General features: G+C 61.6%; 217 protein-coding genes, 8 pseudogenes and 3 riboswitches (2 of these 228 only partly in view). Of the genes and pseudogenes, 99 read left to right on the top strand and 126 right to left on the bottom strand.

Annotated elements, in window-relative coordinates; genetic code table 11:
• The 10 genes from ACMGGN_RS09565 to ACMGGN_RS09520 form a co-directional block, all read left to right on the top strand.
• On the top strand, positions 1–1472 hold the 3' portion of the coding sequence (locus ACMGGN_RS09565; RefSeq protein WP_414156704.1) for a tetratricopeptide repeat protein. It extends 883 nt beyond the left edge of the window; the window shows 1472 of its 2355 coding nt (coding positions 884–2355); its start codon lies beyond the left edge, outside the window; its stop codon occupies positions 1470–1472.
• Between the two features lie 104 nt (positions 1473–1576).
• Positions 1577–2551 carry an AAA family ATPase gene (locus ACMGGN_RS09560; RefSeq protein ID WP_414156703.1) on the top strand — a complete coding sequence of 325 codons (975 nt, stop codon included), beginning with the start codon at positions 1577–1579 and terminating at the stop codon, positions 2549–2551.
• 13 nt (positions 2552–2564) lie between these two features.
• Positions 2565–3506 (top strand): DUF58 domain-containing protein, encoded by a 942-nt coding sequence (locus ACMGGN_RS09555; protein WP_161870905.1) that lies wholly within the window; start codon positions 2565–2567, stop codon positions 3504–3506.
• The gene (locus tag ACMGGN_RS09550) at positions 3503–4012 is read left to right on the top strand and encodes a DUF4381 domain-containing protein (RefSeq protein WP_346640655.1); all 510 of its coding nucleotides are present in this window, start codon (positions 3503–3505) and stop codon (positions 4010–4012) included. The genes ACMGGN_RS09555 and ACMGGN_RS09550 overlap by 4 nt, the downstream gene beginning before the upstream one ends.
• Positions 3999–4991 (top strand): vWA domain-containing protein, encoded by a 993-nt coding sequence (locus ACMGGN_RS09545; RefSeq protein ID WP_174141351.1) that lies wholly within the window; start codon positions 3999–4001, stop codon positions 4989–4991. The genes ACMGGN_RS09550 and ACMGGN_RS09545 overlap by 14 nt, the downstream gene beginning before the upstream one ends.
• 1 nt (position 4992) lies before the next feature.
• A complete protein-coding gene (locus ACMGGN_RS09540) occupies positions 4993–6591 on the top strand; it encodes a VWA domain-containing protein (protein ID WP_414156702.1) in 1599 nt (532 codons plus the stop codon).
• A complete protein-coding gene (locus tag ACMGGN_RS09535; protein WP_414156701.1) occupies positions 6588–7892 on the top strand; it encodes a hypothetical protein in 1305 nt (434 codons plus the stop codon). The genes ACMGGN_RS09540 and ACMGGN_RS09535 overlap by 4 nt, the downstream gene beginning before the upstream one ends.
• 45 nt (positions 7893–7937) lie before the next feature.
• On the top strand, positions 7938–8939 hold the full coding sequence (locus ACMGGN_RS09530; RefSeq protein ID WP_414156700.1) for an HAD family hydrolase: 1002 nt from the start codon (positions 7938–7940) through the stop codon (positions 8937–8939).
• A 99-nt stretch (positions 8940–9038) separates the two neighbouring features.
• The gene (locus ACMGGN_RS09525) at positions 9039–10604 is read left to right on the top strand and encodes an arylsulfatase (RefSeq protein ID WP_115274929.1); all 1566 of its coding nucleotides are present in this window, start codon (positions 9039–9041) and stop codon (positions 10602–10604) included.
• Between the two features lie 84 nt (positions 10605–10688).
• A complete protein-coding gene (locus tag ACMGGN_RS09520; RefSeq protein WP_414156699.1) occupies positions 10689–13217 on the top strand; it encodes a fused MFS/spermidine synthase in 2529 nt (842 codons plus the stop codon).
• A gap of 25 nt (positions 13218–13242) precedes the next feature.
• Here ACMGGN_RS09520 and ACMGGN_RS09515 read toward each other — a convergent pair whose 3' ends face one another.
• The 4 genes from ACMGGN_RS09515 to ACMGGN_RS09500 are packed head-to-tail and all read right to left on the bottom strand — an operon-like array spanning position 13243 to position 16688.
• On the bottom strand, positions 13243–13797 hold the full coding sequence (locus ACMGGN_RS09515) for a membrane integrity-associated transporter subunit PqiC (RefSeq protein WP_196998176.1): 555 nt from the start codon (positions 13795–13797) through the stop codon (positions 13243–13245).
• A gap of 17 nt (positions 13798–13814) precedes the next feature.
• Positions 13815–15470 (bottom strand): intermembrane transport protein PqiB, encoded by a 1656-nt coding sequence (locus ACMGGN_RS09510; RefSeq protein WP_414156698.1) that lies wholly within the window; start codon positions 15468–15470, stop codon positions 13815–13817.
• Entirely contained in the window at positions 15451–16095 is a 645-nt protein-coding gene (locus tag ACMGGN_RS09505; RefSeq protein ID WP_115274925.1) for a paraquat-inducible protein A, read from the bottom strand. Before ACMGGN_RS09505 ends, ACMGGN_RS09510 begins: the two co-directional genes overlap by 20 nt.
• Positions 16092–16688 carry a paraquat-inducible protein A gene (locus tag ACMGGN_RS09500; protein WP_115274924.1) on the bottom strand — a complete coding sequence of 199 codons (597 nt, stop codon included), beginning with the start codon at positions 16686–16688 and terminating at the stop codon, positions 16092–16094. The genes ACMGGN_RS09505 and ACMGGN_RS09500 overlap by 4 nt, the downstream gene beginning before the upstream one ends.
• A 230-nt stretch (positions 16689–16918) precedes the next feature.
• Here ACMGGN_RS09500 and ACMGGN_RS09495 point away from each other — a divergent pair, with 230 nt between their 5' ends.
• Positions 16919–17596 (top strand): DUF3313 domain-containing protein, encoded by a 678-nt coding sequence (locus ACMGGN_RS09495; RefSeq protein ID WP_119689004.1) that lies wholly within the window; start codon positions 16919–16921, stop codon positions 17594–17596.
• Positions 17597–17686: 90 nt separating this feature from the next.
• Positions 17687–19375 carry an aspartate-alanine antiporter gene (gene aspT, locus ACMGGN_RS09490; protein WP_174141345.1) on the top strand — a complete coding sequence of 563 codons (1689 nt, stop codon included), beginning with the start codon at positions 17687–17689 and terminating at the stop codon, positions 19373–19375.
• Here the strand turns inward: aspT and ACMGGN_RS09485 are convergent.
• Positions 19368–21020, bottom strand: coding sequence for a mechanosensitive ion channel family protein (locus tag ACMGGN_RS09485; protein ID WP_115274921.1), 1653 nt, complete (start codon positions 21018–21020; stop codon positions 19368–19370). The genes aspT and ACMGGN_RS09485 overlap by 8 nt on opposite strands.
• Before the next feature lie 207 nt (positions 21021–21227).
• Between ACMGGN_RS09485 and ACMGGN_RS09480 the strand changes: the two genes are divergently transcribed.
• Positions 21228–21845 (top strand): dTMP kinase, encoded by a 618-nt coding sequence (locus ACMGGN_RS09480; protein WP_404601704.1) that lies wholly within the window; start codon positions 21228–21230, stop codon positions 21843–21845.
• Between the two features lie 13 nt (positions 21846–21858).
• Here ACMGGN_RS09480 and ACMGGN_RS09475 read toward each other — a convergent pair whose 3' ends face one another.
• The 6 genes from ACMGGN_RS09475 to ACMGGN_RS09450 all read right to left on the bottom strand — a co-directional run bounded on the left by ACMGGN_RS09475 (position 21859) and on the right by ACMGGN_RS09450 (position 28086).
• Positions 21859–22803, bottom strand: a complete 945-nt coding sequence (locus ACMGGN_RS09475) for a PDR/VanB family oxidoreductase (RefSeq protein ID WP_237858390.1) — start codon at positions 22801–22803, stop codon at positions 21859–21861.
• Positions 22800–24230, bottom strand: coding sequence for an amidohydrolase family protein (locus ACMGGN_RS09470; protein WP_414156697.1), 1431 nt, complete (start codon positions 24228–24230; stop codon positions 22800–22802). Before ACMGGN_RS09470 ends, ACMGGN_RS09475 begins: the two co-directional genes overlap by 4 nt.
• Positions 24231–24246: 16 nt before the next feature.
• A complete protein-coding gene (locus tag ACMGGN_RS09465) occupies positions 24247–24975 on the bottom strand; it encodes an ABC transporter permease (RefSeq protein ID WP_172655317.1) in 729 nt (242 codons plus the stop codon).
• A 111-nt stretch (positions 24976–25086) separates the two neighbouring features.
• The gene (locus ACMGGN_RS09460) at positions 25087–25941 is read right to left on the bottom strand and encodes an ABC transporter ATP-binding protein (RefSeq protein ID WP_161872641.1); all 855 of its coding nucleotides are present in this window, start codon (positions 25939–25941) and stop codon (positions 25087–25089) included.
• Positions 25942–26007: 66 nt separating this feature from the next.
• Entirely contained in the window at positions 26008–27033 is a 1026-nt protein-coding gene (locus tag ACMGGN_RS09455) for a Rieske 2Fe-2S domain-containing protein (RefSeq protein WP_414156696.1), read from the bottom strand.
• 39 nt (positions 27034–27072) lie between these two features.
• On the bottom strand, positions 27073–28086 hold the full coding sequence (locus ACMGGN_RS09450) for an ABC transporter substrate-binding protein (protein ID WP_161872640.1): 1014 nt from the start codon (positions 28084–28086) through the stop codon (positions 27073–27075).
• 645 nt (positions 28087–28731) lie between these two features.
• On the opposite strand from ACMGGN_RS09450, the gene ACMGGN_RS09445 reads away from it, so the two are divergent.
• The 3 genes from ACMGGN_RS09445 to ACMGGN_RS09435 all read left to right on the top strand — a co-directional run bounded on the left by ACMGGN_RS09445 (position 28732) and on the right by ACMGGN_RS09435 (position 31686).
• Entirely contained in the window at positions 28732–29538 is an 807-nt protein-coding gene (locus ACMGGN_RS09445) for an outer membrane protein OmpK (RefSeq protein WP_080952116.1), read from the top strand.
• Positions 29539–29742: 204 nt separating this feature from the next.
• Positions 29743–31365, top strand: coding sequence for a methyl-accepting chemotaxis protein (locus ACMGGN_RS09440; protein WP_119689014.1), 1623 nt, complete (start codon positions 29743–29745; stop codon positions 31363–31365).
• Between the two features lie 87 nt (positions 31366–31452).
• The gene (locus tag ACMGGN_RS09435) at positions 31453–31686 is read left to right on the top strand and encodes a hypothetical protein (protein WP_251962745.1); all 234 of its coding nucleotides are present in this window, start codon (positions 31453–31455) and stop codon (positions 31684–31686) included.
• Positions 31687–31719: 33 nt separating this feature from the next.
• On the opposite strand, the gene ACMGGN_RS09430 is transcribed toward ACMGGN_RS09435, so the two are convergent.
• A complete protein-coding gene (locus tag ACMGGN_RS09430) occupies positions 31720–31911 on the bottom strand; it encodes a hypothetical protein (protein ID WP_196996291.1) in 192 nt (63 codons plus the stop codon).
• 197 nt (positions 31912–32108) lie between these two features.
• Here ACMGGN_RS09430 and ACMGGN_RS09425 point away from each other — a divergent pair, with 197 nt between their 5' ends.
• The gene (locus tag ACMGGN_RS09425) at positions 32109–32486 is read left to right on the top strand and encodes a VOC family protein (protein ID WP_119689016.1); all 378 of its coding nucleotides are present in this window, start codon (positions 32109–32111) and stop codon (positions 32484–32486) included.
• 174 nt (positions 32487–32660) lie between these two features.
• Here the strand turns inward: ACMGGN_RS09425 and ACMGGN_RS09420 are convergent, their stop codons facing one another.
• The 3 genes from ACMGGN_RS09420 to ACMGGN_RS09410 all read right to left on the bottom strand — a co-directional run bounded on the left by ACMGGN_RS09420 (position 32661) and on the right by ACMGGN_RS09410 (position 35182).
• A complete protein-coding gene (locus ACMGGN_RS09420; protein ID WP_012314450.1) occupies positions 32661–33302 on the bottom strand; it encodes a 3-oxoacid CoA-transferase subunit B in 642 nt (213 codons plus the stop codon).
• A gap of 8 nt (positions 33303–33310) precedes the next feature.
• Positions 33311–34006 carry a 3-oxoacid CoA-transferase subunit A gene (locus ACMGGN_RS09415; protein WP_039601534.1) on the bottom strand — a complete coding sequence of 232 codons (696 nt, stop codon included), beginning with the start codon at positions 34004–34006 and terminating at the stop codon, positions 33311–33313.
• Positions 34007–34234: 228 nt separating this feature from the next.
• A complete protein-coding gene (locus ACMGGN_RS09410; RefSeq protein ID WP_196996293.1) occupies positions 34235–35182 on the bottom strand; it encodes an AraC family transcriptional regulator in 948 nt (315 codons plus the stop codon).
• Between the two features lie 220 nt (positions 35183–35402).
• On the opposite strand from ACMGGN_RS09410, the gene ACMGGN_RS09405 reads away from it, so the two are divergent.
• Both ACMGGN_RS09405 and ACMGGN_RS09400 read left to right on the top strand, forming a co-directional pair.
• The gene (locus tag ACMGGN_RS09405) at positions 35403–36431 is read left to right on the top strand and encodes an alpha/beta hydrolase (RefSeq protein ID WP_414156695.1); all 1029 of its coding nucleotides are present in this window, start codon (positions 35403–35405) and stop codon (positions 36429–36431) included.
• Between the two features lie 78 nt (positions 36432–36509).
• A complete protein-coding gene (locus tag ACMGGN_RS09400; RefSeq protein ID WP_237858393.1) occupies positions 36510–37724 on the top strand; it encodes an MFS transporter in 1215 nt (404 codons plus the stop codon).
• Positions 37725–37773: 49 nt separating this feature from the next.
• Here ACMGGN_RS09400 and ACMGGN_RS09395 read toward each other — a convergent pair whose 3' ends face one another.
• From ACMGGN_RS09395 to ACMGGN_RS09380, 4 genes are all read right to left on the bottom strand, one after another.
• Entirely contained in the window at positions 37774–38046 is a 273-nt protein-coding gene (locus ACMGGN_RS09395) for a hypothetical protein (protein WP_046786318.1), read from the bottom strand.
• Between the two features lie 56 nt (positions 38047–38102).
• Complete coding sequence (locus tag ACMGGN_RS09390; RefSeq protein ID WP_196996296.1) at positions 38103–38642, bottom strand: type 1 glutamine amidotransferase domain-containing protein; 540 nt, start codon at positions 38640–38642, stop codon at positions 38103–38105.
• 81 nt (positions 38643–38723) lie between these two features.
• Positions 38724–40052, bottom strand: coding sequence for an SDR family oxidoreductase (locus ACMGGN_RS09385; RefSeq protein WP_414156694.1), 1329 nt, complete (start codon positions 40050–40052; stop codon positions 38724–38726).
• 102 nt (positions 40053–40154) lie between these two features.
• Positions 40155–40847, bottom strand: coding sequence for a DUF421 domain-containing protein (locus ACMGGN_RS09380; RefSeq protein WP_119689021.1), 693 nt, complete (start codon positions 40845–40847; stop codon positions 40155–40157).
• 282 nt (positions 40848–41129) lie between these two features.
• On the opposite strand from ACMGGN_RS09380, the gene ACMGGN_RS09375 reads away from it, so the two are divergent.
• Both ACMGGN_RS09375 and ACMGGN_RS09370 read left to right on the top strand, forming a co-directional pair.
• Positions 41130–41435, top strand: coding sequence for a hypothetical protein (locus tag ACMGGN_RS09375; protein ID WP_080952115.1), 306 nt, complete (start codon positions 41130–41132; stop codon positions 41433–41435).
• A gap of 165 nt (positions 41436–41600) precedes the next feature.
• Complete coding sequence (locus tag ACMGGN_RS09370) at positions 41601–41987, top strand: NUDIX domain-containing protein (protein ID WP_119689022.1); 387 nt, start codon at positions 41601–41603, stop codon at positions 41985–41987.
• 6 nt (positions 41988–41993) lie between these two features.
• Here the strand turns inward: ACMGGN_RS09370 and ACMGGN_RS09365 are convergent, their stop codons facing one another.
• Both ACMGGN_RS09365 and ACMGGN_RS09360 read right to left on the bottom strand, forming a co-directional pair.
• Entirely contained in the window at positions 41994–42668 is a 675-nt protein-coding gene (locus ACMGGN_RS09365; RefSeq protein WP_414156693.1) for an OBAP family protein, read from the bottom strand.
• Positions 42669–42822: 154 nt separating this feature from the next.
• Entirely contained in the window at positions 42823–42966 is a 144-nt protein-coding gene (locus tag ACMGGN_RS09360) for a hypothetical protein (protein ID WP_158621126.1), read from the bottom strand.
• Positions 42967–43144: 178 nt separating this feature from the next.
• Between ACMGGN_RS09360 and ACMGGN_RS09355 the strand changes: the two genes are divergently transcribed.
• Positions 43145–45700: an EAL domain-containing protein gene (locus ACMGGN_RS09355; protein ID WP_174141333.1), complete on the top strand. Its 2556-nt coding sequence runs from the start codon at positions 43145–43147 to the stop codon at positions 45698–45700.
• 43 nt (positions 45701–45743) lie between these two features.
• Positions 45744–45962, top strand: a complete 219-nt coding sequence (locus ACMGGN_RS09350) for a hypothetical protein (RefSeq protein ID WP_046786312.1) — start codon at positions 45744–45746, stop codon at positions 45960–45962.
• A gap of 79 nt (positions 45963–46041) precedes the next feature.
• Here ACMGGN_RS09350 and ACMGGN_RS09345 read toward each other — a convergent pair whose 3' ends face one another.
• From ACMGGN_RS09345 to ACMGGN_RS09335, 3 genes are read right to left on the bottom strand one after another with little or no spacing between them, the layout of a single operon-like run.
• Positions 46042–46485 (bottom strand): DUF421 domain-containing protein, encoded by a 444-nt coding sequence (locus tag ACMGGN_RS09345; protein WP_174141332.1) that lies wholly within the window; start codon positions 46483–46485, stop codon positions 46042–46044.
• An 8-nt stretch (positions 46486–46493) separates the two neighbouring features.
• The gene (locus tag ACMGGN_RS09340; protein ID WP_115275556.1) at positions 46494–47000 is read right to left on the bottom strand and encodes a hypothetical protein; all 507 of its coding nucleotides are present in this window, start codon (positions 46998–47000) and stop codon (positions 46494–46496) included.
• Between the two features lie 10 nt (positions 47001–47010).
• On the bottom strand, positions 47011–47514 hold the full coding sequence (locus ACMGGN_RS09335) for a CinA family protein (protein WP_046786311.1): 504 nt from the start codon (positions 47512–47514) through the stop codon (positions 47011–47013).
• 190 nt (positions 47515–47704) lie between these two features.
• Here ACMGGN_RS09335 and ACMGGN_RS09330 point away from each other — a divergent pair, with 190 nt between their 5' ends.
• Positions 47705–47938: a PLDc N-terminal domain-containing protein gene (locus tag ACMGGN_RS09330; protein WP_046786310.1), complete on the top strand. Its 234-nt coding sequence runs from the start codon at positions 47705–47707 to the stop codon at positions 47936–47938.
• Between the two features lie 375 nt (positions 47939–48313).
• Here the strand turns inward: ACMGGN_RS09330 and ACMGGN_RS09325 are convergent, their stop codons facing one another.
• The 8 genes from ACMGGN_RS09325 to ACMGGN_RS09290 form a co-directional block, all read right to left on the bottom strand.
• On the bottom strand, positions 48314–48610 hold the full coding sequence (locus ACMGGN_RS09325; RefSeq protein WP_125923141.1) for a winged helix-turn-helix domain-containing protein: 297 nt from the start codon (positions 48608–48610) through the stop codon (positions 48314–48316).
• Positions 48611–48649: 39 nt separating this feature from the next.
• Entirely contained in the window at positions 48650–49282 is a 633-nt protein-coding gene (grxB, locus tag ACMGGN_RS09320) for a glutaredoxin 2 (RefSeq protein WP_414156692.1), read from the bottom strand.
• A 42-nt stretch (positions 49283–49324) separates the two neighbouring features.
• Positions 49325–50077: an SDR family oxidoreductase gene (locus ACMGGN_RS09315; RefSeq protein ID WP_323614853.1), complete on the bottom strand. Its 753-nt coding sequence runs from the start codon at positions 50075–50077 to the stop codon at positions 49325–49327.
• Positions 50078–50136: 59 nt separating this feature from the next.
• The gene (locus ACMGGN_RS09310) at positions 50137–52167 is read right to left on the bottom strand and encodes a pyrroloquinoline quinone-dependent dehydrogenase (protein ID WP_414156691.1); all 2031 of its coding nucleotides are present in this window, start codon (positions 52165–52167) and stop codon (positions 50137–50139) included.
• A gap of 11 nt (positions 52168–52178) precedes the next feature.
• Complete coding sequence (locus ACMGGN_RS09305) at positions 52179–52586, bottom strand: glucose dehydrogenase (protein ID WP_414156690.1); 408 nt, start codon at positions 52584–52586, stop codon at positions 52179–52181.
• A 31-nt stretch (positions 52587–52617) separates the two neighbouring features.
• Positions 52618–53919, bottom strand: a complete 1302-nt coding sequence (locus ACMGGN_RS09300; protein WP_161872625.1) for an MFS transporter — start codon at positions 53917–53919, stop codon at positions 52618–52620.
• Positions 53920–54049: 130 nt separating this feature from the next.
• Positions 54050–55051, bottom strand: coding sequence for a transketolase family protein (locus ACMGGN_RS09295; protein WP_115274892.1), 1002 nt, complete (start codon positions 55049–55051; stop codon positions 54050–54052).
• Positions 55048–55905 (bottom strand): transketolase, encoded by an 858-nt coding sequence (locus ACMGGN_RS09290; RefSeq protein ID WP_046786304.1) that lies wholly within the window; start codon positions 55903–55905, stop codon positions 55048–55050. Before ACMGGN_RS09290 ends, ACMGGN_RS09295 begins: the two co-directional genes overlap by 4 nt.
• A gap of 138 nt (positions 55906–56043) precedes the next feature.
• Here ACMGGN_RS09290 and ACMGGN_RS09285 point away from each other — a divergent pair, with 138 nt between their 5' ends.
• Positions 56044–56940 carry a LysR substrate-binding domain-containing protein gene (locus ACMGGN_RS09285; RefSeq protein ID WP_256658374.1) on the top strand — a complete coding sequence of 299 codons (897 nt, stop codon included), beginning with the start codon at positions 56044–56046 and terminating at the stop codon, positions 56938–56940.
• A gap of 339 nt (positions 56941–57279) precedes the next feature.
• Here the strand turns inward: ACMGGN_RS09285 and ACMGGN_RS09280 are convergent, their stop codons facing one another.
• Positions 57280–57624: a hypothetical protein gene (locus tag ACMGGN_RS09280; RefSeq protein ID WP_414156689.1), complete on the bottom strand. Its 345-nt coding sequence runs from the start codon at positions 57622–57624 to the stop codon at positions 57280–57282.
• Positions 57625–57979: 355 nt separating this feature from the next.
• Between ACMGGN_RS09280 and ACMGGN_RS09275 the strand changes: the two genes are divergently transcribed.
• Entirely contained in the window at positions 57980–58312 is a 333-nt protein-coding gene (locus tag ACMGGN_RS09275; protein WP_204917966.1) for a potassium channel family protein, read from the top strand.
• A gap of 260 nt (positions 58313–58572) precedes the next feature.
• Complete coding sequence (locus ACMGGN_RS09270) at positions 58573–58743, top strand: hypothetical protein (protein ID WP_404601606.1); 171 nt, start codon at positions 58573–58575, stop codon at positions 58741–58743.
• A gap of 35 nt (positions 58744–58778) precedes the next feature.
• On the opposite strand, the gene ACMGGN_RS09265 is transcribed toward ACMGGN_RS09270, so the two are convergent.
• From ACMGGN_RS09265 to ACMGGN_RS09250, 4 genes are all read right to left on the bottom strand, one after another.
• Positions 58779–59048: a DUF6555 family protein gene (locus tag ACMGGN_RS09265; protein WP_046786216.1), complete on the bottom strand. Its 270-nt coding sequence runs from the start codon at positions 59046–59048 to the stop codon at positions 58779–58781.
• Positions 59049–59150: 102 nt separating this feature from the next.
• On the bottom strand, positions 59151–60341 hold the full coding sequence (locus ACMGGN_RS09260; protein ID WP_119687026.1) for a zinc-dependent alcohol dehydrogenase: 1191 nt from the start codon (positions 60339–60341) through the stop codon (positions 59151–59153).
• Positions 60342–60401: 60 nt separating this feature from the next.
• Positions 60402–60701 (bottom strand): general stress protein, encoded by a 300-nt coding sequence (locus tag ACMGGN_RS09255; RefSeq protein ID WP_376778920.1) that lies wholly within the window; start codon positions 60699–60701, stop codon positions 60402–60404.
• An 83-nt stretch (positions 60702–60784) separates the two neighbouring features.
• Entirely contained in the window at positions 60785–61336 is a 552-nt protein-coding gene (locus tag ACMGGN_RS09250; RefSeq protein ID WP_046786213.1) for an ATP-dependent Clp protease proteolytic subunit, read from the bottom strand.
• Positions 61337–61544: 208 nt separating this feature from the next.
• Here ACMGGN_RS09250 and ACMGGN_RS09245 point away from each other — a divergent pair, with 208 nt between their 5' ends.
• From ACMGGN_RS09245 to ACMGGN_RS09225, 5 genes are read left to right on the top strand one after another with little or no spacing between them, the layout of a single operon-like run.
• Entirely contained in the window at positions 61545–62462 is a 918-nt protein-coding gene (locus ACMGGN_RS09245) for a DUF72 domain-containing protein (RefSeq protein ID WP_237858440.1), read from the top strand.
• The gene (locus ACMGGN_RS09240; RefSeq protein ID WP_125924144.1) at positions 62459–63244 is read left to right on the top strand and encodes an endonuclease/exonuclease/phosphatase family protein; all 786 of its coding nucleotides are present in this window, start codon (positions 62459–62461) and stop codon (positions 63242–63244) included. The genes ACMGGN_RS09245 and ACMGGN_RS09240 overlap by 4 nt, the downstream gene beginning before the upstream one ends.
• Positions 63241–64443, top strand: coding sequence for a cardiolipin synthase ClsB (gene clsB / locus ACMGGN_RS09235; RefSeq protein WP_115274793.1), 1203 nt, complete (start codon positions 63241–63243; stop codon positions 64441–64443). The genes ACMGGN_RS09240 and clsB overlap by 4 nt, the downstream gene beginning before the upstream one ends.
• Positions 64443–65402, top strand: a complete 960-nt coding sequence (locus ACMGGN_RS09230; RefSeq protein WP_046786209.1) for a lysylphosphatidylglycerol synthase domain-containing protein — start codon at positions 64443–64445, stop codon at positions 65400–65402. The genes clsB and ACMGGN_RS09230 overlap by 1 nt, the downstream gene beginning before the upstream one ends.
• A gap of 29 nt (positions 65403–65431) precedes the next feature.
• Positions 65432–65860, top strand: coding sequence for a hypothetical protein (locus ACMGGN_RS09225; RefSeq protein WP_119687029.1), 429 nt, complete (start codon positions 65432–65434; stop codon positions 65858–65860).
• An 83-nt stretch (positions 65861–65943) separates the two neighbouring features.
• Here the strand turns inward: ACMGGN_RS09225 and ACMGGN_RS09220 are convergent, their stop codons facing one another.
• Complete coding sequence (locus ACMGGN_RS09220) at positions 65944–66174, bottom strand: metallothionein (RefSeq protein WP_046786207.1); 231 nt, start codon at positions 66172–66174, stop codon at positions 65944–65946.
• A 2-nt stretch (positions 66175–66176) separates the two neighbouring features.
• Positions 66177–66629 (bottom strand): phosphotransferase system, HPr-related protein, encoded by a 453-nt coding sequence (locus tag ACMGGN_RS09215; RefSeq protein WP_115274791.1) that lies wholly within the window; start codon positions 66627–66629, stop codon positions 66177–66179.
• A gap of 154 nt (positions 66630–66783) precedes the next feature.
• On the opposite strand from ACMGGN_RS09215, the gene ligD reads away from it, so the two are divergent.
• From ligD to ACMGGN_RS09190, 5 genes are read left to right on the top strand one after another with little or no spacing between them, the layout of a single operon-like run.
• Positions 66784–69279 carry a DNA ligase D gene (ligD, locus tag ACMGGN_RS09210; protein WP_414156828.1) on the top strand — a complete coding sequence of 832 codons (2496 nt, stop codon included), beginning with the start codon at positions 66784–66786 and terminating at the stop codon, positions 69277–69279.
• Complete coding sequence (locus ACMGGN_RS09205) at positions 69276–70319, top strand: acyl-CoA dehydrogenase family protein (RefSeq protein ID WP_174141194.1); 1044 nt, start codon at positions 69276–69278, stop codon at positions 70317–70319. Before ligD ends, ACMGGN_RS09205 begins: the two co-directional genes overlap by 4 nt.
• Positions 70316–71071: a PIG-L deacetylase family protein gene (locus ACMGGN_RS09200; RefSeq protein WP_174141193.1), complete on the top strand. Its 756-nt coding sequence runs from the start codon at positions 70316–70318 to the stop codon at positions 71069–71071. Before ACMGGN_RS09205 ends, ACMGGN_RS09200 begins: the two co-directional genes overlap by 4 nt.
• A gap of 10 nt (positions 71072–71081) precedes the next feature.
• On the top strand, positions 71082–71681 hold the full coding sequence (locus ACMGGN_RS09195; protein WP_125924140.1) for a class I SAM-dependent methyltransferase: 600 nt from the start codon (positions 71082–71084) through the stop codon (positions 71679–71681).
• Positions 71678–72343, top strand: coding sequence for a glycosyltransferase (locus ACMGGN_RS09190; RefSeq protein WP_119689044.1), 666 nt, complete (start codon positions 71678–71680; stop codon positions 72341–72343). Before ACMGGN_RS09195 ends, ACMGGN_RS09190 begins: the two co-directional genes overlap by 4 nt.
• A gap of 100 nt (positions 72344–72443) precedes the next feature.
• Here the strand turns inward: ACMGGN_RS09190 and ACMGGN_RS09185 are convergent, their stop codons facing one another.
• The 10 genes from ACMGGN_RS09185 to ACMGGN_RS09140 form a co-directional block, all read right to left on the bottom strand.
• Positions 72444–73292 (bottom strand): Ku protein, encoded by an 849-nt coding sequence (locus ACMGGN_RS09185; protein ID WP_046786202.1) that lies wholly within the window; start codon positions 73290–73292, stop codon positions 72444–72446.
• Between the two features lie 10 nt (positions 73293–73302).
• Positions 73303–73440, bottom strand: coding sequence for a PSPA7_2676 family Cys-rich small protein (locus tag ACMGGN_RS09180; protein ID WP_168216574.1), 138 nt, complete (start codon positions 73438–73440; stop codon positions 73303–73305).
• A 122-nt stretch (positions 73441–73562) separates the two neighbouring features.
• Positions 73563–74153 (bottom strand): nucleosidase, encoded by a 591-nt coding sequence (locus ACMGGN_RS09175; RefSeq protein WP_251962733.1) that lies wholly within the window; start codon positions 74151–74153, stop codon positions 73563–73565.
• 99 nt (positions 74154–74252) lie between these two features.
• Positions 74253–75206: a methyltransferase gene (locus tag ACMGGN_RS09170; RefSeq protein ID WP_119687033.1), complete on the bottom strand. Its 954-nt coding sequence runs from the start codon at positions 75204–75206 to the stop codon at positions 74253–74255.
• The gene (locus ACMGGN_RS09165) at positions 75206–76540 is read right to left on the bottom strand and encodes an iron-containing redox enzyme family protein (protein ID WP_414156688.1); all 1335 of its coding nucleotides are present in this window, start codon (positions 76538–76540) and stop codon (positions 75206–75208) included. Before ACMGGN_RS09165 ends, ACMGGN_RS09170 begins: the two co-directional genes overlap by 1 nt.
• Positions 76541–76558: 18 nt before the next feature.
• Positions 76559–76756, bottom strand: a complete 198-nt coding sequence (locus ACMGGN_RS09160) for a hypothetical protein (RefSeq protein WP_115274784.1) — start codon at positions 76754–76756, stop codon at positions 76559–76561.
• A 65-nt stretch (positions 76757–76821) separates the two neighbouring features.
• Complete coding sequence (locus ACMGGN_RS09155; protein WP_012314511.1) at positions 76822–77040, bottom strand: general stress protein; 219 nt, start codon at positions 77038–77040, stop codon at positions 76822–76824.
• A 110-nt stretch (positions 77041–77150) separates the two neighbouring features.
• Positions 77151–78470, bottom strand: coding sequence for an NTP/NDP exchange transporter (locus tag ACMGGN_RS09150; protein ID WP_281869914.1), 1320 nt, complete (start codon positions 78468–78470; stop codon positions 77151–77153).
• A gap of 4 nt (positions 78471–78474) precedes the next feature.
• A complete protein-coding gene (locus tag ACMGGN_RS09145; RefSeq protein ID WP_281869915.1) occupies positions 78475–79383 on the bottom strand; it encodes an aldo/keto reductase in 909 nt (302 codons plus the stop codon).
• Positions 79384–79472: 89 nt separating this feature from the next.
• Positions 79473–80354 carry a Dyp-type peroxidase gene (locus ACMGGN_RS09140; protein WP_281869917.1) on the bottom strand — a complete coding sequence of 294 codons (882 nt, stop codon included), beginning with the start codon at positions 80352–80354 and terminating at the stop codon, positions 79473–79475.
• A 192-nt stretch (positions 80355–80546) separates the two neighbouring features.
• Here ACMGGN_RS09140 and ACMGGN_RS09135 point away from each other — a divergent pair, with 192 nt between their 5' ends.
• Positions 80547–81434 (top strand): bile acid:sodium symporter family protein, encoded by an 888-nt coding sequence (locus tag ACMGGN_RS09135; RefSeq protein ID WP_046786194.1) that lies wholly within the window; start codon positions 80547–80549, stop codon positions 81432–81434.
• 5 nt (positions 81435–81439) lie between these two features.
• Here the strand turns inward: ACMGGN_RS09135 and ACMGGN_RS09130 are convergent, their stop codons facing one another.
• Complete coding sequence (locus tag ACMGGN_RS09130; protein WP_119687036.1) at positions 81440–81907, bottom strand: sterol desaturase family protein; 468 nt, start codon at positions 81905–81907, stop codon at positions 81440–81442.
• A 406-nt stretch (positions 81908–82313) separates the two neighbouring features.
• Here ACMGGN_RS09130 and ACMGGN_RS09125 point away from each other — a divergent pair, with 406 nt between their 5' ends.
• The gene (locus ACMGGN_RS09125) at positions 82314–83027 is read left to right on the top strand and encodes an MgtC/SapB family protein (protein WP_119687037.1); all 714 of its coding nucleotides are present in this window, start codon (positions 82314–82316) and stop codon (positions 83025–83027) included.
• A 12-nt stretch (positions 83028–83039) separates the two neighbouring features.
• On the opposite strand, the gene ACMGGN_RS09120 is transcribed toward ACMGGN_RS09125, so the two are convergent.
• Genes ACMGGN_RS09120 through ACMGGN_RS09110 form a run of 3 tightly spaced genes read right to left on the bottom strand, consistent with a single transcriptional unit; the run spans position 83040 to position 85684 of the window.
• Positions 83040–84608 (bottom strand): sensor domain-containing diguanylate cyclase, encoded by a 1569-nt coding sequence (locus ACMGGN_RS09120; RefSeq protein ID WP_046786191.1) that lies wholly within the window; start codon positions 84606–84608, stop codon positions 83040–83042.
• A 42-nt stretch (positions 84609–84650) separates the two neighbouring features.
• Positions 84651–85445, bottom strand: coding sequence for an exodeoxyribonuclease III (xth, locus tag ACMGGN_RS09115; protein WP_115274778.1), 795 nt, complete (start codon positions 85443–85445; stop codon positions 84651–84653).
• Complete coding sequence (locus tag ACMGGN_RS09110; protein WP_115274777.1) at positions 85442–85684, bottom strand: hypothetical protein; 243 nt, start codon at positions 85682–85684, stop codon at positions 85442–85444. Before ACMGGN_RS09110 ends, xth begins: the two co-directional genes overlap by 4 nt.
• A 183-nt stretch (positions 85685–85867) precedes the next feature.
• On the opposite strand from ACMGGN_RS09110, the gene ACMGGN_RS09105 reads away from it, so the two are divergent.
• Both ACMGGN_RS09105 and ACMGGN_RS09100 read left to right on the top strand, forming a co-directional pair.
• Positions 85868–86368, top strand: a complete 501-nt coding sequence (locus ACMGGN_RS09105) for a DUF4142 domain-containing protein (RefSeq protein WP_115274776.1) — start codon at positions 85868–85870, stop codon at positions 86366–86368.
• Between the two features lie 13 nt (positions 86369–86381).
• The gene (locus ACMGGN_RS09100; RefSeq protein ID WP_046786187.1) at positions 86382–86633 is read left to right on the top strand and encodes a hypothetical protein; all 252 of its coding nucleotides are present in this window, start codon (positions 86382–86384) and stop codon (positions 86631–86633) included.
• Between the two features lie 78 nt (positions 86634–86711).
• On the opposite strand, the gene ACMGGN_RS09095 is transcribed toward ACMGGN_RS09100, so the two are convergent.
• Positions 86712–87692: a DNA-binding protein gene (locus tag ACMGGN_RS09095; RefSeq protein WP_414156687.1), complete on the bottom strand. Its 981-nt coding sequence runs from the start codon at positions 87690–87692 to the stop codon at positions 86712–86714.
• A gap of 279 nt (positions 87693–87971) precedes the next feature.
• Between ACMGGN_RS09095 and ACMGGN_RS09090 the strand changes: the two genes are divergently transcribed.
• The 3 genes from ACMGGN_RS09090 to ACMGGN_RS09080 all read left to right on the top strand — a co-directional run bounded on the left by ACMGGN_RS09090 (position 87972) and on the right by ACMGGN_RS09080 (position 90587).
• Positions 87972–88586, top strand: coding sequence for a transcriptional regulator (locus tag ACMGGN_RS09090; RefSeq protein WP_046786185.1), 615 nt, complete (start codon positions 87972–87974; stop codon positions 88584–88586).
• 61 nt (positions 88587–88647) lie between these two features.
• The gene (locus ACMGGN_RS09085) at positions 88648–89640 is read left to right on the top strand and encodes a threonine/serine dehydratase (RefSeq protein ID WP_223255109.1); all 993 of its coding nucleotides are present in this window, start codon (positions 88648–88650) and stop codon (positions 89638–89640) included.
• Positions 89637–90587, top strand: coding sequence for an ornithine cyclodeaminase family protein (locus ACMGGN_RS09080; RefSeq protein WP_414156686.1), 951 nt, complete (start codon positions 89637–89639; stop codon positions 90585–90587). The genes ACMGGN_RS09085 and ACMGGN_RS09080 overlap by 4 nt, the downstream gene beginning before the upstream one ends.
• A 23-nt stretch (positions 90588–90610) precedes the next feature.
• Here ACMGGN_RS09080 and ACMGGN_RS09075 read toward each other — a convergent pair whose 3' ends face one another.
• The 3 genes from ACMGGN_RS09075 to ACMGGN_RS09065 form a co-directional block, all read right to left on the bottom strand.
• Positions 90611–92359, bottom strand: coding sequence for a BCCT family transporter (locus ACMGGN_RS09075; RefSeq protein WP_414156685.1), 1749 nt, complete (start codon positions 92357–92359; stop codon positions 90611–90613).
• Positions 92360–92574: 215 nt separating this feature from the next.
• Positions 92575–93234 carry a thiaminase II gene (gene tenA / locus ACMGGN_RS09070; protein ID WP_046786182.1) on the bottom strand — a complete coding sequence of 220 codons (660 nt, stop codon included), beginning with the start codon at positions 93232–93234 and terminating at the stop codon, positions 92575–92577.
• 2 nt (positions 93235–93236) lie between these two features.
• Positions 93237–93884 (bottom strand): TenA family protein, encoded by a 648-nt coding sequence (locus tag ACMGGN_RS09065; RefSeq protein ID WP_196996336.1) that lies wholly within the window; start codon positions 93882–93884, stop codon positions 93237–93239.
• A gap of 78 nt (positions 93885–93962) precedes the next feature.
• Positions 93963–94076, bottom strand: a riboswitch (TPP riboswitch).
• Between the two features lie 205 nt (positions 94077–94281).
• Between ACMGGN_RS09065 and ACMGGN_RS09060 the strand changes: the two genes are divergently transcribed.
• The 3 genes from ACMGGN_RS09060 (at position 94282) to ACMGGN_RS09050 (ending at position 98483) form a co-directional block, all read left to right on the top strand.
• Positions 94282–96609, top strand: coding sequence for an EAL domain-containing protein (locus ACMGGN_RS09060; RefSeq protein ID WP_115274771.1), 2328 nt, complete (start codon positions 94282–94284; stop codon positions 96607–96609).
• Positions 96597–97469: a phosphate/phosphite/phosphonate ABC transporter substrate-binding protein gene (locus ACMGGN_RS09055; protein ID WP_414156684.1), complete on the top strand. Its 873-nt coding sequence runs from the start codon at positions 96597–96599 to the stop codon at positions 97467–97469. The genes ACMGGN_RS09060 and ACMGGN_RS09055 overlap by 13 nt, the downstream gene beginning before the upstream one ends.
• 63 nt (positions 97470–97532) lie before the next feature.
• Positions 97533–98483, top strand: coding sequence for a site-specific integrase (locus ACMGGN_RS09050; protein WP_174141186.1), 951 nt, complete (start codon positions 97533–97535; stop codon positions 98481–98483).
• On the opposite strand, the gene ACMGGN_RS09045 is transcribed toward ACMGGN_RS09050, so the two are convergent.
• Both ACMGGN_RS09045 and ACMGGN_RS09040 read right to left on the bottom strand, forming a co-directional pair.
• A complete protein-coding gene (locus ACMGGN_RS09045; protein ID WP_371316877.1) occupies positions 98473–99582 on the bottom strand; it encodes an SMP-30/gluconolactonase/LRE family protein in 1110 nt (369 codons plus the stop codon). The two genes, ACMGGN_RS09050 and ACMGGN_RS09045, sit on opposite strands and share 11 nt — an antisense overlap.
• Positions 99577–100197: pseudogene (locus tag ACMGGN_RS09040) on the bottom strand (SDR family NAD(P)-dependent oxidoreductase); the annotation flags it as partial. The pseudogene ACMGGN_RS09040 and the gene ACMGGN_RS09045, both read right to left, overlap by 6 nt.
• A 269-nt stretch (positions 100198–100466) precedes the next feature.
• Between ACMGGN_RS09040 and ACMGGN_RS09035 the strand changes: the two are divergent.
• Positions 100467–101438 (top strand): LysR family transcriptional regulator, encoded by a 972-nt coding sequence (locus ACMGGN_RS09035; RefSeq protein WP_046786177.1) that lies wholly within the window; start codon positions 100467–100469, stop codon positions 101436–101438.
• Here ACMGGN_RS09035 and asnB read toward each other — a convergent pair.
• From asnB to ACMGGN_RS08990, 9 genes are all read right to left on the bottom strand, one after another.
• Positions 101427–103262, bottom strand: coding sequence for an asparagine synthase (glutamine-hydrolyzing) (gene asnB / locus ACMGGN_RS09030; protein WP_414156683.1), 1836 nt, complete (start codon positions 103260–103262; stop codon positions 101427–101429). The genes ACMGGN_RS09035 and asnB overlap by 12 nt on opposite strands.
• A gap of 10 nt (positions 103263–103272) precedes the next feature.
• Entirely contained in the window at positions 103273–104658 is a 1386-nt protein-coding gene (locus tag ACMGGN_RS09025; protein ID WP_279931683.1) for an amidase, read from the bottom strand.
• A complete protein-coding gene (locus tag ACMGGN_RS09020; RefSeq protein WP_251962721.1) occupies positions 104655–105641 on the bottom strand; it encodes an AMP-binding protein in 987 nt (328 codons plus the stop codon). The genes ACMGGN_RS09025 and ACMGGN_RS09020 overlap by 4 nt, the downstream gene beginning before the upstream one ends.
• On the bottom strand, positions 105638–105922 hold the full coding sequence (locus ACMGGN_RS09015; protein ID WP_251962720.1) for an acyl carrier protein: 285 nt from the start codon (positions 105920–105922) through the stop codon (positions 105638–105640). Before ACMGGN_RS09015 ends, ACMGGN_RS09020 begins: the two co-directional genes overlap by 4 nt.
• Positions 105919–106326, bottom strand: a complete 408-nt coding sequence (locus ACMGGN_RS09010; RefSeq protein ID WP_046786173.1) for a hypothetical protein — start codon at positions 106324–106326, stop codon at positions 105919–105921. The genes ACMGGN_RS09015 and ACMGGN_RS09010 overlap by 4 nt, the downstream gene beginning before the upstream one ends.
• A 9-nt stretch (positions 106327–106335) precedes the next feature.
• Entirely contained in the window at positions 106336–108051 is a 1716-nt protein-coding gene (locus ACMGGN_RS09005) for a prenyltransferase/squalene oxidase repeat-containing protein (RefSeq protein ID WP_414156682.1), read from the bottom strand.
• Complete coding sequence (locus tag ACMGGN_RS09000) at positions 108048–109364, bottom strand: AMP-binding protein (RefSeq protein ID WP_414156681.1); 1317 nt, start codon at positions 109362–109364, stop codon at positions 108048–108050. The genes ACMGGN_RS09005 and ACMGGN_RS09000 overlap by 4 nt, the downstream gene beginning before the upstream one ends.
• A gap of 297 nt (positions 109365–109661) precedes the next feature.
• Positions 109662–110801, bottom strand: a complete 1140-nt coding sequence (locus ACMGGN_RS08995) for a glycerate kinase (RefSeq protein ID WP_119687052.1) — start codon at positions 110799–110801, stop codon at positions 109662–109664.
• A gap of 112 nt (positions 110802–110913) precedes the next feature.
• Positions 110914–112011 (bottom strand): sugar diacid recognition domain-containing protein, encoded by a 1098-nt coding sequence (locus ACMGGN_RS08990; protein ID WP_174141178.1) that lies wholly within the window; start codon positions 112009–112011, stop codon positions 110914–110916.
• Between the two features lie 215 nt (positions 112012–112226).
• Here ACMGGN_RS08990 and ACMGGN_RS08985 point away from each other — a divergent pair, with 215 nt between their 5' ends.
• Together ACMGGN_RS08985 and ACMGGN_RS08980 are read left to right on the top strand one after the other, a co-directional pair.
• On the top strand, positions 112227–113747 hold the full coding sequence (locus ACMGGN_RS08985) for an apoptosis inducing factor family protein (RefSeq protein WP_115274759.1): 1521 nt from the start codon (positions 112227–112229) through the stop codon (positions 113745–113747).
• 92 nt (positions 113748–113839) lie between these two features.
• Positions 113840–115753: a sigma-54-dependent Fis family transcriptional regulator gene (locus tag ACMGGN_RS08980; RefSeq protein WP_115274758.1), complete on the top strand. Its 1914-nt coding sequence runs from the start codon at positions 113840–113842 to the stop codon at positions 115751–115753.
• A gap of 85 nt (positions 115754–115838) precedes the next feature.
• On the opposite strand, the gene aldA is transcribed toward ACMGGN_RS08980, so the two are convergent.
• Both aldA and ACMGGN_RS08970 read right to left on the bottom strand, forming a co-directional pair.
• Positions 115839–117272 (bottom strand): aldehyde dehydrogenase, encoded by a 1434-nt coding sequence (gene aldA, locus ACMGGN_RS08975; RefSeq protein ID WP_046786167.1) that lies wholly within the window; start codon positions 117270–117272, stop codon positions 115839–115841.
• Between the two features lie 7 nt (positions 117273–117279).
• On the bottom strand, positions 117280–119460 hold the full coding sequence (locus ACMGGN_RS08970) for a PQQ-dependent dehydrogenase, methanol/ethanol family (protein WP_046786166.1): 2181 nt from the start codon (positions 119458–119460) through the stop codon (positions 117280–117282).
• Between the two features lie 337 nt (positions 119461–119797).
• On the opposite strand from ACMGGN_RS08970, the gene ACMGGN_RS08965 reads away from it, so the two are divergent.
• Positions 119798–120895, top strand: coding sequence for an alkene reductase (locus ACMGGN_RS08965; RefSeq protein ID WP_251962716.1), 1098 nt, complete (start codon positions 119798–119800; stop codon positions 120893–120895).
• An 84-nt stretch (positions 120896–120979) separates the two neighbouring features.
• Here ACMGGN_RS08965 and ACMGGN_RS08960 read toward each other — a convergent pair whose 3' ends face one another.
• From ACMGGN_RS08960 to benA, 13 genes are all read right to left on the bottom strand, one after another.
• Positions 120980–121891: a LysR family transcriptional regulator gene (locus ACMGGN_RS08960; protein ID WP_174141173.1), complete on the bottom strand. Its 912-nt coding sequence runs from the start codon at positions 121889–121891 to the stop codon at positions 120980–120982.
• Positions 121892–121958: 67 nt separating this feature from the next.
• The gene (locus ACMGGN_RS08955; RefSeq protein WP_414156680.1) at positions 121959–122660 is read right to left on the bottom strand and encodes a TraX family protein; all 702 of its coding nucleotides are present in this window, start codon (positions 122658–122660) and stop codon (positions 121959–121961) included.
• A 3-nt stretch (positions 122661–122663) separates the two neighbouring features.
• A complete protein-coding gene (locus ACMGGN_RS08950) occupies positions 122664–123749 on the bottom strand; it encodes a metal-dependent hydrolase (protein WP_414156679.1) in 1086 nt (361 codons plus the stop codon).
• 95 nt (positions 123750–123844) lie between these two features.
• Positions 123845–125095, bottom strand: coding sequence for an OprD family porin (locus tag ACMGGN_RS08945; RefSeq protein ID WP_414156678.1), 1251 nt, complete (start codon positions 125093–125095; stop codon positions 123845–123847).
• Between the two features lie 53 nt (positions 125096–125148).
• Positions 125149–126348: a benzoate/H(+) symporter BenE family transporter gene (locus tag ACMGGN_RS08940; protein ID WP_414156677.1), complete on the bottom strand. Its 1200-nt coding sequence runs from the start codon at positions 126346–126348 to the stop codon at positions 125149–125151.
• 127 nt (positions 126349–126475) lie between these two features.
• Positions 126476–127390 (bottom strand): catechol 1,2-dioxygenase, encoded by a 915-nt coding sequence (gene catA, locus ACMGGN_RS08935; protein ID WP_046786159.1) that lies wholly within the window; start codon positions 127388–127390, stop codon positions 126476–126478.
• Between the two features lie 39 nt (positions 127391–127429).
• Positions 127430–127720 carry a muconolactone Delta-isomerase gene (gene catC, locus ACMGGN_RS08930; protein ID WP_046786158.1) on the bottom strand — a complete coding sequence of 97 codons (291 nt, stop codon included), beginning with the start codon at positions 127718–127720 and terminating at the stop codon, positions 127430–127432.
• Between the two features lie 18 nt (positions 127721–127738).
• The gene (locus ACMGGN_RS08925; protein ID WP_414156676.1) at positions 127739–128860 is read right to left on the bottom strand and encodes a muconate cycloisomerase family protein; all 1122 of its coding nucleotides are present in this window, start codon (positions 128858–128860) and stop codon (positions 127739–127741) included.
• Between the two features lie 29 nt (positions 128861–128889).
• Positions 128890–130212, bottom strand: coding sequence for an MFS transporter (locus ACMGGN_RS08920; protein ID WP_204918009.1), 1323 nt, complete (start codon positions 130210–130212; stop codon positions 128890–128892).
• A gap of 53 nt (positions 130213–130265) precedes the next feature.
• Positions 130266–131027: a 1,6-dihydroxycyclohexa-2,4-diene-1-carboxylate dehydrogenase gene (locus ACMGGN_RS08915; RefSeq protein ID WP_115274748.1), complete on the bottom strand. Its 762-nt coding sequence runs from the start codon at positions 131025–131027 to the stop codon at positions 130266–130268.
• A gap of 168 nt (positions 131028–131195) precedes the next feature.
• Entirely contained in the window at positions 131196–132209 is a 1014-nt protein-coding gene (benC, locus tag ACMGGN_RS08910; protein ID WP_414156675.1) for a benzoate 1,2-dioxygenase electron transfer component BenC, read from the bottom strand.
• Between the two features lie 71 nt (positions 132210–132280).
• Positions 132281–132766: a benzoate 1,2-dioxygenase small subunit gene (gene benB / locus ACMGGN_RS08905; protein WP_174141167.1), complete on the bottom strand. Its 486-nt coding sequence runs from the start codon at positions 132764–132766 to the stop codon at positions 132281–132283.
• A complete protein-coding gene (gene benA, locus ACMGGN_RS08900) occupies positions 132763–134121 on the bottom strand; it encodes a benzoate 1,2-dioxygenase large subunit (protein WP_414156674.1) in 1359 nt (452 codons plus the stop codon). The genes benB and benA overlap by 4 nt, the downstream gene beginning before the upstream one ends.
• Positions 134122–134772: 651 nt before the next feature.
• Here benA and ACMGGN_RS08895 point away from each other — a divergent pair.
• The 11 genes from ACMGGN_RS08895 (at position 134773) to ACMGGN_RS08845 (ending at position 146897) form a co-directional block, all read left to right on the top strand.
• Entirely contained in the window at positions 134773–135834 is a 1062-nt protein-coding gene (locus ACMGGN_RS08895; protein WP_046786152.1) for a 3-deoxy-7-phosphoheptulonate synthase, read from the top strand.
• A gap of 79 nt (positions 135835–135913) precedes the next feature.
• A complete protein-coding gene (locus tag ACMGGN_RS08890) occupies positions 135914–136195 on the top strand; it encodes a peptidylprolyl isomerase (protein ID WP_039602126.1) in 282 nt (93 codons plus the stop codon).
• 13 nt (positions 136196–136208) lie between these two features.
• Positions 136209–138134 carry an extracellular solute-binding protein gene (locus ACMGGN_RS08885; RefSeq protein WP_414156673.1) on the top strand — a complete coding sequence of 642 codons (1926 nt, stop codon included), beginning with the start codon at positions 136209–136211 and terminating at the stop codon, positions 138132–138134.
• Entirely contained in the window at positions 138131–139189 is a 1059-nt protein-coding gene (locus ACMGGN_RS08880) for a microcin C ABC transporter permease YejB (protein ID WP_251962711.1), read from the top strand. The genes ACMGGN_RS08885 and ACMGGN_RS08880 overlap by 4 nt, the downstream gene beginning before the upstream one ends.
• The gene (locus ACMGGN_RS08875; RefSeq protein WP_046786151.1) at positions 139189–140205 is read left to right on the top strand and encodes an ABC transporter permease; all 1017 of its coding nucleotides are present in this window, start codon (positions 139189–139191) and stop codon (positions 140203–140205) included. The genes ACMGGN_RS08880 and ACMGGN_RS08875 overlap by 1 nt, the downstream gene beginning before the upstream one ends.
• 35 nt (positions 140206–140240) lie before the next feature.
• Positions 140241–141623 carry a sigma-54 interaction domain-containing protein gene (locus ACMGGN_RS08870; protein WP_119687064.1) on the top strand — a complete coding sequence of 461 codons (1383 nt, stop codon included), beginning with the start codon at positions 140241–140243 and terminating at the stop codon, positions 141621–141623.
• A 220-nt stretch (positions 141624–141843) separates the two neighbouring features.
• Positions 141844–143235, top strand: coding sequence for a GntP family permease (locus tag ACMGGN_RS08865; protein ID WP_125924104.1), 1392 nt, complete (start codon positions 141844–141846; stop codon positions 143233–143235).
• Positions 143236–143246: 11 nt separating this feature from the next.
• Positions 143247–144017: a 3-hydroxybutyrate dehydrogenase gene (gene hbdH, locus ACMGGN_RS08860; protein WP_281869980.1), complete on the top strand. Its 771-nt coding sequence runs from the start codon at positions 143247–143249 to the stop codon at positions 144015–144017.
• Between the two features lie 55 nt (positions 144018–144072).
• The gene (gene eco, locus ACMGGN_RS08855) at positions 144073–144552 is read left to right on the top strand and encodes a serine protease inhibitor ecotin (protein ID WP_237858498.1); all 480 of its coding nucleotides are present in this window, start codon (positions 144073–144075) and stop codon (positions 144550–144552) included.
• Between the two features lie 71 nt (positions 144553–144623).
• The gene (locus tag ACMGGN_RS08850; RefSeq protein WP_174141165.1) at positions 144624–146585 is read left to right on the top strand and encodes an acetoacetate--CoA ligase; all 1962 of its coding nucleotides are present in this window, start codon (positions 144624–144626) and stop codon (positions 146583–146585) included.
• Positions 146586–146621: 36 nt separating this feature from the next.
• A complete protein-coding gene (locus ACMGGN_RS08845) occupies positions 146622–146897 on the top strand; it encodes a peptidylprolyl isomerase (protein WP_046786145.1) in 276 nt (91 codons plus the stop codon).
• A 9-nt stretch (positions 146898–146906) separates the two neighbouring features.
• Here ACMGGN_RS08845 and ACMGGN_RS08840 read toward each other — a convergent pair whose 3' ends face one another.
• Entirely contained in the window at positions 146907–147530 is a 624-nt protein-coding gene (locus ACMGGN_RS08840; RefSeq protein ID WP_046786144.1) for a LysE family translocator, read from the bottom strand.
• Positions 147531–147660: 130 nt separating this feature from the next.
• Between ACMGGN_RS08840 and ACMGGN_RS08835 the strand changes: the two genes are divergently transcribed.
• Positions 147661–148491 carry an AraC family transcriptional regulator gene (locus ACMGGN_RS08835; RefSeq protein WP_115274739.1) on the top strand — a complete coding sequence of 277 codons (831 nt, stop codon included), beginning with the start codon at positions 147661–147663 and terminating at the stop codon, positions 148489–148491.
• A gap of 78 nt (positions 148492–148569) precedes the next feature.
• Positions 148570–149184 carry a LysE family translocator gene (locus ACMGGN_RS08830; protein WP_046786142.1) on the top strand — a complete coding sequence of 205 codons (615 nt, stop codon included), beginning with the start codon at positions 148570–148572 and terminating at the stop codon, positions 149182–149184.
• Here the strand turns inward: ACMGGN_RS08830 and ACMGGN_RS08825 are convergent.
• Complete coding sequence (locus ACMGGN_RS08825; RefSeq protein ID WP_115274737.1) at positions 149165–149857, bottom strand: metallophosphoesterase; 693 nt, start codon at positions 149855–149857, stop codon at positions 149165–149167. The two genes, ACMGGN_RS08830 and ACMGGN_RS08825, sit on opposite strands and share 20 nt — an antisense overlap.
• A 241-nt stretch (positions 149858–150098) precedes the next feature.
• Between ACMGGN_RS08825 and ACMGGN_RS08820 the strand changes: the two genes are divergently transcribed.
• Positions 150099–150842, top strand: coding sequence for a carbon-nitrogen hydrolase family protein (locus ACMGGN_RS08820; RefSeq protein WP_046786140.1), 744 nt, complete (start codon positions 150099–150101; stop codon positions 150840–150842).
• Complete coding sequence (locus ACMGGN_RS08815; protein WP_161871030.1) at positions 150839–151081, top strand: hypothetical protein; 243 nt, start codon at positions 150839–150841, stop codon at positions 151079–151081. The genes ACMGGN_RS08820 and ACMGGN_RS08815 overlap by 4 nt, the downstream gene beginning before the upstream one ends.
• Positions 151082–151120: 39 nt before the next feature.
• Here the strand turns inward: ACMGGN_RS08815 and ACMGGN_RS08810 are convergent, their stop codons facing one another.
• Positions 151121–151621, bottom strand: coding sequence for a methylated-DNA--[protein]-cysteine S-methyltransferase (locus tag ACMGGN_RS08810; protein WP_046786138.1), 501 nt, complete (start codon positions 151619–151621; stop codon positions 151121–151123).
• 85 nt (positions 151622–151706) lie between these two features.
• Positions 151707–152495 (bottom strand): LPS biosynthesis protein, encoded by a 789-nt coding sequence (locus ACMGGN_RS08805; RefSeq protein WP_046786137.1) that lies wholly within the window; start codon positions 152493–152495, stop codon positions 151707–151709.
• Between the two features lie 198 nt (positions 152496–152693).
• On the opposite strand from ACMGGN_RS08805, the gene ACMGGN_RS08800 reads away from it, so the two are divergent.
• The gene (locus ACMGGN_RS08800; RefSeq protein ID WP_046786136.1) at positions 152694–152891 is read left to right on the top strand and encodes a hypothetical protein; all 198 of its coding nucleotides are present in this window, start codon (positions 152694–152696) and stop codon (positions 152889–152891) included.
• A gap of 33 nt (positions 152892–152924) precedes the next feature.
• Here ACMGGN_RS08800 and ACMGGN_RS08795 read toward each other — a convergent pair whose 3' ends face one another.
• The 8 genes from ACMGGN_RS08795 to ACMGGN_RS08760 form a co-directional block, all read right to left on the bottom strand.
• Positions 152925–153254, bottom strand: a complete 330-nt coding sequence (locus tag ACMGGN_RS08795) for a hypothetical protein (RefSeq protein ID WP_371316878.1) — start codon at positions 153252–153254, stop codon at positions 152925–152927.
• 108 nt (positions 153255–153362) lie between these two features.
• On the bottom strand, positions 153363–153695 hold the full coding sequence (locus ACMGGN_RS08790) for a hypothetical protein (protein WP_080952109.1): 333 nt from the start codon (positions 153693–153695) through the stop codon (positions 153363–153365).
• A 237-nt stretch (positions 153696–153932) separates the two neighbouring features.
• On the bottom strand, positions 153933–154229 hold the full coding sequence (locus ACMGGN_RS08785; protein ID WP_115274735.1) for a hypothetical protein: 297 nt from the start codon (positions 154227–154229) through the stop codon (positions 153933–153935).
• 499 nt (positions 154230–154728) lie between these two features.
• A complete protein-coding gene (locus ACMGGN_RS08780; protein ID WP_046786133.1) occupies positions 154729–155031 on the bottom strand; it encodes a hypothetical protein in 303 nt (100 codons plus the stop codon).
• Between the two features lie 262 nt (positions 155032–155293).
• Complete coding sequence (gene ttdB, locus ACMGGN_RS08775) at positions 155294–155902, bottom strand: L(+)-tartrate dehydratase subunit beta (RefSeq protein WP_115274734.1); 609 nt, start codon at positions 155900–155902, stop codon at positions 155294–155296.
• Entirely contained in the window at positions 155899–156798 is a 900-nt protein-coding gene (ttdA, locus tag ACMGGN_RS08770; protein ID WP_115274733.1) for a L(+)-tartrate dehydratase subunit alpha, read from the bottom strand. The genes ttdB and ttdA overlap by 4 nt, the downstream gene beginning before the upstream one ends.
• A gap of 26 nt (positions 156799–156824) precedes the next feature.
• Positions 156825–158171, bottom strand: a complete 1347-nt coding sequence (locus ACMGGN_RS08765; RefSeq protein ID WP_414156672.1) for a dicarboxylate/amino acid:cation symporter — start codon at positions 158169–158171, stop codon at positions 156825–156827.
• Positions 158172–158269: 98 nt separating this feature from the next.
• A complete protein-coding gene (locus ACMGGN_RS08760; RefSeq protein ID WP_115274731.1) occupies positions 158270–159325 on the bottom strand; it encodes a tartrate dehydrogenase in 1056 nt (351 codons plus the stop codon).
• A gap of 184 nt (positions 159326–159509) precedes the next feature.
• On the opposite strand from ACMGGN_RS08760, the gene ACMGGN_RS08755 reads away from it, so the two are divergent.
• Positions 159510–160421, top strand: coding sequence for a LysR family transcriptional regulator (locus ACMGGN_RS08755; RefSeq protein WP_115274730.1), 912 nt, complete (start codon positions 159510–159512; stop codon positions 160419–160421).
• Here the strand turns inward: ACMGGN_RS08755 and ACMGGN_RS08750 are convergent.
• From ACMGGN_RS08750 to phnD, 15 genes and pseudogenes are all read right to left on the bottom strand, one after another.
• Positions 160363–160638, bottom strand: coding sequence for a PAAR domain-containing protein (locus ACMGGN_RS08750; protein ID WP_231386187.1), 276 nt, complete (start codon positions 160636–160638; stop codon positions 160363–160365). The two genes, ACMGGN_RS08755 and ACMGGN_RS08750, sit on opposite strands and share 59 nt — an antisense overlap.
• Positions 160635–161258, bottom strand: a pseudogene (locus ACMGGN_RS08745) (hypothetical protein); the annotation flags it as partial. The gene ACMGGN_RS08750 and the pseudogene ACMGGN_RS08745, both read right to left, overlap by 4 nt.
• A gap of 185 nt (positions 161259–161443) precedes the next feature.
• A complete protein-coding gene (gene acs / locus ACMGGN_RS08740; protein ID WP_115274728.1) occupies positions 161444–163399 on the bottom strand; it encodes an acetate--CoA ligase in 1956 nt (651 codons plus the stop codon).
• 71 nt (positions 163400–163470) lie between these two features.
• Entirely contained in the window at positions 163471–165342 is a 1872-nt protein-coding gene (locus ACMGGN_RS08735) for a methyl-accepting chemotaxis protein (RefSeq protein ID WP_237858511.1), read from the bottom strand.
• An 84-nt stretch (positions 165343–165426) separates the two neighbouring features.
• Positions 165427–166947: an aldehyde dehydrogenase family protein gene (locus tag ACMGGN_RS08730; RefSeq protein ID WP_174141162.1), complete on the bottom strand. Its 1521-nt coding sequence runs from the start codon at positions 166945–166947 to the stop codon at positions 165427–165429.
• A 198-nt stretch (positions 166948–167145) separates the two neighbouring features.
• The gene (locus ACMGGN_RS08725; protein WP_115274726.1) at positions 167146–168021 is read right to left on the bottom strand and encodes a LysR substrate-binding domain-containing protein; all 876 of its coding nucleotides are present in this window, start codon (positions 168019–168021) and stop codon (positions 167146–167148) included.
• 242 nt (positions 168022–168263) lie between these two features.
• A complete protein-coding gene (locus ACMGGN_RS08720; protein WP_115274725.1) occupies positions 168264–169547 on the bottom strand; it encodes an OprD family porin in 1284 nt (427 codons plus the stop codon).
• Between the two features lie 308 nt (positions 169548–169855).
• The gene (locus ACMGGN_RS08715; protein WP_115274724.1) at positions 169856–170410 is read right to left on the bottom strand and encodes an alkaline phosphatase family protein; all 555 of its coding nucleotides are present in this window, start codon (positions 170408–170410) and stop codon (positions 169856–169858) included.
• A 77-nt stretch (positions 170411–170487) separates the two neighbouring features.
• A complete protein-coding gene (phnX, locus tag ACMGGN_RS08710) occupies positions 170488–171315 on the bottom strand; it encodes a phosphonoacetaldehyde hydrolase (RefSeq protein WP_125924089.1) in 828 nt (275 codons plus the stop codon).
• A gap of 27 nt (positions 171316–171342) precedes the next feature.
• Positions 171343–171863 (bottom strand): annotated as a pseudogene (locus ACMGGN_RS08705) (LysR family transcriptional regulator).
• Positions 171864–171906: 43 nt separating this feature from the next.
• Entirely contained in the window at positions 171907–173202 is a 1296-nt protein-coding gene (locus ACMGGN_RS08700; RefSeq protein ID WP_115274722.1) for an MFS transporter, read from the bottom strand.
• A gap of 113 nt (positions 173203–173315) precedes the next feature.
• Positions 173316–174407 carry an iron-containing alcohol dehydrogenase PsrA gene (gene psrA, locus ACMGGN_RS08695; RefSeq protein ID WP_115274721.1) on the bottom strand — a complete coding sequence of 364 codons (1092 nt, stop codon included), beginning with the start codon at positions 174405–174407 and terminating at the stop codon, positions 173316–173318.
• Positions 174408–174673: 266 nt separating this feature from the next.
• Positions 174674–175492, bottom strand: a complete 819-nt coding sequence (gene phnE / locus ACMGGN_RS08690) for a phosphonate ABC transporter, permease protein PhnE (RefSeq protein WP_414156671.1) — start codon at positions 175490–175492, stop codon at positions 174674–174676.
• Positions 175493–175494: 2 nt separating this feature from the next.
• Positions 175495–176289: a phosphonate ABC transporter ATP-binding protein gene (phnC, locus tag ACMGGN_RS08685; protein ID WP_174141159.1), complete on the bottom strand. Its 795-nt coding sequence runs from the start codon at positions 176287–176289 to the stop codon at positions 175495–175497.
• On the bottom strand, positions 176286–177155 hold the full coding sequence (phnD, locus tag ACMGGN_RS08680) for a phosphonate ABC transporter substrate-binding protein (protein WP_414156670.1): 870 nt from the start codon (positions 177153–177155) through the stop codon (positions 176286–176288). Before phnD ends, phnC begins: the two co-directional genes overlap by 4 nt.
• Positions 177156–177266: 111 nt before the next feature.
• On the opposite strand from phnD, the gene ACMGGN_RS08675 reads away from it, so the two are divergent.
• The 6 genes and pseudogenes from ACMGGN_RS08675 (at position 177267) to ACMGGN_RS08650 (ending at position 182464) form a co-directional block, all read left to right on the top strand.
• Entirely contained in the window at positions 177267–178124 is an 858-nt protein-coding gene (locus ACMGGN_RS08675) for a LysR substrate-binding domain-containing protein (RefSeq protein ID WP_174141158.1), read from the top strand.
• Positions 178125–178257: 133 nt separating this feature from the next.
• A pseudogene (locus ACMGGN_RS08670) lies at positions 178258–178743 on the top strand (SOS response-associated peptidase family protein); the annotation flags it as partial.
• Between the two features lies 1 nt (position 178744).
• A complete protein-coding gene (locus ACMGGN_RS08665) occupies positions 178745–179092 on the top strand; it encodes a hypothetical protein (RefSeq protein WP_231386186.1) in 348 nt (115 codons plus the stop codon).
• A gap of 190 nt (positions 179093–179282) precedes the next feature.
• Positions 179283–179477 (top strand): annotated as a pseudogene (locus ACMGGN_RS08660) (site-specific integrase); the annotation flags it as partial.
• 20 nt (positions 179478–179497) lie between these two features.
• Entirely contained in the window at positions 179498–181084 is a 1587-nt protein-coding gene (locus ACMGGN_RS08655) for an ABC-F family ATPase (RefSeq protein WP_115274716.1), read from the top strand.
• Positions 181085–181270: 186 nt separating this feature from the next.
• Positions 181271–182464: an MFS transporter gene (locus tag ACMGGN_RS08650; protein WP_046786128.1), complete on the top strand. Its 1194-nt coding sequence runs from the start codon at positions 181271–181273 to the stop codon at positions 182462–182464.
• Between the two features lie 60 nt (positions 182465–182524).
• On the opposite strand, the gene ACMGGN_RS08645 is transcribed toward ACMGGN_RS08650, so the two are convergent.
• Positions 182525–183136: an FMN-dependent NADH-azoreductase gene (locus tag ACMGGN_RS08645; RefSeq protein WP_115274714.1), complete on the bottom strand. Its 612-nt coding sequence runs from the start codon at positions 183134–183136 to the stop codon at positions 182525–182527.
• A gap of 134 nt (positions 183137–183270) precedes the next feature.
• Here ACMGGN_RS08645 and ACMGGN_RS08640 point away from each other — a divergent pair, with 134 nt between their 5' ends.
• Positions 183271–184173, top strand: coding sequence for a LysR substrate-binding domain-containing protein (locus ACMGGN_RS08640; protein ID WP_046786126.1), 903 nt, complete (start codon positions 183271–183273; stop codon positions 184171–184173).
• A gap of 7 nt (positions 184174–184180) precedes the next feature.
• Complete coding sequence (locus ACMGGN_RS08635; protein WP_371316860.1) at positions 184181–184525, top strand: MmcQ/YjbR family DNA-binding protein; 345 nt, start codon at positions 184181–184183, stop codon at positions 184523–184525.
• Positions 184526–184552: 27 nt separating this feature from the next.
• Here the strand turns inward: ACMGGN_RS08635 and ACMGGN_RS08630 are convergent, their stop codons facing one another.
• Both ACMGGN_RS08630 and ACMGGN_RS08625 read right to left on the bottom strand, forming a co-directional pair.
• Complete coding sequence (locus ACMGGN_RS08630; protein ID WP_237858516.1) at positions 184553–184981, bottom strand: DUF1294 domain-containing protein; 429 nt, start codon at positions 184979–184981, stop codon at positions 184553–184555.
• Between the two features lies 1 nt (position 184982).
• Positions 184983–185813, bottom strand: coding sequence for an undecaprenyl-diphosphate phosphatase (locus ACMGGN_RS08625; RefSeq protein WP_012314606.1), 831 nt, complete (start codon positions 185811–185813; stop codon positions 184983–184985).
• A 261-nt stretch (positions 185814–186074) separates the two neighbouring features.
• Here ACMGGN_RS08625 and ACMGGN_RS08620 point away from each other — a divergent pair.
• From ACMGGN_RS08620 to ACMGGN_RS08570, 11 genes and pseudogenes are all read left to right on the top strand, one after another.
• A pseudogene (locus ACMGGN_RS08620) lies at positions 186075–186875 on the top strand (cache domain-containing protein); the annotation flags it as partial.
• Between the two features lie 132 nt (positions 186876–187007).
• The gene (locus tag ACMGGN_RS08615) at positions 187008–187748 is read left to right on the top strand and encodes a methyl-accepting chemotaxis protein (protein WP_410003555.1); all 741 of its coding nucleotides are present in this window, start codon (positions 187008–187010) and stop codon (positions 187746–187748) included.
• A 124-nt stretch (positions 187749–187872) separates the two neighbouring features.
• Positions 187873–188451 (top strand): nicotinamide riboside transporter PnuC, encoded by a 579-nt coding sequence (gene pnuC, locus ACMGGN_RS08610; protein WP_046786123.1) that lies wholly within the window; start codon positions 187873–187875, stop codon positions 188449–188451.
• Positions 188448–188999 (top strand): AAA family ATPase, encoded by a 552-nt coding sequence (locus ACMGGN_RS08605; protein WP_251962698.1) that lies wholly within the window; start codon positions 188448–188450, stop codon positions 188997–188999. Before pnuC ends, ACMGGN_RS08605 begins: the two co-directional genes overlap by 4 nt.
• Positions 189000–189296: 297 nt before the next feature.
• Complete coding sequence (locus tag ACMGGN_RS08600) at positions 189297–189734, top strand: hypothetical protein (protein WP_115274707.1); 438 nt, start codon at positions 189297–189299, stop codon at positions 189732–189734.
• Between the two features lies 1 nt (position 189735).
• Positions 189736–190314, top strand: a complete 579-nt coding sequence (locus ACMGGN_RS08595) for an adhesin (RefSeq protein WP_115274706.1) — start codon at positions 189736–189738, stop codon at positions 190312–190314.
• A gap of 48 nt (positions 190315–190362) precedes the next feature.
• The gene (locus tag ACMGGN_RS08590; protein ID WP_115274705.1) at positions 190363–191850 is read left to right on the top strand and encodes a heme utilization protein; all 1488 of its coding nucleotides are present in this window, start codon (positions 190363–190365) and stop codon (positions 191848–191850) included.
• Between the two features lie 67 nt (positions 191851–191917).
• On the top strand, positions 191918–192598 hold the full coding sequence (locus tag ACMGGN_RS08585; RefSeq protein ID WP_046786118.1) for a C39 family peptidase: 681 nt from the start codon (positions 191918–191920) through the stop codon (positions 192596–192598).
• A 32-nt stretch (positions 192599–192630) separates the two neighbouring features.
• Positions 192631–193374 (top strand): hypothetical protein, encoded by a 744-nt coding sequence (locus ACMGGN_RS08580; RefSeq protein ID WP_046786117.1) that lies wholly within the window; start codon positions 192631–192633, stop codon positions 193372–193374.
• 46 nt (positions 193375–193420) lie between these two features.
• Positions 193421–194701 carry a transporter gene (locus ACMGGN_RS08575; protein ID WP_115274703.1) on the top strand — a complete coding sequence of 427 codons (1281 nt, stop codon included), beginning with the start codon at positions 193421–193423 and terminating at the stop codon, positions 194699–194701.
• Positions 194702–194834: 133 nt separating this feature from the next.
• A complete protein-coding gene (locus ACMGGN_RS08570) occupies positions 194835–197030 on the top strand; it encodes an LTA synthase family protein (protein ID WP_119687078.1) in 2196 nt (731 codons plus the stop codon).
• Positions 197031–197081: 51 nt separating this feature from the next.
• Here the strand turns inward: ACMGGN_RS08570 and ACMGGN_RS08565 are convergent, their stop codons facing one another.
• On the bottom strand, positions 197082–198407 hold the full coding sequence (locus ACMGGN_RS08565) for a sigma-54 dependent transcriptional regulator (RefSeq protein WP_046786114.1): 1326 nt from the start codon (positions 198405–198407) through the stop codon (positions 197082–197084).
• A 341-nt stretch (positions 198408–198748) separates the two neighbouring features.
• Here ACMGGN_RS08565 and ACMGGN_RS08560 point away from each other — a divergent pair, with 341 nt between their 5' ends.
• Positions 198749–199015, top strand: coding sequence for a hypothetical protein (locus tag ACMGGN_RS08560; RefSeq protein ID WP_012314620.1), 267 nt, complete (start codon positions 198749–198751; stop codon positions 199013–199015).
• 113 nt (positions 199016–199128) lie between these two features.
• Here the strand turns inward: ACMGGN_RS08560 and ACMGGN_RS08555 are convergent, their stop codons facing one another.
• From ACMGGN_RS08555 to ACMGGN_RS08535, 5 genes are all read right to left on the bottom strand, one after another.
• Positions 199129–199719, bottom strand: a complete 591-nt coding sequence (locus ACMGGN_RS08555; RefSeq protein WP_414156827.1) for a vWA domain-containing protein — start codon at positions 199717–199719, stop codon at positions 199129–199131.
• Positions 199720–199796: 77 nt separating this feature from the next.
• Positions 199797–200798 carry an ATP-binding protein gene (locus ACMGGN_RS08550; protein WP_119687080.1) on the bottom strand — a complete coding sequence of 334 codons (1002 nt, stop codon included), beginning with the start codon at positions 200796–200798 and terminating at the stop codon, positions 199797–199799.
• Between the two features lies 1 nt (position 200799).
• Entirely contained in the window at positions 200800–204561 is a 3762-nt protein-coding gene (gene cobN / locus ACMGGN_RS08545) for a cobaltochelatase subunit CobN (protein ID WP_414156669.1), read from the bottom strand.
• Positions 204562–204564: 3 nt separating this feature from the next.
• Positions 204565–205632 carry a cobalamin biosynthesis protein CobW gene (cobW, locus tag ACMGGN_RS08540; RefSeq protein ID WP_046786111.1) on the bottom strand — a complete coding sequence of 356 codons (1068 nt, stop codon included), beginning with the start codon at positions 205630–205632 and terminating at the stop codon, positions 204565–204567.
• A gap of 98 nt (positions 205633–205730) precedes the next feature.
• Positions 205731–205941: riboswitch (cobalamin riboswitch) on the bottom strand.
• A gap of 55 nt (positions 205942–205996) precedes the next feature.
• Positions 205997–206311 carry a hypothetical protein gene (locus ACMGGN_RS08535; protein WP_414156668.1) on the bottom strand — a complete coding sequence of 105 codons (315 nt, stop codon included), beginning with the start codon at positions 206309–206311 and terminating at the stop codon, positions 205997–205999.
• A gap of 675 nt (positions 206312–206986) precedes the next feature.
• A riboswitch (cobalamin riboswitch) is annotated at positions 206987–207212 on the top strand.
• A 108-nt stretch (positions 207213–207320) separates the two neighbouring features.
• On the opposite strand from ACMGGN_RS08535, the gene ACMGGN_RS08530 reads away from it, so the two are divergent.
• From ACMGGN_RS08530 to ACMGGN_RS08500, 7 genes are all read left to right on the top strand, one after another.
• Positions 207321–207506 carry a CbtB domain-containing protein gene (locus ACMGGN_RS08530; protein ID WP_115274697.1) on the top strand — a complete coding sequence of 62 codons (186 nt, stop codon included), beginning with the start codon at positions 207321–207323 and terminating at the stop codon, positions 207504–207506.
• Between the two features lie 9 nt (positions 207507–207515).
• Complete coding sequence (locus ACMGGN_RS08525) at positions 207516–208226, top strand: CbtA family protein (RefSeq protein ID WP_414156667.1); 711 nt, start codon at positions 207516–207518, stop codon at positions 208224–208226.
• A 17-nt stretch (positions 208227–208243) separates the two neighbouring features.
• A complete protein-coding gene (locus ACMGGN_RS08520) occupies positions 208244–208636 on the top strand; it encodes a cobalamin biosynthesis protein (RefSeq protein WP_237858996.1) in 393 nt (130 codons plus the stop codon).
• Between the two features lie 32 nt (positions 208637–208668).
• Positions 208669–209421: a precorrin-4 C(11)-methyltransferase gene (cobM, locus tag ACMGGN_RS08515; RefSeq protein ID WP_414156666.1), complete on the top strand. Its 753-nt coding sequence runs from the start codon at positions 208669–208671 to the stop codon at positions 209419–209421.
• 66 nt (positions 209422–209487) lie between these two features.
• Entirely contained in the window at positions 209488–209730 is a 243-nt protein-coding gene (locus ACMGGN_RS08510; RefSeq protein WP_046786105.1) for a DUF1272 domain-containing protein, read from the top strand.
• A gap of 226 nt (positions 209731–209956) precedes the next feature.
• Positions 209957–210571, top strand: a complete 615-nt coding sequence (locus tag ACMGGN_RS08505) for a response regulator transcription factor (protein ID WP_046786104.1) — start codon at positions 209957–209959, stop codon at positions 210569–210571.
• Between the two features lie 13 nt (positions 210572–210584).
• Complete coding sequence (locus ACMGGN_RS08500) at positions 210585–213854, top strand: transporter substrate-binding domain-containing protein (RefSeq protein ID WP_414156665.1); 3270 nt, start codon at positions 210585–210587, stop codon at positions 213852–213854.
• Here ACMGGN_RS08500 and ACMGGN_RS08495 read toward each other — a convergent pair.
• The 3 genes and pseudogenes from ACMGGN_RS08495 to ACMGGN_RS08485 form a co-directional block, all read right to left on the bottom strand.
• A pseudogene (locus ACMGGN_RS08495) lies at positions 213835–214266 on the bottom strand (methyl-accepting chemotaxis protein); the annotation flags it as partial. The gene ACMGGN_RS08500 and the pseudogene ACMGGN_RS08495 overlap by 20 nt on opposite strands.
• Before the next feature lie 105 nt (positions 214267–214371).
• A pseudogene (locus tag ACMGGN_RS08490) lies at positions 214372–215154 on the bottom strand (PAS domain-containing protein); the annotation flags it as partial.
• 126 nt (positions 215155–215280) lie between these two features.
• A complete protein-coding gene (locus tag ACMGGN_RS08485; RefSeq protein ID WP_046786101.1) occupies positions 215281–216300 on the bottom strand; it encodes a LacI family DNA-binding transcriptional regulator in 1020 nt (339 codons plus the stop codon).
• 208 nt (positions 216301–216508) lie between these two features.
• On the opposite strand from ACMGGN_RS08485, the gene ACMGGN_RS08480 reads away from it, so the two are divergent.
• The 3 genes from ACMGGN_RS08480 to ACMGGN_RS08470 all read left to right on the top strand — a co-directional run bounded on the left by ACMGGN_RS08480 (position 216509) and on the right by ACMGGN_RS08470 (position 218902).
• On the top strand, positions 216509–217048 hold the full coding sequence (locus tag ACMGGN_RS08480) for a gluconokinase (RefSeq protein WP_046786100.1): 540 nt from the start codon (positions 216509–216511) through the stop codon (positions 217046–217048).
• A 114-nt stretch (positions 217049–217162) separates the two neighbouring features.
• Positions 217163–218515 (top strand): GntP family permease, encoded by a 1353-nt coding sequence (locus ACMGGN_RS08475; RefSeq protein ID WP_046786099.1) that lies wholly within the window; start codon positions 217163–217165, stop codon positions 218513–218515.
• An 84-nt stretch (positions 218516–218599) separates the two neighbouring features.
• Positions 218600–218902, top strand: a complete 303-nt coding sequence (locus ACMGGN_RS08470) for a hypothetical protein (RefSeq protein ID WP_414156664.1) — start codon at positions 218600–218602, stop codon at positions 218900–218902.
• A 76-nt stretch (positions 218903–218978) separates the two neighbouring features.
• On the opposite strand, the gene ACMGGN_RS08465 is transcribed toward ACMGGN_RS08470, so the two are convergent.
• The 4 genes from ACMGGN_RS08465 to ACMGGN_RS08450 all read right to left on the bottom strand — a co-directional run bounded on the left by ACMGGN_RS08465 (position 218979) and on the right by ACMGGN_RS08450 (position 224316).
• A complete protein-coding gene (locus ACMGGN_RS08465; RefSeq protein ID WP_115274691.1) occupies positions 218979–220403 on the bottom strand; it encodes a sigma-54-dependent transcriptional regulator in 1425 nt (474 codons plus the stop codon).
• Positions 220372–221868: a sensor histidine kinase gene (locus ACMGGN_RS08460; protein WP_046786096.1), complete on the bottom strand. Its 1497-nt coding sequence runs from the start codon at positions 221866–221868 to the stop codon at positions 220372–220374. Before ACMGGN_RS08460 ends, ACMGGN_RS08465 begins: the two co-directional genes overlap by 32 nt.
• Positions 221869–222152: 284 nt before the next feature.
• Positions 222153–223613 (bottom strand): ATP-binding protein, encoded by a 1461-nt coding sequence (locus tag ACMGGN_RS08455; protein ID WP_115275537.1) that lies wholly within the window; start codon positions 223611–223613, stop codon positions 222153–222155.
• A gap of 109 nt (positions 223614–223722) precedes the next feature.
• Positions 223723–224316, bottom strand: coding sequence for a lytic transglycosylase domain-containing protein (locus tag ACMGGN_RS08450; protein ID WP_046786095.1), 594 nt, complete (start codon positions 224314–224316; stop codon positions 223723–223725).
• Positions 224317–224506: 190 nt separating this feature from the next.
• On the opposite strand from ACMGGN_RS08450, the gene gspG reads away from it, so the two are divergent.
• A protein-coding gene (gene gspG / locus ACMGGN_RS08445) for a type II secretion system major pseudopilin GspG (protein ID WP_046786409.1) crosses the window boundary here: on the top strand, positions 224507–224818 show its 5' portion. The gene runs 114 nt beyond the window's last position; only the first 312 of its 426 coding nucleotides appear in the window; the start codon lies at positions 224507–224509; its stop codon lies off the right edge, out of view.

The following is a 224818-nucleotide window of genomic DNA, read 5'->3' as shown; positions in this document are numbered from 1 at the left end:
TTGACCAGAGTTTGCCGGCCACCTTGCGCACCGGCCTCTATCATGCCGATGGGCAGATTGACGGTGAGGTATACGAGTTCGGCTCGTTCACCCAAAGCAAGATGTACGCCGCCGGGGTGGGGTGCACCGATTGCCACAACCCGCACACCAACAAGGTGAAGGTCGAAGGCAACGGCCTGTGCCTGCAATGCCACAACGGCAATCCACCGGTGGCGCGCTTCGCCTCCCTGCAAGCCAAGGACTACGACACGCCGGCTCACCATCATCACGCGCCAGGCAGCCCTGGCGCACAGTGCGTGAGCTGCCACATGCCGACCAAGACCTACATGGTGGTCGACCCACGGCGCGACCACAGCCTGCGCATCCCGCGGCCGGACCTGGCAAGCAAGGTCGACAGCCCCGATGCCTGCACCGCCTGCCACACGGACCAGCAACCGGCCTGGGCGGCCAAGGCCATCGAGGGGTGGTTTGGCGAGCCGCGTCGGCCGGTGCTGTTTGGCGAGGCTTTCCAGGCGGTACGTAATGGCGACGGCATCCCGTTGAGCCTGTTGGGCACGGTGCTGGCCGACAAGGGCAAGCCAGCCATCGTGCGCGCCACTGCTGCCGAACAGATGGCCGACCTCGGCCCACAGGCTCTAATCAGTCTGGGCTGGGCGTTGAAAGACCCGAGCCCGCTGGTGCGTGCCTACGCGGTGTCGGGGTTTGTCAGCGTGCCTGCGCAGCAGCGCCTCAAGCCGCTGTTGCCATTGCTTGAAGACCCCGCCCTGGCGGTACGCGATGAGGCCGTCCGGGCGTTGGCCGATGTGCCTAAGGCGCAGGTGCCTGCCCAGTCTCTGGACGCGTTCAGCACTGCTCTGGCCGACTATGAGACGCGCCTGCGTGGCAATGCGGACCTGCCCGGCGGGCGCTTGAACCTGGCGGTGCTGCTGAGCAGGCAGGGGCGGCTGGGCGAAGCCATGGACCAATACCGGCAGGCTTTGAGGCTGGACCCGTACTTTGTGCCTGCGCGCGTCAACCTGGCCAACCTTGCAACGGGCGAAAATCAGCTGGATGAAGCGGAAAAGGTCCTGCGCGCAGGCGTGGCACTGGACAAGATGCCGGCCACCGATCGGGGCAACCTGGCTTACATGCTGGCCTTGCTGCTGGTGGAGCGACGCCAGCCCGAAGAGGCGCTGGGCTGGATGGAAACCGCGGCTGTCGCGCTGCCGGGCAACACGCGCATTCGCTACAACCAAGGCCTGTTGCTGTCACGCATGAACCGTCGGGATGAAGCGTTGGTGGCCTTGGAACGGGGCCTTGAGCAGGCACCGGACAACGCCGACCTGCTGTACTCGTTGATCTATCTGCATGCGTTGGCCGGTGAGCGCAGTGAGGCCTACGCCTATGTGCAGCGCATGCGCAAAGTGGCCCCTGATGATCCGCGCCTGCAAGGCATCGAGCCCTATTGGCAAAAATATGAAAGTACCAACTGAACTGGCGCGGGCGCCGCAAGCGTCTAGCTTTACCTCGTCACCTGCAGCAGTTGCAAACATCCAGGGGCCTCCTGCCGAGGCCCCGACTGACTAGGATCGGATCAGTGGATATACGTGAGCAGATAGCAGCGCTTGAAACCAGTGTGGCGCAAAGCGTACTGGGCCAGGCAGATACCATCCGCCATGTGATCCTCGGCTTGCTGGCCAACGGTCACGTATTGCTGGAGAGCCTGCCGGGGCTGGCCAAGACGCGCACGGTCAAGGCCTTGGCCACGCATCTGGAAGCCAGCATGCGGCGCATCCAGTTCACCCCCGACCTGCTGCCATCGGACATCACCGGTGGCGAGATTCTGCAGCAGACCGCGCAGGGCAACGAAATCAAGTTTCAGCCCGGGCCGTTGTTCGGCAACGTGATTCTTGCCGACGAAATCAACCGCGCACCGGCCAAGGTCCAGGCTGCATTGCTGGAGGCCATGGAAGAACGCCAGATCACCGTGGCCGGGCAGAGCTACCCGATGTCCGGGCTGTTCATGGTGCTGGCAACCCAGAACCCGATCGAGCAGGAGGGCACGTACCCGTTGCCCGAGGCGCAGATGGACCGGTTTCTGATGAAACTGCAGCTGGACTATCCCAAAGTCGAGGACGAGACCCAGGTGCTGCGCCTGGTGCGCAACGAGGAACAGCAGGCCGGCCGCCCGCATCAGGCGCCTGAGCGCCTGGCCCAGGAGGTGGTGTTCGCGGCGCGCAGCGCTATTGCTGGCATACAGGTCGCTCCTGCGCTCGACCGTTACCTGATTGACCTGATCAATGCTACACGCCACCCCGCTGAGCATGACCCGGACCTGGCGCGCTGGATCAAGATCGGCGCCAGCCCGCGTGGCGGCATCAGCCTGGACCGGGTGGCCCGGGCCCATGCCTGGCTGGCAGGGCAAGACTTCGTCACCCCTGATGACGTGCGTGCGGTGGTGCACCCGGTGTTGCGCCACCGCCTGCAACTTTCTTACGACGCGGTGGCCGATGGTATTGGCCCCGACCAGGTGATCGACCGGTTGCTGGACACAGTGGCGATCCCGGCCTGAACGGAGCAAGCCGATGCAACCGACCCAGGACGGCTTCGTCCATGCCTCGCTCAGCCAGTTGATGGCGTTCGAACACCACGCACGCGGCTTGAGTTTCGTTGCCCGCCAACCGCTGGCAAGCATCCTGGCGGGCAACCATGCTTCGCGCCTGCGTGGCCGGGGCTTGAGCTTCGACGAGCTGCGCCGGTATATCCCGGGTGACGACCTGCGCCATCTGGACTGGCGTGCGTCGTTGCGTTACGGCAAGCCGTTCGTGCGCACCTTCACCGAAGAGCGCGATCGGCCAACGCTGCTGCTGGTCGATCAACGCATGAGCATGTATTTCGGTTCACAGCGCAGCTTCAAGTCGGTCACCGCCGCAGAGCTTGCGGCGTTGTCGGCATGGATTGCCCTGCAGGCCGGTGACCGGGTAGGCGGGCTGGTGTTCGATGATCAGCAGGTGGTGCACATCAAGCCGTTGCGCAGCCGCGCACGGGTACAAGCACTTTGCGCGGCCGTGGTGCGCAGCAACAACCGCCTTAGCGCAGATGGCCCGGACAGCGAGCATGAGGGGCAACTTGACAACATGCTACGCACGGCCATCGGCATCGCTGGGCATGATGCCCTGGTCTGCATCATCAGTGACTTTGCCGGGGTGTCGGAGCAGACCTTGAAGCTGCTGCGACAGTTGAGTGCGCACAATGATGTGATCGCCATGCAGGTGTACGACCCTATCGCGCTCGACGTGCCGGACAAAGGGCGGTTGAGCGTGACCCAGGGTGAAATGCAAGTCGAGCTTGAAGTCGGGCGCCGCCAGGTGCACCGGCCATTGGGCGATTTCCTCTCCGGGCGCCTGCAGGCAGTGGCCCAGCTGCTGCGCCGCAGCCAGATCCCCCTGATGATGATCAGTACCGGCGAAGAGGTGCTGGGCCAGGTGCGACGCGAACTGGGGCGGCTGTCCGGAGGTGCCCGATGAGTGTCCGGCCGCCGCCTCCCGCCATCGACCAGCTCAAGGAGCTGCCACTGCCGGTGCCACCGTTCAGTTATACCCCGCAAACCTGGGGCTGGGCGGTAGTGCTGGCGATCGTGTTGGTGGCCGGGCTGGCCTGTGCCGTCTATGCCTGGCGACGCTGGCAGCGCAACCGTTATCGGCGTGAAGCGTTGCTGCGGCTGGACGCGCTCGTGGCGGCACTCAACACCCCCGAACAGCGCTTGCCGGCCCTGCGTGAATTGCCGGAACTGCTCAAGCGGGTTGCGCTTTCCATGCCTGATGCGCCGCCGGTGCAAAGCCTGTCAGGCCAGCATTGGCAGGGCTTTCTTCAGCACAGGGCACGTTTTGCCTTGCCGGTGCAGTTTGCCGCGCAACTGCACACCTTGGCCTATGCACCTGACCTGCAGGTGCAAGCGATTGACGATCAAGAACTCAGCACCTTGGTGCACACCTGCAGGCGCTGGATCGAGGTGCATCATGTGGCAGTTTGACTACCTCTGGGTGTTTTTGCTGCTGCCCTTGCCCTGGCTGGCCTACCGTTTCATGCGGCCTTATCGCGAAGCGCACAGCGCACTGCGGGTGCCGTTTTTCTTCGCCATGAGCCGTGCCGTGAACCAGTTGCCGGGCACCTCGCGAAGGTCGGGCGGGCGCTGGCAGGCGCTCATGAACCTGCTGGTATGGGGCCTTCTGGTGGCGGCCTGCGCGCGGCCGGTGCTGGTGGAGAAGGCTATCGAGCATAATCAGCCGATCCGCGACATGCTGCTGGCGATCGATATTTCTCAATCCATGCAGGCCAAGGACTTCACCGATGCCAATGGCCGGCAGGTGGACCGGTTGACGGCAGTCAAAGCGGTGGTGCGCGACTTCATCGCGCAGCGCAAGCAAGACCGCATTGGCCTGATCGTCTTTGGCACCGGTGCCTACCCGCAGGCACCCTTGACCCTGGACCACGCCAGCCTGTCGCTGCTGCTGGATGAGGTCGGGGTCGGTATGGCCGGGCCGAATACCGCGATCGGTGATGCCATTGGCCTTGCCATCAAGCTGCTGGACCAGGCCAAGGAGCAGGAAAAGGTGATGGTGCTGCTCAGCGATGGCAATGACACCGGCAGCGCGATCACGCCCGAGCACGCGGCGGCCTTGGCCCGAGAACGGGATATCGTGGTACATACCATCGGTATCGGCGATCCGCAGGCCAGCGGTGAAGACAAAGTCGACCTGCAGGCGCTTGAAGGCATCGCGCGCACCACCGGTGGCAGGTTCTTCCGTGCCGATGACCGGGGCGCGCTGGCCCAGGTATATGCCACGCTCGACCGGATAACCCCGCACACGGTCAAGACCTTCAGCCATCAGCCCAAGCGTGACCTGTTCTGGTGGCCGCTGGGCGCCGCCCTGCTGTTGCTGGCCCTGAGCCACAGCCTGGCTGCGATAGCCAGCACTGTGCGGGCGCGGCCTGCGCAGGGGAGGCTGTGACATGGACATCGACCTCAGTGCATTGCATCTGCTGCGGCCATACTGGTTATTGCTGTGGATTCCGGCGGCGCTGTTGCCTTGGGCCTGGCAGCGGCGCCATGACCTGAAACGGCAATTGCAAGGCGTCATCGCCCCGCACCTGGTGCAGCATTTGATCATCACGCCTGAACAACGCCAGCGCGTGCGGCCTGTGCATTTGCTGGCAACACTGCTTGGCCTGGGCGCCTTGGCCGCTGCCGGGCCGACATGGCAGCGGGATATCCCGGCGTTCGTCGACAACCGTGCGCCGTTGATTCTTGCGCTGGACCTGTCGCCGTCGATGGACGCCGACGATGTCCCGCCGAGCCGTCTGCAAGCGGCCAAGCACACCCTGCACGACCTGGTGATGCGCAGGGCGGGTGCGCGCACGGCGCTGATCGCCTATGCCGGCAGCGCGCACCTGGTACTGCCGGCTACCGAAGACCCGCACTTGCTCGACACGTTCTTGCAGGCGCTGAGCACTGATTTGATTGCCAAGCCCGGCAAGGACGTGGCGGGGGTGATCGAGGTAGCCAAACGCTTGCTGGCGGCCGAGCAGGTACCCGGCACGCTGGTATTGCTCACCGATGGCGCTGATGCAGGGCAATTGCCAGTGCTTGCGGACGCGCTCAAGGGCAGCGATCTGCAGGTGATGGTGCTGGCAGTCGGCAGCCACGACAGCGGTGTGTTGCACGACGCCCAGGGCCGTGCCCGAATTGCCGCCGACGGGCGCCCGCTGCAGGCCGATTTCGACCAGGATGGCTTGCGCCAGTTAGCCAAGGCTGTCAGCGCCCCGTTGGGTAGCCTGACCTTGAATGACGATGACCTGGACTGGATCGAACTGCATGCGCAGCAGCATTTTCAGGCGGCCCAGGGCGACCCGCAGCAGGTGCACTGGAAGGACGCCGGGTACTGGCTGTGCTGGCCACTTGCACTGATTGCACTGTTGTGCCTGCGCCGTGGCTGGCACGTGCACTGGATGGCCACTGTGCTGCTGGTGCTGCTGTTGGGCACTCAGCCGCAAACGGCGCGGGCCGGGCCTGTTGCCGATGCGTTCTTCACCCCTGACCAGCAGGGGCGCTGGGCCTTTGAGCATGGTCATTACCCGCAGGCTGCCGCGCACTTCAGCGACCCTTACTGGAAAGGCCTGGCCGCCTACAGCGCCGCCGACTATGACGTTGCCTTGGCCAGCCTGGGCAAGCTCGACACCGCACAGGCGTTTTTCTACCGGGGCAACATCTACGTGCGCCAGTTCAAGTTTCCCCAGGCGGTCCAGGCGTATGAGCAGGCATTGAAACGGCAGCCGACGTTTGCCGAGGCCAGTGCCAATCTTGCGTTGGCACAGGCGCTGCTCAAGGACTACGAAGATCAGCAAAAGGCGGGCACGCCGGACGAAAAAGCCGACAAGGTGGTGGAGGACCAGACACCCTCCACAGGCGCCAAGCAGAAGCAGCAACTTACCCCGCAGGCGGCGTCAGATCAGGTTTGGCTTAATAACCTGACCACCTCGCCGGCACAGTTCCTGCGACGCAAGTTCCTGCTTCAGGATGCTTCACGGCAAACCGCGGAGGGCACACCATGAGGCGCTTGCTGTTGCTGCTCCCACTCTGCCTGCCATTGCTCGCGGTGGCAGCACCCGAGGCGCGGGTGCAGGCTCGCCTGGTGCCGGCCGGCGACACGGTGGTGGGCGCCACGCTCGAGTTGCAGGTCGACCTGCTGGTCGACACCTGGTTCACCCAGCCGGCGGTGCTGCCGGCCATTGGGTTGCCGGGTGCCGCAGTGAGCGCGCCTGGCGGCGAAGCGCAGCATTTGAACGAGCAACTCGATGGCAAGACCTTCTTCGGCCTGCGTTATACCTACCAGATCACCCCGCAAACGGCACAAGCCTTCACGCTGCCTGCTCAAACTTTTCAGGTATTCCCGGGCCAGTCGGACACGCCGGTCACGCTCACCAGCGAGCCGCTGGCATTCGTTGCCAAGGCCTTGTCCGGTGACGCTACCGTGCACCGCCTTGTCGCGCGCAAGGTCAGCCTTGAGCAACAGACGCAGCTGTCGCATTCACCGTTGCGTGCAGGTGACAGCATTACCCGCCGAGTGCTGACGCGTGCCGAGGGCGCCCAGGCGATGCTGATACCGCCGCCGCCATTGGTGGAGATCGAGGGCCTCAAACGCTACGTGCAAACCCCCCGTATTGCGCCGATCAGTGATGGCAGAGGGGGCTCGAACGGTGGCCAGCGTGAAGACAGTGTGAGCTATGTGGTAGCCGCCGCAGGTGACTACCAGCTGCCCGCGATCGAGCTGCAGTGGTGGGACGCTGCGACCGGTGAGCCCAGGCGAGCGACGCTGCCCGCGATCGATGTCACCGTCATTGACGGCGGCTACAAAGCACCGTTTTCCATCGATCAGGACCTGCGCGCGCTCGGCCGCGAGGCACAGTTGCGCCTGCCCGGCCACTGGCTGTGGGCAGTGGGTTTGCTGGTACTTGGCGTGGGCCTGAGCTATTTCGCACGGCCTTGGCTGCAGGTGGCATGGCGGCATTTCAAGGGCTGGCAAGCCGCGCGGCGCGAGGCGCGGTTGCAGTCGGCGGATTACGCCTGGCAACTGGCCCGCGATCAGCTTGCAGAAGACCCACCTCAACTGGGTGGCCTGTACTTGTGGGTTCGGCGTGTTACGGGGCAGCGCACGATGTCAGAATTTTCCTCAATTTTGCCGTCCTCAATGCGAATACGTCTACTAGACTGGCTCCAGAACCGCTACGGCAAGGTCAGTGAAGGCCACCAGGCCACGCCATTGCTGAGCCCGGCTCTGCCAGCGCTGCGGCGCGTGGTCGTGAGTGAACAGCAAGTCCGTCATCGCAAGGGTTTGAAACCACTCAACCCATGAGCATTTGGGCTGAACAGGGTAGGCAGCACCGAGGAGGGATACTTCATGCTCGACCTGCAACGCACACGCTGGTGGATTACGCTGTTGCTCCTGCTGCCCTTGGCGGTGCAGGCCGCGAACCCGTTGCCCTCCTGGCGCGAAGGCACTTCACGCCAGGCCATCGAAGCCTTCGTCACCGCCGTGACCACCGAGGGCAGCAAGGATTATGTGCCTGAGGCCGAGCGCATTGCCGTCTTCGACAATGACGGCACCCTGTGGAGCGAACAGCCGCTGTATTTCGAAGTGCTGTTCGCCCTCGATGAGGTCAAAAGGCTAGCCCCGCAACACCCGGAGTGGGCCACCCAACAACCGTTCAAGGCGGTGCTGGAGGGCGACCAGAAGGCCCTCACTGACAGCGGTATGGATGGCATTCTGAAGATCGTTGCTGCTACCCATGCCGGGGTCAGTACCGAAGACTTCATCGCCAACTCCCGGCGTTGGCTGGCAACGGCCGTGCACCCTCGCAGCCACAAGCCGTACACCGAAATGGTCTTCCAGCCCATGCTCGAACTTCTGCAGTACCTGCGGGCGAATGGCTTCAGGACGTATATCGTGTCGGGCGGTGAAGTGGCCTTCATGCGTGCTTTCGCTCAAGAGGTCTACGGCGTGCCGCCCGAGCAGGTGATCGGCACCACACTCGATGCCCGCTTCATCGATGACAACGGCAAGCTGTCCATTGAACGGCTGCCCAAGCTGCTGCACAACGACGATGGCCCGGGCAAACCGGTGAGCATCGACGCCCGCATCGGTCGCCGCCCGATATTTGCCTTCGGCAATTCCGACGGCGACCTGCAGATGCTGCAGTGGACCATGGCCGGTGACGGCAAGCGCTTTGCCGGCCTGGTTCACCACACCGACGCAACACGCGAATGGGCCTATGACCGTGACAGCCAGATAGGGCGCCTGGACAAGGCCCTTGACGCTGCCAGGGCCGGTAACTGGACCGTGGTCGACATGGCCCGGGAATGGCAGCGCATTTACCCATTCGATAGCAACCAGGCTCAGTGACAAAGAAACCGCAGGGGCACAGGGACCAGCCGAGCAGTAGGTCGAACGTGCACGTAGTCGTGGCACATGCCAGCAAACGTGATACGGAGAGATCGCCTAATGAAGTCCAGCAGAAGATGGATAACCACATTCGCACTAGCCGCCACAGCGGCGATGGGCGTGTGTACGGCCAATGCCGCGGAAAAACCCAACATCCTGGTGATATTCGGTGACGACATCGGCCAGACCAACATCAGCGCCTATGGCAAAGGGGTAGTCGGTTACCAGACGCCGAACATCGACCGCATCGGTAAAGAAGGCATGATGTTTACCGACTATTACGCAGAGAACAGCTGCACCGCCGGCCGGTCGAGCTTCATTACCGGCCAGACGCCTTTGCGCACCGGGCTGTCCAAGGTGGGCATGCCGGGCGTGCCGGTGGGCCTGCAGGACCGTGATGTGACTATCGCTCAGGCGTTGAAGGCGCAAGGTTATGCCACCGGCCAGTTCGGCAAGAACCACCTGGGTGACCGCGACGAATACTTGCCTACCAACCACGGTTTCGATGAGTTTTTCGGCAACCTCTACCACCTCAATGCCGAAGAGGAGCCAGAGCGGCCATTCTGGCCCAAGGATGACCCGGACTTCGTCAAGGCCGCCTCACCACGTGGGGTGATCAAGTCCAGTGCGGACGGCAAGATCGAGGACACCGGTGCCTTGACCCGCAAACGCATGGAGACCATCGACGATGAAACCACCCAGGCGGCGATCAATTTCATCGACAAGCAGGTCAAGGCCGACAAACCGTTCTTTGTCTGGATGAACACCACACGCATGCATGCCTTCACCCATGTGCGTGAATCGATGAAAGGCCAGAGCGGGATGATCGGCAATGAATACGCCGACGGCATGCTCGAGCACGATGGCGATGTGGGCAAACTGTTGAAGACCCTGGACGACCTGAAGGTTACCGACAACACCATCGTGGTCTACACCACCGACAACGGGCCAAACCAGTGGTCGTGGCCGGACGCGGCAACCACGCCGTTCCGCAACGAGAAGAACTCCAACTGGGAGGGCGCCTATCGCGTGCCGGCGATGATTCGCTGGCCAGGCAAGGTCCAACCCGGGACGATCTCCACCCAGATGTTCTCCGGGCTGGACTGGTTCCCGACACTGCTGGCAGCAGCAGGCGATACAGGCATCAAGGACCGCCTGCTCAAGGGCACCGATGTGGGAGGCAAGAACTTCAAGGTTCACCTCGACGGCTACAACCAGCTCGATTACCTGACGGGCAAAACCGACAAGAGCGCGCGTAAAGAGTTCTACTACTTCAACGATGACGGTGTACTGGTTTCCATGCGCTTTGCAGACTGGAAACTGGTGTTCTGCGAGCAGCGGGCACCCGGTGGGCTGCAGGTCTGGAGCGAACCGTTCACCTGCCTGCGTGTGCCCAAGATGTTCAACCTGCGTATGGACCCTTACGAGCGTGCTGATATCGTCTCGGACCAGTACTACGATTGGCTGACCAAGAACGACTATCTGATCTTCCAAGGTACCCGCAAGGCTGCAGCGTTCCTGCAGACGTTCGTGGAATACCCGCCTAGCCAGCGTCCGGCGAGCTTCAGCATCGACCAGATCCGCGCTGACGTGGACAAGAAAATCGAAGAGAAGATGAAGAAGTAACGGCAATGCCCCGCGCCCGCCCTTGGCGGGCGCATTCTTTCCTATCCATTGCGGACCGGGTTTCAGGTCCGCTAAGGCTTATCGATGCCAGCAGCTGTGAACTCCGCTCGCGCTCATGCCCCTGAAACCACGGTAAAACAGACGCCGCTACAGCTGATGCTGCCAGCGGCGCTGTTGTTCGTCTCTGGCGGCGCGGCGCTTATCTACCAGGTACTGTGGGTCAAGCAGCTGTCACTGGTGGTGGGGGTTGAGGTGTATGCCATCACCGCTGGTATCAGTGCATTTTTCGCCGGTCTGGCGCTGGGCGGCCTGGTGTTCGGGCGCTGGGCCGACCGGCTGCGTCGCCCGGTCAAACTCTATGCTGGCCTTGAATTGGCGGTGGCAGTGCTGGGGGTAGGGGCAACCCTGGCCCTGGCGCACAGCGCCGCGACGTTTGCCCGCCTGGAGGCAAGCGCAGGCCTGCTGGCCTGGTTGTTGCCCTTCACCTTGGTAGGGCTGCCGGCCTTCTTGATGGGCGGCACCTTGCCGGTGCTGGTGCGTGCGCTGACGCCCACCGAGGGGCAGATGGGCGAGGCGGGCGGTTGGCTGTACGCCGCCAATACCGCCGGGGCAATCTGCGGCACCTTGTTAGCAGCGTTCGTCCTGCTGCCGCTGCTGGGGGTTACCGGGGCCGCGTGCGTGGCCGCCGTGCTGAACCTGTTGGCCGCACTGGGCGCCTGGCTTGGGCGGGCGAAGGATGAGCGTGACCTGGCCCCTGGCGCAGCGGCATTGCAACCGCGCACGCCCAAGGCCAGGCTGGCCATCGCCCTGTATTGCGTGGCAGGCGGCGTGGCGCTGGGGTACGAGGTGGTGTGGACACAATCGATCGTGCAGTTCATGAGTACCCGCGCTTTTGCATTTTCCGTGGTGCTGGCCACCTACCTGACCGGGCTGGTACTGGGAAGCGCCGTGTACGCCCGGCGAGCGGACCGTATTCGCGACCCTTGGGGGTTGTTCGGGCTGCTGATCGCCGCCGCAGGCCTGCTGGCGTTGCTGCAGATCGCCGGGCTCGGGCGTTGGCTGATCGTGCTGCAGACCACCCTGGAAGCACAGGTCGTGCAACTGACTGGCAATCAACTGGCAGGCATGTGCGCGCGCTTCGCCGCGGCGGCTCTGTGTGTGGTGTTCGTGCCTACCACGCTGCTTGGTGCGGCATTCCCCCTGGCCTTGCGCCTGGCCGTGGACAGTGGCCAAGTGGGCCGAGACGTGGGGGCGGTCGTGGCGCTTAACACGCTGGGCGGTATCGCCGGGGTCATGCTCACCGGCTTTGTACTGGTGCCTGAAGTTGGGCTGGTACGCACGCTGTTCGTGCTCGCCGTCGTGGCCGCAGCCGTCGGTATGGTGGCGGTGTGGCGTGGCCAGGCCGTGGGCAAGGGAATGCGGGTAGCGGTGCTGGTGGTCGGTGCAGCAACCGTGCTCACTGGCGTGCTGACCCCGCCCCAGCGTTTGGCGCACCTGTTGCCCGGAGCCCGCAGTGGCGAGTTGGTGTTCTACGAAGAGGGCCGGGGAGGCACGGTGGCGGTGGTCAACCAGCAGCGCCAGGGCCAGGCCTTCAACCGTTTGTACATCCAGGGGGTATCCAATACCGGTGATGCCATGCCTTCACTGCGCTACATGCGCCTGCAGGCATTGCTGCCGCTGCTGATACACCGCGGCGAACCCCGCTCGGCGCTGGTGATCGGTTTTGGCACTGGCATCACTGCCGGGGCAATGCTGCGCTACCCGGGCCTGGAGCACCCGGTGGTGGCCGAACTGTTGCCGCAGGTGCTGGCAGCGGCGCCGTTGTTTTCCGGCAATTACGATGCGGTCAACGACCCGCGCCTGGATATCCGCCTGCGCGATGGGCGCCGCGAACTGCTGCGCAGCGCGCAGCGCTACGACCTGATCACCCTGGAGCCGCCACCGCCGTCCGCAGCCGGGGTGGTGAACCTGTACTCGCGTGACTTCTATCAGTTGGCGGCCTCGCGCCTGGAGCAGTACGGCCTGGTCGCCCAATGGTTGCCGTTGCCTACCCAGAACGATGAGGATAGCCGCTCGCTGGTGCGCAGCTTCCTTGATGTGTTCCCCCATGCGTCGTTGTGGACCACCGAGTTTCACGAAATGCTGCTGATCGGCTCGGCATCGCCGATGGCACTGGATGTGCCGCGCATCCGCCAGCGTTTCGAACAGCCTGAAGTTGCCGCTGCACTGGCGCAGGTTGGCGTGGGGTCGGTCGATGCGTTGCTGGCCACCTGGGTGACCAACCGAGAGGGCCTGGAACGCTACGCGGGTGATGCCCAGCCGGTTACCGATGACCGGCCGCGCATCGAATATGCACCGTGGGTCCGTCCGCGGGAGATCACGCGGGTGCTCCCGGCGTTGCTTGCACTGCGCGTACCGCCGCCTTTGGAAAATGCCGGCCGCGCCCAGCAGGGGGCGGTGGAAGATGAGTGGCAGCTGCTTCGGCGGTTCTACGGCTTGTCATTGCTGGCCTATAACGGTAACCGCCAGGCCTGGATGCGTGAGGCGCGGGCATTGGCGCCGATGACCGCGCAGAACCCCTACATGCGCTGGTTCACCGGCGGTGAGCGTTAACGCACCGCCTTTGACTCAATGGCTATCAGCGTGAGGCGGGGCAGCCAGCGTTTGGCGACATGGCCGCCTGGCTGATCATGGCCACCAAGCGCTTCACGTTGGCTTGCTGGGCGATCACCACCTCATCGATGCTGCCACCAGATGCGGTTTGCAGGGTGCTGCGACAGGTCAGCTGGATATTGGCCTCCCGGGCCCGCAGGCGCCACCGGGCGTCCAGCAGCGCATACTGCCCAGGCACCGAATCGAAGCGCTGTACATCCACGCGCAAGGACAGCTTATGTGCGGCGCGCACAGTGCTCAGCTGGTCGACCAGGGCGCTGCGCAACTCATCCACCAGGGTGGCGCCCCACCATTGGGTTTCCAGAATGGCCAGGCTGCTGTCGCCTTGACGGATGACCAGTTGGGGCCGGTCAACCTGCGGCGGTACGCTGACACCTTCGATGAGGATCTCGTCTGGGGCCGTGTGAGAGGAGGGTGCCGGCTGTGCCGGCGTGAGGGTGTGGAACTGGATAGGGTCACTGCGGCAGGCGCCCAGCGCCATCAGCGCGACCAGCAGGGTAATCCTTGGCAACGGGGTCATGCTCAACACTCCTGTGGTCATTTGCGTGGCGGCCCTTGCAGGTCCATTGGCGCGGCGTTGTCCGGGCGGCCACGGATCAGCGACTCGGGGTTGCGGCCCAGGTAGTCGGCGAGTTCGCGCAGCGAGCGCGACATACGGCCGAGCTCGTCGAGGGTTTGCGTCAGTTGCTCCCGTTGCGGCGAATCTTCGGCCAGGGTCGAGTTGGCCGATTTGAGGGTAGTGCTGACTTCGGCCAAGGTGCTCTGTACCCCCGGCAATGTCTTGCCATTGAACTGTGTAAGGCTCTTGCGCAGCTCGACCAGGTTGGCGTCCAGGTTGCTGGCGATACGTTCCAATGGCAGCCGGTTGACCTTGTCGACCATGGTCTGCAACTGCTCCTGCAGCAGCTCCAGGCTGCCTGGAACGGTAGGGATCATCACAGGTCGGGCAGTCGGGTCGAAGGCCACTTTCTCCGCTTTGGGGAAGAAGTCCAGGGCGATGTACAGCTGGCCCGTGAGCAGGTTGCCACTGCGTGCCTGGGCGCGCAGGCCGTTGTCGATGAACGTCCCCATCAGTTTGGCGGAGGACGCTTCGTCATCAGGATCGTGCTGCAGGGCCTTGAGCATCTTCTCGTGCGCACGGCCCAGGCGCTGGGGGTAGATCACGATGCCGACATTGACCGGGAAACTGCGCTGTTTCTCATCGAAGTCCAGGTTCACTGAGACTACGCGGCCAATCTCCACGCCCAAAAATTCTACCGGTGCATCCACTTTCAGGCCGCGCATCGCCTGGTCGAAACGCAGTGCCAGGTACTGCGCCTTGCCAGCAGGCGGTGCCAGCGCACTGCTCTGGTCGGCGAACAGCTCGAAGCGCTGGTCTTCGCTGGCGACGGTGTCGTTGGGGTTGAAGTCCGGTGCACGGAAGGCGATGCCGCCGACCAGAATGGAAGACAGCGATTCGGTCTTGAGCGCGAAGCCATTGGCGCCGACCTCTACGTCAATGCCACTTGCGTTCCAGAAGCGGGTGTTGGCAGTCACGAAGGCATCGTTGGGTGCGTGGATGAAGACCTCTACATCAACCCCTCTGCCATCCTTGTCCAGGGCGTAGGCGACCACCTGGCCGACCGGGATCTTGCGGAAATACACAGGGGAGCCGATGTCCAGCGAGCCCAGGTCCTGGGTGTGCAGGGTGAAATGCTTGCCGGGCTCGCCGTAGGTGATGGCGGGTGGGTTTTCAAGCCCGGTGAAATGTTTGACGCGCGTGTTCGACTGGCCAATGTCGGCACCGATGTAATCGCCCGAGAGCAGGGTGTCTATGCCCGACACACCACCGGCACCGATGCGCGGCCGGACCACCCAGAACTTCGAGTCCTCACGGGTAAAGCCTTCAGCCTGCTTGTCGAGTTTGACGGTGGCGTTGACGTTCTTCTGGTCGTTACTGAGCGCCACCTCGGTAACATGGCCGATCACGACGTTGCGATAGCGCACTTCGGTTTTGTTGGCTGCAAGCCCGGCACCGGTCTTGAAGGTGAGGGTGATGGTCGGGCCTTCCTGCATAAGGTTGTGCACCACCAGCGAGAGGCCGACAAGTACCGCCACGATCGGCACGATCCACACCAGTGAGAAGCTGAACCGACGGGTTTTAACAGGTGCCTTGCCCGGCACTGCTGGGCTGTCATTGCTGGATGGATTCATCCATGAGCTCCTTGTCAGGTGGCGTATCCCAGATCAGGCGGGGGTCGAAACTCATCGCAGAAAGCATGGTGAACACCACCACCAGGCCAAAGAACAGAATGCCGGGGCGCGGCTCGATGTCACCAAGCGCCTGGAACTTCACCAGCGCCGCAACCAGTGCAACCACCAGCACATCGAGCATCGACCAATAGCCGATCAGTTCAACGAACCGGTAGAGCTTGGAGCGCTGCTGTTGCGCCCAGGTGCTGCCACGCTGGACCGTGATCAACAACATCGTCAATGCCATGAACTTCACGCCTGGCACGGCGATACTGGCGATGAAAATGATCAGCGCGATATCCCAGGCGCCGTGCTCCCAGAACTCGATCACGCCGCTCATGATGGTGCTGTCGGCACCGCTGCCGAGCATCGTGGTGTTCATCACCGGCAGCACGTTGGCCGGTATGTAGAAGGCCAGCGCAGCAAACAGGTAGGCCCAGGTACGGCCCAGGGAGTTGGTCTTGCGCCGATGCAACGGGGCTTCGCAGCGTGGGCACTGATGCGGTTCGTCGCGCATGTCGCAGGCCAGCCCGCAGCTGTGACACAGGCACAGGTTGAGCTCGGTAGCGGTTGGCGGCCGGTTCATGGCATGTCCCACAGGTCGCGAATGTCACGCCCGGCAATGCGGATCATCAGCAGGCTCAGTGCGGCCAGTGCAAGCAGGCCGATACCCGGCAGCACATCGAGCATGCCGGCGAGCTTGAACACGGCCACCATCGCGCCGAGCAGGCAAACTTCCAGCATGCTCCAGGGGCGCAGCGTTTCCAGCCAGCGCATGCACAGCTTGAAGGCCGGTGAACGGCGGGCGGTGAGGGCGTAACCCAGGACCCAGATAAGCAAAAGCACTTGGAAAGCCGGGGCGATGATGATCGAGATGGCCGCGACCATTGCCATGAACGTGATCGGCCCCTGGCTCAGTGCCAATACCGAATCCCACAACGTGGCGCTGTTCTTCAGCCCTTTCAGGCTGATGCTCATCACTGGGTAGAAGTTGGCGAACAGCCACAGCACTGCGGCCGTGAGCGTGAGCGCCAGGCGTTGCTCCACCGTCAGGCCGTTGTGCCGCTGCAGCACACCGCCACAGCGCGAACACAAGGTCTTCTGATGCTTGGCGAGCAAGGCTTTCTCATACACACAATCGCAGTGCTCGCAGATGATCAATTGCTCTGGTGGGGGCATCAAGACGCTCTGGTCAACTTGAAATCAGGCCTTTGTGAATATAGAAGCGCTCCTGTATTAGGCAAATGTTCAGCTAACAATCTGTAAATCTGTCGGCCAGTTCATTGCGCCGGGTCTATAACTACCCTTGCCTGATTGCACTGCATCAGTGGTAGGAAGTGGCCAGTGCCACGTTACATTTTCATGTCTGTCACGGCTTGCGTACGTGCGGCCATACAGGAGTTTCGGGAATGAGATTAGCGTTTTTGGCAAGTACGCTGTGTGTCGCTTCGCTTACGCTTGTGGGGTGCACCAGCAAGTTGACCCAGCCGGATGAATATTCAGGTTTTCTAAAGGACTACAGTCGCTTGAAAGAAGCCGAATCACCTTCAGGCGCGCCGGTGATGCGCTGGGTCGATCCCCAGCTTGATATCAACAAGTACACCGCCTTCTATGTCGAGCCCAGCCAGCTGTATCCCAAACCGCAACCAACCGAGAAAATCCCCCAGAGCACGCTGCAAGGCATCACCAGCTACTACGACACGGCGCTCAAACGTGAACTGGGCAAGTCATTGCCGCTGGCCACCTCCCCGGGTGCCGGCACCATTATCGTGCGCCCGGCCATTACCGGGGTAAGCAGCAAGACCAAGGGTTTGCGGCCTTACGAAGTGATTCCGATCGCCCTTGTGGCGGCGGGGGTCAGCGCCGCTACCGGTATTCGCGACCAGGACACGACCATTGCCACGGAGGTGGCTTTCATTGACGCCCAGACCAACAAGGTCATCGCCCAAGGGGTGCGCAAGGGGGCTGGGCAGCAACTGGACAACAGCAGCCAGGTCATGCAGGCCTCGGATGCCAAGAAAGTGCTGGACAGCTGGGCATCCGACGTCCATCAGTACTATCTGCAGATGAAAGCCAAGGCCAAATAGCCCGCTGTTTGCAGTGTACCCAGGCCTGTACTTGGACGCCGTCAATGGGTGTTGGAGTGCAGGCCTTTGCGCTTCCAGGGAGGTGCGGCAATGATCGAATTCATACTTCACGCCTTGCGTGCAAACCCGGAAATTGCCGTGTTCCTGGCCATTGCACTGGGTGTGCTGATAGGCCGGATACGCCTTGGCAGCTTCCACCTGGGCTCGGTGGCCGGCGCTTTGCTCATGGGCCTGGCCATTGGGCAGATCGGACTGGACGTTCCGCATGAGCTCAAATCGGTATTCTTTGCGTTGTTCATCTACGCGGTGGGTTTCAAGAGCGGCCCGGAATTCTTCGGCAGCCTCAACCGCGGCACCTTGAAGCTGGTGCTGCTGTCTGTGGTGTTGTGCGGCACGGCGTTGGCCACCATCCTTGCTGCGCACAGTCTTTATGGTTTCGATGCCGGCTTTACTGCCGGGCTTGGCGCTGGCGCGCTGACCGACACGGCGATCATGGGCACGGCCAGCAGCGCCATTGCCCAGCTCGCGCTCGACGAAGCCGCCAAGGCACAACTGAACAGCCACATGGCGGTGGCGTATGCCATCACCTATGTATTCGGCACGATTGGGTTGGTGGTATTCGTGGGCAGCATCGCACCGCGCCTGCTTCGCGTAGACCTTGCCGCCTCTGCCCGTGAGCTTGAGCGCTCGCTGGGTATCGAACAGGAGGACGCTGCTTTGGGCGTGCCCTACACGCGGATCGTGGTGCGGGCCCACAAACTGGCGGTGGCTGAGGCGGAGGGCATGAGCATTGCCGATATCGAGGCCTTGCACCGCAACCTCAGTGTCGAGCGGGTGGTGCGCGACGGTCGGGTGCTTGAGCGCGAAGCACACGTGCGCCTGCAGCGTGGCGATGTGCTGGGCGTTTATGCATTACGTGAAGCCGTGCCAGCGCTCAGTCAGTGGATAGGCCCGGAGGTGGATGACCCGCTATCGATGTCCTTCGCTACCCGTACGGCGCAGATTGTGCTCACTTCGCGCACCTTTGCCGGCAAAACCCTCCGCCAGATCAAGCAAGAACTGGTCGGCGCCACGCGAATGGGCTGTTACATCGTCGACATCACGCGCCAGGGCCTGGAGCTGCCGCTGTTGCCCGAGACGGTGCTGCGCCGTGGCGATGTGATTACCCTGACCGGGCGCACGAGCAGTGTCGAGGCCCTGGCGGGGCAGGTAGGCCGGGTGCGCCAGAACCTTTACAAGAGCGATATCGCCATTCATGCGCTTGGTCTGGTCGTGGGGTCATTGCTCGGCATGCTGTCCACGCACATCGGTATCATCCCTGTCGAACTCGGTGTGGGTGGCGGGGTATTGCTGGTTGGCCTGCTGATCGGCTGGTACAACTCGCGCCACCCTGACTTCGGTGCGTTACCGCCGGCGGCGCAATGGGCATTTTCGGAGTTCGGCCTTACCGCGTTTGGCGCTGTGGTAGGGTTGCTGGCCGGCCCGGCCGCACTGGCCGCGATCGAAACGCAAGGCCTTGCGTTGCTGGTTTCGGGCGCGGCAGTAACCTTGATCCCGCCCCTGGTGACCTTGTACTTCGGTTATTACGTGCTTCGTTTGCACCCGCTGATCCTGTTTGGGGCCTTGGCCGGGGCGCAAACCGAAGCGGCGTCGATGAACAAGATCCTTGAGCAGTCTGGCAGCAACACACCCGTCATCGGGTTTACTGTGTGCTATGCCATTTCCAATGTGTTGCTCGCGGTCTGCGGGCCGGTAATCATTGCGCTGACGGTCAGCTGACCGGGCCTTGCCCAGGGATTTGGGGATTGGCCGGGGCGGTATGCCACTGCTCTTTGGGTACCCATTTGGCCTGTTCCGGGTCGCCCAGGTAATGCGGCGACATGATCTGCACGCCATATTCGTTGAACACGTCCTGGATGTTGGCGTGCAACAGGCTCAGCAACAGGGCGCGTGGCCGGGGTTCAGAGGGAATGGCCTGCGCGACCAGGCGGTACTCGGGGTAAAAATCCGACAGGGCCGTCTGGAACACCTGTGGTTTGGGCTCCTGTAGTACGCCTTCGGTGCGCCGTGCGGCTTCCAGCAGCATGGCTTCTACTTGGCGCCAAGGCGTGTCGTAGCCGATGGTGACAACCGTGTCCACGACATAACCTTGCCCTTGCACGATACGCGAGTAGTTCTTGGTCACCGCCCCAGTAATCATGGAATTGGGCAGCGTCAGGACCTCACCAAGCCCGGTTCTGATCGTTGTGGTGAACATCCCCACTTCGGTCACTGTCCCTTCGTATTCGCCCACCCGGACGAACTCGCCGACCCGAAGCGTACGGGTGTAGGTAAGGATCAAACCGGCTGCACCCTGGCCGATGACGCTGGTTGCACCCAGTGAAATCATCAAACCGATCAACACAGACAGCCCTTTGAAGGCATCGGTGCCCGAGCCGGGCAAATACGGGTAGGCCATCACCAGCGCGAACAGCCAGATCGCCAGCGAGGTCAGGCGCATGGTGGGTTGTAGAGTTTCGGCTGTGAGCCACGACAAGGTACCCGGGCGGGCCATGCGCCGTAGTACGCGCTTGGAGAAGGCGCTGATGCCGCGGGCGATGAAGAAGATCGAGACGGCCACGGCAAGGCCCGGCATGGCGCGCAGAATGCCGCTGACCAGATAATTGAACAGCTCCATCAAATGGACATTGAGGCTTTCGCCCCAGGAACGGGTGTACGGGAACTGCGACAGCACGAAACCCAGCCACTGGTAGCAGAGCAACAGCACGACCAACCAGTACAACAGCCACAGTGAGCGGTCGATCAGGTAGTAGAGATTCTGCATGTCGAACAGCTGGGTATGGCCGACCTTGAGGCGTTCGGAGTGCTTGCCCATCAGCTTGGGCAACAGCCCCAGAAGCTTGCGGCGGCTGAGCCCTGCGGCCTTGAGCAACAGGAAAAACACCAGGGTGGCGGCCGCCGAGTAGCCAAGGGCCGTCAACAGAAACCTGAGGCTGCGTGCCTGGCGCGTTTCCTCGACCACCAGGCGCAGGTTCTCGGCAGCACGTTCGGCAGCCTCCCTTGGCGTGATGTCGTCGGCAGCGGCATCGAGCGGAGTAACGATGAATGCCCGACGGCCGCCCAGCAGCACCAGGTAGCTGTTCAGGATAGGGTCGGTCCTGACCTTGAGATCGTCGTTCTCCTGCAGGGTTTCTTCGATCAGGCTCTTTGCGCGCTGGGCGCGTGCCTTGGGAGTTTCACCCAGCAAGGTAGACCGAAAGACGAACACAGTGCGGTTGATGACCGTGAGTGCGGCTGGTTCGGCGATGACGCCCTCGACGCCTGTGGCGGGCTGAGCGCTGTCCGCATGGAGGAGGGGAGAGACTATCATGTGCAACCCCAGAATCAGCCAAGCCGACCATCCTGAACAACGCTTGATCCCCATGCTCCACTCCCGGCGCCCGCGTGCGAATTGCTTCCAGCATAGTCGGATTCGCGCAACCTTCAGTGGTGTTGCAAAGGGGCGGTTTTATTGACTGATGCGGACGTCACCACGCTATAGAATGTTCATCACTGTCTTACGTGAAGGAATCAAGATGCCGTTGCACGATATGCCCCCTGCAAGCGCTGCTTGTCACGCGTTGTGCGAAGCATGAGCCGCTCGCTGTTCATTTCCATGGACGGCCCCAAGGGCACCGGCAAAACCACACTGTTGGAGGCCGTCACCCAAGCACTACGGGCTGACGGCCTGAAAGTCATCCGTATCTGTGAGCGCAAGAGCGATCCCTTCAGGGCGCAAACCATGGCCCTGGTCAACCAGTTCGTCAGAAGCCCCAGCCCGGACCTTGAGCTGGCGGTTTGTGAGCGCTTTGCCCAGAGCCGTGCCTGGATATCCCAGCACGTGCTGCCCAGACAACCGCCGGGCAGCATCATCCTGATCGACCGCTGGTACCCGTCGGAAGCCGCGTTTCGCCGGCTGATCCCGTTCCCTGAGATCCTGCGCCTGAACATCGCCAGTAATGTGCGTGTACCCGACCTGAGTGTGGGGGTAGTCACCGCCCCGGATATTTCATGGGCGAGGGCGACGGCACGCACGCGCGGGTTGAGCAGCACGGTGATGCACAGGTTCGAAGAGCATGTGGCCTGTACCCGGGCCTTCGAGCAAGCCGTTGCAGAGAACGGCTGGCTGATGTGCCGCAATGAAGGGACGATCGAAGACGCTACGCTGCAGGTGGTTTCAGCGATTCAACGCGTGCTTCGATGCCCTTAGAGCGGGCCTGCTTTCAGGCGTCCAGCACCAGGCGCGCACTGCGCGACGCCGAGACGCACGGCGTGATCCATTCCCCGCTGCTGCGTTGAGCTTCAGTCAGACACTCGTCACGGTGCTCTGGCTCGCCCTCGATAACCCGGCACATGCACGCACCGCAAATGCCCATGCCGCACGAGATGGGCAGGTCCACCCCGACCCGCGCAGCGGCCTGCAGCAGGCTTTCGCCCGCTTGTACCTGGACTTCCCGCCCGCTGCGCTGCAACACCAGTGTGCAGCTGGAGTCGGCCTGGGCTGCGGGTTCGGCAGGCTTGAAGTGCTCGCGGTACAGGGCCGACGCTGGCCAGCCGTGGGTAAGAGCGGCCTGCTCCACACTGTCCATGAACCCTGCGGGCCCGCAGCAATACAAGCTGGCGTGGGGCTCCCAAACGGGCAATAGCTCGCTCAAGGCTTGCTTGATCTGCGCAGCGCGCAAGCCGCTGAAGACTTCGATGGGCAGGTCCTGGCGCTGGACCAGCGGCAGCTGTCGCGCGTCCTTGGTGAAATACAGCAGGCGCACCGCCCGCCCTTGCGCCAGGCATTGGCGGTACATCGGCAGCAGGGGCGTGATGCCGATCCCGGCAGCCAGCAATGTCACTGGGCCCGCCCCCGGTTGCAGGGCAAACAGGTTGCGCGGGGTGCCGACCTCGATCCGTGCGCCCAGACGCAGGTGCTCGTGCAACCACTGTGAACCGCCGCGCGAGGCAGGCTCACGCTTGATGCCCAGGTACAGATGGCCCTCTTCGGGCAGGCTGACCACGGAGTATTGGCGGACCAGGCCGTTGCCCAGGCGCAGGTCGACATGGGCGCCGGCCGCCCAGCTCAGCGGCAGCGGTGCGCCGCCCGGAGTGCCGAGTTCGACACCCAGCACGTCGTCAGCTTCCAGGCGCAAGGCGCGTACCTGCAACGAGGTCCAGCTCATGCGCGCACCCCCGCAGCCCGCTGCAGGCGCAGCACGGCCTCACGGGCTTGGCTACCCAGTTCGGCGAGGTCCAGGCCAGGGATCGTGTCGTTGTCCACGCTCAGGCGCCCACCTACCAACAAGGCGCGCAAGGTCGGCCGGCCACCGCCCACCACTGGCGCAACTCCCAGGTCGTGCAAGCCGAAGTAGCGGGGCTGGTCCAGGCGGTACACTGCCAGGTCCGCTGCCATGCCAACCTCCAGCGTGCCAAGCGCGTTCAGCCCCAGCACCTGCGCGCCACCGGCGGTTCCCCAACGCACCACGTCTTCCACGCTGGCGGCATGGGCGCCGCCTTCCAGTTCGCCGCCTGCATAGTCGGGCAAAGCCCGCTCGCCGGCCTTGGCCCGTTGCATCAGCCAGGCGGCGTGGGTTTCGCTGATCATGTCGCAGGCTTCGTTGGAGGCTGCGCCGTCCACACCGATCGAAATCGGCATGCCTGCCGCTTCCATGGCAAGGATATCGGCAATGCCGCTGCCCAAGCGCCCGTTGCTCTGCGGGCAGTGGGCAATGCCGGTACCGGTGGCGCCCAGTAGCCGGATTTCCTCGGGGCTGAGCTTGACCAGATGGGCGAACCACACGTCTGCGCCGAGCCACTCGTGCTCCGCGCAGAACGCCACGGGTGACAGGTTGTAGCGGCGCTGGATTTCGTTCTGGTACTCCACCGTTTCGCTCAGGTGGCTGTGCAGGCGGATGCCCAGCTTGCGTGCGGCGCGGGCGGTTTCGCGCAGGTGCTCTGGCGGCATCGAGTAAGGCGGGCTGGTGGGCGCCATCACCACCCGGCGCCAGGCGTCGGGGGCGGGGTCGTGGTAACTGCGCACCAGCCGCCCGACGTCATCAAGGTATTGTTCGAGGGTTTCTGGGCCGGCACTGGCGGCGCCTTCGGCCTGGCGCACCTGGGTTGCGCCGCCCCGGCACAGCACGAAGCGCAGGCCCAGCCGTTCTGCCTCCTCGAACAGAATCTGCGCACTGTCGAAGGCCATGCCTGGCAGGTACAGGTAATGGTGGTCGGCGACCGTGCTGCAGCCGGAGCGGGCAAGCTCTACCAGGCCGATACGCGCGGCCAGGCGGAAACTGCGCTCATCGAACAGGCCACGGTAGCGATAGGGTACCGCGCCCAACCACGCCCCAAGGCTTTGATCGATGCCCGCCGGGACCCCCTTGAGCAGCGACTGGAACAGGTGGTGGTGAGTATTCACCCAACCTGGGTAGACCACGCAGTCGGTGGCATCGAGCACCTGCTCACCCGCCAGCGGTTGCAGGGCACCGAGGGCAGCGATGCGCCCGTGGCTGATACGGATGTCCGGCCCGGCGTGGCGGGCGGCTGCCCCGCGCAGGCCGGTGAGGATGGCACTGGCATTGCGGATCAGCCAGCTGTCGGAATGCTTCATAGGGGGCTCCAAGGGCTTAACCCAGTTCACTTTCGTGCCAGTGGCGCAGGCTCAAGCGAGCCAGCAGGGCCATCAGGCTGAACAATGCGACGCCGGTCAGGGCGATCAGCACCAGGGCGGCGAACAGCCGCGGAATGTTGAGCTGAAAGCCCGCTTGCAGGATCTGGTACGCCAGCCCGGCGCCGGTGCCCCCGGTGCCGGCCACGAACTCGGCCACCACGGCGCCGATCAAGGCCAGGCCACTGGCGATCCGCAGGCCGGCGAAGAAGCACGGCAAGGCACTGGGAATACGCAGGCGCAGCAGTACCTGCCAGCGGCTTGCGCGATTGAGGCGGAACAGGTTGAGCAGCCCCGGGTTGACGCTGCGCAGGCCCAGCACGGTGTTGGCGATGATCGGAAATACCGCGACCAGGGTGGCGCAGATCACCAGCGCCAGGGTGGTGTCGCTGCACCAGATGATGATCAGCGGTGCGATCGCCACCACGGGCGTCACCTGCAGCAGTATCGCGTAGGGGAACAGGCTGGCTTCCACCAGCCGGCTCTGCACGAACACGAATGCGGCCAGTGTGCCGATGACGACTGCGAGGGCGAACGAGAGGAAGGTGATCTTCAGGGTCATCCACAGTGCACCGAGCAACATGGGGCCGTCGCTGATCAGCGTGCGGCCAATGTCGGCGGGTGACGGCACCAGGTAGACCGGTACTTGCCAGGCGATGCAGGCCAGCTGCCAGAGGCCCAGCAGCACCGCGCCGACCAGCAGCGGCGAAGCGATGCGCAGTACCGTGGGGTTGTGTAGCCAGGGGGTAGAAGGTCGACTCATGTCAGGGCTCTCAGGTTGTGCTCTGAAGTTGGGCGCTCAAGCAGGTTCGCCGTTGGCCTGGGCCAGCAGCCGGGACAGGTGGGCGCACTGCGCGATGAAGGCCGGGGAGGTGCGGTAGGCCTCGTCCCGCTCCAGCGGGCCGTCGATGGGCACATCGGCGATCACCCGCCCGGGCCGCGCGCCCATCACCACCACCCGCGACGACAGATACACCGCCTCGAAGATGCTGTGGGTGACGAACACCACGGTCAGGTCGCGTTGGGCCCAGAGCTGGCGCAGGTCGCTGTCGAGCTTGTTGCGGGTGAACTCGTCCAGGGCGCCGAACGGCTCGTCCATCAGCAGCAGGTTAGGTTCGGTGGCCAACGCCCGGGCGATCGATGCGCGCATCTGCATGCCGCCAGACAACTCGCGCGGGTAGGCCCGGCCGAACGCGCCCAGGCCTACCAGTTCCAGCGCAGCCTGTACCTTGGGCTGGCTGTGGGCTTTGGGCGTGCCCGCCAGGTCCAGCGGCAGGCGCACGTTGTCCTGCACCCTGGCCCAGGGCATCAAGGTCGCCTCCTGGAACACCATCGCCAGGCTGCGGCCAGCACCGCTGGCCTGTGGATCGCTGCCTGGGGCATCCTTGCCCCACCAGCGCACATGGCCGGCCGAGGGTTGTTCGAGGCCGGCGAACATTTTCAACAAGGTGCTTTTGCCGCAGCCGGAGGGGCCCAGCAACGACACGAACTCGCCGCGCTGGATCGCCAGCTTGACGCGGTGCAAGGCGACGGTGCCGTTGCTGTAGGTCTTCTCGACCTGGTTGGCGAACAGTGGCGTGTCGCTACCCAAGGCGTCGGCGTTGGGTGGTGCCTGCAGCTGGGCGCAGGTTTCGGACAGGGTCTGCATCAACATGGCGCTCTCCCCAAAGGTCATGAGCGGTTGTGTATGCCCCGGTACACCGGGGCGCCGAACAGGCGGTCAGTGGCTGGCGAACACTTCGCTTTCGCCATGGGCTTCGAGCAGGCCCAGCAGTTGCCGGCGGATCACCAGGCCTGGCTTGTCCGAGGGCATGTGCAGCTCGACACGCCGCCGGGTATCGACGCAGGCGTCCGGGTCGGTGGCCTCGAGGATGTCACGGTCTTCGGCGGTGATCGCCGCGTCCCAGTCGATCAGTGCCTGGGTCGGGCAGTCAGCCTCGCTGTCGTTGCGATAGAGCCACTGCACCAGCATCAGTCGGCCGTCATCGATCGGTGTAGCGCAGTTGTAGATGATGTGGTGGATACCGCTGTCCGGGTACATGCAGCCAAAGCGTCGGGAGAACGGCAGGTAGTAGCGATTGACCAGGTGACGCTCGGTGGTCGGCGCACGGGTGCCGGTAATGGCAAAGCTTTCTTCGGGGTTGCGGATAGGCACGCGGGTTTCGGCTTCAAAGCCGTAATCGGTTTCGCGAAACTCATAGCTGGCCGGTTGCGGCTGGTCGAACAGGCCGAAGTTGGCCTTGTGCACGAAGGAGAAATGCGAGTTGTCGAAAGAGTTTTCCATCACCCGCAGCGGGCTGGTTTTCCACTCTTCGTAGAACTGGAAGATGCGCCGGTAGCCGGGGGCGCCGTCTTCCGGGAAGTCGGGGATCGGCTGCAGCGGATCGTCCAGCGCGACCCAGGCATAGCCATACTTTTCCTGGCAATGGTAGGCCTTGACGGCCGCGCCCGGCGGTATCGCCCCCGTCGGGTTCTGCGGGATCTTCACGCAGGTGCCGCTGCAGTCGTATTCCCAGCCGTGGTAGCCGCAGGCGATATTGCCGTCTTCGCTGACAAAGCCCTTGGACAATTTGGCGGTGCGGTGGCAGCAACGGTCGCGCATCGCTACCGGGGTGCCATCGGGGCGCTTCCAAAGGACCAGGGCTTCACCGAGCAAGGTGAAGGGTTTTGGCCCGTCGTCCAGGGCTGTCATGGGCAGCAGGGCGTACCAGAAGCGTCGCAATACAGGTTGTTTGGTGACCAGCATGATCCAGTTTCCTCACGGTATTAAGTGTTGTTATAAGGCTCAGCGGCTGGCGGCCTGGACGGTGTCGGGCTGCACGTTCAGGCCTTGCACGAAGCGGGTGGTATAGGCCTTTTGCCAAGGGGCGGCGGCGCCGAGCAGGCCGGCCTGGACCATGAAGTCGCGGGTGGCCTGCCAGCGGGCGTCGTTCATCGTGCCGATGCCGTGGCTGGCAGCGTCGCCCCCTGTGACCAGCTGGTATTGCTTGAGCGTCGATACGCCCCAAGCCAGCAGCTCATCGCTCATGTTGGGGTTGTCGCGCTTGATCAGCGCATTGCCCGCTGCGGGGTTGTCCAGGTAGCGTTTCCAGCCCTCGAGCGAGGCGCGGACAAACCCGGCGACGCGCTCGGGATGCTGGTCGATGATGTCCTGGCGGGTGACCACGGTGGAACCGTAGGGCGGGTAACCTGCATCGGCGAACAGGAAGAAGTTGGGTTTCTGGCCTGCCTTGATGGCCTGGAACAGTTCCGAACTGGCGTAGGCTTGCTGGGTGGTGTCGGCGCCGGCGAGGAAGGGCTGCAGGTTGAAGGTGTAAGGCCGTGCCTGGCTGTCCTGAAGCTGGTACTTGCCTTTGAGCCAGGGCCACCAGGTTTGCTGGCCGGACGTGGACACCAGCACCTGCTTGTTTTGCAGGCCGTCCAGGCCGTTGACATCGGCGTGCGTCATCAAGCCCTGCGGGTCGCCCTGGAAGGGCGCAGCCACCGCGACCACCGGCAGCCCTTGCTCCACGCTCTTGAGGATCTGCAGGTCGTAGTTGACGATGAAGTCGGCTTGCTTGCTGACCAGCAACTGCATGCCATTGACCTGCGGGCCGCCCATGCGGATGGACACATCCAGGCCTTCTTTCTCATACAAGCCATCGGCCACGGCCTGGTAAAAGCCGCCCTGTTCTGCCTGGGCGTACCAGGAGGTGAGCAACACGACTTTGTCGTTGGCCATGGCCAGGGAGGCGCTGCTCAACACTGCTGCGCCAAGCAGCGAGCGAAGCGGGTAAGTCAAAGCAAAGCGGTTTTTCATGATTGTTCTCCACCTCGATTCGAAATGCGCCAGGTGTTGGGGAACACGCCAGCGAAAACCGAGCGGAGAGAGAACGCAGCAAGAGGAGGGTGCACACAGCATGCAGCAGCCACGGCCGACATTTCTCTACTTGCCCAAGGCCGTGAGGCCGCGCGCAAATCATCCGCTCGGATGTACGCCCAATTCAAGGCGCAAGAGCAATGCCCCATGCCATTTCTGGCACTGACCGCTTCTACTCGAAGGCAGATGAAGCGAGAAGCGTGCCAATGTACGCAAACCGCCAAAGCCGGGCTGTTCAGGGCCGGGCGGGTATTGCAAGGGCAGAGCAGTGATCCGGGAAGGTGCAAGGCAGGAGCGCTCGGCGCCATTAAAGTGCGCAATGCTGAGCCGGCTTGGTGCTCACTAATTCATTAAATTGGCCACAATCACTGAGCTAGACTGTATTCGATCAGTTGGCACGCCCCCTGCTAGGGCACAGTCGAGTAGAAGCGGTCAGTGCCGAAATGGCATGGGACATTGCTCTGGCGGCATCACGCCGCACACCCGGCAAGGGTGGCGCCACGGTTTGCAACGTGGCCAGAGGAGAGGTCTGTCCGCTGAATCCCTTGCTGGTGAACCTCACCGACCTCGACCCAAGGGATGCACATGAAACTCAACCCTCTTGCCTGCCTAAGCTACTGCTTCCTGCCCCTCTGCGCCCTGGCCAGTTCCGGCGCGCAGGCCGGCCCGCTGATGTGGTACGACAACAGCCTGAGCTACCTGTACGGCCACAACTACAAAGTCGACGGCACCGGCAACGACATTCAGCAAACCGTCACCTTCGAACACGCCAGCGGCTGGACTTGGGGGGATGTATTTCTGTTCGTCGACAACAAGTGGTCCAACGGCTTGTCGGGCAATGACGGGCACAGCTACTACGGTGAGTTCTCCCCGCGGTTGTCGCTGGGTAAGGTCAGCGGGCAGAACCTGCGCTTTGGCATCGTCAAGGATGTACTGATTGCCGCTACCTACGAGCGCGGCGAGGGGCGCACTCGCAGATACCTGTTGGGGCCTGCCGTGGACTTGACTATCCCGGGGTTCGATCGCTTCTCGCTCAATACCTATTACCGCAAGCCTGACGGGATTACCGGCAAGGCATCGGGGCAATGGCAGATCAACCCGACCTGGGCAATGACCCTACCGCTAGGGCGATCGGACATCCTGTTTGACGGGTACCTGGAGTGGTATGTGAATGACGTTGGCAGCAAGGGCACGTCGGATTACGTGGCCAAGAGTTTCCACTTCAATCCGCAGTTCAAGTACGACGTGGGCAAGGCCCTCGGGCACACGCCGAAGCGGCTTTATGCGGGGCTGGAGTGGGATTATTGGTCGGACAAGTACGGGATCGAGGATAGCCACGGATTCCCGACGGATCAGAATGCGGTGAGTGTGTTGGTCAAGGCGCATTTCTAAGCAATTACATCAGAATATTACTGTATCTCCATGTTTTTATAGGATATGAAGATCGAGCGTCGTCCGTGCGGCGCTCGATGCCTGCCACCGCAAAACCAATAATGTTCGATTATCGGGCGCTAACTCCCTTCGAGCACTCAACATTGGCCTCTGCATGCCGAACGTAATGGGTAGTACATCCCACTGCCACCCGGATATGTCCTCATGCGCTTGCGCCATCTCAACATCGCTACCCGCTCTTACCTGAGTTTCAGCCTGATCGCCGCCCTGGTCGTGGTGCTCGGGCTGTTTTCCATCAACAAGATCTCCAGCATGCGCGAAGCCGTGGTGTACACCGAGCAGGTGACCAACGTCGGCACCCGCTACCTGGGTGAAGTCCGCAGCCACATGCTGGGCCTGCGCATCATCACCCTGCGCATGGCCATTGCCCGCGAGCCCGCGCAGCTGACGCCGACCCTGGCGCGCCTGGAGGTGCTCAAAGGTCTGCTCGACAAGGGCGTCGAGGGCTACGGTGCGGTAGTGCCGGCGGCGGGCAAGCCGGCCTTTGCCGAGATGCAGCGGTTGATCGACCAGTACCGTGTGCTGCTCGACCAGTACAAGGGGTTGTCCGAGCAAAACCAGGTACCGCAGATGCAGGCGATGCTCAGCGGCGCCATGCAGGACATTTCCAACCGCATCGGCGAGCTGTACGACAACCTGGTCAAGTTCAGCAGCGACACCGCCGAACAGCACACCGCCCATGCCCGCGCCGAGTACCAGCGTGCCCTGTACCTGACCTTCAGTGTGATCGGCCTGGTGCTGGTGCTGACCATCGGCCTTGCCTGGTTGCTGACCCGCAGCATCGTCAGCCCGCTGCGTGAAGCCATTGGAGTGGCGCAGAACATTGCCGACGGCGATCTATCCCATACCGTAAATGCCACCGGCCGCGACGAGGCGACCCAGTTGATGCATGCCCTGGCGGCCATGCAGGCCAGCCTGAAGGATGCCCTGCGGCTGATCGGCGATTCTTCTCATCAGCTGGCCGCGGCCAGCGAGCAGATGTCGGCGATTACCCAGCAAACCTCCCGCGACCTCAACCGCCAGAACGACGAGATCCAGCAAGCCGCTACCGCCGTCACGCAGATGAGCGTCGCGGTAGAAGAGGTGGCGCGCAACACCGTCAGCACCTCCGAAATCTCGCGTCAGTCCGAAGACGCGGCGCGTCGCGGCCGTCAGCGGGTGGGTGAGGCGATCAGTTCGATCGGCAAGATGAGCCACGATGTACATGAGGCGTCGCGGCAGATCGAAGCGCTGTCGGTGCAGTCCCAGGAAGTGGGTAAGGTGCTGGATGTGATCGGTGCAATTGCCGGGCAGACCAACCTGCTGGCGCTCAACGCAGCGATCGAGGCGGCGAGGGCAGGTGAAGCGGGCCGCGGCTTTGCTGTGGTGGCGGATGAAGTCCGCGCGCTGGCGGCGCGTACCCAGAGCTCGACGCTGGAGATCGAGGAAATGATCAATGCCATTCGCAGCGGTACGGCGCGGGTGGTGGAGTCGATGCACAGCAATAGCCAGCAGGTGGGGCATACCCTGCAGGTAGCTGAGTTGGCCGGGCAGGCACTGGATGAGATCACCGATGGTGCGACAACGATTCACGAGCGCAACCTGGTGGTGGCCAGTGCCACTGAAGAACAGGCACAAGTGGCTCGAGAAGTCGATCGTAACCTGTTGAATATTCGGGATCTTGCGGTGCAGACCTCCGAGGGTGCGGGCCAGATCAGCACGGCGAGCCAGGAGTTGGCCAGCTTGTCGATTGGCTTGAACGGGATGATGAAGCGGTTTCGGCTGTGACTACTGCGCAATGATGTCGGCCTGAGTCGAACCATATGCTGACCCTCTGGTCAGGATGCTTACCTATCCAGCATCATTGAGGTCAGCATGCACACGTACAACCTGACGTACCTTTTCAAGGGCGAACCGCGTAACCACTCGCTCGAGCTCAAGCAGAGCGGGCTCCCCGTTCACGAAGCAGCGTTGCACTTGATCGTGCTGCATTACGGGGATGGTGAGAATAGCCTCGTGATGCCTGCCGCGCACGCCTCCCCGACGGAGATTCTGCAGCAGGCCAAGGCGCTGGAAATTACCAAGGTCGAAGTACATCCTGGCAAGTAGGCCTTGTGAGCGGGTTACGGGAGAGCAGGGTGGTCAGCCTGCCTTCAACCCGGCCAGCTGCTGCTGTAGCTCGGCCAGCAACCGTCGACCCGCTGCTTCCAACAGGTCACCATACTGGGCGATGGCATTGCACTCCCTGCAGGTGATAATCGACTTTCTGTGGAGCCTGCCCGGCTTTACCAGATCTTGCCCATCGCACTCGAGGCATTTCAGGGTGACACTCATGATCTTCCTCTCCATGGAACACGCGCAGGATCCTTCATCGCGCTTTTGAGTCGGCCGGCAATGATGGCGCGGTACATGGAGTGGTCAAGTGGGTAAAACGTTCATTCCGGGGGCAACTAAAACAGGGCGGGGTCTTCAAAGGTTGTCAGCGAACGCCTTGCACGTCCCCAAGCCCCTACAGAATCGGAGATCGCGAAGTGATTGACCATCTGGACCACCTGGTGCTGACCACTGTCGATGTCGACGCTTGTAAAGACTTCTATATCCGCGTGCTGGGCATGCGCCTGGAGACCTTCGGCCAAGGACGTCTCGCGTTCTGTTACGGCAATCAGAAGATCAATGTTCATGTGCGGGGCCATGAGTTCGAGCCAAAAGCCCATCTGCCTGTTCCTGGAGCATTGGATTTGTGCTTCATCGCCAGTGTCAGCCTCGAAGAGGTTATCGAGCACCTTGAGGGTCAGCATTGGCCAATTATTGAGGGCCCGATTCAGCGAACCGGTGCGACAGGCCCTATCCGTTCCGTGTACGTACGCGACCCGGATCTCAACCTGATCGAGATTTCCGAGCAGTTGTGACTGGACGTGGCAGTGGTTGAGGACCGCCTCAGCAAGCGTGACGAGACCAACGCCCGGCAAGGGTTTGAAGCGGTTGAAAAGGGTCGCTGGAATAGCGCAGTAGGAAACCGCTTTGGCGGCCATGGGCATTTTCGGCCCCTTCGCCGCCAGGCGGATGCAGACAGTTTGCGTGGCTTACTTGATCAGCGGCACACCACTGAGCTTTTGCAACTCGTCGAAGTCGATGTCAGCGCAGATCTCTACCACTTTCAGGCCGTCGGACGTCACTTCCAGCACGGCCAGGTCGGTATAGATGCGGCTGACGCAGCCGATGCCGGTCAGCGGGTAGGTGCACTCAGGCACGATCTTGCTTTCGCCGGACTTGGTCAGGTGGTCCATCATCACGAACACCTGGCGCGCGCCGGTGGCCAGGTCCATCGCGCCGCCTACGGCCGGGATCGAACCTTCGGCGCCGGTGTGCCAGTTGGCGAGGTCGCCCTTGACCGACACCTGGAAGGCGCCCAGTACGGCGATGTCCAGGTGGCCGCCACGCATCATCGAGAAGGAGTCGGCGTGGTGGAAGAAAGCACCACCGGTGAGCAGCGTCACGTGCTGCTTGCCGGCGTTGATCAGGTCATCGTCTTCCTCGCCCGGCGCGGGGCTCGGGCCCATGCCCAGCAAGCCGTTTTCGCTGTGCAGAAACACTTCCTTGTCACCCAGGAAATTGGCCACCAACGTAGGCGCGCCGATGCCCAGGTTCACGTATGCGCCTTCCTGGATGTCTGCGGCCACGCGCTGGGCCATCTGGGTGCGGGAAAGTTTTGTGGTAATGGTCATGGCAGGCCTCAGACAGCGTTGGCGATCGAAGAAGCAGCAGCGCCGGTAACGGCGACCACGCGCTGCACGAAGATGCCCGGGGTGATGATGTGTTCCGGGTCCAGTTCGCCGAGTTCGACGATCTGGTCGACCTGAGCGATGGCGGTCTTGGCAGCCATGGCCATGATCGGGCCGAAGTTACGGGCGGCCTTGCGGTAGATCAGGTTGCCCCAGCGGTCACCCTTGTACGCCTTGATCAGGGCGAAGTCGGCGTGCAGCGGCATTTCCAGCACGTACTGGCGGCCATCGATCTCACGGGTTTCCTTGCCTTCGGAGAGCAGAGTGCCGTAGCCGGTCGGCGAGAAGAATGCACCGATACCCGAGCCCGCTGCGCGGATGCGTTCGGCCAGGTTGCCTTGCGGCACCACTTCCAGCTCGATTTTGCCGGCCCGGTACAGTTCGTCGAAGACGTAGGAGTCGGACTGGCGCGGGAAGGAGCAGACCACCTTGCGCACGCTGCCTGCCTTGAGCAGGGCGGCCAGGCCAATCTCGCCATTGCCAGCGTTGTTGCTGATGATGGTCAGGTCGCGGGTACCGGTATCGATCAGAGCATCGATCAGCTCGGACGGCATGCCGGCAGTGCCAAAACCACCGACCATGATGGTCGACCCGTCGGTGATGCCTTCCACCGCGCTGGCGATGGACTCATAGGTTTTATTGATCAAAGCGAGCTCCTGGTTGTTCCTGGAGTATGGGTTGTGGGCCTGCCTGGCGCGCCCTTTGACATGGGGGCCAGTCAGCGCTTGGGAAATGTTTGCTGACTGTGCTAAGCGTGCCGCAAGATCGGGCACAAGTAGAGAGGGGGAAGCGGATGGTGTGCGATTATCGAACTATTGTGCGATCTACGAGCGGTTGTTTGCATCGCGTAGTGGACGGTTTCCTGAGCGCTGGGCTCAGGGCACGCTGGGTGTGGAGGCAGCTGATCTTTCCGCGCTCAGGCGCAGTTCTGCGATATCGCGCTTTGGCGGTGTGCCGAACTGGCGCCCGTACTCGCGGCTGAACTGCGAGGGGCTTTCATAGCCGACCTTGAAGGCCGCGGTGGCGGCATCCAGATGCTCGTTTAGCATCAGCCGTTTCGCTTCGTTCAACCTCAGCCACTTCTGGTACTGCAGAGGGCTCATAGCGGTCAGCTGACGAAAATGCTGGTGGAAGGTCGAGAGTCCCATCTGCACCTGGGACGCCAGCTCGTCCACCCGCAGCGGCGCGGCGTAGTTCAGCTTCATCCAGTCGATGGCCTTGGCGATTCGGTGGCCCTTGCTGCCCACGGAGGCGATGTGGCGCAGGAGGGGGGCCTGGTCACTCAGCAGCAAACGGTAGTGGATTTCCCGCTGAATGAGCGGCCAGAGCACAGGTATCGCGTCGGGCTCCTCGAGCAGCTCGATCAGGCGGCTGAAGCTCTCCAGTAACTTCGGGCTCAATTCACCCACCCCAGCGCTGGTGTGAAAGGTCTGACCACTCACCGCAAGACGACCATCTTGTGCGATCAGTTCCGCCAGTGTGCGCAGGTCGAGCTTGAACACCAAGCCGAGGCAAGGGGCTTGCTCGCTGGCCATCGTCACCGCCGAGTTAGCGGGGATGTTCAGCGAGGTGACCAGAAAGCGGCTCGTGTCGTAGGGGAAGACCTCGCTACCGATGACCATTTCCTTGGCGCCCTGTACCACCAGCACGACACTCGGCTCGACGATACAGGTAATCGGTGGGGCCGGTGCGTTACGTCGGTAGACGCTGAGATCTGCGATGTGTGTCGTGAAGTCGCCAGCTGTGGGCGCGTGTGCGCCTATTACCTCGCACAGCGTGGCCAGCGGGTTCGCAGGGGGGCGCGGTTGTGTGGTGGCAGGCATAGGAAGCTTCCGATCATCTTGTGGAAAACATTACGGTCGCGTTGCGTCATCTGTCCATGCCCAGCCGGTACGAACTGGAGATTTAGGCAATAAAACTACCCGTTTGCTCTACTGATGAAGCGGTTTGTGCGACGAAGATGGCTATAGGCGAGGTGGCCAGGGTGCTCAGCAGAGCCTGCCCCTCGCACCATTTCCATTTCGAGCAGACAGGAATGAGTGCATGAAGTCTTTGTTCGTAGCGTTTGCCTTGATGGCCTGTTCACTCACTGCAGGAGCCGCCGATATGTCCCATGGAGCCGACAATTTCTATAAGAGTGACCAGGTATCACTCGAACGGGTTTCCTTCAAAAACCAGTTTCAGATGAATACGGTCGGGAACCTGTTCGTTCCTGAAAACCTGAAACCCAATATCCGTTACCCTGCCATCATCGTCGGCCATCCGATGGGGGCGGTTAAGGAACAAAGCGCGAATCTCTATGCCCAGAAGCTGGCAGAGCAGGGCTTCGTCACCCTGGCCATCGATCTATCGTTCTGGGGGGAAAGTGACGGGCGTCCGCGTAACCTGGTATCGCCGGACATCTATGCCGAAGACTTCAGTGCGGCGGTCGACTATCTCGGCGCTCAGGGTTTCGTTGATCGCAACCGGATCGGCGTGCTGGGCATCTGCGGCAGTGGCAGCTTTGCCATCAGTGCGGCGAAGATTGATCCGCGAATGAAAGCCATTGCCACGGTCAGCATGTACGACATGGGCGCCGCCAATCGCAACGGCCTCAAGCACGCGGTCACGGTCGAGCAACGCAAGAAGGCCTTAGCTGAAGCAGCAGCTCAGCGTGATGTCGAGTTTGCCGGCGGTGACACCCTGTACACCAGTGGCACGGTCGACAAGCTGACCGAGCACGCCAATGCCATCGAACGCGAGTTTTACGACTTCTACCGCACGCCCCGGGGGGAGTTCACCCCCAAAGGGTTGTCGCCGCTTCTGACGACGCATCCCACGCTGACCAGTAATGTCCGTTTCATGAACTTCTACCCGTTCAATGACATCGAGACGATCTCGCCACGCCCAATGCTGTTCATCGCGGGAGAAGACGCACACTCCCGTGAGTTCAGTGAAGAGGCGTATCGCCTTGCCGGCGAACCCAAGGAACTGGTGATCGTACCGGGCGCTGGCCACGTCGATCTCTATGACCGCGTCGCATTGATTCCCTTCGGCAAGCTGACGTCGTTCTTTGGCGAACACCTCAAGTAACTGACGCCATCGCCAGGCCCAGCCTCTGCCCTGGGCCTGGGCACCTGCGTCTTTGAAATTGTTAAACCGAGATCCGTTATGAGCAGCCCTGCAATACACCTTCAACATACAAGCCGTCAGGTCTGGAGCGCTGTCCTGGCGATGTCGCTCTGTGCCTTCGCCCTGGTGGCTTCGGAGTTCCTGCCAGTGAGCTTGCTCACTCCGATAGCGTCCGATTTGTCACTGACTGAAGGCCAGGCTGGGCAGGCCATATCCATCTCGGGTTTCTTTGCCGTCATCACTAGCCTGATGCTGGCCCCCATGACCCAGGGGATCGACCGCAAGCCTGTCCTGCTGGCCACAACCGCGCTGATGCTGATTTCCGGGGGGATGGTGGCATTCGCCCCGAACTACCTGACATTGATGGTGGGGCGCGCCGTGCTAGGAGTCGCCATCGGTGGCTACTGGTCGATGTCCACCGCGGTGATGATGCGCATCGCCCCCGAACCGCTCGTTCCCAAGGCTATTGCCCTGATGCAGGGCGGTACCGCGTTGGCTACGGCAGTCGCGGCGCCGGTCGGAAGCTACCTGGGCGGCATGATTGGCTGGAGAGGGGCGTTCTTTTGCGTTCTGCCGTTGGCCGCCTTGGCGTTGATGTGGCAAGCCTTCACGCTGCCAGCGATGCCAAGCGAGCGCAACGCGGCGTCAGCAACCGGATCCCTGCGTTTGCTGGCAGACTCCAGGGTCGCCCTCGGCATGGCGGCAGTTGCATTCCTGTTCATGGGGCAGTTCACACTGTTCACCTATCTGCGGCCCTTCCTGGAAACGGTCACGCATGTGGACGTGCCGACGCTCTCGCTTCTGCTGCTGATAATCGGCGCCGCAGGGCTGGTCGGTACGATGGTAGTTGGCACGCTCGTTGGTCGACACCTGAACCGCGTTCTTCTGGGAGTACCGTTGATCATGACTGCCATCGCTTTCGCCGTGATCACGGTCGGTAGCTGGGTCGTTCCAGTCGCTGTTTTGCTCGGTATCTGGGGGCTGGTCTCGACCTGCGCTCCCGTGGGCTGGTTCACCTGGTTGGCCAAGGCATTGCCGCACCAGGCAGAGGCTGGAGGTGGCTTGATGGTCGCCGTGATTCAGTTGGCCATCACGGCGGGCGCAACTGCGGGCGGGGTGCTGTACGACGGATTCGGCCATCAAGCCACATTCCTGGCCAGCGGTGTATTTTTGCTGGCGGCAACCGCGCTAAGTGCTGTTACTAATCGAGCGTTGCCTGGTACAAGCCGTATACCCAATGGCACAAGCCAGTGAGACGCCCCCCGGCAGACGGCATGTGCATTGGGTAAACCCTGTCAGCTGATCAAGCAGGCCGAGAGTGGGCTCCCTGCGTCCTCTTTGACGCAATTTTGTTCTTCCGCCAGCCCCTAAGGTTCATGAGGCACAGCACGACCTGCAGCACGATCAAAGCCCACGCTTGAGCGTGCAAGCCCCAGACCGACCACAGCAGGTTGCTGGCGATGAAGCAGCAGAACCCCACTTTACGCCGGCCGGGACGGCGCGAGCCTATACACCAGGCTGCCAATACCGTGACAGCCATGGCAGGCCATTCCAACAAATCGATCCAGTCTTCCATCAGGCACAATCCCAATCGTTTCGCTGCTGTTCACACTCTGCGCAGGTACGCGAAACTCAGCCTGCCAACGCTTTGATCAACTGTTCATTGAAGGCGGGAATATCGTCCGGCTGGCGGCTGCTGATCAGGTTGCCATCCACCACTACCTGTTCATCCACCCACGTGCCGCCGGCGTTGCGAATATCATCCTGCAAGGTCTTGTAGCTGGTCATCCGCTTGCCTTTGGCCAACCCGCTCGATACCAGCAGCCAGGCACCGTGGCAGATGACAGCCAGCGGTCTGCCTGCTGCGTCGTGGCTTTTAACCAGCTTTTGCGCGCCGGGAATCAAGCGAATCGTGTCGGAGTTCTGAACGCCGCCGGGCAGCACCAGGGCATCGTAAAGATCGAGATGGGCACCCTCGAAAGTCGCGTCCACGGCGAATTCGTCGGCGGGCTTGTCATGGTTCCAGCCACGGACCGTACCTTCCTTTTCCCCCAGGATGTCGACCACCGCGCCGCTGTTTTCCAACGCCTCACGAGGGCCGGTCAGTTCCACCTGCTCGAAGCCGTCGGTGACCAGAAAGGCCACGCGCTTACCGTTCAGTTGTGCACTCATCATTCATCTCCTTTACCGATAGACCTTAAATAGGGGCCCGCAATGGCGAGCAAAGTTCCTGCTCGTTGCTCGGTGGTGCGCTTAACGGCGCCTGCGTTGCGAGCGGGTGACGGCCAGCCCGGCGATGACCCCGAGGGCTGCCGCCACGACCCACAACGGCATGTTGTCGTTGCTGGATTTCCAACCACCATCCACGCTGCGCCGGCCACTCGGTGGCTCGAACAGGTTGCCGGAAGAAACCTCTACATTGGGGCTGCGGTTCAAGGCCCTGCGTGTCAGCCACCCTGAAACCAGCGCCAGGCGCGGAACGACGTAGCTCGCCAGATGAGCAAGGCGAGCGGCAGCGCCCACCGTGGTGTTGGCGCGTGGGGAGATGGCGGTAGCTACCATGGCCTTGGCTACCCGCTCCGGATCGTAGATCGGCCCGGGTGGCGTGAGCGCATGGCCGGTGTAATTGCCGCCATCCCTGAAGCCTGGGGTGTCCATGACCGCTGGATAAATGTCGCAGACGTGGATGTCGGGGAACTCCGTCAATTCTCCGCGCAGCGCTTCGGTCAGGCCGCGCAGGCCGAATTTGCTTGCCGAATAGGCCGCCGCGTAGGGCTGGGCAACCCAGCTGCCCAGTGACAGTGTGTTGATGAGGATGCCGCTGCGTTGGGCCTTGAAATAGGGAAGGGCCACGTGGGCCCCGCGCAGGTAACCGATCAGGTCGGTCTGAATGACCTGTTCATGTGCCTCCAGGGGCGTTTGCTCGAAGTTGCCCACCGCGCCAACGCCTGCGTTATTGACCCAGATATCGATCCGGCCATGGCCAAATTCGGCCGCCTGGGTGGCCAGCGCTTGCACCTGGTCGCTACGGGTGACGTCGGTAATGATTGCCACGGCGTCTGTTCCACAGTCGGTGCATTCGTCCAGCACGTCGAACAACGCCTGCTCATCGCGTGCGGCGAGCACCAGCCGCGCGCCTTTGCAAGCGAAGGCATGCGCGGCAGCCCTGCCTATACCACTCGATGCGCCAGTGATGACCACGACCTTGCCGCGCAACGGGCCCTTTACCGGTGCTGGAGCTTCAGGTTCGTCAGGTTGTGAGGCTTGCTCGATGTTGCCAGCCGTAGGTAGGAGGGTATCACTGGCTGCTATCTTCGAGAGCTGCAGTGCAGTGCCGTCGACCAGCACCAGCTTCATGCCCTCAATGGTGCCCGCCACCCGCTCCGGGAAGACCGGTTCACCTTGCGCATCCAGACTGTCATAGATGAACTTCGTCCCTTCGAGCCAGCCGACTGCCGTGAGCAGCTCGGGGCCAAGGTAATACTTGCCGTCCTGAAAAAAACCAGGGAACTGATGAGCGCGTTCGACGTTCTCCACGCAGTAACGTTCGCCTGGTTTCATGCCTGTCGCTTGATCGATCATGGTACAAACCCCTTCGCATGAATGCCTGCAATATGCTGTGTGCCTAAGCAGCTGAATGCTGGAGATGCAGCAAAGTTCAGAGGAGAGGGCAGGCGGTATCAGCTAACGGTTGCGCATCGTATGCAGTGCTGGAGACCAGACAGCATGGCCGCAGCGTTCACACGCGATCGAATCGTGCGACTGATGGTAGGCAGGAAAGCCACAGCCCACACAACAATAGAGGCCAGCCTGGGGCGGTGTTGTGTATTCCGGCCGATGCTCGAATGGAAGTACTGACAGGCCGGCCCTGGTGTCCTCCGGCCCATAGAAATACACGCTGAGTTCTCCGTCGGTTTCCAGCAGACCTAAACGTACCTGGCCCAAGTGCTCGACACCTCGCTGGCGTAGCTCCATGAAGAGCTCGTTCGACGAAATGTTCATATTGCGCAGCGAGTGGATTTCGTACATGCCGTCCTTCACTACTGTTATTGGCAATCCATCAATCAAGGCTTCGCAAGCCTTGCTTCGTTTCATGAGGAAGACGATACCCCGATACAGCAGCAGGAGCGTCAGGAACACCAGTCCCACCGGGAGCAGGGGAACATCCTCGTAGAAGGTCACATCGCCGGCAGCGGAGCCAAGGGTCAGAATGACGACCAGCTCGAAGCGGGAGAGCTGTTTGATCCCGCGTCGGCCACTGAATTTGAGAAAGAAGAATACGGCCGTAAAAGCCGCCAAGACCCTGAAGGCGACTTCGAGAAGAAAGGCGAGAGGCAGCTCGCCGAGGAGCATCCGTTGAAGGTCGAACGGTACCATTCGAGTTCCTTTCCTGCAGGCTGGTGGGTCAAAGGTTTACGGTAAGGGCATCATCACCCATCCCTACCTGAGACACTTCAATGAGGATCAAGATCCCCACCGGGGTTCCAGCGAAGAACTGTAGAACTTTCGGAAAACTATACAAAGTATTGAGATTGTATAGTTTTTCTGCCGATAGTCAGATTCAGTTCTCAATTCACGGACTTTCGATTGTCTGCCTGAACAGGTTCGCTATTTTAAGTATCTAGTAAGAAGGGCAGGCCGAACACCGAGGGAGGCTTTATGAGAACTCGAGGACATGTGTACTGGGACTGGGCAGACCCCAGTCTTCACAATCGCAGCCATGACGAAATTCTTGACGATGGAACTCACATCGACGTGCAAGTCCGGTTATCCCGCACCGGAAACACGCAGATGTTCATAGGCGTCTACGCACCCTCTGGGGCCGCGCTGCACGAAGAAGCTTTCGACTCTCGGCCTGGAGAGTCGATGACCCGGGCATTGGCCTGGGGTGTGGGACGTGCCCGCAAATTTGCTTGCGAACCATCGCTCCTCAAACCTGAGTCAGCTTCGGCGAGTGGAAGATGAACTACGCGCTGCCAATCCACGCGCGGGATTGTCGATTCAATTGCTGGCGCGCGATTTCCTTTTGCAGGTCTGACTGTAGTGCCGGCCATGATACGGACAGAGTTTTGAACGTACCGAATATTCAGGTAGTCCACCGTTACTCAAGAATGGGTAAAGGAGGTGACCATGCCTAAACAAGGCGAGCTTCGAGCAAGAGCTACAGTGCTTTGCTTTCGCAGCGGCAGGCTATTGCTGGTGCGCCGCAAATCGCGCAAATGGAATTTCCCGGGGGGCGGCGTCAAACCGCACGAGCCTCCTCACAATGCGGCCATACGCGAACTCCAGGAGGAAACAGGTATTCGCCGCCGGCGTCTGGTAGCACTGTGCACTGTCCGTGCGGGTCGTATTGTCCATCACATCTTCACATTGCAGATCGATGAACAAGACCACCCTGTGCCGGGAAACGAAATCGTGGCGTGCAAGTGGGTGCCGCGCGACAAGTTGGCACCGTCCCGCCTCAAGCCTTCAGCTGCCGAACTGCTTGCACGCCAGCTTCCGGCCTTGATCGCCTGACCCGATTCATGGGCTTGAACGACTGTTCGAATCGTTGGTTGTCGGGAGGGCAGCCGGGGCATGATCGTGCTGGCCGGTCGGGTCGGTGATCTGGATGATATTGCCATGCTGCCAGCCATCCGCTGCGGGGTCGGCTGGAGGGATGGGGATGTCGGCGCGTAGGGCCTTGCTTTTGCGCATATCCAGCTGCAATCGTTGACTGCGTTGGCGAACCATGGCGGGGTCGGCCTGCCCATCTGCAGTGAACCCCATCATCAACTGCGGCACACCAAGGGGCAGCCGCTTGCCCTGATCGGTGTGCCAGGTATGCCACGTCTTGCCATAGGTATGGGCCAAGCGCTTCATCAAGGCATGCTCGGCGCTCGCGGGTATCGCCGGTGCGCTCAACTGGCCGGAGGATACCTCATAGCCATGGCTGTGCCACATGGGCTTTTCAGCGGCAGGCAGTTTGGCGAACAGGCTGGCGTCAATGATGTACTCGACGCCCATGATCTTGGCAGCCTGGGTATTGCCGTCGTAAATCACGCATTGAATGACGTCTTCGTTGAGAATCGCGCAGTAGTGATGAGCCTCCATTTGGGCGTCCGGCTGACCGTTATAAAAATGAAACCCGTTGAGGTAGGCGTTGAGCGCATCAATCGGGGGCTTGGCCTGAAGCACCGCAGCGCCTGCTTCGAGCAATTGAGTGCCCGTCGTTGTAGGCCTACCAGGTGCCTCTACGGGGGATTTGGTAGTGGCAGCGCTGCAGCCCCATAGACCAAGGCCGCAAGCAACAGGTAACACAGCGTAAAAGACTCTGAGTGCGCGCATGGAACATTTCCCAGGGGGCAGGTGATCAGCCATCAGACTGCTCTTCAGGTGGTACCTGATCATCAGGCCAATCAGGCGCCTCATCGTCCGGGCCAGGCTTGGGAGCTGGCTCCCCCGGGTTCTGAGGGACTTCATCGACATACGGGTCGGGTTGGTTGGAAGCTGCCATGTCGTGGCTCCTGCGCGGTGGGGTTGCCTCTGGTTAGGCAGCGATACCCCAGGCCTGTTCCATTTGATTGCCGGCAGATCCAGGGCCCCCGACGCGCAGGCCACCGGTTGTCACTTTTAGCGATCATTTCCGGTGTCGGTTCAGTCAATCGTAAAAATCCCAGGCATTCGGTGACTGAATGGACGCAATCAATAGCAATAGCAATGATCTGTCGACGCGCAGCGATGTGGTTCGACAGTTGATACTGGTGTTTTCCGGGCTGCTGATGCTGGTGCTGATCGTAGGGTTGGTGTCCCTCTATCGAATCGCGGGGTCACTGGATCATCGCGAAAGGGCGCAAAGCCGTTTTCATGCTGAATCTGCAATGAACCAGCTACAAAAAAATGAGCGCAGCTATGTACTTACCCATGCGATCTGGCAATCGGCATTTGATCACCTGGGTCGCGAAGCCGATGTGCAGTGGGCTTTTGATGAGGACAACGTGGGCCCCACGCTGTATACCGCGGATGGTTATACGGCCGTGTTCGTATTAGATGGCAATGGCACCCCTTATGCCATGGTCAATGGCCAATTGAGCGGTGAAGGCTTCGCTCGCTACAGCCTTCAGGCAGACAGGATCATCAGCCAGGCGCGGCAGGTTGCTGCCAAGCAACAAGCCGCCTCAGGTTACTTCCGGTTCGGTGAGCAACCAGCGATTTTCGCCGCTGCGGTCATTCAGCCGCCTTCTATGCCGCATCATCTACCCGCTCCCAGCGCAGTTATGGTGTTTGTCAGGGTGCTCGATGCCAGCGTGCTCGAACCTTTGGGCCGTGCTGCTGGGCTGTCTGGCCTCGCCGTCACCGATCTGAACACCGGTGACGAGGCGAGGGGAGCCCTGCCACTGGAAGGCAGCGCTCATATTCTGACGTGGAACATCGTACGGCCGGGCAGTGAGCTGATTTCTACGGTGGTGCCAGCGCTAGCGTTAGCAGTCGTGCTCATTGGCGTATTGGTGACGCTGTTCGCCCGTTATGCCATGCGCGCCAGCACGGGTATCGACCGCAGCCACCAGCAGCTTGCCGCCTCCAAAGCGGCGCTGGAAACCAGCGAGGAGCGGTTCAGGGCTGTGGCCGAAGCTTCATCCGACTGGATATGGGAGACCGATGCCGATTTGCATCTGATCTACCTGTCGGCTCGATTTGCCGAGCTAACCGGGCACCCGGCAGGCGCTTGGCTGCATCGACCGATTACCGAACTGCTCGATTGCGATACCGCGCACCTGGAACATTGGCTGCACGGCTTGGCCGCCAGCCACGCTACGGGCAGCTTGCGCTGCCAATACCATGACCACCTCGGGCAGCAGCGTATTTGTCGCATTGCGGCACGGGCAAGTATCGATCATGGCCACTGTAAAGGGTTTCGTGGAACCTGCAGCGATATCACCGACGAAGTCGCCGCTCATGCCCAGATCCAGCACCTGTCGCTGCACGACGCCCTTACAGGGCTGCCCAACCGCAACAAACTTTTCCGATTTCTGGAACAGGCTGCACAGGGCGCTTCGCCACAGGCCGTAGCGCTGATTTTGCTGGACCTTGATAACTTCAAGCCCATCAATGACAGCCTTGGCCACCCGACCGGCGACGCGGTGCTCATTGAGGTGGCGAGGCGCCTTGATGAAATAACGCGAGAAAGTGACCTGGTGGCCCGTCTTGGAGGGGACGAATTCATCATCGTGCTCTCACGTCCCGGACAGCGAACAGAAGTGGATGGCTTCTGTGCCCGAGTGGTGGAGTCACTGCAACGACCTATTCTGGCGGAGGGCCATTGCGTTCAGGTCGGTGTCAGCCTCGGCGTAGCTCTTTCAGCTGACTATCCTGGCACTGCAAGTGACTTGATCCGATATGCAGACATCGCGCTATACGGCGCAAAGTCTGCTGGCAAGCATACCTGGCGCTACTTTTCTGCGCAGATGAACGAAGCGCTGCTGGAGAAACGCATGCTCGAACGGGAGCTGCGCGAAGGCATCGGCCGTGACGAGCTCGTGCTGCATTTCCAGCCGCGCTACAAGGTCGACGGTACGACGGTTGCCTCGGCGGAAGCGCTGGTGCGTTGGCAGCATCCGCGCAAGGGCTTGCTGCGCCCGGATCGATTCATTGCCTTGGCCGAGGAATCCGATCTGATCGTGCAGTTGGGTAACTGGGTCCTCCACGAAGCATGTGCCAAGGCCAAGACGTGGCCAATGGAGATCATGGTCTCGGTCAACATGTCGCCGGCCCAGTTCAGCCGCAGTGACGTAGTGCGTGATGTTGCCGAGGCGTTGCGACATACAGGGTTACCTGCCCATCGCCTGGAATTGGAGATCACCGAAAATGTGATGCTCAATGACGTCGAAGGTGCCCTGCAGACCATGAACGCGTTAAAGGAACTGGGGGTTCGCTTGAACATGGATGACTTTGGTACCGGTTATTCTTCCTTGGGCTACCTGCGAACTTATCCGTTCGACAGCATCAAGATAGACAAACGTTTCGTTCAATCTTTGGGCAAGAGCGCAAGTGACCGCAGTGTGGTTCAGGCGATCATCAACCTGGGCAATGCGATGGGCATGACGGTCACCGCCGAGGGCGTTGAGACCGCTGAGCAACTGGCGCTGCTCAGTGATGACCGGTGCCATGAAGTGCAAGGTTTCTTGCTCAGCAGACCGGTCGACCACGAAGTGCTGGTGCGGCTCATGGTTGCAAGTCAATCAAATGCTTAGATACCCACTCCTTCTTCACCCGTAACCTCGGAGAATTGAAGCGATGGCCAAGTACCTTTATTTGATCAGCTATATCCTCGACAACCAGCCTGGCACTTGCGAGTGTCGCAGCGACGAAGAAGACCTGAGCAGGGAGGCCGCCCGTGAGTACCTGCAGGGGCTTCATCGCAACGAAGCGTCTTCGTTCTCTGATGTGCAGGTACAGCGCCTGGAGCATGACCATGAGCCCGGCACGTCGCCGGGCCATTACCAACAGCCTTGAACCGAACCAGCTTCCCGCAGCAGGCCCAGGCATCAGCGCGTGCACCAGCACGCCTGCTGGAGTATCTGCTGCGGCCCGATCAGTCCTGAGGGATTATCGAAATCTTGCCGTTGCGTTCGACGATGGCAAATTTGATCTTGGCTACAGTTTCTATGCCCTGGCTGTCGCGAGCAGACTCAAGTATGTCGTCTTCTGTCAGCCGCGCTTTACGCATGCGGTGATGAAGAAAGCGTCCTTGTTCGACCACCAGCGTAGCGTGCCCGTCTAGCAGTCGCGCCAGCCGTTTGGAATTGAGCTTGGCCAGCGACAAGCCGACTTCTAGCGCGATCAAGGTGGCGATGACCAGCATGGCGTTGGTGAAGGAGAAGTCATCGCCCAGTAAAGCCTGCTGAGTCGCTTCGCCAATTATCAGCAGCAACACGAAGTCAAAAGTGGTCAAGTCCGCCAGTGAACGCCGGCCAGCCACGCGAAACAGCAACATCAGAGCGAGGTACATGCCTGCCGCGCGAAGAATGGAGTCCATGGTCGCTCCTACGGATAAAGGAAGGTAGAGAAATGCACCGCGCTTTGCGGGCCGGCGCTGACGATCCCTTCAAGGGGGCCGACGTGTTCGCTGCGCAAGGTGAGGTAGAGCGTGGCCACTCCATCCTTGCTGGTGCCCAACTGCAGCAGCAGCGACTCGCCGTGCGAGAGCGACTTCTGCGGTTGTGGTTGCAGCATTTCGATACTCGCTTCGCGCAGCAAGTCGCCCCCGAGCAGTATCATCACCGGCTGCCCGGCAATCCCGTGAACAGTGATGCGCACGTTTTCAGATGTACCGCTGCGGCTGAGCCGCTGATACGCCACTGCCACTCGCCCATCTGTACTCACGAGTTGGGCATCACTGAGCGGGCCATTGCCGAACAGCCCCGCAAGCGCCATCAGCACGATCAACACCAGCGCATACCAGCCGACCCGTTCGAAGCGCCACACGCGTTGCTGCATAGGCATGTCTTCCTCGACAGGATGACGCCTGGAAACGCGCTCATCGTCGTTCATGGTGGTGCCCTCACGCGCGCTCACCGCGAAGCCAGCGCTGGTGATAATGCGCCAGACGCGTCAGCCCGTAGAGCGCCCCCTCACGCATGACATCGGCGCGTTCACCAAAAAACCGTTGGCTGCGGGTGAACACCGCCAATGGCTCACCCGCAAATGCCCAGGCGAAACAAAGGGTGCCAGGCGCGATACCGTCATGAGGTTCCGGCCCGCTGATGCCGGTGGTGGCGATAGCAACGGTCGCGTCGCTGTGCCCGAGTGCGCCCAAGGCCATTTCCCGAGCGACCGCTTCGCTGGTCAATCCGTAGCGCTCGATGGTTTTCGGGCTCACGCCGAGCAGGCGCTGCTTGGCACTGGGTGAGTAGACTACATAGCCGCTTTCCAGCACCTCTCCGGTCCCCGGTAACGTGGCCAGCAGGGCGATCATCGTGCCAGCCGTACAGGATTCGGCGGTAGTCAGCAGCAATTTGTGCGACTTGAGGTATTCAAGCGTTTCGGACAGGGGAGCGGTAGCCATTGCGCAGCTCTCGTTGCGGTTTTTCGGTGGACGTGCTGGATGCGATGTTGGTTCATTGCCGATGGCCTCCGCTTATCCCGACCGCTCAACATCGTCTGAACTTTGCCACGCGCGATGACTTCTTTTGAGTAAGGGCCGTGATGTACGCGAAGACGGTGCGGCCTGTTCCCCAAGCAGAGGAGAGGCGATCATGACCGAGCCTGTGACATATTTCTGGATTGCGGTGGCGGCGATCATCCTGCTGGTTGATCTATGGGCGATCGTCAGCGTGTTTCGTAGCGACAAGCCCGATGTGACGAAGGCAATGTGGGCGTTGCTGCTGCTGGCGCTGCCAATTATCGGCCTGGCTATCTGGGGTGTACTTGGGCCCCGGGGCATCAAGCGCGGTACGGGGCCGTCCTCACCTGAACATAGCAAGGGATAGCACCAAGCATTCCAAACTCATCCAGGTACTTGGATTTTTCACGTAACGAACTGCACTCGCATTTCATTACCCGCTGGGTAAAAACTGCCGAGCGCTTAGAGCTACTCAAGACGGCCTTCGTAAGATGCAGGCAGTTCAGTGGAAGAATGGCTTGAGCGAGTGGTAATTTGCGCACAAAAGAAAGCCCGCTGCTAGGCGGGCAAGGTCTATCACACGTAGGGGTAGCTTCAGGCTCGCTCAAGCCCCGTGAAAATTAAGTGAAAGAAAAGTCCCCGCAATGTGATGCCCGATAAACAACGGTTCGGTTCGCAGGGCAGCTGATGGGTGAGGCGATCAAATCACTGAAAACCTCATCCGGCACGCCAAACACCACTGTCACGCTGCTCTTCTTACAGTCAACTGCAGGCAAAGGCCTTTGCCCCGAAAGGTTTTGATCTCGACCGGCGCGTCCAATGTCTTCAGAAGCTTTCTCAGATAACAAATCTGCACGTCGATGATCTTGGTACCAGGATCGAACTGGTACCCCCAGATTTCTCTGTAAATCGTCGGTCTGCTCACGACATGCCCTTGGTTGCGCAAAAGCAATGTCAAAATCCGGCTGGGCGTAGCTTTGACGGGGAAGTGAAGCTGATTGAAGCTCACCACACGGCGGCTGACGTCCACCGTCAGCATCTTAGCTGGCGCCGTAAAGATTGGCAGACCATCGGCAAATCACGCTTCTTGTCCGAACAGCAGGGGAACATTACATGACGCACTCAGCCGCTGCATGTAACCGAGCACCTGTGCCGGAAATGCTATCTGTTGGACGATGGACAGCGATCGCAACACAGGCCAGAGGGTAATGTCGTTGATTCCAAGTGTCGCTCTATTTGCTACCAATGGCGCCAGGGCATCAAGCAGGGGTTGCATTTCAGCGGCCAGTTTCGGCGTTTGCTCCCGTAGCACCTCCAAGTCACCGAAGGCTTGCTCTTCCCGCCGGCGGTAAGCCTCCCTCGCGGTTGGCGTGGCGATCTCCGCAAACTGCCCGTTTACGAACCGTGGAATAAAAAGTTTGAGCGCTGTCGGCCAAGCTTCCTTGACCCATGCGTCGAGTGCGCGATCTTGGGGTGCGACCAGGGCGGGTCGGCCGATGCCGTCCAGATACCGAACAATGTCCAGGCTCTCGCCGATGTGACTGCCATCCTCCTTCTGCAGGATCGGCACGGCTTTCTTGCCGATCAGGCGGGTAGGTGTCTCAGCATCACCCTCCATGATGACTTCAAGCCTTACCGGAAGACGCTTGAACCCAACGATCATGCGGGCGCGCGTACAGAAGGGGCAGTGTTCGTAGATATAAAGTTTCATCACGTCGATCCTCGCTCCTAGAGCCAATACCGAGGCGGGCACTCAGAACTGCACTGAGCGCGTCAGGCCACCATCGACCAGAAGGTTGGTACCGGTTGTGAAACTTGCCGCGGGACTGGCCAGGAACACCACCGCTTTAGCGACCTCTTCCGGAGTAGCCATACGCCCCATCGGGTTTTCGGCCAGGCATTTGGCGAAGGTATCGGGTTGTTCTCGTTCGATATCTCCCCACACGCCTTCCGGGAAATACACATTGCCTGGAGAAACGGAGTTAACGCGGATGCCCTCATGGGCATGGCGCACCGAGAGGGTCTTGCCGTAGTGAAGCAAGGCTGCCTTCAGAACGCCATAGGGTTCTGCGAACATATCGACCTCGCGGCCCGAGACGCTCGAGATGAGCACGACCGCTGCCGCTTGTGATTGACGAAGAGCGGGCAGGGCGGCTTTGACCATCGTTGCACTGCCCAACAGGTCGGTGTCGAAGGCTCGCCGCCAGGTCTCCAGGTCATCACCCCCAGCCAAAGCACTGACGTTGGGCACGACGATATCCAGCCCGCCCATATGCTGCGCTGCTTCATTGACCCAGGCCCGAACATGCTCGGGCTGGGTAACATCCACCGCAGTGCCCCAAGCGCGCTCGCCAAACTCGAGCTGCGCGCTCTGAACGCCTGTTTGCCCCCGAGCACAGAATGCCACTTGGGCGCCTTCCTCGAGAAACAACTGCACGATAGCTCGGCCAATGCCTCGGGAGGCGCCGCTGACCAGCACCCGCTTACCCTGCAAGCCTAAATCCATGTTCAATCTCCTTTAACGATTTTGGCGAAGCGGGGCCTGAACAGGCCCCGCCATGGCGATTACTTGCGCAGCTTGTATGCGATGATTTCGTCGCTGGTTCCGGTTTCCATGAAGGCATGCCCGGAAGCAGAGACAAGGACATACTGCTCACCGTCGACTTCATAGGAAATCGGGTTTGCCTGGGCACCCACCGTCAGCACGTCCTCCCACAGCACCTCACCGGTCGTAGTATCAATGGCACGGAACAGGTTATCGGTTGCCGCCCCGACGAACGTCAATCCACCCGCAGTCACCACAGTTCCGCCGTTGTTCGGCAAGCCGATGTTCAGCGGCAAATGCGATGGGATGCCGAATGGCCCGTTGCGGCGCGCGGTACCCAGCGGCTCGTCCCAAACGGTCTTGCCTGTGTCGAGGCTGATTGCGCGGATTCCACCATAGGGCGGTGCCGAGCATGGGACGCCGGTACCCCAGTTGCGCCAACCCGCATTCACGCTGATCGCGTATGGGGCGTTGACTTGCGGGTAGGTCGAAGCACCGCCTTCACCTTTGCCCGACTTGCTGCCTGCTTTGTTCAAGGCGGTTTCATCGGGCTTCGGCGCGTAGATGGGTTTGAGCCCCATCTTGTCGGCCTGCTCGCGCGGTATCAGCTGGTTCAGGTTAGGAATGTCGTTGTAGTTGGCAATCAGCAGTCGGCGTACCGGGTCTATGGCTACCGACCCCCAATCCGACCCCCCGTTGTAGCCGGGGTACTGAATCCAGGGACGATCCACTGACGGTGGGGTCAGGTAGCCCTCGTAGTTGGCCTGACGGAACTGGATACGGCACATCAGTTGGTCAAGCGGCGAGAAGCCCCACATGTCCGCTTCTGTTTTCGGTGCCTTGCGCAGGGTGTGCCATTCGGAGGTAGGCTGGGTATCAGCCAAAAACGCCGGCTCCACCGATCCCCCTTTAGGCGCCTTGACCTCACCGATCGGAATCAGCGGCTCGCCGGTGGCACGATCCAGGATGTAGATGTCACCTTGCTTGGTCGGCAGCAACACCGCGGGTACCGGCTTACCGTCTTTGCCTGGGTAATCAAGCATCGTCGGCTGGCTGCCCAGATCGTAATCCCACACATCGTGCCGGATGGTCTGGAAGTGCCAGACGTCCTTGCCGGTCTTCACGTCCACGGCCACCAGCGAGGTCGAATATTTGTTTTCGGCCTCACTGCGGTTGGAGCCGTAATAATCGATCGAGGAGTTGCTGATCGGCAGATAGACATAACCGAGCTGCTCATCGCCCACCGCCGCCGTCCACATGTTCGGCGTGCCGCGGGTGTAAGTGCTGCCTTCGGCAGGGCCATGGACATTGTCCGGGTTACCCAGGTCCCACGCCCAAGCCATTTTGCCGGTGAGCGCATCGTAGCCACGAATCACGCCCGATGGAGCATCCTCATCCTGACCATCACGGATCTGCGCGCCGGTGACTACGACACCGTTCACGATGGTCGGCGGCGCGGTCACCGCGTACCAGCCAGGAACCTTTTTGCCCAAACCTTCCCAGAGATCGACAGTGCCGTTCTGGCCAAAGTCCTTGCAGGGCTCACCGGTGCCGAGGTCGACTGCTACCAGCCGGGCATCCAGGGTGGCCTCAACCACTCGGCTGCGGCACTGAGCCGTTTCGGGTAGCTGCGGTGCGGTATACACCGCCACCCCCCGGCAGGCTGCCGCGTGAGGAATGGCCTGATCCGGTACGCCCGGATCGTGACGCCAATTCTCTTTGCCAGTTGCCGCATTGATCGAAATCAGGATGTTTTTGGCAGAGCACATCAGCAGATCGTTGCCGACCTTAACTGGCGTGGTCTCCGGAGAATAACGACTCCCAGGGTTCGGTAGATCCCGGGTGTGGTACACGAACGCACGCTCCAGGCGACCGACGTTCTCTGGAGTGATCTGCTTGAGGGGGCTGAAGCGCTGGGCGTTATGATCGCCCCCGTAGAATGGCCAGTCGCTACCTACCTGGGGGATTTCCTGAGCCTTCGCGAACTGCATCTGGAGCGCGCAAGAAATCGCGAGGGCGAGGGCGCCCCCGTATTTGACGGATGTGAACATTACTAACCTCGTTACGCAGCAGTGCGGGTAGTGCGGCGTAGCGCCGGAGATACGATCAGGATCAAAAACAGGATGACGGTCATGGCCACTAGGCGTGGCACCAGGCCCCACCAGTTGAGGCCGACTTCCCAAAGCGCCCAGATCACCGTCAATACCCATATGAGAGCAAACAGGTAAAGGGCGCTGCGGCGTTGACGCCATATAAGGATGGCGCTCAGTACACAACCTGCACCTGTCAGGCCGTAATACCAGCTGCCACCTAGCGTGATCAGCCAGACCCCACCCCCGAACAGAGCCAGGCCAAATACTCCAAGGGTCAACGCCAGCAGAGCAATTGCCAGGCGCCATTTATTACTGCCGGTACGTAAGTCAGGCTGCGCCTGGAGCTTGCTGGGGGACACGCTACTACGTTGATTCATGACGCTACTGCTTCCTTCATTTACAAGTAATTCAAGCCATGGCCTGTCGACCAGGCGTGGCTATCCCGATCGGGCGACGGGTACAGAACATCGACAGGACGGCGCCAACAACCAACAGCGCGCCTACCACTACGAAAGCCAGGGCAAAGCTCCCCGAACCCGCCACCACGTAGCCGGTCACGATCGGAGCCAGCAGGCCAAAGAGATTGCCGACGGCAGTGATGAAGCCCGCGGCGGTGCCAACATCGTCTTCCGAGCGCACCAGATCGTTCACCAGTGAGAGGTTCAACGAGATCGCCGATGCGCACGTCGCCAATGACAGCGTGATCACAAAAAGAATGGCCCAGGTGCTGTCGATCGCCGGTACCAGGAAGATCACCGAGGATGCGAGCAACACGCTGGCCACTACCAGGCGGCGTTGGCCCGTCTCGGCAGCGCCGGGGCGCATGGCCTTGTCACTCAGGCGGCCAATGACGATGGCAAGGATGGCCGCGCCCAGGTATGGGATGGCGGTATAAAGGCCACTCGACATAACCGTCAGGCCTTTCTCGGCCTGCAGGTAGCTCGGCAGCCAGGTGAGAAAGAAGTAGGTCGCGTAGACGGCACAGCCGTGCGAGAGCGCGATTGCCCACATGCTGCTCGAACGGGCTAAGCCCTTGAGGCCCAGCGATACCGATTTTTCCGGACCATCAACCGATGACGTGCCACCCTCGGCGATTTCAGCGCGCTCGACATCGTCCAACCAAGGCGCTTTTGACGGGTGGCTGTACCATTTCAACCAAGCCGCCAACCAGATAAAGCCCAATGCACCGGCAACGACGAAGGCGATGCGCCATCCGAAGGCGCTGATCAACCAGCCAAAACCGATGGCGCCGATGGCAGGGCCGACCAGGCTACCGCTATGGAATACAGCGGTGGCCAAACCACGTTCATTGAGCGGCATCCATTCACGAATGACCCGGGCGCCAGCGGGGTAGGTAGTCGCTTCGCCCATACCCATGATGAGCCGGCAACTGAGTAACGAGATGAAACCCGTCGACAATGCCGTGCAGGCTGTGGCCACCGACCAGACGCCGATGCCGTAGCCATTGACCTTTTTCGGGCCGAACCTGCCTACGAGATACCCCATGGGAATGAGTGCAAGAAAGTACAGCCAGACGAAGGACGAGAACAGATAGCCCATTGCGACCGGCGAGATATCGAATTCTTCCTTGAGAACTTTGGACGCCACCGAGAGCGAAACGCGGTCGACATAGTTGATCAATGTCAAAGTGAAGAGAAACGCGTAGATCCATACGCGTTTTTTCTTAAGAAAATGGTTGTCTTTTTGCATCGCCATCACCTTGTAGTTATTGGGACGATCCAGGGAAGAAAAGAGTGGTTTCCAGCTCGAAGGGCCACTCACTTCACTCGGGCAGCGTCTATCGCGAAGTGAGCGGGGGTCGCACTACACGAGCGTGCCGTCAGGCCAGCCAACGCTGAATGTTTGCAACCATGACGTCTTTGGATATGCCGTAGCGGTCATGCAGCGTCGGCAACGCCCCGGCATCGAGGAACTGATCTGGCAGCGCCACATGGCGAACTTCCGGTTGCACACGGGCTTGCAGCAAGGTCATGGCGATGGCTTCACCCAGGCCGCCAATCTGCGTGTGGTTTTCCGCAATCACCACCAACCTGCCTTCACGACGGCATTGTTCAATGATGGCCTGGACATCGAGTGGCTTGATTGTCGGCACGTGCAGGACAGCTGTGCCGATCTTGCTCTTGATCAGTTCATCAGCGACTTCCAGGGCACGCATGGTCATAAGGCCCGAGGAAATGATCAGCACATCATTACCGTCTCGTAGCAAGCGGGCTTTGCCGAGCTCAAATTTGTAGTCGTATTCGTCGAGTATCAGCGGTACGCGCCCGCGGGGGAGGCGCATGTAGACAGGGCCATCGTGCTCGGCTATTGCGGCAACGCACTGTTCAGTTTCCAGCGCATCACATGGGTCAATGACCATCATCTGAGGAATGGCTCGCATCATCGCCAGGTCTTCCGTGGCCTGGTGACTTGGGCCATAACCAGTCGTGAGCCCCGGCAGGGCCGCGCAGATCTTCACGTTCAGATTTTCTTCTGCGATCACCTGGTGGATGAAGTCATAGGCGCGACGGGTGGCAAACACCGCATAAGTGGTGGCGAAGGGTACAAAGCCCTCCTTGGCCATACCGCCCGCAGCAGCCATGAGCAACTGTTCAGCCATACCCATCTGCAGGAAGCGCTCCGGGTAGCGCTGTGCAAAGATATGCATGTCAGTGTATTTGGCAAGATCTGCTGTCATGCCCACGACGCGTGGATTCTTCTGGCCTGCCTTCACCAAAGCATGGCCGAACGGGGCAGGGGTAGTACGCTGCCCTTCAGTGGCGATGGAGGCGATCATGGACGAGGTGGTGAGTTTCGGTTTTGCAGCGCAAGCGTTGGTCATTGTGGGCTCCGGGTCGCGTAGATCTCGTCGAGGTTGGCAAGTGCTTGCTGCCACTCTTCGGGCTCGACCCGGATGAAGTGGTTCTTGTCACGCTGCTCCAGGAAGGGCACGCCCTTACCCATCAGGGTGTCGAAGAGAATCACCCGAGGTTTATCACCGGGTACCGCCCGTGCGATATCGAAGGCAGAGATCACGGCCCGCAAGTCATTACCGTCGACACGTTGCACGTGCCAACCGAACGCCGCCCATTTGTCGATAAGCGGCTCGAACTGGAGGATGTCGTGGGACGGGCCGTCCGCTTGCTGGCGGTTGATGTCCACCAGGTTGATGAGGTTACCCAGCTTGTGATGCGAGGCCGACATGGCTGCCTCCCATACCGCACCCTCGTCCAGTTCGCCATCGGACATCGAGTTGTAGACGAACGCAGCGTTGCCCTTTAAGCGCAGGCCCAGCGCCTGGCCGACGGCAATGGCCAACCCCTGGCCGAGGGAGCCGCCAGAAATTTCCATGCCGGGTGTGTAGGTGGCCATGCCGGACATTGGCAAGCGGCTGTCGTCGCAGCCATAGGTTTCCAGCTCATCTTCCGGCAGAACCCCGGCTTCCAGCAGGGCGGCATACAGCGCGATCGCGTAGTGCCCATGGGAAAGCAGGAAACGGTCACGGCCTTCCCATTCAGGTTGATCTGCGCGGATGTTCATGGCGTGGCAGTAGGCGACAGCCAGTACGTCGGCCCAGCCCAGCGCCTGGCCGACATAACCTTGGCCCTGTACTTCACCCATGCGCAGGGCGAAACGTCGGATTCGCCAGGCATGGGTCGACATCCGGGCAAAGTGCTCATTGCGACTCTCGGTCATATTATTCTCCATTGGTGACCAGCGATCCGGGGTTACTGACGCAGCGAATTCATCAGTAACCAGCCGAATTGAGTTACCCCGAGATGATCATGTAAAAATACAGGCTCGACAAAAGGTTTAAATTCGCCAGTCAATGAATTGGATTCATTAATGAAGATCTTTAAAAAGGTACCTCTTTCTACCCTGAGGGTTTTCGAAGCGGCGGGGCGTACCTGCTCTTTCGTGGAGGCAGCGAAAGAGCTGGATCTCTCCTCAAGCGCAGTCAGCCATGCAATACGCAAACTGGAAGTTGCAGCAGGGGTATCGCTGTTCACCCGCAGTACGCGTCACACGGCGCTGACGTCTGAGGGCTCCATGCTGCTGGATCATGTTCAACGGGGCTTCGAGGAGATGAGCCGTGGGTTGGCGATTGCGACCAATGAGCCCGCAGTGCCGCTGCGCCTTCACGTTGCCCCGACGTTCGCCAGTCAGTGGTTGGTGCCTCGCCTGGCGGGCTTCCTGCACGGTCATCCCGGCATCGACCTGCGCATCTCCGCCAGTACTGACTACGCGCGGTTCGACAACGATGATTTCGACCTGGACATCGTTTACGGCGAGCCCAGGCCTTCGTCACACGAAAAGACCCCACTGCGGATCGAAGAGCTGACGCCGCTGTGCAGCCCTGAGGTTGCCAGGCATCTTCGTTCACCGCAGGACTTGTATTCGCTGTTCCTGATCCAGAGCGACGGGCAGTCAGTGCAGTGGAAAGGCTGGTTCGCGGCCAACGGCATGCAGCCACCGAAAAGCTACGGCTTGGCGTTCGATCGAAGCTCCATGAGTATTTCAGCAGCGGCTGGCGGCCTGGGGGTGGTGCTCGAATCTGACTTGTTAGCTGAGCAGGAGCTGGCCAGCGGTCAGCTGGTCAGCCCGCTTCGTCATGTCAGCAACAGTGTCCGCTACGTTGGCCACTATCTCGTGCACCCTCGGCGGCATCGACAACCGCATGCAGTGACTCAGTTCAAGCAATGGCTGTTCAAGGAGTTGGCTGTGCAGTGAAGAGGAGGAGCAGGCGAAGTCTTCTTCATCGATCTTGCGGTGAGCATCTGCTGTCCGCGCCAATGCTAAGCGGGTGTGCACCGTGAGTGGTAATGAAAACTTCCGGTGAGGGGTCAGCAAGCGAAGAGCGAACATACACGATTTAACATAATATGCATTATGCGCATCTTCGTATGGAGCTTCCGGGCCCGTGGTGGCCAGAATTGTAGCCAGGTGCACGGCCCCGGCTCGCCGCTGGTAACCAAATTCCCGTAAACCTGGACGAAATCCACGACCAATGTTTGCAACATCCGTGCGGCACGGCATGAAGCGCTTCAACTGATCGTGCACGTCACGGCGTTATCTACCACCACCAATCAATGATAGAAAGAAAATAGATCCGCCCAACACAATCAGCCCCGCAGCGCAGCTATGCACAATGAAGGTGTCGTATGTAGGCCCCTTGGATTTCCACGGCCTGGCCCATCCGGCATAAACCAGCAAAAGGACGATCGCGATCAGTTCAGCTTGCGCAGTCATGAACCATACATTCGCAAACGCCATACCCGCTGATAACGATTTTTCGTGGCCCAGCAAAATAGTAAATAAGCTGGCTACACCGAGCGGCAACCAGATAGCTATCCCAGCGGCCACCAGCAGGCAACGCTGCCCGAGGTGTGTTAATCGATGTGCGGTGGTGCTCATTCCTTGATCTCCATAAGGTGGCCGCTTTCCCGGGCCATCAACTTCCATTTACCTAATGGGCGTTGTTTCAATTACCTTGGGTGTGTGATAACCATCAATCATTGCATAGTCGGAGTAGATCGCCCAACTGATTGACCTTAATCAGGTGGTGGCCAGGCCTGATTTGCACGGCGCCTACCCTTTACGATATTCTTTAAAGTTATAACTACACTAAATATTCATTTAGTTTAGTTATAAAGGGAGGCTGAGGGAGGATTGTAAAGCGCCTGCCCGACCTGTTTGCTCCAGTGCGCGATGAAAGTTGTGCCAAACTCCCTGTCAAGCATCCGCCTGCACTCTCCAAGGAACTTATGCCATGCGAGCAATGAAGGACCTTAGGCGCAACTTCGTCCGTGAGTTCTGGCGCGGACTGGCCATCGTCTGGCCAATCGTCTCGCTGTTACTGATATTCATGGCCCTGCTCGGCTGGGTTGTTGGGATGCGGGAAGGCTGGCCCTTGGGAGATGGCCTGTATTTTTCCTTCGTGACAGGTTTGACGATTGGGTATGGTGACTTGGTACCTAAAGATGGGTTGGCTCGTAGCCTGGCTGTTGTGATCGGAATGGCTGGCATCGTAATGACTGGATTAATCGTTGCGGTGGGCGTCCATGCGTTGCGCAAAGCACTGGAAGATCAAGGCATTCACTAACGGCCGTTGCCCGGCCGACTTTCACAGCAGTCAGCCAGCCGCTCTTGGTCCGGCAGGCTCAAGCGCCCTCCTCGCCTTTGGCCCTCAAGCCGCGATCCCCCCAACAGCATGGTTTTGATTGCACCGGCAATTGCGCCGCAGCCAACAAGCCAGGTCGCGCCCATGGGCAATGACCCATTGGTCGGTATTTTCAGGACGCAGGCTGATCATCCGTAGCTCGATCACACTCCAAACTGTATCTGACGCCAAGGAGAACCGTGATGAACCAACTAATGAAAATGGGTGGCGGTAACGTCCAGGATGGCTGGCCTGAGCTGGATACGGGCCAGCCTGACGATCGGGTGGACGACCCGGATGCTGACCCGAATGTCACCGACGATGAGGAAAATCGTCCAGGCGTACCAGCAAGCGATCCCGAGTCAGGCGCTTGACCTTAGGGAGCGGGCAAAAGCCCGCTCCTTTTCCCTCAACTGCTAATCGCAGAGTCACTGACCGGCTGGTTGGGTTTTCCCCCGGACAGCCGCCAACTCACTGCGGTAATCCCATAGCGCTCAGCCATTGGCCTGCTGACTTTCTTGATTTTTTCGCGACCGAACTTGGGAATGATGCCAATACCCGCATCACAACTGGCCCAGTGCCAGGCTTCGGTGTTGTCCATCCGCTCCATGCGGATGATGAAACTGCGTGGTTCGCCACGCAGTTGGTAGTCAATGATGTACAGCTGGGGGTTAGGCATCACGGGGCCCTCCTCTTCTCCATGGATGACTCATTCATTGAGTGATGCCCGCCAGGAAAGATTCAAAATAATTGTCCAACAATTCACCCCACACCACTCCCCTCAAGGCAACGGTTCGAGTGCAGCGCCAGGTACCAGGATCACCTTGCGGCAGCGCTCCTGCTGCTCATCGAACAGTTCGTAGCCTCGCGCGGCATCTTCCAGCGCCAGCCGGTGAGTGATGATCGCTTGCGGGTTGAGCCGGCCTGCCTCGATGTGTTCGAGCAACTCCGGCAGGTAGCGATGGACATGCGTCTGGCCCATGCGGAAAGTCAGGCCCTTGTCGAAGGCGTCGCCGAACAGGAAGCCGTGAATGAAACCGGCATAGACCCCCGGCACGCTTACCACGCCACCACGGCGAACCGCAGCGATGCTCTGGCGTAACGCCTTGCCGCTGCTACCTTCGAGTTTCAGGGCCGTCAGCACGGTTTCGGTGGTGCTGCCTTTGGCTTCGAAGCCCACGGCATCGATCACTGCATCGACGCCCCGCATGCCGCGCGTCTGGCGAATGATGGTGTCGGCAGGATCGTCGTCGTGGGCAAAGTCGATAGGAATTACGCCGTAGGCCTGATGAGCATAATCCAGGCGATAGCCGCACTCATCGACCATGAAAATCTGCTCTACCCCCAGCATTCTTGCACAGGCCGCCGACAGCAGCCCGACCGGCCCTGCGCCATAGATGGCCAGCGAAGCGCCCTGTCCGACCTCTGCGTTGAGCACCGCCTGCCAGGCGGTGGGCAGGATATCGGAAAGGAACAGCAGCTGATCATCGGCCAGGTGCCCCGGTACCTTGAACGGCCCGGTGTTGCCTTTGGGAACGCGTACGTAGTCGGCCTGGCCACCTGGCACCCCACCATACAGGTGGCTGTAGCCGAACAAGGCTGCACCCGGCGGGATGACTTTCTTGTTGAGAATCGCCCCGTGGCCCGTATTGGTGGTTTCACAGGCCGCGAACAGCTGGTGCTGGCAGAAGAAGCAGCCGCCGCACGCGATCACGAACGGGATCACCACCCGGTCACCGGGGCGTACGGCTGTCACTGCGCTACCAACGTCTTCGACGATCCCCATGAACTCGTGGCCGAGTATATCGCCCGTCTCGACCAAAGGGATCTTGCCACGATAAAGGTGCAAGTCCGAGCCGCAGATGGCCGTGGCGGTCACACGCAGAAGGATATCGTCATCTTCCTGCAGGTCCGGTTCTGGCACGTTGTCAACACGGACATCGCCAGCGCCGTGATAGGTCAATGCGCGCATGCTTGAGTCTCCCTAAGAGGACATCGGACGAGGCCGACAGGCCTCGGCTAACGCGACTGTTCAATTCGGCTGGCGGCCTCCACCATGGCTGTTCTGCCCGCCCTTGCGGCCAGCTTGCGAGGCGCGCTCTCTATCATTGGCAAAGTTGCCGCCCGACGCCTGCCCGCCCTTCTGGCCTGCACGGGAGGCCCGTTCACGGTCATTGGCAAAATTGCCGGGGTTGGTTTCCTTGGTGCCGCCACGTTGTCCAGTCCGCTCTTGATCACGAGCCATGTCGTTTCTCCTTGCGATGGAATGGTTGGACGCATGAATCTTTGCCATGCCCTTTTTCCGAACCGCCGATGCGCAGGATTGCTCAATTCAATCGCGGGCAGGCGACCGGTGGCACGAAACACCGCCCGGAGAAATGTTTGCGCGCTCCCTTCTTGCCGGTGCTGCGAGCCTTACGCATGCACACTCCACTGTGTCACTTGCGCCTCGATCGGCATTTCATCGATGGCATGGATCAGGCCGCTCTTCAGTGCCTCCTGAGGATCCAGTATTCGCGGATAAGCCATCAGGTAGCGTTGAACGTCCAGTGCTTCGGCGCTGCCAGCAGTTCTTTCAGTGACGATCTGGGCATACAGCCGCAAATCATAATCCAGGCTCATCGCATACTCGGCCATACGCGCATGGTCCACTGCGCCATGCAGGGTCCAGTGAAACGGGTGAAACAAGAACTTGCTCATGGCGCAGGCGGTACGGTGCTCGCCCGCCAGAAACAGGATGTTGCCCATCGATTCGACGGTGCCGAGGTTGTGCGTGTGCACAGGTACAGGCAAGGCACGCAGGAAGTTGTACAAGGTAAACCCATAGCTGCATTCGCCGCCCATCGTGGCGATGTTCAACTGAAGCACATCGCCCCCCTGCTGCATCACCTTGGAGCAGGTACTGATCAGGTTGCCGCAGGTGGATGAGTTGATCGGGCCGGTGAAGTGAATGATGTGTCGGGCCATGTTTGCCTCCAGGTTAGCGGGTCATTCCCGTGTGCCGAACAAGCCTCCCATTGCGCCATCGCAACGTATTCGTCAGGTCTGCTTTTCGGTGGAAACGTGCGCGGGTGCAAAGTTCCCAGGACAGAGCCAGCCACCACTGGTCAACCATCCTGAACCGTTTGTGGTCGCTGCGGGTCGCTAGTGAAGGGACAGCAATGAGGACCACAGTGTGAGCGAGATCCGCATCGGCATATCCGGATGGCGCTATGGCCCCTGGCGCAAGGACTTCTACCCCAAGGGCCTGCGGCAGGACGATGAATTGGCATTTGCCTCGCGCGCCGTCAACAGCATAGAAATAAACGGGTCGTTCTATAGCCTGCAGACACCGGAACGCTATGAGCGCTGGCGGGACGATACGCCGGAAGACTTCGTCTTTTCAGTCAAAGGGCCCCGCTATATCACGCATGGCCGGCGCCTCAATGACATCGAAGAGCCGCTGGCGAATTTCTTTGCATCGGGCCTTTTGTTGCTGGGCGACAAGCTGGGGCCGATTCTGTGGCAGCTCCCGCCGAACATGAAATTCGATGAGGATCGTTTCGAGCGGTTCCTCGCGCTATTACCTCACGACCGCGAGGCGGCGCACGCCTGTGCCCGCAACTGCGCTGAGCGTTTACGGGGTAATGGCGGCACTGCCATCGACGGCAATGCACGTATGCGCCACGCAGTAGAGATTCGTAATGAGAGCTTTATGTGCGAGGCGTTCGTGCGCATGCTGCGCAAGTACCGGGTGGCGCTAGTAGTCGCCGACAGCGCGGGAAAGTGGCCCTCTGTCGAGGATGTAACCGCTGATTTCGTCTACCTGCGTCTGCACGGGGATGTCGAGCTTTACAGCAGCGGGTATACCGCCCGCGCCTTGCGCCGCTGGAAGCAGCGGATCGAATGCTGGAGTCGCGGCGACCAGCCGGACGATGCCCACCTGATAGTCGATCAGCCGCCACCCCGGCGTGCGTCACGGGATGTGTATTGCTATTTCGACAACGACCAGAAGGTACATGCACCTTACGACGCGCGCCGTCTTCTGGACAAACTGGATCTGAACGGCCACTTGGTGACAGAACCGGGTGTGACACCGCAGGTGCAATTGTGAACAAGACACTGCAAACACCCGCCAGCATCATCGACCAGGCCACCGCAGTACATCGTCTCAATGTATTGACGATCAACGTGCACAAAGGCTTCACCGCGCTGAACCGGCGTTTCATCCTGCCCGAATTGCGCGAGGCGGTTCGAGCCACTGATGCCGATCTTGTGTTCCTGCAGGAGGTGCACGGCAGCCATGAGCACCATGCCGTGCGCCATCCCGCGTGGCCCGAAACCCCGCAGTATGAATTTCTCGCCGACAGCATGTGGCCGCAGTTCGCCTATGGCCGCAATGCCATTTACCCGCATGGCGATCATGGCAACGCGCTGCTCTCGAAATTCCCTATCGCCGAGCACCGCAACCTCGATGTATCGATCCATGGCAACGAACAGCGCGGCTTGCTGCACTGTCGCCTGGAGGTGCCTGGCCACGAATCGGTTCATGCAGTCTGCGTGCATCTAGGGTTGCGTGAAGCCCATCGGCAGCGCCAGGTAAGCCTGCTGTTCGACTTGCTCGACAGCTTGCCCGCCGATGCACCGGTGATTGTCGCCGGGGACTTCAACGACTGGCGCTTGAAGGCCGACGCTGTGCTCTCGCAACGCCTGGTAGAAGCGTTCGGTGAGCACTTTGGTAGCCCGGCCCGCAGTTTCCCGGCGCGCCTGCCGCTGCTGCGGCTGGACCGTATCTACTTGCGCAATGCCAAACCGGGCAAGGCGCAAGTGTTGTCCCATTATCCCTGGTCGCATTTGTCTGACCATGCCCCATTGGCTGCGGAGATCAACCTGTGAACAAACCTTGGGTGGATGGCAACAGTGTCGAGCTGTTGATCAATGGCGAAGGCTTTTACCCCCGCGTGTTCGAGGCCATGGCTCAGGCGCGCGAAGAAATCCTGCTTGAAACGTTCATCATCTTCGACGACAAGGTCGGCCAGCAGCTGCAACGGGTGCTGATCGATGCGGCGCGCCGCGGCGTGCGGGTGGAACTGGCGGTGGATGGTTACGGCACAGCCGATCTGCCGGATGCCTTCATTTCGGCGATGACCGAAGCGGGTGTGCGGTTTCACGCCTTCGACCCGCAACCACGGGTAGCCGGCATGCGGACCAACCTGTTCCGCCGCCTGCACCGCAAGATCGTGGTGGTGGATGGCGAACGGGCATTCGTTGGCGGGATCAACTACAGCGCCGATCACCTGGGCGATTATGGCCCGATGGCCAAGCAGGACTACGCGGTGGAGGTTCGTGGCCCGGTGGTCGCGCAGGTGCACGCTTCCAGCCGACGGCTGATGGCCCCGGTCCTCGAACCGCCCAGTCAGGTACAGCCGCTCACCCAGCCCGCAGGCCAAGTAAGCGCCGTGCTGGTCGAGCGGGACAACACGCGCCACCGTAGCGATATCGAGGCCTGTTACCTGCAGGCCGTGCGTGCTGCCCGTCAGCGCATCGTAGTTGCCAATGCTTATTTCTTCCCCGGTTACCGCCTGTTGCGCGAGTTACGCAATGCAGCGCGCCGTGGTGTGCAGGTAACCCTGATCCTGCAGGGCCAGCCGGACATGCGCTGGGTACGTGCGCTGTCCAGACTGTTGTACAACTACCTGTTGCGCGACGGCGTGCATATTCACGAATACTGCCAGCGCCCTCTGCACGGCAAAGTGGCGTTGGTGGACGATGAATGGTCGACAGTGGGCTCCAGCAACCTCGACCCGCTGAGCCTGTCGTTCAACCTTGAGGCCAACCTGCTGATACGTGATCGGGCGTTCAACCAGCACCTGTACCAACACTTGGCCTCGCTCGCCAGTGACCAATGCAAGGCGGTGACGCTGGAGCGGATGATCCGCGGCTACTGGTGGCGGGCGCCGCTGATTTTCATCGGCTTTCACCTGACCCGCTACTTTCCGCGCATTGCCGGCTGGTTCCCGGCGCACCGCCAACGCCTGAAATCTGTCCAGCCTGAAGCGCAGGCCCAGGGCGACCTTCACGAGGGCAATACCTGATGAAGCACAAAGCCTGGCATACCTGGGGCAAGCGCCTGCTGACCCTGCTGTTCATCGTGCTGATACCGGCGCTGCTGTACATGCTGGCGCGCAACCTTGACTGGAATGAGGTACGCCAGTCACTGGTCGCCTACAAGCCAAGCACCCTGATCATCGGCTTGGGCCTGGCGCTGTGCAGCTACCTGACATTCGCCGGCTACGACCTGCTGGCCCGGGCCTATACCGGCCACCACCTGCCAGCGCGGCAAGTGCTGCCGGTGGCATTCGTCTGCTATGCCTTCAACCTGAATTTCACCACCTGGGTCGGCGGCGTTGCCTTGCGTTACCGGTTATACGGACGGCTGGGCCTGGACACGGGGACCATCACCAAGATCCTGACCCTGGGGCTGCTGACCAACTGGATGGGCTACATGCTGCTTGCCGGTACGGTGTTCGCCCTGCGCCTGGTCAAGTTGCCGGAAAACTGGGCAGTGGGCGTAACCGGGCTGCAGATGATCGGTTTTCTGCTGCTGGGTGTGGCACTGGCCTATCTGCTGGCCTGCGGTTTTGCCAAGCGTCGTACATGGCGGGTGCGCGAGCATGAAATCACCCTGCCCTCGCTGCGCCTGGCGCTGTGCCAGGTGGCGCTGGGGGCCAGCAACTGGGCATTGATGGCAGCACTGATTTACTGGCTGCTGCCCGGAGACCTGTTCTACCCCTCTATTCTCGGCATCTTGCTGATCAGTTGCGTGGCTGGAGTCGTCGCCCACATTCCCGCCGGGCTGGGTGTGCTCGAAGCCGTGTTTCTTGCGCTGCTGCACGGCCAACTGGGCCAGGGCAGCCTGGTGGCGGCGCTGCTGGGCTACCGCACCCTTTACTACCTGATCCCGTTGCTGCTGGCGGTGATTACCTACCTGATACTGGAAAAACGCGCCCGCGCTATGCGCCAACGCGGTGAAGCGACATTACGCAAGACCTGAACACGGGCCCAAGGCCCGGGAGGTGGCACATGCGTTTATCTCTGCTGATGGTGGTGCTGGGCAGCCTGGCCAGCACGCAGGTACTGGCCGACGCGTGCGAGGTGATGACCCGCTCCGCCAGTGAAGCGGTCAAGCCAGTTGAAGGACGGACCTGTTACAGCTACAGCAACATGCCGGCTGAAGCGATCAATTGGTCGTGCAGCAATGAGAGCAAGGAGATGCTCAGCACCGAGAAGCACAAGGTCCCGCGCTGCGCCGATGGCAGTGTGGGCAGCTGCATCGCGCCGTTGACCCAAGAGACCCTTGCCAACCCGAAATCGACAGGGCGCGACGAGCCCTCCACACGCCCGACGCTGCCCAAGGACGCTCAGGTAATCACGTATTACTACGACACTCCCAGCCTCGGCCAGGCCCGTACCGACTGCGAGCGCAATAACGGGATCTGGCAGACGCATTGAGGCCCAGGCCTGCCGCGCCCCGGGAGCCGGCATTGCCAGCTCCCGGGGCGCGTGCTGCAGCAGATATCAAGCTGTTCAAAGGGTCAGGGGGAAATCGGGTCGCTGGCCGGGAAGGTTTCATCCAGGGCATTGTCGACCTTGTTTTCATCGGGCTGAGCCGCTTCACCGCACTTGCAATCAGTCATGCGGCACGGCTCACCATTGCGGTGCCCTGATGCACAAGCCTCACAGCAATAGGCTTTGTCATTCTGCATGCGGGCATTCTCGTCCACCGTGCAAGAACAGTTCGCACACGCACATCGTCGCTCATTCATGGTCATTTCCTCGGCTCGTTATCAACCACTTCATCAGTCCAGGGTTCACCGTCCAGCGGAGCGGACCGTGCCAGCTCAGCTTCGTCCAGGCCAATGCCACCACCGATCTCCTGCTCATCGACCTCACGCAGGCTCTCGTCCGCTGGGCCGTCGTCATCGCCCGGTTCGTAAGGGTCGCGCGCGCCAGTTTCATCCAGCAGGGTGCCGGGGCTCAGGTCATCGTCGGTGACGTTGTCTTCCTGCACGCTGTCCGTCAGTGTCTCACCGCCGGTCATGCCGCCTTCTGCGACGCGCCGCGCAGGGAACTCCTTCGCTACTTCAGCCGCCGGGCGTTCATCCCCTATGCGCCCCTCGGGGCGGTCGTTGAAGTCCAGCTCGTGCACGCTGCCCATGCGGTCCTCGGTGTCATCGATTTCGCTGGGGGTATAGGGCTGGCGATCATCGGGTCGGCTCATTTGGGCTCTCCATCAGGGGTGTGTCCGGTCGACTGTGAGTGGGCCTGGAAAATTCAGAGTTTTTTTACCCCCAGCATGCAATCGATTTTTTTGAACTACCGCCCGGCCTGCTGCCTCCCAAATGAGAGACCGAGCCCCCCGGGAGCCTTAGATGATGGCCAAGCCCCTGCAGGAATATGAGCGCAAGCGCGACTTCAATGCCACACCCGAGCCCAGTGGCAAGCGCAGCCGTGCCAAACGTAGCCATGCCCTGCAGTTCTGCATTCAGAAGCACGACGCCAGCCACCTGCATTACGACTTCCGTCTGGAACTGAACGGTACGCTGAAAAGCTGGGCCATCCCCAAAGGGCCCTCCCTGGACCCCAAGGTGCGACGCCTGGCGGTGCACGTAGAGGATCACCCGCTCGACTACGCCGATTTCGAAGGCAGTATCCCGCAGGGTCACTATGGCGCCGGCGATGTGATCGTCTGGGACCGTGGCATCTGGGAGCCAGAGGGTGACGCAAACCAGGCCTATGCCAAGGGCAAGCTGCGCTTTCGCTTGCAAGGAGAGAAGCTGAGCGGCGTGTGGAACCTGTTCCGCACCCGCATGGCAGGCAAGAAAGAGCAGTGGATGCTGGTCAAGTCCCACGATGCTCAGGCACGCAGCGAGGCCGACTACAGCATCGTTGAAGCGCAGCCTGACAGCGTGATCAGCGATCGCACGCTGGTGCCGCGAAGCAGTGCCAGCGCCAAACCTGTGCAACCGCCCAAGCGCAAGCGGGCCGGCGCGGGCAAGAAAGCGACCTTGCCCGGGCAACTGCAACCGCAGCTTGCGACCCTGGTCGATTCACCCCCCGCTGGGGACTGGCGCTATGAAGTCAAGTTCGACGGTTATCGCGTGCTCGCTCGTATTGAAGGCGACGACGTGCGGCTGTTCACCCGCAACGGCCATGACTGGAGCCACAAAATGCCAAGGCAAGTGGCTGCGCTTCGCGCTTTAGGCCTGGACAGCGCCTGGCTTGATGGCGAGATGGTCGTCAACGGCGAGAACGGGGTGGCCGACTTCCAGGCGTTACAGAATGCCTTCGACACCGCCCACGACGAGCGGATCGTCTATTACCTGTTTGACCTTCTTTTCCTGGGTGGCCAGGACCTGCGCGAGCGGCCCCTGGAAGACCGGCGCAAAGCATTGGGTGAACTGCTTGAGCATGACCAGTCCGAGGTTCTGGAGTTTTCTGCCGACTTCGAGCAACCGGTGGAGTCGCTGCTCGACAGCGCCTGCCGCCTGCAGCTCGAAGGGTTGATCGGCAAGCGCGCCGGTAGTCCCTATACGGGCCGGCGCAGCGCGGACTGGATCAAGCTCAAGTGCAAACAGCGCCAGGAGTTCGTCATCGTCGGGTTCACCGACCCCAAGGGGAGCCGCAGCGGCTTCGGTGCCCTGTTGCTCGCCCTGCATGACCCGGACACCGGTGAGCTCCGTTATGCCGGCAAGGTCGGGACCGGCTTCAGCGCCACCACACTCGACAGTATCCATGCGCGCCTCAAACCCCTGGAAATCGGCAAACCCGCCCTGCCCCGGCCACCCACCGGAGCTGAAGCCCGAGGAGTTCATTGGCTCAAGCCGAAACTGATGGCAGAAGTTGCGTATGCGCAAATGACCCGGGACGGCGTGGTTCGCCATTCGGTCTTCCATGGGCTGCGCGACGATAAACCTGCCAGCGCCATCGACCTGGAGCGTGCCATGCCTGCCAAGACCGTGCCCAAAGCCAAGCGTGCCAAAGCGACAGAAGGCCTGGGCGACCTGCGCCTGACGCATCCGGAGCGCATCATCGACGCCAGCATTGGCGCCACCAAGCGCCAGATTGCCGAATACTACGCAGGCGTCAGTCAGTGGATCCTGCCGCAACTCAAGGACCGCCCGGTGGCGCTGGTACGGGCGCCGGAGGGCCTCGATGGCGAGCTGTTCTTCCAGAAGAACGCCGGCCAGTTGCATATCGCCAATGTGCTCAGTTACGACAAGGCCGAAGCCGGTCAGGCGGCGATGGTCATCAATCGCCCTGACACGTTGCTCGGTGCCGTGCAGATGAACATGCTCGAGCTGCACACCTGGAATGCCACCGACAAGGACTTCGACAAGCCCGACCGTTTTGTGCTCGACCTTGACCCGGACCCGGCACTGCCCTGGAAGGCCATGCTCGAAGCCACTCAGCTCGCCCTCACGCTGCTCGACGAACTGGGCCTCAAAGTGTTCCTCAAGACCAGCGGCGGCAAAGGCATGCACCTGGTGGTGCCATTGACCCGCCGTGCGGGGTGGGACGAGGTGAAAGACTTCAGCCATGCCGTAGTCAATTACCTGGCCAAGCTGTTCCCCGACCGGCTCAGCGCGGTGTCCGGGCCAAAGAACCGGGTTGGGCGGATCTTCATCGATTACCTGCGAAACGGTAAAGGTGCGACCACTGCCTGCGCTTACTCCCTGCGTGCCCGGGAAGGCCTGCCGGTGTCGGTGCCGGTCTGGCGCGAAGAACTCGGCCAGCTCAAGGGCGCCAACCAGTGGCACATCGGCAACCTGCACGAACGCCTGGCCGAGGTCGATGACCCGTGGGCGGACATGGGCAAAACCCGACAGTCGATCACAGCGCGCATGCGCAAACAGATGGGGATGACATGAGTATCATTCAGGATTTTGACCTGAACACCCTCGACAGCCTGCTGCGTACGTTCAGCGAGCGCGCGCAGCCTTTGAGCTTGGACACCAAGCTTTCGCAACTGATGCAGGCGCTGTTGGCGGACCATCTCGACCTGCTCCCGCTGCCGGGCCAAGGGCATACCTTGCAGCGTTGGCAGACCTTGGCGCGCATTGCCGGCTGCGACCTGGCACTGGCCAAAGTGTACGAAGGCCATACCGACGCGCTGGCGATTCTGGCTGAATGCGGCGCTGCTCACCTGGTGGGGGATGCTGTATGGGGCGTGTGGGCCGCAGAGCCCCCTGAAGCGCGGGCGCGGATCATTGCCCGTGACGGCGATAAGTTGCGCCTTGCCGGTAGCAAGGCCTGGTGCTCAGGTGCCTTGCAGATCGACCGTGCGCTGATCACCGCCTGGGCTGAAGATGACCAGCCGCAACTGGTGGCGATCGAACTGGCCCACCCCACCCAGGGGTTGCAGGTCGATCACTGGCAAGCAGTGGGTATGGCCACGACCGCCAGCATTGAAATCACCTTTGAGGGTTCGCCTGGGATCGCCGTAGGCCAGCCAGGGCAGTACCTTTCACGCCCCGGTTTCTGGCACGGCGGTGCGGGGATCGCTGCCTGCTGGTACGGCGCCGCAGAGGCGCTGGCCGATTATTTGCGTGAACGTTGCCGCAAACCACGCCCCGATCCGCACGCCCAGGCGCACCTGGGGGCAGTGGATGCGGCGTTGTACGGTGCCCGTGCAGCACTGCGTGAATGTGCTGCGTGGATAGATCGCCAGCCCAGCGCCGACGCCAGCTTCGAGGTACGCCGCGTGCGTGCCCAGGTAGAGCACGCTGTAGAGCAGGTGATCCACCATGTGGGGCGTGCGTTGGGTGCAACGCCGTTCTGCCGCAGCAGCCATTTTGCACGGCTAAGCGCCGACCTCCCGGTCTTTCTGCGCCAGAGCCATGCCGAACGCGACCTGGCCGCACTCGGCCAACAGCTGGCCCAGGTGCCGGCAGGAGCCTGGCAACTATGAGCGAGAACCTGATCGAGGCCAGTGAAGGCAGGCCATGGGCTGCGTGGCAGCAGTCCGCACACTTGGCGCGGGCGACTTGGATCACCCCGGACCAATTGCTACCCGCAGGTCGACGCCTGGTACTGCTGGCGCCGCACCCCGATGACGAGATTCTCATGGCCGGTGGACTGTTGGCAGGGCTGCACGGCCGCGAGCAGGACGTGCTGCTGATCTCCGCCACCGACGGTGAAGGGAGCCACCCTGATTCCGCGACCTGGACCGAACACCGCCTGCGCCGCCAACGGCCACTTGAAAGCCGGCACGCCCTGCAACAGCTGGACCTGGACCTCAACCGGCTGGACTGGCGGCGCTTGCACCTCAAAGACGGTGCGCTGCCACGAGACGAAGCGTTTCTGGTTAATCACCTTAACCAACTGCTCGAGCCGGATGACGTGCTGATGACGACCTGGCGCGGCGACGGCCACTGCGACCACGAAGCGCTTGGCCGGGCGGCAGCGCAAGCCGCCCTGGCGCGCCAGGTGCAATTGGTGGAAGTGCCCGTGTGGGCCTGGCATTGGGCTCAGCCTGACGACCCGCGCCTGCCTTGGTCGCGGGCGCATCGCATTGCGCTGGATGAAGCACGGGTTGCGCGCAAGCGTCAGGCCTTGGCGGCGTATCACAGCCAGCTGGAGTCCGACCAGGGGCGTGCGCCGGTACTGCCCGCCGACCTGCTCGATTGCCTGCTGCAACCCTTCGAACTGGTGTTCCTGTAAAGGAGTTGTCATGAGCCCCGATGCGCAATATTTCGCCGACCTGTATGCCAACAATGACGACCCCTGGGCGTTTCGCACCCGTTGGTACGAGCGCCGCAAGCGCGACCTGCTGATGGCCAGCCTGCCACGCCAGTGCTACCAGCGGGTGTTCGAACCCGCCTGCGCCAATGGCGAGCTGAGCGCCGCGTTGGCGGAGCGCTGTGCCGAGTTGCTGTGCCATGACCTTGACCCTAAGGCAGTGGCACTGGCTCGCCAGCGCCTGGCGGGGTTGCCCAATGCTACCGTCGTCGCTGGGCGCTTGCCGGCGGACTGGCCTGGTGGCAGCTTCGACCTGATCGTGCTCAGTGAAGTGGGTTACTACCTGAACGCTACCGACTGGTTGCAGGTGATCGAGCAGTCGGTAGCGAGCCTGACCTATGACGGCGGGCTGTTGGCCTGCCACTGGCGCCACCCGATTGCTGGGTGCCCACAGGATGGACGTGAAGTGCATCAGTTGTTGGCCAAGCACGTGCCGTTATACCCGGTGTTTCGCCATGAAGAGGCGGATTTCCTGTTGGAATACTGGTCATGCCAGCCCAGCGTGGTCGACCTGGACGAGACATGCCCATGATTGCTGTCGTCATTCCCGCCCATAACGAAGCGCGTCGCCTGGGCCGCTGCCTCAAGGCCATGGCAGCGGCGGTGGCCTTGGCCAGGCAGGCAGGCCATCAGGTCGAGGTATTGGTGGTGCTGGACCGTTGTCGTGATGCCAGTGCCGCTGTGGCCAAGCGTTTCGGTGTGCGCACGCTGGCGGTGGAGGCTGGCAGTGTCGGCATGGCCCGCCGCCTAGGCGCGGCGCTGATGCTGGACCGTGGCGCCCGCTGGCTGGCCTGTACCGATGCCGATAGCCAGGTGCCCTCGCACTGGCTGCTCTGGCAACTGGCCTGCAGTGCAGAGGTGGTCTGTGGCACGGTGCATATCGAGCACTGGCAGCCCTGGCAACGCGCTGCGCTACGCAAGCTGTACCGCAGCGGTTATCAGACATGTGAGGGCCATCGGCATATTCATGGTGCCAACCTGGGTGTCTGTGCCCGCGCTTATGAGCGTGTGGGGGGCTTTCAACCGCTGGCGGCGCATGAGGACGTGCAACTGGTGCGTGACCTGGAGGCTAGCGGCGCACAGATCGTATGGACAGCCAAACACAGTGTGGCAACCAGCAGTCGACGCGACAGCCGGGCTCGGGAAGGGTTTGGGGATTTTCTGGCGGGTCTGCAGGTTCGTCTGGACGGGTGATGGCATGGTGTATCAGTGTTATCGAGATCGAGTACCGCGCCGGCGGCGCTCGATCTCAACGACGCCACAATATTCTAGGCAAGCGCCCCGCCCCCTACAGTCATGAAGCCTTACGCGTACGCTTGCCAGGCTTCTTCTCGGCAGGCGCTTTCTTCGCAGCCTTGCCGCCCAGGCTGCGCTTGAGCAGTTCGGTGAGGTCGATGATATCGGCGCTTTTTTCGGCTTCGCCCCCTTCGCCCTTGTCCACCACGCTGATCTTGCCTTTGCTGGCCTTTTCTTCCACCAGGTCCATGATGGTCTGGCGGAACGCATCATGGTACTCATCCGGAGCCCACGAGCCGCTCATGTCTTCGACCAGCCGCTTGGCCATGTCCAGTTCGCGCTTGTCGAGCTTGGTGTCGGTCACGCTCTTGTCCAGCTCAAGCGTCTCCAGCCCGCGCACCTCTTCCGGCCAGCGCAAGGTGATCATCACCAACGCGTCGTCCAGCGGCCGCAACAATGCCAGGTGCTGGCGTGTATGCAGCACCACCGTGGCCAACGCCACCTTGCCAGTGCTCTCCAGTGTTTCACGCAGCAACGCATAAACTTTGCCGCCGCGACGATCCGGGCTCAGGTAATACGGTGTATCGAAGTGCTGCAAGGGGATCTCGCTGGCAGCGACGAACGAGAAGATATCGATGGTCTGGGTCGCTTCGGGCCGGGCCTTGCGGATCTCTTCCTCGCTGATCACCACATAACGACCTTTCTCATGCTCCACACCTTTGACGATGTTGTCCTTGTCGATTTCCTTGCCGGTCACCTTGTTGATCCGTTTATAACCCACCGGCTCCATGCTGCGTTTGTCCAGCCAGTCGAAATCCACACGCTCGGTGCGCACTGCCGTGTTGAGCGAGACCGGGATATGCACCAGGCCGAAACTGATCGCGCCTTTCCAGATTGCCCTGGCCATGGCGTGCCTCCTATGGTTGCAGGGAATGGCCCGGCTGGCAGTAGCGCAAGGCGCCACAGCGTTCGCAAAGCTGGCATTGCAGCCCGGGCACTTCGGTTTGGGTCATGGCGCGCCAGTGGCAGCCACGCAGCAGACAGACAAAGGTCATCAGCCACCTCCTTGGCCCGGAAATATCGGGCGCTTACCTGAAATGACTGCACGGCGCGCTGAAGGTTTAGCCCAAATGCCCTACGGCTGTCGAAACTACAGTGGCTTGATCGTCATGGCTGATCAGGGTTCGATGGCGAAAAGCACGCGCTTGAACGCCTCGGCGGCCAGATGTACCTGCACAGACCAGTCCTGGGCCGCATCGCTGCCGGCATCATCGGAAATGTATTTCAGGCAAACGAACGGAATACCTTCATTACGGGCGATCAGCGCCAGAACGTACGCTTCCATGTCGACGATGTCGTATGGAGCATCGCCGTGGCTGACCTCAAAGCTGTCGCCGCTGCCGCAGATGCCCAGCGGCAGCCCATCTATCGGCTGGCCATGCTCGAGCAACACCGGAATATCCGACAGCGGCGTCTCATAGCGGGCGAAGCCCAGCGCAGTGACATCCATGTCGCGTTGCACGAAGCGCGTGCAGCACACCACCTCACCCTTGCCGTATCGCTGGCTGCCTGCCGAACCGAGGTTAACGATCAGTTTGGGGCGCTGGCGCTGAACCGCCTTGGTCAGGGCGATGGCAGCATTGACTTTGCCGATGCCGGTGAAAACCGTATTGAGATCAGCGAACACAGTACCGGCTTCAGCCTCGAGGGCGAATACGAACAGGGTGTCGGCCAGCGTAATGTCGGGGAATTGCTGGGTCAGCATCATGGCGCAGGGCGTTCCAAATGGCTTGCAAAGGGCGCTGCCATTGTCGGTGAACGCTAACTGATTGCAAGCCCCACCGTGGTGGCAAGTTGCAATAGCGCGTCATGCACTGCGGTTGACAGTCAGCGCCACTGCGGCAATACGCTCGACTTGTTCATAACCTGGCTGCAGCAATTGTTCACCGAATACGTCCGGGTCGACCTCGCGGTACACCCAGGCCCATTCAGGCCCCGCCAGGCGCAGGCGAATGGCCTCGAGCAATGGATCACGACCTTCGACAATCGCCACGCCGGTGTACAGCAGCAGTGACCCGCCTGGGCTCAGACGCTCGCGCGCCTGTTCGATGATGCGCAACGACAGATCGGCGCCCAAAGTATCGCCACCGTGGCGATACGTGCGCTGGCCATGATCGAGCATGTAGGGTGGGTTGGCCACGATGAGGTCGAAATTGCCACTGACCCCGGCAAGCAAGTCACTGTGCGCAATGGACACATTGCTCACCCCCGCCAGCGCAGCATTGATCGCGGTATAGCGCAGTGCCAGAGGGTTGATGTCCACGGCGCTGACCTGGGCATGTTGCGCCGCGCGGGCGATCAGCAAGGCACCGACGCCGCTGCCGCAACCAATGTCCACAGCGTGTTCGACCCGTACCGGGCTGCGTTGTAGATGGTCATGGATGACCTGGGCAAAGCGATAGCTGTCGGGGCCGAAGAACACCGCATCAGCAGCCTCGGTCGGGTAGGCGGAATGCACCAGCAGCAAATCGTCGAGGCTGGACCAGCGTACCTGGCTGCGCAGCAGTGCGCCGTCCTCGTACAGCACCTGCGCGGTGCTGAGCTGGTCCAGTTCGTCGGCGCTGATCAATGACGCCGGGAACGGGCGGCTCCAGCCGAATACGTCGCGCAGGTTGCCGGCCCGCTCTGCACCCTGGCGGGCGTTGTTGCGTGCATGGGTGGCGGGCGTCACGCAGGTGAACTGGTAACCGTCAGCACGCAGGCGCCGGCCAAGTTGCAGCAAGGCTTCATCGGCCTGGGTTCGTTGCGGGTTGAGTATCATCAGTGCGGCCCCTCCTCGCCAAGACCTGTGGCATGCAGGTACGCCCGAGTGGCGGACAAACCCTGCGGCAAGGCGTGCTGATTGCCCGCCATGCGCTCGATCAACGTTTCGATATCAGCGCTTTCATGGCTTTCTTCAATACGTGGTTGCTGGTGCAGGGCAGCTTCCCAACTGCCTGGCGGCACGCGACGCACTGCGCCCTGCCAGTCGCCGGCGATCCAGTCGTGCCACAGCTGCTTCTCGTAGGCATTGAAGACGCCGAACATGGGGGCGCCAGGCCCATCGATCAGCGACCACCAGCGGCTGTCGGCCGGATTCTGCCCGCGCTTGATCCAGCCCTGGGCCACAAGCGCCTGCAAAAATGCCGGTAGCGCAGCGGGTTCGGACAGCCATTGGTTGACCGTGCGCTGCTGCAATCGGCAGCGGTCAGCGTGCATGAACTGCCCGAACACGCGCTTGCGCTCCAGGGCAGCCAGCAATTGGGCCTCAAGGTCGAAGCCGCCGATTAGCGTGGGCGTGTCAATGCCAGAATCATTGAGGCGGTAGCCATGCCTGACCCGACGGTAGAACACCTCGGCGTCCTGCGCCGGGCACAGTTGCTGCACCGCCTGGATGGCCTTGCTGGCATGGCCGCTGGCAGCATTGTCGATCGTCACGTGAAGCTGGAAATAATGACCGTCGATGCCGAGCTCGGCCAGCTCGTGGGTGGTGATCAGCAGGTGTAACGGTGGCTGCTCGTAACCCAGGTTGTAACCAATGACCTCAGGCAGAAACCACTCCGCGCAGCTGCCCAGCGCCAGTTGTACTGCCCCTTGCAGGTAGCGCTCATCATCCAGAGGCATGCAATCCAAACAACCCAGCCTGCCCAGCAACCTCTGGTAGATAAGCACGTGGTTGCAATGCGGATCGCCGTCACCCAGCTCCTCAAGGTAGGTCCGGATCAGGCCGTGGTAGCGAGGGTCTTGCCAGCGGCGCAGGGCACCGTGAAGCCAGGCACCATCAACGACCTTGGTCGGCGCCACCTGTTGCAGGAACCACAAGGCGTGGGCGCGGTTGGCAAAATAACGGCGAGGCGCGCCTTGACGGCGCTGGGCCAGATAGGCGGCGTGCTCGGCGGCAACCTGTGCGGCGTGTCGTGCACTCCAGTCCTGTAGTTGACCAGGCGTGTCCGGCAGGTCATCGGCCATGGCGTTCGCCTTCGCGAACTGCTCGGCGAGCCACTGGCGCGCAGTGGTGTAGTCGCCGGACAACATCGCGTGGTAGCGGCTGCTCAATGGCCAATGCGCAGTCGGCGCCGGCGTCCTGGATGGGTTGTTGCGCATCAGAACCGTCATGCCTCGCTCCTCTCTTGACTATTGGCTCTGGCCTTCCCGTGGCATGGGCTCAGGGTCAGGTGCAGGCTGTGGCGCAGGCTTTTCGTCGGGTTGCTGCATTTGCAGCGAAGGTTTGCTCTGGTCTGCATCCTTGGCCGGATGCTCGGCGTCACGATCGAAACAACCGCCGAGCAGCGTCAGGCTGCTCAACAGAACGATGATGGCTGTAGTGCGCATGGGACGTCCTCTTTACCCGCTTAGTAATCGCGGTGCCGAAGGACCCGGCACCGCGTTCTCGTCAGTTACGAGCGGCCGCCTTTCTGGCCCGACTCGCGGTCCTTGTGCATATCGGCATCCTTGCGGCCCGACTCACGGTCTTGAGCCATGCCGCCGCCAGAGGACTGCCCGCCCTTGCGGCCAGCTTCGGAAGCTTTTTGCCGGTCGTTGGCGAAGTTGCCGGGGTTCTTGGTGCCACCCTGGCCGCCCTGGCTGCCGGTGCGGCTGTTATCTTTGTTAGCCATGGTCTGAAACCTCATATGACTGCTGGATGCACGGCAAGCGCCGTACATAGGTTCGGAGTTCGGTGATATCGAGGGATTCGTTTTATCGCCAGGCGTTCGGACCGGCGGCGTTAAATAACCGGAGGCGATGTATTTTGTGCGCTAGCCGATTGCGTGACGCGGCTATCCAGCAGCCGCTGCCGCCGCCCCAGCCAACCACCCGTCAGGGCCCAGCCCAGAGCGATCGCGGCCCCTAGCAACATCGCCAGTTGCGGATGGTCACCCAGCACATCCAGGGCTCTTTTGACCCACCCGCTCAAGGCGTCGCCGCCACGGTAAACCACGGTATCGATGAAGTTCTTGGCTTTGTATTTGTCTTCGGCGGGCAATACGGTGAACAACATTTCCCGACCCGGCCGCACCAAGGCATATTCGCCTGCGCGGCGCACTACCATCACCACCACGAACACCGCAAATACCGGGGCCAGGGCCAGCCAGACGAAGCCTGCTGCCATCACCAGCGGCACTGCCACCAGCAACACCCCTACCCCCATGCGTTTGGCCAGCCGACCGGTGATGAACACCTGGGTGAGGATGGCCAGGGCCTGAACGACCGTATCGATCAGGCCAAATACCTGAGTCTGACGGGTACGGTCGCTGAACGTTTCGCTGACGATGCGCGCCTGCTCGAAATACAGAAAGGTACTGACACTGGCCAACAGCACCACGAACAGGGCAATACCCAAAAGGTACGGCGAACGCATTACAGCGGTTGCGCCCGCGAACGGGTTACCCCCCAATGGCCGCGACGCTGGCTGCTCGCTCAGCGCAGGCATTGGGTGGCAATCACGCCAGCGCTGCAGGTACGCGGCAGCGGCAATGCTGCCCAGTAAAAACATGGCGGCCAGCGAAACCAGCCCGGCGTGCCCCAGCGGGGCGACCAACAGCGTACCCAGTAACGGCCCGCTCAAGCCGCCCAGGCTGGCCCCGGCTGCCAGCAGCCCGAACAGGCGCTTGCCTTGCTCGGTGGAGAACAGGTCGGTCAGGACGCTCCAGGCCAGTGAGATGGTCAGCAGGTTGAACACCGACAACCAGATGTAAAACGCCCGCGCATTCCACAAGTCGTCTGGTTTGCTGGCAAACAGCAGCGCAAACAGCAGCAGGTTGCTGGCAAAAAAACCATAGGTCCAAGGCAGGATATGCCGCCGGCGCACCTTGGAGGCCAGCCAGCCGAACAGCGGCAGGCAGCTCAGCGTAGCGATGAAGGTGCCGGTGAACAGCCATTGCAGGTTGTCCACGCCCCCTGCCACGCCCATGGTCTCGCGCACCGGGCGCAGCATGAAGTAACCGGTGAACAGCAGGTAGAACAACGCCAGACCGCCGACCACAGCCGGCCCCTCGCCGGGCTGGATGTTCAGCCCTTGGTCCAGCCCCTTGCGCCAGCTGGCCATGGTGTCAGGCGAACTGCTCGATCAGCGCTTTCTGCTGCGCCTGGGTGAACAAAGGCTCGTGGCCGGCCTTAAGTTGATCGAGTTGGCGGTCAGGACGGCCGGTTGCCGGGATGACCGTTGTAACAGCCGGATGGCTGAAGGCGAACTTGAGGAACACTTGGGCCCAACTGCTGACTCCCGCTTCTGCGGCCCAGGCAGGCAGTGGTTTGTCCTTGACCTTGGCGAACAGACGGCCGTCATCGAATGCGCGGTTGATCAGCACCGCCACGCCCTTGTCCTGGCACAACGGCAACAACTCACTTGCCGCTTGCGGCGCGTTGACCGAATAGTTGATCTGGATGAAGTCCAGCGGTTCGCTGCGCACCAGGCGGGCGACTTCGTCATGACCGCTGTTCAGGTAATGGGTAATGCCTATGTAGCGGGTCTTGCCCTGCTGCTTGAGTTCGCGGGCATAGGGCAACTGTGTCTTCCAGTCTCGCAGGTTGTGGATCTGCAGCAGGTCGACCTTGTCAGTGCGCAGGCTTTTCAGGGTACCCGCCCATTGTGCCTCGGCGTCGGCCCGGCTGTCGGCCGCGATTTTGGTGGCGATGAAGCACTGCTGGTGCCAGCCTCCCTCCTCCAGCAACTGGCCAAGAATACGGTCTGCCCCGCCATAGTTGGGCGAGGTGTCGATGACTTTGCCGCCGCCTTCGAAGAACGCCTTCAGTACGGCCTTCAGCTGCTGGTAATCGGCCGAGCCGGCCTCGACTTCGAAACTGCCGGAGGTACCTGCGCCAATGACCGGCAAGGCCTCTCCTGTGGACGGCACCTTGCGGGTCAGCAAGCCGGTGCTGGGCGCCGCCCGCAACCAAGGGCTGCTGGCCAACAGCCCCAAAGCCGCGCCGGCGCGTAGGACATCGCGACGTGCATACATGGCAAAGCTCCCGTCATAAGTCGGAAACTTCCAAGGCTAGTCGCCCCACCCCCCGCTTGCAGGTGATTCTGTTTCTGGATGTTTAGTGTTCAGGCCTTCAGCAGAAGGCTCAGGTCCAGGCCGACGTCGGTCATCGGTGGGCACCAGTAGTAACCACCCGTCAGCGGCCGGCTGAAGCGGTACAGGCCATCGATAATGCCGTCTTCCAGCCCGCTCATACGCCGCAGTTGCACTTCGAAGGCATCGAAGCTTCGGCCCAAAGCGACAAACGCCAGGCCTGCGCCACGGTGGTCGGCCCAGGACACCGAGCGACGAACCATGAATGCCTCGGGTGCGAAGCTTTCCTGGGCAGTGCGCTTGACGTGTGCCGACTCCGGCGCATCGTCGAGCTCCTCGTTATCGCTCAGCCGCCGGCCAATGATGTTGTCCTGGTCCGTCTGGGGCAGCGACTTGAAGTACTCCAGGTCATGCTTCCACAGCTGGAAAGCAGCAAAACTGGAGCCTGCCAGGCCCGGCTGCTCGCCCGCGACAATGGCCGCGTCGACGGCATCCTGATCAACCGGGTTTTCAGTACCGTCCTCGTAACCAGTCAGGTCATGGCCGCCACGGTGCAGGAAGCCGTCGATGCTGTCGGCCAGGCGCAGTGCCGGTGCCAAGGCCTGCTCCAACGCCTGGGCCTGCAGCAGCAGGTCACCACGCTCGTTGCCACGCAGCCACAGCCACAAGGCATGCTGGGTGCTCGGATTTTCCACCGCTGCATCCAACTGAGGGAATGCGCGCAGGCCAGGCACTTCACGGCCCAAGGCCTTTGCCAGAGGCGCGCCTACACCCACGATCAGGCGCTGGCCATCCACATGGGGCAGCAGCGCATCCAGGGCTGCTGGCAGTGCCTCGGGCGATTGTAGCGTGAAGAACAGGTGGCGGGCTTGGGCCGGCACCGGGGTGGCAAGCAGACCTTGCTGGAACGGCATGACAGGCGAATCCTCGGTAAAAGCGCGAATGCTACTGCGCGCAGCGGCCCGTCGCAACGCGCGATGCAGTCACTTTGCCAGCTGGCATCGTGGCGCTGCCGTAACAAAAGGTTACCAAGTGGTGGCTCATTGCAATTAGCGATCGTTCAGGCCGAGCCTAGACTGGCTTGATCCCTTGCCCGAGTAGCCGCCATGACCGCCTCGCCCTTGCTTACCGCCTTCCTGCCTTTGGCCCTGGGCATCATCATGCTTGGCCTGGGTTTGTCGCTCACATTGGCCGACTTCGCTCGCGTGGTGAAGTACCCAAAGCCGGTGGTCATCGGCCTGGCCTGCCAGATTCTTCTACTGCCGCTGGTGTGTTTCCTGATCGCCAACGGTCTTGGGCTGGAAGCGGCCCTGGCGGTCGGCCTGATGCTGCTGGCCGCGTCCCCGGGCGGCACCACCGCCAACCTGTTCAGCCACCTGGCCCATGGTGACGTGGCCTTGAATATTACCCTCACCGCGGTCAACTCCCTGATCGCCATCCTGACCATGCCGTTGCTGGTCAACCTGTCGCTGATGTGGTTCATGGCGTCAGACCAGGCCATCCCGCTGCAATTTGCCAAGGTCATGCAGGTGTTCGCCATCGTCCTGCTGCCGGTTGCCCTGGGCATGATGATCCGCCGCTGGGCGCCAGGCTTTGCCTCACGCATGGAAAAGCCCATGAAACTGGTGGCGGCGCTGTTTCTGGCATTCACCATTGTGCTGGCCCTGGCCAAGGATTGGCAGACCGTGGTTGCGTACGCCCCCGTGGTTGGCCTGGCCGCACTTCTGTTCAACGTGATCAGCCTGGCCGTCGGCTACTGGGTGCCGCGCCTGTTGAGCATTCCCAAGCGCCAGGCCATTGCCATCGGCATGGAGATCGGTATCCACAATGGCACACTGGCGATCGCCGTCGCCTTGAGCCCATCGCTGCTGAACAACGCCACCATGGCGGTGCCAGCGGCGCTCTATAGTCTGATCATGTTTTTCACGGCGGCGGGGTTTGGCTGGTGGGTCAGCCGTGGCCATGGCACAGTGCAGGGCGAAACTGTGAATTGACGCCTTCAGCGGCGATTGCGCCGGGCCTGTAACTGGCGTTTGAGCACCTTGAGGGGAGGTGCGTAGAAAAAGCCGAACGACACGCTGCCCGTGCGCCCCTTGACCGCATGGTGCAGGCGATGGGCACGATGCAGGTGCTTGAGGTAGCGGTTGATCGGCCGCGGCTTGCGCGGCCAATGCCGATGGAAAAACCCGTCGTGGGCCAGCACGTACAATATTCCGTAACTCGCCACACCGCCGCCCACCCACTGCAACGGTGCGTGCCCGGCCTTGCCCAGGGCCACCAGTACCGCAGCAATGATGCCCAGGGCCAGCAGATAGAGGTCGTTGGTTTCCAGCATGCCCAGCTGAGGCTCATGGTGCGAACGGTGCAGCCACCAGCCCCAGCCATGCATGATGTACTTGTGTGCCAGCGTGCCGACACCTTCCATGGCCACCAGAGTGCCGATCAGCACAACAAAATTGAGCAGCATGTAACGGTCCGAGGGATGACAAAGAGTGGCGCAAGGGTAACGAGTACCGGTGTTTTTTGCCATGCGGCCGTGACTTGCTGTAGGGCATTTCCTTATGAAGCCATTGTCATGTTTTCGCCCTTGACCCTGTACAAGCTGCGGCGTATGGTCCACCCGCAATTTCGCATCCCTGAACAGGAGTCCTGCATTGGACAGTAGCCCCAGTCGCTTGCGACAGGCCCACACGGCGAGCTAGTCCGGCAGCTTCCTGCCACTGTCTCGCTATTGGCCAGACGGTGGATTTCTCAGCCCCTGCGGCTTGAGCCCTCCTCGTTCCTCCTCTTGTGGTCCTGCGCATTTCTGGTTTTTAAGCCGCGCCATTTTCGATGGCGTCAGAGCGGGCATGTGCCCGCGCAAGAGGTTCGCTATGGATTGGAAAGTATTTCTGCTGCGTGTCAGCATCGCCTTGCTGCTTGGCGCCCTGATCGGTGCCGAGCGCCAGCTTCGCCAACGCATGACCGGGCTGCGCACCAATGCGCTGGTCAGCACTGGCGCCTGCCTGTTCGTGCTGATGACCCAGGCGGTACCGGGCATGGCCCCCACTGATGCCTCAAGGGTTGCCGCCTATGTGGTCTCGGGGATCGGCTTTCTGGGGGGCGGTGTGATCATGCGCGACGGTTTCACGGTGCGCGGCCTGAACACTGCAGCCACACTGTGGTGCACGGCGGCTGTCGGGGTGCTGTGCAGCCTCGGCCTGCTGCTGGAGGCCACCCTGGGTAGCCTGGTGGTGCTGTGTGCCAACATACTGCTGCGCGACATCGCCCAACGCCTGGACCGCCAGGGCGTGGTGCCGGCCAGCGAGGCCGAACAACGCTTCGAGGTGCGCGTGGTTTGCCGTGCCGAAGATGAAATTCAGGTACGCAGCCTGATGCTGCACAGCCTGGGCGATCCGGAACTGCGCCTGCAGTCGCTGCACAGCGAAGATTTACCCAACCCCGCGCGCCTGGAAGTACGTGCAGAGTTGCTCGGTAACCCACAGGCACCGGCACAACTGGAGCGCCTGGTCAGCCGGGTAAGCCTGGAAAAAGGCGTCAGTTCGGTACGCTGGCAGCTACAGGCACAAGTCATGGCCACCGATTGAGCGCGTCCTGGCTTAGTTACCGGCACTCATCGCCATGCCACCGGCAACGGCATAGCCATCGCGTCCTTGGCGCTTGGCCTGGTACAACGCCCCGTCAGCCGCAGACATCAGGCTTTCGGGGCTGCTTGCGTCCACTGCCGGATGCCCCACAGCAATCCCGGCACTGGCAGATACACGGCCTAGCGGGCTGCCGGCATGCTCGATCATCAGGCGGCGCAACAGTTGCAGAATTTCTGCGACCACTTGTTCGGCGCCCTGTACGTCAGTGTCAGGAAGTAAAACCGTGAACTCCTCGCCACCGTACCGCACCGCCAGATCCGCCGGGCGCTTCAACACCTGCTGCAGCAATTCGGCAAAGCGGCGCAAGCATTGATCTCCCGCAGGGTGGCCATAGCGGTCGTTGTACAGCTTGAAGAAATCAAGATCGACCATCACCAGCGCCACCGCATGCCCCAGTCGCCGGGCCCGGCGGATTTCCGCATCCAGCACCGCATCCAGCCTGCGGCGGTTGCCCAGCCCGGTCAGGCTGTCGGTCAGGGCCAGCGACCTGAGGGTCTGGTGGGCCTGGTGCAACGCCCTTTCGATAGCGATCCGCTCACGCAACTGGCGCAATACCACCCAGCCGAAGCCACTCAATCCAACCAGCAAAAGCAGCAGGATCGCGGCTGACTTGATGACATCGTGCCGCCAGGGCGCAATGATCGACTCACGCGACAAGCCCGCCTCTACCACCAATGGATATCGCGCCAGGGCGCGATAGGCGTACAGGCGGGGCGTACCATCAACGACCGCCACCGCTTCAACCAGCCCTTCGCTCGCATGAGGCAGGTGATGTCGGAAGACTTCGCTGTTTGCCAGGCTGTGGCCGACTACGTGTTCCACGAACGGCCGGCGTACCAGGATGGTGCCGTCTCGCTTGGCCAGCACCAGGGCGCCTCGCTCGTCGATCTTGAAATCACCGTAATAGCGCACGAACCAGTCCACCTTGATGGTGCCAAGCAACACCCCGGCAAAGCTGCCATCGCGATTCTCCAGCCTGCGCGAGATTGGAATGATCAGGTCACCGGTGGAGCGGCTGCGTACCACCGAACCGATACGCACCTCACGGTCAGTGTGGGCCTGGTGGTAAGCGAAGTAGTCACGGTCGGCATTGTTGGCCTTTGCCGGGATGGAAGCCTGGTCGGTGACGATCCAGCTGCCATCGGGCCCGTACACGAACAAACCGTGCAGTTGCGGCATGATCGTTTTCTGTTGTGCCAACAGGGCGTGCAAGCGTGTGCGATCGAGATGATCGAAACCATCGCCTTCAAGGCGCTCCGCCAGCACAGCGGTAATCGCGTCCACTTGGCGAATGGCATCTTCGGCGTGCTGCGCCGTAGCCCTGGCCAGGTTGCTGACCATGTTTTCGGCATTGGTGAAAGCTTGCCTGTAGTCGCGCCAGATCCGCCACCCTTCGATAGACACGAAGGTCAGCAGCACAACCGCCATGAACGACAGCACCAGGCGAAACAGCGCCACGGCGCGCCCTTCACCGGTTACGGTGAATAGCCCGTCTTCGTCGTGCTTACCGGCCGCACCCATGGAAGTCCTTGCCCTCAAGCGTTTGCCGCCTGTCACTATAGATCACTGCTGCTTTCGCGTACCCAGTTCGATCCATGCCGGTGCATGGTCGCTGGGCTTGGGCTCGTTGCGCACCCACGCGTCTACGCCGCCGGCCTTGAGGTGCGAAGCGATGTCCGGGCTGAGCAACAGGTGGTCGATACGCAATCCGGCATTGCGTGCCCAGTGATTACGGAAGTAGTCCCAAAAGGTGTAGATGCGCTCATCGGGATACAGCTGGCGAATGGCATCGGTCCAGCCCTGCTCGAGCAAGGCCTGGTAGCAGTTGCGGGACTCGGGTTGAAGCAAAGCATCCTTGAGCCAGGATTTGGGGTTGTAGATGTCGAAGTCAGTCGGCACGACATTGAAATCACCGGCCAGCACAGTAGGATGGCCACGGCCCAGCAAGTCGCGCGCATGCGCTACCAGGCATTCGAACCAGCGCAGTTTGTACTCGAATTTCGGCCCCGGTTGCGGGTTGCCATTAGGCAGGTACAGGCAACCTACCAGCACGCCTTGTACCGCGGCTTCCAGATAGCGGCTCTGGCTGTCACCTTCCATGCCTGGCAGGCCGCGCCGGACTTCCAGCGGCTGGCAGCCGCGCGCCAGGATGGCCACCCCGTTCCACGAGGGCTGCCCCATGTACAGGCAGCCATAGCCTGCCGCTTCGATGGCCTCACGGGGAAACTTCGTGTCGGCTGCCTTGAGCTCCTGAAGGCAGGCGACATCGGGCTTTTCCCGCTCCAGCCAGGCGAGCAGCGCCGGCAGCCGGCTGCCGATGCCGTTGATGTTGAACGTGGCGATGCGCAATGGCTTCATGTGCCAGGGTCATCCACATGGCTTTGTACCGCCTCCTGCAGCGCCCCCACATGGGCCTCGTCTGCCAGAGCCTTGAGGGCCAGCCAGTCATCCCAGTCGATGGCCCCGTCATCGCGCAGCGCTTGGGCGGTGCGCAGCAGTTCGTGATGATAGGCATCCGGGGACTCGCGGCGGTAGCTGCCATCGTCATATTGCGCGTACCAGGCCTCAAGTTCGGGAATGCTGCGTTCGATGCTCATGCCCTGCTCCTTCGCGGCAACCTTTGAATGTGTGAGCGCAACTGCTGCGCATCGTTCAACCTTGGGGTCGCGGTGGCCACCTTGCCTGACAAAAAGGCCTGAAAAAAATTAAACCTATACCCACGCCCCAGGCTCAACCGTACGCGACACTGAGGTCGCGCCACCGATAGCAAGGAGTGAAACATGAGCAATCTGTTCATAAAACGCGCAGGTCTGTCGCTGGTGCTGGGCATGGCATCGCTGCAGGCACTGGCGGCTTCCTCCGATGACTTCGTCGATGCAGCCACAGAGGCTGGTATCGCCGAGGTGGTCACCGGCAATCTGGCCCTGGAAAAGAGCCAGAACGCCGACATCAAGACCTTCGCCCAGCATATGGTCACCGATCACACCAAAGCCAACCAGCAACTCGGCGACATCGCCCGCAAGCTGGACATCAGCGTGCCCGATGAAGCGGCGCTGACCGACAAGGTCAAGAAAATGATCCTCGAATGGCGCGAGGAGTCGTTCGACAAGTCCTATGTCAACAACCAGGTCGATGCCCACGAAAAAACCGTGGAGCTGTTCAAGAAGGAAGCCGCATCGTCTGACAAGCCGGAACTGAAGGCTTTCGCCAGTGAAACCCTGCCAACGCTCGAGAAGCACCTGGAGCAGGCCAAAGCGCTCCAGGCCAAGCATGGCAAGTGATCGGAGGACACACATGACTAACGATACTTTGCGTAGCGAAATACTGACGCGTCTGCTGCACGCCCACCCACAGGGCTTGGGCAAGGAAGTGCTGGACAATTACCGCGGTGAAAATGCCGTTGCCGATGCACTCAAGACGCTGCAGGAACATGGCCTGATCCACGATGGCAGCGTAACGGTCGACAGTAACCAGCAGTTCAGCGTCAGCTATCCGATCAAGCTTTCTGCTGCGGGTGTCGAGGCTGCCAAGCGGGTGGAAGGCTAACCAACTCTAGCGCCCCATCTTTCGATCCTTTGAGCGTGCGTTGCGGGAGCCGGCTTGCCGAAACCCGCAACGCTTCTTTTAGCGTGTGGTTTGACCCTCCCGAAGCACCTTCAGCGCTTCATCGCGCCTGAGCAGTTCCTCTTCCAGAAACTGCAATTGCCTGCCCTGCTCTGCACAAAGCGCACGTTTGTCTTCCAGGCTTTGGCCCTGCGCCTGCAATTGCCTGCGCATTTCGTCACTGGCCCCCTGCGCTTGCGCCAGGATCGTGCGCAAGCCCTGGATCTGCGTATCACGCTGCTCCAGCAATTCGTCCAGCGCCTTGCGCTCGCTGCTCGCCTGGCGGTGCTCGCCAAGCAATCGTTCGTTGTCCCGATGCAGGCGCGTCAGTTCATCCTGCTTGACGATCATGCCTTGTTGAAGCTGGCGCAGTTCGAGCTGCAACTGTTGCACCTGTGCCTCATGGCGACGCAGGTCCTGCTCGCGCTGCTCGCGGCTGGCGCTTCGGTAATGCTCCAGAGCATCCCTTGCATGCTGATGTTTTTCTTCCAGCGAGCGCACCTGTTCGTCCTTGTCGGCCAAACGCAGCTGCAGTTCACCCAGCGACTGGTTCAGGCTGGCGCCACGCAATTGCTCGGCTTGCAGCGTGCTCTGGGTGGCACTGAGCCGCTCCGACTCGGCGGCCAGCGCTGCGGCCTGGATCTGCTGTTGCTGATGCGCTGCGGCCAACGCCTGCTGAGCCAATTGCAGCTGGCTCTGGAGCTGCTCCTGTTGCTCTTTGAAGGTCGCTTCAATTTGCTCGATACGCGCCTCGGCCTCTTCCTGAAGCTGCTCTGCCAGCTGCGCGACCAGCTTGGCCAGTGTATCGCTCAGTGCCGGCGCGCCTTGAAGCGCCGCAGGCTTTTGGCCTTCCAGCTCTTTCAGGTAACGATGAATGGTGGTTTTCGAGCCCGTATTGCCCAGCTCGATACGTACAGCATCGATGCTGGGGTACTCGCCCCGGGCTATCAGCACTTGCCTTGCCTGCTGCACTACCGCCTTGTTTATGCCGCCCCGGGCCATGATTGCTCCTACTATTTCGTGTCATGGTACGTACCATGTATTTACGTATGAATTTTGTCTTTTTTAAGACGCTGACTCAAGGTATTTCTAAGGCGTAATAATCACGGCTTATCGCATGAGAGGGAGTGCGAAGCGGGTTTTAAGTGGGCTGGCGCTGAACTGGCAGTACGAAAGGTGCTGAAAAGTGATTCCTGAAGGTGCCTTGAAGTTGGATAGCGCTTGAGTCCACCATGGATAAAACGGCTATCTGCCAAATCAAGTACCCACGCCCGGCTCAAGATGAACATCGAAAACTACAAGGCAATCGCCGACAGCATCGCGCTGCTGCTCTTCCCCCACGCCGAAGTGATCGTCCACGAGGTACAAAGTCAGACGGTCGTGCACATCGCCAATAATTTTTCCAAACGCAAGATTGGCGATGACTCGGCACTGGACCTGGAGCTGGGCGATTTTCGCAACGCCGCCAAGCTCGGCCCTTACGAAAAGCTCAACTGGAACGGCCAAAAGATCCGCTCCATTACCACGGTGCTTTACAACCAGAACGGTGAAGCCGAACACCTGCTTTGCATCAACCTGAATTTCTCGGTACTGGAACAGGCACGCGAGGCGCTGGATGCGTTTTTCCAGATAAGCCGCCTGGTGCCGCAGCCCGATGCGCTGTTCAAGGATGACTGGCAGGAACGCATCAATACCTTCCTGCACGCCTGGCTCAAGGAGCGCAATTTGTCACTGCGTACGTTGAAGATGAAAGAAAAGCGCGCGCTGGTGGAGGCGCTGCATACCGAAGGGGCATTCGAGGGGCGCAGCGGGGCGGACTATGTCGCCAATGTGCTGAGCATGGGCCGAGCGACTGTTTACAAGTACCTCAAGGAACTGAGGGACCACCCCGCCTGAATGAATGGTCAGCGCTTGTCGCTTATGGATATTGAGTCTATTGTGGAACGCAAATCCACGAATGGACACTGCCACGATGCCTGCCGATGCCACGAACCTGTCTTCCCTCTACCAAGCTATCGCTGATGCACACCAGGCACTGCGCCCTGAGGTGAATGTCACCCCGCTCAATTTCAGCGTCGGGCTTTCGGCAATGACCGAATGCAGCGTGTATCTGAAATGCGAGCACCTGCAACACACAGGTTCGTTCAAATTCCGCGGTGCCAGTAACAAGCTTCGCCTGCTGCCAGCCGAGCAGCGCAAACTGGGCGTCATCACGGCCTCCTCCGGCAACCATGGGCAAGCGCTTGCGCTTGCTGGCAAGGTGATGGGAGTGCCAGTCACCGTTTACACCACCACTTCGGCGTCTGCCTACAAGCTGGGTGCAATTCGCGCGCTCGGCGCCGAAGTGGTAAGCCTCGACCTGGACCCTTTGGGTGTGGAACTGGAAGCGGCGCGTCAGGCTGCCCTCCAAGGCAAGCCTTTTGTATCGCCTTACAACGACCTTGAAGTGATCGCCGGCCAAGGCACCATCGGGATGGAGCTCTTTGAACAGGCACCGGACCTGGACGCAGTGTTCGTGGCGGTCGGCGGCGGCGGCATGGTTTCGGGTATCGGCGCGGCACTGCGGGCTCTCAACCCGGGCATCGAAATCATTGGCTGCTGGCCGGCGAATGCCCCTACCCTGCAGCGCTCGCTCGAAGCCGGGGAAATCATCGACATGCAAGAGCAAGACACGATCTCCGACGGTACAGCCGGTGGGGTCGAGCCAGGCTGCATCACCTTCCCCCTTTGCCAGACGCTGCTGTCGCGCACCGTGCTGGTCAGCGAAGAAGAGATAAAGGCGGCGATGCGCGATGTCGCCAACCATGAGCGCTGGATCATCGAGGGTGCTGCCGGTGTGGCGGTGGCCGGCATGCAGAAGATGGCCAAGGCATACCGCGGCAAGCGCGTCGCGGTCGTCATTTGCGGTCGCAACATCGTGCTCGATAAATTCCTCGAGGCTGTTCAATGAAAGTGTTCAGCAAGCAACAGATCACCGCCCGGCTCGATATGGAGCTGGCAGTGCAATGCCTGGAGCAAGGTTTCATCGCGTTCTCCCAAGGCAAGGTCCAGGTGCCACCGGTACAGGCATTCGCTTTCCCCCAGGCCAACGGTGACTGCTGTATCAAGTCAGCGCATGTCGAGGGTAGCGCCACGTTCACGGTGAAGCTGTCGACCGGCTTTTACGACAATCCATCAAAGGGGCTGCCAAGCAACGATGGCTTGATGCTGGTGGCCTCGGCCAGTACCGGGCAACCCCTTGCCTTGTTGCAGGATGAGGGCTGGCTGACCTGCATCCGCACTGCGCTGGCCGGGCGCATCGCCGCCCGCCTGCTGGCCCCTGCCACCGTGAAAGCGATTGGTATTCTGGGCACCGGCACCCAGGCGCGCATGCAGCTGGAGCAACTGGGTGCAGTCACCCCCTGCCGCAGCGTGGTGGTGTGGGGGCGCGGTGATGCTGAACTGGCTGCCTACAAAGCCTTCGCCAACGGCCTGGGTTATGAGGCGCGGGTAACGCGTAACGCCGAAGAGGTTGCACGCGCCGCCAACCTGATCGTCTGCGCAACACCTTCACGTGAGCCGCTGTTGCAGCGTGAATGGCTGCAACCTGGCACCCATATCACCGCCGTTGGCGCCGATGCGCCGGGCAAGCAGGAGCTCGACCCCGCGCTGGTTGCACGGGCCGACCTTATCATCGTCGACTCCCTCTACCAGTGCAGCCAGTACGGCGAAGTCTCCCATGCGCTGAAGGCCGGCCTGATCAAGGAGCAGCAACTGGCCGAGCTTGGTGCCCTGCTTGAGGGCCGCGCCACCGGCCGTGAGCATGACGAACAGATCACGCTGGCCGACCTGACCGGGGTCGCCGTGCAGGACGCGCAGATCTCAAGCTGCGTGTTGGCGTCCCTCACCGCGGGTTGACGTACGTAGCCGATCCCGGTCAATCATGGCTCCGTCACCTGGGCCTTCCTGGAGGCCGGCTTGAGCGAGGATTTCTTCTCTTGCACCACGATGTAGAACTCCTCGCCGTGCTTGACTGCGCCATACAGCACCGCCTTTTCGATCAGCTCGCTGCCGCGCAGGTGGCGTAGCATCATAGGGTCCTTGCGCAGGTCACGGTACAGCGCCAGGCACAGCAGCACCATGATCACCACAAACGGCAAGGCCACGACGATGGTCAGGTTCTGCAGGCCTGTAAGCGCCTCCCCGGGGTTACCTGGGTCACCCAGCGCGAGCATGATGGCCGCGACGGTGCCGGTCAGTGCCCCCCAGAAAATCACTGTCGCACGGGACGGTTGCGTGGTGCCGTGCTCGGACAAGGTACCCATCACCAGCGATGCTGCATCGGCCCCAGAGACGAAGAAAATTGCCACCAGGATCATGACCAGCACCGAAGTGGCCCAAGCCCAGGGGTAGCTGTCGAGCAACTGATACAGGGCATGGTTGCTGTTCACTGCACCGTCGATGAGAGCGAAGCTGCCTTCGCGCAGTGCATCGATGCCGGCGCCGCCGAGAACGCTGAACCACACCAGGCTGACCAGGCCTGGCACCAGCAACACACCGCTGACGAACTGGCGGATGCTGCGCCCGCGGCTGATACGGGCGATGAACATGCCGACAAAGGGCGTCCAGGAAATCCACCAGGCCCAGTAGAACACGGTCCAGCCGGCCAGCCAGCTGTCCATCGCATCACCGCCACTGGCGCTGGTACGCGCCATCATCTCGGGCAGTAACTTGATGTAGACCCCGATCGATGTTGGCAACAGGTTGAGCATCAACAGCGTCGGCCCTACCAGGAAGACGAACAGCGCCAGTGCCAACGCCAGCACCATGTTGGTATTGGACAGCCACTGAATACCTTTGCCGATGCCGGACACGGCCGAAGCGACGAAGGCAATGGTCAGCAAGGTGATGATGGCGATGTAGAACAGCTTGCCCGGGTGATCGATCCAGCCGTTGTATTCCAGCCCACCCGCAATCTGCAGGGCGCCGAGCCCCAGCGAAGCCGCTGAACCGAACAGGGTGGCGAAGATGGCCATCATGTCGATCACCCGCCCGACAGGGCCGTTGGCATGCTTGCCGATCAAGGGCCGGAACGCGGTGGAAATCAACTGCGAGCGGCCACGGCGGAACGTGCCATAAGCGATTGCCAGGCCGACGATGGCGTACATCGCCCAAGGGTGCAGCGACCAGTGGAACAGCGTGGTCGCCATCGCCACCTGCAGTGCCTCGTCAGATTGGCCAGCGGCAGTGCCGGGCGGTGGTGAAACGTAGTGCGACAGCGGTTCGGCGACGCCGAAGAACATCAGGCCGATGCCCATGCCCGCGCTGAACATCATGGCAACCCAGGAGACCGTGCGAAATTCCGGTGCTTCGCCGTCGCGCCCCAGCGGGATTCTGCCGTAGCGGCTGGCAGCCAGCCACAGCACGAAGATGACGAACACGGTAGAGGTCAGGACGAAAAACCAGCCGAAGTTGACGATGACCCAGGATTGCGCAGAGGTAGCGCTCGCGGCGAGGCTGGCTTGGTTGACAACACCCCAGGTGATGAAGGCGATCGCCAGCAGGCTGGTGACGCCGAACACCGCCCAGTCGAGCTTGCCTTCAAGGTGGCGGTCCTGCCTGGCCTCAGCAGTCTTGGACGGGTCGGTGACGCCGAGCGGCGGTGTTTCAACGTTCTCTTGCGTTGCCATCGATGGGCCCTTTTCAGTTTTTGCTGCAGGCTTTTGTTGTTGTAATTGCTAGCGATGCCTGCGCAATAACCGGGGCGGCCGCGCTGAAGGCCCCGTGATTATCCTGTGACCGAAACAGTAGCCCCTATTCCAGGACCGTCCTGGCACATCCTCTGAACGACCTGCCGGTCACATTGTGCCGGCCCCGATTGAACCGGCACAAAACCTGAATTGGCTCAGGCAGCCCCATCCAGCCCCATCTGCCAGAAGTCGGCCTCCAGCCGCGAAGCCTGGCCAAAAATTGCCGCCAGTTCCACGAACCGTTGCTCGGTCATGCTGCGCGCTGCCAGTTCATCAAGGTGCTTGCGTGCTGCGGATGCCACGCTCTGGTAACCCTCGCCGGCGTATTCGCCAATCCACTCACGGTAAGGGTGATCACTCAGGTCACCGATGTGCGCAGCCAGCGTGCGGCCGATTTCGGCGTAGCCGATCACGCAGGGCGCCAACGCCACATGCAGTTCGAGCAGGTCACCGGCGGCGCCGCAATCAAGCACGTAACGGGTGTAGGCGACCGTGGCCTGGTGCTCCGGCGCGGCCTCGATATCGGCCTGCGACAACCCCCAGCGGGCGCACAGGCGCAGGTGCAGTTCGGTTTCGTCGAGGATGGCAGCCAGGCCAGCCTGAGCCGCGCGGATGTCGGCCGGCAGCCTGCTTTTATAAGCGGCAAGCGCCCAGGCACGGGCGAACTGGATGAGGAACAGGTAGTCCTGCACCAGGTAAGTCCGGAACGCGTCTTCGCTCAAAGTGCCCTCACCCATCTGCCGAACGAAGGCGTGGTCTACATAGCTCGACCACTGGGGCGCAGTGGCGGCCTTCAGGCGCTCGAAGATATCCATGCTCAGGCCTTTTGATCGTAGATGGCGTCGAAGAAGGCCAGCTCAAGCGCCACGGTGCGCTGGTAGAAGTCACTGGCCAGTGCCGGCTCCTGCGGGCCGACGCGGTCCAGTTCGGCCTGGAGGAAGGCGACGAAGTCCTGGAATGCCGCGTTGTCATGCAGGGTGATCCACTCGGCGTGGACGAAGTTGTCCGGCATTGGTTTTGGTGCCTTCAGCGCCCAATCCAGATACAGGCCTTCGGCAACGTTGAGCACTGCCAGCGCCGCCGCATAGGAACGGGTCGCTGCGGCTTCGCGCAGGATGGCCTTGAAGCCTGCGGTCGGCACGGTGTCCTTGGGTTCGGCGCGCTGCTGCGGGCTTACATCCAGCGCCTGGAAGGCACGCAGGAAATAGGTGTTTTCATCGCTACTGATCATCCCGGCAAAACGGCCGAAACGCAGGCGTGCCTCGAAGGTATCGGCAGTGGCGATGGCGGCGCCGAGCAAGGTCAGGAAGCTGTCGAGAAAACGGTGGTCCTGTACCAGGTAGCGGACCATGACCGGGTCCGCCACACTGCCGTTGCACAGTTCAGTGACGAAGCGGTGGCCGACTGCAGCCGACCAGGTCGCCTCGTTCTGGCGGCGCAAGGTTTGGGAAAAACGTTCGGTCATGATGCTGCACTCCATAGGGTGACAGCGAGGCCGTTACGGTGGGGCATGGAGCGGCCTCGCAGTGAGGCCGGCAAAAAGGCAGGTCGGCAGTCCCATCCCTTCGCCGGCATGATCCGGATCAGGTTCTAAGGGTCACCGCGCTGCAATGCCAGCGGTTTCTCAGCCCGTTGCCGGGCTCCCCTTGGTGGTGAGCAGGTATACCGCACCTTCAAGGGCATTGTCACGAAGCAAAACGCCTGGGCTGGAGCCATTCTGGCTCGCACAGTCAGCCCGAATGGCTTGGCTGCAAACGCCAACGCGCAACAGGGAAAATCATAGAGGCCAATAGCCACCAGTCATTAGCCTGTCATTTTACTGTCGTATTTTCGGGCTTCACCCAGGGTCGGGAATACCAGTCGTGATACGCCGTTTTCTCTCGTCAGCAGGCCTTCTGCGCCTTTTGATCCTGATGCTCTGCGCAGCCACCCTGACCTTTCTCTGGGGGTTGCACTTCAGCCAGAAGACCGCCGCACGCCAGGATGCGCTGACGGCCAAGGCAGCCGAGCACCAGAACCTCGCCAACATTGTCGCTGAAAGCCTGCGCCAACTGGTCGATCGTGCCCAGGCCGTAGGCCGTGTCACCCAGGACGACATGAAAATGATGCGCCAAGGCAGCCTGAGCCTGGCCCGGGTGCTGGCCGAAGACCCGGTATTCAAACGCATGAGCCTGTATGACAGGCACGGTCAATTGTTGTCGGCGAGCCATACCGATGAAGCTCCCCACCTGCCGGAAGAGTGGTTGCAGCAGCTGAAGCTGCACGTCGCGCATTACGGCTTCAAACCCTTCCTGCCACGCGTCGAACCGGGCTTCACCCCGCCCGCCATGCCGAGCTGGCGCCTGCCCTTCCTCTTGCCGCTGCCCAATGTACCAGGCCGAGAAATCGACAACATTCTGGTAGTGCAGCTCGACATTGGCTATCTCGCCGTGCTGTTCCAGCACATCGACCTGGGCGATACCGGGCTGATGCGCCTGCAGCAGGACGATGGCCAGGAACGCTTGCGTATCGATACCAGCGGTGTGGTCGTGGCCGGCGACGATTTCGAACCCGGCCTGCCAGCACCGGGCAGCGAGACGGGCCGGCTGGTGCAATTTGCCGCAGGCCACTCGTATCAGAGCCTTTACCGCCGTATCGACGAGCGCGGTTTCAGCATCATCGTCAGCCAGCGCATCGACGAAATCCTCGCGGCCTCTGCCCTGGCGTATTCGCGCCAGTTCTGGCTGAACCTGAGCATGACCCTGATGATCCTTGCCAGCCTGGCCTGGACCTTGCGCCTGCTGCGCAAGCGCCAGGAAGCCTTCAGTGCCCTTGAGCACGCACAACAGGTCAACCAGCAACTGATCGGGCGCCTGGAAGACGAACACCGGCGTAGCAGCCATGCAGCCGCCACCGACCATCTCAGCGGGTTGCATAACCGCCGCCAGTTCGTCGAAATAGCAGGCCTTGCACTGACCCACCAACGTGGCAAGCGCCGGCTGATGGCGATCCTGTTCATCGACATGGACCGTTTCAAGTCGATCAACGATTCGCTCGGCCACAAGATCGGCGACTTGCTGCTGCAGGCCGTGGCCGGGCGCATCCAGCGCCTGCTTGAGCCTGGTGATGAGGCCTCGCGCTTCGGGGGAGACGAATTCGTGGTGCTGCTGGCCGGTGAGCGCAGCGAGGAGCAGATCAATGTTTGGGTACGCGAACTGGTGCTGAAACTGTCGGCTACCTACGCCCTCGATGGCCAGGAAGTCAATACCAGCCCCAGCGTGGGCGTCAGCATCTGCCCGCGCGACGGTCAGGACATCGACAGCCTGATCCGCTGTGCCGATGCGGCCATGTATTCGGCCAAGCAGGCCGGGCGCGCCCAGTACCGCTTCTTCGACCCATCGTTGAACCTCTCCGACATCCAGGCCTTTGCCCTGGAACAGGCTTTTGGCTGCGCCTTGACCGAGCGCCAGTTCGTGCTGCACTACCAGCCGCAGATTCGCCTGGATACCCAGCGCGTGCTGGGGTACGAAGCCTTGGTACGCTGGGAGCACCCGGAATTCGGCCTGCTCTACCCGGACCGTTTCATAGACCTGGCCGAGCGCAGTGGCTTCATCATCGAACTGGGCTGGGAAGTATTGCGCCTGGCCTGCGAAGAACTGGCGCGCTGGGATGCTCACGGTCGCGATAACCGCCTTGCGGTGAATGTGTCGGCATTGCAGTTGCGCCAAGCCGATTTCAGTACCCGCCTGCTGGCCAAGCTGCAGCTCTACGGCATCGCCCCGCAACAATTGGAGCTGGAGATAACCGAGACCACCATTCTCGACCCTGAAGGAACGGCTGTCGGTCACCTGCACCGTTTGCGCGCAGCAGGTCTGGGCATCAGCCTTGACGATTTTGGCCGCGGCTACGCCGGCTTCGCTCACCTGCAATCACTGCCACTGAGCAAGCTCAAGATAGACCGCTCGCTGATCGCACCGTTGTCCAACAGCTACGACGACAGCCCGTTCGTCTCATCAACCATCATTCTGGCCAAGCGCTTGGGCCTGGAGGTTGTCGCAGAAGGCGTAGAAACCCGCGAACAGGTGGTGTGCCTGAAACTCGCCGGCTGCGATATCGCCCAGGGCTACCACTTCAGCCGACCGTTGTCGCCGGCCCAACTGCGCGACTACCCACCCTTCAACAACAGGGAGGAAAAGCCATGCGTGCTCTGACGGCCCTCGCCGGCCTGTTGTTTGCCCAGTTGCTGGCAACCAGCGTGCTGGCCGACTGTACGCCCCACAGCTTGCGCCTGGCCGTCATTCCGATCAAAAGCAGCGAAGACATGATGCGCGAGCATCAAGTGTTGCTGCAACGACTGAGCCACGCAGCGGGGGTGCCGGTGGAACTGGTGATCGCCGCGTCCTACGAAAGCGTGGTCGATGCCATCGTTTCCGGCGGTGCCGACATCGCCCGCCTCGGCCCTGCGTCCTATTTGCTTGCCCAACGCCGCGACCCACGTATAGAACCCTTTGCCACCTTCACCTTGAGTGGCGGGCCTTACACCGCTGCAGGCAGCCATTACCAGGCACTGCTGCTGACCCGCGCCGGCAGCCTTGAGGGGGTCGAGCCTTTGCGGGGCAAGCGCGTGGCCCTCAGCGACCCGGCCAGCACCTCAGGCAGCCTGGTGCCCAGCGTCGAATTTGCAGGCCAGGTGGGGGCGCCATTGCAACAGTTCTTTGGCTCGCTGGTGTATGCCGGTACTCATGACAAAGCGCTGGACGCGTTGCTGCAGGGCCGTGTCGATGCCGCGTTCGTTGCAAGCGAGCGGGCCGACGCCTACCTGGCCCGGCATGGGTTGGCACCAGACAGGCTCACGGTGCAGTGGCGGTCGCAGCCGATCTACTACGACCCATACGTGTTCAGTGCCCGCCTGTGCCCGGCCCTGAAAAGCCGAATCCGCAAGGCGATGCTGGATGACCCCGAAGCCCTGGCGGCCTTCGTTACCGCCCAGGGTGCCAGTGGGCTGGTGCCGGTGAGCCAGGCCCAGTACGCGCCGCTGCGCCAGATGATGGATGCCGCGATACCGCGCTGAGTCAGAGGACAGATCAGTCATTAGGGTTTATTGTGTCGGCAACACACGCTGACACCCCCTCACATGACCGACATCGAGCGCTACGTCCGCGCCGCCACCCGTGACAACACCCGGCGCAGTTACCAGGCTGCCATCGAGCATTTCGAAGCCCACTGGGGCGGTTTTCTCCCCGCCACTGCCGACAGCATTGCCCGCTACCTGGCCGATCACGCCGGGCAGCATGCGGTCAGCACCCTGCGCCAGCGCCTTGCGGCCCTCAGCCAATGGCACATCAGCCAAGGTTTTCCCGACCCGACCAAGGCACCGCTGGTACGCCAGGTACTGCGCGGTATCCGCACCTTGCACCCGACGCCGCCGAAACAGGCCGCACCGCTGCTGTTGCAGCACCTGCAGACGGCTGTCGAGCGTTTTGAAGAAGAGGCCAGGCTGGCCCGCGAGCAGCATGACCTGCCAGCACTGCGCCGCGCCCGGCGTGACACTGCACTGTTGCTGCTGGGCTTCTGGCGTGGGTTTCGCGGTGACGAACTGGCGCGCCTGCGCGTGGAACACATCCAGGCCGAAGCCGGCGTGGGTATCAGCCTGTTCCTGCCACGCAGCAAAGGTGACCGTGAAGCGCTTGGCGTACAGCACCGCACCCCGGCACTCAAGGCGCTGTGCCCGGTCGCAGCCTACCTGCAGTGGCTCGAAGTGGCGGGCATTGCCCACGGCCCGGTGTTTCGCAAGCTCGACCGCTGGGGCAACCTGAGCGACACAGCGCTCAACAGCAACAGCCTGGTCGGCCTGTTGCGGCGCATGCTCGAACGGGCCGGCGTGCCGGCGGCGCTGTACACCGGCCACTCCCTGCGCCGCGGTTTTGCCACCTGGGCCACGGCCAACGGCTGGGAGTTGAAGTCGCTGATGAGTTACGTGGGCTGGAAGGATGCCAAATCGGCGTTGCGCTATATCGACTCGGCTCAGCGTTTTGGCGAACTGGCCGTATTACCGGCCAGCCAGGGGCAAGTGCTCATTCCTTGAACGCATAGCGGGGAATGCCGCCCACTTCCGGGCGAATCGCATACAGGTCGCCAGCGTCCGGGTAGTGGCGCAGTTCAGTCGGCGACATGCCGACCCGTGCGGTGGTGATGTACAGCGTACTCATGCCATCGCCACCGAAACAGCAACTGGTCGGGCGCGGCACCGGCATAACTACCTGTTCGGTCAAATGGCCGTCGCGGTCATAGCGCAGCAGGCAGCTGCCATTGAACTGACACACCCATAACCCGCCTTCACGATCCAGCGCGATACCGTCAGGGCGCCCCAGTTCGGCAGGCGTCTCGGCGAACAGGCTGACCTGCTCCAGGCGCCCTTCGGGCAGATACTCGGCGCGGTAGATCGAGCGTGCAGCGGAGTCGACGAAGAACACGGTCTGGCCATCGGCCGACCAGGCAATGCCATTGGGCAGCGCCATGCCGTCATGGATCACCACATCGTGCAGTTCGCCGTCGAAGCGCAGCAGCGCACCGGTCTTGCCACTTGGCCCCTCATCCATCAGCCCGGTGACGAAGCGCCCCTGCGGGTCGCAGGTACCGTCGTTGAAGCGGTAACTCGGGCGGTGATGCACCGGCGCCGAGTACTGGCGCACCTTGCAAGACGACATATCCAGAATGGCAACGCTGGCATCTTCGGTGAAGATCAGGTTGCCCTGGTCGGTCAGTGCCAAGGCACCGATACGTGCAGCGGATTCATAGAGGTTCTCGACCTCGCCATCCGGTAGCAGCCGGTGAATCCGCCCGCCGGTGATATCGACGAAATACAACGCGCCCGTGCGCGCGTCCCACACAGGGCTTTCACCCAGGTCGGCACGGGTGTTGGCGACCTTGGTCGGCACGTAGTGACATTCCTTGATGAGGCTCCAGCGTTCGGCCACTTCGCCCAGGCTGGAAGCCTCTACCCGCGCCAGGTCACGCGGGTAGCTCACCCCGCTGTTCTCGCTGAAACGCGTGGCGGTGAACTGGCCATTGCTGGCACGCAGGATGTACCCGGTATCCCGGCAAAGCGGGCTGGCCAGGTACAGAACGCCCGGTGTCACCCATTGCGGCTTGAGCTCTTCCGGCGGCTGGGTCACGCCCCACATCCGGGTTTTGGCCACCGGCGAGACCGCATTGACCAGGATGCCGTGTTCCAGCCCTTCCATGCTCAAGGCGTTCATGATGCCCACCTGGGCCATCTTGCCCGCCGAGTAGGCGACCAGGCCTGGCTGGGCATAGCGTTGATACATGGCGCGGTCCGAGGTGGTGAGGACTATGCGTGGTGCCTCGGCTTGCTTGAGGTGCTTCCAGGCATGCTTGGCGAGCCACACCGGGGCGTGCACGCTGATGCCCAGTGCGCGATCGAGAAACGCCTGTTCCTGTGTCTCGATGCCTTGGTAATCGACCCAACCGGCGTTGTGGATGAGAATATCCAGCGCGCCGAAATGCGCGATGGCCAGCTCCACCAGTTCGCGGCATTCTTCTTCGTTTTCCAGGTGGCCGACATGAGCGACCACATCGAGACCCTGGCCCCGCAGGGTTTCGAGTGCGACGCTGACCGCCGCCGGGTTCTGACCTTCGCCCGAGCGGTCAGTGCCCAGGTCGCTGATGACTACCCGCGCTCCCCGCGCGGCCAGCGCCATGGCGTAATCCAGGCCCAAGCCCTGGGCGGCACCGGTGACGATGGCGACTTTATCTTTGAATGGGTCTGTGCTTGGCATTGTAGAGCCCTTCCGATTCTCCTTTTTTACGATAACAATAAAAAAATCAATGACTTAATATTAAAAGCATGCAACTTTGATATCTGCTGGATATCACCTGAGACCCGCCACCTTCCGATGCACCCCGACCGGCAATGTCAAGCCCGGATGAGCCGTTTACAGCAGAGGCTTTGTCGCCGCGATGCCACGCACTATCATGGCCGCCTTGCAGGGTCGGCCGCCGGAGAACGCTTTCCCGGCCCCCGTTCGACTCGATGAAGGAACGTAGAATGATCGAGACACGTTTGCTCAGGCAGTTCATTGCCGTGGCCGAGGAGCTGCACTTTCACAAGGCAGCCATCCGCCTGCACATGGCACAGCCGCCCCTGAGCCAGGCGATCAACCGACTCGAAGAGAAGCTGGGCTTCAGCCTGTTCCTGCGCAACAAGCGCGGGGTCAAGCTCACTGCCGCAGGCATGGCCTTCCTGGAAACCGCCTACCGTACCCTCAAGGAGCTGGAACAAGGCATCGAATACGCCCGCAATGTGTCCGAGGGCATCTGCGGCAAGCTGACCATCACCGCCATTTCCATCGCTTACTACGAGTCGCTGCTCAATACCCTGAAGAAATTCCGCGAAATCTACCCGAACGTGCGGCTGACCATCCGCGAAATGCCTTCGGCCTCCCAGGCCAAGGCATTGATGGCCGGTGAAGCGGACATCGGTTTCATGCGCAAGCTGCCGATGCCCCCAGACACCATCGAATCGAGATTGCTGCTCAACGAGCAGATCGTCATGGCGCTGCCCGCCAGCCACGCCAAGGTGCATCAACCTGTGGTCGACCTGCGGGATTTTGCCGAAGAGGACTTCGTCTTCACCCCGCAAGCGCTTGGCAGCGGTTACCACAGCCAGTTGATTGCGCTGTGCGAATCGGCAGGCTTCTACCCCAAGGTGGTGCAGGAAGCGGCGCAGATCCATACCCTGATCGGGCTGGTGGCCTGCGGTTTCGGCGTTGCCCTGGTGCCTGAATCGATTGCCTACTCGACGCTGCGCGAGCGCGTGCAGTTTCGCCCTCTGCGGCCGATCAAGGACCAGCCCACGCCGACCATGGGGCTGTACATGAACTGGAACATACAGAACGCCTCCCCAGCCCTGGGCAGTTTCATATCCATGCTCGACCTGGGGGCGCCACGGCGGTTTGTCGATACCATCCAGCAACCGTTGATTCTGGATGGCAGCGACAAGCACGAACTACACCGCTAGGCGGTATTCGCGCAGCCAGGCATCCAGTGCCAGAGCGGTCTCCAGGTTGTTACGGCGCAGCTGTGAATTGAAATACCCTTCAGGCTGGCGCAGCTCAGCGCCCAGCCGCACACGGTCGATCACCTGGAACACCGGGCTGCCCGCCTGCTCCACCAGGTGCCGGGCCCGCTCACGCAGGAACCGTTCATAGGCAAGGTTCGCCGAAGTCGGATAAGGGCTCTTGCGTCGCTGCAGTACGGGCGCTGGCAGGATATCGGCGCAGGCCTGCTTGAGCAGCCACTTCTCCACACCGTCCTTGCCCTTGATCGACCACGGCACGTTGTACACGTACTCGACCAGCTCATGGTCGGTGAACGGCACGCGTACTTCCAGGCTGGCAGCCATGCTCAGGCGGTCCTTGCGGTCGAGCAGAATCGGCAGCCAGCGCTGCAGGTGCATGTGGCAGATCTCACGCATGCGCCGCTCTTGCGGGTTGTCGCCCGGCAAATGCTCGACGCTGTCAAGCGCCTGGTGATAGCAACCGTCCTGGTAACTGGCAAAGTCGCACAGCCTGTTAAAGTCCGGGTTGATCAGCTCGGGCTGCAGCAACTGCATGCGCGAAAGCCACGGGAAACGCTGCGCCGCCAGCGCCTGCGGGTCGCGGAACCAGGCGTAGCCGCCAAACACTTCATCGGCTGCCTCGCCGGAAATGGCCACTGTTGAATGGCGGCCGATGGCCTTGAACAGCAAGTACAACGAGGTGTCCACATCGCCGAAGGTGGCCGCCGAATCGTTGGCCCGGTACACCGCGCTGCGCGCAGGGTCGGCCACCAGTTCGCCGTTGTCGATGAGGATGGTCTGGTGTTGGCTGCCAATGTGTTCGGCAGCTGCCAGCGCGTAGGGCTGATCGCGTTCCGGGCGGAAGGTGTCGCTCTGGAACTGCTCGGCCTGGCCGACGAAATCCACCGAGAACGAATTGACCCTGCCCCCCTGTTCTGCCGTCAGGCGCTGTTGCGCCATAGCCGTGAGGATGGTCGAGTCCAGCCCGCCGGAGAGCAGCGAACAGACCGGTACGTCGGCGTGCAACTGCTCGCCCAGCGCTTTGCCGAGCAGCGCTCGGGTGCGTGCCACGGTATCGGGCAGGTCATCCTGGTGCTCGCGCCGCTGCAGCTGCCAGTAGCGGCTGAGTTTGGGACGCCCGTTGGGGCGCCAGGACAAGCGATGCCCCGGCGGCAGTTCGCTGACCCCGCGCAAGGCCGTGCGCGCCGTACCGCGCGACAGGCTCAGGGCATCCACCAGCCCCACTACATCCAGCGCACTGGCAAACTCCGGGTGCGCCAGGATTGCCTTGATTTCCGAACCGAACAGCAGCCCCTGCTGGTGGTGGGCGTAGTACAGCGGCTTGACCCCCAGCCGGTCACGCACCAGCAGGAAGTGGCCGTCGCGCCCGTCGAACACGGCGAAGGCGAACATGCCGCTCAAGTGCTCACAGCACTGTTCGCCCCATTGCAGGTAAGCGTGCAGCACCACTTCGGTGTCGCTGCGGGTATGGAACTGGTGGCCCGCCTTGCGCAGGCGCTCACGCAGTGCGTCGTGGTTGTAGACCTCGCCGGTATAGATCAGCGCGACTTCCTCGCCGCTGGCGCAGCGGTAAGTCATCGGCTGAACGCCACCACTGAGGTCGATGATCGCCAGCCGCCGGTGGCCCAGCAAGGCATTGCAATGCTGCCAGCTGCCACTGGCATCCGGCCCGCGCAGTGCCAGCGTATCGGTCATGGCGCGGATAACCTCGCCAGCTTGGGTCAGGTTGCGGGTGTAGTCCACCCAGCCTGTGATTCCGCACATGCTGTGCTCCTTACACCTGAAGACGACGGGTTGGAAGTAGACCGGTCAGGGCTTGCAGGCGCTTGGCGATATCCAGCAACTGCCGCTCGCTGTCACGCCGGCCCATGATCTGCACGGCAAGCGGCGCCTTGCCGTCGGCGCTCAGGCAAATCGGCACGGTAATGGCCGGCAGGCCGCTGAAACTGGCCAGCGGGGTAAAGCTGATCTTCTGCTCATAGCCTTCGTCTGCCGGGGACGGGATGGTCGAGTCCCCTGGCTGCGGGTTGCGCCGGTCGAATGGCCGGTTGGGGTCCATGGGGAACACCACGAAATCCACTTGGGCGTTGTCGAACCAGGCGTCGATACCCGAACGGATGTTGTCCATACGCTGGTGGATGCGCCGGTAGTCAGCGTCGCTGACGCCCTCACCCACTTTAAGGGCGCTGAGTGTCGACCAGTGCAGCTCGCAGTCAAAGCGCCGTGCCCAGGCAGCCGAGGCCAGCCACGCATCCCGTGCGCACAGTTGCCAGGCGTCGCCACGGCAGGCCCACAGGTCCGGCATGGCGACTTCGGCGGGCGCCATGTCCAGGTCTGCCAGTGCGCTGCGTGCCTGGCCCAGCATGTCGAGCATGGCCGCACTGGTCAGCGCCGGGTCCAGCGCGTGCTCCAGCATGGCGACCCGATAGCGCTCTTTGAGTGGCTGTTGCTGGCCGAGCAGTGGCTCCAGGCCCAGCAACGGGAACAGCAGGTCGAGGTCATCGGCGCTGCGGGCGACCCAGCCCAGTGCGTCCATGCGCGGTGACAGCGGAAACACCCCGGCCAGGCTCTCGGCCTTCTGGGTCATGCGCAGGCCGACCATGCCGCAGTGCGAGGCCGGCCAGCGCACCGAGCCGAGTACATCGGTGCCCAACGAGATATCGCAGAGCCCTGCCGCCACCGACACCGCCGAACCGGTACTGGAACCAGACGGATCGATGCTCGGGAAGCGCGGGTTACGGCACCCGGCGCCAAAGGCAATGTTCAGCTCGGTAGTGGCGACCTTGCAGGTCAGGGCGATGCGCGGGTCGAGGAAGGTCAGCGCCTCGGCGCTGCGCTGGGGGTAGTGGCGGTAGCTGCGCAAGCCCAGGCGGGTCGGCAAGCCTTGCACGTCGACAGTGTCCTTCACCCCCAGGCGGTACCACGGTGCCTCGACCTCACGGGTGCTGGTCAGGCAGCGGTAGTGGCTGTCGGCATGCACGGACCATTGTGCGTACTGCGCTGCCCAGTCTGCGGCCATGGCGGGGTTGCGCTGCAGTATTTCATGGCGTTTGCGCAGGCTCAGACCGAGGTATTCGGGCTGCTCGCGGCCGTGGGTGGCGTCGGCGCCGCAGTTGCTGAGGTAGTGGGCGATGGCATCTTGGGTGTCAACGTGGTTCATGGGGTGTATTCCTTGACAGAAGTGGAAGCCGCCCACGGCAGAGGCTTGCCGGTGGCGGACAAAGGCAGGTCGGTGACACGGCGTACCGCAACCGGCCATGGATGGCCTGGCGGTAGTTGGCGAAATGCCTCCAACACCGCGTGCTCGGTGAGGGTGTCGCAGCTGTACAGCACCTCGAACGCTTCGCCGCGCAGCGCATCGGCCACGGCAACGCAGGCCAGCTTGGGGCAATCCAGGCGTTGAGCTAGATCACTTGCCAAACGGGCCAGGTCGACGCGCAGCCCATTGACCTTGATCAGGCTGCTGGCCCGCCCCAGCCACTGGAAGCGCTGTTCGTCCAACACCAATACCTGGTCATCGCAGCAATGCGTGGCTGCTGCGTGTGCCTGGCACGGCTGGCGGGCGATGCGCGGGCTGGCCACGTGCAGCGCACAGGGCTGGCCCGGGGGGCTGAGCAGGGTCACATCGCTCAGCAGGGTCCAGGGCTGCTCTGCATCCCTGTGAGCGTCCAGCTCGCGGTAAGCCATGGCCCCGGTTTCGGTGGAACCGAGCAGTTCGACGAAACGCACCTGTGGCCCGGCATGGCGCTGCACCGTGGCCAGAGCCCCCGGCGGCAGCAACGAGGCGCTGTGCACCACCAGTACCGCACGCCGGGCGCTCAGCCGGGCCAGCAGCGCCGGCAGCACGCGCCAGGTACTGGCAATGGCGAGAATCACGCACGGACCGTCCCCGTCGAGCGTTGGCATGCGTTGCTGCTCCAGCGAGCAGGCGTGCAACTGGGCGTTCAAAACCCGCGACCCGACCTCGCCAAGGATCATGCCGTAGCTGTGGCTGACCGGCGCGAACGAGAAAATCTCCCGAGCATCGGGCGCCCAACGGCCGAGAATCAGGGCCGCCTCGTGCTCCATCTGCACCTGGCTACGCAGCCATTGCCGGGGCGCACCGGTTGAGCCGGAGGTGGTAAACAGATGCTCGGCGTTCACTCGGTGGCCTGCAGGGTCAGTTGATCTTCCAGTTTTTGCCCGACGAATTGCTCCATCTTTTCCAGGGTTTCGAACCAGAAGCGCACATCATCGCTGAGGTAGTCCACTTCGATGTCGAAGCAGCCCTCGATGGCGGTGATCACTTCCACAGCCATGAGGCTGTCGAAGCGTTCGCCGAGAAAGTCACGAAAACTGTCGCGTTTATCGATGGCGTCGACGTGCTCGCCAAGCAGCTGGCCGAGGGTGTGGCGGATACGCTGTTCAATGCTGAGGTCGTTCACGAGCCGGTCTTTCCTTGTTGATGGGCAGCGTTGGTCAATTCCGCTCCGGCACTGAAGAACACGTGCTCGGGCAGGATCGGGTCGAAGTGCAGGTAGATGAAGGCATTCGGGTAATGCGTGCGCAGGCAGCCGTGCAGGCCTTCAGCCAGCGCCTGGTGAGCCTGCCGGTCGCGGGCCTGTGACAGGGTGATGCGCACATGGAACTGCGCCGGTGCACCGTCGCGGTCGGCAACGGGCATCGGCATGCCGGCGCTGAACACACTGGCCTCAGGTAACGGGTTAAAGAACACCATGCAATGGGCGGTGTCGGCGCCCAGTTGCTTGAGCTGGCGGGTAAAGGCCAGCGCCAGGCGCTTGCGCTCCAGCGCTTGCAGCGGTGCACAACAAACAGTGAGGGTGGGCATGGCGGCTCCTTACGACAACTGCAAGCTGGGCAGCTGCTTACGCTGGCCTTGGGCAAAGGCGTCGAGCAGGCGGCCCAGGCAGGTGGACAACGCATCAACCCCTTGCAAGAACAAGGGTGACCAGGCATGGCCGGCAGCGCCGCGCACCTTGTCGAGGAAAAAGCGCAGGTGGGCAAGGTCCACAGGCAGGCCCAGGTCGGCAGCCAGTGCCACGGCCTGGTAGGTGCTGAGCAGGTCGGGAATGCGCTGCCCCTGGTTGGCGAAGCCGCCCTGGCGCACTTTGTGCGCGGCCAGTAACCGGGCGGCAGCCTCAGTGACGTCGTTGCCGATATGGGCCAGGCAGCCCAGGGCCTGCAACCCCGCGCGCAGTGACACTTCGCCACGGGGGAACGTTGCGTAGCCATGAGCTTGCTGGCAGCTGGCGACGTAGCGTTCGATGGCCGCCAAGTCCACGCCGAAGTCATCGCCCAATTGCCGCAAGATCGACACGGCTGATGCGGTGGACACCATGTCAGAGCCGCGCCCCTCCCAGAAACCGAAGCCGCCGTCAGGGTTCTGCAGCGAGGCCAGCCATCGGCCGATCGCCTGGCGGGGCCCTGGCTGGCCAGCGAAGGCACCTGCTGCAAGGCCCCAATTGGTGCAACGCACCTCGGCACCACGGCCTGGCATGTACATGATCCCAGGCTCGTTGGGCATCTGGCAGCCTTCGATCCAGCGCAGGGCCGCATCGCGCGGCTGCTGCGCCAGGCTATCGCCCAGCACGGCAGCCGCAGTGGTCAGCACGTCGGCGGCGGTATCGGCCCGGCGATACGAATAGCCGCCCTGGGGCATCGACAACGTGGCGATGAACGCTGCCACGCCATCGGCCAGGTGCGCCACCGGCTCTCCCAGTGCTTTTAGCGAACCCAGTGCGCAGAACGCCGCCCAGACATCCTCACCGTCATAACCCGCCCAGCGCACGAAGGCACCGGTCGGGCCGCGCAAGGCATCGATCCATTCAGCGCAGCGCTGACGGCTCAGCGGTTGCGCCTGCAATGCCGCAAGGCTTGCGGTGGCGCGATAGGTCGCCCACAGGCACGGCACAGCCGCCGCTTCGCTGAAGCGGAAGCCACCGCAATCCATCTGCTGTGCCTGCAGCCAGCCGATCAGGCGTGGCAGGTTCCATTGCGGCGCCGGCAAGCCCTGGCGAGCCAGCGCTCGCGCAGCCATCACGCCGTAGAAGCAGGCACGGGTGTCGGCCAGGTTGCGTCGGGCGAAATCCGCCGACCAGCTCAGGCCACCATTGGCACACTGCAACCCCTCGAGCCAGGCATACAGGGGCTCGGTGTCCCGCACCTGGCCATGGCACACTTCGATCAAGGTGCGCAGCGCATAGTGGCTGGCCCACACGTCCGCCGTCTGGCCCGGGCACATGGCATAGGCGTCGCCATCGAACAGCGTAGCGATCCAGGCCGCTGTTTCGTCGCACTGTTCAACGCCAACGCCCAGGTCGTGCAGGGTTTCGGTGCAATAAAACGTGGCCCAGGCATCGGAGGGCATCCCCTTGCTCCAGGCAAAGCCGCCATCGCGGTTGCGCCGAGACAGGATGTAGGCCTGTAATACCGGTACATCAACCTGCTCAAGGCGCCCAACCCAGGCCAGGCTGCGTATGGCCGCATAGGTGCACCACAAGTCCGGTTGGCCGTTGCCCAGGCCCTGCCCCAGAGGGAATCGTGGCGGCGTCATTGCTGGCCACCGACAAAGCGCAGGTTGGTCTTCTTCCAGCTCTTTTGCGACCCGCCACTCTTGTTCAGCGCCGACAGGTTGTTGACGAACAGTACGCGGCTCCAGCGCAGCCCCATGTGCTGCTCGCAGCGCTCCAGCAAATGCGCTTGCAGGCGCGCTTCCTGGCTGCTGTCCCAGACGACGTCACGCTCGAGGATAAGCGCGGCGCTGTCAGCCTGGCGGTCCACTTCGATGACATAACCTGTTGCATCGCAACTGCCGTACACCACCTCCTCGACCGCGCGGATCTCAAGGCCTACGCCAGCCACGCGGACGCTATCGCTGTCACGCCCATTGATCAGCAAGGCCGGGCTGAGCTGGCCTGGCTGCCAAGGCGAGGTGATGGTCACGCTGTCACCGGTGTCCAGACGCAACAGCGGGCGTGCATACAGGTTGAGCGGCGTAACGACGAGGCGGCCCGTGAGCCCCTCGGCCGGGGTGACCAGCTTGCCGTCGGGCAACAGCAGTTCGAAATAGTTGGTGGCAGTGGCCAGGCGCATCTGCAGGTCCTGGCCCACTGCGGCCAACGTGCCGGTTTCGGTACTGCCGTAGCTGGCATCGAAAACATCGCATTGCCACCAGCGCGCCAGGCGTTCGCGCAACGGCTGGGTATTGACCTCGCCAAGCAGCATGATCGAGCGCACCGACTTGGCGAAGGCGTGCAGCAATTCGCGCTGTTTCAGGTAGCGGGTCAGTTGCACCAGCACACCCGGGGCAATGAACAGGACCGTAGGCCGATACGTGTCGAAGGTGTTGCACACCCGCTCCCAGTCGGTAATACCGGTGGTGAAGGGATAGAGGCGCACGTGGGAAACGTCCAGGTACTCGCAGACATTGGCGATCAGGTCACCTACCGGCACGATGTCCGATGGCATCAGGTTGGCCACCCGCGAACCCGGGCGCAGCACTGCCCGCCAATGGCTGGCGACACTGACGGCATTCCAGATGATGTCTTCTTTCAAACGCGGGGTCGGGGTCGGCTCGCCAGTCGTGCCGGTGGTGGCGTAATACTTGGCCGCCTCGCCCAGTTCCACCGTGCAGAACTCGAGCGGCTGGCCTTTGAGCAATGCCTTGGCGGTTACAGGCAACTGCTGGAAGGCCGGGAAACTGTAAGGACCTATGTTTGCGTAATGGGCGCTGTGTTGTGCTCGCGTCCAAATTGCTTGCAACTTGCGTTCATAAAATGCGGCGTCGGGGACATGCCCCGCCTGCAGCTGAAGCTCGCGTTCCGCGGCCTTCAGCACGCCGTAATCCTGGTCGCTGTGAACTAACATCGACTCGCCCTCTCGAATAAACAGCGCAGAGAATTGGCGAGCGTCCGGCTCAAGTAAAATACTTATTTGAAACCGCCGGTGATAGTCACGAGGTATTATTCAGCAACTTCAGCGGGTAAAACCTGATCTGTAAGTGCGATTTTTCCGAGCGCTATTCATTCCTCGCGCCGTGGATCCGGTGGGATATCAGACAAAGATGTTTTGGGTATTTCCGGGGCATGCCACGGGCTTTTTTCAGCAACCTTGAGACCGAGCGCCGCACACGCGGCGCATCGCCATGGGTTTGCCGCAGACGCTTCAGCGCCCGTGGGCGCAACGCCATACCCGCGCAACATCACTGGCCCGGGCCCGCAACAAGTGCGCGGCATCGGCGCAGGCCTGCTCCAGGGTCATCGGCCCGCTGGCCAGGGCGAATGCCGCATCGATACCGTGCGCATACAGCTGCTGATAGCCTTCACCCAAGGTGCCCGCCAGCACCACCACCGGGACCCCATGGCGCTTGGCGACACGCGCCACACCCATCGGCGTCTTGCCCCGCAGGGTCTGGGCATCGAAGCGGCCCTCACCGGTAATCACAAGGTCGGCACCTTTCACCAACGCATCGAGGCCGGCCAACTCCGCCACCACTTCCACGCCCGGGCGGAACTGCGCCCCCATGAAGGCTTTGGCCGCGAACCCCATGCCGCCGGCCGCACCACACCCTGGCTGTTCCCGAACATCTTGGCCCAGCACCTGCGCACAATGGTCGGCAAAGTGGCCCAGCGCTTTGTCCAGGGCCTGGACCTGCTCGGGGCTGGCACCCTTTTGTGGCCCGAAGATCGCCGAAGCACCATTGGGCCCACACAGGGGATTGTCGACGTCGGCCGCCACTTCGACCTGAACCTGCGCCAGGCGCGGGTCAAGGCCGCTGGCATCGATACGTGCCAGCCCGGCCAGGGCCAGGCCGCCCTCTTCCAGTGGCTGGCCATCGGCGGCCAGCAAACGCAGCCCAAGGGCACGCAGCATGCCGCTGCCGCCATCGTTGGTAGCACTGCCGCCGATTGCCAGGACGATGCGCTGTGCCCCTGCGCTGAGCGCGGCGTCGATCAGTTCGCCGGTGCCCCAGGTGCTGCTGCGGCAGGCATCACGCTGCGCACTTGGCACCAGTTGGATACCACTGGCCTGGGCCATCTCGATGATCGCTGTGCGGCTGTCGGCCAGCCAGCCCCAACCGGCCCGCACCCGCTGGCCCAGCGGCCCGCGAACGGTCTGCCGGCGCAGTTCGCCGTGGCTGGCAGCGACAATCGCCTGCATGGTGCCTTCGCCACCATCGGCCATGGGGCACTCGAGCAGCTCAGCGGTCGGCAGCGCCTCGGCCAGACCGGCGGCGATGGCACGGGCGACACCGGCAGCATCAAGGCTGTCCTTGAACGAATCGGGGGCAATGACGATTTTCATGGGGATTCTCCTGTCCAGATGGCCGCATGCTGACAGTTGGCCGGCGTCGGGGCCTCGGTCGGATGCACAAACCGGCCGACAGGTTGTTTGGGCAAATGCCTTTTTGCCCAGGTCAATCCGCTGGCAACAGCTGCAACCCCAGATACAGGCTCAACATGCCCTCCAGGCGCAACGGGTCGACCTCGCCCAGCTCGGCAATGCGCTCCAGGCGGTAGCGCAGGCTGTTGCGGTGAATCCCCAGGGTATCGGCGCAGGCCTGGCTCTGGCCATCATGCGCGCACCAGGCACGCAGGGTGGCGAGCAACTGCCCGCTGGCATCCTTGGCACGCACGCGGTGCAGCGGCTCAAGCAGCTCATCCAGCGCATCTTCATTGCGGTGGCGCCACAACAACGCCGGCAGACGGTAACGCGCAAGGCTCAACAGCTGCTCGCCTGGCAACACTTCGCGGCCATAGGCGAGCAGGTCACGAACCCGCCGGTAACCGCGGCGCAACTGCTCAAGGCTCTGCGCCGGGCTACCCAGCGCCATGCGCTGGATCTGCCAGCCGCTGCGCTGCACGCGCTCGAGCAGGCGCACCTCATCCAGCGCCACCCCGGCCGGGCGGCACCACAGCAAGGAATCGCGTGCCGGGCTCACGCACCAACTGTCCGGGTAACGGCTCATCAACCAGGCAGCCAAGGCCTCGGCCGCCGGGCCGGCACGCAGTTCGAACAAACACGGCACCCGTGGCAACTGCGGCTTCAGGCCCAATTGCTGCGCTTCGTCCAGCAGCCGCGGCGAGTCGCCCGTACCACCGAGCAGCAACGCCAGCAGGTCATCACAACGCTGGCGCCGCCATTGCTGTTCAACCTGCAAATGGCGCTGGGCCAGCAGCATTTCGGCGGTCATGCGCACCAGTTCGCCGTAGGTGCGCAGTTGCTGTGGGTCACCCGTCAGCCCCAGCACGCCGATCAGCCGCCCATCGAGCATCAGCGGCAGGTTGACCCCCGGCTGCACGCCTTTGAGGCACTTGGCGGCGTCTGCATCCAGCTCGACGATCCGGCCATTGGCCAATACCAGCTGCGCACCTTCGTGGCGGGTGTTGATGCGCCCTGGCTCACCACTGCCCAGGATCAGCCCCTGGCTGTCCATGACATTGACATTGCACGGCAGAATGGCCATTGCCCGATCGACAATATCCTGCGCCAGGTCATGGTCCAGTTCGAACATTCGGTGGTCCTTGAGGGTATTGGGTTTTGGTCGCGAGCAGGCGCGGCACAGGCGACCTTGGCGCAAGAAGCCCGATCATGGCACACGGCTCTATCGCTGACCAAGGCCGAACACGCCCCTCATGAAGCATGGCGCTCCTTCCGGCCGTCAGATCACTGCATCACCCTGTCATCCCAGGCGTCAAATGGTTCCAAGGCCCCCTTTGGAGAATATTCATGACTCAGCACGCCGTGGCTCGCCTCGAGCAACTCGACCCCAAGCGCCCCCTTCGCGTACAAGCCGGCAGCGAAGAAGTGATCCTGATTCGCAGCGCCGGGCAGGTACGCGCCTATCAGGCCAATTGCCCGCACGCCGGAGCGCCGCTGGAAGAGGGCGTGGTATGCAACGGCCTGCTGGTCTGCCCCTGGCACAAGGCCGCTTTCGCCGTTGACGAAGGCGTGGTCTGCGAGCCGCCGGCCCTGGCAGACCTGCGCCGTTACCGCGCATGGGTCAAGGATGGCGAAATCTGGGTCGATGACCAGCCTCTGCCGCATCCCGAGCCACCGCGTCACAGCGATGCGCGCTGCTTCGTCGTCATCGGCGCCGGTGCCGCAGGCTCGGCGGCGGTTGCCACGCTGCTGGCCCATGGGTTCGGCGGTCGCCTGGTGTGGCTCGACCAGGAGCGGCAACCGGCGTATGACCGTACTGCGCTGAGCAAATTCGTGATTGCCGGCGAAATGCCGCCTGATGAAGTGCCAGCGCTGCTTGACGCTGACCAGTTGCGCACAGGCCAACTGGAACGGCGCTCGGGCAAGGTGCGCCTGCTGGATGCCAAAAAGCGCCAGATCACCCTCGCCGACGGCCAGCGTATCGATTATGACGCTGCCTTATTGGCCACTGGCGGCAAGCCGCAACGCCCTGACCTGCCCGGTGCAAGCCTGGCGGGCATCGTGACGCTGCGCTCGCGCGAAGATGCGGCGCGCCTGCTCGATGCCGCCGAACCCGGTCAGCCCGTGGTGATCGTCGGTGACGGGTTCATCGGCCTGGAGGCCGCATCGGCATTGCACACGTACGGCGCACAGGTCCACGTGGTGACCCGCCACGAGGTTCCGTTACGCATGCAGTTGGGTGAACGCATTGGCCGCTCGATTCGCGCGCTGCATGAGCGCAAGGGCGTGGCGTTCCATGGCCCGACCGACATCGAGCGGTTCATCGGTGCGCAACACGTCGAAGCCGTGCTGCTGAGCAATGGCGAGAAAATCGACACGTCACTGGTCTTGCTCGGCACCGGCGTCACGCCGGCCACTGCCTTCGTGCAGGGCGTGCAATTGGCCGAGGACCACTCCATTGCAGTCGACGCCGAGCTGCAGGCCGCCGACCGGCTGTGGGCGGCCGGTGATATCGCGACCTTCCCCCTCACCGGCCGCCCGGTGCGCATCGAGCACTGGCGCCTGGCCCAGCAACACGGTGTCATAGCTGCCGCCAACATGCTGGGCGAGCAACGCCGGTATGAAGACGTGCCGTTCTTCTGGACTTATCAGCATGGGCGTACCTATGAAGTACTGGGGCATGCGCGCGGCTGGGACCGCATCGAGTTTGTCGGGGCGCCGGAGCAAGGCGATTTCATTGCCTTGCAATGTGCAGGTGAGCGGGTGGAGGCCGTGATCGCCAGAGGCTATTCGGATGCCATGGCGCAGTTGTCGCAGCGTATGAAGCGATCACTGAGCCTGGCTCAGGCGCTTGAGTTGATCGGCTGAACGCATTCGCCCCGCACCAGGCCGGCTGCCGATCATGCAAAAATCAGCTATGGTTTTCCCACCTCAAATAACAAGAATTTCGTGGAGCGCCCATGGCCGCGCACACCGCCTCACCCCAAGCCAGTGAGCTGGCCGCGTTCGTCGATTGCCATTTCGCCGAACGTGGCCTGATGCCCGAGCCTGTGATCGCCGAATCCTGGTACCGCAGCATCAACCAGCATCACCTGGACCCTGAACTGCGCCACGTCGACAATATCCTCAGCGCCGCCGAAATCCGCCAGCACCAGGCCCAGCATGAGGCCTACCTGGCCATCGCCAGCCAGGGTGTCAGCGGCCTGGCGCGGCGCGTAGTGGATGCAGGCTTCGCCGTGCTGCTCAGTGACGCCGAGGGTATTACCCTCGATTCCCGCTTGCCGGCCGACCCGCAACGCTATACCCGTTCCGGGCTGATCGTTGGCGCGCGCTGGGACGAGTCGGTGGCCGGCACCAACGGCATCGGTACCGCTCTGGCTAGCCGGCAGGCCCTGACCATCCACCGTCAGGAGCACTTCCTGGCAGCCAACGCCCGCCTGAGCTGCTCGGTGTCGCCGATCTTCGATGCCCACAATCAACTGCTCGGTTGCCTGAATGCCACCTGCCTGTACAACGACGGTCCCAAGCAAGCACAGCACCTGACCTTGCAGTTGGTGACCCTGTACGCACGGCTGATCGAGAACAGCCATTTCCGCGAGCGCTTTCGCGACCGCCTGACCCTGGCGCTGAAACCGCGTGACGAGTTCTCGGACCTGGCGGCCGAGCAGTTGCTTGCGCTGGATGAAGGTGGCCGGGTGATCGGTGCCAATCGGGCGGCCTTCCTTGCGCACAGCGGCAAGTTGCTGGGGGCGCCTGTCGAGCAACTGCTGCACGCCGATATCGACCAACTGCTCGACCTCACCCGTGGCGGCGCCCGCGGTACCCAGTTGCGCGCCCATGCTCAAGCGCTTTTGCTGGACGTCGGCCTGCGCGTCCCCGCCGGCTATCGCCCGCTGCCGGCTGTACCGCCGATGCCCGCACGGGCTCGCCACCCCGGCCTCGAACAATTGGCAGGCCAGGACGCGCAACTGCAACAAAGCGTGCGTCGGCTGCGCAAGGTGCTGGACAAGGACATCGCCATCCTCCTCGACGGCGAAACCGGTACCGGCAAGGAAGCTTTCGCCCGCGCCCTGCACCAGGCCAGCCAGCGCCATGCCAAGCCGTTCGTGGCGCTCAATTGCGCAGCGATACCCGAGTCATTGATCGAAAGCGAACTGTTCGGCTACCGCGCCGGCAGTTTCACGGGTGCCAGCCGCAAAGGCATGAAGGGCAAGCTGGAGCACGCCAATGGCGGCACACTGTTTCTCGATGAAATCGGTGATATGCCTGCACACCTGCAAACGCGCCTGCTACGGGTGCTGGCCGAACGTGAACTGGTGCCACTGGGTGCAGAAACGCCAGTGGCGCTTGATATCCAGGTGATATCGGCGACGCACCAGGACCTGCAGGCCATGATTGGCGAAAAGCGTTTTCGCGAAGACCTTTACTATCGCCTGTGCGGGATGCGCATGAGGTTACCGGCCCTGCGTGAGCGCAGCGACCGCCGCGAGCTGATCGATGCGCTGCTCTCTGGCTTGTCGGCCGGGTCGGGGTTGCGTTTGAGCGCCGAGGCGCATCGTTGCCTGCTGGGCCATGCGTGGCCGGGGAATGTGCGCCAACTGCTCAACGCCCTGCGCCAGGCGGTAGCGCTGGCCGAGGGCGGTGTGATCGAACTGGCCGACTTGCCCCAGGAGTTGCTGGACGGTGCAGCGCCTGCCCAGCCTGCAGCGCTCGAGCAACAGGTGGAAGACCTTCAGGCGCGGCATTTGCTGGAGGTCTTGAAGCGTGAGCACTGGAACATGAGCGCAGCGGCGCAGGCGTTGGGCATTTCGCGCTCGACGCTGTACCGCAAGATGAAGCGGTACGCGATCGTGCAGCCAAACCTGTTGGGGTGACCGGTGCGCCCCTATCGCCGGCAGGCCGGTGCCATGCACCCCAGCGTCTGCATCGCCGGCAAGACAGGGACGCTGGGGTGAAGACTTACCCCTGGATGTACACCACCTGGGTGCGCGTGTACTCATACAGCCCGTGCTTGCCATCCGCCCCGCCGATGCCGGACTTGCGCGCACCGGCGTGGAAGCCCTGCATGGCTTCGAAGTTCTCGCGGTTGATGTAGGTCTCGCCAAAGTCGATCTCGCGGCAAGCCTTCAGCGCTGCATTCAGGTCACGGGTATAGAGCGATGAGGTCAGCCCATACTCACTGTCATTGGCCAAGGCAATCGCTTCGTCCAGATCGTCGACCACCTGGATCGGCAATACCGGTCCGAAGATCTCCTTGCGCATGATCTCCATGTCCGCAGCACAGCCGGCGAGCACAGTCGGCTGATAATGGAACCCGGCGCCGAGGTCGGCGACCTGCCCCCCGGTCACCAACTGGGCGCCCTGCCCTACGGCCGTGCGCACCATCTGCGCCACCTTGTCGAGGCCGGCCTGGTTGATCAGCGGCCCCATGTCCAGATCGGCCTGGCGCGAGGGGTCGCCATAGCGGATGGCCGCCATGGCCTGGCCTACCTTGTCGACGAAGGCGTCGGCCACCTTGCGCTCCACATACACCCGTTCGGCACAGTTGCAGACCTGGCCGGTGTTGATCACGCGCGAGGCGACGATGGCTTTCACCGCAAGGTCCAGGTCGGCGTCAGCCAGCACGATCGCCGGGGCCTTGCCGCCCAGTTCGAGGTTGAGCTTGGTAATGTTCGGTGCGGCCGCGGCCATGATCCGCGCGCCGGTAGCCACGCTGCCGGTGAAGCTCACCAGGTCGACACCAGCATGGCTCGACAGCCCGTGACCGACGCTCGCCCCTTTGCCGCCCACCACGTTGAACACGCCTGCGGGCAAGTCTGTCTCGGCCACCAACTGGGCGAACGCGTAGCAATTGATGGGGGTTTCCTCACTGGGCTTGATCACGATGGTATTGCCGGTGAGCAGCGCCGGCGCCATCTTGCGTGCGATGAGGAAGAACGGGAAGTTCCACGGCAGAATCCCCGCCACCACGCCCAGTGGCTTGCGCATCAGGAAGATGTGTTCGTGGGCGCGGTCGCTGCTGAGTACCTCGCCCTCCAGGCGGCGCGCCCATTCGGCCATATAGTCAAGGTAGTCAGCGGTAAAGTTGACCTCGACCTGGGCCAGCGCCGGCACCTTGCCGCCCTCCTGGGTAATGATCCGCGCCAGGCGGTCGGCATTGGCCCGCACCTTGGCGGCGATCTGGCGCAGGTAGCCTGCCCGTTCAATGGCCGTCTTCGCCGCCCAGCCCTTTTGCGCCTTGCGTGCTGCTGCGATGGCGCGCTCCACCTGTTCGGCCGGTGTTTCTGGCACCCGCCCCAGCAACTGGGCGTTGGCCGGGTTGTAGACCTCGATTAGCGCCTCGCTGGGTACAAACGCGTTGTCGATGAAGTTTTGGTAGGTCGTGTCTGTCATGCTCGTGTCACTCCTGTGGTGTGTTGTCGGCCAGGGGCGGCTGGGCGACGGGCTTGGCGCTGAACCGCTGCCACGCATCGCCTTCGGCCTTCAAGTCATGGGCGCGCTTGATCAGGTACTGGTGCACCTGCTCGACCTGCTCGGGTTTGAGGTTGTCGGCGAACGAAGGCATGCCATCGGGTACCCTGCCGCCATAGAGGATGCCGAGGAACATCTGGTGCTTTTCGGCAGTGAGCTTGCGCAGGTCGGGCAGCACACCACCACTGACGGCGTGGATACCGTGGCATTGCGAGCAGTTGCCGTCATACAGGGCGGCCCCGGCAGCGACCGTTTGCGCATCGGCGGTCAACGCGGGCGGCTCCGGTGCGTCGGCCGGTGGCGCCGGCTCACGCAACTTGGCGGTACCGCCGATCTTGTAGGTCAGCACCTGGGCGAACGGCTGCACCCCGGCGCGCAGCGACAACGCGCCGGCGAAGGTGGAAAACGCCCCGCCCCAGCCGGCCATGAACGTCACGTACTGCTCGCCGTCCACCGAATAGGTGATCGGGGCAGCCATCACGCCGCTGGCGGCGGGCGACTCCCAGAGCTTTTTGCCCGAATCGGCGGCATAGGCGATCACCCGGCCATCGGCGCTGCCTTCGAACACCAGGTTGCCGCCAGTGCTCAGGGTGCCGCCGTTGAAGATGGTGATGTACGGCACCTCCCACGCCGGCGCCTGCTTGACCGGGTCCCAGGCGATCAGCTTGCCCGACCAGCTCTTGGCCATGTCCAGCAGGCCTTCGGCGCCTTCAGGCATCATGCCGGTGCGCAGCCCCAACTGGTAGACGCTCTTGAACGGGTTGCGCTTGGGCGCCTCGGGGATGTGCTCATAGTAGGCCGACATGATATGCGCCGGGATGTACACCAGGCCCGTGTCGGGGTTGTAGGACATTGGGTGCCAATCATGGGCGCCCCAGAAAGCCGGGGTCACCAGCTTGCGCTTGCCGTCCTTCCAGTAGGCCGCCGCCTCATCGTCGATGATCGGCCGCCCGGTCTTCATGTCGATGCCTTTGGCCCAGTTCACCGGCACGATGTTCTTCGCCGACAGCAGCTCGCCGGTGGCACGGTCCAGCACATAGAAGAAGCCGTTTTTCGGCGCCTGCATCAGCACTTTGCGCGGTTTGCCGTCAATGGGCAGCTCGGCCAGGATCATGTGCTGGGTGGCGGTGAAGTCCCAGGCATCGCCTGGCGTGGTCTGGTAGTGCCAGGCGTATTCGCCGGTGTCGGCATTGACCGCGACGATCGAGGAAAGGAACAGGTTGTCGCCCTTGGCCTGGCTGCGCCATTTTGGGTCCCACATCGAGCCATTGCCCACGCCGATATACAACAGGTTGAGTTCCGGGTCGTAGGCGAACGAATCCCAGGCCGTGCCGCCGCCACCCCATTCGACATACGCGTCGCCGTGCCAGGTTTTGCTGGCGATCTCCATGGCTTTGTTCTCGGGCGGCAGCTTGGGGTCGCCCGGCACGGTGAAGAAGCGCCAGGCCTGTTTGCCGGTTTCGGCGTCATACGCAGTCACGTAGCCGCGCACACCGAATTCGGCACCGCCATTGCCGATGATCACCTTGCCGTTGACCACCCGCGGCGCCCCGGTGATGGTATAGCTGCGTTTGTCGTCATCGCGGGTGTCCACCGACCACACGCGCTTGCCAGTCTTGGCATCGATCGCCTCCAGGCGGCCATCGAGCACACCCACATAGACCTTGCCCTGCCACACCGCCACCCCTCGGTTGACCGCGTCACAACAGGCCTCACCGGCGCGGTGGCGGTCAGACTGCGGATCGTACTTCCACAGCAGCGTGCCATTGCGCGCGTCCAGGGCGTACACCACCGAAAACGGCCCGGTGGTGTACATCACGCCGTCAACCACGATCGGTGTAGCCTCCACGCCACGGTCAAGGTCGAGCTTGTAGCTCCAGGCAAGGCCGAGCTGGTTGACGTTGCCCTGGTTGATCGCCTTGAGCGGGCTGTAGCGCTGCTCGTCATAGGTACGGCCGTGGCTCATCCAGTTGCCGGGTTCCTTGTCGGCGTCGATGATGCGCTGGCCGTCGACTTCGGCGGCGAAGGCAGGTGCGCTGCACGCCAGGCTCAAGGCCAGGCAGCTCAGCAAGTGCGGCAGAGGCCGACGGTGCGGGCCTGTTCGATTCATGCTCGGTTCTCCGTTCTTGTTATGGACACCGCATCAGGCGTCGGTAACACACAGAGCAACGGCTGTGCCATTGGCACAATGAGCTTGCCAAACCGCCATGCCAGAGCGGTTCGACGCTGCACTGCCGGCAATCGCCAGGCAGCATGGCCTGGCGCAACGATGAAACAGCTGCTGCAGACATGACACAGGTGTGCCAGCCGCTCCCTCGGCCCAGAAAAGTGTGTTGACCTGCGTGATCAAAGCCATTGGGGAGCCTGCCGCCGGGGTGCCGGTCCCCCCATTCCCCAATCATCCCGGTATCGTGCGCGCCATTGGTTCTTTCACCTTCGGAGCGGCAATGAAACTCTTCCAACCCTTGCAGATCGGCCCACTGACGTTGCCCAACCGCGTGTTCATGGCGCCCCTCACCCGCCTGCGCAGCCTGGAGCCCGGGGATGTACCCACCCCGATGATGGCCGAGTACTACGCCCAGCGTGCCAGTGCAGGCCTGATCATTACCGAGGCTACGCAAATTTCCTTCCAGGCCAAGGGCTACTCGGGTTCACCAGGCATTCACACCGCCGAGCAGATTGCCGCGTGGCGCCTGGTAAACGAAGGCATTCATGCTGCAGGCGGCCACAGCGCGGTGCAGGTCTGGCACACCGGCCGTGTTTCGCACACGACCTTGCAGCCTGGTGGCCAGGCGCCAGTGGCGCCCTGCGCCCTACCTGCCAATGCCCGTACCACGTTGCGTGACGAGCAAGGCAACCTGCTGCGCACTGAGACCTCCGTACCGCGTGCCCTGAGCGAGGAAGAGATCGCCGACATCGTCGCCGATTTCGGCCAGGCAGCGGTCAATGCTCGCGAGGCCGACTTCGACTTCATCGAATTGCATGCCGCTCACGGCTATCTGTTGCACCAGTTCCTCACCCCCAGCGCCAACCAGCGCGAGGACCGTTATGGCGGCAGTGTCGAGAACCGCGCCCGTATTGTGCTCGAAGCGGTGGATGCCGCCATTGCCGGTTGGAGCGCCGAGCGCGTGGGTATCCGCATTTTCCCGTTGGGCGGTTTCAATGGCGTGGACAATGGCGAAGATCAAGAGGCAGCAGGGCTGTACCTGATCAAGGAACTGGCCAAGCGCAACCTGGCCTACCTGCACCTGTCCGAGCCGGACTGGGCTGGTGGCAAGCCGCTGCGCGATACGTTCCGTGAGGCTATTCGGGCAGCTTACCCAGGGGTAATCATTGCCGCAGGTGCCTATACCGCAGAGAAAGGCGAAGACCTGATCGGGCGTGGGTTGATCGATGCCGTGGCGTTCGGGCGCAGCTTCATCGCCAACCCGGACCTGGTGGAACGCCTGCGGGTTCAGGCGCCACTGAATGAGCATCGGCCACAGTTCGACTATGCAAACGGGCCTGAGGGGTATACGGATTACCCGTTCCTGAAACAGGCTTGATGGCATGAGGGGCCCCGCGCCTACAGGCTCGAAGCTGTAGGCGCGCCAGGGCTGAACCCGGCTTCAGGGGCCTGACATTCACAATCACTGCTCCCAGGGCACTCCGTGCTCCCAACTCGCCACCAGCAGGTCGATGAACCCCCGTACTCGCGGAGACAGGTGGCGTTTGCTCGGGTACACCACGCGAATAGGGTCGGCCGGTGGCCTGTAGGCGTGCAACACCTCCACCAGCGTGCCCGCGCGCAGGTCCTCCCCGGTGATGTAGGTGGGCAGGTGAATCAGCCCGAACCCTGCCCGTGCGCCATCGAGCATGGCTTCGGAGCTGTCGATATTGAGCCGCCCGGGCTCCTCGCACAGGTGCAGGCCCTCTGGCGTGTGAAAGCGCCAGGGCATGGATTTTTCCCCTGTCAGGAAGGCAATCTTGTCATGCCCGTACAGGTCTGCAGGCACCTGCGGCACCCCGTGCTGGCGCAAATATTCCGGCGAAGCGCAGGTAACGAACTGCTGCCAGGCCACAGTGCGAGTGAGCAACTGTGAGTCTTCCTTGGGTGCGCCGATCCGTACGGCTACGTCCACGCCCTCCTCGACCAGATCGACGAAACGGTCGGTAAAACGAATGTCGGCGCGCAGTTCCGGCCATTGCTTGAGGTAAGCATCGAGGACCGGCAACACATGCCGCTGGCCCAACGACAGCGGGCCGGTCAGGCGCAGCGTGCCGGTGGGCTTGCCACGCCGCTGGGCCATGGTGCTTTCCACCTCGTCCAGGTCATCGAGAATCTGCCGCCAGCGCTCATACGCCACCAAACCCTCATCGGTCAGGCTCAATTTGCGCGTGGTACGGTTGAGCAGGCGTACCGCCATACGCGCCTCCAGGCGCGCGATGCTCTTGCCCACGGCTGAACGGGTCAGCCCCAGGCTCGCCGCTGCAGCGGTAAAACTGCCCGCCTTCGCCGCACTGACGAAAGCGGTGATGTCGCCGAAGCGGTTGGGTTCCATGTCAGGTTCCTGCGGATACTGAAGACCCGCTTAAATGGGTGCGTATTGCAGTATTGCAAGGGCCTCGTTACAGCATCCACTGCAGTGCCTTGATGACCAGCAAGTGCAACGGGTAGAACAGATACCCCCAGCGCCCCACCGCAGGCACAGGCCAGTGGTTGTGGCGCAGCAGCATGCACCCGACAGGTATGGCCAGGGCTGCAGCGGCCATGGTCAGAAAGGGAACCGGTGCCAGCAGGTGTTCGAGCAACCAGCTGTTGGTCAGGTTGCCCGCCACAGCCAACAGGCACGGCAGCAGCCAGGCCACTCCCCCTCGGCTGCGAGCCATCAGCCAGGCCGCAGGCAGCAGTACGCCGGGCAACCCGTACATCAGTTGCGCGCTGCACCCGGTTGCAATCAGCACGGCGCCAAGGCCGATTAGCCGCGCTGACGCCGGGGGGTGGTGCACAGCCCAGGCCACCAGCAGCCCCAAGGTCAGAGTGGGGATCACGCTGAAGGTCTGGGTAGCAGGGTCCAGCCAACGATAGGGCCCTTCAGACAGCACCATGAAAGCCAGCATCCAGCCCAGGTAGCGCAGGTTGGCACGGGTAAACAGCCGGCCCGGTGTGCTGCGCCCGACATTCACTGCGATCGCCAGGCAGAACAATGGGAAGGCCAGGCGACCGACAATGAACAGCCCCTCGGCAGCCGGCCAGAGGAAACGTACGTGGTCGGCAACCATGGTTACGATGGCCGTCCACTTGACCAGGTCCAACCCCGCTGAGCGCACGCCTCAGCGCCCGGGGCCGTCGGCCTGGTGCAGGTATTGGGTGGTCCAGGCGGCCAATGGCAACGGTGGTTGCTGATCCAGGATACGGCGCCAGATCAACGCCAGGTCGTGGCGGTTGAACATCGAGCCTGCTCCGCTGCCGCGCCACGCAGTGGGCGTGTCGGCAACCCAGTGCCCCTTCGCATCGCGATGGCCCATGTTGAAGCGGAAGGTGTAATTGCCCGGGATCCCCATGCGCAGGTCCGTGACTACCAGCGCACCGCCCACCTCGTCGTAGCGCAGCCAGTCATCGGTAAACCAGCGCAGCCGCTGCAACAGGGGGTTATCGGCCAATGCAGTTGCAAGCTGCAGGTTACGCGGCAGTCGCTGCATTTCCGGTGGCGCACGGTCGAATACGCTGCTGACGCCTTCGTAATAATCGCCATCCGGGGTCTTGGCCAGCACGCGCCAGACCAAGCTGTTGAACGCGATCGGTACCGCGCGCACCTCGTTTGCGACAATCCCCTGCTGCTCGAGAGCAGCCTGGAAACGCTGCTCGGCGGCCATGCGGCCGGCCAGGCCGAACCCCAGGTAAGCCGTGCTGAACACCAGGGCCAGGCTCATCAGGCGCAACGCCTTGCCGCTCACGCCCCTGATAGCGGCGTAGAGCACGGCCGCCAGCAGCGGCACGGTGTAGACCGGGTCAATGATGAACACGCTGGCCCAGCTTTGCGGGGTGAACTGCAACGGCCAGAACAGCTGCGTGCCGTATACCGTGAATGAATCGAGGATCGGGTGGGTCACCAGTACCAGCCAGAACGCCAGGAACAACCTGGGCAAGGTGTAGCCTTTGTCAGGCCAGCGCGTGCGGCCCAGCCGGTTGACCAGCCAGGCGAGCAACAGGGCCAGGCCGGTCAGCACGAAGATCGAGTGGGAGAAGCCGCGGTGGTAGGTCATTTGCGACACCGGGTCGGCGTAGCGGATGACCACGTCCAGGTCCGGCACGGTGCCCAGTGCGGCGCCGTAGATCAACGAGCGGCGGCCCTGGATACGGCCAAGCACTGTGCCTTGCAGCGCGGCGCCGAGTACGGCTTGGGTAATGGAGTCCAAGGGAAGGTTTCCTGAGTGGGCAATACAGGAAACCTAACCCTGCGAACCCCGGTGATGCAATTGCTGCTGTGTGACAACGCGTGGCCGGTACGGGCTTAGAACAGCTGCCAGGTGTACACCAGGATCAACCGGTTTTCATCGATATCGCTACGGTAATTGGACCGCGCCATGGCATTCCTCACCCGTATTCCCAGCCCTTTGAGCACACCCCTCTGCACCGCATAACCCAGATCGATATCACGTTCGCGATCCTTGCCCTCGTACCCTTGGCCGGTATCGACGTTGTTACCGGTGAGGTAGCGCACCGTCGCCGTCAGCCCCGGGATGCCCATGGCTGCGAAGTTGTAGTCATAGCGCAGCTGATAGGAGCGCTCATCGGTGTAGGCAAACTCATACGTCGGCACCTCATTGCCCAGCGGCGAAATGTTGGCGAACACCCGAGGGAACGGACTGTCGCCGTACATCGCCTGGTACCCCGCGTGGAAGCTGTGCCCCCCTCGCCTAGCAGTGAGCAGCGAAAAGAATGCCTGGTTGTCGATGGTGCCCAGCAACGCATCACCTTGCTCGCGGGCGGTGAAATAGCCCAGGTTGGCACTGAGCACCCAGTCCCCTAGCGGCTTGCTGTGCTTGAACCCGACAAAGCCCTGGGCGTAAACGTCTTGCAGTTGCCCGTACCAAAGGCTGGCGCTGCTCTGGTTGCCGTTGAACGCGTAGTCGCCCCCGACATAGTTGAATGCGTCGCTCTCGACCTGGCGCTGGGGCACATGGCCGAGCATGGCGTTCATCTTGCCGTCGCCGCCTTCGTTACGCAGGTGCGAGCCGGTGAGGTGCCCGGCCTGCACCGTCAGGCCGTCCAGTTCGGACGTGCTGAGGCTCACGCCCTGGTAAGTGGGCGGCAACAGCCGGATATCGCTGAAAGTCAGCACCGGCAGGTTGGGCTGCAGTTCACCGACGCGCAATTCGGTTTTGGATACCCGTGCCTTGAACGTAGGTGCCAGGCGGCTGTATTCGTCGGCGGCCCTGCCATCACCGTGCACTGGCAGCAGCCCTGTATTGGCCCGGTCAGGGCTGCTGTCGAGCTTGATGCCCAGCACGCCCAGCGCGTCGACCCCAACGCCTACGGTGCCTTGCGTGTAGCCGGACTTGAAGTCAAGGATGAAGCCCTGCGCCCACTCCTGGGCCTTGGACTGCTGATTGGCGCCGACGATGTCGGAAAAGTCACGGCTGAAGTAGTAGTTGCGGGCGCTGAGGCTGGCTTTGGCATCCTCGAAGAAACCGCCTTCGGCGGCGGATAACGGTTGGCTGAGCAGGGTCAGCCCGATGGCGACGCAAGGGGTTTGGTTCATTCCGAAGCTCTCTTGATCTTGTTGTTATGGGTAAAGCGTTGGTAATACGAGTTTCAAGGTGAACGGCGCAGGGCCTCCTGGGCATGCGGGCGACGCAGCCTGAGCAGCACGTGTGCCAGCAGGCCGAACAGCAGCCCCCAGAACGCTGCCGAAAGGCCAAGGAAAGACACCCCCGAAGCGGTGACCAGGAAGGTGAACAAGCCGGCGTCGCGCTCTTGCGGCTCAGCCAGGCTGCGGGCCAAGGCGTCGCTGATCGCGCCATACAGCGCAAGCCCGGCCAGCGCGGCTATCAAAGCAGCAGGAAAGGCGGCGAACAGCGACATCAGTGTCGCCCCGGCGATGCCCAGCAACAGGTACAGCGCACTGCCGGCGACCGCCGCGACATAGCGCCGGCGCGGGTTGTCATGGGCCTCGTGGCCCGTGCACAGGCTGGCGGTGACGGCAGCGAGGTTCAGGCCATGGCAACCGAACGGCGCCAACAAGGCTCCGCCGATGGCACTGGCGCTGATCAACGGGCTGGCGGGCGTTGCATAGCCTGCGTTGCGCAGCACCGCCATGCCCGGCATGAATTGCCCGGTCAGCGCCACCAGCACCATCGGCAGTGCCAGGCTGAACAGCGCCGCAAGGCTGAACTGCGGGGTGATCCACTGCGCCGAGGCCAGTTCCAGCACCAGTGCCTCGCTGCGCAGTGCGCCACTGGCAAAGGTGACAACGGCACCCACACACAACACCGCGGCCACGGCGTAGCGCGGTTGCAGCCTGCGCATCAACACATAGGCAACGAACATCGCCAGCACCAGCCCCGGCTGCACCGGCAATGCCCGGAACACCTCGGTGCCGAAGCTGAACAGAATGCCGGCCTGCATGCCGGCGGCGATCGAGCCCGGCAGGCGCGCGATGATGCGGTCGAAGGCCCCGCTGATGCCGATCAGCAGCAGGACCAGGTTGGCCACCAGATATGCCCCTACTGCCTGCTCCAGTCCCAGTTGGGGTAAGGCCGTGACCAACAGTGCCGAGCCCGGGATGGACCAGACGATCACTATGGGTACCCGGTAGTACAGGCTCAACAAACCGCCGAGTACAGCGCTGCCCATGGAGATGGACCAAACCCAGGAAGACAGCAGGCCCGGGGCCAAGCCGGCGGCTTCGGCGGCGTGAAAGATGATCACCAGCGGGCCGGCGTAGGAAATCATCGTCGCAAGGCACCCTGCGACGATGGCGGAAAGGGAGCAGTCCTTGATCAGGTTTTTCATGGGCCTCTCGCTGCAGTAGTGGGTTGCAAGGGCTTTGCGCTTGATCGCCGGCAAGCCGCTCCCCAGACACCGCTGAGTTCAGTGCCTGCGCTGTTCCTGCAGGCGCCGGCGTGCCCGCGATCCAGACTTAGCCTTCCTGCAAGGCCCGAGGCCGCCCGCTGCGCTGCTCATCCGCGCCTTGCAGCGCCTTCTGCAACTGGAAGTCGAACTTGAGTTCGGCATAGCGCCCGTCGGCCCCCTCACGGAACACCACCTCACCGACCAGCCCATCGCGCGTGGCATAGGCAAAGTCATCCCACAGGTACTTGTCGCCAGACAGGTTGATCTGTGTGGTCAGGTGCCGGTGCCCCGGCGCCGAGATGAAGAAGTGCACATGCGCCGGGCGCTGGCCATGGCGGCCCAGCAGGTCCAGGCATTCCTGGGTCGGCCCCTGCGGGTCGCAGCCATAGCCCGAGGGCACGATGGAGCGCGCGCGGTAGCGGCCTTCGGCGTCGGTGACGATGCGTCGGCGCAGGTTGTACTCGGACTGGCTCGAGTCGAAGAACGAGTAGGTACCACGGGTGTTGGCATGCCACAGGTCAACGGTGGCACCGGCCAGCGGCTGGCCGTGGGGGTCGAGCACCTGGCCTTCGAGGAACATGACCGTGGCCACGCCCTCCTCGCTGCCGTCATCCATGCGCACCTCGCCTTGGGCGATGGGCGCGCCGGCAACGTACAGCGGGCCTTCGATGGTGCGCGGGGTGCCACCGCTCAGGCCTGCCTCGGCATCCTTGGCATCCTGCAGCAGGTCGAGGAAGTGCTCGATCCCCAGCCCCGCTACCAGCAGCCCGGCCTCGCCACGGCCGCCGAGGCGGTTGAGGTAGTCCACAGCCAGCCAGAACTCGTCTTCGCTGATTTCCAGGTCTTCGATCAGGCGGGCGGTGTCCTGCAGCACACGCTGAACGATGCGTTTAAGGCGTGGGCTGCCGTTGTCGTTACCAAAGCCTGCTGCTTCTTCGAAAAACTTCTGGGCGTCGGCAGTGTGGGAAATTTTCACGGTCATGATGGTTATCTCGTCTTGTTCTTGTGCGAAAGGCGTGTTTCAGCGGTCGTCGGCGTGGATCGATGACGGGTGACGGCACAGGCCGTCGACCTCGATATCCATGTACGGAAACAGCGGCAGCAACATCAGCGTGTCGTGCAGCGCCTCGACGCTGGGCACGTCGAACACGCTGTAGTTGGCGTAGTGCCCGGCGATGCGCCACAGGTGACGCCAGGTGCCCTCGCGCTGCAGGCGCTGGGCAAGTTCCTTCTCGTCGGCCTTCAGTTGCCTGGCCTTGGCCGGGTCCATGTCGACCGGCAGCTTCACGGTCATCTTCACGTGGAACAGCATGGGGGTTCTCCTTTGATGTCAGCGGCGGGCGAAGCGCGCCAGGCGGTGTTCGTCGAGGGTCAGGCCCAGGCCTGGGGTACGTGGCACGTGCAGCTGGAAGTCGTGGTACTGCGGCGGCTCGTTGACGATCTCTTCGGTCAGCAGCAGCGGCCCGAACAGCTCGGTACCCCAGGTCAACTGGCGTACGGTGAGGAAGGCGTGTGCCGAAGCCAGGGTGCCGATAGAGCCTTCGAGCATGGTGCCGCCGTACAGGGCGATGCCGGCCGCTTCGGCAATCTGTGCGGTGCGCAGAACGGCACGCGGGCCGCCGTTCTTGGCGATTTTCAGGGCGAAGATGCTGGCGGCACCGTCCGCAGCCAGGCTTAACGCGTCCTCCACGCTTTCGATGGACTCGTCGGCCATGATCGGCGCAGGGCTGCGCTGGTTCAGGCGCACCTGGCCGCTGCGGTTGATGCGTGAGATCGGCTGTTCGATGAGGTCGATACCGTTGTCACCCAGCACCTGGCAGGCGCGAATGGCCTGGGATTCGTCCCAGTACTGGTTGACGTCGACCCGCACACTGGCGCGCTCGCCCAGCTCACGCTTGATCGCCACCACATGTTTCAGGTCCTGTGCCAGGGGGTTGGCGCCGATCTTCAGCTTGAACACCCGGTGGCGGCGAACCTCCAGCATGTGCTCGGCCTCGGCGATGTCACATGCCGTGTCCCCGCTGGCCAGGGTCCAGGCCACCTCAAGGCTGTCGCGCACGCGCCCGCCCAGCAGCTCACTGACCGGCAGCCCCAGGCGTTTGCCCTGGGCATCGAGCAAGGCGCTCTCGATACCGGATTTGGCGAAGGTGTTGCCCTTGGCCAGCTTGTCGAGCTTGAGCATGGCGGCATTGATGTTGTCGGCAGCCATGCCCACCAGCGCCGGCGCCAGATGCGCGTCGATATTGGCCTTGATGCCCTCGGGGCTTTCGTAGCCGTAAGCCAGGCCGCCGATGGTGGTGGCCTCGCCGATACCTTCCACACCGTCGCTGCAACGCAGGCGCAGGACTACCAGGGTTTGCTGCTGCATGGTGTGCATGGCCAGCTTGTGCGGGCGGATGGTGGGCAGGTCGACGATGATCGCCTCCAGCCGTTCAATGGTTGGGCTTGTCATGAAAAGCTCCCGTTCAGTCAGTAGTAAGGTCAGGCCGTCGCGGCCAGGGCGTGACGCCGGCTGCTGGCCAGGTGCACGGCCATGGCCAGCGCGGCGATTGCACCAGGGATGGCGAAGGCGATGAAATTGAGTTGCAGCGGCAGGTTGATCCCCATCAGCGCACCGCCGAGCAATGGCCCGACGATGGCGCCGTTGCGGCCGATGCCCGAGGCCCAGCCCAGGCCGGTGGAGCGCACCGCAAGGCCGTAAAGCTGCGCAGCACCGGCGTACAGCAGAATCTGCGTGCCGATGGTGGTGGCGCCGGCGATGAAGATCAGCAGGTACAGCACCGGCATCGGGCTGTTGACCCCGAGCAGGCTGATCGACACGGCAGCTGCCAGGAAGAACGCGACTTTCACTTTCACCAGGTTGTAGCGGTCGCCCAGCCAGCCACCCAGAATTGCCCCGGCCATGCCGCCGAAGTTCAGTGCCAGCAGGAAGGACAGGCTCGAGCCCAGGCTGTAGCCGGCGTTGGCCATCAGTTTCGGCAGCCACGAGCTGAGCGCGTAGACCATCAACAGGCAGCAGAAGAACGCCAGCCACAGGGCCAGGGTGCGGGTGGCCAGGCCATTGCGGAACAGGTCCAGCACTGAACCGCCGTTACCTTTGCGGTCAGTCGCCTGCAATTGGTCGTCAGCCTGCACATCGCAGTGCGGGTCCAGGCGCTTGAGCAACGTGCGCGCCTCGTCGGTACGGCCCTGGCGCACCAGAAAGCCGATCGACTCGGGCAGGTAATACAGGATCACCGGCAACAGCAGCAGCGGCACTGCGGCGGCGAAGAACATCGACTCCCAACCGAAGCGTGGCAGCATGAAGATACCCACGCCCGCCGAAAGCATGCCGCCCAGCGAATAACCGCTGAACATGATTGCCACCAGCGTGCTGCGCAGGCGCTTGGGCGCGTATTCGTTCATCAGCGCCACGGCATTGGGCATCAAACCGCCGCAGCCAAGGCCGGCGATGAAGCGATAGATGCCGAACTCGCTGGGGCTGCTGGCAAAGCCGTTGAGGATGGTCGCCCCCGAGAACAGGGCGAAACAGATGGCAATCCCTTTCTTGCGCCCGATCCGGTCGGCCAGGCTGCCGAAAGCCAGGGCACCGAACATCATGCCGAACAGCGCATAGCTGCCCAGGGCACCGGCCTGCAAAGGGGTCAGGCCCCATTCTTTCATGATCACCGGCAGTACCACGCCGTAGATGAACAGGTCGTAGCCGTCAAAGACCAGCAGCAGGCCGCACCAGGCCATGACCATCCAGTGGAAGGCGGTGAAACGGGCGTTGTCGATGATCGGGTGAACGTCAAGGGTTCGCATGGCATCTGTCTCTGTTGTTTTTTTTGTGGAGTAAAACTGCCTTTGGGTGCTGCTCAGCCGAGGTCGCCGCCCCCCACCGGCAGGGTCACGCCGGTGATGTAGGACGCCTCGTCGCTGGCCAGGAAAAGGATCGCGCCAACCTGTTCGTCAATGCTGCCGTAGCGGTGCATCAGGCTGCTGTCCAGGGTCTGGTCGACGATCTGCTGATACCAGCGTTTGTCTTGTTCGCTCTGCTCGGCCTCATTGCGTGGCACCCGCCGGGGTGGTGCCTCGGTGCCGCCGGGCGCGGTAGCGTTGACCCGGATGCCGCGGCCGGCGGTTTCGAAGGCAAGGCACGCGGTCAGTGCATTGACCCCGCCTTTGGCCGCGCCATAGGGCACGCGGTTGACGCCGCGGGTGGCAATCGAGGAGACGTTGACGATGGCGCCGCTGCCGCGTTCGAGCATGTACGGGAGCGCCGCGTGGCAGCACCACAGGGTGGGGAACAGCGAGCGGCGAACTTCGGCCTCGATCTGCGCCACTTCATAGTGTTCGAAGGGCTTGGCCCAGATGGTGCCGCCAACGTTGTTGACCAGAATGTCGATGCGCCCGAACGCTTCTACCGCCGAGGCCATGACGCGGGCACAGTCGGTGTACTGCTCAAGGTCGGCGATCAGCGTCAGCACGCCCTCCCCGGCCAGTTCGTGGACCAGTTCGGAGCGGTCCACGGCCACCACCTGCGCGCCTTCGGCCTTGAGCCGCCAGCACACACCACGGCCGATGCCTTGAGCGGCGCCGGTGACCAGGGCTACTTTGTTATGGAATCGGTTGTTCATCTGCTACTTCCTTATCCTGTTATCAGGCACAACCTTGCCTGGCCTGCACTGGACCCATCGCCGGCAAGCCGGCTTCCACAGGTACAGCGGTGCTCTCAGGCCCAACTGCCGGCTTTGGAAGAAAAGGAGGCCACCTTCACCCGCACGATGGGGCGGCCCCAAGGAAACTCAGGCCGCCGCTGCCGCGAACTTCTCGTAGTAGAAGTTGGCCGGGGTGATGCCCTGCTCGCGGATGTACTGGCTGACCGCCTCGACCATCGGTGGCGGGCCGCACAGGTACACGTCGACATCGCCATCATTGAGGTGGCGCGGCTCGATGTGCTGGGTGACGTAACCCTTTTGCGGGTAGAGGCTTTCGGGGTTGGCCACACAGGCGCTGAAGGTGAAGTTGGGGATGCGCGCAGCCAGGGCGTGCAAACGGTCCAGCTCGACCAGGTCGAAGTCGTTGGTCACCCCATAGATCAGGTGCAGGGGGTGCTCGCTACCCTGTTCGGCGACCTTCTCCAGCATCGCCGTGAACGGGGCCAGGCCCGTGCCACCAGCCAGCAGCAGCAAAGGGCGCTGGATCGGGCGCAGGTAGAAGCTGCCCAAGGGCCCGGCCAGGCTCATGTTGTCGCCGGCCTTGGCCAGGCTGGTGAGGAAGCTGCTCATCAGCCCGCCCGGCACGTTGCGAATCAGGAAGCTGACTTCACCGTCCTTCTGCAACGAACTGAAGGAGTAGGCGCGGCTCTGGTCGCTGCCGGGCACCGTGAGGTTGACGTACTGCCCCGGCAGGAAAGCCAGCCTGTTCAGCGATTCACCCTTGATCGACAGGGCGATGGTACTGGCCGACAACTGGCGCACATCACTGATGGCGGCCTGGAAGCTGGCCTGTTCGGTCTTGCACAGTTGCGAAGACGCCGGGATGCGTACCACGCAGTCGCTTTCGGCGCGCATCTGGCAGGTCAGTACATAGCCTTCGGCGATTTCGTCTTCACTGAGGGCGTCTTCGATGAAGTTGTCGCCCAGGTCATAACGGCCGGATTCGGCCTTGCACTTGCAGGTACCGCAGGCGCCATCGCGGCAGTCCAGCGGGATATTGATGCCCTGGCGGTAGGCGGCGTCGGCGACGGTTTCATGGCCGCTGGCCTCGATGAAGCGGGTTACCCCGTCTTCGAAATTAAGCGCGATCTGGAAGCTCATGTTGCACCTCGCGGGCGAACCTGGCCACGGCGCGCCATTGGGGCACACCGGGCCGTTCGCGTAACCTCGGTTCAGATGTGGTAGATGTCGATGACCTGGCGCACGTAGTCGTTCTTCAGCACCACCTTCTTGGCCTTGATAAGCGGCTGTTCGCCGCGCAGGTCCAGGGTGTAGAAGCTCGTACCGAAGTAGCTGTCGGTGGTCTTGTAGCGAAAACTCAGCGTGTGCCAGTTGAAGCGCACCTGGCAGTAGCCCTCACCCTGCTCGACGATCTCGATGTTGCTGATGTTGTGCGAGGTGCGGGTGTCGGGCACGGTCGCACTGGAACGCTCGGTCTTTATGCGGAACACCCGGTCCTCGAGGCCGCCACGGTTGCCGTACCAGATCAACGAGATCTCGCTTTGCGGGTCGGTGGTGAGGCAATCGTCGTCATCCCACGCGGGCATCCAGAAGCTTGCATCGCTGGCATACATTTCCAGCCACTGGTCCCACTGTGCATCGTCCAGGTAGCGCGCTTCGCGGTACAGGAAGTCGCGCACGGTCTCATGAAGGCTCATTGCACGGCCTCCACAGGGATCAGTTGCTGCTCGTCCTCAAGGGCCTTGAGCATGGTGTCCTGCCAGTACTTGTGCTGCAGCACGAACAGGCCCTCGTCCTCAGTGCGCACGCCAGACAGCAGCGGGCTGAGCTCGATTTCGCGAGCGGCTTCGTCGGCCCCCTCGACCCAGTGCGCCGCGCCGCGTGACATGTCGTTCCAGCCGGTACCACCGCCGTAACCGGTCTGGCAGGAGCGAAACTCCTCGAGATCGTCGGGGGTGGCCATGCCACTGACGTTGAAGAAGTCTTCGTACTGACGAATGCGCCTGGCACGGGCCTCGGCGCTCTCGCCCTTGGGCGCGATGCAGTAGATGGTGATCTCGGTCTTGTTCACCGATATCGGCCGAGCGATGCGGATCTGCGAGCTGAACTGGTCCATCAGGTAGACGTTGGGGTACAGGCACAGGTTGCGCGAGTTCTCGATCATCCAGTCGGCACGAGCCTGGCCGAAGTCTGCGGCGAGTTGTTCGCGGCATTCGAAGGCCGGGCGGTCTTCGGGGTTGGCCCAGCGGGTCCAGAGCAGCAGGTGGCCGTGGTCGAAGGAGTAGAAACCACCCCCCTGCTTGGCCCATGCACCAGCGCTCATGGTCTTGATCTCTTCGCCCGCTTCACGCTGCTTGCGCTGGTTCTGGGTGGCCGCGTAGTTCCAGTGCACGGAGCTGACATGGTAGCCGTCGGCGCCGTTCTCGGCGGTCAGCTTCCAGTTGCCTTCGTAGATGTACGAACTGGCCCCGCGCAGTACCTCCAGGCCCTCGGGGGACTGGTCAACGATCATGTCGATGATCTTGGCCGATTCGCCCAGGTGTTCGGCCAGCGGCTTGACATCGGCTTTGAGGCTGCCGAACAGGAAGCCGCGGTAGGATTCGAACCGGGCAACCTTGGTCAGGTCATGGGAGCCGTCGCAGTTGAAACTGTCGGGGTAGCCGGCGTTGCCCGGATCTTTGACCTTGAGCAGCTTGCCACTGTTGTTGAAGGTCCAGCCATGGAACGGGCAGGTATAGCTTGCGCGGTTTCCGCGCTTGTGCCGGCAGAGCATGGCGCCGCGGTGGCTGCAGGCATTGAGGAAGGCATTGAGCTCACCGTCCTTGTTGCGCGCGATGAAGATCGGCTGGCGCCCCATGGTCAGGGTGAGGAAGTCGTTTTTCTCGGGAATCTGGCTTTCGTGGGCCAGGTAGATCCAGTTGCCCTCGAAGATGTGTTTCATCTCCAGGTCGAACAGGCGTGGGTCGGTGAACATCTCGCGCTTGCAGCGGTAGATGCCCTTTTCACGGTCGTCCTCGAGCATGGCATTGAGGTAGTCGAATCCCAGGGACATGGCCAGGGTCTCCATTGTTATTGTTCAGACCGGCTCAGGTTAGGGCGTGCCGGCGGGCGGCAATATCCGCTGGGTGCAAAGCGCTATCCGTTTTCTGCAAGGCAAAAGAAATTGATCAGGTGCATGGCAAATTATTCATTGAACGGTGCCTGCCACCTAAAGTAAGCTCGGGCTCATCAACTGGAGAGCAACATGCCGAAACACACCCGCAACCACGCCAACCACACCGGTCGCAACCTGCGCCCTGTGCTGGCCGTTGCCGGCTGCAAGGCTGCTGCCTGCTTTTATTTTGGGTATTGGTTTAGCCACTAGGCGCCGCTGATACCTACACGGCGCCCACCTTCGAGGGGCCGCCGAACATGAGAATACTCAAACCCCCGGTCGGCTCCCCGACCGGGGGTTTTGCTTTTCAGGCCTTTGAACATTCCCGATTCACACTGAGGACACTTTCATGAACTACGCCACCTATTACTACGCAAGCACCTACGCCTGGCGATTTAGCCAATCCCGCTCGGGCCAGCCTGCCGCCTCCGACCGGTCCGTCCACGGTGGCAATGCTGCAGCCAATCTGAATTCAACGATCAGTCGAACACCTCGATAGGGGCCGACTGCGCGGGTCAGAACCCGCCGTCCGCCCAGGGAACCTACGCCATGCAAGCCTCGAACCTCGCTCTGCCCCTGACCCAGCCAAACGCTGCCAACACCACTGTCAGCCGTCGCCTGCCCAGCCCGCACCTGCTCAAGCAGCAGATGCCGCTTTCAATCGAACACGCCCAGCAAGTCCAGGCCCAGCGCCAGGCCATTCGCGCCATCCTCGAAGGCCGCGATCCGCGCCTGCTGGTGGTCGTCGGCCCCTGCTCGATCCACGACCCACGCTCGGCCCTTGAATATGCCGACCGCCTGGCGGCCCTGAGCCGCGAAGTCGACGACAAGTTGCTGTTGGTGATGCGCGCCTACGTGGAGAAACCGCGCACCACGGTGGGCTGGAAAGGCCTGGCATACGATCCGCACCTCGATGGCAGCGACGACATGCATGGCGGCATCGCCCTGTCCCGTGGCTTGATGCTGAACATGATCGAACGCGGCCTGCCGATCGCCACAGAGCTGCTGCAGCCGATGGTCGCCGGTTACTTCGATGACCTGCTGGGCTGGGCGGCGATTGGCGCGCGTACCACCGAATCGCAGGTTCACCGTGAGATGGTCAGCGGCCTGGAGTTACCGGTCGGGTTCAAGAACGGTACCGATGGCGGTGTCGCCATCGCGTGCGACGCGATGCGCAGCGCTGCCGCCGCGCACCGCCACTTCGGTATGGATGCGCAAGGCTACCCGGCGATCATCGAGACCTTGGGCAACCCGGATACCCACCTGGTGCTGCGCGGCGGCCACAAGGGCCCGAACCACGACAGCACCAGCATTGCCCAAGCCCGCCAAGGGCTGGCCAAGGCGGGCCTGCAGGCGCGGATCATGGTCGATTGCAGCCATGCCAACAGCGGCAAGGACCCGGCACGGCAGCCCGCAGTGTTCGAGGACGTGCTGGCTCAGCGCCTGGCCGGCGACACATCGATTGTCGGGGTGATGCTTGAAGGCCACCTGTTCGACGGTTGCCAGGCCTTGGGCAAGGGCCCGCTGAAGTACGGCGTGTCGATCACCGATGGCTGCCTGGGCTGGGAAGCGACACAAACCCTGCTGCGTGAGGCCGCAGCGCGTATGTAGGAAGCGTACAGCAAGCCTTGCGAGACATTTCCCAAGCAAGTGCGCTAGGCTTGCCCTTTTCACCCAAGGAGTAGTACCCATGGCACGCGCCACTGCCCGCCACATCCTCGTCAGCAGCGAAGACAAGTGCAACGAACTCAAAGCCCAGATCGAAGCCGGTGCCGACTTCGCTGAAATCGCCAAAGCCAACTCCACCTGCCCGTCCAGCCGCCAGGGCGGTGACCTGGGCTCGTTCGGCCCAGGCCAGATGGTCAAGGAATTCGATACCGTTGTGTTCAGCGCCCCGATCAACACCGTGCAGGGCCCGGTCAAGACCCAGTTCGGCTACCACCTGCTGGAAGTGACCAGCCGCCAGGACTAAGTCCACGCTGACCATGACCACCTCTGTGGGAGCGGCTTTGCCCGCGAATGCGCCCGTGCAGGCAACGCCGTTGCCTGGCCGGGCCTCTTCGCGGGCAAGCCCGCTCCCACAGATGTTTCTGGGGATCGTGCTGGCCTGCATGGGTTTTACCGCCCTCGCCGAACCGACCCACGCCCTCACCGTTTACGGTGAAGCCCCGCGCTACGCCCAAACGTTCCGCCACTTCGACTACGTCAACCCCGATGCCCCCAAGGGCGGTATCCTGCGCCGCTCGGCCACCGAAATCGGTCAGTTCGACCACATCCTGCCGTACATCGACAAAGGTATCGGCGTCAGCCAGGTCGATGGCTGGCTGTACGCCCCTCTGGCCGTGCGTTCATTCGATGAGCCCTACACCGTCTATGGCCTGATCGCCCGGCGCATGGAACGCGGCCCGCAAGACGCCTGGCTACGTTTTTACATCGACCCCAGGGCCACCTTTGCCGATGGCAAACCCGTGCGTGCCGAGGATGTGCGCTTCAGTTACGACAAGCTGATGAGCGAGGGCAGCCTCAAATACCGGACCCAGTTCGCCGATGTGGCGGGTGTCACTGTCGAAGGCCCGCACCGCGTGCGTTTCGATTTCAAGCAACCCCACGGCCGCACCCTGCCCCTGGACCTTGCCAGTTTGCCGGTCCTGCCCGAACACGACTGGAACAGCCGCGACTTCGCCAACGGCGCCGGCTTCGACAAACCGGTCGGCAGCGGCCCCTACCGCATCGGGCGGATCGACAATGGCCGCAGCGTCACCTTCGAGCGTGACCGGCACTGGTGGGCCAAGGACTTGCCCGTCAGCCGCGGCCGTTTCAACTTCGAGCGCATTCGCGTCGAGTACTTTGGTGATACCGAGGTGGCGCGCCAGGTGCTCAAGGGCGGTGGCTACGACTACAACCGTGAGTTCTCGGCCACAGCCTTCACCCTCGGCTACAACGGTGCACAACTGGATGACGGCCGCCTGCAACGCGCCCACCTGGGCCCGGCCAAGCCACAGACCGCCCAGGGGTTCGTGTTCAACCTCGACCGGCCGCAGTTCAAGGACCGCCGCGTGCGCCAGGCGCTGGCCATGCTATGGGACTTCGAGTGGAGCAACCGCCAGATGATGCGCAACCTGTACATCCGCCAGCAGAGTATTTTTTCCAACACCCCGCTGGCGGCGCGCGAATTGCCGGATGCCGATGAACTGAAACTGCTTGAGCCGCTGCGCGGCAAGGTACCGGGCGAAGTCTTCAGCCAGGTGTTCACAGCCCCCACAACCGACGGTTCGGGGATTATCCGCACGCAGCAACTGCAGGCCCTGGCCCTGCTGCAGCAGGCGGGTTGGCACCCTAAGGGTGATCACCTGGTCAACGCCGAGGGCCAGCCGCTGACATTTACCTTCCTCAACGGCCAGGCCGGCCTTGAGCGTTTGCTGCTGCCGTGGAAGCGTAACCTGGCACAGATCGGCGTTACCCTGAGCATCCGCAATGTCGACTCGGCCCAGTACGTCAATCGTCTGATGGCCCGCGACTACGACATGCTCGTCACCGGCTACCCGGCCACCCTCTCACCGGGTGCCGAACTCTACAATTACTTCGGGTCTGCAGCAGCCAACGACCCAGGCTCGAACAACCTGATGGTGCTCAAGGACCCTGCGGTGGACAGCCTGATCGACGGGCTGGTGCGCGCCGACACCCAGGCTGACATGCTGCGCCACGCCCATGCGCTGGACCGTGTGCTGCAGTGGAACTACTACTGGATCCCCAACTACTACCCGCCAGGCAGTTCGACCGTGTGGTGGAACCGCTTCGGCCTGCCCAAGGTCCAGCCTGCTTATGACGAAGGGCTGGACAGCTGGTGGGAAATCAGCCCGAACGCCCTGACCAGCGCGCAGATGGCCGAGCGCCAGAAGGCTGCGCCATGACGTCCTATATCCTGCGCCGCCTGCTGCTGATCATCCCCACGCTGCTGGCGATCCTGCTGGTCAACTTCGCCATCGTCCAGGCGGCCCCCGGTGGCCCGGTGGAGCAGGCGGTGGCCAGGCTGCAGGGCATCGGCGGCGGGGCACCGGGCGCCCGGGCCGACGTGGTTCATGGCGAATCCCGCGCCACCCGGGGCCTGGACCCGAAACTGATCGAGGAGATCAAGCGCCAGTACGGCTTCGACAAGTCGGCCCCTGAGCGCCTGTGGCTGATGCTCTGCCAGTATGCACGGCTGGATTTCGGCCAGAGCTTCTTCCGCGGCGCCAAGGTCACCGACCTGATTCTGGACAAGCTGCCGGTGACCCTTTCACTGGGATTCTGGGCCACGTTGATCACCTACCTGGTGTCGATCCCGCTGGGCATCCGCAAGGCGGTGCGCCACGGCAGCCGCTTCGATGCCTGGAGCAGTGCGCTGATCGTGATCGGTTACGCTCTGCCCTCCTTCCTGTTCGCCTTGCTGCTGATCGTGCTGTTCGCCGGTGGCACCTCGCTGAACTGGTTCCCGGTACGCGGCCTGGTCTCGGAGAACTTCGACCAGCTCAGCCTGCTGGGCAAGGTCGCCGACTACTTCTGGCACCTGGTGCTGCCGGTGGGGGCACTGGTGGTCGGCGGCTTCGCCACACTGACATTGCTGACCAAGAACGCCTTCCTCGATGAAATCTCCCGTCAGTACGTGGTCACGGCCCGCGCCAAGGGCCTGAGCGAGCGTCGCGTCCTGTATGGCCACGTGCTACGCAATGCCATGCTGGTGGTGCTGGCAGGCTTGCCGCAGGCGCTGATCACGGTGTTCTTCGCAGGATCCCTGCTGATCGAGGTGATTTTTTCACTCGATGGCCTCGGGCGCATGAGCTACGAGGCAGCGGTGTCGCGTGACTACCCGGTAGTGTTCGGCACGCTGTTCATCTTCACCCTGGCCGGCCTGCTGATCCGCCTGATCGGCGACTTGTCGTATACCTTGCTCGATCCGCGCATCGACTTTGACGCGAGGGCGCACTGATGCTCTCGCCGGTTTCGCGTCGCCGCCTGCAACGCTTTCGCCGCAACCGCCGTGGCTGGGTGTCGTTGTGGCTGTTCGCAGGCCTGCTGCTGCTCAGCCTTGGTGCAGAGCTCGTCGCCAACGACAAACCCTTGCTGCTTGGCTACAAGGGCGAGCTGTACATGCCTGCGCTCAAACGCTACAGCGAGCAGCAGTTCGGCGGCCAACTGCCGTTCCAGCCGGACTACCGTAGCGCGTATGTCCGCCAGCTGATCGAGGGCCAGGGCGGCTGGATGCTGTTCGCACCAATTCCGTTCAGTGCCGACACACCCAACTACGACCTGCAGGTACCCACCCCAAGCCCACCGAGCAGCAGCAACTGGCTGGGTACCGACGACCAAGGCCGCGACGTGCTCGCGCGGGTGTTGTACGGCACCCGGGTATCGCTGCTGTTCGCCTTTGCCCTGACGGTGGTCAGCGTGCTGATCGGCGTGATCGCCGGGGCCTTGCAGGGCTACCACGGTGGTTGGGTGGACCTGCTCGGGCAACGCGTGCTGGAGGTGTGGTCGGGGTTGCCGGTGCTGTACCTGCTGATCATCCTCAGCGGTTTCGTCGAGCCGGACTTCTGGTGGCTGCTGGGGATCATGGCGCTGTTCTCGTGGTTGACCCTGGTGGATGTGGTGCGGGCCGAGTTCCTGCGCGGGCGCAACCTGGAGTACGTGAAAGCCGCCCGCGCGCTGGGCCTGCCTGACAGCCAGGTGATGCTGCGGCACATCCTGCCCAATGCGATGAACGCCACGCTGACCTACGTGCCGTTCATGCTCACCGGGGCCATCACTACACTGACCGCGCTGGACTTTCTGGGCTTTGGCATGCCGGCCGGGAGTGCTTCGCTGGGTGAGCTGGTCACCCAGGGCAAGCAGCACCTGGAGGCCCCTTGGCTGGGCTTCACAGCGTTCTTTGCGCTGGCGGTGGTGCTGTCATTGCTGGTGTTTATCGGGGATGCCTTGCGCGAGGCCTTCGACCCAAGAGTTTAGGCTGGTACTGCCATCACAGGTTTCAGGGAACTGCCATGCAAGAAAGCAATACCCTCAAGGACTATCCTCAGGTACGGCAACTGGCGATCCGCTCGCTGTTCGAAATCATCGAGCAGTCCAGCGAGGGCACGGTGATCGTCGACCGCGAGGCGCGAATCGTGTGGATGAACGAACGCTATGCCCGCCGTTTTGGCCTGGCCGATGCCGCCAGTGCCATCGGCCAGCCATGCGAAACGGTGATACCGGGCAGCCTGATGCGCGAGGTGGTGAGTAACGGCCGGCCGATCCTGCTGGACATGCTCGACACCGCCAAGGAGCCACTGGTGGTCATGCGCCTGCCGATCCACGATGCCCAGGGGGCGCTTATCGGTGCCATCGGCTTTGCCCTGTTCGACGAATTGCGCAGCCTGTCGCCACTGCTCAAGCGCTATTCGAGCATGCAGCAGGAACTGGCCACGACACGCTCGCAACTGCGCGCGCGCCAAGCCAAATACAGTTTTGCCCAGTTCGTCGGCAGCAGCGCGGCGAGCCTTGAGGCCAAACGCCGTGCCAGGCGTGGCGCGGCCAGCGAGTCGCCGGTGTTGTTGCTCGGCGAAACCGGTACCGGCAAGGAGCTGCTGGCCCATGCCATTCACGCAGCCTCGGCACGTGCGCACAAAGCCTTTGTCAGCATCAACAGTGCAGCGATCCCCGAGGCGCTGCTGGAAGCCGAGTTCTTTGGCACGGCCCCGGGCGCCTTTACCGGCGCTGACCGTAAGGGGCGCAGCGGCAAGTTGCAGTTGGCCGAGGGTGGCACCTTGTTCCTCGACGAAATCGGCGACATGCCCCTGGCCCTGCAAAGCAAACTGCTGCGCGTATTGCAGGAGAAGGAATACGAACCGGTGGGCTCGAACCAGATGCTGCGCAGCGACGTGCGCATCATCGCTGCCACGTCAATCGATTTGCAGGCGGCCATGGCCCGCGGGGCGTTTCGCGCCGATCTGTATTACCGCCTGAATGTACTGCCAATCCAGGCACCGCCGCTGCGCGAGCGCCTCGAAGACCTGCCCGCGTTATGCGAGGCGATCCTGGCCGAACTGGGCAGCCAGTTCGAGCTGGAGCCCGATGCGCTGCAATTGCTGGCACGCCATGCCTGGCCAGGGAACATCCGTGAGCTGCGCAACGTGCTGGAACGGGCAACCCTGCTGGCAGACCAGCCGCGCCTTACCGCCTTGGACTTGCGCGAGGCACTAGGGCCGGTGGCGCCGCTTGCCACGACTACCGTTAGGCAAAGCTACCGCGATGCCTGTGCGCAATTCGAGCGCAAACTGATTGCCGACACGTTGGCCGAACACGCCGGCAATGTGGTGGAAGCAGCCAAAGCATTGGGTTTGGGGCGTTCGACGTTCTACAAGAAGAAAGTGGCATTGGGAGTATGAGTCTCTTATTAGAGACTGATGTTTCAAAATAGAGACTGCTGCGAGCGCTTTGCCCTGAAACGTAGTTGGGAGCAATAGCTACCGCAGCTAATCTCAAATAAGAGACACAGCAATCTTTAATTCAACAAAATGCTTTAAGAATCAATAAGTTAACTGTTGGCACGATTCCCGCTATCCCCGGTCACCGATAACAAAAAGACCTACCCAGGAGATCTACCCGATGACCGTGCTCATCGCCCTCGCCGCTTTGGCCCTGCTGATGCTGGCCGCCTACCGCGGTTACAGCGTGATCCTCTTCGCTCCCATCGCCGCCCTCGGCGCGGTGCTGCTGACCGACCCCGCCGCCGTGGCGCCCGCCTTTACCGGGGTGTTCATGGAAAAGATGGTCGGTTTCATCAAGCTGTACTTCCCGGTGTTCCTGCTTGGCGCGGTGTTCGGCAAGCTCATCGAACTGTCCGGTTTCTCGCGCTCGATCGTCGCCGCAGCCATCCGCCTGCTCGGCACCCGCCAGGCCATGCTGGTGATCGTGCTCGTTTGCGCTTTGCTCACTTATGGTGGGGTATCGCTGTTTGTGGTGGTGTTCGCGGTGTACCCATTCGCCGCCGAAATGTTCCGCCAAAGTGATATTCCCAAGCGCCTGATCCCGGCAACCATCGCCTTGGGCGCCTTCTCGTTCACCATGGACGCCCTGCCCGGCACCCCGCAGATCCAGAACATCATCCCCAGCACCTTCTTCAACACCACCGCCTGGGCCGCGCCCTGGTTGGGGCTGATTGGCACGGTGTTCGTGTTCTGCAGCGGCATGCTTTACCTGCAACGCCAGCGTAACAAGGCCCAGCGCGCCGGCGAGGGCTATGGCAGCAACCTGCGCAACGAACCGGAAACCGCCGCCGATCTGACCTTGCCCAACCCATGGCTGGCGCTTTCGCCGCTGGTACTGGTAGGTGTGATGAACCTGCTGTTCACCCACTGGATCCCGCAGTGGTATGGGGCCAGCCATAGCCTGCAACTGCCGGGCATGAGTGCGCCGGTGAACAGCGACGTGGCCAAGCTGACGGCGATCTGGGCAGTGCAGGCCGCGCTGCTGGTGGGCATCCTGATGGTGCTGGTGTGCGCCTTCGGCGCCATTCGTGAGCGCCTGGCCGAAGGCACCAAAAGTGCCGTCGGGGGCGCCTTGCTGGCCGCCATGAACACGGCCTCCGAGTACGGTTTTGGTGCTGTGATCGCTTCGCTGCCCGGCTTTCTGGTACTGGCCGACGCCCTGCGCGGCATCCCCAACCCGCTGGTCAATGAAGCGATCACCGTGACCTTGCTGGCCGGCATCACCGGGTCCGCCTCTGGCGGCATGAGCATTGCCCTGGCGGCCATGGGCGACAGCTTCATCGCTGCGGCAAACGCCGCCAACATCCCGCTCGAGGTGCTGCACCGGGTGGCCGCGATGGCCAGTGGCGGCATGGACACCCTGCCGCACAACGGTGCGGTGATCACCTTACTGGCCGTCACCGGCTTGACCCACCGCGAGGCCTACAAGGACATTTTCGGTATTACCCTGATCAAGACCCTGGCGGTCTTCGTGGTCATCGCCACGTTCTACGCCACCGGCATCGTCTAAGGAGCTTTTGCATGACCCTCAAAGGCAAGACTGCACTCGTCACCGGTTCCACCAGCGGCATCGGCCTGGGCATCGCCCAGGTGCTGGCCCGCGCTGGCGCCAACATCCTGCTCAACGGTTTCGGCGACCCGGCACCGGCTCTGGCCGAGGTTACGCAGCATGGGGTGAAGGCTGCGCACCATCCGGCCGACCTTGGCGAGGTGGCCCAGATAGAAGCATTGTTCGCGTTTGCCGAGCAGACCTTCGGCGGCGTCGACATCCTGGTCAATAATGCGGGCATCCAGCATGTGGCGCCGGTCGAGCAGTTTCCGCTGGAAAGCTGGGACAAGATCATCGCCCTGAACCTGTCGGCGGTGTTCCATGGCACGCGACTGGCGCTGCCGGGCATGCGTGAGCGTAACTGGGGGCGAATCGTCAATATCGCCTCGGTGCACGGGTTGGTCGGCTCCATCGGCAAAGCCGCCTATGTGGCAGCCAAGCACGGCGTGGTCGGCCTGACCAAGGTGGTGGGGCTGGAAACCGCTACCGGCAATGTCACCTGCAACGCCATCTGCCCGGGCTGGGTGCTGACCCCGCTGGTGCAAAAGCAGATCGACGAACGCGCCGCCAAGGGTGTCGACCCGCAGCAGGCCCAAGCGGACTTGCTGGCCGAGAAGCAACCTTCATTGGCCTTCGTCACTCCTGAACACCTGGGCGAGCTGGTACTATTCCTGTGCAGCGAGGCCGCAAGCCAGGTCCGCGGCGCCGCCTGGAATGTCGATGGTGGCTGGCTGGCCCAGTGATGGGCGGCCTGGGCCTGGTGCGGGTCTTGCCATCGTTCAACTGCAAGGAGGCCCTATGCGCCCAACCCCCCTGTCCGCGATCCTGGCCCTGACCCTGGCGGCCACTGCCCCAGCGACGGCCGCCAGCCTGAAGGACATCGCGCCTTACCCCGAGGCTGAAAAAGGCTTTACCCGGCAGGTCATCCACCTGCCCGCACAACCCGACGAGCAAGCCTACAAGCTGGAAATTCTGGCTGGCAAGACGCTGCAGGTGGACTGTAACCGCCAGCGCCTGGCCGGCAGCCTGGAGGAACACACCCTCCAAGGCTGGGGTTACAGCTATTACCGCCTGGACAAGGTCGGCGGGCCGGCCAGTACCCTGATGGCCTGCCCGGATGGCAAAAAGACCGAGGCGTTCGTGCCGGTGGTCGGTGAAGGCTTCCTGCTGCGCTACAACAGCAAGTTGCCTGTCGTGGTGTATGTGCCTGATGGCGTGCAAGTGCGTTACCGCGTGTGGTCGGCATCGCAGGACGTGCAACAGGCCAAGGTGGAGTAAATTGAAGCGTAGCGGTGCTTGATCGACGGCAAGCTGGCGATCAAGCGCGTCTTGGCAATGGGAGGTATGGCATGAATGATGTGCTTTGGTGTCCTGCTGCGGCGCAAATCGAGGCCAGCCGAATGGATGCCTTTCGCCGCTGGATCAACCTGCGCTACAACCTGCAGCTCAATGATTACGCAGCACTGCACAACTGGAGCATCGAGCAGCGCGCCGCTTTTTGGGAATCCATTGCCGACTATTTCCAGGTGTTGTGGCATAGCCCACCCAGCCAGGTACTGAGCGAAGGTGCACAGATGCCCGATGCTCGGTGGTTCGCCAAGGCCACCCTCAACTTCGCCGAACACCTGCTACGCCGGCGTGACGATCACACTGCGGTGACGGCCGTGCGCGAAGACGGCGAGCGCCGCTCACTGAGCCACGCGCAACTGGCCGCTGAGGTAGCCGGGCTGCAGAAGGCCTTCAAAAATGCCGGTATCGAGCCAGGTGACCGCATTGGCGCAGTGATGCCCAACACCTGGGAAACCCTCGTGGCCATGCTCGCCTGCACCAGCCTAGGCGCCGTCTGGTCGACGTCATCGCCGGAGTTTGGCCTGCACGGCATCATCGACCGTTTCGGCCAGATCGAGCCCAAGCTGCTGATCGTCTGTGCCGGTTACCAGTACGCCGGCAAGCAGATCGACCAGGTCGACAAGATCAACCAGGTCTGCGCGCAGTTGCCCGGGCTGCAGCAACTGATCGTGGTGCCCTACACGCGGCCGGACACCCAGGCCGACGAATTCACTACCCCTGCCAAGGTCAGCCTGTGGGGCGACTTCTACCAGGCAGGAGGTGAGCCAGGCTTCACCCCCTTACCGTTCGATCACCCGCTGTACATCCTCTATTCCAGCGGCACCACGGGCGTGCCCAAGTGCATCGTCCACAGCGCCGGCGGTGTCCTGCTGCAACACCTCAAGGAACACGGCCTGCACAATGACCTCAAGGCCGATGACGTGCTGTTCTACTACACCACCTGCGGCTGGATGATGTGGAACTGGCTGGCCAGTGGCCTGGCAGTAGGGGCCACTCTGGTGCTGTATGACGGCTCCCCCTTCCACCCGGGGCCTGAGCGCCTGCTCGACCTGATCGACGCCGAAGGCATCCAGGCCTTCGGTACCAGCGCCAAGTACCTGGCCGCACTTGAACAGGAAGGCCTGGAGCCGGCACGCAGTCATCGACTGGCCAGCCTGCGCCTGATCCTCTCCACCGGCTCACCGCTGTCGCCGCACAGTTACGACTACGTTTACCGCAAGATAAAGGCCGATCTGTGCCTGGCGTCCATGTCCGGTGGTACCGATATCGTGTCCTGCTTCGTGCTGGGCAACCCGACGCTGCCGGTACGCCGTGGCGAAATTGCCTGCAAGGGCCTGGGCATGGCGGTAGAAGTGTGGAATGAGCACGGCCAGCCGGTGACCGGTGAAAAAGGCGAGTTGGTGTGCACCCGCCACTTCCCGTCGATGCCCCGGGGGTTCTGGAACGACAACGATGGCAGCCGCTACCGCGAGGCCTACTTCAGCCAGTTTCCCGGTGTCTGGGCGCAGGGCGACTACGCCGAGCAGCTCACCACAGGCGGCATGGTGATCCATGGGCGTTCCGATGCCGTGCTCAACCCCGGTGGTGTGCGTATCGGCACGGCGGAAATCTATCGGCAGGTAGAAAAGGTCGAGCAGGTGCTGGAAAGTGTCGCCATCGGCCAGCAATGGAAAGGCGATGTGCGCGTCGTGCTGTTCGTGCGTCTGCGTGATGGCCTGGCGCTCGATGAGCCGTTGCAACAGCGCATTCGCCAGGTGATCCGCCAGTACACCACGCCGCGCCATGTACCGGCGGTGATCCTGCAGGTCAGTGATATTCCACGTACCATCAGCGGCAAGCTGGTGGAGCTGGCGGTGCGTAATGTGGTGCACGGGTTACCCGTGAAAAATACCGACGCGCTGGCCAACCCGGAAGCACTTGAGTTTTTTCGTGACCGCACGGAGCTGCACGTTCAGGCATAATGGCGCCCTTTTTTCACCCAGAAGCACAGGTGTCCCATGAAAGCTCAAGCCCGCCACATCCTGGTCAAGACCGCTGAGGAGGCCGAAAAGCTCAAACAGCGCATCGCCAATGGCGAGGCCTTCGACGTGCTGGCCAAGAAGTTTTCCACCTGCCCTTCAGGCAAGCGTGGCGGCGACCTGGGCGAAGTGCGCCCGGGGCAGCTGGTGGGGGCGATCGACCAGGTGATTTTCAAGAAACCCCTGCGTGTGGTGCACGGGCCGATAAAGAGCAAGTTCGGCTATCACCTGGTGCAGACCTTCTACCGCGACTGAACAGCGCCGTTAACGGCGTGCGGCCAGCAAACCGAGGCCAGCGCAACCGAGCAGGCAGGCGCTGACCCGGTTGAACAGCCGGCGCGGCCCCGGCTGGCTGAACCAGCGCTGCAGGTAGGCGCCAAGGCCGGCATAGATGGCAATCGCCGCCCACTCCAGGAGCAGGAACAGTACCCCCAGCCAGAGGAACTGCTCACTGACCGGGGTGGGGCTGCCCACCGAGACGAACTGCGGCAGGAAGGCGGTAAAAATCAGGATCGCTTTCGGGTTGCCTGCGGCCACCCAGAACTCCTGCCGCGCCAGGCGCCAAACGCCACGCGGTTGCTCGCTCGCCACCAGCGCCTCGCCCACCGGAGCGCGCCACAGCTGCCAGGCGATGTAGAACAGGTAGGCCGCACCCACCACCTTGATCACCAGGAACAGGTACTCACTGGTGTGCAGCACCACCGCCAGGCCCATCGCCGCCAGGGCAATCATGCCGCTGAAGGCGAGAATGCGCCCGCCACCTGCCACGCATGCGGTACGCAGGCCATAGCGGCTGGCATTGTGCAACGACAACAGGTTGTTCGGCCCCGGTGCCATGTTCAGGGCGAAGCAGGCGGGGATGAATAACAGCAGGCTCGACAGGTCCATTTCGTTCTCCTGGAAATCTGCCGCCAATGTCGATGCTTGAGCGGTACCGGTCAAGGTACAGCCACAGGGAAAAACTGTACGGCAGCGCGTTCGGCGCTGTTAAGCTGCCAGCCTCAACGAGGGCTCCAGCATGCACCCTACCCGCTCCTCACTCTGGCGCGATCCGGCCCTGCCCTGGGTGGAAAGCCGCCGGGCCTGCCACAGCCGCGCCTGTTACAAGGCTCATAGCCACCCGACATTCTCCATCGGCGCGGTGGATGCGGGGTGCAGCGTCTTCACTGGCGCAGGTGATGGGCAGCAGCGGCTGACCCCAGGCACGCTGGTGTTGGTGCCGGCGCAGCGGGTGCATGCCTGCAACCCCGAGCCCGGCCAGGCATGGAGCTACCAGATGCTGCATGTCGAGGCCCAGTGGCTTGCGCAGCTGCGCCTGGAGTCGGGGCTCGACGCGGCCGGGCCGGGGGCGCCGGCGCGCATCAGCCGGCTGCCTGCGTTGTACCGCGCGTTCTGCGGGTTGAATGAATTGCTGTTCTCGGGTGCGAGCAGCGGCGAAAAGGAAGCCGCACTGATCGCCTTCATGGGTGATCATGATTTTGCCCAGCATCCTCACCTGGCGGCTGCGCCAGCGCCAGCATTGGGCATGCCGGCCCTGCGTGGCCTGATCGAGTGCATCGAAGCTCAAGACCCGGCCCGCTTGAGTCTTGAAGTGCTGGCCCGGCAAGCAGGGCTTGGCCGTTATCAGTTGATCCGTGCGTTCCGCGCGGCCACCGGGCTGACGCCGCATGCCTACCTGATCAATGCCCGCATCAACCGGGGCCGGCGGCTGCTGCGCGACGGGCTGGCGCTGGCCGAGGTGGCCTATCGACTGGGGTTTGCCGATCAGAGCCATTTTCAGCGGGTATTCAAGGCGCATGTGGGCGTGACGCCGGGGCAATATCGGCTGCGTCTGGATCAGAGGCCCTAAGCAACCCGCAATAATCTTCAATACCTGGTCCTGCCCCGCCTCCACACTGCGGCTTTATCACTCGAGATAGCCCGCACCATGGAGCAGTTTCTGATCGTCGCGCTCGCCCACTTCCTGGCCCTGCTTTCCCCAGGCCCGGACTTCTTTCTGGTCGCTCGTACCTCGATCAGCGCCGGTTGGCGCGTCGCCAGTGGCACCTGCCTGGGCATCGCTCTGGCCAATGGCCTGTTCATCAGCCTGGCCTTCGCGGGCCTGGCGGTACTGCAAGAAGGCAGCCCGGTGTTCATCGCCTTGCAGTTGGCCGGCGCGGTTTACCTGCTTTATATAGGCGCGCTGTTCCTGCGCCATGCCGGGCAGTCCGGCCTGGCTGCGGTGGATACCCTAGGGGCAGTGAGCGGCTGGTGGCGAGGGCTGGGCATGGGCCTGGTATCTGGCGGTCTCAACCCCAAGAACGCACTGTTCTACGCCAGCCTCGCCAGCATGGTCGCCAACAGCGGTGCTGCCTGGAAGTGGGCCTATGGCGCCTGGATGTTCACCATCGTTCTGCTGTGGGATTTGCTGGTGGCAGCGGCCATCGGCAACAAGCGCCTGCTACGGCGCTTTTCTCATGCCCTGCCCTGGCTGGAGCGGGCCTCGGGGATGATGCTGATTGCACTGGCAGGTGCATTGCTTTTCAGCCTGGTGCAGGGTTGAGCAGCACCAGGCTGGCCAAGTCCATCAGGCTGAAATGGCCACTTGCCCAACCACCGGTGTCCAGGTGCCAGACGTTACCCAACCGTTTGGCCTGGAGCACCGGCGTATGGCCCACCAGCAGGGCACGCACGCCTTCGACGGCGCCGGTATCCCCTTCTTTGAGCCGCCGGCGCGACCATTGGCAGACTTCACGCACCCCCGGGTCATCATCCTCCAGCAGACTGGCGCGCAGCTCGGCCCAGTCTGCAAAAGGGCTGTCGGCATGCAGCACGCCAATCAACCCGGCCTCTGTCTGTACTTCCATGGCTATCGGCAACTGCAGGAACTGTTCGACGAAAACCGCCTGCTCATCCTTTGGCAGATCGAGAAACCAGCCGCCGCCCGCTGCCCGATACATGTCCAGATCCAGCCGCCCACCGTACAGGCAGGTGATGGCCAGCGACTCATGGTTGCCCTGCACGGCATGGAACCAAGGCTTGGTCAGCCACGTCAGGGCCTCGATACTGTGCGGCCCGCGGTCGACCAGATCACCAACACTGAATAGCCGATCCACCGCAGGGTCGAACCCTACCGCCTCCAGGCACTGCTCCAGGCGCCGAAAATGCCCGTGAATATCGCCAACAGCCAGGTCACGCCCGTGGCTGTTGGCGGCTACCCGCCGAAACCGGCTCATTGCATTGTTCCTCTGTTGCCGCACGTTGGGGAGCGGATGATGGGTACCGCTCTCGTCCATGACGTGCTCATGGCCCTATCAACCAACAGCATGGCACAAGGCACAGCACCTGCGCAGTTCGAACTGGTTTCGCCAATGTTTCGCCACGCCCGCGGCCTCCTGAAATACCCTTCACTGGAACAGGTGATCCTGCCGATAGTATGCTCGGCCTTTCGATCTGTACCAGGGAAGGGAATTACCCATGAAACTCTGTGCCGTACAGCTGGCATCAGTCAAAGGCGAACTACAAGTCAATCTCGACCGCCACCTGCACTGCATAGAGCAGGCCGCAGACCTGGGCGCCGAACTGGTGGTGTTCCCCGAGCTGTCGCTGACCGGTTACGAGCCTACCCTGGCAAGGCAGGTGGCCTTGCCGCTCACCTCTGCCCGGCTCGATCCGCTGCAGCGAATCTGCGACCGCCTGGCAATCTGCGTAGCCGTGGGCCTGCCACTGCCCACCGCAGATGGCATTCAGATCGCAATGCCGATCCTGCGCCCCGGCCAGCCGCGGCTGGCCTACGCCAAACAACGGCTGCACGAGGACGAACTGGCGTTTTTCTCGGCCGGTGACCAGCCCTTGGTTTTCGCCGCAGGGCAACTGCAGGTAGCACCCGCCATCTGTTACGAGTCGATGTTCATCGCGCATGCAGCACAAGCCCGCGACAGGGGCGCAGAGTTGTACCTGGTGAGCGTGGCGAAGACGGCGAAGGGCATCCGTGAAGGCAATGAGCACTACCCGCAAGTCGCTCGCACTTTGGGTATCCCGGTATTGATGGCCAACTGTGTGGGCCCGGCCGACAACTTCGTGGGTGCCGGCGGCTCGGCGGCCTGGGACAGCCAGGGCAACCTGCTGGCGGCGCTGGACGGCCGCCAGGAAGGCATCATCTTGCTGGATACCGCGAACTCCAGCGCCATCGGCGTACCGCTGAGCATGCCTTCTGCATGAAGTATCTGCTTTTGATAGTGGCCAGCTTTGCCAGCACCTATCATCTGGTGGGGCTATTGATCAACAGCCAGCTGAATGAGCTGGCCGAGGGGTTGCGCCATCGCCCGGATGCGCCACCGCCCGGTCAGTACCTGCGCGAAGTAAGGCCACAGGCCCGCCGGGCGCATCGGCAGTACACGCTGATGGCGGGCTCGACGCTGGCGGTGGTGGCGTGCCTGGTCGTGTATTGGATCAGTTGAGTTTTCAGATTCAGTCGCGACCTTGCGGACAATGCATGGCTAAAGGTCCAAAGTCAGGCTTTGTTGCCCCTCAAGCGCCAAGAGGTACTGCTTGGCCGGCATCCCCCCGGCAAAGCCGGTCAGGCTCCCGGATGCGCCAATCACGCGGTGGCACGGGGCAATGATCGAGATCGGATTACGGCCGTTGGCCGCACCGACCGCGCGTACGGCGCTCGGGTTACCGATCTGCCGGGCGATATCGCTGTAGCTTCGGGTCTGGCCGAACGGAATGGTGAGCAACGCCGCCCACACCTGGCGCTGAAACGCGGTGCCGGCAAAATCCAGTGCCAACTCGAACCGTTGGCGCTTGCCGGCAAAGTACTCTTCCAACTGGCGAGCGGCTTCGCGCAGTATTGGCTGCTCATCATCCCGATGCACCTCACCCAGGCGAACGCGGTTTTCCCGCTCCTCTTCCCACAGCACGGCGGCCAGGCGCTCGCCGCGGGCCACCAGGGTCAAGGTGCCGACCGGGGACTGCATCAGGGTGAAGGCGCTGGACATGCTTGTTTCTCACTGCAGGGCTAGGTCCGGGCACTGTAGCGCCGGCCCACACCTCGCGCATCCGCTTTCTTGCTCAGGCAATCAATCAGCTCGCGATGCGGCGGGCTTGGGCCAGGTCGATTTTGGGGATCAACGCCGCAGGTATGCGAGAAACCTCGGACAGGTTGTAAACCCGGAATCGCTCGCTGACAACCTGCTCGGCCATCAGCGTCAGCGACGGCAGTATGCGGCTCTCCCAGTGCTGGTCGAGCCCACAGGGGGAATGCTGCCCCTCACCGTTCTCGTAAAAGCGCCCTAATGACTGGTCCAGGTCAACACCCACCAGCAACACCTGCTCGAACCCCAGGTGATACGCCAGTTGCAGGGCGACATAAACCACTGTCCGGGCATCGAAGTAGCCGCTTGAGAGGTCTTTGCTGAAGGCGATCGACCGCGCCCGCTTGCTCCACAACGCCCTGCTGCAGACATGGGTTGCGCCGTGCCCCCGCAACCCGTCGAGCATGCCGGGGTTGTCGGCTTTATGCAGCGGATAACACTCGGTGTCGGGCGGGATGTCAGCGCCGACGAACTGCTCTGGCCACAGTGCCAAGCGCTGGCTATCGCGCAACGCCAAGGCAAACAGCTCTGGCTGCTGTGTGCGAAAGCTTTTGTCGGTGCAGATGTAAAAGAACGGCTTCACGGCACACGCAGCGGTGAGGGAAACCGAACCATTCATGGCAATCACAGGGAGGTGTGAAAATTCAAGCAAGGGGAACTGTTTGGCAGAAGCGCCCGACGCAAGAATCACCACCGGCCCTTTCTGGGTGTTTCGGCACGCCTCGAAACCTGAGAACGCGCCGCGCTCGGCATCGAGCTGTGACGGAGATATATTCATCGCGCCATCATCGGTTTGGAGTACCTAAAACACAATACCCCTCGGACACCGAACGATCCCTTTTACAGAGCCCTTACACAATCTGACCAACGTCTTGCCGTTCGTTTCACGCGACGACTCTCTTTTATGCATGAGTCGCCTTGCCGGTTACCCCTGGCGGTACTAATACTTAACTCTCTGCCTGGGGAGGCACGAACAATGCAACCAAGATTCGTTATCGTTCCCGCAGTGCCTATCGAAAGGGAATCCTTCCGCGTCGCTGGTCGCTATTACGCAGCTACCGTCTGCGGCGGCTACGACATCTACGACAATCAAGCAAAGGAGCGTCTCAAGCCCAGTTACTCCTGCAAAGAAGATGCGCAGGTGCAATGCCGTCAGATGAACCTGAAAGCGTAGAAGCCATGGGACTGCCAGGGGGCAGGCATCACCTCAATCCAGGCATTCCCGGGCCGCCAGCCGCAGCTTGTTGCCCGAGAGGAAACTGCCTTTGTAGAAAGTCGCCCGGCTGCCCTCACCGGACTCCAACACTTCCAGGACTTCATCAGAGGTCACTGCGCTGGGTGCGGTCAGGCGGTAGCCATGTGAAATGGATTTTTGCGTCGTGAGTGGCGCCAACGCTTGCCACTTGGGCAATACACAGGCGGCATAGACTTCTGGCGATTTGCGGGTCAGCTTGCTGGCTGTTGGCTTTCCTGGGTTTGCACAACCGGCCAGGGTGACGACCAGTGCGTAGCAAAAAGAGATGCGAAAGTTAGGCATTTGCATTTGACTCAAGTGGACAGGATGCATTTTAACCATGGTTTTGCATGACAAAAAGCCCGCGCATCTGGGGCGCGGGCTTTTGTACTCAGGTTTGCAGCCGGCTAGCTAGGCCTTCGAACACATGAGGGCTGCATCGAGCAGCCGCCCGTGGTCATACCAGGCATCGCGCTGATAGGCCATGAACTGCTGACGCGTGCCGTAGCTGCGCAACTCTACAAGGCCATTGGCTGTGTTGGGGTCAGTACTGTCGACGAACAGACGCACCGAATCACCACTACCCACCTCATAGGTGGTTGCACTCCCATGCATCTCTTCCTTGACGCACCCTAGATAATCCGGCGGGCTCTTCTCGGTGATACCGGAGGTATGATCATGCCCATCCCGGACATCGGGGTTCTGTGCACACCCCGTCATAAAAGTTGCAGCCAACGCTGACATCAGTATTGCGCTTGCGAGCGATCTAGAGTTCTTCACGCGACACACTCCGGCGCCCCCTTCAACAACCCTTTGAAAATAGCTAACGAGCAACGCCCTTTTTCGTTTTTTTGGCCAGTCCCATATTAACCCTCAGTCATAACCGAGCAATATTCTTCTTCGCTATAGGGGATGTGGCAGCGCCCTACCCTATTTGCAAGCTGACGGGAACACGCCATGCCGCTTTGCCATTAGCACCGCTCAATCTTGCTCGGCCACTTCACAAACGCCATTTGCACGCCCCTTGCCGGTGTACGAGACCCCCACAGACTCATCCGGGTTGACCATGATAGAGACGGTAACCCCATCGCCCTTGGCTTCGTAGTACGCGTCACTGAATTTCTTCAGTTTTGCCTCCTTGGCATTTATGTAGACAGGGCCGCCTTCATCCGCGTGCACTTCGATTCCGCCCGGGCATGTGGCATTCACCAGTGGGATGCCTGCGTTGGCCATCCCTGCAACAGAAATCAGAACAACGCCCAGCACTCGCCTCTTCATTCAAACCTCCTGATCCGGTTAATCCTTATATACAGTGATAGACGAAGGCCCTGGAACCGGACCATTGCCGGCCAGAAATGCTTTCGCATCGAGCGGTGAGCATCATGCTCTGCCCGCCTGGCTCTGCACATACTGCTCAGCCATCACTTTGCCTTCGAGTATGGCCTCCGTCGAGGACGAAAATGCCCGACTCACTCGCAGCGTTCTCGAGACGCTGCCGGGCCGGCCGACCTCCACCAGCATTCCGGTCGGTGAGTCAGTGCACGACTCCCACAGAACGTAAATGGATGCCTGGTAACCAAGGTACGAATGCACATAAAGATCATGACTGGTGGACTGAAGGTTCATCTGATTCTCCAACGGGGCGCCCTGATTGCACCTTTGCTGCAAATACGACTGGTGCGTTCACGCGTGCGTTCCGTTGTCCTCGTCAAGTTACCTGCCCCGGTGAAGCCGGACCAGCACGTCAGAGTACATCTGTACTCCTGCGCAATCCTTACTATTTTAAGCAGGTTGCGGGCCTACCCATAGCAACCAGACCCTCGGTGGCAATTCGGCGTGCACGCCCCACGCCCCACGCCAGCGCTCTGGTCATCGACTCGCCGGGCCTCGAGTCGAAAGCCTCCTCGTGAAGCGCGGTACCAGCGGCCGCATAGACGCCGATGAACATCTGCGTAGCGCCTGTGCGCGACAGCCTCACCTGAACATCGATAACCGTGCCGTTATAAAGAGCCTCATCGTGCTCCCGGTGATGCAGGGTCGGGTCCGCCCACAGCCAATAAGTTTCTCCGCGAATTCGCATGCCGCCTCCTCCGACTGATGTCTATTTGGAATGGCCAAATACCACCATAGCGAAGCGGTGCGACCGCACAACCGGTACACGCGCAACTGTGGGCTGAATCGGACCACCGGTTAAATAACCGTTACAAAATCAATGATTTGTACAACTTCAGGCTGGGCGCGGCAGCTTGATGATCGCCGAGGGCTTTGCAGGGAAAAATTCTGGTGGCTCGCTGCGACGGACAGGAACGACCACAGCTAAGCGCCGTGGCCAACCTTCTCCATCATTTGATAAAGCGAACCTGTGAGTTGATTTTTTCGATCACCGAGCCTTTGCGCTCGTTGAAGCGCAGCTTGTTTTGCTCGAACAGGTTATTACCCTTGGTATCGATGGAGATGATCAACGGGCCAAACTCCCGCACGCGATTGACCCAAAGCGTTTCGGGCATTCCCAAATCTTGCCACTCAGCCCGCTCGATCTCTTCCACCTGGGTTGCGGCGAGTACTGCACAACCGCCGGGGAACACCGCATGCACAGCCTTGTTTTCCAGGCACCCAGTGGTGGTTTCGGGGCCCATGCCGCCCTTGCCGACGATCAGCTTTACGCCAGTCTGCTCAATGAATTCCTTCTCGAACTTTTCCATCCGCATGCTGGTGGTCGGGCCGATGGAAACCATCTCGAAGGTGCCATCGTCTTTCTCGCGCACGATCGGGCCAGCATGAAATATGGCCCCACCGCGCAAGTCGACCGGCAGTTCACGCTTGAGCTCGATCAGGCGACGGTGTGCCACGTCGCGACAGGTGACCAACTGCCCTGTCAGGTAAATCACATCACCAACGTTAAGGTCTGCGAGATCTTCGTCCTTGATCGGGGTGCTGAGGATCTTTTTCACAGAACAACTCCTTCGTGGGACAGAATGTCGTAAGACAGGTCGGCGTTGATACGGATCTTGCCGCGCCGGTGTGCCCAGCAACCAGTGGACACGGCCACGCCAATGGTTGATGGGTGGCGAGCGGACGACTCGATGTTCACGCCCATGACGCTGCTATTGCCGGTCAACCCTTGCGGACCGATACCAATCTCGTTGAGGCCCTCTTCAAGCAACTGCTCCATCAAAGCCGCACTTTCATTGGGGTGGCTGGAGTCTACCGGGCGCAGGATTGCCCGCTTGGACAGACGCGCAGCGGTTTCCACTGATGTTGACACGCCGACGCCAACCAGCAACGGCGGGCACGCGTTGATGCCCCGCGAGGTGATCACATCAAAGACAAATTCGGTGACGCCTTCATATCCTTGACCCGGCATCAACACTTTGGCCGAACCAGGCAGCGTGCAACCGCCACCGGCCATGTACACGTCCACGATTGCATAATCGGCGTTGGGGATGATCTCCCAATCCAGCCATGGAATTTTCGAACCGGTATTGGTACCCGTATTCTTTTCGATAAAGGTCTCTACCGCGTTGTGACGCAGCGGGCCCTTGATAGTGGCTTCCTTGGTGGCGTTCTCGAGGATGCCCTCAAGCTCGCTGAGCAAGGGGAAGCTCGCGCCTGCCGAGATGAAGTACTGGATCACGCCGGTGTCCTGGCAGCTCGGGCGGTCGAGTTTGTCGGCGTAGTCCTGGTTCTCAGCCATTGAGTCATAGACAGCAATGGCGAGCGGGTTGGTTTCCGCGGCCCGCAATTGCGCGGTTTTTTTCTTCACGTCGGTTGGCAGGCGTTTGCCGATATAGGCGGTAAACTTCGCCATCGTCTCGGTAAGCGATAGTACAGCTGACTCTTTATCCATCATTTTCTCCTCACAGCATCACTGGGCTATTCGTGCGGGCTCAAAAGGCCAGCTATTGGTGTTTGCACTGCTCGATTCGATGCACCTGATTGTTGCTCAGTCGAGTCTGGCGCCGCGGCTGGCTGAGTATTCAGGGCCAGGTCCATTTGCTTTTTATCGAGTGCTCCGACCCATTTGGCGATCGCCATGGTGCCAACTGCATTTCCGATCGTATTGGTGATAGCGCGGGCTTCGGACATGAAACGATCCACCCCGAGCAGCAGCACCATGCCGGCTACCGGAATCTTGTCCATCGTCGCCAGGGTGGCTGCCAGTGTGATGAAACCGGACCCGGTGACACCCGCGGAGCCCTTGGAAGTCAGCAACAACACGCCCAGCACGATCAATTGGTCCATTAGGGTCAGAGGCGTGTTGGTAGCTTGGGCGATGAAGATGGCTGCCATGGTGTAGTAGATGCACTGACCATCGGGGTTGAACGTCAGCCCGGACGGAATCACCAGGCCGACTACCGGCTTGGACACCCCTGCCTTTTCAAGTTTGTTCATCAGTTGCGGCACGACCGACTCTGAAGAACTGGTACCCAGGACAGTGAACAGTTCTTCCTTTAGGTACTTGAGAAACTTCCACAGGCTGAAGCCGGACAAGCGAGCGATGAAACCGAGCACGACCACGACAAACAGGAAACAGGTGACATACATAGTCGCCACCAACTTGCCAAGCGATACGATCGAACCCAGACCGTACTTGCCAATGGTGAAAGCCATGGCGCCAAACGCCGCCAGCGGTGCAAGCCGCATGATCATGCCGACAATGTAGAACATGCCGTGGGAGAAAGACTCCAGCACATCGACCATGGGTTTGCCACGCGGCCCCAGATGCGCCAACGCGATACCGAACAAGGTAGAGAACAGCAGAATCGGTAAAATCTGATTCTGTGCAAACGCATCGGTGATACTGGCCGGGATGATTTTCATCAAGAACTCAGTGATACCGTCGCCACCCTGTGCAGCCGAGGTGTAGGTAGCGATGCTGGAGGCGTCGAGGTGCGCCGCATCAATGTTCATTCCGGCGCCTGGCTTGACGAAGTTGACAACCAGCAGGCCCAGGATCAGGGCGAATGTAGAAAGCACTTCAAAGTAGATGAGCGCTCGAGCGCCCACACGGCCGAGCTCCTTCATGTTCTCCATCTTGGCGATGCCCAACACCACCGTGACGAAAATGATGGGTGCGAATACCATCTTGATCAGCTTGATGAACGCATCGCCAAGCGGTTTCAGGTCAGTGCCGATATCCGGCCAAAAAACACCTAGCAATACACCGGCGGCCACCCCGATCAGTACTTGGACATATAACTTACCCAGAATGCTTTTCATGACAGGACCCCTGAATTTTTATTCTTGTCAGGTAATACCGAGAAGACAGATCAACGACCCGTCTCTCGGCGCATTGTCTAAATTACGGTTCTGTTCAATCAGCGATCAATCAGCGCGATGACCGCATCGGTGATCTGGCGAGTAGTCGCTGTGCCGCCCAGATCAGGGGTGTGCAGGCCACTTTCGGTGACTGCTTCAATGGCCGACATCAACTGCCTGGCGGCAGCCCCCTCACCCAGGTGCTCGAGCATCAATGCCGCAGTCCAGAAGGTCGCAATCGGGTTGGCTACGCCTTTGCCGGTGATGTCGAAGGCAGAACCATGGATAGGTTCGAACATCGAAGGGAATTGACGCGACGGGTTGAGGTTGGCGGTCGGTGCGATGCCCAAGCTGCCAGACAACGCGGCGGCCAGGTCGGACAATATGTCGGCGTGCAGGTTGGTGGCGACAATCACGTCCAGTGTGGACGGTTTTAGGACCATGCGCGTGGTCACTGCGTCAACCAGTTCCTTGTCGATCTTCACATCCGGGAAGTCCTTGGCGACTTCGTAGAAGATCTCGTCCCACAGCACCATGCCATGACGCTGAGCGTTGGACTTGGTCACCATGGTCAGTTGCTTGCGTGGGCGACTCTGTGCCAGCTGGAAGGCAAAGCGGTGAATGCGCTCGACACCGGCACGGGTAAATACCGATACCTCGGTAGCCACTTCTTCTGGCAGGCCGCGGTGCACGCGGCCACCATTACCGGAGTACTCACCCTCTGAGTTCTCACGCACGACGACCCAGTCGATCTGGTCGCCGTTATGCAACGGGCTTTTCACGCCCGGCAGTACACGAGCCGGACGCACGTTGGCGAACTGGTCGAAACCCTGGCAAATCGGCAGACGCAGGCCCCATAGGGAAATATGGTCCGGTACATTCAGGGCACCCACGGCACCGAAGAAAATAGCGTCGAAGGTTTTCAACTCCTCCAGCCCACCCTCAGGGATGTAATGGCCATTCTTCAGGTAGCTCTCCGAGCTCCAATCGAAGTCTTTGAAGGAGATTTCGAACCCACATTTTCTTGACAGCGCTTTCAGTACTTCAACGCCTGCGGCAATAACCTCAATACCAATTCCATCGCCTGGGACAGCTGCAATGTTGTACGCATGCATGAGTAGACACCTTCATTTGGATATTCTTGTTTTCCCTGCCGATCACACCAAGGCGACAGGATGTGAGCAGAGTGTAAGCAGAAATCCCAAGGAAATAAGCTACTCAAAATAACTTCAAAAGTTACTTGAGGTTATCAATCATGGGGCACATTCTGTACGAGCCCATCGTCGCTTCGAGCCAGCCATGAATCAGACATTTGACCTTTCGTTTTTCCACCTGCTCGCCACCCAGGGCAGCCTCGCGGCCACGGCACGCGAACTCGGCGTAACCCCCCCGGCAGTGAGCAAACGCCTGGCAGCGCTGGAGGCACGGTTTGGTGTTCGCCTGGTCAACCGCACCACCCGCTCGATGAGCCTGACCTCGGAGGGCGAGCTTTACTTTTCTCACGCTGCGCGCATCCTCACGCAAATCAATGAGGTAGAGCAGATGGTCGTCAGTAGCCGCGCGACGCCCAAAGGCCTTATCCGCGTGAACGCCTCCCTCGGCTTTGGTCGACGGCATATCGGGCCGGCCTTGGCAGCGTTCTTCAGCCGTTATCCGGAGGTGGAAATTCAGCTGGAAATCACCGACCATCCCTTGGATCTGGCAACCCACGGTTTTGACCTCGGGATCCGCTTCGGTACACTGCCGGATGCCGCATTCCACGCCCGCAAGATCGCCTCCAATCGCCGACTGGTGTGCGCCTCGCCGCTTTATCTGGAAAAGCACGGCACGCCGATGCGCCTGTCTGATTTGCAACAGCACAACTGCATCTTCATCCGGCAGAACGAAACGCCTTATGGCGTATGGAGTTTCACCACTGGCAGCCGTACGCAGAACATCAAGGTCCGCGGTGCCCTGGGCTGCAATGACGGGGAGGTGGCCCTGAACTGGGCGTTGGAAGGTTACGGGATACTGATGCGCGCCGAATGGGATATAGCCCGCTATGTACGCAGCGGCCGGTTGCGCCTGGTGCTGGAAGACGAAACACCAACCCGGGCAGATGTCTATGCGGTTTATCCTCAGCAGCTACACCTGTCAGCGCGGTTGCGCAGCCTTATCGACTTTCTCGTGGAGCGCTTCGCTCATATTGATCATGTGGAAGATGCCGAGTGAATGGCAGATGGCCTTGCAGCACCACCGGCTTACCGTTCATGCGTCGGCTTGGATGCCCCTCGATAAACGCAAAAACCCCTTTGTGAAGCGGGCAACTGGCCTTGTCGCCCAGCACCGCTGGCGTTTTACCGTTGACGGTGTGGGTGCCAGCCAGTTGGCATGACAGCACGCTGCCCCCGCTGCTGGTGGGGTCGCCCAGGCAGATGGGACGGTTCATGCCTTGGGTCGCCCGACACTTGGGAGGCCATACTTGAAGGGGTCAGCACCACGGTTGCGCTGGTTCTTCACTTTGCGTGCCTCATCTGGCGGGCTGATCATCTGCACGGTGAGGCTGCCGTCGCTGCCGGCGTACACCACGGCACTGGCACCGCCGTCGTGGTAGCTGGCGATGGTGGCCAGGTTGATTTCCACCAGCGCGCTGCTGACGCCGGTATTGCCCAGGCGTCGACCGATGTCATAGCCCTCGTCGACATTGCTCACATCCAGGCCTTGGCCATCGCTATTGAGGCTGTGCAAGGCGTTGGTCAGGGCGATTTCTGCTTCAGCGTTGTTAGTGGTGTCATAGAACACGCGCACCGGTTTTTGCCCATCGGGCAGCGTGTCGAGGGCCTTGAGCCAACCTGCCTGCAAGGCCTTGGCCTGCAATGCGGGTTTGAGGCGCTTTCCGTGCTCGTCCTGCATGGAAACCTTGATCGGACGGTGCAGGTAGCCCAGCACTGGCGCCGCGTCGAACTCCTTCAACTGGTGTTCGGTCCAGCGCACGGGCAGCCAGGGCGACGGTTCGAAATGGCCTGGGCCGCGGTTATTGAGGGTTTTCCACAAGGTGGGTAGTTGCGATGATCATCTGAGACAACCCGGTGCAGCGAACCGCTCGAAAAACAAAGTTAACCAGGAGTTTTGGGCCAGCACCTCGGTGTATTGCTGGCACATTGGACTATTGATAAGGTGGTTTCATCGTCCGCTTGTCAGATTAATATTGCCTCCAACGTGTCCTGGCAGGTGCGAGGGCGGGCATAACTATCTCATGCAGTGGCCATACTTCGGTGTGTTTCAATCAGACGAAGTACAACCCCTGGATCGGCAAGCGTCGAGATGTCTCCTAACCCCTCATACTCCGCAGCCGCGATCTTGCGCAGGATTCGCCGCATGATCTTTCCCGAGCGGGTCTTGGGCAGCCCTGGCGCCCACTGGATCACGTCCGGCGAGGCAATCGGGCCGATCTCCTTGCGCACCCAGTTCTTCAGCTCCAGGCGCAGCGCCTCGTCCGGCACCTCGCCAACGTTGAGGGTGACATACACGTAGATGCCCTGCCCCTTGATGTCGTGCGGCACGCCCACTACCGCCGCCTCGGCGACTTTCGGGTGCGCGACCATGGCACTCTCGATCTCGGCGGTACCCATGCGGTGGCCGGAAACGTTGAGTACGTCGTCCACCCGGCCGGTGATCCAGTAGTAACCGTCCTCGTCGCGGCGAGCACCGTCACCGGTGAAATACATGCCACGGAAGGTCTTGAAGTAGGTGTCGACGAAACGGTCGTGGTCGCCATACAGCGAACGCGACTGGCCCGGCCACGAGTCGAGGATTACCAGGTTGCCCTCGGCGGCACCTTCGATCAGGTTACCCAGGTTATCCACCAGTGCCGGCACCACACCGAAGAACGGACGGGTCGCCGAGCCCGGCTTGAGCGCCGTGGCGCCGGGCAGCGGGCTGATCAGGACACCACCGGTCTCGGTCTGCCACCAGGTGTCGACGATCGGGCAACGCTGCTTGCCGACAGTCTGGTAGTACCAGTTCCAGGCCTCGGGGTTGATCGGCTCGCCCACCGAGCCCAGCAGGCGCAGGCTCGAACCGTCGGCACCGGCCACGGCGGCCTGGCCCTCGGCCATCATGGCGCGGATCGCGGTCGGCGCGGTGTAGAGGATGTTGACCTTGTGCTTGTCGACGATCTTCGACACCCGGGTGATATCCGGGTAGTTCGGCACGCCTTCGAACAGTAAGGTGGTCGCACCGTTGGCCAGCGGGCCGTAGACGATGTAGCTGTGGCCGGTGACCCAGCCGACGTCGGCGGTGCACCAGTAGGTTTCGCCCGGGCGGTAGTCGAACACCCGCTCATGGGTCAGCGCGGCATACACCAGGTAGCCGCCGGTGGTGTGCAGCACACCCTTGGGCTTGCCGGTGGAGCCGGAGGTGTAGAGGATGAACAGTGGCTCTTCGGCGCCCATTTCCTTCGGCGCACAGTGGCTGGAGGCCACTTTCATCAGGTCTTCGTACCAGATGTCGCGGTGCTGGTGCCAGGCAATGTCGCCACCAGTGCGCTTGCACACGATGATCTTCTGCACGCTGCTGGTTTCCGGGTTGGTCAGCGCCAGGTCGACGTTGGCCTTGAGCGGGGTACGCCGGCCACCGCGCACGCCTTCGTCGGCGGTGATCACGATCTTGGACTTGCAGTCGATGATACGGCCGGCCAGCGCCTCGGGTGAAAAACCGCCGAACACTACCGAATGGATCGCACCGATACGGGCACAGGCGAGCATGGCGACCACGGCCTCGGGGATCATCGGCATATAGATGGTGACCACGTCACCGCGGTGCACATCCTGGCCACGCAGGGCGTTGGCGAACTTGCAGACTTGCTCGTGCAGTTCGCGGTAGGTGATGTTGCGGTGCTCGGAAGGGTCGTCGCCTTCCCAGATGATGGCCAACTGGTCGCCGCGCTCTTCGAGGTGGCGGTCCAGGCAGTTGGAGGAAACGTTCAGAGTGCCGTCGGCGAACCATTTGATATCGACGTGATGGTCGTCGAAGGAGGTCTGCTTGACCTTGGTGAACGGCTTGATCCAGCGGATGCGCTGGGCCTGCTCACGCCAGAAGCCGTCCGGGTTGATCACCGACTGCTGGTACATGGCCTTGTAGGTGGCCTCGTCGGTCAGGGTGGTGGCCGCAACCTCGGGACGAACGGGATACAGTGGAGCCGCACTCATCTGTGTTACCTCGGTGTCAAAATTGTTTTTGTTGGATCAGCTGAAGCTGCACACGAGCTCACGCAAAGCGATCAAATACTGAATCGCCCCAGCAGCCTATCTTGCTCCCCGACATGCTCGACCATGGCCGAGCACTGGTTGGCCTGCTGTTCCGCGCTACCGGAAACTTCAACGCTGATATCGCGGATCGTTGTGGTATTCCGGTTTATTTCCTCGGTCGTAGCACTCTGCTGTTCAGCCGCCGCAGCGATCTGCAGGTTCATCTCGTTTATCCGGTTGATCGCTTCCCGTATGCGTTCAAGCATCCCGTTAGCAGCGATCGCGTCTTGCGCCGTTTTGCTGGCTGTGTCCCGGCTGAATTGCATACGTGATTGCGCTTGTTTAACGCCCGACTGCAACTGGTCGATCATCTGGCGTATCTCCTGAGTGGAGTGCTGGGTTCTCGACGCAAGCGACCACACCTCATCGGCAACCACGGCAAAGCCGCGCCCGGATTCGCCCGCGCATGCCGCTTCGATGGCGGCGTTGAGCGCGAGCAGATTGGTTTGATCGGCGATGCTGGTAATCACCGAGAGAATCGACTCAATGTTCTGGCTGAGCAGGGACAACTCATTGATGGCACAGCCGGTAGCGTCCATTTCCTCTGCCAGACGCAGAATTGCGTTGGTCGAGCGCGAAACAAGGGCAACGCCGTTGACAGTCTGCTCATCAGCGGTCACCGCCGCCTGCGCATTGCCGGCGACCTCTTCCGCGGTGGAAGCCATCTCCTGCATGGCCGTGGCCAATTGCTCCAGTTCCTGCAGTTGCGTCTGCACGCGGTCGGCCGTCTGGCTGGCCTCCACCGAGGCCACCGTCGTGCTTTCACGCACGTGCTGGGCACTGCTCACCACATCGCCAATGAGCGTCCGGAGATTTTGCAAAAACCGGTTGAACTGTGCCGAAACCAGCGATATTTCATCGTTGCCGGTAACGGGCAGCTCACGGGTTAGGTCGCCTTGCCCGTCATTGATGTCTATCAACGAGTCTTTCAGGCGGTCCAGTGGACGCAGCAACATTTTCACCCAGACCCCGAGGAGCAATAGGCTGATCAACACGCCAAGGCCGGTGCCGACAACCGCGCGCCAGCCCAGAACACGGGCAGCGGCCATCACCACCCCTTCATCCAGAACGATGCCAATGTACCAGTCCATGCCCTTGAGTTGGCTAAGGGGAATGAAAGCGACGAGAAGGGTCTTGCCGTCGTGGTTGATCTCGCGCAGCTTGCTCTCAAGAGGCGGAAGATCACCGGCAAAAACCTCACCGTAGGACTTGCCATTCAGTTTGGTTTGCGGGTGCGAAATAATGTTGCCGTCCTTGCTTAGCAGAAAGGCATAGCCGGCACCACCGAAGTCTAGGGTGTTTATAGCGTCTGCTACCGCCTTCAAATGAATCTGCCCGCCGAACACGCCGATAGTCTGGCCAACATCACTGACCTTGCTCACCGCAGATATCAGAATCTCGCCGGTGGTGGAATCGGGGTAGGGCTCAGTAAACACGGCATGATTGGCAGCTTTACCCACCCCATACCATGGCCGCGTACGCCCATCATAATCAGCCTGGGGGTTCCAGGAAGCGCTGGTAATCAGCGGCTTTCCGGTGGAATCGTAGGCGCCGAAGACAATTTTGAATTCTGTGTTGAGCACCGGCGAGTCGAGAACGCGTTGAGTGGCCTCGGGACTGTACTGGCTATTGATGGCCTGGCCAGCCAGATCAATCAACAGCAATTTGCCATTGAGCCAGTTCTCAATCTGCCTGGCCATGGTATTGCTGGTTTCCGCGATGTTCGCCTCTACCTGCTCGCGCAACAGTTCGCGCACTTGAGTAATCTGCAGCAGCGACAACAGGCCAGTGGTGACGAACAGCACACAGGCGGCCACAAGACTTACCTTGTAACGGATCTTCATCAAGAACTCCAACGAGGCGGGCTGATCGCATTGCCCGCGCCCGGCAGCGCGTGCAAATGGCTGCCGAGAGCGCTTACCAAGGGATTAGAAGAAGCCGAGCGGATTGATGTCGTAGCTGACCAGCAGGTTCTTGGTTTGCTGATAATGATCGAGCATCATTTTGTGGGTTTCGCGACCGACGCCAGACTTTTTGTAGCCACCGAACGCGGCGTGAGCCGGGTACAGGTGGTAGCAGTTGGTCCATACGCGGCCCGCTTTGATGCCCCGGCCCATGCGGTAGGCGCGGTTGATGTCGCGGGTCCACAGGCCTGCACCAAGGCCAAACTCGGTGTCGTTGGCAATCGCCAGGGCTTCCGCTTCGTCCTTAAAGGTAGTGACGCCGACGACCGGGCCAAAGATCTCCTCTTGGAACACACGCATTTTGTTGTGGCCCTTGAGCAGGGTCGGCTGGATGTAATAACCCGCCGACAAGCTGCCCTCGAGCTTCTCCACCGTGCCGCCAGCAAGCAGTTCAGCGCCTTCCTGTTCGGCGATTTCCAAATAGGAAAGGATCTTGTCGAACTGCTGCTCGGACGCTTGGGCGCCGACCATGGTGTCGGTGTCCAGCGGATCGCCGCGCTTGATCTGGTTGATCTTCTTCAACACTTCAGCCATGAACGCCGGGTAGATCGACTCTTGAACCAAAGCTCGCGATGGGCAGGTGCACACCTCGCCCTGGTTGAAGAATGCCAGCACCAGGCCTTCGGCGGCTTTTTCAATAAAACTGGGCTCAGCCTGCATGATGTCTTCAAAGAAGATATTCGGCGACTTGCCGCCCAGCTCTACCGTAGAAGGAATGATGTTCTCGGCAGCACATTTCATGATGTGCGAGCCCACTGGGGTAGAACCGGTGAAAGCGATCTTGGCAATGCGCTTGCTGGTGGCCAGTGCCTCACCGGCTTCACGGCCGAAACCATGCACGATATTGAGCACGCCAGGCGGCAGTAGGTCGCCAATCACTTCTAGCAGGACAGTGATGCCCAGCGGCGTTTGCTCCGCCGGCTTGAGCACGATGCAGTTACCCGCAGCCAGGGCGGGTGCCAGTTTCCAGGCAGCCATCAGGATGGGGAAGTTCCACGGGATGATCTGTCCGACTACTCCGAGCGGCTCGTGAATGTGGTAAGCCACGGTGTTACCGTCGATCTCAGCAGCACTGCCCTCTTGGGCGCGTAGGCAACCGGCGAAGTATCGGAAGTGGTCGGCGGCCAACGGAATATCGGCGTTGAGCGTTTCGCGGATCGGCTTGCCATTGTCCCAGGTTTCAGTAATGGCCAGCAGCTCAAGATTCTGTTCGATGCGATCGGCAATTTTTAACAGTATGGTCGAGCGTGTCAAAACCGACGCACGCCCCCAAGCATCTGCAGCGGCATGCGCCGCATCCAGAGCGCTTTCGACATCGTCAGCGCCAGAGCGCGGAAACTCGGCAATCGGCCGGCCATTGACCGGAGACGTGGTAGTGAAATATTCAGCGTTGATCGGACCGACGAACTCGCCGTTGATAAAGTTGCCGTAGCGAAGCTTGAAGGAAACCTTGGAACCTTCAGTACCGGGATGTGCGTAGCGCATTATTGTTTCCTAGTTATTGTATTTAGCTGGAGGAGCCTGGGACGGGGCGTGTCAGGTAAAACTTCCGCCTGGATTAGCGGGTGGCCCACCGCCATCGCGTTGGTGCCGCTATAGAGTTATCAGGTGTTGGCTCAAGCTCAAATCGATTATTCGAAGGGCTTGAACGGCTGGAGCGATACGACGGCAAAAGGGTGCGAGCTACTGGACCGGTGGCTGGGCGCTCTCCTCAAACAGTTCGGAAATCATCGGCCGGTTGCGACGGGTTTGCAGGCAGCAGAGGTAATAGCTGATGGTAAAAGGTTGTTCGACAAAGGCGATCGCCTTGGTCCCGGGCCGATCTGCATACTCCACTGATGATACGAATCCCACCCCGATGCCATGAACGACCGCATGAACAATGGCTTCTCGACTGTTTAGCTGCATCGTGCAGTTAAGTTTTACGTCATGAGCCGCGCAGCCCTCCTCCACTAATTGCCTTGTGCGCGAACCCTCCTCCCGTAGTACTACAGGTTGGCCAACAATATCTTTTACACTTACTACGTCCTGGCTTGCCCACGGGTGGTCATCTCGCACTACCGCCAGAATCGGACAGGTCCGATACAACTGGGTACTAAGGCGAGGGTCAAACTCGGACAACGCCAATATGGCAATATCAATATCAAAGTTATACAGCCGGTCAAGCGTTCCCGTTTCCGTTGTGAACGAAGTTTCCAATTCTACGTCTGGATGCTTCTGCATCAGCGAATAGGTGAGGCTCATGGCAATCGGCGGTGAAACGGCACCAATCCGCAACATCCCGTGCTTGCGCTGACGAAAACTCTGCAACAACTGGATCGCTTCATCTTCCTGCCCAAACAAGCCCTGCGTTATATCGTATAGCATATGTCCGGAAGCACTTAGCTCGACATATCGGCCGCGCCGGTGAAACAGCTCTACGGAAAATTTTTTCTCCAGTGCGCTGACTTGCTCACTGATGGTAGATTGGCCCACGCTCAAGTATTCCGACGCCAGGGTAAAACTTCCTGTACGTGCGACAGCATGAAACGAACGTAGCCATTTATGATACTGATACATGTTTAATCTCTTTGTTAGAGCATCTGATCGTCAATCCAAAAGGCATATACCCGCAAGGGCCAGATGATAGGGTCCTTGCCTATAGCATAGACCGTTTTTCTGATTAAAAAGAGGTCGCCGACCATCCACGTATTTTCTACGAGGGGGGATTGGCACGCAAAGGGTCGACGACCTAGAGGGAAACGTTTGTTTTACAACAGCACGCGGCCAATGCATGCAAAGCAGAATCGACAGCCCATAATTTAGAAATTTATCACATAACTGGCGATCACCCGGTTTTCATCGCCACTGTCCGCATAGTTTGAACGATTGGTCGCGTTTCGCCACCGAAGCGAAAAATTCTTCAGTGGACCGGATTGAACAACATAGATGATATCGGTGCTGCGCTCCCACTCATGCCCCTCTTCATCCAGGGCTCGCAACGCGGCAGACTTGGATGTCTTGATGTTGGTCGGGTCAACGTCGTCACCCTTGACATAACGCAAGTTGAACGTCAGGCCAGGGATACCCAGTGCAGCGAAGTCGTACCCGTACCCCGCGTAGATAGCCTGTTCATTGGCCAACGAGAAGGTGCTCACTAGCATTTCGGCAAACAGGTAGGTATCGGTACCGGAAATATAGGGAAACGCAGTATCGCCAGAGCTCTTTTGATAACCACCGCTCAGGGTGTGCCCAGCAATGGTGTAGCCCATGTTGCTACTGAATGTGCGGTTCTCCACCTCGCCGACAAGCTTGCGTCCGGTTTCACGAGCGTCAAAGTAGCGGGCTTCGACAAAGGCTTTACCTGCGCCTAGCGGCGTGTGGAACTTTATCCCCAGATAGTCCCGGCGAACAATATCATCAAGCTCACTCAGATGATAAGAAAGTGTCAGGTTGGGGAGCACCTGATAGTCCAGGCCACCATAGGAATAGTGGTCACCAGTTACTGCAGCGTAACCTCCAAACTGGGAGGTCAATGTGAGATCATCGGAACTGGATGAATCTCGCTGCTTAACTGAGTCGACCTGTCCCGCCGTAACGTTCAGGCCGGTAATGTCCTTAGAGACAAGATGGGCACCATTAAATACCTGGGGCAACAAGCGGCTATTGTTCGACGACAACAGTGGCAGTACCGGATTCAACCCACCAATACGCAACTCTGATTGCGCAAAGCGTGCCTTGGCGGTTACTGCCAGCTTTGAATAATCATCTTCAGCGCGTTTCTCGGACCCACGCGGCAGCAAACCTGTGCCGGTGCGGGCTGGGCTGGAATCAAGTTTCAACCCGAGCATCCCGATCGCGTCGACACCAAAACCAACCGTACCATCGGTAAAACCCGACTGTAGGTTCAGGATAAAACCTTGAGCCCACTCCTCGCGCTTTGATTGACTCGGGGCACCATCGCGAAAGTCGCGGCTGTAATAAAAATTTCGCAGCTCCAGTGAACCTTTACTGTCACCGATAAAGTCCGCGAAGGCGCTAGATGCACATGGCACCAGGGTTATGCACGCTGCGGTTTTCAGGTAGTGATGAGGTCTTGTTTTCATTATTGTTTGATCTCTACGTTGAGTAATACACCCAAGCACACGGGTGCGCTGGTGGCAGCCCATACAATCAGGTTTCGGCGAACAAACGGTTGAGTAAGGCAAATAAAGATTTTCGGCGTTCACAAGCATGTTAGTTGCTGCATTACATCTACAGCCAGGTCAAACACGTGATAATAATTTAGAACACGCGCCGCAGCACGCATGCGGTATTTTATTGTTCAGCGGGCGATTGATAATCACAGGGAAAGTGGCTTCGGACAATCCACCCTGGGCACATTACCGGTGCCATGCAAACCCTCCAGATTTGTTCAAGATTGGTTCAACCCCGTCGATGGCGCCGATCCTTGCCATGATGGCTTCTGGACTGGCGTTGCCACGGCACTCGGTTTTTCATGCAAGGTGCAGGGGCGTGCGGCTTCTGCGGAAAAACTGATTTGGCCAGGGCCGGCAGTTAGGCCTTTGCCCAGCTGTCGACGCCATTTTTCTTCGGCGTTGACGGACACCACAGTGGCGCCGGCGTGAGCAAAGCCGGCAAGAACGGTGTCGCAACGCAGCAATTCCGGGCCGGCCTTCACCACAGGTCGCCACGTCTCGATATCCAGATAGTAGTTACCGGAAATGCCGTGTTTGGGCGGAGATCTCCCCGTGATGATAGACATGTTGCTTGTGCAGGTGAATAAAGATATCAAACCATTAACCGCACTGGAAAAGCCTTGTTTGATAAAGTTTTGAATGCCGGGTATCGAGGCCTGTCCGAGACAACGCTGTAAGTAACTCTGATCGCTGCCATCGATGCAAATAACGACAATCGGTCGCTTTGGCCAGCTATATTTGGTTCCATTGACACTTACAGCATTGGTCATGTGAATGTCCTTCTGTAAAATGCTGCCTGCTGCTGCCAGGAGCAGAAGCAGGCAGCGCCCTGCGAACTAATTCACACTTAGCTCGATTGTGGCATTTCACCGCGTTCCAGACGCTTGTTGATGTCTTCGATCACTGCCGGCAGGTCGGCGATGGTGTCGATCAGGTAGTGCGGACGCGAGCCTTCGAACATCTTGACAATACGCGCGCGCTCTTCTGCCAGGACCTCCAAAGACAAGGATTTGTATTGGTCATAGGTCAAGCCGAGAGCGTTACCCGAACAGGTCAGCGCCACCGTCCACATGCCTGCGCTGCGACCTTCGAGGATACCTGGCCAGGTGTCGTCAACCTTCACGCAGGCCGCGACGTCGTCGATACCTAAGGCGATCACGTTAGCCAGCGCTTGTGCGGGATAAGGACGACCGTTCGGCACTTCGTCGGTAGCTACCACATGGTCAGTGACATAGCCGTTCTCACGGGCCAGATCGACGACCTTCTGCATGACCACCGCGGGATAACCGGAGCACGAACCGATTTTCAGACCTTTGCTACGCAGCGTGGCGATGGCATCCAGAGCGCCTGGAATCAATGCCGAGTGCACCGCAATCTTTTCGATCTGCAGCGGCATGAAGCGCTCATAGATGGCGGTCACGTCGTCGTCAGTCGGAGTACGTCCGAAGGCCGCGCGATAACGTTCGGCAATTTCCGGCACATCGCAAAGAGTACGGATATGATCCCATTTGCCCATGCCCATTGGGCCACGGGCTTCTTCAAGAGTAACTGCAACACCGAACTCGCCAAAGGCTTCGACAAAAATCTGAGTCGGCGCGAAAGAGCCGAAATCTACAACAGTGCCAGCCCAGTCCAGAACGACAGCTTTAAGTTGATTCGGTTGTTCGTAGTTCATATTGATACTCCACTTAGTTTTTAATGATCAACCCCGAAGATCATTAGCCATGTTACAGGGCTGTATACAGGTTTTAACGCAATAGCTGTTCAGCACTCGCATCACTGAAAAGTTTTCAATCAGTGATCGTTGACGACAAATGCGCAGACAGCATAAGTAGTACTCAATATGTAGCGGCTCATCGATAAAGCTCACCGGACATGCTCCGGGTAACGCGATATATTCCACAACAGAGACGAAACCGATACCAATGTTTTGCATGATCGCGTGAGTTATCGCCTCACGACTGTTCAATTGCATCACGCAGTTGAGTGTTACACCGTGCTGCTGGCAATAGTCTTCGAGCCGCTGCCGGGTCCGCGATTGTGATACGCGCAACACCAGCGCCCGTCGCGGTGGAAAAGCTCCACCGCGAATTTCTCCTCAAGAGCACCGACTTGTTCGCTTACAGTCGGCCGACCGACGCTGAGGTACTCAGCGGCGAGGGCGAAACTGCCCGTACTTGCCACGGTATGGAAGGAGCGGAACCACTCATTGTGTTGATACATATGAGGCGCCTAGATAAGCGAGTCAGCGTACAAGTTGCAAGCTTCAGCGCCGGATGAACAGGGCTACGGTTGCGCTGGAAAGACAGGCCGCAGTCACTACGATAAAGATCAGCGAAGTGTTACCGGTGCTGTCGAGCATTGAACCAATTAGCGGCTCTGCCAAGCCTGCGAACAGGTAGGAAGAAAAGTTCATGATCCCGGTGGCTGTGCCAGCACGTTTGGCACCGACTAGATCAGGGCACAGTGCCCAGAAGCTGGAAGCAGGGCCGTAGACGAAGAAGCCGCAAAGGAACAGGGCTACCAGACCAATACCGCTGTGGGAAGGCAGACTCCACATCCACAGGCTGGTTGCAGCGCCGAGGAACATGTAGAGCATGATCGCCAGATAACGCTTGGAGCCAAACAGCTTGTCGGATACCCAACCATTGCTCAGTGCACCGACTGCCATGCCTACCGGCAATGCAACGGTGATCCATTTAGGGTCGATGAAGCCGTCACCATGTTTCCAGTCAGCGCCCATGAAGTGCACCGGCACCCAGACGATCAAGCCATAGCGGGCGGCGTTCTGGAAGCCAAGGGATACAGCCGCAATAATCAGACGGAAGTTTTTCAGCACAGCTTTGTAACGCTGCGCCGAAGTTTCCACTTCACCGTCGGCAACTTCGTGGTCCTTATCGCCAGCATTGGCCACACCGGTGTCGGCAAGTGGTTCAAAGCCGAGGTCCTGCGGACGTTCACGAGCGACCAGGTAGAACAGGATGCCACCTGCCAGCATCAACAATACTGGCAGCCGGAAGATCCACCGCCACTCGAGCTGGAAGACCTCCAGGACAACGATCGAGGTGATGTACGACAGTACCGATGCACAGCCGGCGGCGAATACATAGAAGCCATAGACCTTGCCGCGTTCGCCGGCGCTCCACCAGTTCGACAGCAAGCGGCTACCCGGCGCCCAGCCCAAAGCTTGGAAGTAACCGTTGATACCCCATGGCAGGATCAGGCTGGCGAGGCCGCCGGCGAAACTGGTTACCCAGTTGGCGCCACAGGACAGTACCGCGCCCAGACTCATGATGCGCCGGCCGCCGAACTTATCGGCGAGATTGCCATTAATGGCCTGACCGATGGCATACGCCCACAGCATGACGGCCGATGCCCAGCCCAGGGTTTCTTTGGTAAAACCAAACTCAGCCTGAATGCCGGGGATGGCAAAACCGAAGGTTTGTCGCCCGGTATAGAAGAATAGGTAGCACAACATAGCAGCCAATAGCATGCGCCATTGAGCCACGCGGAAGGATGACGTCGGCACTGCAAGAGCGGACAGGGTGTCGGCACGATTCATGATGTTTTCCTTTTTGTTCGTTCCCACCAGCCGTTAACAGGCGGGGGTGGCACTCTTTTTTGGTGCATCAGGAAACCGCTGCAACAAACGCCGCAGCTAATGGAAATTCGTCCCTAGGCGGCTTGAGCGCCGATGAAGTTCTTGCCTCGCGCGCCTTGCATGGCAAACGCGATAATTTCTTCCGCCTCCTTGGCCGACACGCCATAGTCGGTAAACTCGGTCTTTACCTGCAAAGCGTGAAGGAACGCACGCAGTTGCGACTGCGCGGTACTGAGGTCGCTGCCAAATACTTGTTGCAGGGTACGGTCGCGCGCTTCATCCCGGCCCCAGGCCAAGCCCAGGACCAGCGGCAGTGTGAAGGAACAGGCGATGCCATGAGGTAGCCCATAACGCAGGGTCATTTCGTAAGAAATGGAGTGGGCAAGTGCCGTTTTGGTATTAGAGAAAGCCATACCAGCCTTAAGCGCAGCCAGCGCCATGCGCGAACGCAACTCCTTATTGGAGAGATCGCGATAGAGCTGCGGCAAGCACTCAAGGATGTCGTGGATGGCGGAAATGGCGAAGTTATCCGAGACTGGATTGGCATTGACATTCCAAATCGATTCCAGCGCATGAGACAACGCGTCTAAGCCGGTTGAGACAGTAACGCCAGCCGGCACGGTCAACATCAATTCTGGGTCAACGATAGCAACCTTGGGCCAGGTGCAGTCCAGGTGCAGCGAGTACTTCTTCTGGCTCGCGTTATCCCAGATCGTCGCCCACGGGGTTACTTCACTGCCAGTTCCCGCGGTAGTAGGTACTGCGATAAGTGCCTTAGTCCAAGCAGGCACGAAAGGCTTACCTGTTGCCAGCAATCGCAGCAACTCATCAAAGGTGCCGCTTTCGGTGCCTACGATCAACGCTTTCGCAGTGTCAATGGCGCTACCCCCACCAACGGCGATTACGGTTTCACAGTCTGCAGCCTCGCGCCAGAAGCGCTCATAAGTGCCGCGCAACTGAGCCACATCTGGGTTAGGCTGCACATCTTCGATGAGGTATACCAAGCGATCGCCCAGCAGACCCTGAATACGTTCCAAGAGACCCAGGCTACGAGCTTCCGGAAAAATGACCAGCGCGACTTTTTGATGGTCTGTGAGGGAAACCAGTTCCTTCAGGCTGCCGTAGCCGTAGCGCGTATCGACCGGGTTGTGGAAACGAGCAGTCATGACGACTCCTTGGTTTTATTGTTGTTGGAAGGTGTGGTCATATTCAGCGCCACGGTTATATAGCTCAAATCGATTGTTTGAAGGTCACTATCGGCTCAACCGATTACATGGTGCAGCCCTAGCTGCGCGGCTTCCGGAAACGTTACTAAAGCGACTTTGCTTGGGCACAGCTCGGCGATGCGTGCCAGCGCCGAATACGGTCGAGACAGGATTGTGGAAACCGGCACGCATAGGCAGTTCCTTGTTGTTGGTGGGGAGAGGAAAAATCAGTGACGAGCCGAGCCCTGGATGGCTTGGCGCAGGCGGCTGGAAAGCAGGTCGGCGAGCACCACCATCAAGGTAATCAGCAGAATACAGGTGGCGGTTTCCTGGTACTTGAACAGCTTCAGGCTGCTTACCAGCTCAAAGCCGACGCCACCCGCGCCGACCATGCCCAGCACCGTCGCCGAGCGTAGGTTGACCTCGAAGCGGTACAGCACCACCGCAATCCAGGCTGTAATCACTTGCGGTAATACACCGAAGACAATCACCTGCAGCGGTCGAGCGCCCGTTGCCTGCAATGCCTCGATCGGGCCGTGGTCGATTTCCTCGATACTTTCCGCGAAGAACTTACCGAGCATGCCCACACCGTGCAGCGCTAGGGCCAGCACGCCAGGGAACGGGCCTAGGCCCACCGCGGAAACGAACACAAGCGCCAGGATCAGTTCGTTAATGCTACGAATCACGTTGAGCAGTTGCCGGGTGCCCTGATACAGCCAACGCTTGTCGTGAAGGTTGCGCGCGGCAAGCAAGCCCAGCGGGATGGCACCGATAATCCCCAGCAGGGTGCCCCAGAGCGCGATCTGCAGGGTTTCCAGCGCTGGACGCCAGAGGTTTGGGAGGATACTCAGGTCCGGCGGCAGCGAGCGGCCGAGAAAGTCGCCAATCTGCGGCAGGCCGCTGGCCAGCTCGCCCCAGCTCAATTGCGCACCTTCGGCGCTCCAATGCAGCACGCAAAGGACCACTGCCAGCAATACAGCGCTGACCAGCCACCCGCGTGATGTCGTCGGCGTACGCACCAGCCATTGGTGAGTTCGTGGATTCATGTTCAGGCCCTCGTGCCAGCCGCGATGACAGGATGTTCAGCCACTGGGGAATCGCCTGCCTGACGAGGCCCGCCACTGTGGTAGATGCGCTGCAGTGCGGCGTCATCCAGGGTCTGCGCCGGGCCGTCGAATACCAGACGGCCACTGGCCAGGCCCACGATGCGGTCGCCGAATGCCCGTGCCAAGTCCACTTGGTGCAAATTGCACACCACCGTGATGCCAAGTGTGCGGGTTGCCTCGCGCAGATAACGCATGACCAGGTGTGCCGTGTTTGGGTCTAGGCTGGCCACCGGTTCGTCAGCCAGGATCACCTCCGGACGCTGGGCCAGCGCCCGGGCGATGCCGACGCGCTGCAGTTGCCCGCCTGATAGCGAATCTGCGCGCGCACCGGCCTTGTCGCTCAGTTCGACGCGGCTCAGGCAATCACGGGCCAGCTCTATGTCCTCTCGACGAAAGAGCTGCAGCAGCGAGGCCAGTGTGCTGCAGTGGGCCAGGCGTCCGGTCAGCACGTTCTTCAACACTGAAAGGCGCGGCACCACGTTGTGGTGCTGGAAGATCATCGCTACGCGCCGGCGCAGTTCGCGCTGCTGTGAAGCTTGCATGGCGTCCACCCCGCCGACTTCCAGCACGCCACTGTCAGCGTGAGCCAGACGGTTGATACAGCGCAACAAGGTGGACTTGCCGGCACCGGATTGGCCGAGGATCACCACGAACTCGCCTGCCGCGACCTGCAGGTCGATACCGCGTAATACCGGATTGTCGGCATAGCCCTTGACCAATTGCTGGATGCGGATCATTTCAGCCTCCGCAAGTCGAGGTCGAGCACCTTGGCGGTATCACGAACCACGTCATAGGCCGCGTCGCTGGTGGGCTGAAACCCGTCGAGCATGCCCTGGTCGCCCCATGGGACATCCTTGATCGCGGCGAATGCATTGCGCAATTTGGCCTGCAACTCAGGATCGAGGCCTTTGCGCCAGACCATCGGCGACTCGGGAATGTCCGGCGAGGTCCACACCACGTGGAAGTCCTGCTGCTTGACCTGTCCGTTGTGCGCCGCGCTCGCGAGGATGCGATCGGCCACCGCTGCGGCGTCCACTTTGCGGTTTTCCACCGCGAGGATGCTCGCGTCGTGGGATCCAGAGAAAATCACCCGTGAGAAAAGCGTTTTAGGGTCGTGGCCAGCCTGCTCCAGGCCCGCCTTGGGAAACAGGTGCCCCGAAGCCGAGCTGGGGTCGACAAAGGCGAATGTCTTGCCGTGCAGGTCTTGCAGGCTGCGGATGCCACTGTCGTTACGGGCGATGATCAGGCTGTGATAGGCGCTGCTGCCGGTTTTACGGGTCACGGCCACGGCAAACGCCTCGGCATCAGCCATCTGCTTAGCCAGCACATAAGAGAACGGCCCCAGGTAGGCAACATCCAATTTGCCCGCACGCAGGGCTTCGATCACGCCGTTGTAGTCTGTGGCAACGAAGGGTTTGACCGGCATGCCCAAGCGCTGCTCAAGCTGGTCGAGCACCAACTGGCTGCTTTTGATCATCGCTTGAGAGTCTTCGGAAGGTATCAGGCCGACGGTCAGGATCTCCTGGGCCTGTACGGCTGAAGTAAACATCAGAGACAGCAGGATAAAGCGGGCAGAACGGCACAGGCTGGCAAAAGAGATCATGGCGTCACCGCAGGGTTGTTTTTGGTGAGGCCAAAGCTAGGGCTGTCATGTGACAGTCAACGCATCAGTTCAATATGGTTTTCGAGCGCTTTCCATTCAAAGGATCTATAGATGTCATCTGCCCGACTGCGTACGTTTCTTGCCGTTGCCCGCCATGCCAGCTTCAGCGCTGGAGCGAGAGCCATCGGCCTGAGCCAGCCGACAGCCACCAATCAGGTTCAGGCCCTGGAACGCGAATTCAACGTCGAGCTGTTCCACCGGCGCGGACGGCGTATCGAACTGACCACAGTGGGCCGTGCATTGCTGCCCATCGCCGGTCAACTGGCGCTGCTAGAAGCCGAAGCTGCCAACCTGCTGCGCGATGCTGGCAAGCTCAACCGCGGGCAACTGCGCATCGGCGCGGTCGGCCCGTTCCATGTGATCGAAATGGTTGACCGTTACCAGGCCCAGTATCCGCAGATCGATGTCTCTATTCGTGTCGGCAACTCAGCCTCAGTGCTGGCCGATCTGGAAAACTACGTGAGCGACATCGGTGTACTGGCGGGGCTGCAGGACGATCCTGCATTCGTCGCCCAGCGCTACGCGCGTCATCCGGTCATTCTCTTCGCCCATGTCGACCACCCGTTTGCCCGGCATGATGAGGTGCCGCTGCAAGCCCTGCAGGGGCAGCCTCTTCTACGTCGCGAGCAAGGATCGACCACCCGATTGGCACTGGAACAGGCTCTGGCCGAGGCTGACGTCAGCCCACGAATTGCCATGGAAATCGGCAGCCGCGAAGCATTACGCGAAGCGGTCATTCGTAAGCTCGGCATCGGCGCAGTGTCGGAAGCGGAATACATTGCCGACCCGAGCCTGAAAGTCATCCGCATCGCTGGCGACGCAGTTTTCACTGAAACCTATTTGTATTACTTAGCCGAGCGTCGCAGCAGTCGAGTCATCGACTCCTTCCTATCGATTGCCTTGCAGTGAAAGTGGAAAGTTGGCGCTCCATCGACTTCAGTGCCACTGTGCCACTGTGCCATTAGCATGACGTCTTAACGTCCAAGGCGAGTGCAGGACGTTCCGGGCATCGAACCCCTATCGGTTTTCCAAGGCAGGTGGTCGAGCCGAGACAGTGGTGACGGGCACGTTTTTCAAAGGACTTTGGCCGGGGGGGAGAGCCTTGGCGCCGGCCAAAGGCTGGTTCGAATGGATACCCGATCCAGCGGAGCCGAAGCGCAAGCAGCCGTACTACATTACCAGCGCTGATGGAGGGCCACTCTACTTCGCAGCGCTCGCTGAGGTGCATCAGAGCATTGAGCCGGATGAGCGCGATGGGTTCGTTATCATCACCGCAACTGCGGACGAGGGCCTGATCGACATCCACGACCGAAAGCCCTTGGTGTTGACCCCTGAGCTTGCCCGGGAATGGATCGCCCCAAGCACATCACCAGAGCGGGCTTCGGCGATCGTGGAACAGGGCTGCAGGCCGGCAGCGGACTTTCGTTGGTTTCCAGTAGACAAGGCGGTGGGCAATGTCAGGAATGAGGGTGCATCGTTGGTTGCACCGATAAACAGCGAAGACCGGCAGGGTCAGCTAGAGTTTTGATATGTTCAAGCACCGTGAGATAACGATCATGCTAAAACAAGAAGCAGACGACGTGATTGAGCGTATCAGGGACGATCTGAAAAGGCATGGTGTGCTGATCGGCTACGATCCAGAGTTTACCACTGCCGATTTCGGTTGCGACCTGGACCACCACGTCGCTCAGGTCAGAGAGGATCCGGAAAACCGCGTCGTGTGTATCGTGATACATGACGAAGGCTTGTGGGCACAGCTCAGGCAGGGGTCCGTTTATCGCTGCGTCGTCAGTGAATGTAAAGGGAAGCTATTCGGCATGCCGATTACCATTGACCCTCAAACGGATGCGTCGTACACCATTCAGTACAAGCCCTGAAGTGTCTGCAGGGTAGTCAGCCAGCCAGGGTCACCCTCTGCCTGCCAGGTAGAACACCCCTCCGGCGAGCGTCGTTAAGACGATGCCGTCGAATACATCGCCAAAAGCGGCTTTATCTGTGAGCCAAGCGTCGATCTGCGCGGCCAGAAAGAAGACCGCGATGAATAAAACGGCGCCCGCGATGCGCCAATGCCGCCGCACCTATGCGACAATACGCTCAATGTCTGGTCTCAACCCCACATTTATCGCCCAACAGCTCGGGCATGGCGTGCAGATGCTCTCATCGACTTATGCGCGCTGGATTAACTCGTCCAACGACTGGCAGGAGCGGGAAACGCTCCAGATTGGTCCAAAATTGGTCCGCAGCTGCGAAGAAGCCACGTAAGTTATTGATAGGTAAGCTCCTTGATCTCCACCGCTAACATCACCATGCAGTTCGGCTCCAAGCCCCTGTTCGAAAACGTCTCGGTCAAATTCAACAACGGCAACCGCTATGGCCTGATCGGCGCCAACGGTTGTGGCAAGTCGACCTTCATGAAGATCCTCGGCGGCGACCTGGAGCCTTCCGGTGGTCAGGTCATGCTCGAGCCGAACACCCGCCTGGGCAAGCTGCGTCAGGACCAGTTCGCCTACGAGGAATTCACCGTTATCGACACGGTGATCATGGGCCACGCCCAGCTGTGGAAGGTCAAGGCCGAGCGTGACCGTATCTACTCGCTGCCGGAAATGACCGAGGAAGACGGCATGGCCGTCGCCGAGCTGGAAACCGAATTCGCCGAAATGGACGGCTACACCGCCGAATCGCGCGCCGGTGAACTGCTGCTGGGCCTGGGTATTCCGCTGGAACAGCACTTTGGCCCGATGAGTGAAGTGGCCCCGGGCTGGAAACTGCGCGTGCTGCTGGCCCAGGCGCTGTTCTCCGACCCGGACGTGCTGCTGCTCGACGAACCGACCAACCACCTGGACATCAACACCATCCGCTGGCTGGAAACGATTCTGACGGCGCGTAACAGCACCATGATCATCATTTCCCACGACCGGCACTTCCTGAACAGCGTGTGCACTCACATGGCCGACCTGGACTACGGTGAGCTGCGCCTGTTCCCGGGCAACTACGACGAGTACATGACCGCGGCCACCCAGTCGCGCGAGCAGTTGCTGTCGGACAACGCCAAGAAAAAAGCCCAGATCGCTGAACTGCAGACCTTTGTCAGCCGCTTCTCGGCCAACGCCTCCAAAGCCAAGCAGGCAACCTCGCGTGCCAAGCAGATCGACAAGATCCAGCTGGCCGAGGTCAAGCCTTCGAGCCGGGTCAGCCCGTTCATCCGTTTCGAGCAGACCAAGAAGCTGCACCGCCAGGCGGTGGTCGTGGAAAAAATGGCCAAGGCTTTCGACGACAAGGTGCTGTTCAAGAATTTCGACATCACTGTCGAAGCCGGCGAGCGCGTAGCGATCATCGGCCCCAACGGTATCGGCAAGACCACCCTGCTGCGCACCCTGGTCGGCGAGATGACGCCGGATGCAGGCTCGGTGAAGTGGACCGACAGCGCCGAAGTGGGCTACTACGCTCAGGACCATGCGCACGATTTCGAAGACGACATGACCCTGTTCGACTGGATGGGCCAGTGGACCTCGGGTGAGCAGATCATCCGCGGCACCCTGGGGCGCATGCTGTTCTCCAACGACGAGATCCTCAAGTCGGTCAAGGTGATTTCCGGTGGTGAACAGGGCCGCATGCTGTTCGGCAAGCTGATCCTGCAGAAGCCGAACGTGCTGGTAATGGACGAACCGACCAACCACCTGGACATGGAGTCGATCGAGGCGCTGAACCTGGCGCTGGAAAACTACCCAGGCACTTTGCTGTTCGTCAGCCATGACCGCGAATTCGTGTCGTCGTTGGCGACCCGCATCATCGAACTGTCGCCGGACGGTGTGGTGGACTTCAGCGGCACCTATGACGACTACCTGCGCAGCCAGGGCGTGCTGGTCTGAAGTCGCTAGCCGGCCTGGCCCTTTGAGGTGACCAGGCCGACCTCTTTATATGGCGACCACGCTCCACAGGTACTACGCAGTAACTGTGGAGCTGTTTCCCTTTGAATAACTCGTTAGCCTGCTTTCATTTCCTTCGCGCAACGGCCATGATGGGGCCACGCCCACCGCCCGCCCGCGAACGAGCCAATGACCGCGCCACAGCCCGCCCCCGCCAGCAGCAACGCCTCCATCACCCTGCAGATCCTCTCGATCGTTTTCTACACCTTCATCGCGTTCCTCTGCATCGGCCTGCCGATCGCGGTGCTGCCCAGCTATGTACACGACCAACTGGGCTTCGGTGCGGTGATTGCCGGGGTAACCATCGGCCTGCAGTACCTGGCTACCCTGCTCAGCCGGCCTTTCGCAGGCCGTGTGGCCGATACGCTGGGCGGCAAGCAAGCGATCCGCTACGGTTTGCTGGGCATCGCGGCCTGTGGAATATTGACGCTGGCCTCGGCCTGGACCTTGAATGCGCCCTTGCTGAGCCTTGCGCTGCTGCTTGGCGGGCGCGTGCTGCTCGGGCTTGCACAGGGCCTGATTGGCGTTGCCACCCTTAGCTGGGGTATCAGCCAGGTGGGGCCTGAACATACAGCCAGGGTCATATCCTGGAACGGCATCGCGTCATATGGTGCCATCGCCATCGGGGCCCCCGTTGGCGTGCTCGCAGTCGATAGCCTGAATTTCAGCGTGCTCGGCCCAGCCTTGATACTGCTCGCCGCCCTGGCAATGCTGGTGCTGCGCAAACGCCCGGACGTGGTGGTGGTGCGCGGTGAGCGCCTGCCGTTCTGGTCTGCGTTCAGCCGTGTGGCGCCTTGCGGCCTTGGGCTGACCCTGGCTTCGATCGGCTATGGCACCCTGACCACCTTCGTCACGCTTTATTATCTGGAACGTGGATGGGCAGGCGCCGCTTTGTGCCTGAGTGCCTTCGGTGTGTGTTTCATCATTTCGCGGCTGTTGTTCGTCAACGCCGTCAACCGCTTTGGCGGTTACAACGTGGCGGTTGCCTGCATGGCCACAGAAGTGCTCGGCCTGAGCCTGTTGTGGCTTGCGCCCTCCCCGCTCTGGGCGCTGGTGGGGGCCGGCCTCACCGGTTTCGGCCTGTCGCTGGTGTACCCAGCCTTGGGCGTTGAAGCCATCAAGCAGGTGCCCAGCAGCAGCCGGGGTGCCGGGCTGGGGGCCTATGCGGTGTTCTTCGACATGGCATTGGCCATCGCCGGCCCGGTCATGGGCGCAGTGGCGGCACACCTTGGCTATGCGTCGATATTCTGCGTCGCGGCCCTGCTGGCCCTTAGCGGGGTTGGCCTGACGTTGTTGCTGGCGCGGCGCAGCCATCGCGGCTGAGCGTTACCCATGAAAAACGGCCGCCGCGCAAGCGACAGCCGTTCGTTTAATACAAGTTGTTCATGCCGTGGCGAACAGCTCACTGGCAATCTGCGCCTGAGCAGCATCGATGGCTTTGCTGCGGTGCTCCGGGCCATAGGCCAGGCCGTGGGCGCGAACGATCTCCAGGTCGGTGATGCCGATGAAGCCCAGGAACACCTTGAGGAAGTCTTCGTGGCCCGCGCCGGTCGGCTGGCCAGCGTGCAGGCCGCCAGCGGTGGAAACCAGTACTACTTTCTTGTCACCGCACAGGCCTTCAGGGCCTGCCTCGGTGTAGCGGAAGGTCTTGCCGGCCACTGCAACGCGGTCGATCCAGGCCTTGAGCTGGGTCGGTACAGTGAAGTTGTACATCGGCGCACCAATCACCACGGCGTCGGCGGCAAGAAACTCGTCCAGCGTTTCGGCGCTGAGCTTGGCTTCGAAGGCAAGGGCTGCATCGCGAACGTCTTCCGGCGTGCCGGCTGCAACCAGGGTGGCAGCAGAGAAGTGGGCAATGGCGTCGGCGGCGAGGTCACGATAGACCACTTCGATGCTCGGGTCAGCGGCTTTCCAGGCCTGGACCACTTCACGGCTCAGTTGGCGCGAGGCGGAATTGTCGCCCAGGATGCTCGAATCGATGTGCAACAGTTTCATGGGACTCTCCTGTGAATGAAGACCGCAGCATTGGGCGATCACGATGGAGAGAATCCTACCGGACCGTCGAATAGCTGAAAAGCCAGCAAAAATGCGTTAGTTTGTCCCACAGATAGAACAGTGAGACAGCCCTCATGCAAGACCTCAACGATCTCTTCTACTTCGTTCGCGTAGTCGAAGCCGGTGGCTTCGCCGCCGCCGGGCGCCAGCTGGGCATCCCCAAGTCGCGTCTGTCGCGGCGCATCGCCGAACTGGAAGAGCGGTTGGGCACGCGGTTGCTGCAGCGCACCACGCGCCAACTGAAGCTCACCGCGGTGGGTGAACGCTATCTGCACCATTGCCAGGCCATGCTGCTGGAAGCCGAGGCCGCTGACGAGGCGGTGGCCAGCATGAGCAGCGAGCCGCGGGGGCGCTTGCGGGTGTCCTGCCCGGTAGCGTTGGCCCATGCGTTCCTGCCGGACGTCATCAGCCGATTTCTGGAGCTGTACCCCCAGGTGCAACTGGACATGGTGTTGCTCAATCGCCGTGTCGACCTGATTTCCGAAGGCATCGACGTTGCCCTGCGCGTGCGAGAGCTGGGCGACGAAGACCCGGCGCTGGTCACGCGCCGGCTGCGCCAGGCGCAGATGCAACTGGTGGCCGCGCCCGGCTTTGCCGATCATGTCCGTGAGCCGTCCGAGCTGGCCTCCTTACCGGTACTGGGCGCTGCTGAAGCAGACAGGCTGGTGCATTTGCGCCTGCTGGGGCCCAATGGTCGCCAACAGGAAATCGCCCTGGAGCCACGGTTGGCCATCGATGATTTTGTGGTGCGCAATGCCGCCGTACGTGCCGGGCTGGGATTTACTGCGTTGCCGAGCATGTTCTGCGAGCATGAACTCGAACGCGGCGAGCTGGTGCGGCTGCTGCCGGACTGGTCGCTGCCGGGGGGCTATCTGCAGGCGGTTTACCCGCATCGGCGTGGGTTGCTGCCTGCAGTACGGGTATGGATTGATCATCTGGCAGCATCGTTCGAAGCGTGTGGAGACCGTTATGTCTAGACAGACCATGACCGAGGAACAGGTGGCGGCGTTCTGCCTGGCGCTGCCCGGCGCACGGGAAGACTACAAGTGGGGCGGAATCCGGGTATTTTCGGTTGCCGGTAACAAGATGTTCGCAGTACTCGACCTGGCGGGGGCTGGCTTGTCGTTCAAGGTGGCCGATGAGCTGTTTCTGGGCTACTGCGACAGGCCAGGCGTGCGCCCGGCACCGTATCTGGCACGGGCGCGGTGGATCAGCATGGCGCCGCCCTACCCCATGGGCCGGGAAGAATTGTGTGACCTGCTGCAGCGCTCGCACCAGTTGGTGGTGCGGCGGCTGGCGAAGCGCTTGCAGGTGGGCCTGCTGATGTGAGGGCCCGCGAAGGGCAGTAAGAGGCCATCACCCCAGAGACAGTACATGCCCACCCAGAAACAGGTGATCAACCCAGAACACCTGGTGCAGCAATACAATCGCCCAGAACACTATCTGGTATGAAGCCTTGCGGGTCTTGTGCCGGTAAAGCTGCTGGGCGATCAGCGCACCTGGCCAGCCACCCAGTAGCTCACTGGCATGCAGTACCTTCTCTGGCGTGCGCCAGGCCTGGGTACGGGCCTGCTGCTTATCCTGCCAATACAGCAGAACTGTAACCAGGCTTACAGCGGGATAAATCGCCAACGGCAGCCATGACTGCCCGCTCCAGGCCATCTGCGCCGCGCCCGCCAGCGGCAGCAGGCACAGCACCCCAAGCATCAGCAGCTTGAGGCGTACATTGCGTACGCCCTCTACCTTGCGCGCAGCATGCCGTTCTGCCGTTTGTGTCCGAGCCATATCAGCCGTGCGCCGTCGACCAGTCGACCCAGCCGAACTGCCAGGTGGCCAGGATCAGCAAACCGAAGGCTATGCGGTACCAGGCGAAGGCCGCATAACTGTGGTTGGCGATGAACTTGAGCAGGCCGCGCACTGCGATCATGGCGAAGATGAACGAAGTCACGAAGCCAATCGCGAACACTGGCAGATCGCTCGGCTGGAACAGGTCACGGTATTTGTAACCCGAGTACACTGCCGCACCGACCATGGTCGGCATTGCCAGGAAAAACGAGAACTCGGTGGCTGCCTTGCGCGACAGGCCGAACAGCAGGCCGCCGATGATGGTCGAGCCGGAGCGCGAGGTGCCCGGGATCATCGCCAGACACTGCACGAACCCGATCTTCAAGGCATGCGACCAGCGCATGTCATCGACGTGGTCGACCGCCACGCTGTGGGTGCGGCGCTCGGCCCAGAGCATGATCACACCGCCGATCACCAGCGCCGTCGCCACGGTGATCGGGTTGAACAGATATTCATGGATCAGGTCGGCGAACAGCACCCCCAGCACCACCGCCGGCATGAACGCCAGCAGCAGGTTGGCGGTGAAACGCCGCGCCGCCGGCTGGCTTTTCAGCCCGAACACCACATCGAGGATCTTGCGCCGAAACTCCCATACCACCGCCAGGATGGCCGCCAACTGAATGATGATGTTGAAGGCCATGGCCCGTTCGCCACCAAAGCCGATCAGGTCAGCAACGATGATCTGGTGACCGGTACTGGAGATCGGCAAAAATTCTGTCAGTCCTTCGACCACGCCCAAGATGATTGCCTGAAAGGCAGTCCAAAAATCCATCATTCCCCCGGTTGGAGCGCTGCTGCTTGCAGGCCCCTTGTTCTTGATTTGCTTGTGATTGCCGCATGCGGCGCGGCCTTTTTACAGCGTCAGTTGGGACCCGTGCCAGTAGAAAAGTTCACGTGGCCTAAAGGTTTCATCTCGCGCGGCCGAAATCCTAGCAGAGCGGCTTTGCAAAGGCTTGCCCGGCATGCGGCATCACAGCCATTAACTAGCACTTAGCCATTAGTCGGGTTTGGCCAAGCGCCAAAGCATGCTTGGATGCACCTTCATAAAAAGAACAATGCGGGAGTGCCGTTCATGAAGACCTTGAGGTCAATGTCGATCAGCCGCCGTTTGTGGCTGATACTGCTGGTTGCAGTGGCAATGCTGGTGATGCTCGGCCTGCTGATGCTGCGTCAGATCCATGGCGACCTGTACCAGGCCAAGGCGGAAAAAACCCGCCATGTGGTGCAGACCGCTGCGGGCGTGCTGGCGTATTACCAAGGCCTGGAGGCCGCAGGCACGCTCAGCCGCGATGCGGCCCAGCAACAAGCCCTGCAGGTGGTGCGCGCGCTGCGCTACGACCAGAACGACTACTTCTGGATCAACGACCTGGCGCCGAAAATGATCATGCACCCGGCCAACCCCAAGCTCGATGGCCAGGACCTCTCCGCCATTCGCGATCCTGACGGTTTCGCCGTATTCAACGAAATGGCTGCCCTCGCCCGCAGCCAGGGCGCAGGCCCGGTCAATTACCGCTGGCCCAAGCCTGGTGCCAGCGAACCGGTGGCCAAGACTTCTTATATTCAGCTGTTCAAGCCATGGGGCTGGATCATCGGCTCTGGCGTGTACATCGATGATGTGCAGGCTGAATTCGCCCGCCAGTTGCGCCATGCCTCGCTGGTGGGCCTGGGTATCGCCCTGCTGATGGCTCTGGTGGTCATGCTCATCGCCCGCAGCATCGCGCGCCCGTTGCAGGAAGCGGTACAGGCGATGGGCAACATCGCCAGCGGCGAAAGCGACCTGACCCGACGCCTGGATACCCATGGCCGTGACGAAATCACCCACTTGGGCGAGCACTTCAACCGTTTCAACGGCAAGTTGCAGCGTGTGGTCGGCCAACTGCAGGGCGCGGCGCACTCGTTGGCGCAGTCCGCCGGGCATGTCGGTGACAATGCCGGTGCCGCGCAACAACGCAGCGCACAGCAATCGATGCAGATGGACCAGGTGGCAACAGCGGTCAACGAGGTGACCTACGCGGTGCAGGACGTGGCCAAGACCGCGGAGCAGGCTGCAGGCGAAATGCGCGCAGCGCAGCAGCAGGTGGAGCACGGGCAGCAAGCGATCCATGGCAGCCTGCAGCAGATCGACCGGCTTTCGGCAACTATCGAGCAGGCGGTACAAGTGATCCGTGACCTCGCCGGGCACAGCACGAAGATCGGCGGGGTGCTGGAGGTGATACGCTCGATCGCCGAACAGACCAACCTGCTGGCCCTCAATGCGGCCATCGAAGCGGCCCGCGCCGGCGAGCAGGGCCGTGGCTTCGCGGTGGTGGCTGATGAGGTGCGGCTGCTGGCCCAGCGCAGCGCGCAATCGACGGCAGAGATACACACCATGATCGAGCACCTGCAAGGTCAATCGGACGCCGCGGTCAAGGCCATCGACACCAGCAGCGAAGCTTCGCGCCAGACAGTCGAGCAAGCCCGGGAGGCCGGCTCCAGCCTGGACGCCATCAGCCAGGCGCTGCACAACCTCACCGTGCTCAATGCCACCATTGCCAGCGCGACCTTGCAGCAGTCGCATGTGGTTGAGGAGATCAATCGCAATGTGCTGGACACCGCCGGGTTGTCGCAACAGACCGCCGATGCAGCGCGCCAGTCCAGTGATGCCGGCGTGGCGCTGGGGCGCCTGAGCGAAGAGTTGGAGCAACTGCTGCGCCAGTTCCGGGTATGAGGACACTCGTGGGAGCCGGCCCGTCGGTTCCCACTGGCATGCGCCAGCACGTGCTGCTGGCCTTCTACTCCTTCCTGCGCCCACACGCTACAATCGCGCCCCTTACCCTCTCCAAGGATCGCCGATGTCCGGCCTCGAACTCATCGCCGCCGTGCTTGGCGTCACTGCCGTCTGGCTCACCGTCAAACAAAACGCCTGGTGCTGGCCTATCGGCCTGGTGATGGTGCTCATTTATGGCTGGCTGTTCTTTGAGGTGAAGCTGTACTCAGGGATGCTGCTGCAACTGGCCTACGCCGGTTTGCAGTTGTACGGCTGGTGGCAATGGAAACGACCAGACCGGGTAGAGGACGCACGCGCAGTGTCGCGCCTGCCCGTGAAGGCTGTGTTCACAGGGCTGGCAGCGGGCCTGGTGCTCAGCGTTGCCCTTGGCGCAGCCATGGCCCACTGGACCGACGCCGCTCTGCCTTGGCTGGACGCTACGCTGACGGGCTTGAGCCTGGTCGCGCAACTGTGGATGGCGCAAAAACGCCTGCAGTGCTGGCCACTTTGGTTGGTGGTCGACCTGTTCTATGTTGGCCAGTACCTGCACCAGCAACTGTATTTCACGGCGGGCTTCTTCGCCGTGCTGACCCTCATCGCCGTGCGTGGCTGGCTGGAATGGGGCCGTGATCCGGCGTTGCAGCCAAGCAAGGTGCAACCATGAAGGTCTTGGTACTGTGCGGCCCGGAGTCCAGCGGCAAAAGCTGGCTTAGCGGCGAAATCCAGGCGCACTTTGGCGGTGTGGTGGTCAGCGAGTACGTGCGGCATTTCATCGACCAGCACTGCCGCGACACCTGCTACGCCGATATCACCCCCATCGCCCGCGGCCAGTTGGCCTGGGAAGACCAGGCCCGGGAGATGGCGCCGCCGTTGCTGATCCTCGATACCCACCTGCTCAGCAATATGCTCTGGAGCCAAGCGCTGTTCCAGGATTGCCCACCCTGGCTTGAACAGGCATTGCTTGCACGCCACTACGACCTGCATCTGCTGCTCAGTCCGCAAGGGGTTGACTGGGTTGCCGATGGCCAGCGCAGCCAGCCCGACCTGGCTGACCGCCAGGCATTCTTCGATGACAGCCTGCAATGGCTGCAACGCCATCGGCAAAGGCTGCAAATCATTGATGGCCACTGGCCCCAGCGTAGCGCCTCAGCATTACGTGCCGTGCAACAGCTGCTGCTGGGCACAGCGCCGCACTGCCCCACCGAGTGTTAAACCGGTGATACACCACGCTGGGCGTTGACCCCCGTATTTGCGCACTTCCCCACCAATTGCGGGGGGAGTGTCAAGCAGGTGAGACATTGTTGAAAAGAGCGCTGCAGGCAACGTGCATAGCGGGCAAAACGGCGAGCGGCGGCAAATCTGTCTCAGCGCTGATACAACAACTTCCAGCCGCTCCCAGCTAGATTCTGCAAACCACTGAATTCAAAGCCTTTTCCAAAAGCGGCACGCCTCCTGCTCTCCTCCTCGCAACGCTGAACTAGGCCAGCGCTCGAAGAAGGAATCGCCGTCGTGAGCACACTGGATAAAGGCATTACCCGCCTCCTGCTTGTCGGTTGCGTACTGGGGGCAGGCATGGCGCTGCCGGTCCAGGCCGACAACGGCATCATCGTCATCACCCGCGATGTACAACCTCGGATGGCGATACGTGCGCCACTGGCGCCTGACCCCAACCCCACTACCGCCAACGCCAACCCATCCGCATACGTGCTCAAACAGAGCAACGAATTGAGCGATGGCGACTTCGCCAACATCACCAGTGGCACGGGAATCTCTTCGCTGATCACCCAGCAGACCGACAACCTGGGCGGCAACATCAGCAACCAGAACCAGCTACCGAACCTGGCAGCAGGCCGTGGCACAGGCTCGGGCAACGGTATTTCCAACATGGTCAACTCAAGTGTTCAGCGTGGCCTCGCCCCTCTGCAGATCCTTACCGGAGGCAAATGAGATGAGGCAGACGCTGTCTATCATGGCCGTGTTGTTCAGTGCATCGGCCCTCGCCCAATCCCCCGTTCCTGTGCTCAACCATGCCACCATCGACAGCTCCGGCGCGCAATACCAAGGCAACTTCAGCGTAAACCAGGCCGCCGGCGACCGGCAGCAACAGGCCAATGCCCGGGCTTTTGCGATGGGCCACGGGGCAGATGCAACCACGCAGATTCGCCAACGCCAGCAGTCGATCGTCGACCCCAACATGGGAGCCACCGCCAGCATTCAGGGCGACGCCTTCAGCCATGGCAGCGGCGCTCTTGGCGTCAACCAGAGCGCAGGCGCCAGCACCCAGCAGGCCAATGCCCTGCGCATCAGCATCAGTACACAACCGCAAAGCATCGATGACAGCGTCCTGTTGCAGCAGAACGTGGCGCTGATCAACAGCTCCGATCCAACTGATACCTCACCCGGCTATCGCCAGGTCACTACCGGTGACCAGGCATTCACCGGTAGTCGCGGGGTCATCCAGCTGAATCAGAGCGCCGGGGTGGGCAACCAGACGGCAAACACCCTGAGCGTACGGGTCGCGAACTGACCCAAACAGGTGAGAACAACACTTAACCTAAAAAGACGGAGAAACACCATGAAACCCTCGATGGCAATCAAGCCTCTGGTTTTCGCAATTGCTGCGGTCATGGCTGTTGCTGCACAAGCGGATCAGAACGACAGGCGTGGCAACGGCCACAACCACAACTACACACCACCGGCAAAAGCCGTGTACACCAGTGCCACTGCTGAAGCGACCGACATTCAGAGAAGCACTAACAACAGCATCCGCAACGAAGGCACCATCAACGAAGCCGAGATGAGCAGCTCCGGTACTGGCGCAAGTGGCAACGTGGGCGTCAACGTGGCAGCCGGTAACGGCAACCAGCAGGACAACGCCGCGGCCATCGCCAACACGTCGTCCGACAATGCCGACATCGACAACAGCTTCGTCTTCGGCACAGCCACCGCAACCGCCGATGTTGTCCAGCGCAGCAACAATAACACCGTCAACAACTGGTCGACCCAAAGCTCTGCGGTCATGAGCGGCTCGGCCGATGGCAGCAGCGGCAACATTGGTATCAACGTGGCTGGCGGCGACCTGAACCAGCAGAAAAATACCATGGCCATTGCCAACAACAGTGCCGGTATCGGTAACTCGACCGCCACCGCTTCGGCCGATCAGAATGGCCCTGGCCTGGAAGTCAACAACCGCGCCGACCGTACCTATACCGTCGATACGTTGACCTTCACCACCAGCAAGAGCGGGTCGTCCTCGCGTAGCGGCTCGTTCGATGCGAGCGTCGACAAGAGCTCCAGCTCGAGCTTCAGCGTGGCTGGCTCCAACAGCAGCAGCGCCAGCGGTTCGAAGAGCAGCAGCTCCAGCGGCTCTAGCAGCATGAGCGCCAGCGGCTCCAACAGCAGCAGCGCCAGTGGCACCAACAGCATGGCTGCCAGCGGCTCCAGCGGTTGGGATGCCAGTGGTTCGGCCAGCCGGGACCACAGCTCTTCGTCTAGCGCTTCGCTGAACGCCTCGCTCGATGCCAGCATTGAGGGCAGCGCCTCTTCCTCCGAAACGTTTGGCCGCTTCGAGCGTTCTCGCAGCTCCGACTTCGATGCATCGCTCAACGCATCGCTTGACGCCTCGGTGGACAAGTCGCATGACTCGGCCAGCAACTCGTCGTTCGACAAGTCCTACAACTCGTCCTTCGACAAGGCGTATGACTCTTCGTATGACCGTACCCGTGACTCGTCCTATGACAAGTCTCGCGATACCGCCTACGAGAAGGCACACGATTCGGCATGGGAAAAAGCGAGCGCTTCGGCCTACGAGAAAGCTGGCGAAAAAGCGTCGGAATCTTCGGACAGCATCTCGAAGAGCTTCAGCGAGTCTAGCGAGTTTGCGCTGAGCAACACCGTGTCGTTCCAAGTGCTGACCCCGACCGGCTGGGCCAACCCTGTGACCAACACCGCGACCCTGAGTGGTTCGGTCAATGGTGGCAGCGGCAACCTGGGCGTCAACGTGGCAGCAGGTGTGGGCAACCAGCAAAGCAACTCGCTGGCCATCTCCAACACCTCGATGTAACAACTGCGGCCTGGAGGCCCCCTTCGGGGGGCCTCTTTCTAACAAGAAAAAGCAGGGGGCGTCGAACATGCGCATGATCGCCTTGGCAATGTTGCTGAGCATGGCCGGTGTCAGCGAAGCAGCCCAGATGCCATTGTCCGTGCTACCGGGTGGCGCGGTGATCTACAAACCCATCCAGAGCATCCGCGAGCGCAAGTTCGCTGACCTGGTACAGCAGAAAACCGACTTCAGTTGCGGCGCCGCATCTCTGGCAACCATCCTGCGCCAGGCCTACTGGCTTGACGTCGACGAACAACACGTGATCGAGGGGATGCTGGCACACGCTGACCAGGATCTGGTCCGCACCCAAGGCTTCTCGATGCTCGACATGAAGCGCTACGTGGAAAGCCTGGGCATGCGTGCCCGCGGCTACCGGGTAGCCCCGGACACCTTGCACAGTATCCGCATACCGGTAGTCGTGCTGCTGGACATCCGCGGCTACAAGCACTTCGTGGTGATGCAAAAAGTCGATAAAGGCTGGGTATACGTCGGCGACCCGGTACTAGGGCACAAGCGCTTCAAGATCGATGACTTCGTCAAAGGCTGGAACGGCATCATCTTCGCCGTCATCGGCCAAGGGTACGACAAGAACAATATCCTGCTCGATCCGCCGCTGCCGCTGAGCGCCAAGAACCGTGTCAGCAACTTCACCCCGGTGCAGGACGCCGAGCTGATGGACTTCGGCTTCATCCAAAGCGATTTCTTCTAATGACAATGGGCAAGACGCTCCGGGAGCATCCCATGAAGACTTCAATCTGGCTGGCCGCCATTTGCCTGGCCGCCAGCCTTCCGACACAGGCAGAAACGTTCAAACCGATCGAGCTGAAGGATCAGGAACTGGCCAACCTGCGCGGGCGGTACGTTATGCCTGGGCGCATCGTCAGCTTTGGCATCGTCATGACCAGTACCTGGCAGAACGCCAACGGTGAAGTGATTGGTGCAACCTCCGCGATGCAGATCCAGCAGTCGACCATCAAGCCGCAGTTCTATGTGTCGATGATCAATGAAAAAGGTACAGGCAGGCCGCAATCGGGCAGCGCCGGCACCGGTACCGTCACCGGCGGCGGTGGCCTGAACAGCACTGAAGGCGTAACCCAGGTCGTGCGTGCTGCCGGCGATTACAACACCGCCCATAACAATGTCGACATCAATGTCACCAAGGCCAACGAAGCGTCAGCGACACAACCCCAAGGCCAGGCCCTGGCCGCAGGTACCACGCTGGTCGGCGCCAATGGCGCAGGCTCGCTGAGCGTTACCTCCAGTGGCCGCGGCGTGCAGCTGAACATCATCGCCAGCAACAACCAGGGCAACACCGTGCAGCGCCTGGGTCAGGGTGGCCTTATGCAGAACACTACCCTGCTCGGCACCAGCAACCGCGTCAGCAACCTGACGTCGCTCAATGTGGTGCTGCGTGATGCGCCCACAGCCGGATCGATGGCCCCAAACCTTGATCAGCTCAAAGGCCTTCGTAATCTCGGATACTGATCTACGCTCAGTCTCATCGTATGTAGTCAGAAGGGACGGCTAACCCATGCACCGTTTGTTGACGTTCAGAGCTATCGTTTGTTTGACAACCTTGGCCCCGGCCACTCTGCTACAGGCGGCAACCGACCCACAGGTCGAAACTCTCAAACAGGAACTGATGGCGCTCAAAGAGCGCTATGAAGCCCAACAGAATGCACTGATGGTACTGGAACAACGCCTGCGCCAGGTGGAGGAGGCGCCGCGAGCGCCAGCGCCCAAACGCCTGACAAAGTCCCCCGCCGAGGGCGTCAAGGGTGGGCAGACCGTGGCATCGGGCGCTCCCGGGACCACCGGCAGTTCCTATGGCCAATCGCTGCAGGACGACTCGGAACCTGCGCAAAGTGTGTCCAACCTGTACGACGAAGCCAGCGGTTTCTTCGGCGGCGGCAAGTTCAGTGTCGAAACCGGGCTGACCTACACCCACTACGACACGCGCGCCTTGACCCTTAACGGCTTCCTCGCCCTCGATTCGATCTTCCTCGGCAACATCAACATCGACCGCATCAAGGCAGACAACTGGACGCTGGACCTGACGGCACGCTACAACGTCGATCAGCGCTGGCAGTTCGACATAAACGTTCCCATTGTCTACCGCGAATCGACCTACTCTTCCGGCGGTGCGGGGGGTGCTGCCGGTGTCAGCTCCGATGGTACCGTTACCCGCGACCCCGCCCTCGGTGATATCAACGTCGGCGTGGCCTACAAGTTCCTGGATGAGTCGGAGAACTGGCCCGACGCAGTCGCCACATTACGCATCAAGGCGCCCACCGGCGACGACCCCTATGGCATCAAACTCATCCCGGTTGCCGGTAATGACAACCTGGCTGTCCCTGAGGACCTGCCGACCGGCAACGGTGTCTGGGCGATCACGCCCGGTATCTCGCTGGTCAAGACCTTCGACCCGGCCGTGCTGTTCGCCAGCCTGTCCTACACCTACAACATGGAGGACTCGTTCAGCGACATCAGCCCCACGGTCAACACCAAGGTGCCTGGTGACGTGAAACTCGGAGACTCTTGGCAGATCGGCGGCGGTATTGCGTTTGCCTTGAACGAAAAAATGAGCATGTCGTTCTCGGTCACCGATCAGTTCTCGAGCAAGAGCAAGATCAAACCCGACGGCGGTGACTGGCAGTCAATCACCAACAGCGACTACAACGCGGCGAACTTCAACATCGGCATGACCTTCGCGGCCTCCAACAACCTGACCATCGTCCCGAACCTTGCCATCGGCCTGACCGATGATGCCCCTGACTTTTCCTTCAGCCTGAAGTTCCCTTACTACTTCTGACGTCACTGTAACCGGGCTCCCGGCGGGCCCGGCTTTTGGTAACCAACCCTTAAGTCAGCCGCTTTCATGACCCCACCCTGCTATGATTGCCCATACATTTGTGACGTTTTAACGGCAATCAAGGAAAGTTTTCGTGAAAAACCCGCACGGCCATCCGCATACCCGGCTCGTAGCCCTTGCGACCCTGGTAATAGTGATACCCCTGGCTGCGCGCACCCTGCTGGGTTGGTCCAACCCGCTTGGCTATCTTTCGGACCTTGCCTTGGGCAGCCTGCTGGTGCTGCTGTTGTACCGCAGGCCCTGGTGGCTGGCCACGCCCGTGCTGCTGGCGTGGGCTGCATTGTGGGTCGCTTCGGCAGAGCTGGTCAGTGCAGTGGGCCGGCTGCCTACCAGTGCCGACCTGAGTTACCTGTTCGATACACAGTTCATGGAAAACTCCACCGACGGCGGGCTTGCCCATGCCTGGCTGCCGTGGGTCATGGGCGCTGGCTTGCTGGTTTGGGCGCGCTCTGCCTGGCGCAGCCGCACAACGCCTGACGCACCGCTGGGCCCCAAGGCGCTGGCCATACCGTTGACGTTGTTTGGTTTGCACTGGGGCGCTCAGCATCTGGCGCCGTCCGACGCCGATCAGTGGCGCCAGTACAACCTTCCCCATCAGCTCCTTTCCGTCGGCGTCGGTACGCTGCAGCACAAGGCACTGAGCTGGGCCGGGCAAACGCAACCGATCACCCCCCTTCCCACTGCCGGCCTGACCCAGTCAGACCTGAACGGCCAGAAGTTGCCAAGCGGGCGTGCCCGCAACCTGCTGGTGATCACCCTCGAAGGCATCCCCGGCGCCTACGTGCGGCCCAACCGTCAGGCCCTGCACAGCCGTTTTGATGAAAACCTGATGCCCAACCTCAGCCGCTGGGCAGAGCGTGGGATGAACACGCCAGACTACGTATTGCATACCCACCAGACCATTCGTGGCCTGTATGCGATGCTTTGCGGTGATTACGACAAGCTGGCCAACGGTACGCCAAAGGGTATGGAACTGCTCACCCAGCATCAGCGCAACCAGGCTTGCCTGCCAGCCCAGCTGCGCCAGGCCGGCTTCACCACGCATTACCTGCAAGGCGCTGGCCTGCGCTTCATGGCCAAGGACCGCATCATGCCGCACATCGGTTTCGACTCGGTGCACGGCCTGGAATGGTTCAGCAACGAGAACTACCTGCAATTCCCCTGGGGCAAGGATGACCGCGCGTTCTTCGAGGGCGCGCTTGACTACGTGGGCCAGCTCAGGCAACAGGACCGCCCCTGGATGCTTACCCTGCTGACCGTGGGTACCCACCAGCCATACTCGGCGCCCGCTCAATACCTGGAGCGGCATGACACAGCCAAGCAGGCTGCGGTGGCTTATCTGGATGACGCAATCGGTGCATTCCTCGACAACCTCGAACGCCAAGGCGTGCTTAAAGATACGCTGGTCGTAATAACCTCCGACGAGTCCCACGGTATCGACGGCGTGCGCCTTGCCTCCTCCTGGGGCTTCAACCTGACCTTGGCCCCGGAGCAGGCGCAGCTACCCCATATCAAACATGGCACCTATGGCCATATCGATCTGGCAACGTCCTTGCTCGATTATTTCGCCCTGCCAATACCTGCCGCCTTGGGCGGCCGCTCGCTTTACCGCGATTACGATACGGGTCGCGAGATGATTTCCTACACCAACGGCATGTTGCGCTACCACGATGGCCGGGGTGTATTCACCGAATGCGACTTCCAGCAGCGCTGCCGCCGCTATGCCAGCGAGGGCTTCATTGCCGAAAAGGCCAAGTACCTCGGCGCTGGTGACAGCCGACTCGGTGCTCAACTCGGCGCGCTGGCCGGCGTGCTGGATCAGTCCTTGCTGCAGACGCCGCTCAACCTGCGCTATCAGTTCGGCGGCCCCTCGCCCATCCAGTTGCAAGCGCGAATTCGCGATGACTGGGCCGATAACCTGATTGGCGCGCAGTACCTGGAGATGCCTGGGGGGTCACGCACACGAGTACGGGTCAAGGTACGCGCACTCGATCCACAGCATGCCGCCTATATTCAACTCAAGGCCAAGGAACTGGAGCAGGATGTGCCATTGGGGCTGCCTGACGAAATTCGTGTGACTGCCGCCGAGCCGCTGGAGATGGAGTTCGGCTTCGACAACCCGACGCAGCGCAAGGCGTTTTCGTTCCACCTGCTGGGGTATGGCGCAGGGGAAGTCGAAGTCAGCGATTTCAGTGTGATCACGGCGCTGCCAGGCGAAGAGGAGAAGGCCGAAGAGGGTTCGGACGGGCATATCGCTCAGTCGAGCTGATCGGCTCTCTGTGGGAGGCGCCTCCCAAGGTAGGCGCCGCTACAAAAAAATTCAGCGAATCTGGTGCTTGTGCAATAGCCGATAGAACGTAGGCCGTGATATTCCGAGCACCTTTGCGGCAAAGCTCAGGTTGTTGCTGTGCCTGTTGAGCACATCACACAAGGCCTGACGTTCTGCCCGATGCTTGTAGTCTTCCAGGGTACCCAACGGCAGATCTTCCTGTTCCAGTACATGCAGGCCAAGGTCTTGAGCCTCGATCTGTCGCCCTTCTGCCAGCACCAGCCCCCGACGCACCCGGTTGGCCAGCTCCCGCACATTGCCCGGCCAATTATGGCGGCCCATTGCAGCCAAAGCGTGGTCACTGAATGTGCGCGGCCTGCGGCCTGTTTCCAGGCTGTAGAAATGGGAAAAATGGTTGGCCAGCATCGACAGGTCACCATGCCGGTCTCGCAAAGGTGCTGTCACTACCTGCAAGACATTGAGCCGGTAGTACAGGTCTTCGCGAAAGCGGCCTTGTTCGATGGCACGCTCCAGGTCCACGTGCGTCGCCGCCAGCACCCGCACATCGACCGGTATCGGCTGGCTTCCACCTACCCGCTCGATGTGCTTTTCCTGCAAAAACCGCAGCAGGTTAGCCTGTAATTCCAACGGCAGGTCGCCAATTTCGTCGAGGAACAAGGTGCCGCCATGGGCTGCTTCGATACGGCCGACCTTGCGCTGGTGGGCGCCAGTAAAAGCGCCCTTCTCATGCCCGAACAGCTCCGACTGGATCAGGTGCTCGGGTATCGCACCGCAATTGATGGCGATAAACGGCATTTCGCAGCGCTGCGACTGCCGATGCAGGGTGCGAGCGACCAGTTCCTTGCCTGTACCGCTTTCCCCGCGTATCAGCACGGGTGATTCGGTTGGGGCCAGCTTGCCCAGCAGTTTTCGCAATTCGAGAATCGGCCGGCTGTCGCCGAGCAGCTCGTCCTTGAGGCCATCGATCGGCACGCTTCCCTTGCCCCGCAAGCGGGCCATGCCAAACGCGCGCCCCAAGGTCACCAGAACCCGAGACACATCGAACGGCAAGGTATGGAAGTCGAAGAACCACTCGCAAACGAAGTCACCCACATTCTGAATTCGCAGTTGTTCGGCGTTGAGCACCGCGATCCATTCGGTGTTGCTGCGCTTGATCATGTCCTTGACTGCATCCGGGTGTCGCAAATGCGAATCCTGCAAGCGCAGCAGGCCAATATCGCAACGGTGCTCCAGCGCCAGGTCAAGGCTACAGCTGTGAACATCCCAACCGGCGTTTTCAAGGCCTGGCAACAGGCGGTGGCAATCGTCGCAGGGGTCGACGATGAGCAAGCGACGAAGGGATGCGGTTTCGTGCATGACCGTTCCTTGGCGCCAGATTATGGTTTTTTACGAGAAAACAGTAAGTTGCGGCGCCCATTTAACAGTAGCAACGAACTTGACGCTGCCCACTACCGTCTGTCCGCCCATTTCTGACGGTTTTCGGGCATTCGGGAATTTTTCGTAATAAACGGCGTCACAGGCGGCGCAGGAAACAAAAAATGTGTGCGTCGTAAAAAAATTTACAACCACTGTGTGACTTCACCCCTAACTTGGAGCATCAGTACAAATAACCCCGCGCTGCGTATCGCGACAACCTGAAGCGATAGCAGTTACGCGGACTTGAATTTCGATGTTTGGGACCATAGAGAGACCGAACCATGAATGCCCCGCTCCGTGTCAACGAAGCACTGCTGATCGCCGACCACGCCTTCGAACCCTTCCAGTGCGTCGCCTGGGATGCACCCAACGGTACTGGTGAGCTGAGCCTGGCAGTGATCGACCGGACCAGCACCCGTATCGGCAGCAAGCAAGTGTCTTCGCGCATCTATTCCGACCCGGCCCAGTGGGCCAGCCTGATCGAAGAAGTGCGCGCCGAACTGTGCCAGAAAGGCTATGCCCTGCAACCCTGGTCGATGCCGAAGTAATATCAGAGTTTGCGTGCAAGTGCGTGTTCGGCACGCACTTGTGCAACTTTCCAGTGCCACTCAGGCAACTTGCAGAACTGCGACAAAGTGTCGCCCCACCCTCGCGCAGTGCATCACTCTTTTAGCCTGAATTGCTCGATATGCTGATAGCGTGCTTGCAATTGCATGGCAAGTTGCTGTGCCCGCCCCAGACGAACCGGCGCCATTTCCATGTCCACCAATAGTGTGGCACAGGGCATCGGCTGCAGATCATTTGAGCGCTGCAGACGTCCATCGGTGAATACCAGGCAGCGCTGCTGCTCCTGTGGGTGGGCTTTTTGCCTTGCCTGCAGCCAGCGCCTGCCCTGCTCCAGGGCTGCGATCAGCGGCGTACCGCCGCCAGCACCCAATGCGTTCAACCAGGGTTGCAGTGACGCCGAGGCTTTCAGGCCATGACGCTGCCACTGCGGTGCACCGCCGCTGGCGGTCAGCAAGGCTAGTCGCGCACGCTGGCGGTAAGCCTGGTCAAACAACTCTGCCAGCAGCCCTTTACTCTGTGCCAGTGCCTTGTGCCGGCGGGTGGAGGCCGAAGCATCGACGATCACCAGCCACAGCTGGGCAGCACTGCCTTGGCGCTGTTGCCAGCAAAGGTCCTGGCGCACGCGTGGTCGCCCTTTCAGCAAAGTAGACAGCCAGGCCACGCGGCCCTTCCCCGCTGCACGCACGCGGCCACGGCTGGCACCGCTCAGCTTACCGACCCGGGGCAAGGCATCCGCCACATTAGTGCCTGGCGGGCGGATGCTCAGGGCTTTTTTGCCCAGTTCGGCACCTCACGCCGGGCACCGCTGGCCACAGGCTGCGCAGGCAGCGCGCCCCAATCACCCTGCCCGCCCTGGCTATGCCCATCGCGACCGCCTGCCTCGGGGGGATTGGAAGGTGGTGCCACCTCTGGCGGTACGCGGCGTCGATGGCGCAATGCGAATTCCGCGACCGCATCGACATCAAGCTCCTCGATCGCCTCGCCACCGCGCCAGGCACAATGGGCGCGGGCGGCACGTAGCCAGACCAGGTCTGCACGCAGGCCGTCGACCCCAGCGGCGAAACAGCGCTCGGTGATCCAGGCCAAGGCCTGATCGTCCAGCGCTATCGCTGCCAGCCCCTGACGCGCCGCATGACAGCGTTCGCGCAACTGTGCCTGAGCAGCGGCCCACTGTTCACAGAACGCCAGGGGGTCGGTGTCGAATGCCAAGCGACGACGAATGATCTGCTGGCGCGCCTGTGGCGCGGGCAAGCCATCGAGCACCACATTCAGACCGAAGCGGTCGAGCAGTTGCGGACGCAACTCGCCTTCTTCGGGGTTCATGGTGCCAATCAGAACGAAACGGGCACTGTGGCGGTGGGAAATGCCGTCACGCTCTATACGGTTGGTGCCGCTGGCAGCCACATCGAGCAGAAGATCGACCAAGGTGTCGGGTAGCAGGTTCACCTCATCGACGTACAGCACGCCGCCATCAGCCTGGGCCAGCACCCCTGGCGAAAATTGCGCCTTGCCCTGCCCCAGTGCCGCATCGAGGTCGAGCGTGCCGACCAGCCGTTCCTCACTGGCGCCCAGCGGCAGGGTGACGAACGGCCCCTCACCGAGCAGGTCGGCCAAGCCGCGAGCCAAGGTACTTTTGGCCATGCCACGCGGGCCCTCGATCAGCACGCCGCCGATTTTCGGGTCGATTGCGGTCAGGCACAGCGCCAGCTTCAGGTCGTCTGCACCGACCACGGCCGCCAGGGGAAATTGCACGGGTTCACTCATTTCAAGCTTGTTCCTCGCCGTCGAGCAACTGCTCCTCAAGGGCTTCGCGGTATTCACCAGGCGCTTCCCAGAGCCCGCGCTGCTGGGCCTCCAGCAATCGCTCGGTGAGGTCTCGCAAAGCCTCGGGGTTATGCTCACGCATGAAGTCGCGGGTCGCCGGGTCAAGCACATAGGCATCGGCCAGCGACTGATAATGATGGTCATCGATCAGGTGTGTGGTGGCATCGAAAGCGAACAGGTTGTCGACCGTCGCCGCCAGTTCGAAGGCCCCCTTGTAGCCGTGCCGCTTGGCCCCGTCGATCCATTTGGGGTTGAGGGCTCGGGCGCGAATGACCCTGTTCAGTTCCTCTTTGAGGGTGCGGATACGCGGCCGATCGACCTGGCTGTGGTCGCCGTGATAACTGGCCACCACCGCACCGGACAAGGTTTCGGACGCCGCCAGCATGCCACCTTGAAACTGGTAATAGTCGTTGGAATCGAGCAGGTCGTGCTCATGGTTGTCCTGGTTCTGCAGCACCGCCTGGACCTGGCCCAGCCGCCTGGCGAACTGAACACGCGCCGGGGTGCCTTCGTCACTGCCACCGTAAGCGTAGCCGCCATGGTTGAGGTACACCTCGGCCAGATCGTCCCGGCTATGCCACAGGCGGCCATCGATTGCATTCTGCACCCCGGCCCCGTAGGCGCCGGGCTTGGCGCCGAATACCCGCCAACCGGCCTGGCGTGCAGCCTGTTCGGCCTCCACCCCTTCAGCCTGCAGCGCCGCTCGCTCGGCACGCACCCGCGCCGCCAGGGGGTTGAGGTCATCCGGTTCGTCCAGCGCCGCTACCGCCTGTACCGCGGCATCGAACAGGCGGATCAGGTTGCCGAAGGCATCGCGGAAAAAGCCCGAGACACGCAGGGTCACATCCACCCGTGGGCGATCGAGCAGGCTCAACGGCAGGATCTCGAAATCGTCGACACGCTGGCTACCGGTAGCCCATACCGGGCGCACGCCCATCAGCGCCATGGCCTGGGCAATATCGTCACCGCCGGTGCGCATGGTTGCCGTGCCCCACACCGAAAGGCCAAGCTGGCGCAGATGGTCGCCGTGGTCCTGCAAATGGCGCTCGAGGATCAGGTTCGCTGAGGCGAAACCCAGGCGCCAGGCAGTCGTGGTGGGCAGGTTGCGTACATCCACCGTATAGAAGTTGCGGCCCGTGGGCAGTACATCCAGGCGACCGCGGCTGGGTGCCCCGCTGGGGCCGGCTGGTACGAAGCGCCCCGCCAATGCTGCGAGAAGGCCATTGATCTCGGCCGGCCCGCAGGCATCCAGGTCTGGAGCTACCTGCTCCTGTAAGGCCTGCACCACCTGACGTACCGGCTGCCATTGCGCCTCGTCGGGCAATTGCAGAGCGCCGCCCAAAGCTTGCTCGATCACCTGCAGTGCCAGCAGTTCAAGGCGTTCCCGGCTGTCGCCAAAGGTACGCCACGGTGCTTCGCTTACGGCCTGCAGTAGTGCCGGGCGCGGTCCCGCCCAGTTTTGCCCCAGGTCACAGTCCAATGGGTCGAAGCCCAGCACCAAAGCCTTGGCGAGTGTGCGCAACAAACTGGCGTTACCACCCCGACCATCACCGCGCTCGACCCGAAGCAAAGCCAGCAAGGTGTCGATCCGCAGGCGGGCTTGCGGAGACTGGCCAAATACGTGCAGGCCATCACGGATCTGGGACTCCTTGAGATCGCACAGGTAGGTATCCAGGCGTGGCAGCCATACGGCGGCGTCGTCCAGTTGCCCTTCCAGTTGCAGCTCCCGGTCGATGTGGTTGGCCTTGACCAGCTCGAGAATGTCGCGCTGCAGCTCACGGGCGCGGCGCGGGTCGAGCATCTGCGCTTCATAGAACTCATCAGCCAGCTGTTCAAGCTCGCGCAACGGCCCGTACGTTTCGGCTCGGGTCAGCGGTGGCATCAGGTGGTCGATGATCACTGCCTGCGTGCGGCGCTTGGCCTGGGCTCCCTCGCCCGGGTCGTTGACGATAAATGGGTAGATGTTCGGCAGCGGGCCGAGTAGCGCATCCGGCCAGCACTGGTCAGACAGGCCGACGCCTTTGCCGGGCAGCCACTCCAGGTTGCCATGTTTGCCCACATGGATGACCGCATCGGCGGCAAAGGCGTGGCGCAGCCAGAAATGGAATGCCAGGTAGCCATGCGGCGGAACCAGATCCGGGTCGTGGTACACCGCACTGGGGTCGACCTGGTAACCGCGTGCCGGCTGGATGCCGACGAAGGTCAGGCCATAGCGCAGCCCGGCCACCATCAGGCGGCCGCTGCGGTACATCGGGTCCTGCTCGGGCGCCCCCCAGCGTTCCAGCACAGCCTTGCGGTTGGCTTCGGGCAGGCGCTCGAAAGCGGCCTGGTAATCTGCCAGGCTCAGGCTCTGGGCGCAGGGGCGCTGGTCGAGGTGATCGAGATCGTTGGTGACGCCGCCGAGCAACTGGTGAATCAATTGGGTGCCGCTGTCCGGCAGTTCGCCCAGCGGGTAGCCTTCAGCCTGCAGCGCCTTGAGAATGTTAAGCGCCGCCGCAGGGGTATCGAGCCCAACACCATTGCCGATGCGCCCGTCCCGGGTCGGGTAGTTGGCCAGCACCAGCGCAATGCGCTTTTGCCCATTGGGCAGGCGCGCCAGCGCCACCCAGCGCCTGGCCAGCTCGGCGACAAAATCCATACGCTCCGGATGGGCGCGATAGCACACCACGTCAGACTGGCTGCGCTCGCTGCGCCAAGCCATGTCCTTGAAGCTCACCGGCCGGGTAATGATGCGCCCGTCCAGCTCGGGCAAGGCAATGTGCATGGCCAGATCGCGAGCGCCCAGGCCTTGCTCGCTGGCTTCCCAACCGGGTTGGTTGTCTTGCGCACAGATGGCCTGCAGCACCGGTATGTCCCGGCGAAACGGCCGCAGGCTGGGACGCTCCGGACTGGACATGGCAAAGCCCGTGGTATTGATCAGGACCTCGGCGCCCGCTTCGTCCAGCCAGTTTTCGACCTGTTCCAGGCAGGCGCTTTCCTTGAGGCTGGCAACGGCGATCGGCAGCGGATTGAGGCCGGCCGCCTGCAGGCGCTGGCAAAACACGTCGATGAACGCGGTATTGGCTGCCTGCAGGTGCGAGCGGTAGAACAGTAGCGGCGCTACCGGGTGCTCCGGGTGCCACTGGGCGTACCAGTCCTGGAGCGTGGCATTGGGAGTACCCGGGTGATACACCGAGGTGCGTGGCAACGGTTGCGGTGCATCCCAGCTGTAATCGCGGCCCAGCCACTGGCTGGCCAGGTACTTGAACAGATTGACGGCGTTGGCCTTGCCGCCCTGACGCAGGTAGTGCCAAAGGCGCTCGGCTGGCTCTCCAGTGACGGTGCCAAGCCCGGTCAATTCGGGATCGGGGCGGTCGTCACCGGGCACCAGGATCAATTGCACGCCGCGTGAAGCCAGTTCGACCAGTTGTTCCACCCCATAGCGCCAGTAGCCGACGCCACCGTGCAACGACACCAGGATCACCTTGGCGTGGCGCAGCACCTCGTCGACATACAGGTCGACGGAGGCATGGTTCTGCACCTGCATGGGGTTGGCCAGGCGCAGGCTGGGGTAGTCGTCCGGCAGTTGCTCGGCGGTTTCGGCGAGCAACGCCAAATGCGAGTCGCCGCTGCAGAGGATCACCAGCTCGGCGGGTGTCTGGCCGAGGTCGGCGATGCTGTCGTCCGGCACGAAGCCGCCGGGCTGGGTCCGCAGCAGGTGCATGGGTCAGGCGCCCAGTGCCTGGCGCAGACGCGCTTGCAGGTGCGCGGCATCAAGGTCTTGGCCGATCAGCACCAGGCGGGTGATGCGCGGCTCATCGGCACGCCAGGCGCGGTCGAAGTGCTTGTCGAAACGGGTGCCTACACCCTGCACCAGCAGGCGCATCGGCTTACCGGGAATGGCCGCGAAGCCCTTGGCGCGGAGGATGCCGAACTCCACCACCAGTTGGGTCAGGGCATCGAGCAGCAGCGCTTCGTCGGCCTCTGGCAGGTCGATGGAGATGGAGTCGAAGGCATCGTGATCGTGATCATCGTGGCCTTCACCGTCGTGATGCGAATCATGGTGAGTGCGGCGCCCATCAATGTGCGCCTCGGACTCTGCCCCGACGCCCAGCAGCACGTTCAGCGGCAGGCGGCCGCTGCTGGCCTCGATCACCTTGACCGCAGGCGGCAATTCTTCGGCCACTTCGGCGCGCACTTTGGCCAGGCCTTCGGCGTCGATCAGGTCAGCTTTGTTCAGTACCACCAGATCGGCACTGGCCAGTTGATCGGCGAACAATTCGTGCAGCGGCGACTCATGGTCCAGGTTGGGGTCGAGCTTGCGTTGGGCGTCGACCTGGTCCGGGTAGGCGGCGAAGGTACCGGCGGCGACAGCTGGGCTGTCGACCACGGTGATAACCGCGTCGACGGTGCAGGCGTTGCGGATTTCCGGCCACTGGAAGGCTTGCACGAGCGGTTTTGGCAGTGCGAGGCCGCTGGTTTCGATGAGGATGTGGTCGAGGTCGCCACGGCGCGCCACCAGTTCACGCATGACCGGGAAGAATTCTTCTTGCACGGTGCAGCAGAGGCAGCCATTGGCCAGTTCGTAGACGCGGCCGCTGGCCTCTTCTTCGGTGCAGCCGATGCTGCACTGCTTGAGGATTTCACCATCGATGCCGAGTTCGCCGAACTCATTGACGATGACTGCGATGCGTCGGCCTTGTGCGTTGTCGAGCATGTGCCGGAGCAAGGTGGTTTTGCCCGAGCCGAGGAAGCCGGTGACGATGGTGACGGGGAGTTTGGCCAGTGTTTTCATGTCGCGTTGCCCTTGGCAGGATGGCGCGGGCATGCGGGACGAAAGCCGCGGCCAGGTCGGCCGGGCTCGTTCGCCACCGGATCACCCCGCCCGGTTGATAGTCGAAAACGTTGCGAGGCAGGTCTCCTGGCTTGCACCGTTGCGGCCCTTTCGATCACGGGGCTGGCGGGATGACGCCTTCCCGCGCTTGGGCGCAGTGGCTATGTCGATCCGTTACCGGTGCTTACAGTTGCGGGGGCAGCCGCGGCTTGTACCGCGTTCCCGTCTTAGCTTCGGCCTGGCCGAAGAACCTCGAAGCGGCAAGGCTACGCGGGGGGTGGCAGGTGGTCAACTGTTGGCGTGCACCACCCACGCCCCTCTCCAATTAACCCTGCTCTTGCTGTTGCTGTTGCTGTTGCTGTTGCTGTTGCTGTTGCTGTTGCTGTTGCTCTTGCTGTTGCTCTTGCTGTTGCTCTTGCTGTTGCTCTTGCTGTTGCTCTTGCTGTTGCTCTTGCTGTTGCTCTTGCTGTTGCTCTTGCTGTTGCTCTTGCTGTTGCTCTTGCTGTTGCTCTTGCTGTTGCTCTTGCTGTTGCTCTTGCTGTTGCTGTTGCTGTTGCTTTTCTAGCGCGCAAGTACAGGCACCACAGATCGCGACTTCAGGAGGCCGAGCGCAGGTCTTGCGAAGGGAGGTGACGGGCATGGATGCCCGTCAAGCGCTGCGGCCCATGGATGGGCCGTCAGCGCGGTCCTCCCGGGAGCAAGGCCGGAGCGAGGGAACCCCGGAGCGTAGCGTAGGGGCCGGATGATAGGAGCCAGCCTTTTTTGGTTACTTTTTGGGGCGTTTGCCAAAAAGTGACCCGCCGTAAGGGCGGAAAGGTGAGTGAGCGCCGCCACCGCAAATGGATATGCCCGCATGAATCAAAGCCCTCGCATGAGCTTCTGGCTTCTGGCTTCTGGCTTCTGGCTTCTGGCTTCTGGCTTTCAGCTAGCGTGAATATCTATTTGCCGTGGCGGCGCTCACTCACCTTTCCGCCCTTACGGCGGGTCCCTTTTTGTCTTGGCAAAAAGGAACCAAAAACCGCCTGCTCCCATCATCCGGCCCCTACGCTTCGCTCCGGGGTTCCCTCGCTCCGGCCTTGCTCCCGGGAGGACCGCGCTGACGGCCCATCCATGGGCCGCAGCGCTTGACGGGCATCCATGCCCGTCACCTCCCTTCGCAAGACCTGCGCTCGGCCTCCTGAAGTCGCAATCTGCGGTGCCTGTACTACCGCGCTCTGAAAAGCAAAAGCAAAAGCAAACAACGGCAACGGCAACGGCAACGGCAACGGCAAGCAAATCGTGACCTACGATTGACGCAAACCCTGCCCCGTGCTCTCCTTGCACCTTGCGTTCAGGTGCCCCCTCTGGGGGTGAAACGGGAAACCGGTGCGTCGCAGGCCCTCGATCAGGGCCGGACAATCCCGGTGCTGCCCCCGCAACGGTAAGCGAGCGAAGCGTCTAAACCACTGTGCCACATCGTACGGCATGGGAAGGTGACGCTTTACCAGGAGCCCTGCTCCTCCTCGCAAGCCCGGAGACCGGCCTGGCGTTCATCAACACCCCGCGGTGGGCGGGCGCTGTCGCATTTCCCTGGGCCATTCAAGCCCGGGGTTGCCGCGCTTGCCTGTTGCTCAATCGGCACAATGCCCTACAAAGCAGAGGAACGCGTCATGCCCGTCACCAGCGCCAAACACGGTATCGCCACCCCCGTCACCCTCAGCCAGCGCGTGGTCATCGCCGCCGCTGCCAGCCTGTTGGGCCTGTGCCTGATCTACTTTGCCGGCTTCTCACACATCGAAGCCGTGCACAACGCTGCCCACGACACCCGCCACAGCGCCGCGTTCCCTTGCCACTGAGACCGCCCCATGATCAAGCGCATTGCCCGCACCGCCGGGTTCAGCGGGCTGCTCGCAGCCTTGTTGTTGACCCTGCTGCAAAGCTTCTGGGTCGCACCGCTGATTCTTGAGGCGGAAACCTATGAATCGGCAGCCCCCACCACCGAGCACCACAGCCACGATATCCAGGCAACCGTTGGGCATGAACATGCTGCGGCGCACGAACACAGTGCCGATGCCTGGTCACCGGAGGACGGCTGGCAGCGCATCCTCGCCACCACCGGTGGCAACCTCGTCGTAGCCGTCGGCTTCGCCCTGATCCTTGCCGCGCTGTACAGCCTGCGTGAGCCCAACCGCGTCACCACCGGCGCATTATGGGGCTTGGCCGGGTTCGCCGTGTTCTGCCTGGCACCCACCTTGGGCCTGCCGCCAGAGCTGCCAGGCACCGCAGCCGCAGACCTCGGCCAGCGCCAGAACTGGTGGATTGGCACCGCCGCCGCCACCGCGCTGGGGCTTGCATTGCTGGTGTTCGCTCGTCATTGGCTGCTCAAGGCCCTCGGGGCAGTATTGCTGGTAGTGCCGCATTTGATCGGCGCTCCGCAACCCGAAGTCCATGAAAGCCTGGCCCCAGAAGCCCTGGAAACACAGTTCAAGATCGCTTCGTGGGCAACCAACGCTGCCTTCTGGCTGGCTCTGGGCCTACTCAGCGCCTGGCTGTACCGCCGTTCCAGCCAGGCTTGATGGCAAGCCACCACCCGCTGCCGGCGCTTTACGCCGGCTTTGGTTGCCGCCGGGGCTGCCCGGTTGAGGTCCTGGACGATCTGCTGCACCAGGCACTTCATGGCCACGGGCTGACGCTGTCGGCGTTGCGCGGCATCGCCAGCATCACGTCGAAAGCCGACGAACCTGGCCTGCGACAACTCGCCGAACGTCACAATTTGCCCCTGCTGGTGTTCGACGCCTCGCAACTACAGGCTTACGAGCCACAACTGAGCCATCGCTCTGCGGTGGCATTCGCCCACAGCGGTTGCTGGGGCGTCGCGGAGAGCGCAGCCCTGGCAATGGCCCATCATGAACGCGGCAACGCCACGCTTGTGGTGACGCGGCAAACGCTCGGCGCCGCTACCCTGGCCCTTGCCTGCGGCGGATAATTGCCCCACCCATTCACCTGCAAGGATTTTCCATGACGGTCTACTTCATCGGCGCCGGCCCCGGCGACCCGGAATTGATCACGGTCAAAGGGCAACGCCTGATCCGTCAGTGCCCAGTGATCATCTACGCCGGCTCCCTGGTGCCCGCGGCAGTGCTCGACGGGCACCAGGCCGAGACCGTGATAAACAGCGCGGAACTGCACCTGGAGCAAATCGTGGAGGCCATGCACGCGGCCCATGAAAAAGGCCAGGATGTCGCCCGTGTTCACAGTGGCGATCCCAGCTTGTACGGCGCAATCGGCGAGCAGATCCGCCATCTGCGCGAGCTGGGTATCGATTACCAGATCATTCCGGGTGTAACCGCTACCGCTGCCAGTGCCGCGTTGCTGGGCTGCGAGCTGACGCTGCCTGAGGTGGCGCAGACGGTCATTCTAACCCGCTACGGGGACAGCTCACCCATGCCAGCAGGCGAGCAACTGGGCGACCTGGCGCGTCATGGTTGCACCTTGGCGATCCACCTCGGCGTGAAACACCTGGCTCGAATCGTCGATGAGCTTGTCCCCCATTACGGCGCAGGCTGCCCGGTGGCCGTTGTTCACCGCGCCACTTGGCCCGATCAGGACTGGGCACGGGGCACCCTCGAGGATATCGTCGAGAAGGCAGCCGCGAAGGGTTTTCGTCGCACCGCGCTGATTCTCGTCGGGCACGTACTGGGCGATGCTCCGTTCGCCGAGTCAGCCCTGTACCGCGCCGGGCATGCGCACCTTTATCGCCGGGGCAGTTGAACATTGCCAAGCTGATACAGACCGTAGCAGACTCCAGGCTCCATCCCGCGGACCGGAGTCGCGCCCATGCTGGAACTACGCCCCAATTGCGAATGCTGCAATAGCGATCTGCCGGGCGACAGCCCTGACGCGCTGATCTGCTCGTTCGAATGCACATTCTGCAAAAGCTGTGCTGAAACCCACTTCAATGGCCGCTGCCCCAACTGCTCAGGTCAATTGGTCGCACGCCCCACCCGGGTTGGTACGGCCTTGAGCAACAACCCACCTGCCACTGAGCGCGTGCTCAAGCCCCACGCCCGCTGTGCTTGAACAACTTGCAGCCACAAGCATCGGCGAAAAAATACCCTGGCGATGCTTGTACTCAGACGATTTTGTAGGATTTTTCAACAAAGTCGTCCCCCTAACTCAACAGATCTATACTCGCCATTACCAAGGAACCGGAATGGACGTATCGTGCTGCGCTGCAGAAAGACCTTGCAGACGTATTCCTGATTAGCCTTAGGAAACGGACCACATTCCGACAGGAGTTAGCCTCATGACAACCGTGCTGATCGTTGACGATCACTCTACCGTTCGATTCGCGCTGCGCATGCTGCTTGAGCGCGAGCGCTTCAAAGTTGTGGGGGAAGTCGAGAACGGTAGCGAAGTGGCGCAGGTAGCACGCAACCTGCGACCCGACGTCGTGATCCTGGATATCGGGCTTCCTGGCCTCGACGGCATGGAAGTCATCAAGCGCCTGCAGCAACTCGAACAGGTCCCCAGGATCATGGTATTGACCGGACAGGCCACCGAGTTGTACGTCCGCCGTTGCCTGGATGCCGGTATAGGCGCATTTGTAACCAAAGATGAAGATCTCGATGCCGTCGTCTTTGCCATGAAAGCCTTGGTCAAGGGGTACTCGACCTTCCCGCAGATGTCGGTGAACAGCAACACTCTGGACAGCGAGCACGGGCGCCTGGGCAGCCTGTCAAATCGGGAGATGGAAGTGCTTCGGCGTCTGGCCCGTGGTGAAAACAACAAGAACATAGGCCATTGCATGAACCTCAGCGCCAAGACCATCAGCACCTACCGTGGCCGCATCATGGACAAGCTCAAGACTGAATCATTGGTAGAAATGGTTGATCTGGCCAAACGCAATAACGTCAATTAGGCGCGTGATCGGCATGAAGTGCGTACTGGTTGCGCTGTTGCTGGCCATTGGCATGGCTGGCTCCGCGCTCGCCGCACCGGCAGATGTCGAAACGCGGCGCTTGTTGGCACGTGCTGTCAGCACCGCTTCACCACTGCAACTCGATGCCCAGGACCGCCAATGGTTGCAGCAGCGCAAAGTTCTGTTGCTGGGCAGCTCGCGTCCCGATTATCCCCCGTTCGAGATCAACATCAGCCCGAGCGACTATGAGGGCCTGAGCGCAGACTATGCCGGGCTAATATCCGAACTTCTGGAGATACCGATAGAGGTCAGGCGCTTTCCCAGCCGCCATGCGGCGATCGCAGCCTTACGCGACGGCAAAATCGATTTGCTGGGCAGCTCCAACAGTTTCGAAGCGGCCGATGCCCAGCTGAACCTGAGCCAGCCCTACGCAGACGATTTGCCAGTCATCGTCACCCGCGAAGGGCGCACCCTGAAAAACAACACAGACCTCACAGACGTGCGCCTGGGCATGGTCGATCACTACCTGCCGAGCGAAACGGTCCGCTCGCTCTACCCCAAAGCACAGTTGAGCCTTCATCGCTCAACGCTGGCAGGGCTGGCAGCGGTGGAAATGGGAGAGGTGGACGCCTATCTGGGCGACGCTATCAGCACCGATTTTCTTATTGGCAAAAGTTACCAGGGTACGGTGAAGATCGACCATTTCTGCCGTGGGCCAGCGGGCACCTTTTCCTTCGCCCTGGCCAATGACAACCCGCGCCTGCGCCGCCTGATCGACATGGCCCTGGCAAGGATCACAGAAAGCGAGCGTTTGAACATCCTGCGCCGTTGGACAAGTGGCAACACCAGCCTGTTGCTCGAACGCCATCTGTCAGCACTTACCGCGGAAGAACAGACGTGGATAGACCAGAATCCTACTGTCAGTGTACTGATCGACGCCGCACTTGCGCCGCTGACCTTCAACGATGCCCAGCAGCAGCCCAGCGGGATTACCATCGACCTGCTCAAGCAGATAACCCTGCGCACCGGGCTGACATTCAAGCTCATCGAGCGTAACGCCGTGCAGACCATGATCGAACAAGTGGCACGCGGCGAGGCGCAGATGATCGGGGCCCTGGGTTATGGTGCGAAGCGCCAGACGCAACTGCGCTACACCCGCCCCTACCTCGTCAGCCCGAGGGTTCTGGTCACACGCAGCCAGACGCCCTGGCCGCCAAAGTCCAGGGGGCTGGAGGGCAAACGTATCGCCCTGCTGCGGGGCTCACCCCTGCGAGCAGAAGTGCAACGCCAGCACCCCAAGGCGGTAGTGGTAGAAGTGAACAATCCGCTAGGCTTGATGGAAGCAGTCGCCAACGGCAATGCTGACGTCGCCTACAGCAGTCATATAAACGCGAAGTACTACATCACTCATGTTTTCAAGGACCAGCTACGCATAGCCACAGTGCTCGGTGATGACCCGGCAACTGCCGCATTCGCCGTCGCCCCTGACCAGCCGCAGTTGCAGGCCATTCTCGACAAAGCCCTGTTGAGCATTCCTCCTGAAGAACTCGACCAACTGATCAATCGCTGGCGTATCAGCACCGTGGTCAGCGACAGCCCATGGCGCAACTACCGCACACTGGCATTGCAAGTGCTGGTGCTTTCTGCGCTGTTGCTGGCCGGCGTGGTGTTCTGGAACAGCTACCTGCGCAAACTGATAAACCAGCGTACCGAGGCGCAGCGCGCCTTGCAGGAACAATTGTCGCTGAGCCGCGGCCTGCTCGAACAGCTGCGCCAGGCCAAGGACGATGCTGAACGGGCCAGCCATACCAAAAGCACCTTTTTGGCGACCATGAGCCACGAGATCCGCACGCCCATGAATGCGGTGATCGGCCTGCTCGAACTGGCGCTGGAAGATAGCCGTAAGGGCCGTTGCGATACTCAGGTCCTGCAGACCGCGCATGATTCGGCCATTGGACTGTTGGGGCTGATTGGCGACATCCTCGATATTTCCCGGATCGAATCCGGCCACATGAGCCTGCAGCCAGAAGCCACCGACCTGGTCGAACTGGTCCGCACCACCCTGCGGGTCTTCGACGGCAATGCACGAGTCAAGGGCCTGCGCCTGCACTGCGAACTACCAGAAGGGCCCGTCTGGGTGTTGGCAGACGCCCTGAGGATCAAGCAAATCCTCTCCAACCTGCTGAGCAATGCAATCAAGTTCACCGATCGGGGCGAGGTTCACGCAACCTTGGCACTTGAGCCGACAACCGCCGGCAACAGCGTGCAAGTGCAGCTGAGCGTGCGCGACACCGGTATTGGCATTGATTTGACAGACCAGGCTCGTCTCTTCAGCGCTTTTGCCCAGGCTGATGGCCCACGGGCGCGACAGGGCGCAGGGCTGGGTCTGGTGATAAGCCGCACCCTTGCCAAACTGATGGGCGGCACCCTTAACCTGCAGAGCGTCGAAGGTGTAGGCACCAAGGTATCGGTCGAGCTGCAGCTGCCGACCTGCAAAGCCCCGATGCCTGCCGAGCACGCTGTACCCAGCCAAGGTAGTGAAAGCGGGCCCCTGAACATCCTGGTGGTGGATGATTACCCGGCCAACCTGCTGTTGCTGGAGAAACAGCTCAATACTTTGGGCCATCGAGTGACGTTGGCCGAAAATGGCCAAACGGCGCTGGCCCTCTGGCAGGCTGAAGAGTTTGACCTGGTCATCACCGACTGCAGCATGCCAGTGATGGACGGCCACCAACTGGCCCGCAGCATTCGTCTGCAGGAGCATGAATTGGCCAGGTCAGCCTGTACGATCATCGGGATCACCGCCAACGCCCAGGCCCAAGAACATGAGCGTTGCCTGGCCAGTGGCATGGACGACTGCCTGTTCAAACCTGTCGGCCTCAGCGCCCTCAAAGCCCATTTGCCGCAGAACCAAGCCACTCCTATTGCGCCGCAGCCAAAGGCCAGCGGCTTCAACCTCGACGAGTTGCGCCACCTGACCCAGGACGATGAACAGCTTGTCCGCCGCCTGCTTGAACAGCTTTCGCAAAGCGCCAGCGAAGACCTTGCGGCGCTACGCGGCCTGGGCAGTACACCGGACGGCGATGCGGTGCGCGCCGTCGCCCACCGTATAAAGGGCGGCGCCAAGATGCTCAAGGTGCGCGGCGTGGTCACGGATTGCGAAGCCATCGAACAGGCCCAGGCGCGGGGCGTGCCCACCGACGCCCTGCGCCTGCAACTGGAAACCAGCCTGCAGACCCTGCAGCGCGAACTCTCCGACGCCCTCAGTGCAATTGCAACGTAGAATTGATCTGGCTGATCGCGTCAACCACGTGGCGTGACCCCTGCTGGATCTCCATGATCACAGTCCCTGCCTCGTTAGCCAGGGCAACACCTCGCCCCGTGCGTGTCAGGCTCGATTGCATGCTGGCCACTGCCGTGAGCGAAAGATCATGGTTCTGCCGTACCACATCGACGATCTCCAGGGTCGCCTTGCTGGTGCGTGCGGCCAGGCTGCGCACCTCGTCGGCGACCACAGCGAAACCGCGCCCATGTTCACCAGCACGTGCCGCTTCGATCGCGGCATTCAAGGCCAGCAAGTTGGTCTGATCGGCGATGCCGCGAATGGTCAGGACAATCTGCCCGATCACGTCCGATTGTTTGCTGACGGCATCGATGCTGCGCGCCGCGTCATTGAGCTCCTGGGAAATCTGCTCGATGACTTGCACGGTTTGCTGTACCACTTCGGTGCCCTTCCGTGCGCATGCATCAGTCTGTACCGAACTGGCATGGGCCGCTTCAGCGGCGCTTTGCTGCGTACTGACCTGCGCGGTGATGTCGCTGGCGAACTTGACCACCTTGTATAGCCGGCCCTTGCTGTCGAAGATCGGATTGTATGAGGCCTCGAGGTATACCGTCTGGCCTTGCTTGTTGACCCGTTCGAAACGATGGGAGTGATACTCGCCACGGTTCAGCGAAGCCCAGAAATCGCGGTATGCAGACGACTCCCGCTCATGGGCCAGACAAAACAAGCCGTGGTGGCGGCCCACTACCTCTTCCAGGCGATAGCCCATGGTAGTCAGGAAATTCTCGTTAGCCTTGATCACCCGCCCCTGCGGCGTGAACTCGACCACCGCCATGGAGCGACCGATGGCCTTGAGCAGGCTTTCGCTCTCGTGCTCATCCTTGATCCGCTGACTGATATCGGAAGCCACCTTGATCACACTGATGACCTGCTGACGCTCATCGAGCACCGGCATGTAGCTGGCCTCCAGCCAGACTTCACGGCCGGCCTTGTCGATACGCTCGAACGTGCCGCTGATTGGCTTGCCCTCGCCCAACTCGCGCCACAACTGCTGATATTCGGCACTTTTGCTGTAGTCGGGGTCGCAGAACAATCGGTGGTGCTTGCCCCGCAACTCATCGACGCCATAGCCCATTGCCAGGCAGAACTGCGCATTGGCATCGAGAATGGTGCCGTCAGGGCCAAACTCGATCATCGCCATTGAGCGGCTGATCGCCGCGAGTTTTGCCTGGGTTTCTGCCAGAGCCTGGCGAGCGCGCTGAATCTCGAGCAAATCTGACTTGCGATGGAAATCGAACATGGCGCCGGGGTCCTTTATGCGCAGGGTTTTCTGAGCATAGATCGGCGCCGACAGCGTGCAAGCAAACTGCTATCACTTAGTGATTAGTGTATTCGTGCGGCCCATCCCCGCCCCATGCGTGCGGGCTCAGGAACTTTCTCGCACCATCAGCTCAAACCCCAGATCCTGCTGCTCGGTAGCCACTCGCTTGCCATCGAGCAACGCCAGCAGCGCCTGTGCCGCGCCCCGACCAACGGCGGCACGCGGTGTGCGAATGGAGGTCAGACGGGGAACCATATGCGCCGAAGCCGGCAGGTCATTGAACCCGACCATGGCTACTCTCCCTGGAACTTCGATACCTTGGCGCAAGGCCTGCAGCACAGCACCTTGGGCAAGGTCGTCGTTGCAGAAAAAAATGCCATCCACATCCGGTGCCTGCGCCAACAATTGGCTGAACAGTTCACTGCCCAGTGCAATGGACGAGGGTTGCGGCGACAGGACCTCCAGTTCGGTAGCGTGCATGCCGGCTTCAGCCAGCGCCTGGCGGAACCCTTCGGCACGCTGCATCACCCGTGGGTCAAGTTGCGCGGCGATGAACGCCAGGCGCCGCCGGCCTCGCTCGAGCAGGTGCCTGGCAGCAGCCCGACCAGCCTGCTGCTGGGAAAACCCTACCGACAACATGCCAGGCGTGCCACCCAGCTCCATCATGTGGACGCAGGGCACGCCGCTGGCCACCAGCATCTGCCGAGAAGCCTCACTACGCTCGAAACCGGTGAGCAATATGCCGCACGGTTGGTACGCCAGGTAATTGCGGATCAGATTCTCTTCTTCGTCGATATCGTAGTGATAGTTACCGATCAGCACCTCGAGCCCGCGGGGGCGCATCACTTCGTGGATGGCCTCCAGAGTGTCGATGAACAGCTGGTTGGACAACGACGGAATCAGCACAACCACCGACTGGCTGCGTGCAGAAGCCAACGCCCGGGCAGCGGGGTTGGCGATATAGCCAAGGCTCGCTGCCGCGGCCACCACCTTTTCCACCAGTGCCGGAGCCACGGTGCTGACACCGCGCAAGGCGCGGGAAGCGGTAATCGGGGAAACCCCGGAGAGCCTGGCCACTTCTGCCAGGGTGGGTCGACCGGTAGTGCGGGAGCCTGAGCGGGACATGAGTGTTGTAATTTTACTACTTGCCAAGGGAGGGGAACGGCCACTAAGGTAGCGCTGTCTCAGGACGCAAGCAATGTAATCTTTGGTGGTGGCCACTACGCGCCTTCTGCCGAGCGTCCATACTGCGTAACGACAAGATCAACAACACCGGGGAGTTCGCGTTTCGTCAGCGACGAGACAGCGCTATCTCACCCCGCAGGAGGTACTGATGAATTCTCCCCTGTCCGCCATCGTGGTGATGGGCGTGGCCGGTTGCGGCAAAAGCTGCATCGGCGCTGCCATAGCCGCCAGAAGCGGCGGCCGCCTGATCGAAGGCGACGCGTTTCACCCTGCCGAAAACATCCGCAAGATGAGCGCGGGCACGCCGTTGAACGACGACGACCGAGCCGGTTGGCTGGTGCGCTTGGGCCAAGAGTTGCAAGCCACGGTGCAGGCGGGCGAACGCCCGATCCTCACCTGCTCCGCACTCAAGCGCCGTTACCGCGATACCTTGCGCCAGGCCATGCCGGAGCTGGCATTCGTGTTTCTCGAACTCACCCCTGCCGAAGCCGAGAAGCGCGTCCTCGCCCGCCCCGGGCATTTCATGCCGGCGAGCCTGATCGACAGTCAGTTCGCCGCCCTCGAGCCCCCGCATGGCGAGCCTCTGACCCTGCCCCTTGATGCCACGCAGCCGATAGACACGCTGGCCGAGACGGTAGACGCCTGGCTAAAGCCCTGCGGTGAGCGGAACCTGGCGCGGACCGCATGAACCTGGCGGTTTTTCCGGCTCACCAAAGACAGCGCTGTCCCGACGCCTGAAAGCGCCGATAGTTCAATTTCAAGCAACGCCAAAAAACAACGATAAGACCGAGGCCTTAAAACCATGTTCGGACTGGCTACAGATACCTTCCTGCTGCTCGACGCCCTGGTGACCATCATCGGGCTGATCCTGCTGATCACCCATTTCAAAGTCCACCCCTTCGTCGCCCTGACCATCGCCGCCGGTTTCCTCGGCCTGACTTCCGGTATGCCGGTGGCCAAGGTCATGAAGTCATTCCAGGATGGTTTCGGTGGGGTACTGGGCTTTGTCGGGATCGTCCTCGCCCTGGGGACCATGCTCGGCAAGCTGATGGCCGACTCCGGTGGCGCCGACCAGATCGCGCAAACCCTCATTCGCGCCTTCGGCAAGAAGAACGTGCATTGGGCCATGATGTTTGCCGCGTTCCTGGTCGGCATCCCACTGTTCTTCGAAATCGGCTTCGTACTGCTGATTCCGCTGGTGTTCATCGTCGCCAGGCGCTCGGGTGTATCGCTGATCAAGATCGGTATCCCCCTGCTGGCGGGCCTTTCGGTGGTGCACGGCCTGGTGCCTCCGCATCCGGGCCCACTGCTGGCGATCGGCATTTTCAACGCCGACATCGGCAAGACCATCTTCTATGGCCTGCTGGTGGCACTGCCCACTGCAATAATCGCCGGCCCGCTGTACGGTAACTTCATTTCCCGCTATATCCCGGGTAATCCGTCACAGGAACTGATGGACCAGATCGCCAAGGAGTCCGATCAGGGTAACCTGCCGAGCTTTACCGTCACCCTGGTCACCGTGCTGCTGCCGGTGGTGCTGATGTTGCTCAAGACGTTCGCTGACGTCGTGCTACCGGCCGAGCACATCGTTCGCCAGTGGATGGACCTGATCGGCCACCCGATTACCGCCCTGCTCGCTGCCCTGCTGCTGGCCTTCTACACCTTCGGCTCGGCGCGCGGCTTCAACCGCCAACAGATCATGAAGATGCTCGACCAGAGCCTGGCGCCGACGGCTGCCATCGTGCTGATCGTCGGTGCAGGCGGCGGTTTCAAGCAGATGCTGGTCGATACCGGTGTCGGCAATGTGATCGGCCAGATGGCGGTACAGGCAGAAATTTCACCGATCATGCTGGCCTGGCTGGTGGCTGCGGTCATCCGCATCGCCACGGGGTCGGCGACGGTTGCCACCATTACCGGCGCAGGCATCGTTGCCCCGGTGATCGACCTGGTGCCCGGCGTCAACCGTGAGCTGCTGGTGCTGGCCACCGGCGCCGGTTCGCTCATTCTGTCCCATGTCAACGACGCCGGCTTCTGGCTGGTCAAACAGTACTTCAACATGACCGTGGCCGAGACCTTCAAGACCTGGAGCATGATGGAGACCATCCTGTCGGTGGTCGGCATCATCTTCATCATGATGCTGTCAACGGTGGTGTGACCGCTTATCGGGGTAACGGCACCTTGGCGTTTTGAGTAGGGCCCAACGCAAGTACGTGCCCTACCTTCGCAAAGGAGCCTGCCCATGATACGCACAAGCCTGTTACTCGCTGCCCTGCTCGCCTCCCCCCTGGCCCTGGCGGTCGGCACCGGGCCGACCCATCCGGATGATCCGCACAGCCCGGCGCCCCAGCCGGGCGCGGACAGCACCCTCAACCCGATCGAGGAGCCCATGCCACGGGATACCGACCCGCGAATACAGGGCAGCGACCCTGAAAGCCCGCCCGCCAGGCAAAATGACAATCGTGATTTGCCTGGGATGGAAGGCAGTGGGTCGGAGGGCGCGGGTGGCCAAGGTGGTAACGGATCGGACGGCGGTCAGCGCTGAGCGGTACCGCCCTCTTCCCGGGCTAGCCCCGTGAAGAGGGCGCAATTGCCAACGCAGGAAAGCCGCTTCGAACCGCTCACCACTGGCGCTTTTCAGGCCGTGTCAGCCCCAGCTTTTCTATCTTGTAACGTAGCATATCGCGCGATAGCCCCAGCATCCGCGCCGACTTGGTCACGTTCCAATCAGTACGGTCCAGCGTCCTGCACACCAAATCCCGTTCCATGTCCGGCAAACTGGTCCCAGGCTCAGGCTCATGCCGCGGCATTTCGTACACCGTGGCCATCGGCTGCGTGAGGGGTTCATCGACCAGGGTCAGGCACAGATTCAACTGGTGCGCCTGCACCACTTCATTAGGTGCCAGCAACACCGTCTGTTCCAGCATGTTGCGCAGCTCGCGCACGTTGCCAGGCCAGCTGTAATTGAGCATCAAGTTCTGTGCCTCGGTACTGAAGCGCAGGTTCGGTTTACCGTACCGACGCCCGTGATGGGCCAGGAAGTGCCGCGCCAACAGCAGGATGTCCTGGCCGCGGGCGTGCAAGCGCGGTACCTTCAGCGCGATGATGCGCAGCCGGAAGAACAGGTCCCGGCGAAACTTGCCCTGCTGCACCATCTGTTCGAGATTGCAGTTGGTGGCGCTGATCACCCGCAGGTCAACCTTGCGCTCCTTGACCGCACCTATGCGGCGGATACTGCGATCCTCCAGCAGTTTCAGCAGCTTGGCCTGTAGCACCAGGTCCATTTCGCCGATCTCATCGAGGAACAGGGTGCCGCCGTCCGCGGCCTCCACCAGCCCCACGCGACGTTCCTTGGCGTCGGTGAATGCCCCCTTCTCATGGCCAAACAACTCAGCCTCCAGCAGGTTGGCCGGGATCGAGGCGCAGTTGAACTCGATGAACGGGCCTTTGCTGCGCGAACCATCGAAATGCAGGGCACGCGCAACCAGTTCCTTGCCGGTACCCGTCTCGCCTTCGACCAGCACCGGCGGCAGGTCGTCATTGGCCATGCGGCGTTCAGCATCGAGCACCTGGCGCAGCGTGTGCTTGAGGGTGAGCATCACCGGCGAGTCGCCAATCAGCGCCTGCAGCCCGGACTTCTGCGCCTCGCGCTCCTGGTAGAACGACAGCGTGCGCTCCATCCGCTCGGTGGCCAAAGCCTTTTCCAGTGTCAGTTTGAGCTCGGCCAGCACCACGGGCTTGGTCAGGTAATGGAAAGCCCCCTCTTTCATCGCTTGTACGGCATCCTCTACGTTACCGTAGCCGGTCATCATGATTACCTTGAGCTCCGGCATCTGCGCCACCAGCGTGCGCAGCAGGTCATGCCCATTCATGCCGGGCAGCGAGTTGTCGGTGAGTACCGCGTCGGGCTGGAACCGCTTGATCTGCTCAAGCGCAAGCTCCGCACTGTTACACACCGTCACCTCAAAGCCCTTCAGGTTCAAATAGGTGCGAATGTTGTTGGCAAGGATTTCATCATCCTCGACTACCAGGATGCTGTGCTCCATGTTCCCCTCCCGCTGCGATATTGAAAGTGAGGCTGACGCGGGTTCCTTCCTCTTCACGGCTGCTCAGGCTGACCGAGCCGCCAAAACGTTCCATGATGCGCTGAACCAGCGCCAGGCCTACACCGAGGCCGCCCTGCTTGGTGGTGAAAAACGGTTTGAAGACCATGCGTTGCTGCTGCCTGGTCATGCCCTTGCCTGTGTCACTTAGCAGCAATGCAGCGCGCTGACCTTCCTGTATGCAGACCATGGCACGCAACTCGCCACCCATTGGCATGGCTTCGATGGCATTGGAAAACAGGCTGTTGAGGATCTGCGTCAACTGCAGAGGCTGGCTGGCTACCCACTGCGTCTGGGGCCCGTCGAAGGAAAAGCGGATGCCGTTACGCTCGATCTGCTGGGCAAACGCCAGGCGGGTATCCTTGATGGCGGCTACCAGGTCCACAGCCTCGGGCATATCGCTGGTCGGGCGCAGTGACACCAGCAGTTCGCGCACCCAGCGTGACATGCGGTCCACCTGGCTAATGATGTCGACAATGTTCTGCTGGGCCTGCGGATTGGCGATTTCCTGTGCCAGCTCTGCGCTGGAGCGGATATTGGCCAATGGGTTTCGCAGGCTGTGGGCCACCGCCGAGGACATCTCACCAAGGGCAACATAGGTTTCACTCGCCACCAGCCGATCCTGTTGCTGGTGCAGCATCGACGCTGCGCGACGCACGATCCAGAACAGGCCGAAGTAGATCAGCGCCCCGCCCACCAGGGTCGAGGCCCAGATCAGCACATAACCGCGCTGAATGCGTCGAATGAGGTCCTGTGGCTCTTTGTAAATCTCGACCATAGACAGCACCTGCTCACCTTGGCTGTCGAACAGGGGAATGTAGTTTTCGATGAACAGGTAATTGGGCTCACGCTCGAACTTCTGTTCCTCGCGGTGCTCTTCGACCTTGTGGTAGCTGGCGGACACCGCCTTGCGCGAGCGGAAGGCGTGATCCAGGTCGCCGTCGGCCTCGATGCGCTTGCCAACCAGATCGGGGTTGGTGGACCAGACGATGGTGCGGTCACGGGCATAGACATTGGCCAGCAGCGTGTCCGGAAGATGCTCGACATGATCGAGGAACTCGACCCGAGTCGCCATGGCCAGCTGCGGGCTCACCTGCAGATGCTGCTGGTCCAGGCGCGGATCGAGCAGCTCACCCATGGTGGTGCCAGGTGGCAATTGCGAATGGCGCACTTCGGCCTGGGCCATGGCCTGGATGAATTGGGCGGTGAGCATGGCGTCTCGCTCCACGCTATCGCGGACCACGAAGCGGGTCGATACATAGCCCAGACCACCTGCCACCGACGTGATGATCAGCAAGCTGATCACGGAAAACCAGCGCAGCAGATTGAATTCGCGAAGGGGCGTAGCCAGACCACTGCCGGGCTGGGCGAGGAGCTTGTCGGGAACATCGGTTTCCAGCGTCTGCATCGCGAGGTTCCCGCGCAAGGATTCCGTTCAGAAGGCTGCCACTCATTGCCGTGCGTAGCTAACCGATAGCACTTCGCCACGCCGGCCGCAGCCGCCACTTATCACCTATGTCTTCTTGCAAAAAGTCAGCCACGGATTTATTTCGAAACTAATTTGAAGCTAATCAATCGGTTAGAAACAGAATCTAATCCTTAATCTAGAATAGATCCCCCAGTTTTGGGGAATTTGTACCCAATAATAAAATGTTCTTTTAGAACAATATCTTAGCGTCTACTTCTAGATTTCTACGAAGCTCGCGCAAGCCGAAAGTTGAGCGAAACCTGAGTGCCAAGGCCTTCGCGGCTACTCAACCGAACCGACCCACCGAAACGCTCCATGATCCGTCTGACCAGTACCAACCCCACCCCCAGCCCACCTTGTTTGGTTGTGAAGAAGGGCTTGAACGCCATGCGCTGCTGCTGTTCATTCATGCCTTTTCCGGTGTCGGTCAGGCGCAGGGTGACGCTGCGCCTGTCCTGCTTCACCACCTCGACACGCAGCCGCCCACCCTGCTCCATCGACTCCAGAGCGTTGGCGATCAGGCTGTTGAAAATCTGCCCGAGCAATTCCGGCTGTCCCATCACCTGCAGTGCCGGAAGCGGCTTCAGGTCCAGAGTCACGCCACTGCGTGCCAGCGCTATGGCAAAGGTCTGCAAGCTGTCCTGCAGGACTTGGGGAAGGTCGACCGGTATCGTCTTGTCATCCAGTGGCCGCAGCGACTGCAGCAACTGGCGGATCCACTGCGACATGCGGTCGACCTGGCTGATGATCTCGTTGATATTGCGCTGCGCCGGCCCTTCGTCGTACACCTGAGCCAGTTCGGCGCTGGAGCGGATACTGGCCAACGGATTGCGCAAGCTGTGCGCCACGGCCGAGGACACCTCGCCAAGGGCCACGTAGGTTTCATTGCTGATCAGCCGCTTCTGTTGCACCGCCATCACCCGGGCGGCGCGGCGCATGATGCCGTACAGGCCGATGTAGACCACCCCGGCACCCACCGTGGTGGCCAGCCAGATGAGGACCAGGCCATGTTCGATGCGCACGATCAGGTCATGGGGTTCCTTGTATATCTCCACCATCGCTACGACGTGTTCGCCATCTGCGTCGAACAGCGGAATGTAGTTCTCGATGAACAACTGCTCAGGTGGCGTCACGAACTTCTGCTCGGAGCGGGCCTCTTCGAAGCCGTGGTAACTGGCCGAGACCCGCATTTTGTGCTCGAACGCCCGATCCAGGTCGTCATCGCCCTGAATCAGCTTGCCCGTCAGCGCCGGATTGCTCGACCAGATCACTGTGCGGTCCGGGGCATAGATGTTGGCCAGCAGCATGTCTGGCAAGTGCGCGATGTGGTCAAGGAATTCGCCGCGGGCCTTGCGCCGCGCCACAGGGTCAACGCCTGGCAAAGGATCAAGGTCCGTACGCGGGTCCAGCAGTTCGCCCATGGTGCGCACATTGGGGATCGCCACATGTCGTACTTCAGCGTCGGCGATCGAGGTGATGAACTGCGCGGTAAGCAGCGCGTCACGCTCGACGCTTTCGTCGATGATGAAACGGCTGGATATCAACCCCAGGCCGGCGGCCACCGACAGGATGATGGCCAGGCTGACCCAGGCGTACCAACGCAGGAGGTTGAACGGCTTGCGCGACGTGCCAGCGTCAGGGCTGGCGGGTGACTCGAGTGGGTCGGAACGGGAGGCGATGTCCATGGCGGCTACCACTGCTGAGCACCTTTGAAAGGTTATAGCCCAGAGTTGGGGAACCCATGGCATTGATTTTCGCAAGGCCGATGCAAGGCTGCCTGCCATCAGGTGCCCATCACAACGGCGAGTCCGCTGCCAGCCCCTGTAACTTGCGGTATTCGCGCAGCACATTGGGCACATACCGTCGGGTTTCGGCGAAGGGCGGCACCGCGCCACGTCGGCGCACAGCATCCGGGCCGGCATTGTAGGCGGCCACGGCCAGGGTGATGTCGTTGTCGAACAGGTTCAGCATGCGTTTGAGGTAGCGAGCCCCGCCCTGCACGTTGTCCTCCGGATCAAGCACATCCTCAACACCCATCTCCTTCGCCGTACCCGGCATCAGTTGCATCAGCCCAAGCGCCCCGGCGGCCGAGCGGGCCTTTGGGTTGTACCCCGATTCTGCCTTGATCAGCGCATGCAGCAATGCCTGCGGCACGTTGTGCATGCGCGCCGCTGCTGCCACCAGGTCGGCGTAGGGCCGCCCGGTGATCAATTGCGCATTGGCCGGGCCAGCCTGCGCAACCGGTTCGCGAATGACCCGTTCATAGTTGCGCCCGGGCCGGTGGACGTTGGTCAGCACGTAACCGCCCTTGTCATCGATGGCAATGTACACATCAGCCTGGGCGGTAGCCCCAGCCAGCCAGATCAGCCCCAGGATAATTCCACGCATGTCGGTCGCCTCCCCGCCGTGCCCCCGATATGGGGGAAATACCCCGGAAAACCCGGGCTTTTCTGCTACGACGCAAGCACTGTGCCGCTTGCCATGGCGCATGGCGCAAGGCCCCGAGGCAGACGTGCACGGCTGTTGCATGGCAGATGAAAACCTGAAAAGGCATGTCCCCATGCAGGAGGGCTTCACCATGCAGCGCAAACCCAATCGCCAATGTGGCTTCACCCTGCTCGAACTTCTGGTGGTCCTGGTGGTGCTCGGCTTGTTGGCCGGTATCGTCGCGCCCAAGTACTTCAGCCAGCTGGGCCGTTCCGAGGCCAAGGTGGCACGGGCGCAGATCGAAGGGCTGGGCAAGGCCTTGGACCTTTATCGCCTGGAAATCGGCCACTACCCCAACAGTGAGCAGGGCTTGCAGGCACTGGTTGCCGCCCCCAGTGGCGAAGCCCGCTGGTCAGGCCCTTACCTGCAGAAAGCAATTCCACAGGACCCGTGGGGCCGTGCC

It is taken from the genome of Pseudomonas sp. BNK-30 (assembly GCF_047456185.1).
GTDB classification, from domain to species: Bacteria; Pseudomonadota; Gammaproteobacteria; order Pseudomonadales; family Pseudomonadaceae; genus Aquipseudomonas; species Aquipseudomonas putida_E.
This window is presented reverse-complemented; position numbering and strand designations above follow the sequence as displayed.

Coding starts and splice junctions, on each gene's coding strand:
- ACMGGN_RS09555 (WP_161870905.1), top strand. CDS start 2,565: ATGCAACCGACCCAGGACGGCTTCGTCCATGCCTCGCTCAGCCAGTTG.
- ACMGGN_RS09550 (WP_346640655.1), top strand. CDS start 3,503: ATGAGTGTCCGGCCGCCGCCTCCCGCCATCGACCAGCTCAAGGAGCTG.
- ACMGGN_RS09545 (WP_174141351.1), top strand. CDS start 3,999: ATGTGGCAGTTTGACTACCTCTGGGTGTTTTTGCTGCTGCCCTTGCCC.
- ACMGGN_RS09540 (WP_414156702.1), top strand. CDS start 4,993: ATGGACATCGACCTCAGTGCATTGCATCTGCTGCGGCCATACTGGTTA.
- ACMGGN_RS09535 (WP_414156701.1), top strand. CDS start 6,588: ATGAGGCGCTTGCTGTTGCTGCTCCCACTCTGCCTGCCATTGCTCGCG.
- ACMGGN_RS09530 (WP_414156700.1), top strand. CDS start 7,938: ATGCTCGACCTGCAACGCACACGCTGGTGGATTACGCTGTTGCTCCTG.
- ACMGGN_RS09525 (WP_115274929.1), top strand. CDS start 9,039: ATGAAGTCCAGCAGAAGATGGATAACCACATTCGCACTAGCCGCCACA.
- ACMGGN_RS09520 (WP_414156699.1), top strand. CDS start 10,689: ATGCCAGCAGCTGTGAACTCCGCTCGCGCTCATGCCCCTGAAACCACG.
- ACMGGN_RS09515 (WP_196998176.1), bottom strand. CDS start 13,797: ATGACCCCGTTGCCAAGGATTACCCTGCTGGTCGCGCTGATGGCGCTG.
- ACMGGN_RS09510 (WP_414156698.1), bottom strand. CDS start 15,470: ATGAATCCATCCAGCAATGACAGCCCAGCAGTGCCGGGCAAGGCACCT.
- ACMGGN_RS09505 (WP_115274925.1), bottom strand. CDS start 16,095: ATGAACCGGCCGCCAACCGCTACCGAGCTCAACCTGTGCCTGTGTCAC.
- ACMGGN_RS09500 (WP_115274924.1), bottom strand. CDS start 16,688: ATGCCCCCACCAGAGCAATTGATCATCTGCGAGCACTGCGATTGTGTG.
- ACMGGN_RS09495 (WP_119689004.1), top strand. CDS start 16,919: ATGAGATTAGCGTTTTTGGCAAGTACGCTGTGTGTCGCTTCGCTTACG.
- aspT (WP_174141345.1), top strand. CDS start 17,687: ATGATCGAATTCATACTTCACGCCTTGCGTGCAAACCCGGAAATTGCC.
- ACMGGN_RS09485 (WP_115274921.1), bottom strand. CDS start 21,020: ATGGGGATCAAGCGTTGTTCAGGATGGTCGGCTTGGCTGATTCTGGGG.
- ACMGGN_RS09480 (WP_404601704.1), top strand. CDS start 21,228: ATGAGCCGCTCGCTGTTCATTTCCATGGACGGCCCCAAGGGCACCGGC.
- ACMGGN_RS09475 (WP_237858390.1), bottom strand. CDS start 22,803: ATGAGCTGGACCTCGTTGCAGGTACGCGCCTTGCGCCTGGAAGCTGAC.
- ACMGGN_RS09470 (WP_414156697.1), bottom strand. CDS start 24,230: ATGAAGCATTCCGACAGCTGGCTGATCCGCAATGCCAGTGCCATCCTC.
- ACMGGN_RS09460 (WP_161872641.1), bottom strand. CDS start 25,941: ATGTTGATGCAGACCCTGTCCGAAACCTGCGCCCAGCTGCAGGCACCA.
- ACMGGN_RS09455 (WP_414156696.1), bottom strand. CDS start 27,033: ATGCTGGTCACCAAACAACCTGTATTGCGACGCTTCTGGTACGCCCTG.
- ACMGGN_RS09450 (WP_161872640.1), bottom strand. CDS start 28,086: ATGAAAAACCGCTTTGCTTTGACTTACCCGCTTCGCTCGCTGCTTGGC.
- ACMGGN_RS09445 (WP_080952116.1), top strand. CDS start 28,732: ATGAAACTCAACCCTCTTGCCTGCCTAAGCTACTGCTTCCTGCCCCTC.
- ACMGGN_RS09440 (WP_119689014.1), top strand. CDS start 29,743: ATGCGCTTGCGCCATCTCAACATCGCTACCCGCTCTTACCTGAGTTTC.
- ACMGGN_RS09435 (WP_251962745.1), top strand. CDS start 31,453: ATGCACACGTACAACCTGACGTACCTTTTCAAGGGCGAACCGCGTAAC.
- ACMGGN_RS09430 (WP_196996291.1), bottom strand. CDS start 31,911: ATGAGTGTCACCCTGAAATGCCTCGAGTGCGATGGGCAAGATCTGGTA.
- ACMGGN_RS09420 (WP_012314450.1), bottom strand. CDS start 33,302: ATGACCATTACCACAAAACTTTCCCGCACCCAGATGGCCCAGCGCGTG.
- ACMGGN_RS09410 (WP_196996293.1), bottom strand. CDS start 35,182: ATGCCTGCCACCACACAACCGCGCCCCCCTGCGAACCCGCTGGCCACG.
- ACMGGN_RS09405 (WP_414156695.1), top strand. CDS start 35,403: ATGAAGTCTTTGTTCGTAGCGTTTGCCTTGATGGCCTGTTCACTCACT.
- ACMGGN_RS09400 (WP_237858393.1), top strand. CDS start 36,510: ATGAGCAGCCCTGCAATACACCTTCAACATACAAGCCGTCAGGTCTGG.
- ACMGGN_RS09395 (WP_046786318.1), bottom strand. CDS start 38,046: ATGGAAGACTGGATCGATTTGTTGGAATGGCCTGCCATGGCTGTCACG.
- ACMGGN_RS09390 (WP_196996296.1), bottom strand. CDS start 38,642: ATGAGTGCACAACTGAACGGTAAGCGCGTGGCCTTTCTGGTCACCGAC.
- ACMGGN_RS09385 (WP_414156694.1), bottom strand. CDS start 40,052: ATGATCGATCAAGCGACAGGCATGAAACCAGGCGAACGTTACTGCGTG.
- ACMGGN_RS09380 (WP_119689021.1), bottom strand. CDS start 40,847: ATGGTACCGTTCGACCTTCAACGGATGCTCCTCGGCGAGCTGCCTCTC.
- ACMGGN_RS09375 (WP_080952115.1), top strand. CDS start 41,130: ATGAGAACTCGAGGACATGTGTACTGGGACTGGGCAGACCCCAGTCTT.
- ACMGGN_RS09370 (WP_119689022.1), top strand. CDS start 41,601: ATGCCTAAACAAGGCGAGCTTCGAGCAAGAGCTACAGTGCTTTGCTTT.
- ACMGGN_RS09360 (WP_158621126.1), bottom strand. CDS start 42,966: ATGGCAGCTTCCAACCAACCCGACCCGTATGTCGATGAAGTCCCTCAG.
- ACMGGN_RS09355 (WP_174141333.1), top strand. CDS start 43,145: ATGGACGCAATCAATAGCAATAGCAATGATCTGTCGACGCGCAGCGAT.
- ACMGGN_RS09350 (WP_046786312.1), top strand. CDS start 45,744: ATGGCCAAGTACCTTTATTTGATCAGCTATATCCTCGACAACCAGCCT.
- ACMGGN_RS09345 (WP_174141332.1), bottom strand. CDS start 46,485: ATGGACTCCATTCTTCGCGCGGCAGGCATGTACCTCGCTCTGATGTTG.
- ACMGGN_RS09340 (WP_115275556.1), bottom strand. CDS start 47,000: ATGAACGACGATGAGCGCGTTTCCAGGCGTCATCCTGTCGAGGAAGAC.
- ACMGGN_RS09335 (WP_046786311.1), bottom strand. CDS start 47,514: ATGGCTACCGCTCCCCTGTCCGAAACGCTTGAATACCTCAAGTCGCAC.
- ACMGGN_RS09330 (WP_046786310.1), top strand. CDS start 47,705: ATGACCGAGCCTGTGACATATTTCTGGATTGCGGTGGCGGCGATCATC.
- ACMGGN_RS09325 (WP_125923141.1), bottom strand. CDS start 48,610: ATGCTGACGGTGGACGTCAGCCGCCGTGTGGTGAGCTTCAATCAGCTT.
- grxB (WP_414156692.1), bottom strand. CDS start 49,282: ATGAAACTTTATATCTACGAACACTGCCCCTTCTGTACGCGCGCCCGC.
- ACMGGN_RS09315 (WP_323614853.1), bottom strand. CDS start 50,077: ATGGATTTAGGCTTGCAGGGTAAGCGGGTGCTGGTCAGCGGCGCCTCC.
- ACMGGN_RS09310 (WP_414156691.1), bottom strand. CDS start 52,167: ATGTTCACATCCGTCAAATACGGGGGCGCCCTCGCCCTCGCGATTTCT.
- ACMGGN_RS09305 (WP_414156690.1), bottom strand. CDS start 52,586: ATGAATCAACGTAGTAGCGTGTCCCCCAGCAAGCTCCAGGCGCAGCCT.
- ACMGGN_RS09300 (WP_161872625.1), bottom strand. CDS start 53,919: ATGCAAAAAGACAACCATTTTCTTAAGAAAAAACGCGTATGGATCTAC.
- ACMGGN_RS09295 (WP_115274892.1), bottom strand. CDS start 55,051: ATGACCAACGCTTGCGCTGCAAAACCGAAACTCACCACCTCGTCCATG.
- ACMGGN_RS09290 (WP_046786304.1), bottom strand. CDS start 55,905: ATGACCGAGAGTCGCAATGAGCACTTTGCCCGGATGTCGACCCATGCC.
- ACMGGN_RS09280 (WP_414156689.1), bottom strand. CDS start 57,624: ATGAGCACCACCGCACATCGATTAACACACCTCGGGCAGCGTTGCCTG.
- ACMGGN_RS09275 (WP_204917966.1), top strand. CDS start 57,980: ATGCGAGCAATGAAGGACCTTAGGCGCAACTTCGTCCGTGAGTTCTGG.
- ACMGGN_RS09270 (WP_404601606.1), top strand. CDS start 58,573: ATGAACCAACTAATGAAAATGGGTGGCGGTAACGTCCAGGATGGCTGG.
- ACMGGN_RS09265 (WP_046786216.1), bottom strand. CDS start 59,048: ATGCCTAACCCCCAGCTGTACATCATTGACTACCAACTGCGTGGCGAA.
- ACMGGN_RS09260 (WP_119687026.1), bottom strand. CDS start 60,341: ATGCGCGCATTGACCTATCACGGCGCTGGCGATGTCCGTGTTGACAAC.
- ACMGGN_RS09250 (WP_046786213.1), bottom strand. CDS start 61,336: ATGGCCCGACACATCATTCACTTCACCGGCCCGATCAACTCATCCACC.
- ACMGGN_RS09230 (WP_046786209.1), top strand. CDS start 64,443: ATGAAGCACAAAGCCTGGCATACCTGGGGCAAGCGCCTGCTGACCCTG.
- ACMGGN_RS09225 (WP_119687029.1), top strand. CDS start 65,432: ATGCGTTTATCTCTGCTGATGGTGGTGCTGGGCAGCCTGGCCAGCACG.
- ACMGGN_RS09220 (WP_046786207.1), bottom strand. CDS start 66,174: ATGAATGAGCGACGATGTGCGTGTGCGAACTGTTCTTGCACGGTGGAC.
- ACMGGN_RS09215 (WP_115274791.1), bottom strand. CDS start 66,629: ATGAGCCGACCCGATGATCGCCAGCCCTATACCCCCAGCGAAATCGAT.
- ligD (WP_414156828.1), top strand. CDS start 66,784: ATGGCCAAGCCCCTGCAGGAATATGAGCGCAAGCGCGACTTCAATGCC.
- ACMGGN_RS09205 (WP_174141194.1), top strand. CDS start 69,276: ATGAGTATCATTCAGGATTTTGACCTGAACACCCTCGACAGCCTGCTG.
- ACMGGN_RS09200 (WP_174141193.1), top strand. CDS start 70,316: ATGAGCGAGAACCTGATCGAGGCCAGTGAAGGCAGGCCATGGGCTGCG.
- ACMGGN_RS09195 (WP_125924140.1), top strand. CDS start 71,082: ATGAGCCCCGATGCGCAATATTTCGCCGACCTGTATGCCAACAATGAC.
- ACMGGN_RS09190 (WP_119689044.1), top strand. CDS start 71,678: ATGATTGCTGTCGTCATTCCCGCCCATAACGAAGCGCGTCGCCTGGGC.
- ACMGGN_RS09185 (WP_046786202.1), bottom strand. CDS start 73,292: ATGGCCAGGGCAATCTGGAAAGGCGCGATCAGTTTCGGCCTGGTGCAT.
- ACMGGN_RS09180 (WP_168216574.1), bottom strand. CDS start 73,440: ATGACCTTTGTCTGTCTGCTGCGTGGCTGCCACTGGCGCGCCATGACC.
- ACMGGN_RS09175 (WP_251962733.1), bottom strand. CDS start 74,153: ATGATGCTGACCCAGCAATTCCCCGACATTACGCTGGCCGACACCCTG.
- ACMGGN_RS09170 (WP_119687033.1), bottom strand. CDS start 75,206: ATGATACTCAACCCGCAACGAACCCAGGCCGATGAAGCCTTGCTGCAA.
- ACMGGN_RS09165 (WP_414156688.1), bottom strand. CDS start 76,540: ATGACGGTTCTGATGCGCAACAACCCATCCAGGACGCCGGCGCCGACT.
- ACMGGN_RS09160 (WP_115274784.1), bottom strand. CDS start 76,756: ATGCGCACTACAGCCATCATCGTTCTGTTGAGCAGCCTGACGCTGCTC.
- ACMGGN_RS09155 (WP_012314511.1), bottom strand. CDS start 77,040: ATGGCTAACAAAGATAACAGCCGCACCGGCAGCCAGGGCGGCCAGGGT.
- ACMGGN_RS09150 (WP_281869914.1), bottom strand. CDS start 78,470: ATGGCCAGCTGGCGCAAGGGGCTGGACCAAGGGCTGAACATCCAGCCC.
- ACMGGN_RS09145 (WP_281869915.1), bottom strand. CDS start 79,383: ATGTATGCACGTCGCGATGTCCTACGCGCCGGCGCGGCTTTGGGGCTG.
- ACMGGN_RS09140 (WP_281869917.1), bottom strand. CDS start 80,354: ATGCCGTTCCAGCAAGGTCTGCTTGCCACCCCGGTGCCGGCCCAAGCC.
- ACMGGN_RS09135 (WP_046786194.1), top strand. CDS start 80,547: ATGACCGCCTCGCCCTTGCTTACCGCCTTCCTGCCTTTGGCCCTGGGC.
- ACMGGN_RS09130 (WP_119687036.1), bottom strand. CDS start 81,907: ATGCTGCTCAATTTTGTTGTGCTGATCGGCACTCTGGTGGCCATGGAA.
- ACMGGN_RS09125 (WP_119687037.1), top strand. CDS start 82,314: ATGGATTGGAAAGTATTTCTGCTGCGTGTCAGCATCGCCTTGCTGCTT.
- ACMGGN_RS09120 (WP_046786191.1), bottom strand. CDS start 84,608: ATGGGTGCGGCCGGTAAGCACGACGAAGACGGGCTATTCACCGTAACC.
- xth (WP_115274778.1), bottom strand. CDS start 85,445: ATGAAGCCATTGCGCATCGCCACGTTCAACATCAACGGCATCGGCAGC.
- ACMGGN_RS09110 (WP_115274777.1), bottom strand. CDS start 85,684: ATGAGCATCGAACGCAGCATTCCCGAACTTGAGGCCTGGTACGCGCAA.
- ACMGGN_RS09105 (WP_115274776.1), top strand. CDS start 85,868: ATGAGCAATCTGTTCATAAAACGCGCAGGTCTGTCGCTGGTGCTGGGC.
- ACMGGN_RS09100 (WP_046786187.1), top strand. CDS start 86,382: ATGACTAACGATACTTTGCGTAGCGAAATACTGACGCGTCTGCTGCAC.
- ACMGGN_RS09095 (WP_414156687.1), bottom strand. CDS start 87,692: ATGGCCCGGGGCGGCATAAACAAGGCGGTAGTGCAGCAGGCAAGGCAA.
- ACMGGN_RS09090 (WP_046786185.1), top strand. CDS start 87,972: ATGAACATCGAAAACTACAAGGCAATCGCCGACAGCATCGCGCTGCTG.
- ACMGGN_RS09085 (WP_223255109.1), top strand. CDS start 88,648: ATGGACACTGCCACGATGCCTGCCGATGCCACGAACCTGTCTTCCCTC.
- ACMGGN_RS09080 (WP_414156686.1), top strand. CDS start 89,637: ATGAAAGTGTTCAGCAAGCAACAGATCACCGCCCGGCTCGATATGGAG.
- ACMGGN_RS09075 (WP_414156685.1), bottom strand. CDS start 92,359: ATGGCAACGCAAGAGAACGTTGAAACACCGCCGCTCGGCGTCACCGAC.
- tenA (WP_046786182.1), bottom strand. CDS start 93,234: ATGGATATCTTCGAGCGCCTGAAGGCCGCCACTGCGCCCCAGTGGTCG.
- ACMGGN_RS09065 (WP_196996336.1), bottom strand. CDS start 93,884: ATGACCGAACGTTTTTCCCAAACCTTGCGCCGCCAGAACGAGGCGACC.
- ACMGGN_RS09055 (WP_414156684.1), top strand. CDS start 96,597: ATGCGTGCTCTGACGGCCCTCGCCGGCCTGTTGTTTGCCCAGTTGCTG.
- ACMGGN_RS09050 (WP_174141186.1), top strand. CDS start 97,533: ATGACCGACATCGAGCGCTACGTCCGCGCCGCCACCCGTGACAACACC.
- ACMGGN_RS09045 (WP_371316877.1), bottom strand. CDS start 99,582: ATGTGGGGCGTGACCCAGCCGCCGGAAGAGCTCAAGCCGCAATGGGTG.
- ACMGGN_RS09035 (WP_046786177.1), top strand. CDS start 100,467: ATGATCGAGACACGTTTGCTCAGGCAGTTCATTGCCGTGGCCGAGGAG.
- asnB (WP_414156683.1), bottom strand. CDS start 103,262: ATGTGCGGAATCACAGGCTGGGTGGACTACACCCGCAACCTGACCCAA.
- ACMGGN_RS09025 (WP_279931683.1), bottom strand. CDS start 104,658: ATGAACCACGTTGACACCCAAGATGCCATCGCCCACTACCTCAGCAAC.
- ACMGGN_RS09010 (WP_046786173.1), bottom strand. CDS start 106,326: ATGCCCACCCTCACTGTTTGTTGTGCACCGCTGCAAGCGCTGGAGCGC.
- ACMGGN_RS09005 (WP_414156682.1), bottom strand. CDS start 108,051: ATGACGCCGCCACGATTCCCTCTGGGGCAGGGCCTGGGCAACGGCCAA.
- ACMGGN_RS09000 (WP_414156681.1), bottom strand. CDS start 109,364: ATGTTAGTTCACAGCGACCAGGATTACGGCGTGCTGAAGGCCGCGGAA.
- ACMGGN_RS08995 (WP_119687052.1), bottom strand. CDS start 110,801: ATGAAAATCGTCATTGCCCCCGATTCGTTCAAGGACAGCCTTGATGCT.
- ACMGGN_RS08990 (WP_174141178.1), bottom strand. CDS start 112,011: ATGTTCGAACTGGACCATGACCTGGCGCAGGATATTGTCGATCGGGCA.
- ACMGGN_RS08985 (WP_115274759.1), top strand. CDS start 112,227: ATGACTCAGCACGCCGTGGCTCGCCTCGAGCAACTCGACCCCAAGCGC.
- ACMGGN_RS08980 (WP_115274758.1), top strand. CDS start 113,840: ATGGCCGCGCACACCGCCTCACCCCAAGCCAGTGAGCTGGCCGCGTTC.
- aldA (WP_046786167.1), bottom strand. CDS start 117,272: ATGACAGACACGACCTACCAAAACTTCATCGACAACGCGTTTGTACCC.
- ACMGGN_RS08970 (WP_046786166.1), bottom strand. CDS start 119,460: ATGAATCGAACAGGCCCGCACCGTCGGCCTCTGCCGCACTTGCTGAGC.
- ACMGGN_RS08965 (WP_251962716.1), top strand. CDS start 119,798: ATGAAACTCTTCCAACCCTTGCAGATCGGCCCACTGACGTTGCCCAAC.
- ACMGGN_RS08960 (WP_174141173.1), bottom strand. CDS start 121,891: ATGGAACCCAACCGCTTCGGCGACATCACCGCTTTCGTCAGTGCGGCG.
- ACMGGN_RS08945 (WP_414156678.1), bottom strand. CDS start 125,095: ATGAACCAAACCCCTTGCGTCGCCATCGGGCTGACCCTGCTCAGCCAA.
- ACMGGN_RS08940 (WP_414156677.1), bottom strand. CDS start 126,348: ATGAAAAACCTGATCAAGGACTGCTCCCTTTCCGCCATCGTCGCAGGG.
- catA (WP_046786159.1), bottom strand. CDS start 127,390: ATGACCGTGAAAATTTCCCACACTGCCGACGCCCAGAAGTTTTTCGAA.
- catC (WP_046786158.1), bottom strand. CDS start 127,720: ATGCTGTTCCACGTGAAGATGACCGTGAAGCTGCCGGTCGACATGGAC.
- ACMGGN_RS08925 (WP_414156676.1), bottom strand. CDS start 128,860: ATGACAAGCCCAACCATTGAACGGCTGGAGGCGATCATCGTCGACCTG.
- ACMGGN_RS08920 (WP_204918009.1), bottom strand. CDS start 130,212: ATGCGAACCCTTGACGTTCACCCGATCATCGACAACGCCCGTTTCACC.
- ACMGGN_RS08915 (WP_115274748.1), bottom strand. CDS start 131,027: ATGAACAACCGATTCCATAACAAAGTAGCCCTGGTCACCGGCGCCGCT.
- benC (WP_414156675.1), bottom strand. CDS start 132,209: ATGAGCTTCCAGATCGCGCTTAATTTCGAAGACGGGGTAACCCGCTTC.
- benB (WP_174141167.1), bottom strand. CDS start 132,766: ATGAGCCTTCATGAGACCGTGCGCGACTTCCTGTACCGCGAAGCGCGC.
- benA (WP_414156674.1), bottom strand. CDS start 134,121: ATGTCCCTGGGATTCGACTACCTCAATGCCATGCTCGAGGACGACCGT.
- ACMGGN_RS08895 (WP_046786152.1), top strand. CDS start 134,773: ATGCAAGCCTCGAACCTCGCTCTGCCCCTGACCCAGCCAAACGCTGCC.
- ACMGGN_RS08890 (WP_039602126.1), top strand. CDS start 135,914: ATGGCACGCGCCACTGCCCGCCACATCCTCGTCAGCAGCGAAGACAAG.
- ACMGGN_RS08885 (WP_414156673.1), top strand. CDS start 136,209: ATGACCACCTCTGTGGGAGCGGCTTTGCCCGCGAATGCGCCCGTGCAG.
- ACMGGN_RS08880 (WP_251962711.1), top strand. CDS start 138,131: ATGACGTCCTATATCCTGCGCCGCCTGCTGCTGATCATCCCCACGCTG.
- ACMGGN_RS08875 (WP_046786151.1), top strand. CDS start 139,189: ATGCTCTCGCCGGTTTCGCGTCGCCGCCTGCAACGCTTTCGCCGCAAC.
- ACMGGN_RS08870 (WP_119687064.1), top strand. CDS start 140,241: ATGCAAGAAAGCAATACCCTCAAGGACTATCCTCAGGTACGGCAACTG.
- ACMGGN_RS08865 (WP_125924104.1), top strand. CDS start 141,844: ATGACCGTGCTCATCGCCCTCGCCGCTTTGGCCCTGCTGATGCTGGCC.
- hbdH (WP_281869980.1), top strand. CDS start 143,247: ATGACCCTCAAAGGCAAGACTGCACTCGTCACCGGTTCCACCAGCGGC.
- eco (WP_237858498.1), top strand. CDS start 144,073: ATGCGCCCAACCCCCCTGTCCGCGATCCTGGCCCTGACCCTGGCGGCC.
- ACMGGN_RS08850 (WP_174141165.1), top strand. CDS start 144,624: ATGAATGATGTGCTTTGGTGTCCTGCTGCGGCGCAAATCGAGGCCAGC.
- ACMGGN_RS08845 (WP_046786145.1), top strand. CDS start 146,622: ATGAAAGCTCAAGCCCGCCACATCCTGGTCAAGACCGCTGAGGAGGCC.
- ACMGGN_RS08840 (WP_046786144.1), bottom strand. CDS start 147,530: ATGGACCTGTCGAGCCTGCTGTTATTCATCCCCGCCTGCTTCGCCCTG.
- ACMGGN_RS08835 (WP_115274739.1), top strand. CDS start 147,661: ATGCACCCTACCCGCTCCTCACTCTGGCGCGATCCGGCCCTGCCCTGG.
- ACMGGN_RS08830 (WP_046786142.1), top strand. CDS start 148,570: ATGGAGCAGTTTCTGATCGTCGCGCTCGCCCACTTCCTGGCCCTGCTT.
- ACMGGN_RS08825 (WP_115274737.1), bottom strand. CDS start 149,857: ATGAGCCGGTTTCGGCGGGTAGCCGCCAACAGCCACGGGCGTGACCTG.
- ACMGGN_RS08820 (WP_046786140.1), top strand. CDS start 150,099: ATGAAACTCTGTGCCGTACAGCTGGCATCAGTCAAAGGCGAACTACAA.
- ACMGGN_RS08815 (WP_161871030.1), top strand. CDS start 150,839: ATGAAGTATCTGCTTTTGATAGTGGCCAGCTTTGCCAGCACCTATCAT.
- ACMGGN_RS08810 (WP_046786138.1), bottom strand. CDS start 151,621: ATGTCCAGCGCCTTCACCCTGATGCAGTCCCCGGTCGGCACCTTGACC.
- ACMGGN_RS08805 (WP_046786137.1), bottom strand. CDS start 152,495: ATGAATATATCTCCGTCACAGCTCGATGCCGAGCGCGGCGCGTTCTCA.
- ACMGGN_RS08800 (WP_046786136.1), top strand. CDS start 152,694: ATGCAACCAAGATTCGTTATCGTTCCCGCAGTGCCTATCGAAAGGGAA.
- ACMGGN_RS08795 (WP_371316878.1), bottom strand. CDS start 153,254: ATGCCTAACTTTCGCATCTCTTTTTGCTACGCACTGGTCGTCACCCTG.
- ACMGGN_RS08790 (WP_080952109.1), bottom strand. CDS start 153,695: ATGTCAGCGTTGGCTGCAACTTTTATGACGGGGTGTGCACAGAACCCC.
- ACMGGN_RS08785 (WP_115274735.1), bottom strand. CDS start 154,229: ATGAAGAGGCGAGTGCTGGGCGTTGTTCTGATTTCTGTTGCAGGGATG.
- ACMGGN_RS08780 (WP_046786133.1), bottom strand. CDS start 155,031: ATGCGAATTCGCGGAGAAACTTATTGGCTGTGGGCGGACCCGACCCTG.
- ttdA (WP_115274733.1), bottom strand. CDS start 156,798: ATGGATAAAGAGTCAGCTGTACTATCGCTTACCGAGACGATGGCGAAG.
- ACMGGN_RS08765 (WP_414156672.1), bottom strand. CDS start 158,171: ATGAAAAGCATTCTGGGTAAGTTATATGTCCAAGTACTGATCGGGGTG.
- ACMGGN_RS08760 (WP_115274731.1), bottom strand. CDS start 159,325: ATGCATGCGTACAACATTGCAGCTGTCCCAGGCGATGGAATTGGTATT.
- ACMGGN_RS08755 (WP_115274730.1), top strand. CDS start 159,510: ATGAATCAGACATTTGACCTTTCGTTTTTCCACCTGCTCGCCACCCAG.
- ACMGGN_RS08750 (WP_231386187.1), bottom strand. CDS start 160,638: ATGAACCGTCCCATCTGCCTGGGCGACCCCACCAGCAGCGGGGGCAGC.
- acs (WP_115274728.1), bottom strand. CDS start 163,399: ATGAGTGCGGCTCCACTGTATCCCGTTCGTCCCGAGGTTGCGGCCACC.
- ACMGGN_RS08735 (WP_237858511.1), bottom strand. CDS start 165,342: ATGAAGATCCGTTACAAGGTAAGTCTTGTGGCCGCCTGTGTGCTGTTC.
- ACMGGN_RS08730 (WP_174141162.1), bottom strand. CDS start 166,947: ATGCGCTACGCACATCCCGGTACTGAAGGTTCCAAGGTTTCCTTCAAG.
- ACMGGN_RS08725 (WP_115274726.1), bottom strand. CDS start 168,021: ATGTATCAGTATCATAAATGGCTACGTTCGTTTCATGCTGTCGCACGT.
- ACMGGN_RS08720 (WP_115274725.1), bottom strand. CDS start 169,547: ATGAAAACAAGACCTCATCACTACCTGAAAACCGCAGCGTGCATAACC.
- ACMGGN_RS08715 (WP_115274724.1), bottom strand. CDS start 170,410: ATGACCAATGCTGTAAGTGTCAATGGAACCAAATATAGCTGGCCAAAG.
- phnX (WP_125924089.1), bottom strand. CDS start 171,315: ATGAACTACGAACAACCGAATCAACTTAAAGCTGTCGTTCTGGACTGG.
- ACMGGN_RS08700 (WP_115274722.1), bottom strand. CDS start 173,202: ATGAATCGTGCCGACACCCTGTCCGCTCTTGCAGTGCCGACGTCATCC.
- psrA (WP_115274721.1), bottom strand. CDS start 174,407: ATGACTGCTCGTTTCCACAACCCGGTCGATACGCGCTACGGCTACGGC.
- phnE (WP_414156671.1), bottom strand. CDS start 175,492: ATGAATCCACGAACTCACCAATGGCTGGTGCGTACGCCGACGACATCA.
- phnC (WP_174141159.1), bottom strand. CDS start 176,289: ATGATCCGCATCCAGCAATTGGTCAAGGGCTATGCCGACAATCCGGTA.
- phnD (WP_414156670.1), bottom strand. CDS start 177,155: ATGATCTCTTTTGCCAGCCTGTGCCGTTCTGCCCGCTTTATCCTGCTG.
- ACMGGN_RS08675 (WP_174141158.1), top strand. CDS start 177,267: ATGTCATCTGCCCGACTGCGTACGTTTCTTGCCGTTGCCCGCCATGCC.
- ACMGGN_RS08665 (WP_231386186.1), top strand. CDS start 178,745: ATGTTCAAGCACCGTGAGATAACGATCATGCTAAAACAAGAAGCAGAC.
- ACMGGN_RS08650 (WP_046786128.1), top strand. CDS start 181,271: ATGACCGCGCCACAGCCCGCCCCCGCCAGCAGCAACGCCTCCATCACC.
- ACMGGN_RS08645 (WP_115274714.1), bottom strand. CDS start 183,136: ATGAAACTGTTGCACATCGATTCGAGCATCCTGGGCGACAATTCCGCC.
- ACMGGN_RS08640 (WP_046786126.1), top strand. CDS start 183,271: ATGCAAGACCTCAACGATCTCTTCTACTTCGTTCGCGTAGTCGAAGCC.
- ACMGGN_RS08635 (WP_371316860.1), top strand. CDS start 184,181: ATGACCGAGGAACAGGTGGCGGCGTTCTGCCTGGCGCTGCCCGGCGCA.
- ACMGGN_RS08630 (WP_237858516.1), bottom strand. CDS start 184,981: ATGGCTCGGACACAAACGGCAGAACGGCATGCTGCGCGCAAGGTAGAG.
- ACMGGN_RS08625 (WP_012314606.1), bottom strand. CDS start 185,813: ATGGATTTTTGGACTGCCTTTCAGGCAATCATCTTGGGCGTGGTCGAA.
- ACMGGN_RS08615 (WP_410003555.1), top strand. CDS start 187,008: ATGCAGATGGACCAGGTGGCAACAGCGGTCAACGAGGTGACCTACGCG.
- pnuC (WP_046786123.1), top strand. CDS start 187,873: ATGTCCGGCCTCGAACTCATCGCCGCCGTGCTTGGCGTCACTGCCGTC.
- ACMGGN_RS08605 (WP_251962698.1), top strand. CDS start 188,448: ATGAAGGTCTTGGTACTGTGCGGCCCGGAGTCCAGCGGCAAAAGCTGG.
- ACMGGN_RS08595 (WP_115274706.1), top strand. CDS start 189,736: ATGAGGCAGACGCTGTCTATCATGGCCGTGTTGTTCAGTGCATCGGCC.
- ACMGGN_RS08590 (WP_115274705.1), top strand. CDS start 190,363: ATGAAACCCTCGATGGCAATCAAGCCTCTGGTTTTCGCAATTGCTGCG.
- ACMGGN_RS08585 (WP_046786118.1), top strand. CDS start 191,918: ATGCGCATGATCGCCTTGGCAATGTTGCTGAGCATGGCCGGTGTCAGC.
- ACMGGN_RS08580 (WP_046786117.1), top strand. CDS start 192,631: ATGAAGACTTCAATCTGGCTGGCCGCCATTTGCCTGGCCGCCAGCCTT.
- ACMGGN_RS08575 (WP_115274703.1), top strand. CDS start 193,421: ATGCACCGTTTGTTGACGTTCAGAGCTATCGTTTGTTTGACAACCTTG.
- ACMGGN_RS08565 (WP_046786114.1), bottom strand. CDS start 198,407: ATGCACGAAACCGCATCCCTTCGTCGCTTGCTCATCGTCGACCCCTGC.
- ACMGGN_RS08560 (WP_012314620.1), top strand. CDS start 198,749: ATGAATGCCCCGCTCCGTGTCAACGAAGCACTGCTGATCGCCGACCAC.
- ACMGGN_RS08550 (WP_119687080.1), bottom strand. CDS start 200,798: ATGAGTGAACCCGTGCAATTTCCCCTGGCGGCCGTGGTCGGTGCAGAC.
- cobN (WP_414156669.1), bottom strand. CDS start 204,561: ATGCACCTGCTGCGGACCCAGCCCGGCGGCTTCGTGCCGGACGACAGC.
- cobW (WP_046786111.1), bottom strand. CDS start 205,632: ATGAAAACACTGGCCAAACTCCCCGTCACCATCGTCACCGGCTTCCTC.
- ACMGGN_RS08535 (WP_414156668.1), bottom strand. CDS start 206,311: ATGCCCGTCACCTCCCTTCGCAAGACCTGCGCTCGGCCTCCTGAAGTC.
- ACMGGN_RS08530 (WP_115274697.1), top strand. CDS start 207,321: ATGCCCGTCACCAGCGCCAAACACGGTATCGCCACCCCCGTCACCCTC.
- ACMGGN_RS08525 (WP_414156667.1), top strand. CDS start 207,516: ATGATCAAGCGCATTGCCCGCACCGCCGGGTTCAGCGGGCTGCTCGCA.
- cobM (WP_414156666.1), top strand. CDS start 208,669: ATGACGGTCTACTTCATCGGCGCCGGCCCCGGCGACCCGGAATTGATC.
- ACMGGN_RS08510 (WP_046786105.1), top strand. CDS start 209,488: ATGCTGGAACTACGCCCCAATTGCGAATGCTGCAATAGCGATCTGCCG.
- ACMGGN_RS08505 (WP_046786104.1), top strand. CDS start 209,957: ATGACAACCGTGCTGATCGTTGACGATCACTCTACCGTTCGATTCGCG.
- ACMGGN_RS08500 (WP_414156665.1), top strand. CDS start 210,585: ATGAAGTGCGTACTGGTTGCGCTGTTGCTGGCCATTGGCATGGCTGGC.
- ACMGGN_RS08485 (WP_046786101.1), bottom strand. CDS start 216,300: ATGTCCCGCTCAGGCTCCCGCACTACCGGTCGACCCACCCTGGCAGAA.
- ACMGGN_RS08480 (WP_046786100.1), top strand. CDS start 216,509: ATGAATTCTCCCCTGTCCGCCATCGTGGTGATGGGCGTGGCCGGTTGC.
- ACMGGN_RS08475 (WP_046786099.1), top strand. CDS start 217,163: ATGTTCGGACTGGCTACAGATACCTTCCTGCTGCTCGACGCCCTGGTG.
- ACMGGN_RS08470 (WP_414156664.1), top strand. CDS start 218,600: ATGATACGCACAAGCCTGTTACTCGCTGCCCTGCTCGCCTCCCCCCTG.
- ACMGGN_RS08465 (WP_115274691.1), bottom strand. CDS start 220,403: ATGGAGCACAGCATCCTGGTAGTCGAGGATGATGAAATCCTTGCCAAC.
- ACMGGN_RS08460 (WP_046786096.1), bottom strand. CDS start 221,868: ATGCAGACGCTGGAAACCGATGTTCCCGACAAGCTCCTCGCCCAGCCC.
- ACMGGN_RS08455 (WP_115275537.1), bottom strand. CDS start 223,613: ATGGACATCGCCTCCCGTTCCGACCCACTCGAGTCACCCGCCAGCCCT.
- ACMGGN_RS08450 (WP_046786095.1), bottom strand. CDS start 224,316: ATGCGTGGAATTATCCTGGGGCTGATCTGGCTGGCTGGGGCTACCGCC.